Raw genomic sequence first — 228,846 nt, 5'->3', positions numbered from 1 at the left:
ACGTCGCGAAGGCGAGGCCGACCTGCTTGCCCTTGACCTGGGCGAGCTTCAGGATCGTGTCCGAGAAGCCCTGGTCGGCCATGTTGCCCTCTTTTTTGACGAGGGGGCCGAGATCGACGGCGACATTGCGCTCGTCCATCATGCGCAGGCGGTTGAGGCCGATGAAGGTGACATCGGGCATTTCGCTCGTGCCGGCCTGGCGCAGGATGGTCTGGATGCCTTCCTCATAGGTGGCCGAAGGAGCGGCGAACTGGATCTTGATGTCGGGGTTTTCTTCCATGAACTTCTTCGAGATCGTGTCCATCACGTTCTTGAAGAAGCCGGGCATGGGATAGTGAACAGTCAGGGTCGTTTCGGCGTAGGCCGGGACCGTCACGACCATCGAAATGGCCGCGGCGGCGAGAATCTGGGTGATATGCTTCATCGCTCGTTCTCCTGTCGAGCATGATGCCGAAAAATGCATGCGGTTTTCGGACGACATCATGCTCTACTTCTTTGATTCTAGAGCGGATTCAGATTTTAGATCGATACGATCTAAAATCATCCGCTCTAGGGAACCAGTCAGCCTTTGAGACCGGTCATGGTGATGCCCTCGACGAAACGCTTCTGTGCGAGAAGGAACGCCGCGACGAGGGGAAGGGTGATGATCAGGGTTGCCGCCATGAGGGCGCCGTAGTCGTCGCCGGCTTCGGCGGCGCGGAAATACATGAGGCCCAGCGGCGGGGTGGCGTAGTCCTGCTTGCTGATGACAATCAGCGGCCAGTAGAGGTCGTTCCAATGCGCGACGACCGAGAAGATCGCGAAGGCCGTAACTGCGGGCCAGGCATTCGGCACGATCACACGAGCGACGATGCCGAGTTCCGACATGCCGTCGAGGCGGGCAGCGTGGATCAGATCGTCGGGCATGGCGCGGAAGAACTGCAGGAACATGAAGATCGCGAAGACCGAGATCGAGAAGGGCGCGACGAGGGCCGTATAGCTGTTCAGCAGCGATAGGCTGTTGAAGCCGACATAGAGCGGCAGAGCCGTTGCATGGATCGGAATCAGCAGACCGAGCATGACCAGCACCATCATCATGCGTGCGGCTGGAAATTTCAGCTTCGCCATAGCGTAGGCGCAAGGGATGGCGATCAGCACTTGGAAGAAGAAGATCAGGCCGCAGACGAGGACGCCGTTGAGCAGCAGCGTGCCCATCGGCACCTTGCTCAACGCATGGGTGATGTTCTCGATGTAGAAGAAATGCGTCGGGATCAGCTTCAGGGCGGAGGTGAAGATATCGTCCTGCGCCTTGCCGGCGGTCGAGATCATAAAGATGTAGGGCGCCAGGAAGACGAGCGAGCCCAAGATCAGCGCTGAGAGGCGCAGGATGCGGCCGGGAGTGAAGCCTGTCGAGGTCATGTGTAATGCACCTGCCGGTCTTGAACGCGATATTGCAGGAAGGTCAGCACCACTAGGATGGCGAGAAACACGGTCGTCATCGCCGAGGCGTAGCCGACCCGGAGATAGACGAAGCCTTCCTGGTAGATGGTGAAGAGCAGCACTTCCGAGGCATGGTTCGGGCCGCCGTCGGTCAGCGTCTTGACGGTATCGAAGACCTTGACGGCGTTGATGATGCTGATCGTGGTGACGAAGAGCGTCGTCGGTCCGAGCATCGGCCAGGTGACCAGCCAGAAGCGGTCGAGCGCCGATTTCGCACCATCCACTTCGGCGGCGGCGTAGAGTTCGCGCGGGATGGCGGTGAGGCCGGCGAGGAACAGCACCATGTTGAAGCCGACCGACTGCCAGACGCCGATGATCGACAGGCTGTAGAGCGCGGTCGCCGAGGAGCCGAGCCAGTTCGGGCCGCGTACACCAATCTCGGCCAGAAGCGCGTTGATCGGGCCGATGGTCGGATGGAAGAGATATTGCCAGACGGTCGCCATGGCGACGATCAACGAGGCGACGGGCAGGAAGTAGGCCGTGCGGAAGAAGCTGCGGCCGATGCCTTCACTCTCGATCAGCAGCGCCACGCCGAGGCCGAGTACGATCGAGACGGGCGCGACGATGGCGGTATAGACCGTCGTGTTCCACAGGGATTTCTGGAACGTCCGGTCCCGAAGCAGGTGTGCGAAATTCTCGAAGGCGACGAAGCGGAAGCTTTTGTCGCCGAGCTGGAAATCGGTGAAGCCGAGGAAGACGACGGCGACGATCGGCAGCAAAATGAAAATCACGATCAGGACGATGGCGGGCAGCGCCAGCAGCAGGGCCGTGCGGGCTTCGCTGCGCTCGCGCGCCGCCACCGACTGCATCGGCATCGACGTGGCGGCCATGCTAGCCATGGGCTTTCTCCCTGGCGGCATCGGCCGCAACAGGCACGGCGCGCAGACGGCGGCCATCTTCGGCAAAGACCATGGCCTGTTCCGGCGCCAGCGTCAGGGCGACGGGCATGCCCGCGGATAGGCCATTCGCATCGGCGGGGGTGAGCTTGGCGATCATGCTTTCGCCGATGCCATCGAGCCGGGCGTGCAGGATGACTTCGGAGCCGAGGAATTCCATCCGTTCGATATGGGCGGCGAGTGCATCCTGGCGACTGTCGGCCAAGCGGACGAATTCCGGACGGATGCCGAGCGTGACCGCAGTGCCTGCAAAGCTGGTTTCTGCGAGCGCCAGCCTGATGCCGCCGAAGGCGACGATGCCGTTTTCGGCCAGGGCCGGCAGGAGGTTGATACGCGGCTGGCCGACGAAGCGGGCGACTTCGATATGGGCCGGATCGTCATAGATCGTCTGCGGAGAGGCGAGCTGCAGCAACTGCCCACCGATCATGACGGCGACGCGATCGGCCATGGAAAGCGCTTCGGCCTGATCATGGGTGACGTAAACGGTGGGAACGCCGGCGCGGCGATGCAGGTCGACGATCTCGCCGCGGGCATGGACGCGCAAATTGGCATCGAGATTGGAGAGCGGCTCGTCCATCAAGAAGACGCTCGGCTGGCGCACCATGGCGCGAGCGAGCGCCACGCGCTGACGCTGGCCGCCGGACATCTGGCCGGGCTTGCGGTCGAGCAGATGGTCGATCTTCAGCGAAACCGCCATCTCGCGGACATCGCGGATGATGCCGGAGCGGATGTTCTTTTGACCCGGCAGCAGGGCGCCGATGAAGGGCAGGCGCTGTACGCGCGTCAGGCGGCGCATGGCGAGCGGCACGGCGATGTTTTCCGACGCCGTCAGATGCGGATAGAGCGCGTAGGACTGGAAGACCATGGCGATGTTGCGGTCGGCCGCAGCAACGCCGGAGACGTCGCTGCCGCCAAGGATGATTTCACCGCTGTCGGCGTGATCGAGCCCCGCGAGAATGCGCAGCAGCGTGCTCTTACCGCAGCCGGACGGCCCAACGAGGGCAATGAACTCGCCCTGCTCGACCTCGAGGCTGACGCCCTTGAGGATGGCGTTGCCGCCGAAGGACTTGGCGATGCCGCGAAGCGAAAGCGCGCTCATTCGGTCGGCTCCTTCTGTGCCTTGGGTGCGGCCTGCGGATAGACTTCCATGACAACGTCATCGAGGAAGTAAGCCGTCATGCCGGGCACGGCGACGAGCTCGGTCGATACGGTCTCGCCAAGCTCATGGATAGCGGCGCCGATCAGCCGTTCGCCGGGCATTTCACGTTCCATCTTGTCGAGGATGAAGGCGCCGGGCGGTGCCCATACCAGCTTCGTGTCGTTGAAGCCGCCTTCCCAGGTCCAATGCAAATGGCCGCTGCCGAACAGGGCCACGTCATGGGCCGCGATTAGATCATAGAGCCGGCCGCGCTGCACCGGGCGCACGCTCCAGTAGCCGGTATCGCCCTCATCCGGCGCATCGACGAAGAGCGGCTTGTGGGCGAAAAGGGCAACGCGGCGGTCGCCACGGCTTTCGAGCATATCCTGCAGCCAATCGAACTGCTTCTGTTCCTCGGCATCCTCGAAGCCCATCAGCAGGCTGTTGAGGCCGATCAGCCGCCAATTGTCGACGTCCTTCGCCCAATAGTCGGGACCGACGAGACGACGCCAGCGTTCCAGCCGCTCCGGATTGACGGGCTGATACGAGCCGGGCAGGTGGCCGACATCGTGGTTTCCGGGCACGATGAGCATCGGCGCGGAGACCTGCCGCATCATGTCCATGGAAAAGAGGAGATCTTCGTCCTTGTCGGCGCCGTCGACGCTGAGATCGCCGGTGTGAACGACGAGATCGGCGCCAGTCGCCTCGATCCATTTCGCCAGCGGCTCCCAGTTGCCGTTGAAATGCGGCTTGTTGGGGCTCAAATGCGTGTCGGTGATCTGGATGATCTTCAAGGCGCGTCTCCGAGGTCTTCAGAAAGGGTGCGCCTGCAAAGGGATTGCCTTCAAACTGGCGCGTCTCTGCGCTCTCTTTAGAAGGCCCTGATGTCAGTTAGGTAACGGGTCTTTTCATATGTTTTTCAGTTTTGTCACATCACCGTCAAATGGCGCCGGCGCCCGTCATATGCTTGATTGAGTCACTATACGTCTGCTGTCGGGGTGCTATAGATCGCTGCCGAAGGGAAACAGAGATGTCAGACGAACAAAGTCGTATCACCGCACTCGAAGAATTGGTGGCCTATCAGGCAAAGACGATCGAGGAACTGTCCGATCAGGTGGCGGAGCAGTGGAAAGTGATCGAGCAGACGCGGCAGAAGCTCGACCGGCTGACCGAACGCTTCCTGACGCTGGAAGAACAGAGCCTGGACGCTCCGGCCATCACGAAGCCGCCGCATTACTGAGCGGCTTTGTCGGCGCAATCAGATCGACGGCCCGCGCTTCCGGCTGTGGCGTACCATCACGTTTCGGTGTTTCACGCGCCCGTGTGTAACAAAATGCCCGGTCCTCCCGTATCCCCTGGTGACGAGAGATTTTATAATCTCCGCTGAAAGGAGATCATCATGAACCGTGCATCGAAAGATACGATCCGCAAACGCCTGCCGCGTCTTGCCCGTCCAGCGGCTTTCGCAGCCGGTGCAATCTTGCTTGCCGGCGTGGCGTTCCAGTTCGTTACCAGCGCCTCGGCCGAAGACGCGCGTGTCATTCCGGCGCCGACGGTCGATGAAAAGCCGGGTTCCGGCGGTACGGAGACCACCGTGCTCGCTGGCGGTTGCTTCTGGGGCGTGCAGGGCGTGTTCCAGCATGTCAACGGCGTCATCAGTGCCACGTCGGGCTATACCGGCGGCAACAAGGATGCGGCGCATTATGAGATGGTGAGCACCGGCGATACCGGCCATGCCGAATCCGTGCGCATCGTTTTCGATCCGCACAAGATCAGCTACGGGCATCTGTTGCAAATCTACTTCTCGGTCGCCCATGATCCGACGGAGCTCAACTATCAGGGGCCGGACAGCGGCACGCAATATCGCTCGGCAATCTTCCCGACCAATGCCGAACAGGCCAATGTCGCCAAGGCCTATATCGACCAGCTCAATCACGCCAAGGTTTTCGACGCGGCTGTCGTCACCAAGATCGAGCCGGCACGGCAATTCTATGCTGCCGAGGACTATCATCAGGACTTCCTGACGACACATCCCAATTATCCCTACATCGTCATCAACGATCTGCCGAAGATCAAAAACCTGCAGCGCATTTTCCCGAAAGACTATCGCGCCGATCCAGTTTTGGTCGAAGCGAATGCCTCGGCGAATTGACTGAGTTCTATTTCACGCCGGCGGCGAGCTGCTGCCGGTGAGTGGGCAGGATCTGGTGTTCCGTCAGGGGTGCTAAAGGGATATCGCCGGGATTGGTCGGAGATATCCACCGTATTTCTTCGATCTCGGCGGCGGGCTGAATGACATCGTCGCCGATATCGAGGCGGAACACCTCGGCAATCACTTGATGATCCGGCTCGTTGGCGGCCTCGGCTTCGAAACGGCCGATAGGACTTAACTGTGTCTCGGCAAAGCGCAGGCCGATTTCCTCACTCAGTTCGCGGATCAGTGCGGCCGCGGCGGTTTCTCCGGCTTCGATCTTGCCGCCCGGCTGCATGAAGGCTGACGTTCCCCGCTTGCGGACCAGTAAGGTGTCGCCGTTGCCCCGCAGGATCAAGGCGGCTGCAATACGGATGCTCTTCATCAAGTCGTCCTCTGTCGTTTCCGTGCCCCCTCGTCGATATATCCAACTATGATGGCTGGTGACAGTCGCTACCAATTGCGGAAGAGTGGATTGTTTCCTGCTTGTCTGATGTATTGCTCGGCAAATCAAATCCTAGCCGAGAGTTCTTGCCACAATGATCGTCCGAGACAGGCCGAGTCTTTTTCAGCTTTTTTCATCGTCCGCGGTTCGGTCATTCGCCGGATACTGCCGCAGATCGTGGTGATTTTCCTGTTGTCGGCGTTGATCGTCTGGGGGCATGAAGAGCGTCCGAATGTAATCCTCTCGTTCAATGGATCGCCTTTTGCCCTGCTCGGCATCGCGCTTTCGATCTTCCTCGGCTTTCGCAACAATGCCTGCTACGACCGCTGGTGGGAGGGCCGGCGCGTTTGGGGTCAGCTCGTTTATGTTGCCCGCGGTTTTGCGCGGCAGACGCTCATTCTGGAATCGGCGGGAGAGAATGGTCGCCAGGCGCGCAGGAATTTGTTGCGGCTGACGATGGCTTTCACGCAGGCGCTGGTCTGCCATTTGCGGCCCGGCGGCAACGAGAACAAAGTGTTGAACCACCTGTCGCCCAGCGAAGCCGATTTCTATCATATGGCTCAAAATCGGCCCGATCTCTTGCTGCGCCTCATGTCGACGGACCTTGCACGACTCAAGGCTGCGGGTGACATTTCGGACATCCAATATCAGATGCTCGATGCCAGCGTCGGTCAGATGGGAGTGGTGCAGGCGGCTTGTGAGCGCATCCGCAACACGCCGCTTCCCTTCGGCTATACGCTGCTCTTGCACCGCACGGCCTATCTCTTTTGCTTCCTGCTGCCCTTCGGTTTCGTAGACACGCTCGGCTGGGGTTCACCCTTCGTGGCCGCTTTGGTGGCCTATACCTTCTTCGGTCTGGATGCCCTCGGTGATGAGCTTGAAGATCCTTTCAGCAATCGCCCGAATGCGCTGGCGATCGGCGCGCTGGCCGATACGGTCGAAATCAACCTTCGCGAAGCGCTCGGCGAAGCCGATCTTCCTCCAATGCCGCAGCCGAAGGATTTCGTGCTGATGTAGCGTTCAAAAAATATTTGCCGGGCGATGGAATAGGATCGGCTCGGCTTCCGTATATTGGGGTATGGAACGCAAAGGACGAACATTCGATGTTTTGGGGCAGCTCGGTTCGCTGAGACGCTATGCCCGTTCGCTCGTCCATAATGCGGATGAAGCGGAAGACCTGGTGCACGATGCGCTGGTCAAGGCCTATGAGCGAAAATCCTCTTTCCGGCGCGGCGCGAACCTGCGCACCTGGCTGCTTTCGATCCTGCACAATGCCCATATCGACCGGCTGCGCCAGACGCGTTCGCTCAATCGCCGCCATGAAGAGGCGGCTGCCGAATTCGACCAGGCCCTGCCGGCTTCGCAGGATCATGCCGTGCGCCTGAAGCAGGTGCGAGACGCTTTCTTCAACCTGCCGGAGGAGCAACGCGAAGCGCTGCATCTCGTGGCGATCGAAGACCTTTCCTATCAGGAAGCGGCATCTGCACTCGGTATTCCCGTCGGTACGTTGATGTCGCGCATCGCCCGCGCCCGCGCCAGCTTGAGAGATTTCGAGAACACATCACCCACGGTTTCGCATCTTCGACTGATCGGAGGCGGCAATGAAAACAATTGATCCCGTCATCGACGCCGATCTCGACGCCTATGTCGATGGTGAGCTGACCGTCGCGCGCCGCGTCGAGGTGGAATCCTACCTCTCGGAACATCCTGCGATCGCCGCCAAGGTGATGGCCGATATGAGTATCCGTGGCGAGCTGCGCATGGCACTGGCCGGCGGAGGACTGGCGGCGAAGGCGGAAACCCGCGAGGCCGCGCGGCGGCTGGAACGCGGGCTGGCTTATGGCCGGGTGCTGAGCTCGTTCCAGCGGGTTGCCGCCGTTGCCATGCTGATGGCCGCCGGCTGGGTCGCGCATACGTCCTTTGGCGCTTTCACCGCGAGCGAAGTCAACGCGTCCGTTCCGGTGCCGGCTTTCGTCGATGATGCGGTACAAGCTTACCGGGCGACAGCCTTGCGCGAAACGATGAAGTCGCAGCCGGCGCAGGCTGCCTTTAATCCGGATGAAATCCGCGCATCGACGGCGATCGTCCTGCCGGAACTGCCGCAGGGCTGGCGTGTCACCGATGCGCAGATCTATCCGTCCGGTTTCGGCCCGAGCGTTGAAATGACGATTGATGCCGGCAAAGGCGGTCAATTGTCGCTGTTTGCCGTCCGTCCGGGCAGTTTCGGTGTCCAGAAGGTCAGCCATGTCAAGCGTGACGATGTCCAGGCTGCCTATTGGCAGATCGGCGAGGTCGCTTACGCGCTGATCGGCGACGGCAAGGCGGCCGAACTCGATGGCGAGGCCGAAAAGCTCGCCCGCAGTCTGTACTAGTTTTGAATCAAAGGAGAACGACCATGAACCCGACCAATCCGCGATACGGCTATGGAGCCGCCGCTGGCTCGCAGGCGCTCTTCGACGAAGGTCTGCGCAAGCATATGCTGCGCGTCTACAATTACATGGGCATCGGCCTTGTGGTGACCGGTATCGTCGCGCTGATCGTCGGCACGACGCCGGCGCTCTATGTGCCGATCTTCCAGACGCCACTGAAGTGGGTCGTCATGCTGGCGCCGCTCGCCTTCGTGCTGTTCTTCTCGTTCCGCATCCAATCGATGTCGGCAAGCACGGCGCAGACAATGTTCTGGGCCTTCTGTGCGGTCATGGGCCTGTCGCTCGCTTCGATCTTCCTGGTATTCACCGGCACCAGCATCGCGCGAACCTTCTTCATTGCCGCAACGATGTTCGGCGCGACGAGCCTTTACGGCTACACGACCAAGCGTGATCTTTCCAACATCGGCTCGTTCCTGATGATGGGCCTGTTCGGCGTGGTCATCGCCAGCGTCGTCAATATCTTCCTGGGTTCGAGCGCGCTGCAGTTCGCGATCTCGGTCATCGGTATCGTCGTCTTCGTCGGCCTGACCGCCTGGGATACGCAGAACATCAAGGAACAGTATGCCGAAAACTACGATCAGGAGTCGTCGCAGAAGCTGGCCGTCTTCGGTGCGCTGTCGCTCTACCTGAACTTCGTCAACATCTTCCAGCTTCTCCTGAACTTCACGGGCGAGCGGGAGTAACACCGACAAAGATTGCGTCCTGGGGGTTCAAAGGGACGCATGACGCGCCTGCGGTATCTGCGCCGATACCGCAGGCGCAACTTTTTTGGGGGATCAGGAAACGGCGCGTTCGTCCATCCGGTCGCGCAGCATGCTCCAGGGGAGCAGCATATTCGGCGCGTTTCTATCGATGCGATCTGGCCGGAAAGCTTGGCGATTTAGATCGTTCCAAATTTTGATGCAATATTTCGAAAAATTGACTGCCGAGCAGATAATGCCTTTCGGGCATTGAAGGCAAATTAAATCCTATATTTTCCATGCGGTTCGCGAGCGCGCTCGTTCATCTTCGTATTTCTTCATTGACAAAATTTGGAACGTTCCAAATAATCACCGCAACAAAAGAATTTGAATCTCGCGGGGAGACGGATGAACAAGGGACGTGTCACGGTCATCGATATTGCGCATGCCGCCGGCGTGTCGAAATCGACCGTGTCGCTCGTTCTGCAGGGCAGCTCGCTCGTCAATGAGGCGACGCGAGCCAAGGTGAATGCGGTGATCCGCGAGCTTGGATACGTCTACAATCGCGGCGCCGCCAATCTGCGGCAGGCGAAGTCGAAGATCGTGGGTATCGTCGTCAACGATCTCACCAACAGCTTCTTTGCCGAGCTGGCCGTCGGCGTCGATATGGTTGTGCAGTCGGCAGGCTATGTGCAGTTCCTGTCCAATACCGGCGAGAGCATAGACCGGCAGCGCGAGGTCGTTGCCTCCATGCGCGAGCACGGTATTTCCGGCCTGATCGTCTCGCCGGCGCGCGGCACGGAAGCGGCGGACTTCAAGTCGCTGACCAATGCCGGCATTCCGGTGGTGATCGTCGTGCGCAATATTCCCGGGGCGAAGGTCTCGTCGCTGGTGTCGGACAATTTTGCCGGCGCATCGGCGGCGGTGGAGCATCTGGCCGGTCTCGGTCACCGCCGCATCGCCTTCATGGGCGGCTTTGCCAATACCGCCGTTTTTGCCGAACGGCTCGGCGGCTATCGCGATGCGCTGGCCAAGGCGGGAATAGCTTTCGACGATGATCTCGTCGTTGCCACCGCGCCGTCGCGTGCCGGCGGCGTGGAAGCGGTCGGCCGTGCCATGTTGCTCGCCAATAAGCCGACTGCGGCCGTGTGTTTCAACGATGCGGTCGCCTTCGGCGTCTGCGATGGACTGAGGGCGCGGCGGCTGGAGCCGGGCGTCGATTTTGCAGTGGTTGGTTTCGACGATGTGATCGAGGCCGAAAGTGCGGTGCCTGCACTGACGACGGTTTCCGTGGATCCGCAGGGCATGGGCCGGCGGGCAGCACAGTTGCTCCTGAAGCAGATCAATTCCGGCAAGGTGGAGGCAGAGGCGATCGTCAGCGCCGTGCGGCTGGTGGTGCGCCAGAGCTGCGGAGCCGGGCTGGATACAACGGCTAGGAGGGTCGTGTCATGAGCGGAGGTGTGAAATGGGGCTTGATCGGCGCAAGCACGATCGCCCGTGAATGGATGATCGGCGCAATTCGCGCGACCGGCGGCGACGTCGTCTCCGTGATGAGCACGGATGCGGAGCGCGGCCGTGCCTATGCGGCAGAGAATGGCATTGCCCAATCGGTGACGGATGTCGCCGACCTCGTGAGCGATCCCGATGTCGATGCCGTCTATATTTCGACGACCAACGAATTGCATCGAGACCAGACCTTGGCGGTGGTCAAGGCCGGCAAGCATGTGCTCTGCGAAAAGCCGCTGGCGCTGACGGTGGAAGATGCGCGGCTCATGGTGCAGGCTGCGAAGGGAGCCGGTGTGGTCATGGGCACCAACCATCATCTGCGCAACGCAGCCAGCCACCACGCGATGCGGGAGGCAATCGCCGCCGGCCGGATCGGCAAGCCGCTGAGCGCCCGCGTTTTCCACGCCGTCTATCTGCCGGCGCATTTGCAGGGTTGGCGGCTGGACAAGCCACAGGCGGGCGGCGGCGTCATTCTCGACATCACCGTTCATGACGCCGACACGCTGCGCTTCGTGCTGAACGATGATCCGGTGGAAGCGATCGCGCTCGGCCAGAGCGGCGGCATGAGCAAGGCCGGGCTTGAGGACGCCGTGATGGGCGCTTTGCGTTTCAAATCCGGCGTCATCGCCCAGTTCCACGACGGCTTTACCACGAAATATGCGGAGACCGGCTTCGAGGTGCACGGCACAGATGGATCGCTGATCGGCCGCAATGTCATGACGCAGCAGCCTATCGGTCATGTCTTCCTGCGCAACAGGGATGGTGAGACGGAGCTGCCGCTCCATCACCACAATCTCTACGAGACGGCGCTTGCCGCCTTTCATGCCGCGATCGAGGGCCGGGGAAAACCGTCGGCTACCGGCGAGGATGGCGTGTGGTCGCTGGCAACGGGGCTTGCCGTCGTCAAATCGGCTGCGACCGGCGAAGCCGCCAAGATCGTTCCAGGACTTTGAGCGTCACGATGAACAAGCACATCCCCCCCGCCGAGGCGGCTGCCCTGATCCCGGATGGCGCCATCGTTTCCGTCTCATCCTCCAGCGGTCTCGGCTGCCCGGACCTGATGCTGAAGGCGATCGGCGCGCGTTTCGACGCGACCGGCCATCCGCGTGACCTGACGACGCTGCATCCGATCGCCGCGGGCGATATGAGCGGCATCAAGGGCGTCGATCATATCGCCAAGAAAGGCCTGCTGAAGAAGATCATCGGGGGCTCCTATCCGTCCGGGCCGTCCAGTTCCGAGCCGCCGCTGATCTGGCAGATGATCGGCAGCAACGATGTGGCGGCCTATAATATTCCCTCCGGCATTCTCTTCGACATGCATCGCGAAGCAGCGGCCAAGCGTCCTGGCGTGTTGACCAAGGTCGGCCTCGATACATTCGTGGACCCGGAGCGCGAGGGCTGCGCCATGAATGCGGCAGCCGAGGCTGAGCCGGTGGTGAAGCGAACCCGTTTCGAGGGTGAAGACTGGCTCTACTTCAAGGCGATCGCGCCGCAGGTGGCGATCATCCGGGCCACGACCGCCGATGAGCGTGGCAATCTCACTTATGAACATGAAGGTGCCTATCTCGGCGGGCTCGATCAGGCACTCGCCGCCCGCAACAATGGTGGCATCGTGATCGCTCAGGTCAAGCGCCTTGCCAAGGAAGGCTCGCTGAAACCGCATGACGTGCGCGTTCCCGGTGTTCTCATCGACTATATCGTCGTCGATCAGGATCAGAAACAGACGACGCAGACGCTTTACGATCCGGCGATCTCGGGGGAAATCTTTCGGCCGCTCGACAGCTTCCGTGTGCCGGAATTCAATATTCAGAAGGTCATTGCCCGGCGGGTGGCGCAGGAGCTGCAATCCGGCAGCGCCGTCAATCTCGGCTTCGGCATTTCGGCCAATGTGCCGCGTATCCTGATGGAAGAGGGGTTGCATGGCGCGGTCACCTGGGTGATCGAGCAAGGAGCAGTCGGCGGCGTGCCGCTGCTTGATTTTGCCTTCGGCTGTGCCTCCAACGCAGATGCCTTCATGCCGTCGCCCTATCAGTTCACCTATTTCCAGGGTGGTGGCTTCGACGCCTCGCTTCTCTCTTTCCTGGAGATCGACCGCGACGGATCGGTCAATGTCTCCCGGCTTAGCTTCCGCCCGCATGTGACGGCGGGCGCCGGCGGCTTTGTCGATATCACGGCGCGGGCGAAGAAGATCGTCTTCTCCGGCATGTTCAATGCGGGTGCCAAGCTCGGTGTCGAGGATGGACGGCTCATCATCGAGAAGGAAGGCAAGCTCAAAAAGCTGGTGAACGCCGTCGAACACGTCACCTTCTCCGGCCCACGCGGCGTCGCGCAGGGGCAGGATATCACCTATGTCACCGAGCGCTGCGTGATGAAGCTGACGCCGGATGGTTTGTTGCTGACGGAGATTGCGCCCGGCGTCGATTTGGAGGCGCATATTCTCGATCAGTCGGAATTTCCGCTGCTCGTCTCCGACCGGCTGAAGGTGATGGATGCAGCTCTGTTCCATGAGACGCCGATCGGTCTGACGCTGCCTGCGAAGGCGAGCCGTGTTCTGGAAGGAGCACGCCATGGGTGAGATCAAGGTTTCCGTTGAGGGTTTCATCGCGACCATCATGGTCTCGCGGCCGGAGAAGCTTAACGCCTTCGATATCGACATGCTGAAGGCGCTGGCGGCTGCCTGTGACGACGTGGAGGCGAATGGTGCTGTGCGGGTCGCGATCCTCACAGGCGAAGGCAAGGCCTTTTCAGCCGGGGGTGATGTCAAGGCCTGGAGCGATATGGCGGCCAATGAGTTCGGTCATGCCTGGGTGCGCTTCGGCCATCGTGTCTTCGATCGGCTGGCGACGCTGCGCATGCCGGTGATCGCGGCATTGAACGGTCACGCGCTCGGCGGTGGGCTGGAGCTGGCGGCGGCGGCAGATATCCGCATTGCGGAAAGCCAGATCAGGATCGGCCTGCCGGAGACAAGCCTCGGCATGGTGCCCGGCTGGTCTGGTACGCAGCGGCTTACCAAGCGGTTTGGCGCCCAGATCGTGCGCCGCATGGTGTTGGGCGGGGAGATGTTTTCCGCCGAGGAGGCACGCGGCTACGGTCTCGTGGACGCCGTCGTCGAAACCGGAACGGTGCTTGCCGCGGCGAGGGAGTATGCAGCACGTATTGCTGCGCGCGGACCGGCGGCGTTGGAGATTGCGAAGCTGATGATCGCTTCGGCCAATGGCGAGGATAATGGCTCGGCTGTCGAGGCGTTGGGATCGATCTTGGTCGCCAAGACCGGCGACCTCAAGGAGGGCGTTGCGGCCTTTGCCGGCAAACGCACTGCCGAATTCAAGGGAGAATGGTGATGACGGTCCTTGTGAAGCCCCAAGCGCTTCCAGATGTCAAAGTGCGTGACTTCAAGATGCTGATCGACGGCAAATGGGTCGAAGGCGTCGAGACCGGTACGATCGAGCGTGTGGCGCCGAGCCATGGCGTCACCGTCAGTCGGTATAAATCCGCGACCAAGGACGATGTGCATAAGGCGATTGCCGCTGCGCGCAAGGCGTTCGACCACGGTCCCTGGCCGCGCATGACGGCGGCGGAACGCTCTAACATCCTATTGAAAGTCGCCGACATGATCTCGGCACGAGCCGAAGAGCTCGCCTACCTCGATGCGATCGAAGCGGGCAAGCCAATCACCCAGGTGCGCGCCGAGATCAGCGGTTCGGCCGATATCTGGCGCTATGCGGCCGCCCTTGCCCGAGACCTGCATGGCGAGAGCTACAATACGCTCGGCGACGGCACGATGGGCGTGGTGCTGCGCGAAGCGATCGGGGTCGTCTCGATCATCACACCCTGGAATTTCCCATTCTTGATCGTAAGCCAGAAATTACCATTCGCGCTTGCGGCGGGCTGCACGGCAGTGGTCAAGCCATCCGAGTTGACGTCAGGTTCGACACTGGTGCTCGGTGAGATCCTGATGGAGGCCGGCGTGCCGGCCGGCGTCGTCAATATCCTTGTCGGCACGGGTGCCGATGTCGGTGCGCCGATGACCAGCCATCCGGATGTCGATATGATCTCCTTCACCGGTTCGACCGGCGTTGGGCGACTGACCATGGCGAATGCGGCGCAGACGCTGAAGAAGGTCTCGCTCGAACTCGGCGGCAAGAACCCGCAGATCGTCTTTCCGGATGCCAATCTCGACGAGTTCGTCGATGCCGCGGTGTTCGGCGCTTATTTCAACGCCGGCGAGTGCTGCAATGCCGGTTCGCGGCTGATCGTCCATCGGGATATCGCTGAGGACGTTACGGCGCGTATCGCCAGCCTGTCGGAGAAAGTGAAGGTCGGCGACCCGCTCGACCCCTCAACGCAGGTCGGGGCAATCATCACGCCGCAGCATTTGCAGAAGATTCAAGGTTATATCTCCGGCGCGGCAAAGAGCGGCGCAACCGTGGCGCATGGCGGCAGCCAGATCGACTTCGGCTTCGGCCAATACATGGCGCCGACCATCCTTTCGGACGTCAAGCCAGAGATGGCGGTGGCGAAGGAGGAGGTGTTCGGGCCCGTCCTTTCCGTGCTGACGTTCGACACGACCGAAGATGCGATCCGCATCGCCAATTCTGTCGACTACGGCCTTTCCGCCGGCGTCTGGAGCCGCGATTTCGATACGTGCATGACGATCGGGCGGCGGGTGCGGGCCGGCACGATCTGGATGAATACCTTCATGGATGGCGCGGCGGAACTGCCCTTCGGCGGCTATCGCCAATCAGGGCTGGGGCGTGAGCTCGGCCGGCATGCGGTGGAGGACTATACCGAGACAAAAACGCTCAACATGCATATCGGCCGACGCACCGGCTGGTGGATGCCGAGGTAGGATCGGATCGATGGCGGTTTGGGCGCGAACAACCCGACAAAACAGCGACGCGATAGCGGCATCAGCCGGTCGTCGTCGTCGTGGGAAAGCCGATTTGCGGCGGCTGCAACAATTGCAGGTCGTCGGCTTCCGGGTTGGCGATGCGCTTCAGCAGGATACGGCCGAGCTGTTCGCCCGCCGCCGTCAGGTCTTCATAAATCGTATCGACCTTCGGCTGAATCTGGCTGAGCAGCCGCGAGGTCTGCTTGGCAACGATATCGTAATTCACGCTCAGGGTGTGCCCGAGATCGCTCAGGGCACTGATGGCGGCGAGTGCGGAAACTTCGCCGGGACAGATGAAACCATCCGGGGCATCCGATGCCTCGGCGCGACGACGGAAGTGATCGCGCACCATATCGGCCGGCGAATCGAGGTTGATATTCTCGGGGATCTCATAGGCGATGCCGGCCTGGCGGACGGCCGTCATGAAACCGTGCAGCATGTGCTGGTGGAAGGTGAGGCGCTTTGGCGGCAGCACGATCGTCACCTTGCGCCGACCCTTGGCGATCAGGCGGCGTGTGGCCTCGTAGGCAAAGGCGAAATTGTCGTAGTCGACGAAGGGATGCGGTGTCGAGAATTCCGTGCGTCCATGGCACACGAAGGGAAAGCCGTGTTCCAGCAGCCGGCGCACACGCGGGTCGAGCGGCTCGGTTCGCGAGAAGATCAGCCCGTCGGCGAGATTGTTGCGCAGGATATAGTCGACCGCATCGATGTTGCTGGTCGCCAGGGAGTTGGGCATGACGATCAGGTGGTAGGAGGTCTTCTGCAGGGCCTTAGTGATGCCGTACATGATCGAGGTGCCGAAGCCGACGACCTCCTCGTGGGGGTCGAGAAGGATGCTGATCACATTGGTGCGCCCCGTTTTCAAACGCTGGGCGGCGCGGTCAGGCATATAGCCGATGTCACGAGCGACTTGATGCACCCGCTGCCGCGTCTCCAGCGAGATCTGCGGCGCATCACTCAGCGCTCGCGATACCGTGGTCACAGCGAGACCGGTCAATTCCGCAATCGTCCGCAAAGTCGGTTTGGCACTTCCAGGCTTAGTTGGAGAGGAGGGTAGGTCGGTCAAACTCACGGTCCTGTCATGGCTCGGTCCTGGCAATCTACCGCGAGTATCGGCAGTACACAATCCAACGAATGAAAACGTTTTAAATTTACGCTTCGCCTCGAAGTTCCCAGGAGAAGTAGCGTAATACGCTAGTTTTAAAGCGATTTCTGCATAGATCGACAGTTGAATTGGATGCTTGACATAGCTCATTTATAACGTTTTAAATTGAGCGTCTGACCCTGAAAGGCCATGACGAGTTTTGTTCTTTACGGGGAGTGAAGGGCAGGGGCGGCGGGAGGAGGTCTTGCTGCTCATCTAACGAAAACCGGGAGGAAAATATGCGTAAATTGATGACATCAGTGGCTGCTGCTGCCCTTTTGATGACGGGCGCGGTGACCATGGCGCATGCTGGCGAAAGCGTCGAAGTCCTGCATTGGTGGACCTCGGGCGGCGAGGCGACGGCACTGGAAGTGCTGAAGAAGGACCTGGAATCGAAGGGCATAAGCTGGGTCGATATGCCGGTCGCAGGCGGTGGCGGTAGCGAGGCCATGACCGTGCTGCGCGCCCGCGTCACCGGCGGCAACCCGCCGACCGCCGTGCAGATGCTCGGCTTCGACATTCTCGACTGGGCCAAGGAAGGCTCGCTCGGCAATCTCGATGCAGTCGCCAACAAGGAAGGCTGGGACAAGGTCGTCCCGACCGCCCTGCAGAAGTTTTCCAAATATGACGGCCACTGGATCGCCGCGCCTGTGAACGTCCACTCCACCAACTGGGTGTGGATCAACAAGGAAGCGCTGGACAAGGCCGGCGGCAAGGTGCCTGCGAATTGGGACGAGCTGATCGCGCTGCTCGACAACTTTAAGAAACAGGGCATCACGCCGATCGCCCATGGTGGCCAGCCGTGGCAGGATGCGACGATCTTCGATGCCGTCGTGCTCTCGTTTGGCAACGACTTCTACAAGAAGGCCTTCATCGATCTCGATCCCGATACGCTCGGCAGCCCGAAGATGAAGGAAGCTTTCGACCGCATGACGAAGCTGCGCTCCTATGTCGACGACAACTTCTCCGGCCGCGACTGGAACCTTGCTTCCGGCATGGTCATCGAAGGCAAGGCCGGCCTGCAGTTCATGGGCGACTGGGCCAAGGGCGAGTTCCTGAAGGCAAAGAAGGTGCCGGGCAAGGATTTCGTTTGCATCCGCTTCCCGGGAACGCAGGGCTCGGTAACCTTCAACTCTGACCAGTTCGCGATGTTCAAGGTGTCCGCCGACAAGGTCCCGGCCCAGATGCAGATGGCGTCCTCGATCGAAAGCCCGACGTTCCAGTCGGCCTTCAACGTCGTCAAGGGCTCGGTCCCGGCCCGCACCGACGTGCCGGATACCGCCTTTGACGATTGCGGCAAGAAGGCGATCAAGGATCTGGCCGAAGCCAACAAGAACGGCACGCTGTTTGGTTCCATGGCCCATGGCCATGCCAATCCGGCCGCCGTCAAGAATGCGATCTACGACGTCGTAACCCGCGAATTCAACGGCGATCTGTCGTCTGACGATGCGGTCAAGGAACTCGTCTCGGCGGTTGCGGCTGCGAAGTAAGGTATTCGGAGCGAGCCCCCCCCCTCATCCGCCCTTCGGGCACCTTCTCCCCGAGGGGAGAAGGGAATAGGGCGCCCTCGACGGTCTCTCGGCTTCTTTGGAATCGAGAGGATGCGGCGATCGAGGTCGTCCCCTCTCCCCTCGGGGAGAGGGCTAGGGTGAGGGGGCGTTCCGTTCGCAGTTCGCATGTTTGGAACCCGCGTCCATTCGGGACGCGTTAAAACTGGTGTTCGACCCATGAACAGTCGCAGCCGAATGCAGGAGCTGTTGCCCAAGCTGGTGCTGGCCCCGAGCTTCGTTGTCATTCTAATCTTCGTATATGGCTTCATCGCCTATACCGGCTATCTGTCGCTAACCGACAGCAAGATGCTGCCGTCCTATAACCTCGTCGGCTTTGCCAACTACAGCAAGCTCTGGGCGCTGCCGCATTGGTGGCGGGCGATCACCAATCTCGGCATCTTCGCCTCGTTCTATATCATCATCTGCTCGGTCCTCGGCGTCGCTTTGGCGATCCTGCTCGATCAGAAAATCCGCGCCGAAGGGCTGTTGAGGCCGATCTATCTCTATCCGATGGCGCTGTCCTTCATCGTCACGGGGACGGCGTGGAAATGGTTCCTCGATCCCGGCATCGGGCTTGAGAACACCATGCATCTCTGGGGCTGGGAGAGTTTTTCCTTCACCTGGATCAAGGATTCGAAGATGGCGATCTATTGCGTCGTCATCGCCGCCGTCTGGCAGTCCTCGGGCTTTGTCATGGCGATGTTCCTCGCCGGACTTCGCGGCGTCGACAATGAGATCATCAAGGCGGCGCAGATCGACGGCGCGTCTGCCATTACCACCTACCGCCGTATCATCATTCCGCTGATGCGGCCGGTGTTCCTTTCGGCCTTCGTCGTGCTCGCCCATCTCGCCATCAAGGCCTACGACCTGATCGTGGCGCTGACCGGCGGCGGGCCGGGGCAGGCGACCGAACTGCCGGCCACCTTCATGTATTCCTACACCTTTACCCGCAACCTGATGGGCATCGGCGCCTCGTCGGCGATCATCATGCTGGCGATGATCTTTGCCATCATCATTCCCTATCTCTATTCGGAAATCGGCGGAGGGAAACGCACATGAGCAGCCCCAATCCGCAAAACGCCATCTCGCACGGCAAGCTGACCCGCGGGCTGATCTATGCGGCACTGATCCTTTTTGCCGTCTATTACCTGCTGCCGCTCTATGTGATGTTGGTCAATTCCTTCAAGCCGCTCGAAGAGATCCGCCAGGGCGGGATGCTGAACCTGCCGAAGACCTGGACGGTCGAGCCATGGATTTCGGCTTGGTCGACGGCACAGATCGGCGTGCAGCCGACGGGGCTCAGGCCCTTTTTCATCAACTCGATCCTGATGGTCGTGCCCGCCGTTGCGATCTCCACCATGGTCGGAGCGCTGAATGGCTATGTGCTGACGAAGTGGCGCTTCCGCGGCGCTGAAATCTTCTTCGGCATGCTGCTGCTTTCCTGCTTCATCCCGTTCCAGATCGTGCTGATCCCGATGGCGCGCATTCTCGGTTTCTTCGGCATCGCCGGAACCATCTGGGGACTGATCCTCGTCCATATCGTCTATGGCCTCGGCTTCACCACGCTTTATTTCCGCAATTATTACGAGGCGTTTCCCACCGAGCTGGTGCGCGCTGCGCAGATCGACGGGGCGAGCTTCTTCCAGATTTTCCGGCGTATCCTGCTGCCGTCCTCCGGGCCGATCATCGTCGTCTCCGTCATCTGGCAGTTCACCAATATCTGGAATGACTTCCTGTTTGGCGCTTCGTTCTCCGGACCCTATTCGACGCCTATGACGGTTGCGCTCAACAACCTCGTTTCGTCGTCGACAGGGGTCAAGGAATACAATGTCCACTTCGCCGGCGCGATCCTCGCCGCCCTGCCAACCCTCATCGTCTACATCGTCTCCGGCCGGTTTTTCGTCCGTGGACTGATGTCCGGCGCCGTCAAGGGATAAGACCATGTCCTTCCTGAAAATCACCAATCTGCGCAAGTCCTATGGATCGCTCGAAATCCTGAAGGACATCAATATCGAGATCGAAAAGGGCGGGTTTCTTGTGCTCGTCGGCCCATCCGGCTGCGGCAAGTCCACCCTGCTCAACACCATTGCCGGGCTGGAGCCGATCACCTCGGGCGACATCGCCATTGCCGGCCGTTCGGTCAACGGCCTGCCGCCGTCTCAGCGCGACATTGCCATGGTGTTCCAATCCTATGCGCTCTATCCGAACATGACGGTTGCCGGCAACATCGCCTTCGGCATGGAAATCCGCAAAGTTCCAAAGGAGGAGCGCGAGAAGGCGATCAAGCAAGTGGCCGACATGCTGCAGATCGGCCACCTGCTCGACCGCAAGCCGAGCCAGCTTTCCGGCGGCCAGCGCCAGCGTGTCGCCATGGGCCGGGCGCTGGTGCGCGATCCGCAGGTCTTTCTGTTCGACGAGCCGCTCTCCAACCTCGACGCCAAGCTGCGCGTCGACATGCGCACCGAGATCAAGCGCCTGCACCAGCGCATGAAGACGACGATCGTCTACGTTACGCATGACCAGATCGAGGCGATGACGCTAGCGACGAAAATCGCTGTGCTGAAGGATGGCGTCCTGCAGCAATTCGGCACGCCGGCGGAAATCTACAATCATCCTGCCAATATGTTCGTCGCGGACTTCATGGGCTCGCCCGCCATGAACCTGCTGACTGCGACGGTCGAGAGCGGGCCGACGGGATTGCAGGTGTCGCTAGATCGGCCGAACGGTGCCGCGCCCTTGAAGTTGCCCGTCAACGGGAGCGGCGCTGCTCTCGGCGCCCATGCCGGCAAGGATGTGATCTTCGGCATCCGGCCGGAGGCGCTGACCGACCTTGACGGTGCAGACCGCAATGCCCATTCGCTCGCCGAGGGTGATTGCCTGATCGAGGTGGTCGAGCCAGCGGGTTCGGATACTTTCGCGATCGTCCGCCTCGGCGGCAAATCCGTGGTGGCGCGGCTGCGCGCCGACGCCCGTATCGCTGCCGGCCAGACGACGCGGCTTGCCTTCAATCTCGACAAGGCGGTGTTCTTCGATCCGCAGAGCCAAATTCGGATTGGATGAGCGGCCGCATGGAAGAACCGGATATCGTCATCATCGGCTCGGGAATTGGCGGCTCGACCATTGCTTCCGGCCTTGGCGCCTCGGGCGCCAATATATTGATCCTCGAGGCCGGCGAGAGACTGGAGGATCGGCCGGAAAACCGCGACCAGCGGGCGATCTTTGTGCGCGGCCATTTCCGCCCGAAGGAGACGTGGTACGAGAAGGGCGGCAAGGGGTTCAATCCCGGCAACTACTACAATGTCGGCGGCAATTCGAAATTCTATGGCGCAGTGCTGATCCGTTACCGGCGCGAGGATTTCGAGGAGATGCGGCATCTGGATGGCGTATCACCGGCCTGGCCCTTTCCCTATGAGGAGCTGGAACCCTGGTATAGCGAGGCGGAACAGCTCTACCAGGTGCGCGGCAGCCTCGGCGACGACCCGTGGGAACCACCGCATTCGCGCCCCTATCCGTTTCCACCCGTTCCCGATGAGCCGGCGATCGCCAGTGTCCGCAAGCGGCTGAAGCAAAACGGCATGCATCCGCATCCGCTCCCGCTCGGCGTCGATATCGATAAATGGCTTGCCAAGGGCCGTACGCCCTGGGATGCGCATCCCCATAGCGCCGATGGCAAGATGGATGCCGAGACGGTGGCGCTTGCCAAGGCTCTGCAATATCCGAACGTCAAGCTGAAGACCGGCGCGCGCGTCACGCGGCTTCAGGCCGCCGCTGATGGCCGGATGATCGCCGCCGTGCATTATTCCGCCTATGGGGAGGCGCATGTCGTGCGGCCGAAGCTGGTGATCCTTGCGGCCGGGGCTGTGCAGTCGGCGGTGCTACTGCTGAGATCGGCTGATGATGCCAATCCGCGCGGGCTTGCCAATCGCTCGGATCAGGTCGGCCGCAACTTCATGAACCACAATTCCTCGGCCTTGCTGGCGATTTCGCCCTGGTATCGCAACGATTCCATCTATCAGAAGACCTTCGGCTTCAACGATTTCTATCTCTCGGATGGTGAAGGCGGGCCGCCGCTTGGCAATGTGCAGCTTTTGGGGCGTGTTTCCGGCACGATCCTCAAGGCTAATATGCCGACCGTGCCGGAATGGCTGCTGAACAGGCTTTCCGCGCATGCCATCGATTTCTACGCCATGAGCGAGGATCTGCCGTCGCCGGAAAGCCGGATCATGGTCGAAGGCGACCGTATCGTGCTGCAATGGGTGCGCACCAATTGGCAGGCGCATCTCGATCTGGTGAAGAAGCTGAAGGGTGTGCTGCGCAAGGCCGGTTTCCCGATCGTTCTATCCCGTCCGTTCGACAAGCGCACGCCGTCGCATCAATGCGGCACGGTCAAGATCGGCACTGACGGCTCAAGCGCGCCGCTCGATGTCTATTGCCGCGCCTTCGATCACCCCAATCTTTTCGTTGTCGACGCCAGCTTCCTGCCGACGTCTGCGGCGGTGAATCCGGCGTTGACGGTGGCTGCTCAAGCGCTGCGCGTCGCGGACCATATCGTGCGGGAGGAGCTTCGGTCATGAAGGCAAGGCGCCCGGTCGCCGTCGTTACCGGCGGCCGCAAGGGGATCGGTTTCGGTATCGCGCAGGCACTGGCCGGGTGTGGTTTCGATCTGGCGATCACCGGTATCGAGACCGAGCCGCCGCTGGCGGAGCTCGTGGAATTGAAGGCAAGCGGCGGGCGGGCGATCTATCTACGGTCCGATCTTGCCGAGCTCTCGGGACACGCAGCAACCGTCGAGGCGATCCGGGCGGCTTTGGGCGAGATCGATTGCCTGGTCAACAATGCCGGCATCGGCCCCGTCGTGCGCGGCGATTTCCTGGATTTGGCGCCGGAAAATTTCGACCGGATCATCGACGTCAATCTGCGCGGTACGGTGTTTTTCACCCAGGCCGTCGTTCGTTCGATGCTGGTGGCGAAGACATCGCCGACGCCGCGTTCGGTGATCAACATCACCTCGGTCTCGGCAGCGCTGAGCTCGCCGGAGCGGCTGGATTACTGCATCAGCAAGGCCGGCCTTTCGGCCTTTTCGCAGGGGTTGGCGCTGCGGCTGGCGAAGACCGGCATTGCCGTCTTCGAAGTTCGCCCCGGCATCATCCGCACCGACATGACGGCGCAGGTGTCGGAGAAATATGACGCATTGATCGACGGGGGTCTCGTGCCGATGAGACGCTGGGGCGAGACGGGCGATGTCGGCAGCATCGTCGCAGCGCTTGCCAAAGGCGGTTTTGGCTTTGCCACGGGGTCGGTAATCCCCGCGGATGGTGGGCTGGGGATCGGGCGGTTGTGAGCCGCGGTCCATCATAAATTTGAGGACTGGAAATGACCTACGACTACATCATCACCGGCGCCGGACCCGCGGGTTGCGTGCTCGCCAATCGCCTAAGCGAGGACCCTTCGGTGAAAGTCCTGTTGCTGGAAGCCGGCGGCGGTGACTGGAATCCCTTGTTCCATATGCCGGCCGGCTTTGCCAAGATGACCAAGGGCGTGGCGAGCTGGGGGTGGGAGACGGTTCCGCAAAAGCATATGAAAGGCCGCGTGCTGCGCTATACGCAGGCCAAGGTGATCGGTGGCGGTTCCTCGATCAATGCGCAGCTTTATACGCGCGGCAATGCCGCCGACTACGATCTCTGGGCACGCGAGGATGGCTGCGAGGGCTGGGACTATCGCAGCGTATTACCTTACTTCAAACGGGCCGAGGACAATCAGCGTTTTGCCGATGACTATCATTCCTATGGCGGGCCGCTTGGCGTTTCCATGCCGGTGTCGGCGCTGCCGATCTGCGACGCCTATATCCGCGCCGGCCAGGAACTCGGCATCCCCTATAACCACGATTTCAACGGCAGACAGCAGGCGGGCGTCGGCTTTTATCAGTTGACGCAGCGCAATCGTCGCCGCTCGTCGGCCTCGCTGGCCTATCTGTCACCGATCAAGGATCGGAAGAACCTGACGATCCGCACCGGTGCGCGGGTGACGCGGATCGTGCTCGAAGGCCGCCGGGCTGTCGGCGTCGAAGTGACGACGGATAAGGGCGTCGAGATTATCAGTGCCGAGCGGGAAGTGCTGGTTTCCTCCGGCGCCATCGGCTCGCCAAAACTGCTGCTGCAGTCAGGCATCGGCCCGGCTGATCATCTAACCTCGGTCGGTGTGCCAGTGGCGCATGATCTTCGCGGCGTCGGCGGCAATCTGCAGGACCACCTCGATCTTTTCGTCATTTCGGAATGCACCGGCGACCATACCTATGACAATGTCGCCAAGCTGCATCGTACGCTCTGGGCCGGTCTGCAATATCTGCTCTTCCGCTCCGGTCCCGTCGCCTCGTCACTCTTCGAGACCGGCGGCTTCTGGTATGCAGATCCCGATGCCCGTTCGCCGGATATCCAGTTCCATCTTGGCCTCGGCTCCGGCATCGAGGCCGGTGTCGCGCGGCTGAAGAATGCCGGGGTGACATTGAATTCCGCCTATTTGCACCCACGCTCGCGTGGCACGGTGCGGCTCTCCTCGTCCGATCCAGCGGCCGCGCCGCTGATTGATCCGAACTATTGGAGCGATCCGCATGACGTGAAGATGTCACTGGAAGGGTTGCGGATCGCTCGCGAAATCATGAGCCAGGATGCGCTGAAACCCTTCGTGCTGGCGGAGCGGCTGCCGGGCGGCAAACTGAAGACGGAAGAACAATTATTCGACTATGGCTGCGCCAACGCCAAGACCGACCATCATCCTGTCGGCACCTGCAAGATGGGCACGGACGCCATGGCGGTCGTCGATCTCGAGCTGAAGGTGCGGGGGTTGGAAGGTCTGCGGGTGTGCGACAGTTCCGTTATGCCGCGCGTGCCTTCCTGCAACACCAACGGCCCGACGATCATGGTTGGCGAGAAGGGCGCGGATATCATCCGCAACCGCGATCCGTTACCGCCGGCGATTTTCTCCTGGGAAAGGAATGATACGCGGCCGCGAGCGCGGGCGGATGTGCGCTGACAGAGCGCTACTGGCAGAGTTTAGAGTTTGCGCGGGAGTGCGGTACCCCCCTCTGTCCCTTTCGGGACATCTCCCCCACAAGGGGGGGGATCGTTGGGAGAATTTGGCTCTCCCTCGTTAAAACAACAAACCTCAGTTGCTGCAGGTTCTGTGTTCGTTTGAGGCGAAGAGATACTGCGAGTTACCAATCTCCCCCCCCTTGTGGGGGAGATGTCCCGAAAGGGACAAAGGGGGATATCAGAGGTGCGGCATATTCAAAATTCGCTTCCTCCGCCCCCCTTCTCTGGAAGGCTAGCAGTTGCTTACCACTCGGCTACGCTGCCATCTTCATGGCGCCAGACCGGGTTGCGCCAGCGATGGCCTTCCTTGGCGCGTTCGATGACGTAGGCTTCGTCCACTTCCACGCCGAGGCCGGGGCCTTGTGGGATGCTGACGAAACCGTCGGCATATTTGAAGACCTCCTTGTTGGAGATGTAGTCGAGGATATCGTTGCCCTTGTTGTAGTGGATGCCGAGGCTCTGTTCCTGGATGAAGGCGTTGTAGCTGACGGCGTCGACCTGTAGGCAGGCGGCAAGCGCGATGGGGCCGAGCGGGCAATGCGGTGCCAGTGCCACGTCATAGGCTTCCGCCATCGCCGCGATCTTGCGGCATTCGGTGATGCCGCCGGCATGGCTGAGGTCGGGCTGCAGGATGTCGACATAGCCGTCAGACAGAACCGACTTGAAGTCCCAGCGCGAATAGAGCCGCTCGCCGAGCGCGATCGGCGTCGAGCAATGATTGGCGATTTCCTTCAGCGCTTCGCGATTTTCGGAGAGCACCGGCTCTTCGATGAAGAGCAGCTTGTAGGGCTCGAGTTCCTTGGCAAGAACCTTGGCCATCGGACGATGGACGCGGCCGTGGAAATCGACGCCGATGCCGATATAGGGGCCGATCGCGTCGCGGATGGTGGCGATCGTTTCGACGGCCTTCTCCACCTTGTCATAGGTATCGACGATCTGCATTTCTTCGCAGCCGTTGAGCTTGATCGCCTTGAAGCCTCGGGCGACCACGTCCTTGGCGTTGTTGGCGACGTCGGAAGGGCGGTCGCCGCCGATCCAGGAATAGACCTTGATCTTGTCGCGGACCTGGCCGCCCAAGAGCGAATGGATCGGCTGACCCAGCGCCTTGCCCTTGATATCCCACAGTGCCTGGTCGATGCCGGCAAGGGCCGACATATGGACGGCGCCGCCGCGATAGAAGCCGGCGCGGTACATGACGTTCCAGTGATCCTCGATCAGGAATGGGTCCTTGCCGATCAGATAGTCTTCCAGCTCGTGCACAGCGGCCTGGACGGTCAGGGCCCGGCCTTCGACCACTGGTTCGCCCCAGCCCGTGATGCCCTCGTCGGTCTCGATCTTCAGGAACATCCAGCGCGGCGGCACGATATAGGTCGTCAATTTGGTGATTTTCATGGGAAGCTTCCGTTTCGGCTTTTGGATCATATCAGCGGCGCCAGGCCGCGGATTTCGGGGTTTCAGGTCTTGTTTTTCTCCGCTCGCCCGCTCGCCTTTTCGGCGGCGCCAAGGTCGCGGGCGGCAAGGTCGAGCATGCGATGGGCGCAGTCGCGCGCGGCAGTGCGGTTGCGCAGGCGCAGCGCTTCCACCAGGTCGCCATGGACAGCGATTGCCTCGTCGCGGCTGTCGACGGCGACATTCGAGGCGTGCAATGCGTATTTCAGGCCGGCATGAATGGCGCTCGACAGGCGGCGGAACACCTGGTTGTGGCTGGCGTTCAAGAGCACTGTATGGAACATGACGTCGGCTTCGGTGAAGCGTTCGGGATCGTCGCCTGAGTCGCGCATCTGCCGCCAGGCCTTTTCGAGATCGGCAATCTCCTGGGCGGTGGCGCGCTCGGCGGCATATTCGGCGGCGACCGGCTCAATGGTGCGCCGCGCCTCGAGGATGCAGCCGAGAATATCGAATTCGACGATATAGGGCCCCATCCATTCCAGCACGTCCTGATCGAGGATATTCCAGTCGTCCTTGTCGCAGACGGTGGTGCCGATGCGCGGCTTGCCACGCACGAGCCCCTTCGATTCCAGGATCTTCAGGGATTCGCGAATGACGGTGCGGCTGACGCCGTAAATGTCGCAGAGATCGTTTTCGCGCGGTAGAGGCGAGCCGGAAGGGTAGCGTTCAGAACAGATATCCTGGGCGATCGCGGCGGTAACGTTCTTGCGCACGCGCGGACGGCGTTCCGGTGCCTCGTTCAGCCTGTGCTCTTGCTGTTCAAACGAATCCAATTGCCTTCTCCGCCGTCGCTCTCCCCACGCGGCCTAGCCTCTGCTTAGCGGAATTTATTCCGCATGGCGATAAGCGACGGCGCGTTTGGCGAGTCATCCTTTCCAAAAGTCACACTATTATAATCATCATACATTGGCAATTGACTGGTATGATGATTTATCATAATTCAAGAGCACTGCCAGGGAGGGCAGTTTCTTCGTTTCGGATTTTTGGGAGAGAGACATGCGCTTTTTCAAAGCAGCCATTTTGGCTGGCACGGTTGCGGTCATCGCCGCCACCTCCGCCTTCGCCGCAGATGTGAAAATCGGTTTCGTGGTCAAGCAACCGGAAGAACCCTGGTTCCAGGACGAATGGAAGTTCGCCGACATCGCCGCCAAGGAGAAGGGCTTCACGCTCGTTAAGATCGGCGCGCAGGATGGCGAAAAGGTTCAGGCCGCGATCGACAATCTCGGCGCCCAGGGTGCGCAGGGCTTCATCATCTGCACGCCCGATGTCAAGCTCGGCCCCGGCATCGTTGCCAAGGCGGCTGCCAACCAGCTCAAGCTGATGACCGTCGACGACCGTCTGGTCAGCGCCGACGGCAAGCCGCTGGAAGATGTGCCGCATATGGGCATTTCCGCCACCAAGATCGGCGAGAGCGTCGGCCAGGCGATTGTCGATGAAATCAAGAAGCGCGGCTGGGACATGAAGAATGTCGGCGCCATCCGCGTTTCCTACGACCAGCTCCCGACCGCCGTCGATCGCGTCGAAGGCGCCATCTCGGTGCTGAAGGGCGCCGGTTTCCCAGCCGCGAACATCTATGACGCGCCGCAGGCCAAGACCGACACGGAAGCAGCGCTGAATGCTGCGACGACCGTGCTCAACAAGCATGCCGACGTGAAATATTGGATCGCCTTCGGCCTCAACGACGAAGCCGTGCTCGGCGCTGTCCGGGCAACGGAATCTGTTGGCATTCCCGCCGCCAACGTCATCGGTGTCGGCATCGGCGGCGCGGACTCGGCGATCAACGAGTTCAAGAAGCCGCAGCCGACGGGCTTCTTCGGCACGGTTATCATCTCGCCGAAGCGTCACGGCTACGAAACCGCGATCAACATGTACGACTGGATCGCCAACAGCAAGGAGCCGCCGAAGCTGACGCTGACCTCCGGTTCGCTGGCGCTGCGCGGCGATTATCAGAAGGTCCGCAAAGATCTCGGCATCGAATGATCATCCTCCCGGTATGATCACGGCCCGGTGGCAACCTTGCCGCCGGGTCCTTTTACCAGCGAGAGAAACATGGCCTTTCTCGAATTCAACGGTATTTCCAAGAGCTATCCCGGCGTTCAGGCGCTGTCGAACATCACTTTCCCGGTCGTCAAAGGCGCGGTGCATGGGCTGATGGGTGAAAACGGCGCCGGCAAGTCGACGCTGATCCGCATCCTTTCTGGCGATCAGGCGGCGGATGCGGGCACGATCACCATCGACGGTCAGGAACAGCATTATCATTCGGTGCGGGATGCCTTTCACGCCGGTGTCACCGTCATCCACCAGGAACTGCAATTGGTGCCGGAACTGACGGTCGCCGAAAACCTGTGGCTCGGCCGCTTTCCGGCCAAAGCCGGTATCATCAACGGCAAGACGCTCATCGACACCGTGCGCGCCAAGCTCAGGGAGATCGGCATCGATGTCGATCCTGCGGCCAAGGTGTCGTCGCTGTCGATCGGCGCGCGGCAGATGGTGGAAATCGCCAAGGCCGTCATGGTCGATGCCCGTGTGATTGCGCTCGACGAGCCGACGTCGTCGCTCTCTTCTCGAGAGAGCGAAATCCTATTTTCGCTGATCGAGCGGCTGAAATCGAACGGCACCGTCATTCTCTACGTCTCGCATCGGCTGGACGAGATTTTCCGGCTCTGCGACAGCCTGACGGTGCTGCGCGACGGCAAGCTCGCGGCACACCATCCCGACATCAAGCAAGTAACGCGCGAGCAGATCATTGCCGAAATGGTCGGCCGCGAGATCAGCAATATCTGGGGCTGGCGCGAGCGGCCGCTCGGACCTGTCCGGCTGGAGGTTAGGGGCCTTTCAGGATCGAGACTTCCGACGCCGATCAATTTCTCCGTCTGCAGGGGCGAAATCCTCGGCTTCTTCGGCCTGATCGGCGCCGGCCGCAGCGAGATGGCGCGGCTGTTGTTCGGCGCGGATCATCGCCATCAGGGTACGGTCGCCATCGATGGGGTCACGGTTGCTCCGAACAATCCCAAGGCGGCGATCCATGCCGGCATGGTGCTCTGCCCGGAAGACCGCAAGCTCGATGGGATCATCCAGGGGCGCTCGATCCAGGAGAATATCGCCATCTCCTCGCGGCGGCATTTCTCACCGTTCGGCATATTGAGCCCTCGCAAGGAGGCGGCCCTTGCCGATCAATTCATCGCCAGGCTGCGCGTGCGCACGCCATCGCGCAAGCAGGACATCATCAATCTTTCCGGCGGCAATCAGCAGAAGGTCATTCTCGGCCGCTGGCTGTCCGAACAGGGCGTCAAGGTGCTAGTCATCGACGAGCCGACGCGCGGTATCGATGTCGGAGCGAAATCGGAAATCTATGAAATCCTCTATGAGCTTGCGGCCGGCGGCATGGCGATTGTTGTCATCTCCAGCGAGTTGCCGGAGGTCATGGGCATTTCCGACCGCATCATGGTGATGTGTGGTGGCAAGGTCGCCGCCGATGTGGCGCGGGCGAATTTCAACGAACACCAGATTCTGACCGCCGCACTGCCGGACAAAAACGCCGCAAGCGCATTCTGACTAGGGAAATCGCGACGATGTCTTCCTTCAAGTCCTCCTTGAAAAAAATCCTCCTCGGCGAACAGGGCCTCGTCGTCATCTTCGCGGTGGCCTTCGTCATCGTGTCGTTGACGGTTCCGAATTTCCTGACCGAGCGCAATATGATCGGCCTGCTGCAATCCGTGGTCACGATCGGCATCGTCGCCTGCACTATGATGTTTTGCCTGGCCTCGCGCGATTTCGATCTTTCCGTCGGCTCGACCGTTGCCTTCTGCGGCATGATCGCGGTCATGGCCTCGAATGTTACCGGCTCCATCATTCTCGGGCTGCTGGCCGCACTCGTCTGCGGCGGAATCGTCGGCCTCGTCAACGGCGCGCTCATCGCCAAGCTGCGCATCAATGCGCTGATCGCGACGCTCGCCACCATGCAGATCGTCCGTGGCCTGGCGCTGATCGCCTCGGACGGCCGGGCGGTCGGCATTAACGACCCGAATTTCTATCAACTGGCGCTTTCGACTTTTCTCGGCATTCCGACACCGATCTGGATCATGGCGATCCTGTTCATCCTGTTCGGCTTCGTGCTGAACCGTACTACCTTCGGCAAGAACACACTGGCGATCGGCGGCAATCCCGAGGCTTCGCGGCTGGCGGGCGTCAACGTCGCCAGGATGCGGATCTGGATCTTCACGCTGCAGGGTTTCATCTGCGCCATCGCCGGCATCCTACTGTCGTCGCGCATCACCTCCGGGCAGCCGAACGCGGCGATCGGGCTGGAACTGCTGGTCATTTCCGCCTGCGTGCTCGGTGGCGTATCGCTTGCGGGTGGCCGGGCCTCGATGAGCGGCGTCATCGTCGGTGTGCTGATCATGGGCATTGCCCAGAACGTGATGAATCTCCTCAATATTCCAGCCTTTTATCAGTATCTCGTCCTCGGCTCGATCCTGCTGATCGCGGTGACGCTGGACAATATCCGCTCGGCTGCGGCTGGGCGCAGCAGGGGATAAGCAAAGGGATTGGTCAGGCCCGCACGTTAATTGTTACGGTGGTGTCGTCTTCCGGGGATAGAGCGTTATATTGCCGCTCGAGGCAGTTCTGGAGCATCCCGCTTTCAAGCGACGCTGTGTTCGGATGAACGCGAGACGCGCTCCGGCGCTGCTTCTTATCGGCCACTGCGGGAAGGGCAAGGGCTCTCTCCCGACGTTCAATCAACGACAAGGAGGACGGCATGCAGATCAATCGTACAGGTTCGGCCCAGTGGTCCGGCGGTTTGAAGGACGGCAAAGGTCAGATCTCGACCCAGAGCGGTGCGCTCAATCACTATCCCTACGGTTTCGCCAGCCGCTTCGAAGGCGTTCCCGGCACAAATCCGGAAGAGCTGATCGGTGCGGCCCATGCAGGCTGCTTCACCATGGCTCTGTCGCTGATCCTCAATGAGGCCGGTTTCACCGCCGAAAGCATGGAAACGACCGCCAAGGTCACACTCGAAAGCGTCGAAGGCGGTTTTGCCATCAGCGCTATCCATCTGACGCTGACCGGCAAGGTTCCCGGCGCCGACGAAGCCAAGTTTACCGAACTCGCCAACAAGGCCAAGGCTGGTTGCCCGGTCTCCAAGGCGCTTGCTTCCGTTCCGATCACTCTGGAAGTGCACGCCGCCTAAGCGGCCTTTTCGATAAGGGCGCCGTGCCCATGGTGCGGCGCTTTTCGTTTGCAGTTCTGCGCTTTGGCGCCGCCGCACAAGCCGGCCAATTCGCGCATATTCCGCCGTAAATGTACAATCCCCCATTGAGGCCTCCGGACTATCCTCTCGCGGAAAATAGATTGCGCAAAGGGGATTGCCGCATGTCCGGACTTATGTTGATCCACGTCATTATCAGCCTGATCGCCATCGTTGCCGGCGTCATCGTCGCGGAGGGTTTGATTTCGGTGAAGCGCCATGAGCGCTCGACGCTTGTCTATATGGTCACCATTCTGCTCACGAGCCTGACTGGCTTCCTCTTTCCCTTCAACGGCGTTACGCCCGGCATCCTATTCGGCATCATCACCGTCCTGCTTTTCATTCCGACGGCGATCGCGCGCTACAAGCAGCGGATGGCCGGCGTCTGGCGGCTCGTCTTCATCGTCGGCAGCCTGCTGATGCTTTATCTCAACTGTGTCGTGCTGATCGTTCAGTCCTTCCAGAAAATTCCATTCCTCAATGCATTGGCACCCACAGGGAACGAGCCGCCGATCTTGGCCGTCCAGACCGTGTTGCTGGTTGCCTTCCTGATTGTCGGCTTCCTCAGCGTCCGCCGCTTCCGGCCGTCGCTTCTGCGGATCTGATCATCGTATTCTGAATCCACGACAAGCTTTCAGCCGCCTTGCTTCGCGGGGCGGTTTCTTGACATTTGCGCCTTGATGATTTACGAGTGACGAAAATTGAAAATCGTCACTCGTAAATCGGAAGTACCCAATGTTCGATCTTTCTGCGGTCAACGCTGATCCTGCACGTCAGGAAAACGTAACGCGGATTCTCGATTCCGCCGAAAAGCTGTTCCGTCACTACGGCTACAGCAAGACGACGGTCGCCGACATCGCCCGCGATCTCGGCATGTCGACCGCGAACATTTACCGGTTCTTCGCGTCCAAGACGGAAATCCACCAGGCTATCTGCGGCCGCATGCTCGCGCAGAGCTACAAGATGGCCTACGACATCCGCCACCAGCCGATCAGCGCTTCCGAGCGGCTGCGCGCCTATACCCATGCCCAGCACAAGATGACGCTCGAGACGATGCTCGACGAACAGAAGGTGCATGAGATGGTGATCGTTGCCATCGAGCGCGATTGGCATGTCATCGAAAAACACCTCGATCGGATCCATGACCTCATGGCTGAAATCATCGCCGAAGGCATCGCCGCCGGCGAATTTGCCGAACAGGATCCGATCGCGGCCTCGAAATGCTTCGGCGCGGCGACGATCATTTTGTGCCACCCACAAATGGTCGCGCAATGTCTTGCCAAGACCAACCGGGCCGAGCCCGACGAACTCATAGAATTCGCTATCAGAGCGCTAAAGAAATAGTAGTTCGCGTGTAGGATGATCCACGCGCCTTTGCATTGCGTTTGACTAAAGCCGTTTCATCAAGGAGAGCGACATGGTTTCGCTGATGACCACCACCATACGATCCGTTGCCGGCGCTGCAGCTTTTGCCGCCATAGCGCTCACGCTTTCGGGCTGCAACGAGAAGAAAGAGGAAACGGCGGAGGTGATCCGGCCGGTGAAGGTGGTCGAGATCGCTCAGGCGGATACGACGCGCAAGCTCGATTATTCCGGCTCGGTCAGGGCGCGGACGGATATGAACCTCGGCTTCCGGGTCAACGGCAAGATCGTCGAACGCAAGGTGGATATCGGCGAGAAGGTCAAGCCTGGCGACGTGCTCGCCCGCATCGATTCCACCGATTACGTTTTGGCTGTGCGCCGCTCGCAGGCCGATCTCGATGCGGCCGAGAAGCAGGTGCAGACCACGGAGCTTGCCCGCAATCGCGCCCAGCAGCTCTTCGACAAGAACGTTGCGCCGAAATCGCAGCTCGAACAGGCCGAGCTTTCCTATGATCAGGCCGTATCGACGCGGGATTCCGCCGTGTCGGCGCTGGCGGAAGCGAAGAACCAGGTCGCCTATACCGATCTGACCTCGGACATGAACGGCATCGTCACGACCATCAATGCCGATGTCGGCCAGGTGGTCGGCTCCGGCACGTCTGTCATCACCGTTGCCGTCGATGGCGAAAAAGAAGTGCAGATCGCCGTTCCGGAAATGGACATTGCGCAATTCAAGGTCGGCAAGGACGTCAAGGCGCGCTTCTGGTCCGACGATGCGCTGGTGATGGACGGCAAGGTGCGTGAGGTGTCCGGAAGTGCCGACGCGCAGTCGCGCACCTTTGCGGTCCGCGTCAGCCTGCCGAACGATCAGCGCGTGCTGCTCGGCATGACAGCGACGATCGAGGCGCAGGCCGACAATACCCAGCCCTATGTCGCTATCCCGCTGAGCGCGCTTGCCCAGAAGGACGGTCAGCAGATCGTCTGGCTGGTCGATCGCAGTGCCGGCACCGTGCATGCCCATAGCGTCAAGGTTGCCGATTTTGCCGATGACGGCGTGCGCGTCGCCGATGGCCTCAAGGCCGGCGATGTCGTCGTTGCCGCCGGCACGCAATTCATGACCGAGAATATGAAGGTCAAGGTGCCGACTGCGCAGCAAGCATCGGCAGAGACCAGCGGCAGCGCCGCGGCGGCTGCCGAAGTCGTACGCTAAACCGATCGAGGGGCGGGACAATGACTATGAACAGCACCTCCGACGAGAAGAAGCGTTTCAATCTGTCGCGATGGGCGATCGCCCATCCGAGCATTGCGCGCTTCCTGTTTGCGCTGATCATCATCGCCGGCGCGCTTGGGCTCACACATATGGGCCAGAAGGAAGATCCGGATTTCACCTTCCGCGTCATGGTGGTGCAGACCATTTGGCCCGGCGCCTCGCTGCAGGACATGGAAGACCAGGTGGTCAACAAGATCGAGCGCAAGCTGCAGGAAACGCCGCATCTCGATTGGGTCAAATCCTACACCCGCGCCGGCTTTGCCATCACCACCGTTCAGATCAAGGGCGACACCAATACCGAACAGGTGAAGGACGCCTTCTATCAGGTGCGCAAGAAGGTCGGCGACATCGCCAATACGCTGCCGGACGGCCTGCAGGGACCCTATTTCAACGATGAATTCGGCGATACTTTCATCACCCTGCATTCGATCAGCGGCGACGGCTACAGCTATCCCGAGTTGAAGAAATTTGCGATCCAGGCCCGCGACATGCTGCTTTCGACGCCTGGCGTCGAAAAGGCTGTGATCATCGGCGACCAGCCCGAGCAGATCTATATCGATGTCTCCTCCAAGGTGCTGGCCGAGCGCGGCCTGACGCTGACGGCCCTGCAGAACGCGATCGTCGGCCAGAACAAGGTCGATCCGGCCGGCTCCGTCGACACCAGCACGCGCTCCGTGCGCATCTCGGTCGAGGGCGACGTCAACAAGATCGAGGATATCAAGAACCTCCGGCTGACGGCCGGCGGCCAGGTGACGCGTCTCGGCGACATCGCAACGGTGAGTGCCGGGCTGCAGGACCCTTACACGGCCAAGTTCCTCTATAACGGTCACGAGAGCGTCCAACTCGGCGTCGTCATGGCCAACGGCAACAAGGTGACCGACGTCGGCAAGGCTGTCGAAGAAACCTACAAGCGTTTCGAGGCTTCGCTGCCGGTCGGCGTGCAGGTCGATCAGATCTCCAACCAGCCGGAAGTGGTGACCGACGCGATCAGCGAGTTCATGCATGCGCTCGGCGAGGCACTGGTGATCGTGCTGATCGTTTCCTTCCTGTCGATCGGCTGGCGTTCCGGCCTGGTGATCGCCATCGCCATTCCGCTGGTGCTGGCGGCGACTTTCGCCATCATGTACGAGCTCGGCATCGACCTGCAGCGTATCTCGCTCGGCGCCCTCATCATTGCGCTCGGCCTCCTTGTCGACGATGCGATGATCGTGGTCGAGTTGATGGAGCGCAAGCTGGAGGAGGGGCTGGTCAAGCTTGATGCGGCGAGCTTCGCCTATTCCTCGACCGCCTTTCCGATGTTGACCGGTACGTTGATCACGACGGCGGGCTTCATCCCGGTCGGCTTCGCGGCATCGACAGCCGGTGAATATGTCCGCACGCTCTTCTATGTCGTCGGTATCGCTCTAGTGATTTCCTGGTTCGTGGCGGTCTACTTCACGCCCTGGCTCGGCTATATGATCCTGAGGCAGCGCCATCATGCCGGTGAGCACCACGACGTCTTCGACACGCGTTTCTACCGTCGCCTGCGCTCGTCGGTGAGCTGGGCCGTTCGCCATCGTGTCATCGTGCTGCTTCTGACGCTCGCCGCCTTCGTCGGCAGCTTGTGGTCCTTCCAGTTCATTCCGCAGAATTTCTTCCCGCAGTCTTCGCGTCCGGAAATTCTGGTCGATCTCTGGCTGCCGGAAGGCACCAGCATCAAGGAAGTCGAACGCCAGGCGCAGACTTTGCAGGCCCGTATGGCCGATGATCCCGATAAGCGGTTCATCGCGACCTATGTGGGCGAGGGCGCTCCGCGCTTCTTCCTGCCGCTCGATCAGCAGCTCACCAACCCGAACTATGCCCAGTTGCTGATCATGGCCAAGGACGAGCCGGCGCGCGAGCGGCTGATCGTCAAGCTGCGCAGCATGCTTGCCACCGACTTCCCCTCGGTCCGCGCCAAGGTCGACCGCCTGTTCCTGGGCCCGCCGACCGGCTGGCCGGTGCAGTTGCGCGTCATGGGTCCGGACCGGCAGGAGGTTCGCCATATCGCCGATCAGGTAAAACAACGCTTTGCGCAGAACCCGCTGCTCGGCGCCATCCATGACGACTGGCTGGAGCCGGTGCCGGCCATGAAGCTGGTGATCGATCAGGACCGCGCCCGCGCACTCGGCGTCACCTCGCAGCGTATCCGCCAGATGCTGCAGGCCTCGATGTCCGGCGCTACCCTCGACAACTATCGTGAGGGCGAGGAGACCGTGGGCATCGTCGCACGGGAGCCGGAGGCGAGCCGCCACCTGCTGACCTCGGTCAACTCCATCTATATTCCGACCGACACCGGTGGTTTCGTGCCGCTGTCGCAGGTGGCGAAGGTCGAGCCAGTCATGGAGCAGAGCATCGAGTGGCGCCGCGACCGCCTGCCGACGATCACGGTCAGGGCGACGCTTCCCGACAATGTGCAGTCGAACGACGTGACGGCCAAGCTCTACAACGACATGGCCGATCTTAGGAACAGCCTGCCGGCAGGCTATAAGATCGAGATCCAGGGCGGTGCCGAAGACAGCGCTGAAAGCCAGGCCTCGATCGCCGCCAAGGCACCGATCATGCTGGTCATCATCGTCGTGCTCTTGATGGCGCAGCTCCAGCACTTCGGCAAGGCGATGCTGGTGCTCGCCACCGGTCCGCTCGGCATCATCGGTGCGGCCGGTGCCCTCTTGATCAGCGGCGCGCCCTTCGGCTTCGTGGCGATCCTCGGCGTCATCGCGCTGCTCGGCATCATCATCCGCAATTCGATCATCCTCGTCGACCAGATCGACCAGGATATCGCGGCGGGCATGGACCGGAAGGAGGCGATCATCGGCTCGGCCGTCCGCCGTTTCCGGCCGATCATGCTGACGGCGTTGACGGCGGTGCTGGCGCTGATCCCGATCTCGCGCGGCGTCTTCTGGGGTCCGCTCGCCTACGCCATGATGGGCGGCATCCTGGTTGCCACAGTGCTGACCATCTTCGTGCTGCCGGCAGGCTACGCGCTCTTCTTCGGCCGCGAGCCGAAAAAGAAAGGAGAGCCGCCGGTCGAGGAACAGCAGAACAACGACGTCGTGCATCACCTGCCACCGGCTATGGCAGCGGAATAAAGCGGAATAAAAAGCGCGGGCAAAGCGTGAAAGGGGTCCCGGCCTGTGCCGGGGCCCTTTTTATTTTCAGCGGGGTCGCTCGAAGGCCTGCGTCAGGATCGTGTACTCGCCGCCTGCGATCTTGAGGACCGTCAGGCTCCCACCCATGGCGGCGGCGGTGTCGATGCCGATGCGCTGATTACCAAAGACGGGCCGCGAGACCGGCGTATGGCCATGGACCACCAGCATCGGCAATTGCGGGCCTTCGGAGAGGAAGGGGTCGCGGATCCAGATCAGGTCTTCGTCGGTCTGCTCTGCGAGCGGTATGGCAGGCCGGATGCCGGCATGGACGAAGAGCAGCGGCCCGAAGGTGATGGCGATCGGCAGGGAGCGCAGCAATTCGACATGTGCCGGCGGGATGGCCTGGAGAACGGCTTCGCCGAGTTCTTCGATGCTCCGGCCTTCCTGGAACAGCAGATATTCCGCGTCGACGCCATAGGAGGCGAGTGTCTGGAAGGCGCCGAACTCCAGCCAATGGCTGTTGGCGCGCGGATCCTTCAGGAATTTCAGGAAGACATCGTCGTGATTGCCGCAAAGGATGTAGCGGTCGAAACCCGCGGGCGGCGGCTCGCACAGATGCTGCAGCACCTCGTTCGATCGCGGACCGCGATCGACATAGTCGCCGAGAAACAGCAGGAGCTTGCGGCCGGGAATCGTGCGGGCATCTGCAATGACGCACCTTTCCGCTTCGATCAGAGCGTCGTAGCAGCCATGGATGTCGCTCAGCGCATAGATGGCTGTATAGCCTTCCGCTGTCAGATCGATACGGGGTCGCGGCTCCATTGGCTTCGCCGCTCTCCTGCCGAAAAGTTGATCAATGAGTCCGTTCATGGACATCCGCATACCGCCTGTACAACGGCATAATCTTTTGAAAATATTCTAAGAATCCCGCCTTTTTAGGGCAGTGACGAAACGGTAGTTCAGTAGCGGGCCGGGCGCAAGGTACGCTGGAAGTGGCGACTTGCGTTAGGTTAATGAAAACAAGGAGTCAGGCATATCTGCCATCGCCGCAACTTTGTGCCTGGCCCCTCACCCCAACCCTCTCCCCGCTCATGCGGGGAGAGGGAGCTGATCGCGCTATATGCGGCTTCAATCTCAAGCAAGAGGCAAGTTGGTTGTCGTCCCCTCTCCCCGCTTGCGGGGAGAGGGCTAGGGTGAGGGGCCAGGCACGAAGTTACGGCATCGACATGCGTGCCTGACAATCTCATCGATCGGCTGCCAACCGCTCCGCAAACTCGATCGCCTCGATCAGGCTCCGCTCATTGGCAATGCCCTTGCCAGCGATGTCGAAGGCGGTGCCGTGGTCGACGGAGGTGCGGACGATTGGCAGGCCGAGGGTGATGTTGACGCCGGAGAGGTCCATCCATTTTCCCGTCGCCGGGTCAATTTCGAAACCAAGCAGCTTGACGGGGATATGCCCCTGATCGTGATACATGGCGACGACGGCGTCATATTGGCCGGCGCGCAGCTTGACGAAGACGGTGTCGCCGGAGACAGGGCCGATGATATCGAGACCGTCTTCGACCGCCTTGGCGATGGTCGGCGCGGAAATGTCGATATCCTGCCGGCCGAAGAGGCCGCCTTCGCCGGCATGCGGATTGAGCGCTGCGACCGCAATCTTCGGTCTGGCGATGCCGAGGCTGCGGAGTGCCTTGTCGGTCAAGTCGATGACGAGGCGTAGCCGCTCAGGCGTCAGGCGCTTCGGCACATCTTCCAGTGCGACATGGGTGGTGACGTGGCTGACGCGCATGTTGCCATGGGCGAGCATCATCACCGAGCCGCGGGCGCCGGTGAGTTCCGCAAGCAATTCGGTATGGCCGGCATAGTGGAAGCCGGCCTTGTTCAGCGCTTCCTTGTTGAGCGGTGCAGTGACGATGCCGCCGACCTTTCCGGCCATGGCGAGCTGAACGCCCTTCTCGATTGCCTTGAAAGCCATGCGGCCGCCATCGGCGGAAAGCCGGCCCGGCTGGATCGGCTCACCCTCCGCATCGGCCTGAATGAAGCAGAGGTTCGGCCAGTCGCCGTCTATCTGCGCTTCGGGAATTTCGATATCGAGGCCGAGTTGCTGTTCCGCGAGCCGCAGGGCCGGGCCGCTGCCAATTATTGTAAGTTTTAGCTTACCTTCATCAAACTTGTTCTTCAACCGGGCGGCGGCCTTGACGATGATTTCCGGGCCGATGCCGGCGGGATCGCCCATGGTGATCGCCAGGTGCCGTGTCATGGTTCTTCTCCTCCGGCGATGAGCGCGTTTTCACTCAAGAGATCGCGCCACAGGGTAGGGCCGCCGAATGCGCCTGATTTGGAGATCACCGTGGTGCCTTGCCACGGGCCGCCGACGATGGTGGAGCGGGGCAAGCCCGGTGCGGCCTGGCCGGTGAGGCTGAGGGCTGCAACATCGAGCGCCGCGCAAAGATTTCGCAAGGTTTCGCCGCCGGCGACAATCAATGTGCCCGGCGCCGGCAGAGCTTTGGCGATACGGCCGAAGGTCGCCGCGATCCGCTTTGCCGCATCGTCGCGTTCGAGCCCTGTCGGCAGATCGAGGCTCACCATGGCGACGCCGCTTTGCTGGATTTGTCTGTCGACGGCATCGGCATCCGCGCCTTCCGAAAGCTTCAGCCAATTGGGGCCACAGGCCTGGAGCTGCGCCAGCGTGATCGGCTGATCCGAGCCGAACAGGCCAAGCACCGGTCTTTGCAGCCTGCGCGAGACGGGAACAGCGGGCGCGGGGCGAGAAGACCGCCCTTCGCCCGCGTCTTTTCCGGAGTGAGGGCGATGATGCGTCGCCAAATCGATATTGCGCGCCAGGGCTCGCGCCAGCCCGCCGGTGCCGCTCCAAAGGACAGGTCCCTGTAGCGCAGATGAGACCCATGCGATGACGGCGTCCAAATCCTCATCCGAATGGGCGTCGAAAACATGGATGCCGTCCGCAATGGGTGTTCCGGCATCGACATGGTGGTGACTGAGCGCTGTGTTGAAGGCCGGCAGGCCCTCCGCTCTCAGTTGAGTGACGAGATCGCCGCTGATATCGCGCCAGGCATCCTTCCCGGCAAACAGCACCTGCCGGCCGCCCCGCGTGTGCCGGCCGTGATGCGGAAAGGCCGGCGCCAGAATGCAATGCCGCCAGTGGCCGAGCCGAAAGCAGGCCGCAAGTTCCGCCGCCCAAGGCCCGCGAAACAGGCTATCCACCTTCTTGAAGGCAAGATCGGCCCCCTCCAACACCGGCGCGACACTGCCGACGATGTCAGCCGCTTCGGTCGCCGATTTTTCGCGGGTGCCGCTATCGATCGCAAGGCAATCCGGCAGGCTTGCCGGAAGCGCATCTTCCCGCTGCACCTCGATCGGCCCATAGACGCCGACGAATTCAACCGCCGTGTCGAGCGCGCCGGTCAGATCATCAGCGATGAGGCGGAGGGTGGGCATGAACTTAAGATGCCTTCAGAGGGCCTTGCGGGTATCGGATATGGACATGGAAGCCAGGCCTTGCGGCTGCTCGGACGGCTTGCAGTCTTCAGCCTTCCACCAGGGCTTGTCAACGGGTTGCTTTGTCACCGTATCATTGATCCGGGCCGCGACATCAGCCGCGTTTACTTGGCTGCGCATGTGCGGCTATGCTTGCGCTCAACGACCGGGCAGGGTCGTTCCCATCGCCTCAAGGAGAACAGAGTGAGCTACGATTTCCATGTGGGCCAGAAGGTCGTTTGCATCAATGACACGTTCAAGCATGTCAGCATCGACCAATTGATCCGCAAGGGAACGATCTACACGATCCGCTGGGTCGGCGAATACACGCATTATGTCGACGGCACCTTCATCGGCGTGAAGCTCGAAGAAATCCACCGCGGCAACGACGACGGCCCCGAAGGCTACGGCGCCGCCGACATGCCCTACCGCGCCACCCGCTTCCGCCCGCTGGTGGAGGACAAGATAGCCTCGCTCAGAAAGCTGCTGGCGCCGACACCGGATGCGCCGGTGGAGAAGGGGAAGAAGGTTAGGAAGACGGAGAAGGTTTGATTGGGGATGGAACGGCCGGCGCCCGTACCTATGCCTTTATCGTTTAGGCTCGCCGCACCCCGTCGCAAGTCCATGCTCGATCAGTTTGTCACGAGTGCCGGATAGGAAATGCTGAGATATGAAAGCGCCATTCGCTTTCAGGTGGAAGTCTCACTGCAAGCTCAGAGCCCTAGCGTAAAAGCAAATCCGAGCAGCCGTTGAATAGAATTGCCGAACCGATTACTCTTCTTCCGGTTGCCAAGGGGAGAGTGCCGCGTGTTGATTCGAAAGCTCATCATTGAGAATGTCAGAAGCTTTTTGGATAGGCGCGAAATCCTTTTCGATGGACCCATTTCGATTTTTATCGGCCCCAACGGTGGCGGTAAGACAAATTTGCTTGATACGCTTGTGATCATGCTGCGCCGCTATGTTCTCAATACTCCATATTATCGTCACTCACCCACCGCTGACGAACCAAATCTTTGGGAGGAAACTTACAACGATCATCTCAACGGTCTGGTTTTTGACAAGAACAGCCAAGGCCGCAATAGGGATCAAACTGTCGAGCTTGAACTGGAAATAACGCCTGACGACATCGACAATATGCGCGCTATAAAAGCTCAATGGCCCGACGTGCACGCCACTTCCAAACGCAAATTCAGAATAAATCCTTGGAGTGGTGTGGAGAAGTGGAATGTTGATGAGGTTGTAGCGGGCACGAGGGTCGTTGTTTCGTGTATAAATGGTAATGTGCTTCCGCAGCACGATGCATCTTCAAGCGATTATCTCCACTACCTCCACTTATTTGAGACGGATAATTATTTTCGTTCTGAATTAAAGAAGGAGAGACTCAAGCTACCAATGGTGTATCTTCCAGTAAACCGCGCTGCGGGCGGCTTCAATTCATCGGTAGGTTTAGCTGGTTACAATGACTTTGATCAGAAACGTGCTACAGATGCGTCGTCTTCGAGAACGGGGTCGAATCTAATTCCACTGGCAATCTCGCGCATTGCAAGTAAATATCGTTTACTGCAGGAAGAATCCAATATTGATGCTAAGGATATTTTCTACAAAGATCAAAATTTGATCGACTTAACTAATGATCTTCGAGATTTGAACTACAGTTGGGATCTTGTTACAATAGATCCTTTAAGTAACATATATGATATCCGGCTGACGAAGCAGGGATCGTCGTTCTTAGTTAGTGCGGCTTCGTCAGGTGAGCGAGAGCTTCTTACATATCTCTTTGCGATTCATGCTCTGAACGTTCGAAACGCTCTAATCGTTGTTGACGAGCCGGAGCTGCATTTACATCCTCGTTGGCAGACGGCATTGCTCGGCCTTTTCGAAAAACTTGCTAAAACCACGGGTAACCAATTCGTTCTAGCGACCCACTCCCCAACATTTATATCCCCTGCCTCCATCCAATACGTTTCGCGCGTTTTCTCCGACAATCAGAGGAGCGACATCGTCCGGCTAAATTCAACTGCCCTGCCGAATTCGAAACACCTTTTTAATGTGGTCAATAGCCAAAATAACGAGCGAGTATTTTTTACGGAAAAAGTGTTGCTAGTCGAAGGCGTGTCTGACCGCATTGTTTTTGAGAGAGTGTTGGAGATCGTTGCCAGAGAAAATGGGGTAAATGGAATTCCGTCGCTTGAAGTCGTGAGCGTCGGAGGTAAAGGCCTCTTTTCAGCCTATCGGAAGCTTCTGGATGCGTGTCGGGTCTCTTGGGCTGTGATTGCCGATCGTGACTATATTGAGCAGGTTGGTAACGAAGTGGTAAAGAAATTATTTGTTCTAAATGCCGACGAAATTAAAAAGGATGTAGTAGATAATGTGAAAAGCTGTGACGGAGCGAGCATCGTTAAGAGTATTGAGGAAGCTTTGGTATCAGGAAACTGGAATCATGCTCAGGAAATATGGGATTACATTAAGTCACGGCGGGTACGTCTTCCCCCCGATCTTTCCGAAACTGATCGGCATACACTGGAGAAGTTTGTTGCGGAAAAGGAAACAGAGAATGTCTTCATTCTCAAGTTTGGCGCACTGGAGGACTATTTGCCCGATGGTTACAGAGCAAAAGATTTGGAAGCGTTGATCGCTTTGGTTGCGGCTGACGATTTCTGGGAGCGGCTTCCATCTAAGTCCAGAGCGGAACTCGATAGGCTTGCCAAGGCCATTCTAGGCATCGAAAACAAAGCAGGAGTGGCAATCGTTGAGCTTGAGAGCATTAACGGTTCAAACGGTGTCTGAGTGAAACCTCATATTGGTTTGCGGCTTACTTTCCGGCTCAATCGACGGCTAACATCGGGCGAAAACTCATCAGCTATTGTGGAACAAGTTGATGTGCGCGCCATAGCTTGTTGTAAGCATGCATCGACGTAAAGAGAACATAACCCGTAAATTCGAGATAAGGAAAACTGGTGCTGCTAGAGAGATTTGAACTCTCGGCCTCTCCCTTACCAAGGGAGTGCTCTACCCCTGAGCTATAGCAGCAAACCGTGGCGCGTTGGGTGCGCCGTATTGGGCGAGGCGGCTATTGCCATAGCTGAGAGGTAAGTGCAAGCCGCAAATTTCAAGTTCGGTGAAAGATCGATGGAAAAATTATGTCGGTCTTTTGAAGGCTGGGGATTTCAGCTATGGGAAGGGGATGTGTGCGGATAAGACGAAAAGTGGTGATGAACAGCGCTTGCAGGGCGGTTTGACGGTCGGCGAGGCGGGCGAAGGCGCGGGCGCGAAGCTGAATATCGAGGCGGAGCGCCGTCGCGAGCGGGCGGCTCAGAAGCTGCGGGAAAATCTTGCCCGCCGCAAACAGCAGGTTCGGGCGCGCCGCGCGGGCCAGGCGGACGAGACGGATGGGCTTCCCGCTGCAAATTCGTCCGATGCGAAGGATGCCGCCGCAAAAATGGACGAATCGTAATGATTCATGTCGGCCATCATCAAACAGCCATCAAACGAATTGAAGCCTTAAACTATTTCGTCTAAACAGCGCTTTTTCCCCATATGCGTGGAATTTGGCGCACGGAACTTCAGGAAAGGCGGGCCTCGCCCGTAGTCATATATGGATCGTATCAGGATTGTCGGCGGCAACGAGCTCAACGGTATCATTCCGATCTCCGGCGCCAAGAATGCAGCTCTGCCTCTGATGATCGCCTCGCTGCTCACCAGCGATACGCTGACGCTCGAAAACGTGCCGCATCTCGCCGATGTGGAGCTTCTGATGCGCATTCTCGGCAATCACGGCGTCGATGTCGCCGTCAACGGCCGGCGCGAACGCCAGGAAGACGGCTATTCCCGCACCATCCATTTCACCTGCCGCACCATCGCCGACACCACCGCGCCTTATGAGCTGGTCGCCAAGATGCGCGCCAGCTTCTGGGTCATCGGGCCGCTGCTTGCCCGCGAAGGCCAGGCGCGCGTTTCGCTGCCGGGCGGTTGCGCCATCGGCACGCGCCCGGTCGATCTCTTCATCGATGGCCTGACGGCGCTTGGCGCCACCATGGAAATCGACGGTGGCTATATCAATGCCACCGCGCCGAAGGGCGGCTTGATCGGCGCGCGTTATGTCTTCCCGAAGGTTTCGGTCGGCGCGACGCATGTGATGATGATGGCGGCAACGCTCGCCCGCGGCACGACGGTCATCGGCAATGCGGCCCGCGAGCCGGAAGTCGTCGATCTTGCCAATTGCCTCATCGCCATGGGCGCCAAGATTTCCGGCGCCGGCACCAGCACGATCACCATCGAAGGCGTCACCTCGCTCTCCGGCGCGCGCCACCGCGTCTTGCCGGATCGTATCGAGACCGGCACCTATGCCATGGCCGTCGCCATGGCTGGCGGCGACGTCACGCTCGAAAATACAGACATGGCGCTGCTCGACACGGCGCTGGAAAGCCTGCGCCGCGCCGGCGCCGACATTTCGGCGACCAACAACGGCATCCGCGTCCGGCGCAACGGCGGCGGCATCAAGCCGGTCGATATCGTCACCGATCCCTTCCCGGGCTTCCCGACCGACCTACAGGCGCAGTTCATGGCGCTGATGACCCGCTCGACGGGCACGTCGCATATCACCGAGACGATCTTCGAAAATCGCTTCATGCATGTGCAGGAGCTCGCGCGCCTCGGCGCGAAGATCTCGCTCTCCGGCCAGACCGCCAAGATCGAAGGCGTCGAGCGACTGAAGGGTGCGCCGGTCATGGCGACGGACCTGCGCGCATCCGTCTCCCTGGTCATCGCCGGCCTTGCCGCCGAGGGTGAAACGCTGGTCTCGCGCATCTATCATCTCGATCGCGGCTTCGAGCGGCTGGAAGACAAGCTGACGCGCTGCGGCGCTGTCGTCGAGCGCATCAGCGACTAATTCCGGTCGTTCATGAGAAGAGACGGGAGAAGCCCGCTTTCTCCGGTTGCGTCTTCAGCGCCCGCATCCTATTTCCATCACGGGGGAATGCCGGTATCGGCATTTCCGTGGCGATCGGGGATATCAGGCGAATGACCAATCTCAAGCTTATGGCACTTGATAACGAAGACCTGGGCGTGATCTCCGCGCATATGCAGGACAGCGTCTTCAAGGTTTCCGACATGTCCTATGCGCCGCGGCTCGGGCAGTTTTCCGTTGCCGCCAACCGTTTCGTCTGGGAACTGTCGGATCAGAAGGACAAGGCGTTCGAGCGCCATCGCTCGGCGCTGGTGTTCAAGCGGGTGCTGGCGGTGCGCTCCAGCGGCGTCGATCGGCGCCAGCGCGACGAGGTGCTGTCGCTGCTCGTCATCCGCTTCGATCCGAAGGGCGAGGGGCCGGATGGCACGATCGAGCTGACGCTCGCCGGCAACGCGACGATTGCGCTCGATGTCGAATGTATCGAAGTTCAGCTTGCAGATATTGGCGGCGCATGGGAAACGGCTAACAAGCCCAGTCATCCGGACGAAGCCTAGTAGCCGGACGAGAAACGAGTTTCGGTCGCTCATGGCGGCCTCGATGTAAGAGGATTATCAGCGTTGGCTATCTGGCTGGATCAGGCATCGGAAGGTTTCGAGCAGCAGTTTGCCGCTTTTCTGACGACCAAGCGGGAAGTGTCCGAGGACGTGAACGCCGTCGTACGCGCCATCATTGATGATGTGCGGGCGCGGGGCGACGCGGCTCTCGCCGATTATTCCAAGAAATTCGAAGGCATCGATTTCGCGACGACCCCGATGCGCGTCAGCGAAGCGGAGATCGATGCGGCGATCGCCGCCGTCCCCGCCGAAGTGCTGGGCGCGCTCAAAGTCGCCGCCACCCGCATCGAATCGCATCATCGCCGGCAATTGCCGAAGGACGATATCTATGAGGACGATCTCGGCGTCGGCCTCGGCTCGCGCTGGACGGCGATCGAAGCCGTCGGCCTTTATGTGCCCGGCGGCACGGCGAGCTATCCGAGCTCGGTGCTGATGAATGCCGTGCCGGCCAAGGTCGCCGGCGTCGATCGCATTGTCATTGCCGTGCCGACCATGAAGGGTGCGGTCAACCCGGCTGTGCTGGCCGCGGCCCGCATGGCTGGCGTGGAAGAGATTTACCGCGTCGGCGGGGCGCAGGCGATTGCAGCGCTTGCCTACGGCACCGAGACGATTGCCCCGGTCGCCAAGATCACCGGCCCCGGCAATGCTTACGTCGCCGCCGCCAAGCGGCAGGTTTTCGGCACCGTCGGCATCGACATGATCGCCGGCCCCTCGGAAGTGCTCGTCATTGCCGACAAGCACAATGATCCGGATTGGCTGGCCGCCGATCTCCTGGCGCAGGCGGAGCATGACGAGGGCGCGCAGTCGATCCTGATTACGGACGATGCGGCATTTGGCAAGGCCGTGGAAGGCGCCGTCGAGCGCCAGCTCAAGCAACTCAGCCGATCGCAGACGGCGGCCGCAAGCTGGCGGGATTTCGGCGCAATCATCTTGGTTTCGGACCTGAAGCAGGCCATCCCGCTCGCCAACCGCATCGCGGCCGAGCATGTCGAGCTTGCCATCGACGATCCGGATGCGCTGCTTGCCGGCATTCGCAATGCCGGTGCGATCTTCGTCGGCCGTCATACGCCGGAAGTGATCGGCGATTATGTCGGCGGCTCCAATCACGTTCTGCCGACCGCCCGTTCCGCGCGCTTCTCGTCCGGGCTCTCGGTGCTTGATTTCGTCAAGCGCACCTCGATCCTGAGGCTCGGTCCCGAGCAGTTGCGCACGCTTGGACCGGCGGCCATCGCGCTCGCCAATTCCGAAGGGCTCGATGCCCATGCGCGATCCGTTGCGATCCGCCTCAATCTCGAAGGGTAGGGCATGACTGACAGCGTCTTCCGGCTGAGCGATGTGGTCCTGGACGACACGATCGGCCGTTCGACGCCCGATGTCGAGCATGAGCGTGCCGTCGCGATTTTCGACCTGATCGAGGAAAACAGTTTCGAACCCGTCGGCCATGGCGGCGGGCCTTACCGGCTCAACCTGTCCCTGGTCGATCAGAAGCTGGTCTTCGATATCCGCACGGAAGCGGGGGGCGTCGTTGCCACCCATATCCTGTCGCTGACGCCGTTCCGCCGGATCGTGAAGGACTACTTCATGATCTGCGAAAGCTATTACGAGGCTATTCGCTCGGCCACCCCCAGCCGCATCGAGGCGATCGACATGGGCCGCCGCGGCATTCACAATGAGGGCTCGAGGACGCTGATGGAGCGGCTGAAGGGCAAGATCATCGTGGATTTCGATACGGCCCGCCGGCTCTTCACACTCGTCTGCGTGCTCTACTGGCGCGGGTGACGGCGATGGAACAGCCGAAAGCCATCGAACACCATGGAAAGCCGCCGGGCGCCATTCTCTTCATGTGCGGGCTCAACACCATCCGCTCGCCGATGGCCGAGGCGATCGCGCGCGGAATGCTGCCGCAGGGCACCTATGTTGCCTCGGCGGGCGTTCGCGCCGGTGAGCGCAATCCCTTCGTCGATGTCGTCCTCGGCGAAATCGGTCTGTCGCTCGGGCGGCGGCAGCCGCAGACGCTGGAGGAGCTGGAGGATGATTTCTTCGATGTCATCATCACGCTTTCTCCCGAAGCGCATCATGCCGCCCTGGAACTGACGCGCGCGAATGCCATCGACGTCATCTATTGGCCGACCATCGATCCCTCGGTCGCCGGCGGCACGCGCGAGCAGATCCTCAATGCCTATCGGGAGGTGAGAGACCATCTTCTCGGCCTGATCGAAAGCCGATTGGTCGAGCGTCGCGGCTCTCTTTAGAGTATCGCGTTAAACAAATGCAGAAAGCCTTATCAACGAGGTTCACAAAACCGTGGCGATTGTGTAGTTTCCGCGCAAATTTCCGGCGGCCTTACTTTTTGTCATGGACGCCGGCATCAACCCCACAGGAAAAGAAGCTTTAATGCCGAAAGAAGAAGTCCTTGAATTTCCCGGTGTCGTCACCGAATTGCTGCCGAATGCAACCTTCCGCGTGAAGCTGGAAAATGAGCATGAGATCATCGCTCACACCGCCGGCCGCATGCGCAAGAACCGTATCCGCGTTCTCGCCGGCGACAAGGTGCTCGTGGAAATGACCCCTTACGACCTGACCAAGGGCCGCATCACCTATCGTTTCAAGTAGTCCGCAGCTCGCATCCGAGCCTGCCCTCCGTTTGCCGCCTGTCACGGTCGAGGTTTTATGGCGCTGAAACACAAGCTGATACTGGCCTCCGGATCGCCGCGCCGCGTCGACCTCCTGCATCAGGCGGGGATCGAACCGGTGCGCCTGATGCCCATGGATATCGACGAGGCTCCGAAGAAGTCGGAACACCCGCGCTCGCTGGCGCGCCGGCTTTCGGCGGAAAAAAGCGAGGCGGCGTTCGCGGCGGTGAAGGGCGATGTCGCCTGGCAGGGAAGCTATATCCTTGCCGCCGATACGGTCGTCGCCGTCGGCCGGCGGATTCTGCCGAAAGCGGAATTCGTCGACGAGGCGTCTTCGGCGCTGCATCTGCTCTCCGGCCGCAGCCATGTCGTCTATACCGGCATCTGCCTTATCACGCCGGACCGCAAGCTGCGCCAGAAGGTGGTCGAGACCAAGGTCCGCTTCAAGCGGCTGTCCGGCAAGGATATCGACATGTACCTCGCCTCTGGCCAGTGGCGAGGCAAGGCCGGCGCTTACGGCATACAGGGGCTTGCGGGCTCCTTCGTGCAGAAGCTGATCGGCTCCTATACGAATGTCGTTGGATTGCCACTTTATGAAACCATGCTGCTTCTCGCGGGCGAAGGATTCGACGTCTACGCGGAATGGCAGGAAGGATAATCGTCATGGCGGACGATGACAGGATCAAGGTAGGGGCAAAGATCGAGCCGCTGCGCAAGACGCGGGCCTGCGCCGAATGCGGGCGACCCTCGGTGCGCGAGCATTATCCCTTCTGTTCGGATCGTTGCCGCTCGCTCGATCTGTCGCGGTGGCTGAACGGCGCCTATGCCATTCCCGTTGCCGAAGACGAGACCAAGGCCTCCGACGAGGAATAGGCGCTTCGCCATTTCGTCGAAGCCATTCATTTCATTTGCGAATTGTCAAAAATCCATTTCCTGTCAAAAAAGAGTCATTTGCGGCTGGACATGGGCGAACAAGATGCTATAACCCCGCTCGCTTCCGGGGCGAACCAACCGCCCAGGGTCTTCCAAGACCTTTCGATCAGCGTGAAGCAAGGATGCCCAGGTAGCTCAGTTGGTAGAGCAGCGGATTGAAAATCCGCGTGTCACTGGTTCGATTCCGGTCCTGGGCACCATTCTTACTTCCTCTTGAGATCATCGTAGTTTGCGGATGCCCTAGCGGCTATAACGCGCGCCGCTCATGGGCAGCGGCAATCCCTGACGCATTTCCGTCTGGCAAGTGGCCGGCGACGCGGCCGAGCTTGTACTTCAGTTTCCCATTCTGAATTTTCATTCCGTTTCAAGCGGAATATCGCGGCTTCGGGCCATCAGAAAGGGCGAGCCTGGCTCGCGCTTTTGCGGGGGCTGTCAATCGCGTCTAATGGTGGAGATTTCGGAAAACGCCGCAACTTTAGAGGTATTCATTATTAATTCCGGTGAAAGAACCTTTCAAGATATTGATGGCCAATGCAATGAAGCGTACGAATTATTGAAGGGTCACCTATTGATTCGAAGCGAGTATTACCGCACCTTAGATACTAGCGGGAAGTGATCCCGTTAAGTCCGGCGTTTATTGCAATAGCAAGCTATCGAGGCGCCATGTTAAACAACGATGTGCTATTCAACACGTTCGCCCGTTCTTTCGAAGCACGGCGCGAAGTCGAGATGTCATTCTCTGAATACCTGGATGCGTGCCGGGACGATCCGCTCATGTACGCCAATGCGTCTGAGCGCCTGCTGGCCGCAATGGGTGAACCACTGCTGATCGATACGGCCAAGGATACCCGCCTCGGGCGTATCTTTATGAACCGAACCATCCGGACCTATCCGGCTTTTTCGGGCTTCTTCGGTATGGAAGAGACAATCGAACGCATCGTCGCCTTCTTCCGCCATGCAGCGCAAGGGCTGGAAGAGCGCAAGCAGATCCTCTATCTGCTCGGCCCTGTCGGCGGAGGTAAATCCTCGCTTGCCGAGCGGCTGAAGTCGCTGATGGAAGTCCACCCCATCTATGTGCTGAAGGCCGGCAACGAGCTCAGTCCGGTGTTCGAAAGCCCGCTCAGCGTTTTTGATCCCGTGTCCATGGGACCGATGGTCGAAGAGCGCTACGGCATTCCGCGCCGGCGTCTGACCGGGCTGATGAGCCCGTGGTGTCTGAAGCGGCTGGAAGAGTTCGAGGGCGACATTTCCCGTTTCCGAGTGGTCAGGATACAGCCGTCCAGGCTGCGACAAATCGCCGTCGCCAAGACCGAGCCGGGTGATGAAAACAACCAGGATATTTCCTCGCTGGTCGGCAAGGTCGATATCCGCAAGCTCGAAAGTCTCGCGCAGAACGATCCCGACGCCTACAGCTATTCCGGTGCACTCAATCGTGCCAACCAGGGTATTCTCGAATTCGTCGAGATGTTCAAGGCGCCGATCAAGATGCTGCATCCGCTGCTGACGGCGACGCAGGAGAGCAATTATATCGGCACTGAGAATATCGGCGCCATTCCCTTCTCGGGCATCATTCTGGCCCACTCGAACGAGTCGGAATGGCAGACCTTCAAGGCTAACAAAAACAATGAGGCCTTCATCGACCGCATCTGCGTCGTGAAGGTGCCTTATTGCCTGCGGGTCACCGAAGAGCAGAAGATCTACGACAAGCTGATCGAGGAATCCGAGCTCAGCGACGCACCCTGCGCGCCGTCGACGCTGGAGACGCTTGCCCGCTTCACGGTTCTCACAAGGCTTGCCAAGCACGAGAACTCGACGGCCTTCTCCAAGCTTCGGGTCTATGACGGCGAGAGCCTGAAGGAGACCGATCCGAGGGCGCGCAGCGTGCAGGAGTATCGCGATGCGGCCGGTGTCGACGAAGGCATGGATGGGGCTTCGACCCGCTTCGCCTTCAAGGTGCTGGCGGCAACCTTCAACTACGATACGACTGAGATCGGCGCCGATCCGGTGCATCTGATGTATATGCTGGAGCAGGCGATCCGCCGCGAGCAACTGCCGCTCGAAACCGAGAAGCTCTACATCGAGTTCATCAAGAGCGAGCTTGGACCGCGCTACGCGGAATTTATTGGACATGAGATTCAAAAGGCCTATCTGGAATCCTATGCGGATTACGGCCAGAATCTCTTTGACCGTTATGTCGATTACGCCGATGCCTGGATCGAGGATGTCGATTTCAAGGACCCGGATACCGGCCAGCTTCTGGACCGAGAGCTTCTCAACCAGGAACTGACCAAGATCGAAAAGCCGGCGGGTATCGCCAATCCCAAGGACTTCCGCAACGAGATTGTGAAATTCTGCCTGCGGGCGCGGGCAAGCCACGGCGGTAAGAATCCGTCCTGGACCAGTTACGAGAAGATTCGCGAAGTCATCGAAAAGCGAATGTTCTCCCAGGTCGAGGACCTCCTGCCGGTGATCTCGTTCGGATCCAAGAAGGATGGCGAGACGGAAAAGAAACATGGCGAATTCGTCGAACGCATGATGGCGCGCGGCTATACCGAGCGTCAGGTTCGGCGGCTTGTGGAATGGTACATGCGTGTGAAACAGGCAGGATGAGCCACCAAGGAAGAAGGAATGCACATTGTTGACCGGCGCCTGAATCCAGGCGGCAAAAGTCTAGAAAATCGTCAACGGTTTTTGCGAAGAGCAAAAGCGCTGGTGCAGAGAGCGGTCTATGAATCCTCTCAAAATCGCGACATTCAGGACATTCTGAAGGGCGGCGAGATCAGCATTCCCCTCGATGGAACCGAGGAACCCCGGTTCCATCGCGGCCCAGAGGGCCTGCATGAGCACATACTTCCCGGCAATAAGGACTTCCTAGAAGGCGATATTCTGCCGCGGCCGGAGAGCGGCGGCGGCAGAGGGCGGGCCGGCGGCGAGGGCAGCGGCGAAGACGCCTTCCGCTTCATCCTGACCCGCGAAGAATTCCTCGATCTTTTCCTCGACGACCTTGAACTTCCCGATCTTGCCAAGAGGCGGCTGACGACGACCGATCAGCCCAATCCGGTACGGTCAGGCTATTCGGTGACGGGATCGCCGGCCAATCTTGCTATCAACCGTACCATGCGGCTCGCGATGATGCGGCGCGTGGCGCTGCACCGTCCGAAGCCCGAGACGGTCGCCGAGCTTATTGCGGAGGCGGCCGAATGCACGGATGAAGAACGCCGCGCCGCGCTCGAGGCCGAGATCAAGGTGCTGGAATCGAAGGTCCGGCGCATTCCCTATATCGATCCGATCGACATCCGCTACCGCCGCTTCGAGAATGAGCCAAAGCCGGTGGCGCAGGCCGTCATGTTCTGCCTGATGGATGTGTCCGGTTCGATGTCGGAGCATATGAAGGATCTCGCCAAGCGCTTCTACATGCTGCTCTACATCTTCCTGACGCGGCAGTATCGCCGTGTGGAGATCGTCTTCATCCGTCATACGGACGTGGCCGAAGAGGTGGATGAGGAAACGTTCTTCCGCAGCCCGGCGACCGGCGGCACGCAGGTGTCGAGCGCTCTCGAAGCCATGCGGCGGATCGTTCACGATCGTTTCCCGCCGTCGGACTGGAACATCTATGCGGCGCAGGCTTCTGATGGCGACAATGCCTATTCGGACAATGCGACGGCGGCGGCGCTGCTCACCAACGCCATCCTGCCGGTCAGCCAATATTTCGCCTATCTGGAGGTGGGGGAGGCGCGCAGCGTCGCGATCTCTTCCGGTTCGGCGCTCTGGTCGCTCTATGAGCGCATTCAAGTGGGGTGGCCCATGCTGTCGATGCGCCGCGTCAGCGATCGCAGCCAGATCTACCCCGTCTTCCATGATCTCTTTCAGCGCCGGGCGGCGGAAACCAGGAGCGGATAATGGCAAAGGCATCGATGGAGCGGCTTTTTGAGGGTGCGGACTGGGATTTCGCCACCATTCAGCGGATCCACAATGCCTGCGAGCGGATCGCCATCGACGAGCTCGGCCTCAATGTCTATCCCAACCAGATCGAGATCATCACCGCCGAACAGATGCTCGACGTCTATTCCTCAATCGGCATGCCGCTGTTCTACAAGCATTGGTCCTTCGGCAAGCATTTCGCTCATCACGAGGCTTTTTATCGCAAAGGTCTGCGCGGGCTTGCCTATGAGATCGTCATCAACAGTTCGCCCTGTATTTCCTATCTGATGGAGGAGAATACGGCGACGATGCAGGCGCTGGTCGTTGCCCACGCTGCCTTTGGGCACAATCATTTTTTCAAGAACAACTACCTGTTCAAGCTCTGGACGGACGCCGAGGGTATTCTCGATTACCTCAACTTCGCCAAGGGCTATATCGCCCGTTGCGAGGAGCGCTATGGCCATTCCGCGGTGGAGCGGACGCTGGATGCGGCGCATGCGCTGATGTCGCACGGCGTCCATCGCTATGCGGGCAAGAAGACGCTCGATCTGCGCGACGAGGAAAGGCGCGAGCGCGAGCGGCGCGAATATGATGAGCGGATTTTCAACGATCTCTGGCGGACGGTTCCTGTCGTAAAGGGCAAGAAGGCGCCCGATCTCGATTTGGAACACCGGCGCTCGCTCACCGGCCTGCCGCAGGAAAATATCCTCTATTTCCTGGAGAAGATGGCGCCGCGGATGAAGCCTTGGCAGCGGGAGATCCTGCGCATCGTCCGGCATGTGGCGCAATATTTTTACCCGCAAAGCCAGACCAAGGTCATGAACGAAGGCACCGCGACCTATGTGCATTACCGCATCATGACGCGGCTGCACGAGCTTGGCGGCATTGGCGACGGCGATTTCCTCGAATTCCTGAAGTCGCACACCAATGTCGTCTTCCAGCCTTCCTTCAACGATCCGCGCTTTTCCGGCTTCAACCCTTACGCGCTCGGTTTCGCCATGATGCAGGATATCGAGCGGATCGTCACGAAGCCGAAGGAAGAGGACCGGCAATGGTTTCCGGATATCGCCGGGACTGGCGATGCCATGGCGGTGCTGCGCGACCTCTGGGCTAATTACCGTGACGAGAGCTTCGTGTCGCAATTCCTCAGCCCGCATCTGATGCGCAAGATGCGCATGTTCCACCTCACGGACGATCCGGAAGAGGAGGAGGGATTGCTGGTGGCCGCAATCCACGACGAGCGCGGCTACAAACGCATACGACGCGAGCTGGCACGGCAATATGATGTCGGCTGGATCGATCCGCATATCGAGATCGTCGATGTCGATCTTGCCGGCGACCGGCGGCTTATGCTGAAGCATACGGTGCTGAATGGCGGCCTGCTGGAGGATATGGATGCCAAACGCGTGCTGCAGCACCTTGCCGACCTCTGGAGCTACGACGTGCTGCTGCAGGAGGTCGACCGCTCCGGCGCCGTACTTCGCGACCACCTCGTCCATCCGCGCCCATCGGCCATTGCCGCCTGACGGCGCGAGATTTCAGGCTGCTTCCTTCGGCTGGCGATAATGGCCGCTGACCTGTCGGCCGTCTTCCGGCCGCAGCATGAGGAAGCCGGGCAGGCCCAGGAGCGGGATCACGGCCATTAGCAGGAATGCCAGGTGGAATTTTTCCGGGGTCAGCGCCGATCCATCCAATGTGACCAGGCCGAGCAGCATGGCGGCGATGGAGACGCCGAAGCTGACGCTCAACTGTTGCAGCACGCCGCCGAGGCTGGTGGCGCGGCTGAGCTGGGCGGCGGGCGTTTCGGAATAGGAGAGAGTGTTCGACGTCATGAATTGCGCCGCGCGCGCAAGGCCGAAGACGAAGACATAGGTGATGATGAACCAATGCGGCGTCTCCGGTCCGATCAGGGCGAAGCCGGCAACGATGGCGGCGCCGAAGATGGCGCTCCAGATCAGCACGCGGTCGAAGCCGTAACGACGTAGCAGCACCGATGACACCGGGCGGACGGCGAGAGCGCTTAATGCGCTGACGAAGGTCAGCGTGCCCGAGACGATTGGGCTCAAGCCGAAGCCGACCTGCAGCATCAGCGGCAACAGGAAGGGCGTGCCGTTGAGGCCGACGCGACAGATGCCGCCGGCCAATGTGCCGACGCGGAACGTGCGCAGTTTGAACAGCGTCAAGTCGACGGCCGGCGATTCCGCCGTCTTCGCATAGCGGATGAAGCCGAAGAGAAGCAGGCCGGCAGCGGCAAGAACGACGACGATGGCCCAGACGGGAATGGTCGGCCGACCGACATTCTCGATGCCATATTGCAGCAACACGCAGCCGACGCCGACCATGATGAAGCCCGGTAAATCGAATTTGATCGTGGTGTCGCGCGCCGTGTCCTGGACATAGCGCAGCGCCATCACCATGCCGATGATGCCGAAAGGCAGGTTGACCCAGAAGATCCATCGCCAGGAGAGATAGGTCGTGAGGAAGCCGCCGAGCACGGGGCCGATCACCGGGCCGATGACGGCGGGTAACGTCATGTAGGTCATCGCCGTGACCAACTGACTGCGGGGAAAGCTGCGGATGAGGATGAGGCGGCCGACCGGCGTCATCATCGCGCCGCCGAAGCCCTGCAGGGCACGGGTCGCGATCAGCATCGGCAGGCTCGTCGTCAGGCCGCACAGGATGGAGCCAAGGGTGAAGATGAAGAGCGACAGCGCAAAGATGCGTCGAGCGCCAAAGCGGTCGGCGAACCAGCCGCTGACCGGGATGAACATGGCGAGCGTCAGAATATAGGTCGTGACCGCGAGGTTCATCCGCACCGGTGTGGTGATGAGGCTTCTGGCGATATCGGGAACGGCGGTGACGAGGATGGTCGCATCAAGCTGTTCCATCAGGAATGCGACGGCGACCACGGCGGGAATGATGTAGCGCAGGCGAGGGTCACGGTCGATCGCGAAGGTCTGGCCTTCCAGGGCGGTATCTGTCGAATCCATCGGAATGCAATTGCTTTCCACGGCCGGATGGGAGGACCGGCGCGTCAATGCTGGCGCATGATCTTATCCAAGAACCGCTTCGCACTTTGGGGATCATGCAGTTTGGGAGCGGCCAGCGATTCACCGGCCATCGAGATCGGCTTTATTTCACCACTATCGATAGCGCGGTGCAACAAAAAGCAAATGAATCAGGTCCCTTCGCCGCAAAGGCGACGTAAAATTTTCGCGAGCGGTTTGCTATTTGGCAAGTGGCGGCGAGGGGAGCGTCCATCGTGCCTTGTCGAAGACGATGGCGGTGCGGATCTGTTCCGGCGATTTTCTTTCCAGCCCGAGCTGAAGATTGAAGCTTCGGTCGTTGCGGAATTCCCGGAAGAAGCTGAGCTTTGCGCCGAAAGCTTGCAGCGTCACGTCCTGCAGTTTCCCGATCGCATCGAGCGCCGCCTGAAAGTCGAGCCAGCGGGTTTCGGTCAGCAGCAGGACGACGGCGTCGACGAATGTCTCGCCAATGGCGCGGCCGTCGGCATTGTCGGGCATGATCACCTTGATGCGGATATTATCGAGCTCCCCGGTTGGCGTACCGCGAACGATGATGAAGAAGGAGGCGGCACTGGGATCACCGTTGCCGCCTTTCTGGATCTCGTAGCTGCATTCGAAGGTGCCGGCGCCAAGCGCGCTCTGGCTCCATTGGCCAACGGCCAAGCCCGATTTCGAAAGATCGTCACAGAGCGCCTGACCCGTTATCCGCCAGCTTCGCACGAATGCGCCGCGCAGGGGATCGACGGGCAGATCGAATATGTGGGAGCGCCGGGTCGACTGCGGTTTCGCCGCTGCCGGACTTTTGGCAGGTGTTGCCTGCTTTCGCGGTGGTGCGGCTGCTGTCATTCCCGGATTGGCCGGTGCACTCTTCGCGCCGGCGATTTCGGCTGGCTTCGAATTGGCAGTTTGGCTGAGGGCGGCTTTTGTCACTGCGGGGGGCGAGGGCTGCCGCGCCGATCCGCTGAGCAGACCGAGATGATAGCGAGCATCGAGCGCTCTGAGATTGCGCATATCGTTGGCAAGCAATGCCGTGGCCAAAATGATCGAGCCGATGATGATCGTCGCAATCCAGAAGACAGCCCTGCTTTTCTTGCGAGGTGGCGCGACCGACATGGTTCAGATCTACAGCTACTCCAGAGGAAACCTGCTTAACTGCAATGGGTTGGCATTCCGCAGCCGATCCATAGCTACAGAATATGCGTTTATGAACGATTGATCACTCTACCAATTCTTGTCAAATCGCTGTGCTTTGTCAGGCGAAATGCGCCTTGAGCGTCCTGATGGTCGCAGCATCGGTGCGGCGCACCGTCGGTGTCGAAAATCCGAAGGCGAGCAGGCGTTCATCCATCTCTCGGTCGGCGACGGAGCAGGACGCATGAATTTCGTTGATCGCCAGTCGCGGCCAGAGCTTGCCGACCGTCCCGATGTTGACGCCAGAGCCCGGCATAATGGCGATGCGGCCGGCGGCAACGGCGATCGCCTGTTCCAATGCGGCGACGCCTTCCGCGGCCGTCTTCTCGCGGCCCGAGGTCAGGATGCGCTCGAAGCCGAGCGAGATGGCGAGTTCCACTGCCTCCTCGATATCGGAAACGAGATCGAAGGCGCGATGCAATGTCTTGCCGAGGCTTCCCGCATGGGCGACGAGCGCGCGGAGCGTATCGCTGTCCAGACGGCCGTCCGGCAGGGAAGCGCCGAGCACGACGCCCGGCAGGCCGGCGTGGTGGGCAGCATCGATGTCGTTCTTCATGACGTCCAGTTCATCGGCTGAGTAGACGAAGCTGCCGGCGCGGGGGCGGATCATGGCATAGGCAGGGATGGGGGCGCGCGCCGCTGCCTGCATCAGGCCGGCGCTCGGCGTCAGGCCGCCAACGGCAAGGGCGCTGCAAAGCTCGATGCGATCTGCGCCGCCCGCGATGGCGGCATTGAGGCCCGCAATATCCTCGACGCAGACCTCAAGCAGCATGGATTCGCTCTTCGACAAATTTCAGTCCCAGCAAGGCCGCACCGATCAAGCCGGGCTCAACCTTGCATTCGCTCGGCACGACGAGCGGGCGGTCGAACTTGCGCAGGATGCGGGAGCGCACTGCAGCATCCAGCCGCGCCAGCAGAGGCTCGACATTGGAAAGGCCGCCACCGACCGGGACGATGGTCGCGCCGGTGATGTTGATGGTCAGCGCCAGAGGCGAGGCGACGAGATCGACCAGGACATCGATCGTACGCTCCGCCTTCGCGTCGCCTTCAAGCCATTGCCCGATGATCTCCTCGCTGGAAAATTCCAACCCATGCAGCGTCTTGTGCAGGCGCTCGACGCCGCGGGCACCGCCGACTGTATCGACGCAACCCTTCTGGCCGCAGCCGCAGGGATAGGCGGGGACGACAGCCGGCGGATGGCCGGCGAAGGAGGCGATGATCGGGCCGTGGCCCCACTCGCCGGCAAAGCCGCCGGCGGCGTTGACCAAGCGGCCATCCGCCACCAGGCCGCCGCCGACGCCGGTGCCGAGAATTGCGCCGAAGACAATGCGGTGGCCGCGGCCCGCGCCGGACATGGCCTCCGCCATGGCGAAGCAATCGGCATCATTGGCGATCAGGACGGGAAAGCCGAGTTCCGCTTCCAGTTCGGCGGCAAGGCGTCGGCCGTGGATGCAAGGAATGTTGGCGCAGATGAGCGCTTGCGTATCGGGGTCCACGACGCCGGCAATGGAAAAGGAAATGCAATCCGGCTTCTCGCCGGTCTCGGCGATGACAGCGCGCAAGGCCGCGACAAATGCGCCGAAATCATGTTTCGGCGTCGGGCGGCGGGCGAGCGGCGTGATATCCGTCATGGAATGGGCGATGCCACCCTTGATGGCGGAGCCCCCGATGTCGAAAGAAACGATCATGAATATTAGCCTGCAGGAAACGTCTCGCGTTGCTCGCACCCTTTGCCGGTCTTTGCAAGGTCAATCCGCGTTGCTTCCGGTCGCCTTGCTCAAGCTTCGGGCGGGGTGATCCTGGCCTCAAATCCGTCCACCTGACCGGTTGCGGGGGACAGGAGATCGAGGCGGCCGCCGATCTGCGCGACGATGCGTTCGGCGATCGCAAGGCCGAGGCCCGAGCCGGAGGCTTTCGTGTTGCCGCGCCAGAAGCGCTTTTTCAAATCGGCCAGTTCCTCCTGCGACAGCACATGGCCGCCATTCAGGATATGGATCGTTCCTGTTCGGTCGATCCTGACGGTCACTTCGTCATCGGTCGGACCGTGAATCAAGGCGTTCTCGAGCAGGTTGCGCATAACGATGGCGAAGGCGTCGATATCGACGTTGCGGATCAGCTTTCCGTCTGCCTCGTTCTCCAGGAGAATGCGGCCCGCCGTACCCGTATCCCGGTCGTAATCGCCGATGACGGTTTCGATGACGGTGATCAGATCGGCGGGCTTGTCGCCGGCGCCGATGCCTGCCTGGGCGCGGGAGAGCTGCAGCAGCTTTTCCGCGAGACGGCCGAGATTGGACAGTGAAGTCTCGATCCGTCCGGCGCGTTCGGTGAGCGGCCCTTTCGGCAGTTCGGCGATCAGGCGCTGCGTCTGCGCGAGCGCTCCGGCGATCGGCGTGCGCAGTTCATGGGCGCTGTTGGCGGTGAATTCGCGCTCGGCCTCGAGAGCGGAGCGCAGGCGACCGAGCAGCAGATTGACGGAACGGCCTATCGGCTGGAGTTCGCGCGGCAGCGTGTCGCTGTCCAACGGGGCCATATTGCCGCCGTCCTTGGTGGCGATTTCCGATCGCAGCCGGTCGATCGGCCGAAGAGAGCGGCCGACGATGAACCAGATGGCGACGATACTGCCCGGGATGAGGGCAAGCAGCGGCCAGAGCAGGGCGACGCCGCTCTCGCGCGACGCTTCCCGGCGGTTCTTGAAGGCGTCGGCGACATGCAGGAAGAGCGAGCCGTTAGAAGAGGATTCGGTGTAGATTCGGTATTTCGGCGTGTTGTGAAAACCGATCTTCAGAGGCACGTCGTAGGGCGTCTTCGGGGCATCATGGGAGTGCAGGATGAGCTTGCCTGTCGCGTCGAGCACCTGGTAGGTCAGGTATTCCTTGTTCAGTCCCCTTTCCATGTTCTCGAGGGTCTGTGGATCGGCAGAGGGATCGCGATCGGCAAGATCGTCGACCACCAGCGGCATCAGCCGCTGGGCGGTTTCCTGCAATGCGCCATCGAAGGTCTCGGAGAGCTCCTTGTTGACCACATAGACGCCGATGCCGACAGCGATCAGCCAGAACAGGACGACCGTTCCGGTCAGCGCCGCGATCAGTCGGCGGGTGATGCTGGTGCGATTGAGGCCTTTGCGCGTCATCGTTCACCCAGGCAATAGCCGACCCCGCGGGCCGTGCGGATGCGCTCCTTGCCGATTTTCTTGCGCAGGCGACTGACATAGACCTCCACGGTGTTGCTTTCGATTTCCGAACCGAAAGCATAAAGCGCTTCTTCGATCTGGTCCTTCGAGACGATGGCGCCCGGCCGTGCGACGAGCAAATCGAGGACGGCCCATTCCCGCCCGGTCAACACGATATCCTTGCCGGAAAGCGTAATGCGCCGTTGCGGCAGGTCGATTTCGAGATCGGCAAAACGAACTGTTGGCTGCGGGCTGCCGCTGTAACGGCGGGCCACCGCCATGATGCGGGCCGTAAGCTCGCCGAGATTGAAAGGCTTGACCAGATAATCGTCGGCGCCGCTGTTCAGGCCCTCGATACGGTCGGAGATCTGGTCGCGGGCGGTCAGAATGATGACGGGCGTCTCGTCCGGCTTGCGGCGCAACTTCTTGAGGAAATCGATGCCGATGCCGTCGGGAAGCTGAAGGTCAAGCAGGATGAGGCCGTAGTGCACGGCACTGGTCACCTCTGCGGCATCGGCGAGGTTTTTCACCCAGTCGATGGCATGCGGAGTCGCAGCGATATGGTCGCGAACCGCGCCGCCGATCATATCGTCGTCCTCGACCAGAAGAATCCTCACCTGTCCCTCGCAACATCGCCGGTGCATCAGTTAATGCCGACGAACCTATCTGGTCAATAAAGGCCGAAATAAGCCACAAAGAGAAGCACAGTTCTTATCCTTGGGTTCTCCGGCTGACAACGTTCACAACGGCTATGGACAGAGATCGGAGCCGCGATTACTTCTTTGCTCCCAATAAGGAGCGCGGCTGTCGGAATCGCCGCTGATGGAAGAGCTGGAGGAGAGTCGTTTATGCTGAAGGGAATTTCGCCGCTATTGAATGCGGACGTGCTGCATGCGTTGAAATCGATGGGGCATGGCGACATGCTGGCGATCGTCGACACGAATTTTCCGGCCGATGCGATTGCACGCCAAACTAGGTTGGGCCACCTCCTGCGGATCGACAATGTATCGGCGGCCGAGGCTGTCGCGGCGGTGCTGTCGCTGATGCCGCTCGATACGTTCATCACCGATGCGGCGGGGCGGATGGAAGTGGTCGGCGCGGCCGATGAGGTGCCGCAGGTTCAGAAGGAAGTGCAGGCGGCGATCGATCGCGCCGAAGGCAAGCACTGGCCTCTGACGCCGGTCGAGCGTTTCGCTTTCTATGAACGGGCAAAAGCCGCCTATTGCGTGATCCAGACCGGCGAGCGCCGCTTCTACGGTTGTTTCACCTTGACCAAAGGCGTCATCCCGCCGGAAACTGAGTAGCGAGCCACGCTGGTGCCGCATCCGGTTAGAGGGTGTTGCTTTCGCAGAGGAATGTGATGGTCAGGAAGTTGGATTCCCAGGGGCGGCTTGACGATGCGGCGCGAGCCGGCTGGCTGTATTACGTTGCAGGGCGGACGCAGGACGAAATCGCCGCAGCTATGGGAATCTCCCGGCAATCGGCACAGCGGCTGGTATCGCTCGCGGTTGCCGAGAGGCTGATCAAGGTGCGGCTGGACCATCCGATCGCCGCCTGCCTCGAATATGCGGCGGCGCTGCGGGAAAAATTCAAGCTGAGGCATGTGGAAGTGGTGCCGAGCGATCCGGACGGGACATCGTCCACGGTCGGTATCGCCGAAGCGGGAGCCGCCGAGATCGAGCGCTGGCTGAAGCGCAGCGATCCGATCGTGCTGGCGATCGGCACGGGCCGCACGCTGAAGGCGGCGGTCGATCAACTGCCGGTCATCGAATGTCCGCAGCACCGGGTCGTGTCGCTGACCGGCAATATTGGGCCGGACGGCTCTGCCGCCTATTACAACGTCATCTTCAGCATGGCCGACGCGATCAAGGCGCGGCACTATCCCATGCCGCTGCCGGTGCTCGTCTCCTCGGCCGAGGAGCGGGAACTTCTGCATGCGCAGGCACTGGTACGCTCGACGCTCGATATCAGCGCGCAGGCCAACGTGACGTTCGTCGGCGTCGGCGAGATGGGCATCGAGGCGCCGCTCTGTCTCGATGGCTTTCTCGAGAAGGACGAGATGCTGGCGCTGATGAAGCGGGGAGCGGCCGGCGAAATCTGCGGCTGGGTTTTCGACGGCGACGGCAAGCTGATGTCGGACGCTATCAACGACCGAGTCGCGAGCGCGCCGCTGCCGCCACGCGAAGCCTCTTCCGTCATCGGAATAGCCAAGGGCAAACGCAAATTCGAGGCGATCAAAGCGGCCGTTACCGGCCATCAAATCAATGGTTTGATCACCGACGAAGCGGCTGCTGAATTTCTGCTCAAAGACTGAGCAAAAAATAACTTCATAAAAACAAAGAGATGAGCTGCGTGTTCGGCGCTGCAGCAATGAATTCGCATTGACATTTTGTCGCAAGAGGTGAGTAATTGCTCACGAGCAAAGCGAATGCTCATAGCTAGCTGATCTTCTGGGAGGAAGATATGAAATTGAAAACTTTCCTGCTGGGCGCGTGCTCCGCACTGATGTTTGCTGGAATGGCGTCCGCCGAAACCCTCACGATTGCCACCGTGAACAACGGCGACATGGTTCGTATGCAGAAGCTTACGGACGATTTCAAAGCCAAAAACCCCGACATTGACCTTCAGTGGGTCACGCTCGAGGAAAACGTATTGCGCCAGAAGGTTACGACAGACATCGCTACCAAGGGCGGCCAATACGACGTGCTGACGATCGGCACCTACGAAGTGCCGATCTGGAGTAAGCTCGGCTGGCTCGCGCCGCTCGACAAGCTTGCTGCCGACAAGAGCTACGATGTGGATGACCTTCTCCCGGCTATCCGCAGCGGTCTGACGGTGGACGGCAAGCTCTATGCCGCTCCGTTCTACGGCGAAAGCTCGATGGTGATGTACCGCAAGGACCTGTTCGAGAAGGCCGGCTTGAAGATGCCGGATGCGCCGACCTGGGACTTCATCGCCGATGCTGCCCGCAAGATCACCGACAAGGACCATGAGATCTACGGCATCTGCCTTCGCGGCAAGGCCGGCTGGGGCGAAAACATGGCATTCCTGACGGCGATGTCGAACTCGTTCGGCGCGCGCTGGTTCGACGAAAAGTGGAAGGCACAGTTCGATCAGCCGGAATGGAAGGACACGCTCGACTTCTACGTCAAGCTGATGAAGGACGCCGGCCCTCCGGGCGCTTCGTCCAACGGCTTCAACGAAAACCTGGCTCTGTTCCAGTCCGGCAAGTGCGGGATGTGGATCGATGCAACGGTCGCAGCCTCCTTCGTTTCCAACCCGAAGGAATCGAAGGTTGCCGATAAGGTTGGCTTCGCTTTGGCGCCGGACAAGGGCCTCGGCAAGCGCGGCAACTGGCTCTGGGCTTGGAGCCTGGCGATCCCGGCATCTTCGAAGAAGACCGAAGCTGCTGAGAAGTTCATCTCCTGGGCAACCGGAAAGGACTACATCAACCTTGTTGCTCAGAAGGAGGGCTGGCTGAATGCACCTCCCGGCACCCGCGCTTCGCTCTATGCGAATGCGGACTACCAGAAGGCAGCACCTTTCGCGAAGATGACGCTCGACTCGATCAACTCGGCCGATCCGACCCACCCGACCGTCAAGCCGGTCCCGTATGTCGGCGTGCAGTTTGTCGCTATCCCTGAGTTCCAGGGTATCGGCACCGCTGTCGGCCAGCAGTTCTCTGCTGCCCTTGCCGGCCAGGTCCCCGTCGATACCGCCCTCAAGTCGGCACAGCAACTGACCAGCCGTGAAATGACCAAGGCTGGCTATCCGAAATAAGAAACCTCCCAAGGTATGAAGGGGCGCGTCTCGCAGCGCTCCCCTTCCTTAAGGTCGCCGAGTGTCCGAACTCTCTTCGGCGGCCTCTTTTATTTCAGCCGGTCCGCGGCCACTCTCCCTGCTAAAAGATAGGTCGGTACTTGCCATGGCAACGCTACACACCCGTTCTACCGCACGCGTCATGATGGCGCCCTCGGTTTTGCTTCTGTTCGCGTGGATGATCGTCCCGCTGGTCATGACGATCTATTTTTCGACGCTGAACTACAATCTCATGTCCCCCGGTGCGCATGACTTCATCGGGTTCTTGAACTACGAATATTTCGTCACCGACCCGGCCTTCTGGAATTCGCTCGTCGTCACTATTCTGCTCGTGGTCGGCGCGCTCATCATCACGGTGGTTGGCGGTATTGCTCTCGCGCTCCTTCTCGATCAGCCGATCTTCGGCCAAGGCATCGTGCGCATGCTGGTGCTTGCGCCCTTCTTCGTCATGCCGACGGTCGCCGCCCTCATTTGGAAACACATGTTCATGAACCCGGTGAACGGGCTTCTGGCATATCTTTTCAAGCTTTTCGGGCTCGATCCGCTGACCTGGCTGGAGACGATTCCGCTATTTTCGATCATCATCATCGTCGCCTGGCAGTGGCTGCCCTTCGCAACGCTCATCCTGCTGACCGCTTTGCAGTCGCTCGACGAAGAGCAGAAGGAAGCCGCCGAAATGGACGGCGCCGGCGCGGTATCGAAGTTCATTTATATCATCCTGCCGCATCTGGCGCGCGCGATCACGGTCGTCATTCTCATCGAGACGATCTTCCTGCTCTCGGCGTTCGCCGAAATCCTGGTCACCACCAATGGCGGTCCGGGCACGGCAACGACCAACCTCACTTACCTGGTCTATTCGCAGCTCGTTCTGCAGCAGGACGTCGGCGGCGCATCGGCGGGCGGCATCATCGCCGTCATCCTCGCCAATATCGTCGCGATCTTCCTGATGCGTGCAGTCGGCAAGAATCTGGAGGCTTAAGATGGCTCGTACTGTCTCAACCAAACACAAGGTGGTCGTATCCGTCGCTGCCTGGGTGGTCGCGATCCTGATCTTCTTCCCGATCCTCTGGACGTTCCTGACGAGCTTCAAGACGGAAGGCGACGCCATCGCCTCGCCTCCGCAATTCCTCTTCTTCCATTGGACGCTGGAGAATTATTTCGAGGTGCAATCGCGCTCGAACTATTTCCTCCACTTCGGCAACTCGGTGCTCATCGCCTTCGGCTCGACGATCCTCGGTTTGATCGTCGCCGTTCCGGCCGCCTGGGCCATGGCCTTTTCGCCGACAAAGCGCACCAAGGACGTGCTGATGTGGATGCTGTCCACCAAGATGATGCCGCCGGTCGGCGCCTTCATCCCGATCTACCTGCTGTTCCAGGCTTTCGGCCTGCTCAACAATCAGTTTGCCAGCCGCCTTGGCATGGTCGTCGTGCTGATGCTGATCAACCTGCCGATCATCGTGTGGATGCTTTATACCTACTTCAAGGAAATCCCCGGCGAGATCCTCGAAGCGGCCCGCATGGACGGTGCGTCGCTGGCCAAGGAGATCATCTATGTGCTGACGCCGATGGCGATCCCGGGCCTAGCCTCTACGATGCTTCTCAACATCATCCTCGCATGGAACGAGGCCTTCTGGACGCTGAACCTCTCCGCCGTCGACGCGGCGCCGCTCAGCACCTTCATCGCCTCCTATTCCAGCCCGGAAGGCTTGTTCTACGCCAAGCTTTCGGCGGCATCGACCATGGCGATCGCCCCGATCTTGATCCTCGGCTGGTTTTCGCAAAAACAACTCGTTCGCGGCCTCACCTTCGGCGCGGTTAAGTAAGGAAGAGAAACATGGGTAGCATTGTCCTTAAGAAGGTTTCTAAGGTCTTCGGCGAAGCCAAGGTCATCCCTTCCATCGACCTCGAAATCAATAACGGTGAGTTCGTCGTGTTCGTCGGCCCTTCCGGTTGCGGCAAGTCCACGCTGCTGCGCCTGATCGCCGGCCTTGAAGATGTCTCCAGCGGCCAGATCATGATCGACGGCAAGGACGGCACCAATCTGGCGCCGGCACAGCGCGGCCTCGCCATGGTGTTCCAGTCCTACGCGCTCTATCCACATATGAGTGTTCGCAAGAACATCGCCTTCCCGCTCAAGATGGCGAACATGCCGCAGGCGGAGATCGACAAGAAGGTGGCGGATGCGGCCCGTGTTCTGAACCTGACGGATTACCTGGAACGCAAACCGCGCCAGCTTTCCGGCGGGCAGCGCCAGCGCGTCGCCATCGGCCGGGCCATCGTGCGCCAGCCCGCGGCCTTCCTGTTCGACGAGCCCTTGTCGAACCTCGATGCCGCGCTGCGTGTCAACATGCGTCTCGAAATCAGCGAACTGCACCAGCAGCTCAAGACGACGATGATCTACGTGACGCACGATCAGGTCGAAGCCATGACCATGGCGGATAAGATCGTGGTCCTGAACCGCGGCAATATCGAGCAGGTCGGTTCGCCGCTTGAGCTTTATCGCAGCCCGCAGAACCTCTTCGTTGCCGGCTTCATCGGCTCGCCGAAGATGAACTTCGTTACGGGCGCCTATGCTCAGAACCTCGGCGCCCACACGATCGGCGTCCGTCCGGAACATGTGCTGCTGTCGACCACCGAGGGTGACTGGCAGGGTAGGGTGAATGTTGCCGAACATCTCGGCTCCGACACGTTCCTGCATATCGATGCCGATGGTATCGGCACGATCACCGCCCGCGGAACCGGCGACTTCCCGGCGCGCGCCGGCGATACCGTCTATCTGACACCCGACAAATCCCGCATCCACCGGTTCAACGACAGGGGGCTGTCGATCTAAATCGAACGCCCTCACCATGCCCGGCCTCACGCGGCATGGCGGATACCATTTAGACCTGGGCCACATCAGGTAGGCCCAGGCCATCCTAACCGGATAAGACATTCCCAATCCATCCGGAGCAGAAGACCTTTCAGAAGGACTTGAGACATGACGTGCAAATTATCGCTCGCAACCCTTCAGGAGGCGGCTGCAACGGCTGCCATCCCGACCTATGATCCAAAGTCGCTGTCGGCGGGCATCGTTCATTTCGGCGTCGGCAATTTCCATCGCGCTCACCAGGCAATCTATCTCGATGACCTCTTCAATGCCGGCGAGGATCATAATTGGGCGATCATCGGCGCGGGCGTGCTCCCTTCGGACGCTGCCATGCGGGAGAAACTCGCGGCTCAGAATTTCCTGACGACGGTGGTCGAGCAGGATAACAACCGCACCGCCGCTCGCGTCACGGCGCCGATGATCGATATTCTGCCGGTCGGTGACGCCAAAGCCATCATCGCCAAGCTTGCCGACCCTTCGATCCGCATCGTTTCGATGACGATCACTGAAGGCGGTTATTTCATTGATGCCTCCGGCAAGTTCAATCCCAACCATCCGGCCATCGTTGCCGACGGTCAGAACGCGGATACGCCGAAGACGGTGTTCGGCCTGATCGTCGCTGGCCTCAAGGCCCGAAGCGCCGCCGGCCTTCAGCCCTTCACCGTCATGTCCTGCGATAACATTCCCCATAATGGCGGCGTCACCAAAGCTGCCGTCGTCGGCACAGCGAAGCTTTCGGATCCGGCCTTTGCCGACTGGATAGCCGCCAACGTCGCCTTCCCGAACGGCATGGTCGACCGCATTACGCCGGCGACGGGCGCACGCGAGATCGATCTGCTGAAGGAAGCCTTCGACATCGAGGATAACTGGCCGGTCTATTGCGAAGAGTTCAAGCAGTGGGTGCTGGAGGACAATTTCCCGGCCGGCCGTCCGGCGCTGGAAAAGGTCGGCGTCACCTTTGTTCCCGATGTTACGCCTTACGAGCACATGAAGATCCGCATCCTCAATGGCGGCCATGCGGCAATCGCCTATCCGGCGGCGTTGATGGACGTGCATTTCGTGCACGAGGCCATGGAAGAGCCTTTGATCCGCGCCTATCTCGCCAAGCTTGAGAACGAAGAGATCATCCCCGTGATCCCGCCGGTGCCGAACACGGTGCTTGCCGACTATTTCAAGCTGATCGAGCGCCGCTTTTCCAATCCGAAGATTGCCGACACCATTCCGCGCCTGGCGCAGGACGGCTCGAATCGGCAGCCGAAGTTCATTCTGCCGTCGACGGCCGACCGGCTCCGCCGCAAGGAGGATGTCGTGGGCCTGGCGCTGGTGTCGGCGCTGTGGTGCCGCTACTTCGCCGGCACCACCGACAGCGGCAAGGATATCGTCTTCAACGATGCCAGTGCCGACCGGCTGCACGCCGCGGCGCTGAAGGCCAAGGACGATCCGAATGCCTTTCTCGTCTTCGACGACATCTTCGGCGACGTCGCCAAATCGGATCTTTTCCGCAAGCGCTTTGCCCATGCATTAAAAACGCTGTGGGAAAAGGGCACTCGCGTCACCCTGCAGCTATACCTCGATAATAAACTTACGGAATAACTGTCCATCGGCCGGGTGCCCAAGTCCCGGCCGAATTTTTATGGCCATGCCTGCGTTGCAAGAGACGCGGCTCAAAACAGGGTTCGGGTTGGATCTGCGATGAGTGATGCGGAGAAGGGACTCGTAATCTTCGACTGCGACGGCGTGCTCGTCGACAGCGAACCGCTGTCCGTCAGCGTGCTCATCCAGGCCATGCACGACGTCGGCGTGGATATGAGCGAGGAGGACATCTACAGTCGCTTCCTGGGCAAAAGCCTTGCGACGCTTGTCGATACGCTGGAGACGGAGTTCGACGTCTTCATCGATCAGGATTTTCTCGATCGCATCCGCAATGACCTTTATGACCGCTTCCGGCATGAATTGAAGCCGATCGATGGTGTTGCCGAAACGCTGGACGCGCTGACCATTCGGCGTTGCGTCGCTTCCTCCAGCCAGATGGAGCGCATCCGTTTGTCGTTGGGCGTTACCGGCCTCTTGCCGCGGCTGGAGCCGAATATTTTCAGCGCCAGTATGGTCAAGCGCGGCAAACCGGCACCCGATCTTTTCCTTTATGCCGCCAAGCAGATGCAGGTCGCTCCAGAGGACTGTATCGTCGTCGAAGACAGCCCGGCCGGGATCACGGCGGCGAGGGCGGCCGGCATGACGGTTTTCGCTTTCACTGGTGGATCGCATGCCCATTCGCCGAGTTATCGGGCGGAATTGGAGCGGCTTTGCCCCGAAGTCGTGTTTGACGCAATGTCGGATTTGATACACCTTGTCCGCAACAAGACGTAAGTGGATGGGGCCTCTGCTGTATGCGTGATCATGTGGTTGCGGTCGATATCGGCACTGGCAGCGCGCGGGCTGGCGTGTTCACATCACGCGGCGCCCTGCTGGGCAAGGGCGAACACCCGATCATCATGAACCGCCCGCGTGAGAACCACGCCGAGCACGATTCCGAAAACATCTGGGCCGCGGTCTGTACGGCCGTGCGCGCCGCCGTCACCGCCTCCAGCGTCGACGTATCCGTCATAGGCGCCATCGGCTTCGACGCCACCTGTTCACTGGTGGTACGCGACACGGAGGGCAAGCCGCTCACGGTTTCGACCGGTGGCGAAGACCGGTTCGACACCATCGTCTGGCTCGATCACCGGGCACTTGCCGAAGCGGATTTCTGCACGGCGACCAAGCATCAGGTCCTCGAACACTCCGGTCACTTCATGTCGCCGGAAATGGAGATGCCGAAGCTGATGTGGCTGAAGAAAAATCTGCCGCAGAGCTGGGCAAAGGCCGGTTATTTCTTCGATCTTGCCGATTTCATGACCTGGAAGGCCACGGGTTCGCTTGCACGCTCGCGCTGCACGCTGACGGCGAAATGGAATTATCTTGCCCATCGCCAGCCCGGCTGGCAGACGGATTTCCTCAATGTGATCGGTCTTGGCGATCTGCGCGAGCGCGGTAACCTGCCGGAAGAGACGACGCCGGTCGGGGAAAGCGTCGGCACGCTGACGGCGCAGGCAGCGGAAGCCTTGGGGCTCGACCGCGAGTGCCATGTTGGCGCCGGTATGATCGACGCCTATGCGGGCGCGCTCGGCACGCTCGGCGGACATGCCGGTGATCTCAACGCGCTGGAGCATCAATTGGCGCTGATTGCCGGAACGTCGAGCTGCATCGTCTCCTTCTCGCGCGAACGCAAGCGCAGCACCGGCATGTGGGGACCCTATTATGAAGCCGTATTTCCGGACACCTGGCTGGTCGAAGCCGGGCAATCGGCGACGGGTGCGCTGCTCGACTATATGGTGGGCATGCATGCGGCCGGCGGTGAGCCGACGGCGGCATTGCACGACCGCATCGTAAAGCGCATCGCCGAACTTCGCGCCGTCGAAGGCGATGCCTTTGCCGAGCGCATCCATGTTCTTCCGGATTTTCATGGCAACCGATCGCCGCTTGCCGATCCCCATGCGGTCGGCGTCGTCAGCGGCCTGACGCTGGATGCATCCTTCGACGGTCTCTGCCGTCTTTATTGGCGCACCAGCGTCGGCGTCGCGCTCGGTATCCGCCATATTCTCGAGAGGATGCATGACTACGGCTACGTGCCGGATACGCTGCATGTCGCCGGCGGTCATGTGAAGAATGCCGTGCTGATGGAGCTCTATTCCGACATTACCGGCTGCAAGGTGGTCGTGCCGAAGATGAACGAGGCGGTGCTCTTGGGAACGGCGATTGCGGCTTCCGTCTCCTGCGGCCTTTACGACAGTCTCGCTGCGGCAGGCTCCGCCATGTATCCCGGGGGGCATGAGCGCCTGCCGGATATAAGCAAGAAGACGCTTTATGACCGCGATTACCGGCGTTTTCTCGCGATGTACCGCCATCGCGCCGAGCTGGAATCCATGGAATAAAAAACGCCGGAAGGGCTTTCCGGCGTCCAAACCATCATTTGTTGAGCACTATCGAAGCGGCATGTGGGCGAACATGCCTTCCAGTTCTTCGATCCTGTGGATGCGGCTTTCCGCCTCCTCGCCGGCCGTGTGAATGACAGCAACGGCCAGGAATTCCAGCAGCGCCATCATTGCAGACAGGTTTTCCTGGTTGCCGGCGCGAAGCGGCGGCAGCGACAGCGTCATATTGGCGAATTCATGCGCCCATTCCGTATATTGGCTGGTGATCAGCAGCACCTTGTAGCCGGAGCGGCGGGCGGAACGCGCCAGCAGCCGCGAGGCGACGAAGCGAGGCGAATCAACGATCACCACCAATGCATCGTTCGACTGATGGCCGAGGAGCTCAATATAGCTGCCATTGGCGCCGTCGAGGAATTGCACGTGGTCGCGGGCGAATGCGAGGCGGTTGCAGAGATGGCGCCCGAGGCTCGCGAGACTGAGATGTGACGTGACGAAAACTTCGCTGGACGACAGTATCGCCGCGACCGCATCCAACCATTGCGGCTGGCTGGTGAGATTGTAGATATGCTGCAGCATCTCGACCTGCTCGGCGATCTGGCCGGCAATCGGACGTCCCTCGTTGGCATCCTTCTGCAACTGCTCCAGAACGTTCGGCAGTTGCAGCGTCACCGGCGTCACATTTTCCCGCAGGTGCACTTTGATGCCGTCCAAGCCCTGATAGCCGAGCGATCGCAGAAAACGCCCGACGGTCATCGGGCTCAATTCCAGCCTGTCGGCGACGGAAGAGGCAGTTTCAAAGGGCAGCTCGTTCAAGTGTTCGGAGAAATACTTGGCGATTCGACGCTCGGCGGGAGTGCCTGTTTTGATATATTGTCTAAGTTTCTGGCCCAGGTCTTCCAAATGTATCGCCTCGCTGACGGTCTATCCGAAGTGTGATCGCGCCGAATGCCGAAACAATCGGAGTGCTTGCAGATTTTTGATGACCGTTGATCATGTTTAGGTTGTTGTTTTTCATATGTAACACACCATATATTAGTGTGGACTTGATTACAACAATTCAAATGGGTGAGGGTTATTACGCGGCCGGCGCGAATATATTGATATATCTGCAATTGTTACTTACATATCCAGCCACGATTAACGGGATATCGGACGAATGATCACCCATGCCGCGCGTCTTTCCATCGCCAACCTCTTTGCAGCCGAGACGCGTAAGGTTTTTTGGAAAGTCCTCGGGCTGACATTGCTGGCGCTTGTCGCCCTCTGGTTTGTGTTACGCGGCACCTTCATCGCTTTCGTATTGCCGTGGTTACAAAGCTTCATGCCGCCCGCACCGGATTGGACGAGCTGGCTTACCTTTCTTCTCGCGGTTCTGGCAGGCCTCGGCTTGGCGCTGGCCCTGGCGCTGCTGATCTCACCGGTAACGGCGTTGATCGCAGGGCTCTTTCTCGATGATGTCGCTGATGTCGTGGAGAAGAGGGACTATCCGGCCGATGCGCCGGGAAAAGCCATGCCGTTCGTGCCGGCTATGAAAAGTTCGCTGAAATTCCTCGGCGTTGTCCTCGCAGGCAACATCATCGCCCTGCTTCTGCTTTTCATTCCGGGGGTCAATCTCGTCGCCTTCTTCCTGGTCAACGGCTACCTGCTCGGCCGGGAATTCTTCGAATTCGCCGCCATGCGTTTTCGTCCGCCGGAAGAAGCACGGCGGTTTCGCAGCAAACATGCCTTCACCGTCTTCCTTGCCGGCCTGGTGATCGCCGCCTTCCTCGCCATTCCCTTGGTCAACCTTTTGACGCCGCTGTTTGCGGCGGGGATGATGGTCCACCTGCACAAGCTGATTTCCCAGAAGGAAGCAGCACGTCGCGGCTGAGGGTTGCCGGTGGGCAGCTCTATCCCGTTGTTTTTACGCATTCCGGACGGAAAACCGCTTCGCACTTTTCCTGGAAGTGCTTCAATCGGCGGCGCCGATCGGTTGAGGCGGCAGCTCGACCAATGGGGATGGGATATCCCAGGTCTTTTCCGGCGAGCGACAGAGGTCGGCGATGACACAGCGCTCGCATTCCGGCTTGCGCGCCTTGCAGACATAACGTCCGTGCAGGATGAACCAGTGATGCGCGTGGTAGAGATATTGGTCCGGGATCACCTTCATCAGCCGCTGTTCGACTTCGTCCGGTGTCTTGCCAGGGGCGAGCAGCAGGCGATTGGCGATGCGGAAAATATGGGTGTCGACGGCGAGCGTTGCCTGGCCGAAGGCCATGGAGAGCACGACATTGGCGGTCTTGCGGCCAACGCCCGGCAGCGTCATCAGCTCCTCGCGCGTCTGCGGCACCTCGCCGTCGAAATCCCGGATCAATTTCTCAGAGAGTGCGACGACGTTCTTCGCCTTGTTGCGGTAAAGGCCGATCGTCTTGATGTAGTCGCGGATACGCTCTTCGCCGAGATCGAGCATCTTCTGCGGCGTATCGGCAACGGCAAAGAGAGCGCGGGTCGCCTTGTTGACGCCGACGTCGGTTGCCTGCGCCGATAGGGCCACGGCGACGACAAGCGTGAAGGGATTGACATGCTCCAGCTCTCCCTTCGGCTCAGGCCGCTGAATGGAGAAACGGCGAAAGATCTCTTCCAGATCCGCCTTGGAATAGGGGCTCTTGAAAGCCGGTTTGCGGCCTGCCGTCGCATTTGACTTTTTCGCGTTTTGCGCGCTGGATTTGATCTTGGGGTTTGCCATGAACGACCTATACTCAAGTCCTATGACCGAACGCAACGCCGATACTGACATCGATGGCAACAGGCCGGTCTTTGCCGCCGAATTGTTCCCTCATCGCTCATTGGGGCGAAGGGGATTCAAGGTGATGCTGATGCTGACCGGGGCGTTCTGCCTGATCTACGGCATCGTATTCGTCATTCGCGGCGCATGGCCGATCGGTGTCTTCTTCGGCGCGGATTTCACGCTGCTCTACGGCGCCTTCTGGATGAATTATCGCTCGGGCCGGGTGCGCGAGGAGGTGACGGTCACGCGCACCAATGTCTCGATCCGCAAATTCTCGCCCTCGGGCCGCATGATCGAGCATCGTTTCAACCCTTTCTGGACGCGATTTCTCGTCCGCCGGCACAGTGAAATCGGGGTCGTTTCGATGCATGTCCGCGACAGGAGCCATGACACGGATGTCGGTTCCTTTCTCAATCCGGAGGATCGGGAGAGCTTTGCCAAAGCCTTCAAGCGGGCTTTGGCAACGGTGACGCAACGGATATAGATCGCTTGATGGGCGTGATCTTGTCCCAAACCGCTTCACACTTTTCACTGACGCGGTCCTTCGGTTCGGGATCACGCCATTATGCAAGAAACGGGTGGTTTTACCCGTCCCTTCGTGGTGTTCTCCTTTCTAAGGAGAAAGATTATGAATGCTATCGCACAGTTGAAGACAGACATCACACCGGAAGGACCGGACTACGATACCGTCCGCCGGGTGATCGAACTCATCACCGAGGACTATCGCGATCAGCCGTCATTGGAGACGATCGCCGAGCGGCTCGGACAATCGCCGACTCAATTGCAGAAGACCTTTACCCGTTGGGCGGGATTGTCGCCCAAGGGTTTCCTGCAAGCCGTAACGCTCGACCATGCGAAGCGGCTGCTGCGCGAGGAAGATCTGCCCTTGCTGGAAACCTCGTTCGAAGTGGGCCTTTCCGGTCCAAGCCGGCTGCACGATCTTTTCGTGACGCATGAGGCGATGTCGCCCGGCGAATGGAAGGCGAAGGGCGGCGGGCTGGTCATCCGCTACGGGTTCCACATCTCGCCTTTCGGACTGGCGCTGATCATGGTCACCGATCGTGGCCTTGCTGGTCTTGCCTTCAGCGATTCCGGCGACGAGAAGGCCTGCCTCGAAGACATGACCTGCCGTTGGCCGAATGCGCAATATGTCGAGGATCTGCAGGCGACCATGCCTTATGCGGCGCGGATTTTCGAGCCGTCGAAATGGTCGAGCGATCAGCCGCTGCGCGTGGTGCTGATCGGCACGGATTTCCAGGTGCGGGTCTGGGAAAGCCTGTTGAAGATCCCGATGGGCCGGGCCGTGACCTATTCCGATATTGCCAAAGACATCGGCCAGCCGACGGCGATGCGCGCGGTTGGTGCCGCGGTCGGCCGCAACCCCATCTCCTTCGTCGTCCCCTGTCACCGCGCGCTCGGCAAGAATGGCGACCTCACCGGCTATCACTGGGGCCTGACGCGCAAGCGGGCGATGCTGGGCTGGGAAGCGGGGAAAGCTTGAGGGGTTCTACCTTCTCCCCGCGGGGGGGGAAGGTAAATATTCTCAAGCCGCCTTCGCCATAGCCATCTGCAGCAGCGCCTTTGCCGCGCTTTCGTCTGTTATCAGCGTATTGCAGCCGATGCGCTTGATGGTGGCGCGGATTGCAAGGGCGCGGTGGGCGCCGCCGGAAGACAGCACGATGTGCTTGGCCTTCTTCAACGTGTCGAGATCGACCGACATGACGCGCTTGTTGATCGGATGATCGACGGAATTGCCCTCGGCGTCGAGGAAATTGAACATGGTGTCACAGACGCAGCCCGCCTCGATCAACTGATCCAGCTCCTGCTTCGATATAAAGCCTTCCGACAGCGAGGTGGAGCGGGGTCCGATATCGCCACAGCTCACAATGGCGAGATCGAGGCTTTCGGCCAGGCGATAGATCGCCTCCAGACCGCATTTTTCGATCAGATTGCGCTTGGTCTCGATGGAATCGACCAGGAGCGGCGCCAGGAACATGTAGCATTCCGCGCCGAGTTGGCTCGCCAGACGCCACGTATAGTCGATGGGGTTGGTCTGCTGGACGGCGACGATGCCACCAAGCAGCGAGACGACTTTGCAATTGTCGCGGCGTGGCGGGCGGAAGCTTCCGAGCGAGGCCGTCATCGTCCGGCCCCAGCCGACGCCGATCGTATAATTGTCGGGAATCGCTTCGGTCAGGAATTGGCCGAGCGCCAGGCCGACGCTTTTCGCCTGAGCGTCGACGTCTCCGCCTGCGGGCGACGGAACGACGATCGCCTCGTCCAGCCCATAGGCGCGCTCCAGCTTGATCGCCAGTTCGACGCAATCGTCGATGCCTTCATTGATCCAGATCTGCACTTCGCTGCGACGCATCGCCTCGTCCAGCAGGCGGATGACCGTGGTCCGGCTGATGCCGAGCTGTTCGGCGACATCCTTCTGCGTCAGGCCCTGATTGTAATAGAGCCACGCAGCGCGCAGCCTCAGAGACGCCGTCTCCGAATAGGCGGTGTGTGTCCCACGTCTGAGTTTGGCCACAGGTCCTCCGGCAAGATTTTTGCACGCCCTTTTGTTTTAATGATCGCAAACGACAAAGGTTGCGGCGATCGCACAGGACAGGGGCGGCAAGATCAGCTCTTCTATCCACCGATATTCTATGGCCTGAAACTTATGTCAATTGAAATGCACAAATGTCCTTGACTTTTCGCTGCGAGATTGATGATAGTCGCCGTGAGGAAGTCGGTCTTTGTCCAGTCGAGGAGGACAATGTGCGGGTGCGCAGCCGTGGACGTATTTCACCGGACAGGGAGCGATATAGTGCGCTCGCTTTCGGTGAAAAGCCTTGTCCGGTAAGGTTGTTTCTTCGCAGCTTTGACCACTCGCCGGAAATGGAACTTTCGCGCTTTTTCTCCCGTTACATAGGGAAGGGAGAAAAGGTGCAATCCGCCTGCAGTTTCGTGTCGTCTATCGAACCGGACGGGATTTCGCGCCGGTCCATCATCCCCACAATGGGCCAATTCAACAAGGATACGTATCATGACATCCAAGCTTGACCAACTTCGCGCTATGACGACGGTCGTGGCCGACACCGGCGATATCGAGGCGGTTGCTCGCCTGAAGCCGGTCGATTGCACGACCAATCCGACCATCGTCCTGAAGGCGCTCGGCACCCCGATGTTCGCCGATGCGATCAAGGAAGCCGTCGCTTGGGGCAAGAAGCAGGGTGGTACGCCGGATGCTGTTGCCGCTGCTGTCGCCGATCGTCTGGCAATCTCCGTCGGCGCCGCTCTCTCCGGCCTCGTTCCCGGTCGTGTTTCGACCGAAGTCGATGCCGATCTGTCCTTCAACACCGAAGGTTCGATCGCCAAGGCCCGCTCCATTATTGCCGCCTACAAGGAACGCGGCATCGGTCATGACCGCATCCTGATCAAGCTCGCTTCCACCTGGGAAGGCATCCGCGCCGCCGAAGTGCTGCAAAAGGAAGGCATCGACTGCAACCTGACGCTGCTCTTCAGCAAGGCCCAGGCCGTTGCCTGCGCCGACGCCAAGGTTTTCCTGATCTCGCCCTTCGTCGGCCGCATTCTCGACTGGTACAAGAAGTCGACCGGCAAGGAGTACACTCCGGAAGAAGATCCGGGCGTTATTTCCGTTCGCGAAATCTACAACTACTACAAGGCCAATGACATCAAGACGATCGTCATGGGCGCTTCCTTCCGCAGCGCCGGCGAAATCGAAGCGCTGGCCGGCTGCGATCGCCTGACGATCAGCCCGAACCTGCTTGACGAACTTGCCAAGGATGAAGGCAAGCTGGAGCGCAAGCTCTCGCCGGAAAGCAAGACTTCCGTCGCCAAGATCGCCGTCGACGAAAAGACCTTCCGCTGGATGATGAACGAAGATGCGATGGCGACCGAAAAGCTCGCCGAAGGCATTCGCGCATTCGCCAAGGACCTGATCGCCCTGCGCACCATGGTCGGCAAGGAACTGCAGCTCGCTGCCGCCTAAGCTGATGGTGAGAGCCTTCTGTCCAACGGGGTGAAGGCCGCGCACAAACTAGATCGAAGGGCGTCACATCGCGAGTGGCGCCCTTTTTTGTTGAGGCCCATCCACGCCCGACATCCACGTCCCGTCGCCGGCTGGTTGCGCGTACCAGTGGCGTAAATTTCGATCATGTTACTGTAACGTACTTACCTGCGGATACTTCCCTTCGCTATCTGGTTCGGGTTCGCCACAGCCGCGACCGGATAGTAGTTGTTGCCGAAAGCTGGAGGGGGCATGAAGAACAGTCTTATTTCCGCGTCAGTGGCCTTTGCCGCTGCCCTTGCGTCTGTCGGAACCGTCAGTGCCGATGCGGCCGATCTGGTCATCGCGATGCCGAATTGGCCTTCCGGCCAGGCGGCGGCGAATATTCTGAAGGTCGCGATTGCTAAGGAGTATCGGCTCGATGCAGAGGTCCGGGAGCTTGGAACTCTTACCGCCTTCAACGGTCTCGAAAGCGGCGAGGTCGATATCAATCCCGAAGTCTGGCGGCCGAACCTCGACAGTCTGATCGAGAAATACGTCAACGAAAAGCACGTCGTCGAGGTGGCGGCGCGCGGTGTCGATGCCTGGGAAGGCCTTTGCGCCACGCCAGATGCGGTCGCTGCCGGTATAAAGGACATCGCGGATTTGAGCGATCCCGCCAAGACGGCACTTCTGGATACTGACGGCGACGGACGCGGAGAACTGTGGATCGGGGCGGCCACATGGTTGTCGACGGGCATCGAGAGAGTACGCGCCAACAGCTATGGCTATGCGAAAAATCTGACCCTGGTCGAAGCGGAGGAAGAGGTCGGTATGGCTGCGGTCGATGCCGCCGTCGCGACCGGACGGCCGATGGTGTTTGCCTGCTACGCGCCACATCACGTCTTCGAGTTGCACAAGATCGTGCGGCTGACAGAGCCACCCTATGATGTCTCCAAATGGAAGATCATGCCCGCGAGCGATCCGACCTGGATCAGCGATTCGAGCGCACCGGTCGCCTGGCCGGCCACGAGTTTTCACATTGCCTATGCCGCCGCCTTCGCAAAGAAGCACACCGATGTTGCGAGCTTTCTCGAGAAGGTCGATTTCACCCCAGAGGAAATTACGCATATGACCTACGCCTTGCAGGTGGAGCGTCAGCTGCCTCTGGAATTTGCGAAGCAGTGGGTAGACAGCCATGCCTCTCGCGTCGACGGATGGGCAAAGCCATGAGAACCGACCCGACAAAGAACGCCGAGACCATGACAAAGGTGGAGGCAAGATCGGAGCGAGGCTGGAGGCGCACGACAGCCGTCATACTCCTGGCAGCAGTCACAGGTCTTGGCCCCCTCGTTGCGCTTGCGGCGCAGACGCAGATCTTCGATCCGCGGACCCGAACCTGGGTCGACTACGACGCGAAGAAGGCGCGTCAATATTACGCCCGCAACAAACAGGTGCCGGATGCTTTTCGCAGGCAGGTCGTTCCCTTCCGCACGGCAGAAGAGCCGGGAACGATCATCATCGACGGCAACCAGCATTTTCTCTATCTGGTTCAGCCCGGCGGCCAGGCGATCCGCTATGGCATAGGCGTTGGGCGGGAAGGTTTCGGCTGGGCCGGCATCGTGCGCGTCGGGTGCACGGCGGAGTGGCCGACCTGGACACCGCCCGCCGAAATGGTCGCCCGTGATCCGAATGCGGTGAAATGGGCGAACGGCATGCCGGGCGGACCCGACAACCCACTCGGGGCGAGAGCGCTCTACCTGTATGAAGGCAACAATGACACTATCTACCGCATTCACGGCACGCCGGAGTCATGGAGTATCGGCCTCGATGTCTCCTCCGGATGCATACGCATGAACAATGACGATATCATCGACCTGCACTCTCGCGTGAAGATCGGTGCAAAGGTGATCGTGCTCATGCAGGGCGCAGCCCTTTACAAGGGCGTATGACCGCAAAATAGGGGATGGAACATGACGAAATGGAATGGCTGGTCCGCGGCACGATTGCTTTTCCCGCTTGTGCTCCTTGCGCCAGTGACGGCATGCGTATCCTCGCCGCCGCCCGACCAGATGGCTCGAACGAAACTACAGACGGCACCCGCCGATCTACAACTCCTATGCGCTGACGCCGCAGCAAAATCCGCCGGCCTTACGCAGAACAAGGTGCTTCCGACGAATTCGCAGCAATTGGATGCGACCACCTACCGAGTCGAGTTGAATGCGACGGGTCGCAGATTCAATTGCATCATCGACAACACCGGCAAGGTCGCTTCGGTGCAACCGGTGGCGTGACGCTTCTTCAGCCCAGCGTGCGGGGGTGTCAGGCGAAGAATTCCGCCCTGAGCTTCTCGGAATCGCTGCCGATCGTCGGGGCGGCGAGGTCGTTCTTGTGTCTGACACCGTCGACACGGATTGGGCTTGCCGTCGTGTGAACGGAAACGCCGTCGCCGCGGGTTACCGTCTGCAGCATATCGAGCTGGCGGAAGGCGGCGGTTTTCAGCAGCTTCGGCCAGTCCAGCACTTCGGCGGCCCAAATATCGGCGGGCTCCAAAATGGCCAGCCATTCCTTCACCGTCTTCTGATGCAGGCGGCTGGCGATCAGGCTCTTGATCTGGTCGCGGCGGGTGAAGGCCTCGTCCGGTGTAAACTCGGCAAGCGCCGGAAGCTCGAAGAGAGGCGCCAGCTTTGGCAGCGGCATCATGGCAAGCGCCAGCCAGCCATCGGCGCAATGATAGACGCCGTAGGGAGCCGAAAGATAGGCGTGGGCATTGCGCACGGAGGATTTCTTCGGCAGGCGGCCGCCATCGTTCAGATGGGTCGTCAGTACCTCGAATTGGAAATCAATCATCGCTTCCAGCAGGCTGGTTTCCACATGGACGCCCTGGCCGGTAACGCCGCGCCGCACGAGGCCGGCGAGGATGCCCTGGACGATGAGGTTGCCGGCGAGCATGTCGGCAACCGCAAGGCCGAAGGGCACGGGGCCATCATCGGCTTCGCCGTTCAGCCACATGGCGCCGGAGCGGGCCTGGGCGAGCAGGTCCTGACCAGGAAAATGCCGCCACTCGTTATCCGGCCCGTAGCCGGTGATGCTGCCATAGACGATGCGGGGATTGATCTTGGCGACCGAGGCGTAGTCGAGACCCAGGCGATCGATGACCCCAGGACGGAAATTCTGGATGATGACGTCAGCCTTTGCGATCAGGACGCGAAGGTCCCGCAGGTCGCCTTCGTCCTTCATGTTGATGGCGAAGCTTTCCTTGCCGCGGTTGATTGCATGGAACAGCGTCGAGTCGCTGCCGATTTCGGTGTCGCTGAGATAGAGCCGGCGGCAGAGATCGCCGCCATCGGGACGCTCGACCTTGATCACCCGCGCGCCGAGATCGCCAAGCCGGAGGGCGGCCATCGGTCCGGCGAGGAACTGGCTCATATCGAGCACCGTGATGCCGGCGAGCAGGCCGTCATTGCTTCCTTTGGTCATTTCAGCTCTTCAATTCCGGAGCGTCTGCTGGCCGGCCGTTCTTGTAGCGTACCGTCTGGATATGCTCGCAATAGAGTACCAGCTCGCCTTCGCCCTTGAAGACCTCGTAGGAAGAGCGGATCAGGCCGAGATCCTTGTATTTCGGCTGTTTATCGAGGTTGGTGCGGATGGTGTAGATCGTATCGCCAATGAATGTGGGCTTGATGAAGCGCAGCTTGTCGTAGCCATACGAGAACGCATTGATGCAGTTGGTGGCGACGAGGCCGAGGCCCGCGGAAAAGACGAAGGCGCCGGCGACGAGGCGCTTGCCGAACAGACCCTCCGTCTCCGCAAAGATCTGGTCGCTGACATAGGGATGCATATCGAGCACGAGGGCGTTGAACTGCTGGGATTCACCTTCGGAGATCGTCCGCCGCAGCGAGCGGATCTTGTGGCCGATTTCGAAATCTTCGTAGAACCAGTTTTCCGAGTTCCAGACGGGAATATCGGCATGATCCGCCGGCATGGTCTTGGGATGAGTGCTGGAAATGCCGACGGTGGCGGTCATTGTATTGGCTTTCGAGAAAATCGTGGAGCGCTCAAAGTGACCAGAGGCGCTTGGCGTTGAGCCGATAGAGGCTGTTGCGTTCGTCGGCGCTTGCTCCTTTGGTCAGTGCATGCGTGGCGCCGACCCAAGTGGAGAGACCGCCGCCCAGCGTGCAGACCGGCCAATCGCTGCCCCAGATGACGCGATCCCAGCCGAAGCTTGCTATCGAATGCTCGACGAAAGGGCGCAGCGTATCGACGGTCCAGCTATCGGGGTCGGCATAGGCGACGACGCCGGAAATCTTGACGACGACGTTCGGCCGCCTGGCCATCTCGGTGATTCCGGCGGTCCAGACCGCGCTGAAACTATCCTTGACCGCGGGCACGCCGCAATGATCGAGAATGAACTGAACATTGGGGTTGAGGTCGACCAGCGCGATCGCCTTGACGATCTGATGCGGCAGCACGCAGAAATCGAAGGTGAGGCGGGTGCCGCCGAGCCGCTTCAGATTTTCGCGGAAAAGTGCGCCCTCGGAAACATCGTCCGGTACGACATGCAGCACACGACGGAAACCCTTGACGAAGGGATCGGCGAGCACGCGTTCGAGATAGGCGGGGAAGCCGGCATCTTCCGGACGGCAGGCAGCGATGGCACCGCGGATCAGGTTGCCGGGCTGCCGGCTCAAATCCTTGACGTATTCCGTTTCCCGCTCGATATCGCTCTCGGCGACATCCACCTCCATATGCAGTGTGTCGGTAATCCCCAGGCGATGGGCTTCGCGTGCATAGTCCGCATAGAGGCTGTCGCGGTTCAGCGCGCCGGCCCCTTCCAGCCAGGGATATCCAAGTTTCGCGCGATCGACGATGTGCAGGTGGCTGTCGAAAAGCATGGCGATCCTCCCATCATGCTGATCAATATATACTCACAGAAGAATAGTTTATTCAAATAAAAATTATATCTCGGCGTTGTCCAATGTCCCGGCGACGGTCTCCGATACGTCCTTGGCTGCTTCGCGGACATATTGGATGACCTGCTCATAGCTCGGCGCATTCGGGTTGACCGGCTGGATATAGGGGCAGGTGAGCGCGGCCAGCGCATAACCATCCAGTGCCAGCACAGGTGCCGAGATGTTGCGCACCCCATTGGTCTGCAGACTGTCCATCGTCTCGAAACCCTGCTCCTTGATCACCTGGAGGCGTTTATCGAGATCTGATGGCATCGGCACATCATCGTCTTGTTGCCGCTGCTGCTCGTTGATCATCATCTTGCGATGTTTCTCGTCGCGGAAGGCCAGCAGGACGTGGCCAGAGCCGGTGTTGAACAGGTTGATCTGGGCGCCGACGCGGATCGAGATGCCCCAATAGGTCGGCGAATCCTGCTGAGCAATGACGATGACCGAGCCGCGGTCGAAAATCGCCAGATGGCAGGCTTGCTCGGCGCGATTGGAGAATTCGCGCATCAGCGGCGTGGCGAAGGAAACGAGGCGGCGCACCGGTGCGTGGTAATGCGCCAGGCCGAAAAGCTTCAGGGTCAGATAGAAGCGGTCGCCATCCTGCCGCTGCACATAACCACGCCGGACCAGGCGATCGAGCATGCGGTAGAACTCGTTGGGGCTCTTGCCGAGCGCCTTGGCGATTTCCGCCTGGGTCAGCCCTCCGTCGATGCGCGCCAGCAGTTCGAGGATATCGAGGCCTTTGTCCAGCGCCGGTGCGCGGTATCGATCGCTGTCGTCTTCTACACTCATAGAGGCCTCACTAGGGAAATATGATTCATCATTCATATATGAATGAAAGCGATTTGCAAGCGCCCGCGATGCCGGCTTGACGGTCAGTGAATAAGGTGTTTACATATAAATCATTGATCCATATTTGGATCGTGAGGGCGATCGGGCGGAGTGTTCGGTCCTTTAGGGAGGAAATTCAATGAGGAATTTGAAGGCCGGTCTCGCCGCCGGCGTATTGGCATTGTTCGCGAGCTCCGCGATCTCTGCTGCCGACCTGCCCGGCAAGTTCCCGGGCGTGACGATCGACGCCAAGCTGATCGGCGGCCAGCAATACGAGCCGCTTTATGCGCGCATTTCCGAGTGGGAGAAGGAGACTGGCGCTAAGGTCAACATCCTCTCCAAGAAGAACCACTTCGAGCTCGACAAGGAAATCAAGTCGGACATGGCGTCGGGCGATATTTCCTGGTGCGTCGGCTCGAACCACTCGTCCTTCGCCCCCCAGTATCCCGACCTCTACACCGATCTTGGCAAGCTGCTGCCGAAGGAAGAAATCGCCAAGTTCGTCGATTCGACGATCGAGGCATCGACCATCGACGGCCGGCTGATCATGCTGCCGCGTGCCCAGTTCGACGTTTCGGCTCTCTACTACCAGAAGAGCCTCTACAATGATGAGGCCAAGAAGACGGCATTCAAGACCAAGTACGGCTACGATCTGGCACCGCCGAAGACCTGGAAGGAAGTGTCCGATCAGGCGACGTTCTTCGCCAATCCGCCGAACTTCTTCGGCACGCAGTTCCCCGGCAAGGAAGAGGCGATCAACGGCCGCTTCTATGAAATGCTGGTCGCCGAGGGCGGCGAATATCTCGGCAAGGACGGCAAGCCGGCCTTCAATTCCGAAGCCGGCGTGCGCGCGCTCGACTGGTTCGTGAACATGTACAAGGCAAAGGCCGTTCCGGCTGGCACGACCAACTATCTCTGGGACGATCTCGGCGCTGGCTTCGCATCGGGCACCGTCGCGCTCGATCTCGATTGGCCGGGCTGGGCGACCTATTTCAACGATCCGAAGTCTTCGAAGATTGCCGGCAATGTCGGCGTCGTCGTGCAGCCCGTCGGTTCGGCCGGCAAGCACACCGGCTGGTCCGGCCATCATGGCTTCTCGGTGACGGAAGCGTGCAAGAACAAGGATGCTGCTGCCTCGCTCGTCTGGTTCCTGACCAACGACGATTCGCAGAAGCTTGAAGCTGCCAACGGCACGCTACCGACCCGCAAGGCCGTCTGGGACTGGGACATCCAGCAGGCTGCATCCGATCCCTATAAGAAGGAAGTGCTGAGCACTTTCCAGGAATCGATGAAGTACGCCTTCCCGGTTCCGCGCACGCCGCAATGGATCGAGATTTCCAACGTGGTCTATCCGGAACTTCAGGCTGCCATCCTCGGCGACAAGACGTCCAAGGAAGCGCTCGACACGGCTGCACAGAAGGCAACCGACGTTCTGAAGGACGCCGGCGCTCTCTGATCGCTGCAATAAAAGTCCCGCACCCTCTGCCGGATGCGGGACTTCTTTGAATAATACTTATGACCTGCGCCTTTAGGGGCCGGTCTGTCCGGCCGGTGTGATGCCGGCCCCTCGGCCCCATGCAATCGTATTCCGCGCAGTCCGAGCCACGCTGCTGAGGAATGCCGACAGGTGCAAACCATGTATAAGAAAATATCTCCACCGGTCCTGCTGCTTCTTCCGGCAATCATCGTGCTTGCGGCGGTGGTGCTGTTTCCGTTGCTTCTGTCTTTCTATTCCAGCTTCACGCCGTTCCGCCTGACGCGGCCGGCGACGCTCTTCACCTTTATCGGCCTTCGGAACTACACCCGCATTCTCACCGATCCGGTCTTCCTGGCGGCCTTCGTGCGCACCGTCGTGCTGCTGACCATCGCGCTCAATCTGGAAATGCTGCTCGGTCTCGGCCTGGCGTTGCTGGTCAACAAGGCGACTTACGGCAAACGCATCCTGCGCACGCTGATGATGTTCCCAATGATGTTTTCGCCGGTGCTCGTCGGCTTCCAGTTCAAATTCATGTTCAACGACAATGTCGGCATCATCAACAATGCCCTGCAATCCCTGGGCATCACCAACAATGCCATCCCGTGGCTGATCGACGGCAATCTGGCGCTGCTGTCCATCGTCATCGCCGAAGTCTGGTCGTCGACATCGGTCTTCGCCATTCTCATCCTCGCCGGCCTGCTTGCCATGCCGCAGGAGCCGGTGGAGGCCGCGAAAGTGGATGGCTGCACGAGCTGGCAGACCTTTCGTTATGTCACCTGGCCATTCCTGATGCCGTTCGCCTTCATCGCCATGACCATCCGTTCGCTCGACGTTGCCCGCGCCTATGACATCGTCAAGATCATGACGGATGGCGGCCCAGCGCGGCGCACGGAGCTGATTTGGACGCTCGTCGGGCGAACCGCCTATGCCGATGCGCAGATGGGGCTCGCCAACGCCATGGCCTATGTCTCGATCATCCTGTCGATCGCCTTCACAGTCTATTTCTTCCGTAAGCTGGCGCTTGCCCGCACCCAGATCGGAGCGGAGTGGTAATCATGGATCGCAACGCCAAACAACACATGCGTCGGCGCATCGGAAAAGTCGCCTATCTCATCGGCCTTTTCATTGCGATGCTCATCATCTGCCTACCGGGCTTCTGGATCATCCTTAGCTCGCTGCGCCCGACGGTCGAGATCATGGCGAAGCCGCCGGTCTGGATCCCGCAGGAGCTTTCGCTCGAAGCCTATCGCGCCATGTTCGGTGGCGCGGGGCAGGGCGGCATTCCCGTCTGGGATTATTTCCGCAATTCCCTCATCATCTCCGTCACCTCTACCGTCATTGCGCTCGTCATCGGCATGTCCGGCGGCTATGCCTTCGCCCGCTTTCGCTTCGCCGGCAAATCGGCGGTGTTCCTCGGCCTAATGCTGACGCGATCCGTGCCGGGCGTGGCGCTGTCGCTGCCGCTGTTCATGGTCTATGCCCGGCTCGGCATCATCGACACGCATTTCGGCCTGATCATCACCTATGTCGCGCTGAACGTGCCCTTCACCATCTGGCTGATCGACGGCTTCTTCCGGCAGGTGCCGAAGGATCTCGCCGAGGCGGCGCAGATCGACGGCTGCACGCGCTGGCAGGCCTTTTGGCAGGTGGAATTTCCGCTCGCCGGTCCCGGCATCGCCTCTGCCGGCATCTTCGCCTTCCTCACCTGCTGGAACGAATATGCATTGGCCTCGCAGCTCACGCGCTCGGTCGATTCCAAGACGCTGCCGGTCGGCCTTCTCGACTATACGGCCGAATTCACCATCGATTGGCGCGGCATGTGCGCTCTCGCGGTGGTGATGATCGTTCCGGCGCTCGCTCTCACCTTCATCATTCAGAAGCACCTGGTGTCCGGTTTGACATTCGGTGCGGTCAAAGGTTGAACCCCATGGCTCAGGTTTCTCTCAAAAAACTCGTCAAGCGCTACGGCGCCCTGGAAATCGTCCACGGGATCGATCTCGATATCAGGGACAAGGAATTCATCGCCTTGGTCGGGCCTTCCGGCTGCGGTAAGTCGACGACGCTGCGCATGATCGCCGGCCTCGAGGACATCTCCGACGGCGCCATCATGATCGGCGATATCATCGTCAACAACCTGCCGCCGCGCGATCGCAACATCTCCATGGTGTTCCAGTCCTATGCGCTCTATCCGCATATGACCGTGCGCGAAAACATGGGCTTCTCGCTGAAGATCGCCAAGCAGCCGCCAGCGGAAATCGACCAGCGTGTCAACGAAGCCGCCGCGATCCTCAGCCTGGAAGCGCTGATGGATCGCCGACCGGCGCAGCTTTCCGGCGGCCAGCGCCAGCGCGTCGCCATGGGGCGTGCCATCGTTCGCCAGCCGGAAGTCTTCCTCTTCGACGAGCCATTATCGAACCTTGACGCGAAACTCCGCACGCAGATGCGCACCGAGATCAAGAAGCTGCATGCCAAGGTGCAGTCGACGGTGATCTACGTCACCCACGACCAGGTGGAAGCGATGACGCTTGCCGACCGCATCGTCATCATGCGCGACGGCTATATCGAGCAGGTCGGCACGCCGGATGAAGTGTTCAAGCGGCCTGCCACACGCTTCGTCGCCGGCTTCATCGGCTCGCCGCCGATGAATATCGAGGAAGCGACGGTTTCGGCCGGTGCGCTGGTGTTCAGGAACGGCGACAAGCTGCCGTTGCCGGGGCAATTTGCAGACCGGGTCCAGGAGGGCGAAAAGGTTGCCTTCGGCCTGCGCCCGGACGATATTTTCCCGAGCGGGCACGGCTTGCATTCGGGCGCCGAAGCAGCGGTGCATGAGGTGACGTTGCCCGTTGCCATTACCGAGCCTCTTGGCAACGAAACTCTGGTCTTCGTCGAATTTGCCGGCCGCGAATGGGTGTCGCGCATGCTCAATCCGCGCGGATTGAAGAGCGGCGAACAACTGAAAATGAGCTTCGATCTCAGTCAGGCACATCTCTTTTCGGCCGAGACGGGCAAGAGCCTGGCGGTCTGAGCGAGGGAGACGGCACATGGCCCGCATCGAGAAAATTGAACTGCGCATGGTCGACCTGCCGCCGAAGGTGAAGCGGACGGATGCGATCCAGAGCTTCGTCAGCCAGGAGACGCCGATCGTTACCATCACCGATTCTGACGGTGCCGTCGGTACCGGCTACAGCTATACGATCGGCACCGGCGGTTCCTCGGTCATGCGGCTGCTATCGGACCATCTCGTGCCGCTGCTGATCGGCGAGGATGCCGATTGCATCGAGGCGATCTGGCACAGACTAGAATTCGCGACGCACGCGACGACCATCGGCGCCATCACCGCCCTGGCGCTTGCCGCCGTCGATACGGCGCTCTGGGATCTGCGCGCCAAGAAACAGAAGCTGCCGCTCTGGAAGCTCGCCGGCGGCGCCAAGGATCGCTGCCCGCTCTACACGACCGAAGGCGGCTGGCTGCACATCGAGAAGGAAGCGCTGGTCGAGGATGCCTTGCAGGCAAAGGCCAAGGGCTTCTCCGGCTCGAAAGTGAAGATCGGCAAGCCGCACGGATCGGAGGATTACGATCGGCTTTCGGCGATGCGCCTGGCGCTTGGCTCCGGCTTCGAGATCATGACGGACTGCAATCAGGGCTTCACGGTCGATGAGGTCATCCGTCGTGCTGCAAGGTTGAAGGAGCTGGATCTCGCCTGGATCGAGGAGCCGTTGCCGGCGGACGATCTTGACGGCCATATCCGCCTGACGCGCTCGACGCCGACGCCGATCGCGGTCGGCGAATCCATCTATTCCATCCGGCATTTCCGCGAATATATGCAGAAGGGTGCCTGCTCAATCGTCCAGGTCGATGTCGCCCGCATTGGCGGCATCACGCCCTGGCTGAAGGTGGCGCATGCGGCTGAGGCCTTCGATATTCCGGTCTGCCCGCACTTCCTGATGGAGCTGCATGTCAGCCTGGTCTGCGCCGTGCCGAATGGCAGGTATGTCGAATATATCCCGCAGCTCGACGATCTCACCACCAAGGGCATGGAGATCGTTGACGGCAAGGCTATCGCGCCCTCCGAACCCGGCATCGGCATCGCCTGGGATTGGGAAGCGGTGAAGGCGCGCTCGATCGGTGAATTCACGAAAGAGATTCACGGCTGAAGGAGGATAGGGCCATGCAGCGGATGGGGATGGTGATCGGTCTGGAGCCGTCGAAGATCGAGGAATACAAGCGCCTGCATGCGGCCGTTTGGCCCGAGATCCTGGCACTGATTTCCGAGTGCAACATCACCAATTATTCCATCTTCCTGAAGGAGCCGGAAAATCTGCTCTTCGGCTATTGGGAATATGTCGGCACCGATTTCGAGGCTGATATGGCCAAGATGGCCGCAAGCCCGAAAAACCAGGAATGGTGGTCCGTCTGCATACCCTGCCAGAAGCCGCTCGATACCCGTAGGGAAGGCGAGTGGTGGGCTATGATGGAAGAGGTGTTTCATCATGGCTAGGGATTCGAATGGAAAGCGCCGCGAAGCGGCCACCTCCCCCTTGAGGGGGGAGGTCGCGCGGAACGCGCGGGCGGGGGTGACGCTCGAGATGCGCATGTCCATCTTGCTTGCACGAGGAGGGATCACCCCACCCCGGACCTTCGGTCCGACCCTCCCCCTCAAGGGGAGGGTATAATGACCTTCGATCCCAAATCCCTCCGCCAATGGTGGCCTAAACCCACCAAGCCGCGCCCGATCGTCATCTTCGGCGCCGGCAGTATCGTCGGTGACGCGCACCTGCCGGCCTACAACAAGGCAGGTTTCCCGGTTGCCGGCCTCTATGATCCGAACGGCGAAAAGGCAAAGGCTTTGGCGGACCAATGGGGCATTCGCGCCTTCGCGTCTGAGGCGGAGGCGTTTGCCGTCGAAGGTGCGATCTTCGATCTGGCGACCCCGCCCGCTGCGCATGCCTCTATTCTTTCAAAGCTGCCACGCGGCTCTTTCGCGCTGATTCAGAAGCCTATGGGCGGTGATCTGGCCGCGGCGACGGAAATTCTCCGGGTGTGCCGCGAGCGCGACATCAAGGCGGCGGTCAATTTCCAGCTTCGGTTCGCGCCGATGATGCTGGCGCTCTATGATGCAGTGGACAAAGGCTACCTTGGCGAGGTCGTCGATTTCGATGCTTGGCTGGCGCTCTCGACGCCCTGGGGCCTCTGGCCGTTTCTCAAGGGCCTGCCGCGCATCGAGATTGCCATGCACTCGATCCACTATCTCGACTTCATTCGCGGGCTGCTCGGCAATCCCCAGGGCGTGCATGCCAAGACCATCGGCCATCCAAGCCATCAGGTGGCGCAGACGCGTACGGCCGCGATCCTCGACTATGGCGACAAGGTGCGCTGTGTGCTCTCCGTCAACCACGACCATGATTTCGGTCGCAAATTCCAGGCTTGCGAATTCCGCATCTCCGGGACGAAGGGTGCGGCCTATATCAAGCTCGGCGTCAATCTCGACTATCCGCACGGCGAGCCGGACGACCTGTGGATTCGCCCCGCTGGCGGCAGCGATTGGGTCGAGGTGAAGCTCGAAGGCGCCTGGTTCCCGGATGCCTTCGTCAACCGCATGGCCAATCTGCAGCGTTTTGCCTCGGGTGAAGATCAGGAGCTGATCGGTTCGGTTGAGGATGCCTGGCAGACCATGGCGCTGGTCGAGGCCGCCTATCAATCGAGCGCTGCGCCGGCAACGCCGATTGCCGCACTTCCAAAGGTGTAAGCGATGGCTGAACAGATGATCTACTTCGAAGACTATGAGCTTGGCCACGTTCGCACGACGACAGGACGGACGATCACCGAGACCGATTTCGTCGTCCATGCCGGGCACACCGGCGATTTCTTTCCGCATCATATGGATGCGGAATTCGCCAAGACCTTGCCGGGCGGTCAGCGCATTGCCCATGGCACGATGATCTTTTCGATCGGCGTCGGGCTGACGGCATCACTCATCAATCCCGTCGCCTTTTCCTATGGCTACGACCGGCTGCGGTTCATCCGCCCAGTCCATATCGGCGATACGATCCGCACGCGGGTGACGATATCGGCGAAAGAGGACGATCCGAAACGTCCGGCGTCCGGCCGGGTCGTCGAACGCTGCGAAGTGCTGAACCAGCGCGGCGAGGTGGTGCTTGCCGCAGACCATATCCTGATCGTCGAGCGCAAAGCGGCAAACTGAGAGAGAATGATGGCGCAACTCAAGGGAATGACCTGGTCGCATCCGCGCGGCTACGATCCGATGGTGGCTTGCTCGGCCATCTGGAAGGAAAAGACCGGCGTCGAGGTCGTCTGGGAGAAGCGCTCGCTGCAGGATTTCGAAACTTTTCCGGTCGAAGAGCTGGCTGCTGCCTACGACCTCATCGTCATCGATCATCCGCATGTCGGCCAGATCACCCGCGAGGACTGCCTGCTGCCGCTTGAAGATGCTGCGCATGCCGAAGAGCTTGCTGCAATCGCCGCAGGCACGGTCGGGCGCTCCTATCCGAGCTACAACTGGCAGGGCCGGCAGTGGGCATTCCCGCTCGATGCGGCAACGCAGGTTCAGGCTTACCGGCCTGATCGGTTGAGCGGCCCGGTCACCGATCTTGCCGAAATCGTCTCGCTGGCGGCCAAGGCCAAGGCGATCCTGCCGATGCGGTCGCCGCATGTGCTGATGACCTTCTTCACGCTTGCGGCGCATCTCGGCACGCCGTGCAGCGTCGAAGGGCCGGAGTGCATCGCCAAGGCGGATGGGGAAGCCGTGCTCGATTGGATGGCACGGATCGTCGGCGGCATGGATGCGAAATGTTACGATATGGACCCGATCGCTGTCTTCGATCTCATGAGCCAGCCGGATTGCCCCTATGACGTCGTTCCCTTCGTCTACGGCTACGTCAGCTATTCCTTCGCCGGATTCCGACCGGCGCGCTTGGCCTTTGCCGACATGCCGGTGATCGACGGTCGTGCGCCCAACGGCTCGGCGCTCGGCGGCACCGGTATTGCCGTTTCGGCCCGGACGCAGATGCCGGAGGAAGCCAAGGCCTTTGCACGTTGGATCGCCAGCGGGCCGGTGCAGGCAGGCGCCTATGCCAGCGGCAATGGCCAACCGGGCCACGCCGATGCCTGGGTGAGCGATGCCGTCAACGCGCCGACGCTCGATTTCTACCGCAATACGCGCGCTACGCTGGAGGGCGCCTATGTCCGGCCACGTCATGACGGCTACATGGCTTTCCAGAGCGAAGCTTCTGATATTATTAACAATGGACTGCGTACCGCCGCGCGGCATACAGTCCTCATCGACAAGCTCAACCAGCTCTTCGCGCAATCGTTCGAAAGCTAGGGCAAGGCGGCTTTAGCTGTTTGTTTTCGCATGATCTTATCCGCAAGCAACCACGCGTTTTCGTTTCGTGGCCTTTCGGTCCCGGGATCATGCCCTGGAGGAAAGGATTAGGATTATGAGTCACGGATTGGAAGGCAAGAAGGTCGTCATCACGGCGGCGGGACAGGGCATTGGCCGCGCCACGGCGGAGCGCTTCATTTCGCTCGGTGCGCATGTCTACGCCACCGACATCAACGAGCAGACGCTTTCGACGCTGGAAGGCGCCAGCAAGCATGTGCTGAACGTCCTCGACAGTGCTGCGGTCAAGGCTTACGCCGACGAACTCGGCCCGATCGACGTGCTCTTCAATTGCGCCGGCTTCGTGCATGCCGGCACCATTCTCGACTGCGAAGAGAAGGATTGGGATTTCTCCTTCAATCTCAATGCCAAGGCGATGTACACGACCTGCCGCACCTTCCTGTCGGGTATGCTCGAGAAGGGCAAAGGCTCGATCGTCAACATGTCCTCGGTCGCCTCCAGCGTGAAGGGCGTGCCGAATCGCTTCGCCTATTGCGCCTCCAAGGCAGCCGTGATCGGTCTCACCAAGTCGATCGCCGCCGATTTCGTCGCCAAGGGTATCCGCGCCAATGCCATTTGCCCCGGCACGGTCGATAGCCCGTCGCTGCATGAGCGCCTGCGCGCCACCGGCGATTATGAGAAGGCCATGACCGACTTCATCGCCCGCCAGCCGATGGGCCGCATCGCCGACGCCAACGAGATCGCAGCGCTGGTGACCTATCTGGCCGGCGACGAAGCGGGCTTCACCACCGGTCAGATCCATGTCATCGACGGTGGCTGGACAGCTTGAATCAGCATCTTTTCCGGAAGCGGAGGCCTCGCATTGCGGGGCCTCTTTTTGTTTGCCACCTTCGTCAGTGAATCTATATCTGATACATATTCAGCGAATGGGAGATCGGCATGCGCATGGACGAACCGCACCATCGTTTCGGGGCCGCCATGCTGTTGCACAAGCATCAGGTAATTCTGGTCAGCGTCGCAGCCGGCATCGTGTTCTTCCTGCTTCTGACCTCGCGTGCATTCAATGCGGGCAACATTCTCATCGGCTGGAATGCCACCGCCATCGTCTACATCGCGTACAGCCTGTACCGGATGCTGACATCCGATGTGCATCGCATTCGCAAGCGTTCGGCCGATCTCGATTTTTCGGACGCAGTTCTGCTGTTCCTATCGATCGCTGCCGCAATTGCCAGTATCGGCGGCATCGCTCTGGAACTCCTCGGCGTCAAGGAAGCGCCGCCGGAGGTGGCGTTTTTCCGCGCGGCAATGGCGATCGTGACGATCCTGATTTCCTGGGTGTTCCTGCACATGCTGTTCACTGTCCACTATGCGCACCGATTCTATCGCGGTCCGGGCAAGGGGCAGGGGTTGAAATTCGCCGAGCCGGTGGAGGAGCCCATCTATTGGGATTTCCTCTATTTCTCCTTCACCATCGGCGTTGCCGCCCAAACCGCCGATATCGGCGTATCCACCGTCAGCATGCGCAAGCTGGTGCTGCTGCATGCCATTCTGTCGTTCCTGTTCAACACGACGATCCTGGCCCTTGCTATCAATGTCGGGGCGAGCCTGGTGTAGCTCGCCGCCCTCCAAAGCATAGGTGAGTCATCGTCTGTTTAGAGCACGGCGTTGCCGGCCATCACCGCCATGATCAGGAAGACCAGGAAGACGATCAGGAAGAGCGCGAAAAGCACGCGGGCGATCGTCGCCGTTGCGGCCGAGACACCGGAAAAGCCGAAAAAGCCGGCGATCAGGGAAATCACGAAGAATATGAGGGCCCATTTCAGCATTAGGAAATCTCCTCTGCGTTGCGCCTAATGAAGACGCAGAAAAGGGGAAATTGTTCCGATGCCGTTTCGATCGTCGGGGGTTGGAATGACCCTTGGCCCTGCCGCATGCTCTGGGCGTTCGGCGCAGCAATCGACCCATTGGGCCGATTGCTTCGGTTACACCGAACCGCGCCTCACCCTCATCCGTGATTGATCATGACGTGGCGGACGGCGGTGTAGTCTTCGATCGCGTAGACCGACATGTCCTTGCCATAGCCGGATTGCTTCAGGCCACCATGCGGCATTTCGTTGACCAGCATGAAGTGGGTGTTGATCCAAGTGCAGCCGTATTGCAGGCGGGCGGCGGTTTGCATGCCGCGGCTGACGTCCTTGGTCCAGACGGAGGAGGCAAGGCCGTAGTCGCTGTCGTTGGCCCAGGCAACGGCATCGTCGGCGCTGGTGAAGCGGGTGACCGAGACGACGGGACCAAAGACTTCGCGGCGGACGATCTCGTCATCCTGCGTAGCGCCGGCAACCACGGTCGGGGCATAGAAGAAGCCACGATCACCAGAGGTCTTGCCGCCGGTGGTGATTTCCATGTGCTTGTGTTCGGCGGCGCGGGTGACGAAGCTTTCGACGCGGTCGCGCTGGCGCTTGGAGATCAGTGGACCGATTTCGTTTTCCGTGTCGTCGCCCAGATTGAACTTGATGCTGGAGACAGCGGAAGTGAGGTCGGCGACGAAATTGTCATAGACTTTGGCATCGGCATAGATGCGGCAGGCGGCGGTGCAGTCCTGGCCGGCATTGTAATAGCCGAAGGTTCTGATACCAGCGACGACGGCATCGATATCGGCATCGTCGAAGACGATGACCGGAGCCTTGCCGCCGAGTTCGAGATGCGTGCGCTTCACCGTTTTGGCCGCGGCCTGCAACACTTTCTTGCCGGTGGCGACATCGCCGGTGATGGAGACCATGCTGATCTTGGGGTGGTTGATCAACGCATTGCCGACGCTTTCGCCGCGACCGAGAATGACGTTGACGACACCTTCCGGCAGGATATCCGCCAAGAGTTTCGCCATCTTCAGTGCCGTCAGTGGCGTTTGTTCGGAGGGCTTGAAGACGACGGTGTTGCCGCCGGCAATGGCCGGTGCCAGTTTCCATGCCATCATCATCAACGGGTAGTTCCACGGCGCGATCGAGCCGACGATGCCGATCGGATCGCGGCGGATCATCGAGGTGTGGCCGGGCAGATATTCGCCGGCAACGGGGCCATGCAGGTTGCGCACCGCCCCGGCGAAGAAGCGGTAGCAATCGACGATGGCGGGGATTTCGTCATTCAGGACGGCATTGATCGGCTTGCCGCAGTTCAGCGCTTCCAGCGTTGCAAAGCCCTCGGCATCTTTCTCGATGGCATCGGCAATCTTCAGGAGATAGGTGGAGCGCTGCGCGGGTGTCGTCTGCGACCAGCTCGTGAAGGCCTTTTCGGCGGCGTCGACGGCAATGTCGATCTGGCTGAGCGAGGCCTCCGGCAGGTTGAGCACCGTCTCCCCGGTCTTCGGGTTGAGGATATGCTCTTCCGTTTCCGTGCCGGCCTCAAAGCGGGAGCCGATCAGCATTTGGGTATCCATTATTATCTCCCTTTCATTTGCCGCCGCCGGCGATCTGGTCGCCGTCGCGGGTAAGATAGTAGGCTGCCAGGATCGGCAGGAAGGTGACGAGCACCACGACCATGGCGACGACATTGGTGACGGGGCGCTGGCGTGGACGGATCAACTCTTCCAGCATCCAGATCGGCAAGGTCATCTGCTGGCCACCGGTGAAGGTGGTGACGATGACTTCGTCGAAGGACAGCGCGAAGGCGAGCATGCCGCCGGCGAGTAGCGCCGTGCCTATATTCGGCAGGATGATATGGCGGAAGGTCTGGAAACCGTCGGCGCCGAGGTCCATCGAGGCTTCGATCAGCGAGCCGGAGGTGCGGCGGAAACGGGCGACGGCGTTGTTATAGACCACGACGACGCAGAAGGTGGCGTGGCCGAGAACGATCGTCCAGACGGAGAAGGGAATATCGAACAGGCTGAAGGCCGAGCGCAGCGCTATGCCGGTGATGATGCCGGGAAGCGCGATCGGCAGGATCACCAGCAGCGAGATTGCCTCGCGGCCGAAGAATTTTGTCTGGCTGACGGCGGCAGCACAGAGCGTCCCGAGCACCAGAGCGATCGCGGTTGCGACGGTCGCTACCTGCACCGACAGCGCCAAGGACGACCAGACATCCGGCCGGTTCCAGGCAATGCCGAACCATTGCAGGGTGAGGCCCGGCGGCGGCCATTGGTAGCTCTTTTCCTCGGTCGTGAAGGCATAGACGAAGATCAGCAGGATCGGCAGATGCAGGAAGAGCAGCCCGCAGGTGGCGCCGATCTTCAAGGGCAGGGAAGCCTGTTGGCCGCGATCAGAGCGCATCGAAAGCCCCCTGTTTCTTGGCGATCCAGAGATAGATGGCCATGATGACGATCGGCACGACCGAAAAGGCGGCGGCGAGCGGCACGTTGCCGGCCGTGCCCTGCTGCGCATAGACGGCCTGGCCGATGAAGAGGCGCGAAGAGCCGATGATCTGCGGGATGATATAATCGCCAAGCGTCAGCGAGAAGGTGAAGATCGAGCCGGCGACGACGCCGGGCAGCGCCAGTGGCAGCAGCACCGTGCGGAAGGTCTGGTTCGGCGTGGCGCCGAGATCGGCCGAGGCTTCGAGGAGATTGGTGGGCACGCGCTCAAGGGCTGCCTGCGTCGGCAGGATCATATAGGGCAGCCAGATATAGACGAAGACGAGGAAGGTACCGATATAACTCACCGACAGCGAATTGCCGCCGACGATGGGCAGGTTGAGCACGCCGTCGAGCAGCCAGCCGAGACAGAGCTTGTCGAAAAGCCAGGTCAAAATGCCTTCCTTGGCGAGGATCAGCTTCCAGGCATAGACCTTGACCAGATAGCTCGACCAGAGCGGCAGCATGACACCGAGATAGAACAGCGCCTTCCATTTTCCCTTGGCGTACCGCGCCGCATAATAGGCGATGGGGAAGGCGACGAAGGAGGAGGCGATAGTTACCAGCGCCGCCATGATGACCGTGCGGATGATGATGTCGAAATTGGCGGAATTCAAAAGCTGCGCATAGGTCGCCAGCGTGAATTCGTAGTTCACCATCCCGGAGAAGTCGTCGATCGAGAAGAAGCTCTGCAGCAGCAGCGCGATCAGAGAGCCGATATAGATGATGCCGAGCCAGAGCAGCGGCGGCGTCAACATCAGGAAGAGCAGCAGCTTCGGGTGGCGCCAGAAGAGATCGGAGAGGCGGCCGAAGAAACCGCCCCGGCGTGGCAGGATCGAGGTGGCCGCGGGTGCGGCGATGGCGGCGGCTGTCATGCGGCGTCGTCCATGTAATGAATATCGGCAGGCAGCCAGGCGATGCGCACCGAGGCGCCGGTGTCGGGAATGGGTTGGCCGGCGGGCAGGGTGACATGCATGCGCGTGCCCTGCGCTTCCACCGAAAGCCGGGTGGCGGCGCCGAGGAAGCTCGTCGCCTGCACCGTCGCCGGAACGCCGGCATCCTGCGTCAGTCGTATCGCTTCCGGCCGCAGGCTTGCCCAGCGTCGTTCGCCGCCGAGCGATGACATCGTCTCAGGGGCGATTACATTGGAAGAACCGACGAAATCGGCGACGAACCGGGTCTTCGGCCGCTGATAGATATCGTGCGGCGTGCCCTCCTGCACGATCCTGCCATTGTTGAAGACGGCGACGCGGTCGGCCATGGAGAGAGCTTCGCCCTGATCGTGGGTGACGAAGACGAAGGTGATGCCGAGCGCCCGCTGAAGGCTCTTCAGCTCCTCCTGCATCTGCTCGCGCAGTTTCAGGTCCAGTGCGCCGAGCGGTTCGTCGAGCAGCAGCACCTTCGGCTTGTTGACGAGTGCGCGGGCGAGCGCCACGCGTTGGCGCTGGCCGCCGGAGAGCTGGCCGGGGCGGCGGTTGCCATAACCCGGCAGCTTCACCAATTCGAGCGCCTGTTCGGCGGCTCTCAGCCTTTCGGTCTTGCCGATGCCCTTGACCATCAGCCCATAGGCGACGTTGTCGAGGATATTGAGATGCGGAAAGAGGGCGTAGTCCTGAAAGACGGTGTTGACGTTGCGACGATAGGGCGGCACGCCCTCGGCGGTTTCGCCGAAGATCTCGATATGGCCGCCGGTCGGTTGCTCGAAACCGGCAATCAGCCTGAGGCAAGTGGTTTTGCCGGAGCCCGAGGGACCGAGCATGGCAAAGAATTCGCCGGACGCGATCTCCAGATCGACGCGGTCAACGGCGCGGACCTGGCCGAAATGGCGCGATACCTGCTGGAAACGAACGGCGGTCATGGGATGCTCCCGGGTATGCGGAGGTGAAGGGCATATTGTTCCGTCGCGCCTCTCCGTTTGGAAGAGGCTCGACGAGGCGATGAGGGGCGTCAGATTCGGGCCCCTCATCGTCCCGATGCGATCGCGCTCTTAGGCTGGAGAGGCGGTCGCCATTATCGGCGTGAACTATCTGCCCCCAATCACGCCGATATAGTCTGAAACCCAGCGATGGTAGGGTACGCATTCGCTCTCCGTCGTGCACTTGGCAACCGGGGTTTTCCAGAACTTGATCTTGTCGAAATGGTCGTAGCCGTTGGTGGCGCAGCCGCTGTCGGTCAGGAGCTCGTCGCCCTTGCAGGCGGCGGGAACCGAGGGCACCGCACCGAACCAGGCGGCTGCATCGCCCTGTACCTTGGCCTGCAGCGAATGTTCCATCCACATATAGGCGCAGTTCGGATGCTCGCTGTCGGCATGCAGCATGGTGGTATCGGCCCATCCGGTCGTGCCTTCATCCGGGAAGGTCGAGCCGATCTTCTGCTTGTCCGCCTGCAGCAGGTTCACCTGGAAGGGCCAGGAGCCGGAAGCGACGACGCCTTCGTTCTTGAAGTCGTCCGTCTGGATCATCGCATCGTGCCAATAACGGCTGACGAGCTTGCGCTGGCCGCGCAGAAGGTCGAGGGCGGCCTTGTACTGGTCTTCGTTGAGTTCGTAGGGGTCCTTGATGCCGAGTTCCGGCTTGTGGGCCATCAGATAAAGCGCAGCATCGGCGATATAGATCGGGCCGTCATAGGCCTGAACGCGGCCCTTGTTGGACTTGCCGTCCGGCAGGGTCATTTCCTCGAAGACGACTTTCCAGCTCTTGGGTGCTTGATCCTTGAAGGTGTCGGTATTGTACATCAGCACGTTCGGCCCCCAGAGATAGGGCACGCCGTAGTGCACACCGTTGACGGTATGCCATGGCGCATTTTTCAAACGTTCATCCAGATTTTTCCAGCTCGGAATCAGATCGGTGTTGATCGGCTGGACACGCTTGCCGGCAACGAGGCGCAGCGACGCGTCGCCTGAGGCGGTCACAAGATCGAAGCCGCCTTCGTTCATCAGCGCGACCATTTCATCGGAGGTGGCGGCGGTCTTAACGCTCACCTTGCAGCCCGTGTCCTTTTCGAATTGGGTGACCCAATCGTAATTCTTGTCGCTCTCGCCGCGCTCGATATAGCCGGACCAAGCAACGATGCTGACGGCACCTTCGCCTTTGCCGAGCGTCTTCAGCGGCTCAGCGGCGATGACCTGCGTGGCGAAACTTAAACATGCGAGCGCAGCCGTGCATGGTTTCAGCAGATGCTTCATCAAACTCTCCCGGTTCTTGAGCCAGTTGGTATCGGAGCCAGTTTCTGGCGTTTTGTTCCCGGAGAAAAAGGTGACGCTATTTTGCCGTATTCGCAAATTCATTTATCAGAAAGTCGATATCGGAATTTCCGATAGCTGCTATCTTTGGCGGCCCGAACGCATGGCCTCGGCAATGCCGACGAAATCGCGGGCGGCCTGCGGCAGGCTGGAACCCTTGCGCCAGACCATGCCGACTTGCACGACCGGCAGCGCGCCGGAGACATCGCGGCTTTCGATCCGATCTCCTTCCAGCGACCAGGGGCGGTAGACGAGGTCCGGTAGCAGCGCTACGCCGGCGCCCGTGGCCACCAGGCTACGGACCGCCTCGACGGAGCGGGTACGGAAGGCGACATGCGGGCGGGCGCCGAGCGCCGTCAGCAGCTTGCCGGTATTCTCCTCGATCTCGTCGATGGTCAGCATGATCAGCGGTTCGCGGGTGATGTCGGCGACGCTGATGATATCGGCGGAAACCAGGGGGTGGCCTATGGGCAGCCAGAGGCGATAGGGGGATGTCTCAAGGATTTCCGCCTGCAGCGCCATGCGGTCGCGCAGGTTGGAAATGACCATGACGGCGACATCGAGTTCGCCGCCGACCAGCAGGTGTTCGAGATAACCGCCATTGTCTTCGATGGCGCTGACTTCGACGCCGGGGCAGGCACGACGGTAACGCGCCAGGAGATCGGACAGCACATAACCGGCAACGAGCGAGGTGACCCCGATGTTCAACGTGCCGCCGGCCTCATTCTGCTGGCTGGAAAAACTGGTGCGCGCATCGGAAACGGTCGCGAGGATTTTTGTGGCGTGGCGCAGGAACTGGTGGCCGTTGTGGGTGATAGAGAGACCACGCGGATGGCGGTCGAAAAGCTCGACGCCAAGATCGCTTTCCAGCTCTTTCAGGGCTTCGGTGACCGAGGATTGCGAGATCGACAGGTTCTGTGCCGCACGGGTAATGGAGCCCTGTTCCGCCACGGCGACGAAATACTGAAGCTGTCTCAAAGTGAAGGCCATATATAGGTTAGAGCATGGGTTTAACGTGTATGGCAAGAACCGGCATCGGTCTGAAAGGCTTGGACCTTTTTTGGTAACGGAAATGCGAGCGGCGCAAGATTCACCTCTTCTTTAAGTATTCCGAAACGCGATATCCCTAACGTGAGAGTTGATCATCTTGTCGCGTTGGAGTGCTCTATGGTGGAGCAGTTGGCGTGAGCGCCTTACTGCACATTTTCCGGCCATCCCGGAAGCTTGTTTTCATCATCGGCGGAGTGGCCTTGCTGATAGGCTGCTCCGGCGTCTTCGCGCTTTATATCGGCAAGGACAAGCTTCTGGGTCTTGCCTCGGCCTCCCCGAATGGCTTGAAATGCAGCGACGTCAACCTCGTTACCATCCGCAAGGAAAACCGGGTCTGGGTGCGCAAATATATCCGCACTGATCCGACCGATGGTCTGACGCGCGTCAAAACGGCGCTTCGCGTTGCCAAAGCAGTCTATGACGAGCAAAAACCGGATCTTGTTCAGGTCGTCGTTCTCGATCAGAACGGCCCGACATTACGGTCCGATATTCGCGGTCGGGCGCTGGGGGCTGACGTCGTCTATGTGCCGCATCCCGACAAGATCGCCGATGGCGCCGCCGAAGAGCCGGTGACGGCGCGCTACTATAATGGCGGTGCGAGCGCCCAAGGTCTGTTCTATGGCGAACAGATCAACATGCTGCCCAAGGATATCGATGAGGCGCTGGCGGCGCTGCAGGATCACAGCGACTGCGACAATCCGCTGGCGGCCGAGAACGAGGGCGGCGGCAGCGCCAAGAAGGACAAACAGAAAGCCGCCGAGGCCGCCGAACAGAAAGCCGTCGCCCGCGAGGAAAAAGAGGATACGCCGGCGACGCCTCCTGAACAGAATCCTCCCGCGTCAAAAAGCAGTCTTCCGCCCGAGGGCAACAATACCGGCAGCTTCATTGGCGCCGACGCGACCCAACCGGATGCGGCGCCATCGCCAGGTCTGGATCCGACCATGACAGGCGCCAGCAGCCGGCGGTCACCGGTCACGAATTGAAGGTAGGCATTCTTGGCCTTACGGGGACCAAGGTATTCCCTCAATCCGCCAGATGTTTCTCGCCGATCGCCTGATAAAGCGCGAACAGTGCTTCGTGGACGTCACCGGCGAGACGGTAGAATTCCGGAATGGCGAGGATGGCGGGGTGTTGCAAGAGATGGTCGTCGGTCATGTCGAGCATGAGCGAGGTCGTATGCATCGCCTCATGGCAACCGAACGTGCCCGGCGCGAATTGCGCCAGATCGACATCGCCGATTTCGGCGAGATCGGCGAGGCGCTGCCGTTCATGATCGGCGTCCGCGGTCTGGTTTTCGTTCTCAGTCATGTTTCGTGCCTCTTGTTTCCGGATGGCGAGGATTCGCCGCGCGTTGGGGGACTTATACGCAATCCGCAAGCAATGGCCCAACGAAAAAAGGCCGCCATGGCTTAGCCGGGCGGCCTGTCGTCTGTACGAAATCGTCTTAATCGGCTTTGCTGCGCCGCGCCGGGAAGAGGATGATGTCGCGGATCGACGGCGAATTGGTCAGCAGCATGATGAGGCGGTCGACGCCGATGCCGAGGCCGCCGGCAGGGGGCATGCCCTGGTCGATGGCGTCGAGGAATTCCTCGTCCAGTGCCTTCTGCTTCTCGCCGCGTGCATGGGCCTGTTCGAGCTGCTCGACCATGCGGGCGCGCTGCTCTTCCGGATCATTGAGTTCCGAGAAGGCGTTGCCGAGTTCCCAGGTGTTGCAATAGGTCTCGAAGCGTTCGACGAGGCGCGGTTCGCCCGGCACTTCCTTGGCGAAGGGCGAGATGTCCTTCGGGAAATGCGTGACGTGTGCCGGCTGGATCAGCGTACCCTCGACCTTCTCTTCGAAGATGAAGGCAAGGCATTCGCCCCAGGTCGCGTCCTTCTCGACGGCGAAGCCGGCAGCCTTGGAAGCGGCGCGGGCTTCTTCGTCGGTCTTGATCGCCAGGAAGTCGATCCCGGTGGCTTCCTTGACGGCATCGGGCATCGGTACGCGGCGGAACGGACCCTTGAAGGAGATCTGCTTGTCGCCGAAGGCGAATTCGGTGCTGCCATGGATCGCCATGGCGAGCGTCGAAAACAGCCGCTCGACGAGGTCCATGATGTCCTCGTAGTCGGCATAGGCCCAGTAGCACTCCATCATCGTGAATTCGGGATTGTGCCGGGTGGAGACGCCTTCGTTGCGGAAGTTGCGGTTGATTTCGAAGACCTTGTCGGTGAGGCCGGAAACCAGCGTGCGCTTCAGGAACAGTTCCGGCGCGATGCGCAGGTACATGTCGAGCTTCAGCGTGTTGTGATGCGTCTTGAAGGGCTCGGCGGTGGCGCCGCCATAGACCGAATGCAGCATCGGCGTCTCGACTTCCATGAAGCCGTCATTCTCCATGAAGCGGCGGATGCCGGAGACGATGCGGCTGCGCTGCTGGAAGCGGAGCTTCGATTCTTCATTGGTCATGATGTCGAGATGGCGCTTGCGATAGCGCAGCTCGATGTCGGACAGGCCGTGCCACTTTTCCGGCATCGGCAATAGCGACTTCGTCAGCATGGTGATTTGCTGGGCATTGATCGTCAGCTCGCCGCGCTTCGTGCGGCGCACGACGCCTGTCACGCCGATGATGTCGCCAATATCGATCATCGGCAGCAGGGCACGGGCCTCTTCGCCGGTTACGTCCTTGTGGCTGAAGATCTGGATCTTGCCCGACGCATCGTGGATATCCATGAACATGCCGGAATTGCGCGAGGAATAGACGCGGCCGGCGACGGTGACGACATCCGTGGTCTCGGTGTCCGGCTCCAGGCCCTCGTATTTCTCCGCCAGTTCAGCGTTGGTCAGTGTCCGGTGAAAGTGGGCCGGATAGACGTCGCCGATCTGCTCGCGCAGCAGCTTCAGCTTCTGCGCGCGGACTTCCGTAGCATCGGACGAGAGGGAGGCGGTTTCGGTCTTGTCGTTCATGGTTCTAAGTCCGGTTCAGTTCTTCGGGCCGACGAGGGTCGCAACGGTCTGGGCGGCAAGTTTCAGCCGCTGGCGCACGACGGCGCGGCCGAGGATCGCCATGCTGTCGAACAGCGGCAGCGAGCGCGATGAGCCCGAGACGGCCACGAAGAGGGGAGCAACCACCACCTTCAGCTTCTTGCCCATGCGGTCGGCAATGGCGCGCAGCTCGGCTTCGATCGTCTCGACATTCCATTCGAGGATCTTTTCGAGGTCCGGCTGCACTGTGTTCAGGATTTCCAACAGCTCTTCCGGCGTCGACTTGATCTTGGCAAAAGCCGAGGGATCGAGATTGAGGTCGGACTTGAACAGGAAACCGGTCAGGTCGGGCAGTTCGCCGAGCTTGGAGATGCGCGACTGCGACAGCTTCAGGCCTTCCCGCAGCCGGCTGTTTTCCATCGCCCAGGTGAGCACACGATGCTGGAACTCTTCTTCCGAGAGCTTTTCGCGGATCCAGCGGCCGTTCAGCCAGTCGAGCTTCTGGATATCGAAGATCGCGCCGGCCTTGGAGAGGTTTTCCGGATCGAACTTTTCGGCAAGCTCGTCCATGGTCAAAAGTTCTTCACCTTCGGCGATCTGGATGAAGAACAGGCCGAGGAAGTTCATCAGCGCCTCGGGAATATAGCCGAGCGCGGTGTAATAGGAGATCGACGTCGGGTTCTTGCGCTTCGACAGCTTCGACTTGTCGGCATTGCGCATCAGCGACAGGTGCATGAACTGCGGCGGTTCGAGGCCGAGATACTGATAGATCAGAATGTGCTTCGGCACCGAAGCGAGCCATTCCTCGCCGCGCGCGACATGGGTGATCTTCATCAGATGGTCGTCGACGACGTTGGCCATGTGATAGGTCGGCATGCCGTCGGCCTTGAGCAGGACCTGCATGTCGACTGCATCCCACGGAATTTCGACATCGCCATAGACGCCGTCATGGAATTTGCAGGAGCCTTCGGTCGGGATCTTCATGCGCACGACATGCGGCTCGCCGGCGGCAACGCGCGTCGAGACTTCCTCGGCCGTCAGGTTCAAACAGTGTCCGTCATACTTCGGCGGCAGGCCGGCGGCGCGCTGGGCTTCGCGCATCTTTTCCAGGCGCTCGGGCGTGCAGAAGCAGCGGAAGCCATGGCCGGCGTCGACGATCTTCTCGACGAAGGGCTTGTAGATGTCCTTGCGGTCGCTCTGGCGATAGGGACCGTAGGGACCGCCGATATCGGGGCCTTCGGACCATTTCAGGCCGCACCATTTCAGCGCGTCGAGCACCTTGGTTTCGAATTCCGGCGTCGAGCGTGTCGCGTCCGTGTCTTCTATACGCAGGATGAACTCGCCGCCATGCTTCTTGGCGAAGAGATAATTGAACAGCGCGATGTAAGCGGTGCCGACATGCGGCTCGCCGGTGGGGGAGGGTGCGATGCGGACGCGAACGCCTGATGTTGTCATCTTGTTTGCCCGTCAGAAAAAGCCAGGCCGCTGCTTGGGATAAGCGCTGCCCGGCTGGAGATGTTTATCTGGATCAGGAAACCGGCCGGAAAAGGGCGTCTTGCCGCTTCAATCCCGCGTTTTCCGTTTGGCAGGCCTTAGGCCATATTCAACGGGTAACGTCAAGGGAAACTGCGCCGCCGGATTGCCCGGGCAGAGGTGCCGACCTTGCGTCGCATCGATTCGAGCCGATCTCTCAATTTCGCCAGGCATTTTTACCCTTCATAAAACCAGGGGGATAAAAGCGGCTCGCTTGTCGAATTTTATTTGCAATTTTCGCGGCAGTGACGACATAGGTCTTCAATCGTTCACCGCGAGGAAAACAATGAAGAAACTAGTTTTAAGCTTCATATTGGCGACCGCCATGTTCGACGCAGCAGCGGCCCAATCGACCATTACGCGTGACAGCTCGACACATCTGATCGAGTCCTATCGTGCCTATATAGGCAACGACGATCTTTATAATTCCAAGGGAGAGCGTCTGACGTTGCCTTGGCAGATTATCCGGCAGGATCGCGCCAACTATTATGCCTATCGCCGTCGTGATCGCGGCGACGAGGGCGACAGCTTCTTTTCGGAGGCATCCAATCGCCAGAAGCTGGAAGCCATGCTGGCAAGCGGCAATATCGCCGGTGATGCCGCCAACCTGATCGCTCGCGGCAATGTCTGGATCAAGGTCGATATTTACGGACGCGGTAATATCGGCGAGTCGGTCGACGTCCACGTCCAGGATTGATGGCCGCACCCGTTTTGGGTGCGGATATTTCCCGTCAATGGCCGCCGGATAGCTTTTTCCGCCGGTTTCGTGCCAGCATATTCAGCGCCTCGACCACGGCGGAGAAGGCCATTGCGGCGTAGACATAGCCCTTGGGAACATGGAAGCCCATGCCTTCGGCGATTAGTGTCGTGCCGATCATCAGCAGGAAGGCGAGCGCCAGCATGACGATGGTCGGGTTCTTCTCGATGAAGTTGGCGAGCGGCGTGGCGGCTACCAGCATGACGGTGACAGCGGCGATGACGGCGATGAACATGATCGGCAGATGCGGCGTCATGCCGACGGCCGTGATGATGCTGTCGATTGAAAAGACGAGATCGAGCAGCAAGATCTGGCCAATAGCCGAGGCAAAGCCGGTCGTGGTCGATTTGGCGATGAAATCCTCGCCCTGTTCGGCGGGGTCGACATTGTGATGGATTTCCTTGGTTGCCTTCCAGACCAGGAACAGGCCACCGCTGATCAGGATCATGTCCTTCCAGGAGAAGCCCTGGCCGAAGATTTCGAAGACCGGTTCGGTGAGCTGCACGATCCAGGCGACAGTGCCGAGCAGGGCAAGGCGCATGACCAAGGCGAGACCGATGCCGATCCGGCGGGCTTTTTCCCGGTGTTCGGGCGGCAGCTTGTTGGTCAGGATCGAGATGAAGATGAGGTTGTCGATACCGAGAACCACCTCCATGACGACGAGGGTGACAAGCGCAACCCATGCGCTCGGGTCCTGCACCAAACCAACAATATCCATCGATGAATTTTTCCTCTGGTCAGCGTCTGCCGACGCTGACCCCCAGCTCCGGCTCCTTGATAGCGATCGTTTATGTAAGGAGCGAAATCGCAGGTGCAAGCGCCGCCATTATTTTCGCGGACGGCGCGCATATTTCTATGCCTTCAGAGGAATCCAGATCTCCGTTACGCCCATGCCGGTGCGCGGGTCGAAACGGTCGTCGTAACGCTCCATCATGTCTGGCACGCCGCCGTGCTGGTGACCGGATTGCGGCAGCCAATCACCGAAGATCTGCTGCACGGTGGCGGAGATGCCGGAAATATGGCCGCGATGGGTAAAGACGGCATAGCGCTGCTGTGGCAGTTTCAGGGTCGTAAAGCCTTCCGGCAGATCGTCGTCCGAAGTGACCTCGGCGGCAGACATATAGCGGAAGCTTTCGCTGTCGCCTTCATTCTGGGTGCAGACGCCATAGGCGACATTGCCCACTTGGCCGGAAATATGGCCGAAATGCTGATTGAATTTCTGCCATAGCGAGGGAATCCCCTGTGTGGCTTCACAGGCATAGGTTTCCGCAAGGCCGGCAAGCAGCATTGCGGGGCGGGTCTCGAAACGTGGCGCATCGAGTTTGGGGAGGCGGGTGTCGTCCATTCTGATCGGCTCCAGCAAAACAAGGTTTCGGGCGTGCCCCTGCTTGCGCAAACTGTCCGGCGTCATGCCGAATTGCTCGCGGAAGGCACGGGTGAAAGCCTCATGCGAGCCATAGCCCGCATCGAGGGCAACCTCGAGAATGGTCGATGAGCTGTTGATCAGCGCAAGAGCTGCCCCGCTAAGGCGCCGGCCCCTGACGTAGCCGCTGATCGAATGGCCGGTGGTGAGCCCGAAGACGCGCGACAGATGATAGCGCGACAGGCCAGCCGTATCGGCAATCTCGTCCAGCGAGATATCAGACGAGAAGTGGCTTTCGATAAACCATATTGCTCTTCCGATCGCGCTCATGTTCGATTCCCTGGTTGCGCGCCCATTGTTAGGCGCCGACCGGCTACCGGGTTTGATCGCGATTGCGGGATTGCGGTGGCTATCCGCTGGCTATCGGAAGGCGGTCAGGCCTGATCTTTCCGATTGTTACCATAAGCCGCCATGAAGACGCGAACGGCGCCGCGCACGACATAGTCGATCTCATCTTTCGAGGGAGGGAAATCCATGTCGCCGAACAGTCTCAGCTTGAAATAGCTGCCGCTGGCCATGTCGAGGAAATGGCGGGCGGCCATATCGAAGTCCTCGATGCGGAGGCGATCGACCGCAACCTGGCGTTCGAGAAAGCCGCGCAAAACGGTGCGCAGATTTTCCGGGCCGGTGAAGAAGCGTTGACAGAGGGTTGGCATGCGTTCGCGAACACCAATGACGGTGCGCATGGCGCTGATGGTCTTGTCCGATGTGACATGGGTCACGAACACCATGCCGAATTCATAAAGACTGGTTGCCACATCGATGTCATCGGCAAGTGCGGTGCGTACGGTCTCGACGAAACGCGCCCGCTCACTGTCGATCATGGCGGAGAACAAGTCTTCCTTATTGGCGAAATAGACGTAGAGCGTGCCCTTGGAGACGCCTGCTTCGCGCGTGACGTCGTTCATGCTCGCGGCATCGAACCCCATTTTCATGAAGACACGCGTAGCACCATCCAGAATCTGCTGGCGTTTGACGGGGTCTTCTCCGGCGGCCCAACGCCCCCCTGAAGCAGGTGCGTTCAAGACGGCGACATTTTGCGGTTCGTGCTTCATCGTCTCCTTCGCTCGATCACTTTTCCTGAATCTTAATCAGATTCGTTAATTAAATCGAACCGGGTGGTTCGATAAGACTTGATATGGAATGAAAAACGATCTATGTCAACTGAACTGAACTGAACTGAACCGTTCGGTTCGATTATTTTACCCAGATGTCCGGTGGTAGAGCAATGTCATCAAGTCATAGTAACAATATAGCGCGCATCGTTGATGATGTCGAAGTGGAGGCTCCGGATACCGGCGCATCCGCCGAGGCTCCTGCCGCGGAAAAGCCCAACAGCCCACCCCCCGCCCAGGCTGCGCCTGCTGCTCCGGTTCAGGCGGCCCCACCGCCGGCCGAGAAGAAGCGGCGCAGCCTGGTGCTTCCGATCGTTGCCGTTGTGGCGCTCGTCGCCGGCGGCTGGTACGGCTATGACTGGTGGACGAACGGCCGTTTCCTGGTATCGACCGACGACGCCTATATCGAAGGTGACATCGCGACCATCCAGCCGAAGGTGACGGGCTATGTCGCCAAGGTGAACGTCGTTGCCAACCAGTTGGTCAAGGCGGGCGATGTGCTCGCCACGCTCGACGACGGCGACTATAAGCTCGCGCTCGAGCAGGCCCAGGCTTCGCTCGACACCGAGCAATTGTCGCTGCACACCATCGACGCGCAGATTGCCGCCGGCCAGGCTGCGCTTGCCCAGTCGCAGGCCCAGAAGGTCGCGTTGGAAGCGACGGTACGCGGTGCGCAGATCACCCAGACCCGCGCCGCCGAACTTCAGTCGAAGTCCGTCGGCACCACCGCGTCGCTGGACAGCGCCAATATCGCCCTCGATCAGGCCAAGGCCAATCTCGTCGGCGGCGATGCCGCCATTGCGTCGGCTCAGGCCAATATCAATCTGCTGCAGGCGCAGCGCCGTCAGGCCGAAAGCACGATCAAGGGCCTGGAGGCCGCTCGCGACAAGGCTGCTCGCGATCTCTCCTTCACCGTGCTGAAGGCTCCTTATGACGGCGTTGTCGGCAACCGTTCGGTTCAGGAAGGCGATCTCGTTTCGCCCGGCCAGAAGCTGATGGCGATCGTTCCGACCCGCCAGCTCTATATCGACGCCAATTTCAAGGAAACGCAGATCCAGCATCTGGTTGCCGGTTCCAAGGTCAACGTGCATGTCGATGCCTACAGCGATCATCCGATCGTCGGCACGGTAGAGTCGATTTCGCCGGCTTCCGGTTCGGTCTTCTCGCTGCTGCCGCCTGAAAATGCGACCGGCAACTTCACCAAGGTGGTCCAGCGCGTGCCGGTTCGTATCGCGTTGCCGCAGGATGCACTCGACAGCGGTCGTCTGCGTGCCGGTCTGAGTGTCGTCGTCGATGTCGATACCCGCACTGCGCCCGATCGAGTCGGGTTGGCGAGTAACTAAATTCGGAGAGCGCCGATGGCCTCGACAGCAGCGACCGTAGGTTCGACAGCCGGTCCCGTCGCGCCAGCGGCGGATCACATGGACCCCCGTAAGCTCATCGCTTTCTTTGCGATGGTGCTCGGCATGTTCATGTCGATCCTGGACATCCAGGTGGTTTCCGCCTCTCTCAGTGAAATCCAAGCTGGCCTCAGCGCCGGCTCGGATGAAATTCCTTGGGTGCAAACGGCCTATCTGATCGCTGAAGTCATCATGATCCCGCTTTCGGGAACATTGGCTCGCATCATCTCGACACGATATCTTTTCGCGATCTCCGCTGCCGGCTTCACCATCGCCAGCGGCCTTTGCGCCACGGCGACCAACATCGATCAGATGATCGTCTATCGTGCGCTGCAGGGCTTTATCGGCGGCGGCATGATTCCATCGGTTTTCGCGGCTGCCTTCACCATTTTTCCGCCATCGAAGCGCAACGTCGTGTCGCCGATCATCGGTTTGATCGCAACGCTTGCCCCGACCATCGGCCCGACGGTCGGCGGCTATCTCAGCCACGCATTTTCCTGGCACTGGCTGTTCCTCGTCAATATCGGCCCTGGCATCGTCGTCACCCTCGTCACCTGGAATTTCATCGACTTCGACAAGCCGGAGCTGTCGTTGATGAAGAAGTTCGACTGGTGGGGATTGTTTTCCATGGCGCTGTTTCTCGGCGCGCTGGAATATGTGCTTGAAGAGGGCAACACCAACGACTGGTTCAACGACAACTATATCGTGATTGCAGCGATCGCCTCCGCGATTGCCGCGCTCGTCTTCTTCTACCGGGCCTTTACCGTCGAGTTTCCCGTCGTCGATTTGAGGGCCTTCGGCAACAAGAACTTCGCGTTCGGTTCAATGTTCTCTTTCGTCATGGGCATCGGGCTTTATGGTCTGACCTATATTTATCCCGTCTATCTCGGCCGGATTCGCGGATATGATTCGCTGATGATCGGCGAGACGATGTTCGTCTCGGGCCTCGCAATGTTCTTCACCGCGCCTCTCGCCGGTATTCTTGCCGGCAAGATGGATCTGCGGATCATGATGATCATCGGCTTCTGCAGTTTCGCGGCCGGAACGTGGATCATGACCGGCCTGACGACGGACTGGGATTTCTGGGAGCTCTTCATTCCGCAGATTCTTCGTGGCTTCGGGCTGATGTTGTGCATGGTGCCGATCAACAACATTGCGCTCGGAACCACGCCTCCCGCCCGCATGCGCGGGGCTTCCGGCCTGTTCAACCTGACCCGCAACCTCGGCGGTGCCGTCGGGCTCGCCATCATCAATACCGTGCTTAGTACCCGCCAGGACACCCACTACATGCATCTGCGCGATCATGTGCATTGGGGGAGCCCCGCCGCCATCGACAAGATCCACAATATGACGGCCAATTTTGATGCCAACGGCCTGGACGGTGCGCAGGCGGCATTAAAGCAGTTGGTCAACATGGCGGAGCAACAGGCGGTCATCATGGCTTTCGGCGACGTCTTCCTGATGCTGACGGTATTGTTCCTGGCGATGATCGTTGGCGTGTTGATGCTCAGCAAACCGAATGCGCCCCCGAAAGGCGCGGGCGGCGGTGGCCACTAGGCTTAACCATTTTTCTACTATCCATCTGTAATTAAAAGGCTTCTCGGATCGAGAAGCCTTTTTCCTTTCGTGCTGATCGACAGGAAACTTCAGGCTTCGAAAATTTTTGATTTACGTACATCAGAATTCGCAGTAAGGATTTCATCAGGAGGAGCTGATGAGACCCACCGTTTACGATATCGCCGCTGCCGCGGGCGTTAGCCTTGCGACTGTGGATCGTGTACTGAACCGGCGCCCGGGCGTGCGTCTCGTGACGCGCGAGAAGGTGGAAGCTGCGATCCGTGACATCGGCTATGTCCGTGACGTGGCAGCTGCCAATCTTGCCAAGGGCCGTGTCTATCCGCTCGTCTTCATCCTGCCGACCGGCGACAATTCCTTTATGCACGGCCTCTATGGCGAAGTGCGCCAGGCGATGACGCGTTCGACCTTCGATCGCACTGAAATTCGCATCGTGGAAGTGCCGGCCTTCGACCCGCCGGCGCTGGTAGCCGAGCTTGACGCGCTGCAGGGGCAGGAGCTCGCCGGCGTGGCCCTGGTAGCAACCGACGCGCCGGAGGTGCGCGCCGCCGTCGATCGGCTGGTAGCGTCAGGCATCCCCGTCGTCACGCTCGTTTCCGATCTCACCGGTTCCACCCGGCACCACTATGCCGGCGTCGACAATATTGCCGCAGGCCGGACGGCTGCCCGGCTGCTCGGCCGTTTTCTCGGCGGGCGCAAGGGCGACATCACCGTTCTCGCCGGGTCCATGCTGGTGCGCGACCATCGTGAGCGCCTGGAAGGATTTTCCTCCGTCATGGCAGCGGAATTTCCGCAATTGCGCCTGCTGCCGGTGCTCGAAGGCCGTGACGATCCGGAAATCGCCAACACGCTCGTCTCCGAGGCGCTGTCCGGCAGCAACAGTATCATCGGCATCTATAGCCTCGGCGCCGGTAATCGCGGTCTGCTTAGGGCACTGAAGGAGACCGGGCAGGGGCGCGAGCTGACGGTCGTCGTGCACGAGCTGACCGAACACACCCGCATCGCGTTGCTGGACGGCACCATCGATGCCGTTCTCAACCAGGACGCCGGCCATGAGGTGCGCAGTGCCATACGCGTCATGAAGGCGACGGCGGACGGCCAGGATGTGATTGCCGGCCAGGAGCGCATCCGCCTCGACATTTTCTTGAAGGACAATCTGCCCTGACCATCGAAATCTGCGGCAGAGCATAGGGAGTTACATCTGATGTATTTGGGTCTTGATCTCGGAACGTCCGGCGTCAAAGCGATGCTGATCGACGGCAACCAGAAGATCATCGGATCGGCCAATGGCGGGCTCGACGTGTCGCGTCCGCATCCGGGCTGGTCGGAACAGGAGCCGGCGCACTGGATTCGCGCCACCGAGGAAGCGGTCGCCGGCCTGAAGGCGGCGCATCCGAAGGAATTGGCTGCGGTGCGGGGTATTGGCCTATCCGGCCAGATGCACGGCGCGACGCTGCTCGATGCCGACGACAAGGTGCTGCGTCCCTGCATTCTCTGGAACGACACGCGCAGCTATCAGGAAGCTGCCGCTCTCGACGCCGATCCGCGCTTCCGCGCCTTGACCGGCAACATCGTGTTCCCCGGCTTCACCGCACCGAAGCTTGCCTGGGTCGCCAAGCATGAGCCGGAGATTTTTTCCAAGGTGCGTTGGGTGCTGCTGCCGAAGGACTATCTGCGTCTTTGGCTGACGGGCGAACATATGTCGGAAATGTCCGATTCCGCCGGTACCTCCTGGCTGGATACGGGCAAGCGCAAATGGTCTTCCGAGCTGCTCGCCGCGACCAATCTCGATGAAAAGCAGATGCCGACGCTGGTGGAAGGCACGGAAGCCGCCGGCAAGCTGCGCGGCGAACTGGCCTCGAGCTGGGGTATTTCCGGCGACGTCGTCTTGGCCGGCGGGGCAGGGGATAACGCGGCTTCGGCCTGCGGCATGGGTACAGTCAGCCATGGCGCCGCCTTTGTGTCGCTCGGTACATCCGGCGTGCTCTTTGCCGCCAACGGCTCTTACCTGCCGAAGCCGGAAAGCGCCGTTCATGCCTTCTGCCACGCGCTGCCGAACACCTGGCACCAGATGGGCGTCATCCTGTCGGCGACGGATGCGTTGAACTGGCATTCGAGTGTCACCGGCAAATCGGCCGCCGAACTCACCGGTGAAGTCGGGGATACGCTGAAGGCACCGTCTGGCGTCACCTTCCTTCCCTACCTTTCCGGCGAACGCACTCCGCATAATGATGCGACCATCCGTGGCGCTTTCATCGGTCTCGGCCATGAGAGCAGCCGCGCCGTGCTCACGCAGGCGGTGCTCGAAGGCGTCAGCTTCGCCATTCGTGACAATCTGGAAGCGCTGCGCTCGGCAGGGACCGATATCGCCCGCGTCACCGCCATTGGCGGCGGCTCGCGCTCACGCTACTGGCTGGCCTCGATCGCGACCGCGCTCGGCGTTCCCGTCGATTTGCCGGCCGACGGCGATTTCGGGGCCGCTTTCGGTGCCGCCCGTCTCGGCCTGATCGCGGCAACCGGCGCCGACCCGGTCGAGGTCTGCACACCGCCGAAAACCGCCGGCACGATCGATCCGGTCGCTTCGCTGACGGATGCCTATGCCGACGCCTACAAGCGCTACCGGGCGCTTTATCCGGCGATCAAGGCGCTGAGCATAGTTTGAGGTGAGACCCCCTCACCCTAGCCCTCTCCCCGGAGGGAGAGGGAACGACGGAGCTTGCGGTAGCCGCCCATACCTTCTCCCCACGAGGGAGAAGGTGGCCCGAAGGGTCGGATGAGGGGGCGTTACCGACAAATGAAGAACACTAGCAAATATCCCAAACCCAAGGAGACAGGACATGAGCACCGGATTTTTTGGTGACATCAAGAAAGTGAAATACGAAGGCCCCGAGAGCACCAATCCGCTGGCCTTCCGTCACTACAACAAGGAAGAAGTGGTTCTCGGCAAGCGCATGGAAGACCACCTGCGTTTTGCCGTTGCTTATTGGCACACCTTCACCTGGCCGGGCGGCGACCCCTTCGGTGGCCAGACTTTCCTCCGCCCATGGTTCCAGGACACGATGGAAGCGGCCAAGCTGAAGGCCGATGTTGCCTTCGAATTCTTCAACCTGCTGGGTGCGCCTTACTACTGCTTCCACGACGCCGACGTGCGCCCGGAAGGCAAGAATTTCGCCGAGAATACTAAGAACCTCAACGAGATCGTTGACTACTTCGCACAGAAGCAGGCCGAAACGGGCGTCAAGCTGCTTTGGGGTACGGCGAACCTCTTCTCCAACCGCCGCTTCATGTCGGGTGCTGCGACCAATCCGGATCCGGATGTCTTCGCTTTCTCGGCCGCGACCGTGAAGACCTGCATGGACGCAACGCACAAGCTCGGTGGTGAAAACTACGTTCTATGGGGCGGCCGCGAAGGCTACGAAACCCTGCTCAACACAGACCTGAAGCGTGAGCTGGACCAGTTGGGCCGCTTCCTCAACCTCGTGGTCGAGTACAAGCACAAGATCGGTTTCAAGGGCACGATCCTGATCGAGCCGAAGCCGCAGGAACCGACCAAGCATCAGTATGATTACGACGTCGCGACCGTCTACGGCTTCTTGAAGAAGAACGGCCTGGAAAACGAAGTGAAGGTCAACATCGAGCAGGGTCACGCGATCCTTGCCGGCCATTCCTTCGAGCATGAACTGGCGCTTGCCAATGCCCTTGGCATCTTCGGCTCCATCGACATGAACCGCAACGACTATCAGTCCGGCTGGGATACCGACCAGTTCCCGAACAATGTTCCGGAAATGTCGCTCGCTTACTACCACGTTCTGGCAGGCGGTGGCTTCAAGACCGGCGGCACCAACTTCGACGCCAAGCTGCGCCGTCAGTCGCTCGATCCGGAAGACCTGTTGATCGGCCATATCGGCGGCATGGATTGCTGTGCTCGCGGCCTCAAGGCTGCTGCCAAGATGATCGAGGACAAGGCCCTGTCGCAGCCGCTTGCCGACCGCTATGCCGGCTGGGATTCCGCTGAAGGACAGAAGCTGCTCCGCGGCGAATACTCCCTCGACCAGATCGCACAGTGGGTCGAGAGCAAGGACATCAACCCGCAGCCGAAATCCGGCAAGCAGGAACTCCTGGAAAACATCGTCAATCGTTACGTTTGATCGTCAAAATGTGGGAGGCGGTGATCCACCGCCTCCCACACTACCGCCTGAATGCGCGGCTCGAAATGGATATGGAATTCCCGCAGGGGTCCTTGGCATTGGCGAACACGTAGCCGTCAGCCTGATGCACAGGCCCGAATTCGAGCCCATCGCTGGCGCATTTGGTGCGGAAAGCTTCGACATGCTCGACGTCGAAGACCAGTTTCACCAATGATTGACCCATCTTCTGCGTCTTTGCCGCGGGATGGATCATCAGATTGGCGCCGCCGTCCGGTGCCAGCAACTCGACAATTCGATCGCCGTCCTGTCGAAGCGGCCTGAACCCGAAGTGTTTTTCGTAAAAGCCGATCGTCGCTTCCATATCGCGGGCGTAGAGGACGAGTCTGCCGATCGGCATGGCGACGTGTCCCTATCGCCGGGCGCGCGATGGTGTCGAGACCGAGTTGCGCACCACCAGATCGGGCCGTAGCAGGATCTCCGTCTCGGCCGGCTGGCCGTCCGACAGGAGTTCGAGCAGGAGCGCCATCGCATGCTTGCCGATGGCTGTGCGCGGCTGCCGGATCGTCGTCAGCGAGGGCGACATGAAAACGGCTTGCGGCACATCGTCGAAGCCGGTCACCGAGAAATCCCCCGGAATGTCGTAGCCGCGCGCCTTCAGTCCGATCATCACGCCGATGGCCGTCTGATCGTTGACGCACATGAAGGCTGTCGGCAGCGTGTCACGCATGAAAAGCTGCTCGACGGCCAGCCTTCCGCTCTCGATAGTGCCGTCGCCCTCGAACACAATGCGGAGGTCGGTACCGATACCGGCGGCATCGAGCCCAGCGTCATAGCCCATCCGCCGCCGGCTATAGGCGAGGCGGGTGCGCGAATCGCCGATGAATGCAATTTTCCGATGACCCTCGGCAATCAGGAGGTCGATCGCCTTGCGCGCCCCGGCGATATCGTCCACGCCGACATAGGGGATGCCCCCATTGAAGACCGGCTCGAAGACGCCGACGCTCGGCGGAAGCCGGGCCGTCATCGTCTGATGTCCGAAGGGCAGGATACCGGTGAACAGGATCAAACCAGCGGCCTGGTTGGAGTTCAGGAATTTCAGATATTCCAGCCCGCGTTGAGCATCGTTCTGCGTGTGGCCGATCAGGATGCCATAGCCGTGCGAGCGTGCCTCATTTTCCAAACCGATGAGAATATTGGAGAAATTGGGGTCACCGATATCGGGTGCGACCACGAGGATCATGTTCGACCGACCAAGCCGCAGGCTGCGCGCCATGGCATTGGTGGTGTAACCCGTGACCGCGATTGCCTGGTTGACCTTCAGGCGCGTCGAGTTCGCGACCTTCTCAGGCATATGGATTGCCCGCGAGACCGTTGCGATCGAAACATTGGCAATGCGGGCGACGTCTTCGATAGTTGCGGGCGTGGAATTAGACACTGCGCTCTGCCTTGGGTCTCGTCTCGGACCGGACACTACACAGACTTCCGCGGAGATCAAAGGCGACCGCGTAAAATTGTGCAACATGCAATGATGTAAACCTTTACACAAACTATGTAAAGGTTTACACAACATGGAAGTGGTGTGGGGCCACAGGGAGGAAATAATGAGTTCGGAGACCGTCGACGGCGCGGTAGTGCTGTCCGCGAGGCGAATTTCCAAGTCCTTCAGCGGCGTGCAGGTGCTGTTCAGCGTCAATTTCGATCTTCGGGCCGGCGAGATCCACGCGCTCATGGGCGAGAATGGCGCCGGCAAGTCGACGCTCGTCAAAATTCTCTCCGGTTTCGAGCAGCCAAGCTCAGGCGAGATCCTGCTCGACGGCCAGGTGGTGAAGCTGCCGCCCAACGGCGGCGCGGAAGTGCTCGGCATTGTCATCATCCACCAGGAATTCAATCTCGCCGAACATCTGACCGTTACCGAGAGCCTGTTTCTCGGCCGTGAAGTCACGCGTTTCGGCGTGCTCGACCGCAAATATATGCGCGCCGAAACGCGGCGTGTCCTCGATCTCCTGGGATCGCATGTCGACGTGAACGCCCTGATCGGCACGCTTTCCATCGCCGACAAGCAGATGGTGGAGATCGCCAAGGCGATCAGCCGGGACGCCAGGATCGTCTTCATGGACGAGCCAACCGCCGTTCTGTCGCGGGAGGAAACCAACTTCCTGTTCAAACAGGTGCGCAAGCTGCGCGACCAGGGAACAAGCTTCGTGTTCGTGTCCCACAAGCTCGACGAGGTCATGGAGCTGACGGACCGGGTCACGGTGCTGCGCGACGGTCAATGGGTGAAGACATCGCAAACCTCGCTGCTCGACGGCGAATCGATTGCCCAGTTGATGGTTGGGCGGGAGCTCTCCAGCCTCTATCCCGCCAAGAACGAGCCCGATGTCGACGAAAAGGTCGTGCTCAGCGTCAGTTCTCTTTCGACGGGCTATGTCCGTGATGCGAGCTTCGAGCTGCGCAAGGGCGAAATATTGGGCTTTTCCGGCATGATCGGATCGGGCCGCACCGAACTGATGGAGGCGATCGTCGGCCTGCGCTCGCGTGCTGGCGGTGAGGTCGTCGCCAACGGCCACTCCGTGCCGCCGCATGATGTGCATGCCGCCATCGATGCCGGCCTTGCCTATATGACCAAGGACCGCAAGTCCAAGGGGCTGCTTCTGAGTTCGGGCATGGCTGTCAACCTGACCCTCCAGTCCCTGGATCGGCACGGCAAGTTCGGCTATCTCAGCGCCTCGAGCGAAGCGAGCGCATTGGCGCGGGCACGCCGCCGTTTCGACATCCGCGTTCGTGACGGCAATATCATCGCTGGCCGCATGTCCGGCGGCAATCAGCAGAAATTGCTTCTCGCGAAGGTCATGGAGACCGAACCGCAAATCATCATCATCGACGAGCCGACCCGCGGCATCGATGTCGGCACGAAACAGCAGATCTACCATTTCATTTCGGCGCTGGCCCGAGACGGCCATTCGATCATCGTGGTCTCGTCGGAGATGCCCGAGGTCATCGGACTGTGCACGCGGATCGCCGTGATGCGCGAAGGCCGGATCGTCGGCGTGCTTGAAGGGGATGAGATCTCCGAGCAGGAAATCATGCGTTATGCGGCGGGCCTGAAGAAAAAGACGGCGGCCTGAACCCGGCTGCAAGAGAGCAAGGCGAATTCCCAGCCATGATGGGAACGGGAGGTTGGTTTTGGATATGAGCGTGGGCGAAGACAGCAGCGGGAAGACAGGCCGGCGAGGCCGGTCCTGGCGGGATGTCGATCTCAGGGCCGTTGCGCCGTTTGCGGCCTTGGTTCTGCTTCTCATCGTGGGCGCATTGGTCAACCCCAACTTCATCGGCATGACCAATCTCACCAATGTCGCGACGAGATGCGCCTATATTGCGATCATCGCGGTTGGAGCCACCTTCGTTATCTCGGCGGGCGATCTCGATTTGTCGGTTGGCGCCATGGTCGCCTTCGTCGCAAGCCTGATGATCCTCCTGCTGAATTCAGGCGTCATAGCCGATCCGGCCCTGATGCTGGCTGCAGCCGTGTTGTTCTCGATCGTCGCCGGTCTCCTCTGCGGCCTCGCCAATGGCCTGATCACGACCATGGGCAAGATCGAGCCGTTCATCGCCACTTTGGGCACGATGGGCGTCTATCGCGGCTTGACGACCTGGCTATCGCAGGGCGGCGCGATCACCTTGCGCCCGGCGGATCTGCAGGCGCTTTACAAGCCTGCCTATTATGGCTCCGTGCTCGGCGTGCCGGTGCCGATCGCGGTCATCCTCGTGGTCACTGCAGTTGCGGCCTTCATCCTTTATCGCACCCGCTATGGCCGGCATGTCATCGCCGTCGGCTCCAATCGCGACGTTGCGCGTTATTCCGGCGTTGCGGTCAATCGCGTGCGTACCATCGCCTTCGTCATCCAGGGCCTGTGTGTGTCGATCGCCGTGCTTCTCTACGTGCCGCGGCTTGGTTCGACATCGGCAACGACGGGTAGCTTGTGGGAGTTGCAGGCGATCACGGCCGTCGTCGTTGGCGGTACGGCGCTGAAGGGCGGAGCGGGCAGGGTATGGGGGACCATTTGCGGCGCCTTCATCCTCGAGCTGGTCGGCAACATCATGCTGCTTTCCAATTTCATCAGCGAATATCTGCTCAGTGCCATCCAGGGCGCGATCATCATCGTCGCCATGCTGGTTCAGCGCTCGCTTGCTCGCAAATAGCGAATAACCGGGTCTAAGGGGCGCCCGGTCTTTATGACAATGCCCTGTTTCTATCTGGGAGGATGAAATATGCGTAAAAGACTCATTGGTCTGGCTGTCGTGCTGGCGGCTCTGGCCGGCACGGTCCATGCGGAGGACAAGAAGGTCACCATCGGTGTTTCCATTCCGGCGGCGGACCATGGCTGGACCTCCGGCGTCGTCTTCCACGCCGAACGCGTCGCCAAACTCTTGATGGCGGAACATCCCGGGCTGAATGTCATCGTCAAGACCTCGCCCGATGCCGCAAGTCAGGCAAATGCGGTGCAGGACCTTGAGACCCAGGGCATCGACGCTCTCGTGATCCTGCCGTCGGATCCTGATCCGCTGGTCAATGCGATCAAGGAAGTCAAGGACAAGGGCAAGTTCGTCGCTCTCGTCGACCGCGCGCCGAGCAACAACGACAATTCCGTCCGCGACCTCTATGTTGCCGGCAACAATCCTGCTCTCGGCCAGACGGCAGGCGAATATATCAAGGCTCATACCCCGAATGCTCAGGTCGTCGTTATCCGCGGTCTGCCGATCCCGATCGACCAGCAGCGTCAGGATGGTTTCGACAAGGGTATCGCCGGCTCCAACGTCAAGGTTCTCGACCGGCAATACGGCAACTGGAACCGCGACGATGCTTTCAAGGTCATGCAAGACTATCTGACGAAGTTCCCGAAGATCGACGTCGTATGGTGCCAGGATGACGATATGGCCGTTGGCGTGCTGCAGGCGATTGACCAGGCCAAGCGCACCGACATCCAATATGTCATCGCCGGCGCGGGCTCGAAGGACATGGTCAAAAAGGTCATGGACGGCGATAAGCTGATCCCGGTCGATGTGCTCTATCCGCCGGCGATGGTCGGCACGGCCATGGAGCTGACGGCTGCCAACTTCTACGACCAGGTTCCGGTTCGCGGCAATTATATCCTGGATGCGACCTTGGTCACCAAGGACAATGCCAAGGACTTCTACTTCGCCGATTCTCCGTTCTGATCTGTTGATCCAGACGGATGCGCCCGCCGGTTCCGGTGGGCGTTTTTCATGCGGCTGACGTTTCGTTTCGCGCTCCCGGGCAATTTTTGCGGCACGTACCTCTTGCCGTCGGCGGCGGGCCGTGATTAGGTCATGAGGCATTCGACTTTCAGCCCGACGACCCTATAATTTTTTGAGGTTACGGCATCCCGGCCGCCTTAGATATGGGTTGGAAGGGCATCGGAAACGTTTACAGAACGCGATTAGGGAGGAATTACTGATGAAGACGATCAAGGGTCCAGGCCTGTTTCTTGGCCAGTTCGCCGGTGACGCGGCACCATTCAACTCGTGGGATTCGATCACGAAATGGGCTGCCGATGCCGGCTATGTCGGTGTGCAGGTTCCGACCTGGGCAAGCCAGCTCATCGACCTGAAGAAGGCTGCCTCCTCCAAGGATTATTGCGACGAATTCGCCGGGGTTGCCCGTGCCAACGGCGTCGAAGTCACGGAGCTTTCCACCCACCTTCAGGGGCAGCTCGTCGCCGTGCATCCTGCCTATGACGAAGCCTTTGACGGCTTTGCGGCGCCGGAAGTGCGCGGCAATCCGAAGGCGCGTCAGGAATGGGCCGTCGAGCAGGTGAAGATGGCCCTGACAGCTTCGAAGCATCTGGGCATCAAGGCGCATGCGACTTTCTCGGGCGCGCTTGCCTGGCCCTTCATCTATCCCTGGCCGCAGCGCCCGGCCGGTCTCGTCGAAACCGCCTTCGAGGAACTGGCTCGCCGCTGGACGCCGATCCTCAATCATGCCGACGAAAACGGCGTCGACGTCTGCTACGAAATCCATCCGGGCGAAGACCTGCATGACGGCATCACCTTCGAGATGTTCCTGGAGCGCGTGAAGAACCATCCGCGCGCCAACATGCTCTACGATCCCTCGCACTATGTCCTGCAGTGCCTCGACTATCTCGAGAACATCGACATCTACAAGGACCGCATCAAGATGTTCCACGTCAAGGATGCGGAGTTCAATCCGACCGGGCGTCAGGGCGTCTATGGCGGCTATCAGGGCTGGGTCGAACGCGCCGGCCGCTTCCGCTCGCTCGGCGATGGCCAGGTCGATTTCGGTGCCGTCTTCTCGAAGATGACCGCCAATAATTTCGACGGCTGGGCCGTGGTCGAATGGGAGTGCGCGCTGAAGCATCCCGAAGACGGTGCGCGCGAAGGCTCTGAATTCGTCAAGGCGCACATCATCCGCGTGACGGAAAAGGCCTTCGACGACTTCGCCGGCAGCGGCACGGACCAGGCGGCCAACCGGCGCATGCTGGGGCTTTGATCAAGCCCCTTCGCCCGGCAAGTGCGGGGAGAAGGTGGGCTGGAGCGATTGAGCGTAGCGAAATTGCGACAGGTCGGATGAGGGGCCTTCTCGATATTTTCCGCTAATTCAGAACTTGCTGAGGGTTCGGCCCCTCACCCTAGCCCTCTCCCCGCAAGCGGGGAGAGGGAACGATCGCGCCAAGCGGTCGCATCCACACAATTCAATTTTCAGGAGGACCATATGGCAATCGAAGGATCATCGGAACAGACGCGGGAGCCGCGCATTCGGCTTGGCATGGTGGGCGGCGGCGCTGGCGCCTTTATCGGTGCGGTGCACCGTATCGCCGCGCGTATTGACGACCAGTTCGATCTCGTCGCCGGCGCGCTGTCGGCCTCGCCGGACAAGGCGATGGCTTCGGGGCGCGATCTTGGCCTCGATCCCTCGCGCACCTACTCCAGCTATCGCGACATGGCGATCCGGGAAGCCAAGCTGAAAAACGGCATCGAAGCCGTCGCGATCGTGACGCCGAACCATGTTCACTATGATGCCGCCAAGGAATTCCTGAAGCGCGGCATCCACGTCATCTGCGACAAGCCGCTGACCTCCAATCTTGCCGACGCCAAGAAGCTGAAGAAGGTGGCTGACGAAAGCGGCGCGCTGTTTATCCTGACGCACAACTATACCGGCTATCCGATGGTCCGCCAGGCGCGCGAGATGATCGCCAACGGCGAGCTCGGCGATATCCGCATCGTGCAGGCGGAATATCCGCAGGATTGGCTGACGGAAAATATCGAGCAGTCGGGTCAGAAGCAGGCCGCATGGCGCACCGATCCGTCGCAGTCCGGCGCCGGTGGTTCCACCGGCGATATCGGCACTCATGCCTATAACCTCGCCTCCTTCGTCTCTGGCCTGGAACTCGACAGCCTTGCCGCCGATCTCGACAGCTTCGTTGAAGGCCGCCGTCTTGACGACAATGGTCATCTGCTGCTGCGCTTCAAGGCAAAGGGCAAGGAAAAGCCGGCTAAGGGCATGCTGTGGTGCAGCCAGGTGGCGCCGGGTCATGAGAACGGTCTCAAGGTCCGCGTCTACGGCACCAAGGGCGGCATCGAGTGGACGCAGGCCGATCCGAACTATCTCTGGTACACGCCGTTCGGCGAACCGAAGCGCCTGCTCACTCGCAACGGTGCAGGCACTGGTGCTGCTGCCGCCCGCGTCTCGCGCATCCCGTCGGGTCATCCGGAAGGCTATCTTGAAGCCTTCGCCACGATCTACACCGAGGCTGCGCGGGCCATCAATGCCCGCAAGAAGGGCGTGGCAGTCGATCCGGCCGTGGTCTATCCGACCGTCGATGACGGCGTGAAGGGTGTTGCTTTCGTCGAGGCCTGCGTTGCCTCCTCGAAGCGCAATGGTGCCTGGATCAAGCTTTGATTTCTGCGCATGGGGCGGCGGGTTGTCTGTCGCTCCATGCTTTTCGACTTCTGACTGCAACGTTGCAGTTTTGTCATTTCAGGGCTGTACAAGGACGTTTTCGCTGGTTTAAACCGCGCGCGGGCCCAATATCGTGAGCGCGGTCGATCGCATCTTGCCGTCCCGCCGTTTGAAAGAAACGAGATTAGTCATGATTGATCCAAAGAAGTTCGCCGCCCGTTTCCCGGGCGATTTCACGTTTGGCGTCGCCACTGCCGCTTTTCAGATCGAAGGCGCCACCAAGGCGGATGGCCGCAAGCCGTCGATCTGGGATGCCTTCGCCAACATGCCGGGCCGCGTTTATCAACGCCACAACGGCGATGTCGCCTGCGATCACTATAACCGGCTGGAGCAGGATCTCGATCTGATCAAGGAGATGGGCGTTGAGGCCTATCGCTTCTCGATCGCCTGGCCGCGCATCATTCCCGATGGCACCGGTCCAGTGAACGAGGCCGGCCTCGATTTCTACGATCGTCTGGTCGATGGCTGCAAGGCGCGCGGCATCAAGACCTTCGCAACGCTCTATCACTGGGATCTGCCGCTGACGCTTGCGGGCGACGGCGGCTGGACGGCGCGTTCGACGGCCTATGCCTATCAGCGTTATGCGAAGACGGTGATGGCGCGCCTCGGCGATCGGCTGGATTCGGTCGCAACCTTCAACGAGCCCTGGTGCATTGTCTGGCTTAGCCACCTCTATGGCGTCCATGCGCCCGGCGAACGCAACATGCAGGCCGCGCTTTATGCCATGCACACCATGAATCTCGCGCATGGCCTCGGCGTCGAGGCAATACGGTCGGTGGCGCCGAAGGTGCCGGTGGGTATCGTGCTCAACGCTGCATCGATCCTTCCCGGTTCCGATAGCGCCGAAGATCAGGCCGCTGTCGAGCGCGCGCATCAGTTCCACAACGGCGCCTTCTTCGATCCGATCTTCAAGGGTGAGTACCCGAAGGAATTTGTCGACGCGCTCGGCGACCGCATGCCTGTTGTCGAGGATGGCGATCAAAAGATCATCAATCAGAAGCTCGACTGGTGGGGGCTGAACTACTATATGCCGATGCGCGTCTTCGACGATGCGTCCAAGAGTGGCGATTTCCCCTGGACGAAGGAAGCGCCTCCGGTCAGCACCGCCAAGACCGATATCGGCTGGGAAATCTATGCGCCGGGCCTGAAGCACGTCGTGCAAGACCTCTACAAGCGCTACGAACTGCCGGAATGCTACATCACCGAAAACGGCGCCTGCTACAACATGGGTGTCGTCAAGGGTGAAGTCGACGACCAGCCGCGCCTCGATTACTACATCGATCATCTCGGCGTCGTCGCCGACCTGATCAAGGACGGCTATCCGATGCGCGGCTATTTCGCCTGGAGCCTGATGGACAATTTCGAATGGGCGGAAGGCTACCGCATGCGCTTCGGGCTCGTGCATGTCGATTACGAGACGCAGGTGCGCACGGTGAAGAAGAGCGGCAAATGGTACCGCGAACTCGCCGGGCAGTTCCCGAAGGGGAATCACAAGACGGCTTGATTTGTGCCGTCTTTCCGATCTTTCCAAAAGGAGAGGGTGAAGGTCGCTCGAATCGGCGGCACCTGATAAGTCTTGCGCATGACCCAGCGCCCGCTCTCCCTCTACGCGCTCTGCGGCAGCCAAAGGCAGGCTTCGACCAGTCTTCGGCTGCTGGAAGCCCTGCGGCTGGTATCGCCCGAGGGAATCTCCATCGAAATCTGCGATTTGATCGGCAATCTGCCGATCTTCAATCCGGATCATGAAGGTGACAGGACGCCGCCTACCGTCAAAACCTTGGCGGCGAAGATCCGCGATGCGGACGGACTGATCGTCTCCTGCCCGGAATATGCCCACGGCATTCCCGGCGGGTTCAAGAACGCATTGGATTGGCTGGTGTCGCGCGACGAAGTGCCGTTCAAGCCGCTGATGTTTGCGCATGCCTCCCATCGCGGCGATCTTGTTCTGGAACAACTGACCGAAGTATTGAGGACAATGTCACTCCGCATCGTGCCGGAAGCTTTTCTGCGCGTGCCGCTTGCCGGCAAGAGCGATGAAGCGCAGGCGATGGTCCTGGCGGAAGCGCAACGGACCGGCGCGTTGCAAGCCGGCCTCGATCGTTTTGTGCAGGCGATCCGCGCATCCGTATGAATGCTTGCCGCCTCCACAAATATACAACCCTCTACTGCAATAATCATAGGTTCGCTTTAACCGTTTTTTGAAGACCTGACGGCAGACTTCCCAAGCCAAGGAGAAGCGCGTTGGGAGCAGTTTTCGGGTCATTCCGGCGGAATACGCAATTCGGTCGTCATTCTATCGTGACGGCCGTTTTGTTTTCGTTCGCTTTGGTGGTCACCGTGGTTACCCTGATGGTGCTGACGGCGATTGGTCGGGTCGCAGACTATTCCAACAAATTGGACGACGAGCGCTCCTGGGAAACTACTGCCGGTGCGCTGAAGACCTTCGAAGGCCTGCTCGATGCCACGCTGCATGACTATGCCGCGCGCAATACCGCCGTCAAAAATGTCTATGATGAAAACGACCAGGACTGGATCGCCGGCAACTACGGCGAGATGTCCTCCGATGGCGCCCTGTTCGACATGGCGCTGGTGGTCGACGATGACAACAAGCCGATCATTGCCTATCAGGACGGCAAACCGATGGCCGATAGGATCGAGGATGTTTTCGGTCCCTCGCTCTGGGCCTTGGTGGATCAGGTGCGCAAGACGCGCGTGACCAGCGTGCCGGAGGCGAGCGGCTATGTGATGACCAATAAGGGCATCGCCGCTGTCGGCGTGGGGACAATCCGCGAAAAATCCGGCCGTATCCCGGTGCCGGAAGGCAAGCGCCGCTATCTGATCTTCGTTCGGCATCTCGATGCGGCCAAGATCAAGATGCTTTCCAATACCTACGTCATCAGCGGCCTCAGGCTGGTGCCGCCAGACACGGTCGCGCGCTATGCCGTTTCGATCGTCGATCCGCTCGGCAAGCCGCTCGGGCGGCTGGTCTGGACGTCGCGCGGTCCTGGTGACGTCAGCTATCAGCAGGCCCGTCCGCTGGTGGTCGGCGCTCTCGGCCTAGTCGGCATGTTCTTTCTGGTGCTGCTGATGCTGGGGTCGCTGGCAGGACGGCGGCTCAGGGCGGAAGAGGTGCTGGCGCGGCAGGGCTCGCTCAGGGACCGGCTCAGCGGCCTTCTCAATCGCGAGGGCCTTCGTCTCGATGTAGACCGGCTGGTCGAGAGCGCCCGCGCCGATGGCAGCAATGTCCTCTTGCTCTATCTCGATCTCGACGGCTTCAAGGAAATCAATGATTCCTATGGCCACGGCACCGGCGACCAGTTGATCCGCGCCGTCGCAGCCGGGCTGAATGTGCTTATTCCGCCGAAGGCAATCCTTGCGCGGCTGGGCGGCGATGAATTCGCTGTCGCCTTTCCGACCAAGGAACTGAACGATGCACCGGCGCTCAGACTTGCCGAACAGGTGCTGGATTTCTTTACCGAGCCGCTGGAGATCGGTCGCCGCGTGGTGGTCGTCGGTGCCAGTATCGGCATTGCTAGCTCGCCGGAGGGCCGCATCGGTCGCGAAGAGTTGGTGCGCCGCGCCGATCTCGCCATGTATAAGGCCAAGGAAGCCGGGCGCGCTCGTATGGCCTGCTACGAGACGGCGATGGATGCCGATCGCGAGGAGCGCAACGCTCTGGAACTTGATCTGCGCAATGCCATCGAAAAGGAAGAGCTGACACTCGCCTATCAGCCGCTGGTCGATGCCAGGAGCCATGAGATCACCGGCGTCGAGGCGTTGGTGCGCTGGAACAGGCCCGGTCACGGGCCGATTTCGCCTGAAGCCTTCATTCCCGTTGCCGAAACCAGTGGTTTGATCGAGGCGCTCGGTCTGTTCGTCTTGCGCAAGGCCTGCGAGACGGCGCGGCAATGGCCGGACCTGCGGATTGCCGTCAACGTCTCGCCGGGGCAATTCCGCAACCCCGCCTTTGCCGACTATGTCCGGCATGTCCTGAAACATACCGAGATCGAAGCCGAACGCGTCACGCTGGAAATCACCGAAGGCTACATTATCCAGAATCCCGAGCGCACCCGCCAGTCGATCGAGCGGCTGAAACAACTCGGCGTCAAGGTGGCGCTGGACGACTTCGGCTCGGGCTTCTCCTCGATCGGCTATCTCCGCCAATTCGGCTTCGATCGCATCAAGATCGACCGGTCGCTGACCATGGATGTTCTGGAGGATAGCCGCGCCCGCGAGATGCTGCAGGCGACGGTGGCTTTGGCGCGTTCACTCGACATTCCGGTGACGGCGGAAGGCATCGAGACGGAAGAGCAGGGCAACGCCCTGGAGCGCTTCGGTTGCGACGTGCTGCAGGGCTATTTCTTCGGTAAACCGCTGCCGGAGGCCGAGATCAGCAAACGGCTAAAGGCGCAGATGGCCCGCGTACTCGACGTTGAGCGGGAAGCTGCCGCCTAAATTCAGCCGCCAATATGCTCCTGGCCACGCTTGCGGGCGAGCATCACCTGGCGCTGGCGCTCGCGGAAGCGCTTGCGGTCTTCTTCAGTGCGGTCGTGATAGCAATGGCTACAGGAGACGCCGGCTTCATAGAAGGGCGAGGTGACCTCTTCCGCGGTGATCGGGTTGCGGCATGCATGGCAGAGCTTGTGATTGCCTTCCTTCAGGCCATGCTCGACGGAGACGCGTTCGTCGAAGACGAAGCAGGCGCCTTCCCACAGGCTTTCCTCGGCGGGCACTTCCTCAAGATATTTCAGGATGCCGCCCTTGAGGTGGTAAACCTCGTCGAAACCCTGCTCTTTCATGAAGGCGGTCGCCTTCTCGCAGCGGATGCCACCGGTGCAATACATGGCAATCTTCGGCTTGTTGTGCAGGCCCTCGTTCTGGCGCACCCATTCCGGAAATTCACGAAACGTCTTGGTCTTCGGATCGACCGCGCCCTGAAAGATACCGATCGCCGTCTCGTAATCGTTGCGCGTGTCGATGACGATGGTGTCGGGGTCGGAGATCAGCGCATTCCAGTCCTTCGGCGCAACATAGGTGCCGACGATCCTGTTGGGGTCGATATTCTCGACGCCCATGGTGACGATCTCTTTCTTCAGTTTCACCTTCATGCGGACGAAGGGCATTTTCGACGCGCGGCTTTCCTTGTGTTCCAGCCCCGAAAATTCCGGCTGGGCGCGCAGGAAGGAGAGGACCACGCCGATGCCTGCATCCGTGCCGGCGATGGTGCCGTTGATGCCCTCATGGGCGAGGAGCAGCGTGCCCTTGATCCCGTTTGCCTCACAGAGCGCAAGCAGCGGCTCCCGCAGGGCTTCGAAGCGCGGGACTGAAACGAAATGATAGAGGGCGGCAACGAGGAATGCGCCGCCTACCTCATGGCGTGGAGTGGCAAGAATGTCGGTCATGCCGCGGAAATACAATTTTGCGCGCCGGCAAGCAATCGGGATTCGTATTTTGAGGCTGCGCCATCGGGTCACTCCCGCGAGCCGGGAGTTCCCTATTCTGCGCTACCCTATAAGAATACGCGCAAAAGCGATCGGTACGCGGCGATGAGGTTGAGGTGTCTGACAACATGCTGACGGTAAGACCATATCTCCCGGCGGACGCCGATTTGACCATCGACATATTCCTGAGAGCAATCCGGGAGGTGGCGTCGAAGGACTACACTCAAGCTCAAGTCGATGCCTGGGCCAAGGTGGAAGACAGGGAAGCCTGGGCGAAACGACGGTCAAGCAGGCCGGCCTGGATCGCTCAGTATGGGAATGTGTCAATCGGGTTCGCGGATCTCGTGCCCGACGGGCTCCTGGATATGATGTTTGTCCATCCCGATTATCAGGGTATGGGCGCAGCCAGTTTGCTCCTCGCGACGGTCGAGATGGAGGCAAAAAGGCAAGGGCTCGGGCGTATTTTCACAGAGGCAAGCCTTACCGCCAGACCTTTCTTCGAAAGACGAGGCTTTAGCATTTTGAGATCGCAGACGGTGGAAAAGCGCGGGCAGACGCTCGAAAATTTCCGGATGGAGAAATTTCTTCGATAGAGGGGACATCGATATCAATGTCCCCTCTATCCCGCATCGTCTACGGCTGCAGCGCCACCTCCAGCTTTCCGATACTTCCGTTAAAGGGGAACGGCACCTGATAGTCGTTGTCCTCTACGCCTGTCCGCGTATCGACGCCGACATCGAAGGTTTCATCCCACGGCATTAGCGCCGGAATTGTGTGCGGAATTTTCTCGTTGGCGACCTCGTTACCATCCACTTTGAGGATGCCGGTTCCGCCCTTGCCGAAACCGGGGCCATCAGATTTGAAATCGAACACGAGGGTGTGCTTGCCGGCCGGCAAGGCATCGTGACCCTCCCAGCGAAAACGCTCCATATCGACAAAATTGTAGAGAAACACCGGCTTGCCTTTGAGCAGATAGAAACCGTATCCGCCGAAGCGTCCACCTGTGGTGACCAGCATACCCTCGCCGCCATCCTGCGGTATCTCCACCTCCGCGGTGATCGTGTAGGATCTGTTCACGATGTTCGGAGCGTTGCTGGGCGGAATACCGGATATCACACCTGAATAGGTGAAGTCATTTCGCCCTGCCGTGGCACTCGGCCGCGGGGTGAGGAGGCGCTCCAGGATAGAGTTATCAAGCGGAAAGACATTGTATTTCGCCGCTTCCATGAGAAACAATTCCTGCATTTGGTGCAGCTTGTCCGGCATCTTGGCGGCGAGATCGTTATTCTCCGAAAAATCCTCCGTGAGATTGTACAATTCCCATTTATAGCCGTCGATGACGTCGGGCATTTTGGTCGTGCCCATCAGCCAAGGCGCTGCGGGCGGCGTTGTGGCGGCGATCCAGCCATCATTATAGATCGCGCGGTTGCCGAACATTTCGAAATACTGTGTTGTGCGTGCCGACGGAGCTTGGGCATTGTCCCAGCTATAGGCCATGCTGACGCCTTCAATCGGTTTTTGCGCCACGCCGTTGACCATGACAGGAGCGCTAATTCCGGTCGCCTCGAGAATGGTGGGAACGATATCGATCATATGATGGAACTGAGTGCGGATACCGCCGGCGTCCTTGATCCGTGCCGGCCAGGCCATTGCCATGCCCTGCCGCGTGCCGCCGAAATGCGAGGCGACCTGCTTCGTCCATTTGAATGGTGTGTCAAAAGCCCATGACCACGCCACGGACATATGCGGGTATGTTTTGTCGGAGCCCCAGACGTCATAGAACTTCATCTGATCCGCGACCGGGATCTGCATGCCCTCGATGGTGATCAATTCGTTGGGCGTGCCACGAGTGCTGCCTTCGGCACTCGTGCCGTTGTCGCCCTCGATATAAATGACGAGCGTGTTGTCGAGCTTGCCCAGGTCGTCGACTGCCTGGATCACTCTTCCGATCTCGTGATCGGTATAGGCGACATAGGCGGCGAACACCTCTGCCTGGCGCGCGAACAGCTTCTTGCTGTCGGCATCCAAGCTATCCCACGTCGGCAGGTCATCCGGCCAGGGTGTCAATTGCGTGTTTGCCGGAATGACCCCGATTCGCTTCTGATTGGCGAAAATCTGTTCGCGCAGCTCGTTCCAACCCATGTCGAACTTGCCCTTGAACTTATCGATCCATTCCTGGGTCGGATGGTGAGGAGCGTGGGTCCCGCCCGGCACGTAGTAAACGAAAAACGGCTTTTGCGGTGCTGCCGCATTCAATTGCCTGATGTGGTCGATAGCATTGTCGGCCATATCCGTGGTGAGGTTATAGGCAGGCTTGCCGATCCAGGGGAAAACCTGCGTTGTGTTCTGGAATAGATAAGGAGTCCATTGGTTGGTGTCTCCGCCCATAAAACCGTAGAAATACTCGAAGCCCATTCCGACAGGCCATTGGTCGAACGGCCCGGCGCTGCTGTATTGGAACGCGGGCGTGTTGTGGTCCTTGCCGAACCAAGACGTTGCGAAGCCGTTCTGCTTCAGAATCTCGCCGATCGTGGCATTGTTTACGCCAATGATGGAATCGTAGCCGGGGTAACCGGTTGCCTGTTCGGAAATGACTCCGAAGCCCGACGAATGATGGTTTCGCCCGGTGATCAGTGCCGCCCTCGTCGGAGAACAGAGCGCTGTCGAATGAAACTGCGTGTAGCGCAGGCCGGCTTTCGCAACGCGATCCAGCGCAGGCGTCGGGATGACGCCACCGAATGTGCCGGCAACACCGTAGCCGGCGTCATCTGTCATGATGAGCAGGATATTCGGTGCGCCCTTGGGAGGCACGATCTGCGGTGGCCAATAAGGCTTGGAGCTTTTGGCGTCGAGGCCAATTTGTCCGCGGAATGCTTCGGGCGGATTTGGAAGATATCTTCCGTCGATCGTCGTCGTTGCGCTGGGCGAGCCGGGTTCGCCCGTGATCTGCTGGGCGCCTGCTCGGTCGAAAGAAATGGCGGTTAAACTCAATGTGGCGAGAAATAGTGTTCCAATTCTCAACATCGTCGTGCCCTCCCAACCCGATGAGGTCAAAAGCTTGGCACGATGCTGAAAAGGAACAAGTACGTTACTGTTAACGGGACGTTATCGCTGTTGCGTCGGACGGCTTTCGACTGGGAGCTACCAGCGATAATCGCTATCGAGCGCGAGACATTGCTTGTCTGTTCTTGGCGCACGGGGTTGGTTTCCTCAATCCCCTGCTTCCAGCCAAAGCCGTTTGATCGTGCGGGCTTCCTGCTTCGGCTCGTCCACAAAAACCCAGCGGGCCTTGGTCAGCGCATCCTGGCGGGCCGCCTGTTGGCGAGAGATGATTGCTTCCAGCAGGCGGGCGCGGTCGTCGCTGCCGTTGAAGAGATGCGGCTCGCGATCGGTCACCTCGGATAGCATCGATAGGTCGAGATAGCGGCCGAGTATGTCGACCAGCTCCTTGGCTTCGAGCTGTTTTGCGTGCATGGCGGCCGGCCAGATGTCGCGCAGCAGCGCATGATGCATCCAGCAATCCTGGCTGCGTTTGCGCAGCTCGTGAAAGTGATCGCTATGGCCCTCGGCATGGCATTCGCAGAGTGCCACCGTCGCCTTGCGCCCTGTTTTGCGCCAGCTCTTTTGAAAGATGCGTGCGGTCGCGCGCCGGCCGCTGCCGAAGGAGGTGGCTTTCAGCGCGTCCAGTGCTTCGCGGCAGGTGGCGATTGCCTTTTCCGCCTTCTCTTCGAGATCGGTTTCTTCCGCCGATAGCCGGTCGCGCCGGGTCGTGAGCACGTCGATGACCCGGGCAAGCGCCTGGGCCTCGTCCTCGGATGTCGCCGTTTCGTGCAGATAGCGGGCGGCCTCGACTAGGGCGGTGGCGTCGCGAACGCCGGAGAGGGTTTGCGCCATCTCCCGCAGCCTGTCGTTTTGCTGTTGCTGGAATTCCGGCGCCCGCCGGGCGATCAGCCGATAAAGTGCGCGTATGCGCTTGATATGCTTGCGTGCCGTATGCACTGCCTCGTGCAATCCCTCCGGCCGATCGGTCAGTGCCGCAACCACTTTGCCGAGCTGTTGTGCGGCGGCGGCCTGCACCTCGTCATCAAAGGCCCTGTCAGGCCGAATGCGATAACTCATCGTATTCCTGTTCGAATTGCGTCGCGAGCGCCTGGTTGGAGTAGCGGTATTCGCCAGTCACCTCGCGGCCGACCCAGTCCGGCAATTCCGGATCGTCGCTTTCGTCCTCCATCTCGACCTCGGCGATCACCAGGCCGCGATGCGCGCCGCGAAAAACGTCGACTTCCCAGACGAAGCCCTTGAACGGGACCTTGTAGCGAATCTTTTCTATAACCAGGCCGATGGCGTTGCCGAGCAACTCTTCGGCATCTGCGACGGGGATTTCATATTCGAATTCATCCCGCGTCATCGCCCTGCCGATCTTCATCGTCAGGGTCGCGACCGTGTCGTTCGTCAAGCGAACGCGAACGGAACGATCGTCCATGGAGGCGACATAGGCCTGCCGTAAGGTGAGTTTCTCGGAAACGAGGTCGCGCCAATGATCCCCCCGGACCAGAAACTTGCGCTCGATCTCTTTTGCCATATGCTCGACATGCTCCGCCAGCATCATATGTAGATAGACTAACGGAAGTTTTTTGCATTTCCTACCCGTCATGTTCAAACTCAGCTTTTGTCTCGACAACGGCTCTCGGGAAGGCTATTCGGAAACCGGATTTCAATCGTTTTAAGGGAGCACGCCGACCATGGGCGAGAAAACCGAAAAGCTTCTTTCCATCCTGAAATTGCAACCCGTCGTCCCCGTCCTCATCGTCGAAGACGCGAAGTCGGCCGTGCCGCTCGCCCGTGCGCTTGTCGCCGGTGGCTTGAAGGCCATCGAGATCACGCTGCGGACCGCCGGCGCGCTCGATGCGGTCCGGGCTGTGGCCGAGGAAGTCGAAGGCGCTGAAGTCGGCGCCGGCACGATCCTGAATGTTGCGCAATGGGAAGCGGCCGTCGAAGCCGGCTCCAAGTTCATCGTCAGCCCTGGCACGACGCAGGAGCTGCTGGATGTCGCCCGCACCTCCGACGTGCCGCTGCTGCCAGGTGCGGCTACGGCGAGCGAAGTCATGGCGCTGCGCGAGGAAGGCTACAAGGTGCTGAAGTTCTTCCCGGCCGAACAGGCTGGCGGCGCTGCCTATCTGAAGGCACTGTCCTCGCCGCTGGCAGGCACGCTGTTCTGCCCGACCGGCGGCATTTCGCTGAAGAATGCCCATGATTACCTGTCGCTGCCGAACGTCATCTGCGTCGGCGGCTCCTGGGTTGCACCGAAGGAACTGGTCGCGGCTGGCGATTGGGCTGGCATCACCAAGCTTGCCGCCGAAGCCGCCGCGCTGAAGGGCTGAGCCTTCCGAAAACTCGATCAAAGGGCGCGCATGGCCTCATGCGCGCCCTTTTGCGTTTCAGCGGATTTGTATTTGCGGTCCCACCTTCCTATCTCCCTCTCGCATTTTGTTTGCGCATGAGTTCGTCCAAAAACCGCTGCGTAGTTTTTGGGATCATGCTTTCACCAAGGAGGGAGGACCATCCACATGATCGACGCCCGCAAGCTTCTGGACCAATTCCTCGGATCGCAAGTTCCGGGAATGCAGGGAAGCGTGAGAGACAAGGCGAGCGAGGCCATCAATCTCGCCAGGGACAATCCGTTGGCGACCAGCGCCATTGCCGGCGTTCTGCTGGGCACGAAGACAGGCCGCGAGATTACCGGCAATGTCCTGACGCTCGGTGGTCTCGCCGCCATCGCCGGGCTCGGCTATCAGGCCTACAAGAACTATCAGGCTGGCAATGCACCGCAGCCGGCGCAGCAACCCGCTCAGCAGGCGGAGCCGCAATTTCTGCCGCCGCCTTCCAATTCCGGCTTCAGCACGGCACCGGCGATTACCAGCAATGATTTTGCACTTTCGCTCGTGCGCGCCATGATCGCCGCGGCCCGCGCCGATGGGCATATCGATGATGCGGAGCGGCAGCATATTCTCGGCAAGGTGCAGGAAGCGGGTGTCGGCGCGGAAGCGGAAAGCTTTTTCGAGCGCGAGCTTGCCAATCCCGTCGATCTCGACGCCATCGTCGCATCGGCGAAAACGGAAGAACAACGCGTGCAGGTCTACACCGCCTCGCGCCTGGCGATCGAACCGGACTCACGCGCAGAACGCGGCTATCTCGATCTTCTTGCCGGCCGGCTCGGTCTCGCCGATGCGCTGGTCGACCACATCGAGGCAACGGTCGCGAGCGCCAAGGTCTGATCATCGTCGAGGAAAGGGCCGGTTGCCTTTCGCGGGCGGCTGGCCTAAGCCTTCGCCGGACAAAGAGTAGCGGTGCGCGAAGGATTGGCAATTTTGACGGATAAAAACAGCGAAACCCGCTCCTCGGCGATCGCCGCCGCCATCATCCTGCTGGCCGCCATGGTGCTATTGTACTTGATGCCTGATGTGATCGTCCGGCTCGGCGATGTTTCGCCGTGGCTCGGCACCGGCTTCGGCGTGCTCGTGATCCTGGCCTTTTTCCTGGTCTTCTGGCTGAGAGCCCGCTACCAGAGGCGCAAGAGCCGATAATCCACCGGTCAGGTCTGCAGCGACGCGCCGAGCAGCACGATGCCAGTGCAGATGACCAACAGCGCGCCCAGAATTTCTATGCCATTGCCGACCCACATCGAGAGCCGCGATCCGCGGCCGGTGAAATGCACGGCGGTGCCCTTGGCGAAAACGGCGATGATGGCGAGCAGCGACACGGTCAGCGCCGTCCCGACCGACATGGCGATGACGGACAATAAGCCGCCGAGATAGAGCCCGTTCAGCATCGAGAACGTCATGACCAGCAGTGCGCCGGAGCAGGGGCGCAGGCCGACGGTAATGATCGCCGACCAGGCTTCGCGGACGCTGAACTTCTCGTTCGACAGCATTTTGGGGTCGGGCAGGTGGGAATGGCCGCAGGTCTCGCAGACCATGCCATTGGCCGCATCATGGGTCGGATCGTCGCAATTATATCGGTTGCCCGCCTGCGGCGTGGCGCGAAAGTGCGAGAGTCTTTGTGCGGGAGCCGTGCCGTTCGAGGCGTCTTCGAGCAGCGACATGCTGATCGGACCGGCCGATGTCGCGAGCTGCACTTCCTGGCGTTGTGGCCGGCTCTGGATCATCGAGCGCAATTTTCGAAACAGTAGCCAGCTTCCGAAGATGATCACCATGACGAAGCTGGTGATCTCCATCGCGTTGGTGGCCATCGTCATGGTGATGCCCGAGCCGCGCAGGACGAAATAAGCGGCACCGACGACGAGGACGGCAACGAGGCCCTGGATGAAGGCCGAGATGAACGAAATCACAATGCCGCGCTTCAGCTCAATCTCGTTGGCCACCATGTAGGACGAGATGACGGCCTTGCCGTGGCCCGGGCCGGCGGCATGGAAGATGCCGTAAGCGAAGGAGAGGCCGATCAGCGTCCAGAGCTGCCAGGGGTCCTGGCGCATGGCCTCGATCGATTTGGTAAGCGCCCGATAGAAGGCCTGCTGTTCGTAATTCACATAGAGGAAGATCGGCGCCAGAGGCCCGCCCGTGGGCTGGAAGCTCGGTTCCGCAGTGCCGATGCCGAGGGGCGATCCGGTGGCGTGTGCAAGGCTTGCCACTGCCAGAAAGGCGAGAGCCACTGTTGGAAGCAGCTGCGCTATCCGGCGCGTCAGCATTGGACGTCCATCCGCGTTGCGAAGAGCTTCGACATCGTCGTTCCCGTTAGATCGTTGAAGAAGGCATCCGTCAATGTTGACTTGTTTTCGGCGATGACCTCGTCAGGATTGGGGCGCACGACCTTCTGCGTGCAGCTTTTGAAGGCATCGCCTTCCGTCACCAGCTCATTGTCGCTGGGGAAATCGATCGAGGTGTAAAGTGTTGGATCGTAGATGCCGAAGCTGAGCTTGTTGCCCTTCAGCGGCATCGGCTCGGACGGCTTGACGGCGAAGAACATCAGGAGCTGGCCGTCCTTGTAGTCGACATTGATGACGTCGGGCTTGTTCACCTTGATGGCTTTGCCGTTGAACGTCAGATTTGTGTAGTAGTCGTAGTCGGCCAGCGAATCGCGCACTGTTTTGCCGACTTCCTTGAGCTCGTCCGGATCGAGCTTCAGATTGGTGTTCTTGTCGAAATCCATCAGCACCGAGGAAGAGAAGACCTCGTCGAAGCGCCAGACATTGCGCAGCTCCTGCACGGCCCCATCGGAGCCGGCAAGCACCTCCAGGCGTGCTTCGACGAAGATGTGCGGATGCGCCGATGCTGCGACCGGCAAAAGCAGCAGGCCGCCGGTCAGGGCAAGAGCATAGGCGGTCGTGGATTTTCTCATGCGTCCGATATGTTTCGTGAGCACTGATTCACTTCGTTTACTGGTCAGGAAATGAGACGGAATTGGGACCGGTCGGCCAGGCTGAGGCGCTTCAGCCGTGCTTGCGGAACCAGTTATGCAGATAGTCGACAAAGATGCGCACCTTGGCCGGCAGGTAGCGGCGGTGCGGATAGACAGCGTAGATGCCGCGGTCGGTCGGAAGATAATCGTTGAACAGCGTCAGCAGTTGCCCGCTTTCGATCGCCTTGCGGCCGATGAAATCCGGAACGACGGCGATGCCGAGGCCGGCAAGCGCTGCTCGCAGCGTCGCATGCGGGCTATTAACTTCGAGCGTGCCGTTGATGGCGACGTTGAAGGCGGTGCTGTCGGCATCGACGAAACGAATATTGCCTTGCGAGCGAGTATTGGTGTCGATGATGAAAGGCACGCGGCTGAGATCGGCTGGACGTTCCAAGGCGGGGTGGCGGTCGAGGAAATCCTGCGTTGCGCAAAGATGGACGCGGAAGTCCGAGATCTTGCGGGCGATCATGCCGGAATCTTCGAGCTTGGTGATGCGCACGGCAACGTCAAAGCCTTCCTCGATCAGGTCGACGAAACGATCGTCGGCGGCGATTTCCAGCGCGAGCTCGGGGTTTTCCTTGGCGAAGTCGATTAGCGATTGTCCGACATCTGCATCGACGAAGGTGCGCGGCACGGAGACTCGCAGGCGGCCTTTGAGCTGCTGATTGCTCTCCCGCACGAGATCGGCGAGATTGTCAATCTCCTTAAGGATGTCGGAAGCGGTGCGATAATAGGTATGGCCGGCTTCCGTCATGGAGAATTGGCGCGTCGTGCGATTAAGCAGGAGAGCGCCAAGCTCGTCCTCGAGCTCTCGGACATATTTGGAAAGCAGTGCCTTGGAGCGTCCGGTTTTCCTGGCGGCCGCGGAAAAACCTTCGGCTTCGACCACGTCGATGAAGGCGCGAATCCGGGTCAAAGTGTCCATGGCGAAGCCCTCGTTAACTGTCGCAAGTTATTGAACAAAATGCGCCGATTTGTTCAATTATTTTTTTCGGGCATAGGCGAAAAAAATTCTTGATTATGTCGGCGAATATTCCTATTTCGGTTTCAGCCCAAAGTCGCACGTGCCCGTGGGTGTCCGCCGATCCTCGATGTGGTGAGAAAATCGGTAAGGTACCTGGAATTAACCCCTCCAGTCGCTATTCCGGCCAACCGGAAAATGCGAGGACATCTGAAGCAACGACGGTGCGGGCCTTTTTGTTCTCTCCCGGCTTTCCATCAGCCGGGGTTACTGAAGAGGCACACCTTCATTGCCGGAAGTGCGGTTGGGATTATCCCTCCAATCCATGGCAGACAAAGCGAATTAGCGCCGCTTGCGGCACTGGTTCATTATCCGCGCTTCGCGCATTTGCATGGTTCCGGGGTCTCCACCGGCTGGTACCTGAGCGAATGAGCGTCGCCCTTTGTCCTCTGGGTCTTTCTCCCGGAGCTTTTGGAATTGAAAGGGATTTGACATGACCACGCAACGTATTCGCGACTTTCTCGCTACCCGACGTCCGGACGGTCCCTGCCTAATCGTCGATCTCGATGTCGTTCGCGACAATTTTCACGCTTTCCGTCATGCCATGCCCGACAGCGCCATCTACTATGCTGTCAAGGCCAACCCGGCTCCGGAAGTGCTGCGCCTGCTCGCAAGCCTTGGCTCCAACTTCGATTGCGCGTCCGTCGCTGAAATCGAAATGGCGCTCGACGCTGGTGCGACGGCTGCCCGCATCTCCTTCGGCAACACGATCAAGAAGGAGCGCGATATCGCCCGTGCGCATGCACTCGGTATCAACCTCTTCGCCGTCGACAGCCATGAGGAAGTCGAGAAGATTTCCCGTGCCGCTCCCGGCGCCCGTGTGTTCTGCCGCGTCCTGACCGACGGTGAAGGCGCCGAATGGCCGCTTTCCCGCAAGTTCGGCTGCGTCCCGCAGATGGCTGTCGACGTTCTCGTCTACGCCCATCAGCTCGGTCTGCAATCCTACGGCGTGTCGTTCCATGTCGGCTCGCAGATGACCAAGGTCGATGCCTGGGATGCGGCTCTTGCCGATGCCAAGCGCGTCTTCGTCTCGCTCGCCAAGCAGGGTATCCACCTGCAGATGGTCAACATGGGCGGCGGTTTCCCGACCAAGTATCTGCGCGACGTTCCGTCGGCTGAAGCCTATGGCAAGGCGATCTTTGCTTCTCTGCGCGCTCATTTCGGCAACCAGATCCCGCACACGATCATCGAGCCGGGCCGCGGCATGATCGGCAATGCCGGCGTGATCAAGGCTGAAGTCGTCCTGATTTCGAAGAAGTCGGACAACGATGCCGCTCGCTGGGTCTTTCTCGACATCGGCAAGTTCGGCGGCCTCGCCGAAACCATGGACGAGGCGATCCGCTACCCGATCCGCACGGAGCGCGACGCCGACGAAATGGAAGCCTGCGTCATTGCCGGCCCGACCTGTGATTCGGCCGACGTGCTCTATGAAAAGAACCTCTATCCGCTGCCGGTGACGCTCACCATTGGCGACGAGGTCCTGATCGAAGGCACCGGTGCCTACACCACGACCTACTCGGCTGTGGCGTTCAACGGCTTCGATCCGCTGAAGGCCTATATCATCTAAGGCATGCATCCCGAAAAGTGCGAAGCGGTTTTCGGATAAGATCATGCCAAAGAGAAACCTCAGCTTAGCTGAGGTCTGATATCGCCGGCCCCGTAATCAGCCGGGGCGGCAAACTCACAATTCCCTTTAGCACCGCTGATAACGGTATTGGGCACGGGAGGCCGAGATGGCCGCTGTTCTTGATTCTGTACGCGCATTCTTTGCGCCTTCCACTTTCACCCTCGACCTGGAAAACGCAGGCGATGTCGTTGCGCGCGAAAATCTGCTGGATCGCGCCATGGGCGCGGAGCGCCGCAAGAAGTCGTCCGAAAAGTTGCGCCAGGGCCGCGTTCCGGCCGAAGGCCTGGCACTGGTCGCCCGCGATCGCGCCGGTCATGTCGTCGGCACGGTTCGCCTGTGGAACGTCGAGGCCGGTGTCGATCGCGAGACCCGTCCGGTCGATGCGCTGCTGCTCGGGCCGCTAGCGGTCGATCCCGCCTATGAAGGCAAGGGTATGGGTTCGGCGCTGATGCGCGCAGCCATCCTGGAAGCCAAGAAGCGCGGCCATGGTGCGATCCTGCTCGTCGGCGATGCGCCCTACTATGAGCGCTTCGGCTTCTTTGCCGCAAAGACCCGCCATCTTATCATGCCCGGCCCGTTCCAGCGCGAGCGTTTCCTTGCTCTTGAGCTCAAGGAAGGCTGGCTCGACAGCGCTGCCGGCATAATCGTCGCCAGCGGCCGCAAGCTTGCTCAGCCGCCGATCGCCAAGGCTGCGTAAGACAAACAAATAAAGCGGTTTGGCGATCCCGTGAGACGCTGAACTGCTCAAAAATCTCGATTCGCCTTCGCCCATCCTGAGCGGAGGCGTTTTTATTTGGCCGCCTTCACGCCGTCCTTCGCCGGATCGTAGCCGTCCGTCAGCGTTTTCAGAAATGCGACGACATCGGCGATTTCCGTATCGTTCAGAGCCGGGGCATTGCCGAGTTTGCGGTTCATGGGCGCGTCGATGACGTCGATATTGGCCTGATATTGTGCCGGCAGGTCGTTGTATTGCAGGATCTTGCCACTCGCATCCTTTGGATAGATCTCGGCCGGATTGGTATCGCGCTTGACGTAGAAGCGGGTGACATCCTCCAACGAGTGGTAGACGCCATTGTGGAAGAAGACGTGGCGGGCGGCGACATTGCGCAGCGTCGGGGTCTTGAAGAGCCCGCAATTCTGCGGCTGGGCCGAGTAGGTGTCGTTGCGCAGCGGGCCGCAGATGCCGGTATCGTAATAATGCGCGTCGGCATTGGCCGGAATGTCTGGATTGCGCGGTGTGCCAAGCGCCTCGAATTCGAAATCGGTGAAGTTCGGCATCTGGCCGTCGCCCGTCATCTTGTCGAGATGGCAGGAGGCGCAATTGCCCTTCTTGGGATCGTCGAACAGCTTCAGTCCGCGCATTTCAGCGTCCGAGAGCACCGCCTTGCCGCGCAGATAATAGTCGTATTTGCTCGAAAACGGATGGAAGGAGGGCTCTTCGATCTGATAGCGCGCCAGCGCAAAACCGACTTCGGCGATCGTCATATCCTGGTCGTTGAGGATATTGTTGCCGAAGAGGGCGCCAATGTCCTTGCCGTAGCTCTGTTTCAGCTTGGCATAGACGGTGGCAGCATCGGCATTGGCCATCTCGAAGGGCGAGATCATCGGCTGCAGCGCTTGTTCTTGCAGCGAATCGACCCGGCCGTCCCAGAACATGCCGCCCTGCGGCACCATATCCGGCGCATTCGAATCGGCCTTGACGACGGCCTGCGCAGTCAGCGGCCCCGCGACGGTGGCGGGGGTATTGGCGAGCGCCACGCCGGAGGCCTCAGTCATTGGTGCTGCTTCGGCTGCTTCGTCGGCAGCACTTTCCGCGCCGACGGAGAAGGAAGGCGTCAACATTTTGTAGGCGAGGCTCGGTACGGTGCGGATGCCCGGCTGGTCGAGATGCGGGCCGCCGAGCTGCACGGCGTGGTCATTAGCCGGCGCATAGTGGTTGTTGGGATCGTGGCAGGTCGCGCACGACATCTGGCCGCTCCTCGAGAGCGATGGATCGAAGAACAGCTTCTTGCCGAGCTGAGCAACGGCGCTCAGCGAAGCCGGATCGTCATAGGTATTTGCGGCGACGGCATTGGCGGCGGGTTCGCTCGCCAAGCCGATGGTCGCCCCCGCGAGCGAGACGCTCGCGAGTGCGATCAGGGGAAGGAAATGGTGCTTCTTCAAGGACATCGTCCATCCCCTCGTTCTTGGCTTAGGAAGCGCTGTTGCCGGTCTTCGTGTCGAGGATCAACTTCTGCGCATCGCCCTTCGACCAATCGAACATGTTGTTCAGCGAGCCGGAAATCGCATCGAACGAGCCGCCACCGAGGCGTTCGCCGGCCATCCAGTTGTCTTCAATGAAGCGCATGACGGAGGTCTGGTCGGTCAAGGTGTGGTCGACGAAGTTGACCTTGGAGTAGGGCGAGATCACCAGCAGCGGCTGGCGCGTGCCGTAGCCGCAGCGGCCCTGGGCCGGCTGTCCGTTGACGCCCGGCAGCGGCGTACCGGTGGAGCAACCGTCGCCGTTCAGCACGTCATAACCCTTGACGCCAATCTTCGACGGATTGACGACAGCGTGGGCGTGGTCATACCAGCCGTCGGAATCGTCGTAGAGCACGATGATGGCAGTGTCCTTCCAATCCGGCGAATTCTGAACGGTATTGACCACCTGGGTCACGAATTCCTGCTCGTCGAGCGGATCGGAATAGCCGGCATGACCGTCCTGATAGGCAGGTGCCTTCAGGAAGCTGACGGTCGGCATGTTGCCGTTCTTCAGCGCCGCATAGAAGTCCGTCATGTCGTACTGGTGGTTGGCCGCATCAGTGCTGCCGATCGCAGCAACCGAGGACGGACGCGCATGCGTCGGGTTTGCGGTCGAGGCGTAGTACTGGAACGGCTGGTGATGCGGGATATAGTCAACGCTGTTGACCTGGGTGACTGTCGAGGTCGTTGCGCGTTTGCAGCCCGTCGTGCCGTCGGCATTGGTCACCGTCAGATCGAAGCCGCCTTCGAAGAAGCCCCAGGTGATGTTGTGTTCGTTCAGCATGTCGCCGATGTTCTTGCCGTACATCAGCCCCGTCTGGCCGACCGAGCAGACGTCGCCAGTCGGATCGAAGTCGCTGATGACAGTCCAGCCGCCATTGCCGTCAGGCACGATACGGCCCTTGGAATAGGTGCCGTCCTTCTCCAGCGTATAGCCGGGCGGCAGGATGGCGCCGTTGGTCTGGCCGGAGATGAGGTTCAGCGCGCCGGGGGTCGACGGGCCGAAATTGGTGGAGAAGGAATTGTCGTTCAGGGCATAGTGCTGAGCGTAGTTCCAGAGCGCCGTGACGGTGTTGCCGTCATAATAGCCCATGACCTGGCCCTTGGTGCCGAAAGCGCCGGCAGCACCCTTGGTGCCCCTGCCGGTATTGGCCGGGAACAGGTCCATCGCGAAGTTGTTGTAAGCGGCTTGCTCGGCGGTATAGCCGTGGTTCTGCGACTGGGTTGCTGCCTGCGTGCGATCGAGGCGGAAAGGAGCGGCAGCATCGGCGCCGTTCGCCGCATTCGTCTTGTTTGGATTGTTGTCGAGAAGACCGGCATTGGCGAGCGTGTTGATATCGGTCGGCGTGTTATCCGCGGCCTTGAATGCCGGCTCACCATCGACGTTTGCGGCCTTGGGGTAGGTCGCGAAATAATGGTCGAAGGAAACGTTTTCCTGGAAGACGACGACCAGATGCTTGATCGGCATCGCGGTATTGGTTGGCGGGGCCTTATCGGCAGCGCCGGCGGTGGAACAGAGCGAAATCAGGGTAAGCGCGCTGCCGGCGGCAAGGGCGGCGCGACGCGAAAGACGGATCATTGTCATATCCTCTCGAGTGGGGGTCCGTGCCTCGACGCTTAAAATGCGCCGCGCCGAGGCGGAAAGAACCATTTCGAGCTATCAACGGAGCATGACAGTTCCATGAAGGATAGGGCGAGGGGATTCCGCTTTTGTCGAACATGGCGGCGGGCGACAAAAGGCTGATTCTGCAGCGAGGGCCAATGACCAACGGAGAGCGCCCGTCGGGAAACGCGGCGATGCTACCTTATGTCACGGGCTAAAGGTGAGCTCCTTCATCCGCCCTCGTGGTTCGAGACGGCCCTATGGGCCTCCTCACCATGAGGGCTCCTCCTCCCGCTCCGCCGCTCAAGCAGCTCAGTGCTTGAGACAGAGAAAGCCATTTGATTTTCAAATACTGGCGCTCATTCCGTCCTCATGGTGAGGTGCACTGACGCCGGAGCGTAGCGATGGCGGCAGGGCCTCGAACCACGAGGGTCGGCCACGAGGCCGCGGCGCGTTCAACTAGATGTTCTGATCCATCGTCTCGGCCGGAATTTCGTCGGCGCGGTGGATGCGGACGACCGTGGCTGGTACGCCGGCGACGGTGCAATGGGCCGGAACCGGCTTCACCACGACGCTACCAGCCGCAACCTTGCTGAAGGCGCCGACTTCAATGTTGCCGAGGATTTTTGCGCCGGCGCCGATCATGACGCCGTGGCGGATCTTCGGATGCCGGTCGCCGGTTTCCTTGCCGGTGCCTCCGAGCGTGACATTCTGCAGAATGGAGACTTCATCTTCGATGACGGCAGTCTCGCCGATGACGATGCCGGAACCGTGATCGAGCATGATGGACGAGCCGATCCTTGCCGCCGGATGAATATCCGGGCCGAAGACCAGCGAGGCCAGGTTGGAAAGCCAACTGGCGATTTCCGGCCGGCCTTCCGTCCAGAGCGCATGGGCGATGCGATGGGTCTGCAGGGCGTGGAACCCCTTGAGGTTCAACAGCGCATGCAAATAGGTCGTGCAGGCGGGATCGCGGGTACGGACGGCGACGAGGTCGGCCTCCGTTGCCTGCAGGATCGCGATATGCCGCGTCAGCACCTCATGAAACAAGGCGAAGAGATCGTCGGTTTCGATCTTGGCGACGGAAAGCCGGGCGACCAACACATTGGCGAGGCTTTCGGCATCCGACTGCGTTGCGATGATCTGCGCCGCGAGCAGCGGGCGCAGGGTCGGTTCGCGGCCGGCGAGATCGGCGGCCTCGTGGCGGATCACGTCCCATACGCTGCCGGCTAGGGCAGCGGGATGTTCGGCGATTGCCGTTCCTGTCTGGGACATGGCCATGTCTTTCTCGTCAAGCGGAAACGTCAACCACGCCGCAATCGCCGGCCTCGGAGGCAAAGGCGAGCAGCTTGCCGGATTTGCTCCAGCTCATGGAGGTGATCGCACCTTTGCCTGGGCGGCGCAAGAGCGCTTCCTTGGAGTCGCCGATGCGCACCGCAAGGATCATGCCGTCAATGAAGCCGATCGCCAGGATGTCTTCCACCGGATGAAACTTGACCGACGTCGCCATGATGTTGCCACGGGTGCCGAGTTCCAGCGGTGCCTTGCCCATCGGGCCATCTTTGCCCTGAAACGGCCAGACGATTGCCGCCGGTGCGCCGGAGGAGGCGAGCCACTTGCCCTTGTTGGACCAGGAGAGCGATTTCACCTTGGCGGGATAGCCGGTCATGCGCATGTGCCGGGCTTCGGCGCCGGGCTTCGCGTCCATCTTCCAGCCGTGAAGGGCGTTTTCCTGCATGCTGGTGACGACGAATTGACCGTCGGGAGAGAAGGTGACGCCGGTATGGGCGCCCTTCCACTCCAGATTGACCGGCTGCGCGGCCATGCCGACCCAATGCAGCGACACGCCGTTATAGCGCGCGACAGCGATACGCAGGCCCTTCGGCGCGAAGGCGATGCCTTCGACGGTGCGCTCCTCGGTAAATTCCTTGATGGAGCCATCTGCCAGCCGCACGAAGCTGCTTTTCCCGTAGGCGTAGGCAACAGCGCCCTGCGGACCGGCGGCGACCTGGGTGATCCATTTGCGCGGAGCTTCGGCAAGCACGGTAACGCCACCATCCGCGGCAATCCGGAGAACCTTGCCGTCCTCACCGCCGGAAATCAGGCTGTCGCTGTGGGGATCGCGAATGCAGGTGAGCATGCCCTGATGGGCTTCGGTCACCTTCTCGCCGCCTTCCAGGCGATGAATCGCGCCGGCGGCGCTGGCGAAGAAGGGGGTATCACCTAAAAATTCGACGGCCAGAACGTGGCCGTCGATATCAAGCGGAGCAACAGTCGGCATCAGGCGGCCGCCTCGCAGGCCTTGAAGCTGTTTTCCAGCTTTTCCCGGTCGAGTTCGCGGCCGATGAAGACCAGGCGGCTCTCATGCTTTTCGCCATCCTTCCAAGGGCGCTGGTGATCACCTTCGATGATCATGTGCACGCCCTGGACAACATAGCGCTCCGCATCTCCCTTGAAGGCGATAATGCCCTTGAGGCGCAGAATGTTCGGGCCGTCCGTTTGCGTGACCTTCTGGATCCAGGGGAAGAAGCGCTCCGGGTTCATCTCACCGCCGCGCAACGAGACCGACTGTACGGTCACGTCGTGTATTGGCGACGGGGCGTGGTGATGGTGGTCGTGATCATGATCATGGTGGTGATGATCGTGATCGTGATCGTGGTCATGATGATGGTGATCATGGTCGTGATGATCGCAATCCGGGCCGCAGACATGATCGTCATGGCCGTGCTCGAGGAAATGTGGATCGTTTTCCAGTGCGCGCTCGAGGTTGAAGGCGCCCTGGTTCAGAACGCGGGCGAGATCGACGCCGGAGCGAGTGGTCTTGTAGACGCGGGCGGCCGGGTTGATGGCGCGGACGATGTCTTCGATCTGAGCCAGCTCTTCCGCAGAGACGAGATCGGACTTGTTGATGACGACCACATCGGCAAAGGCGATCTGGTCTTCCGCCTCGCGGCTGTCCTTCAGGCGCAACGGCAGATGCTTGGCATCGACAAGGGCAACGACGGCATCGAGTTCGGTCTTGGCGCGCACATCGTCATCCATGAAGAAGGTCTGAGCGACGGGAACCGGATCAGCAAGGCCGGTGGTTTCAACGATGATGCCGTCGAAACGGCCGGGACGGCGCATCAAGCCCTCAACGACGCGGATCAGGTCTCCACGCACCGTGCAACAGACGCAGCCATTGTTCATCTCGTAGATTTCTTCGTCGGATTCCACGATCAGATCATTGTCGATGCCGATCTCGCCGAACTCATTGACGATGACGGCATATTTCTTGCCGTGGTTTTCGGAGAGGATACGGTTCAGCAGCGTCGTCTTGCCGGCGCCGAGATAGCCGGTCAGGACGGTGACAGGAATGGGCTTCTGCGTGGCTGTTTCGGTCATGGGAGCCTCGAAATACGGGAATTTGCCCCGGAGAGCGGAAAGTGATCGGGTTCCATATAAGGAGTTGGCGGCGCCAGTTCAAAGGCTTTTGTATGTTATAAGATCACATTAGGTTTGGGGCGGCTGGTTCGATGTCGGTCTGAGAGAAATCATTTCCGACGAAGAGAAGAGGGCAGTCATATTCCTTGGCGGTGGCGTAGGCGAAGCAATCGCCGTAGTTAAGGCCAGCGGGATGGATGCCTTTGCCCCAACGTGAATATGCATCTGCGGCCCGCTCCGCACGTTCCGACGTAACCTCGATGATCTCTAAGGCGGGAGATGTCAAAAGCTCCCGCATTTGCTTCTCGAAGCCGCGCCGCGTCGCTACAATGAGCGCTTCGAGCATTGTTCCAGCGGAGATGAGAATACGATTCTCATTTTGAAATACCACCTCGCAAGCGGCGGCATGCAATTCATTTGCAAGCATTGCGACAAGGGCTGACGTGTCAACAACGATCACTTGGGCAAGCCGTATTCATCGTAGAGGAAATCTTGGCTTCTGGCGGCATCGGGGCCTGGAGGGAGGTCTTTTTTCCTGACTTCCTCTTGTAATCTCTTGATAAGATTTTCTTTTTCTTCAGAAGTCATGGGCTTTTTCATCGGCTGTATGCGCGCAGCCGGCAGGCCGTCCTGCGTCAGCACGATTTCTTCGCCTTGCTTGGCAAGGCGGACCAATTCTTTGAGTTGGCCCTCAGCATCATCGAGGGAAATACGCATGTCCGCCTCCCGGTGGAGAAAGGGAATTCATCAATAAGATGATGGATTGTACCACTTGATACAAGTGATCGGCTATCTCCACGGCTCCACATCGAACCGATCGACATCCCTCAACAACTCCACTAGGCCCTTCACGGCATGGGCGATCAGCCGTTCGCCTTTCTCGGCCGTCGCAACACTCGCATTGCCGGCCACGCCTTGCACATTCAGATCCGACATCCTCCAGCCGAAGGCATGGGGGCCATAGGCGCGCAGATGTTTGAAGCGCTTGATGAAATCGGATTGCCGGGAAGGAAAATCCGCAGCTTTGGTCACGTCGACTTTCTCCGGGTGGAGCGCGAGCATGACCGAGGTCTCGATATCGCCGCCGTGGATATCGATGGCCTTGTCCTCTGGCGCAATCAACCCTTCCGGCACGCCGAAGCGCGTCCAACTGGTCGCGACGGCCAGCATTCCGAAGCGCAGGCGCGCTTCCGTCGCCACGATGGTCATCAGGGGTGAGTTGCCGCCATGGGCGTTCAACATGACGAATTTGCGGATGCCGAGGTGGTGCATGTTTTCGGCAATACCAAGCCATCGGTTGACAGCTTCGTCGAAGGCGAGTGTCTTGGTGCCGGTAATATCCATGTGCTCGATGGAGTAACCGATTGGCTCCACGGGCAAAAAAGTGACGGGCAAATCGGCTGGCAGCGCCGTCTTCAGGCGGGCGACGATGCCTGCCGCAATCAAGGTGTCGGTCTCGAAAGGCAGGTGGGGGCCGTGTTGTTCATGGGCGCCAAGCGGCAGGACGGCGATCCAGTTTGCCCGGTCCACTGGCGTCAGCGTCCTATCATTGTCATCGAAACGCGCCATAGGCTGTGCCATCTGCAGATGTGCCTCTTGTTTATGTCAATAAGCTGCGCAATGTCATATCGTGATGCTGCAGCGGCGGAAAGATCAACGGAATCACGATGGGTAAGAAGAACAAAGACGGGAAAAAAAGTAAGTCGGGTAAGAAGAAGGACCACGGCGACTACACGCTTGCCGATTTGTCGCCCGCGTTGACGCAGGCGGCACGGTCCATGCGCACGGTTCTGACGCGCAACCTGACGGCAAGCGGCCTTTACGCGGGCCAGGATGGCGTCATCCTCGCGCTGGCGGAGAGCGATGGCCTGCCGGCAGGGACGCTCGCGCAGAAGCTCGGCGTCAAGGCGCCGACCATGACCCGCACGATCGGGCGCATGGAAGCGCAGGGCTTCGTCGAGCGGCGGCCCGATGCCGCGGACGCCCGGTTGACAAAGGTCTATCTCACAGAGGCCGGGCGCAACAGCGTGACAGAGATCACCAGTTCGGCGGCGGTTTGCGATGAACTCGCCACACGCGGTTTTTCGGAGAAGGATGTCCGTTCGCTCGTGCGCCTGTTGAAGGCGATCGATGGCAATCTTCAGGCCGGCGACCATGAGGAAGATGATGGGGAATTCTAAGAATCCTAAAGGATTCGAGTTGCGCGGCGCGATTTAAGCTTTTAATTAAAGTTTTTAAATTCCGGAATCGTGAGACGCCGGGATCATATATTTGGCTGCGTTTCACGGGGAGGGGAGCGCATGGCGCAAAAGATAAAGCTTTCGACCATTGCAGAAACGCTGGGTATTTCAACGGCGACGGTATCTCTTGCCTTACGCGACAGCCCGCTGGTGGCGGTGAATACGCGTGAGAAGATCAAGGATCAGGCGCGCACGCTCGGCTATATCTATAACCGCCGCGCGGCGAGCCTCAGGACATCGCGATCCGGGATCATCGGCGTCGTCGTCCACGACATCATGAACCCGTTCTACGGGGAGATTCTGAAGGCGATCGAGAGCGAACTCGACCGCAGCCGCCATACGTTCATTCTCTCCAATCACTATGATTCGGTCGAGAAGCAGCGGACCTTCGTCGAAACCCTGCTGCAGCTCGGAGGCGATGGCATCATCATGTCGCCGGCAATCGGCACGCCGCCGGAAGATTTCGATCTGGCGGAGGAAAACGGCATGCCGGCCATCCTTGTCGCCCGTTCGATGGAGGGGCTGGATCTGCCGACCTTTCGCGGGGACGACAGCTACGGCATTTCGCTCGCAACGAATCACCTGATCAGCCTCGGTCACCGCACCATCGCGATGATCGGCGGCACGGACCAGACCTCCACCGGCCGTGATCGCTATCAGGGCTATGTGAACGCTCTGCGCAAGGCAGGCATCGAGGTCGATCCCAATCTGCGTATTCCCGGCGCTCGCTCCAAGCAGGGCGGTTTCGAGGCGGCGGTCCATCTCCTGTCATTGCCGCAGAAGCCGACGGCAGCCGTCTGCTGGAACGATCTCGTGGCCATTGGTTTGATGAACGGCATCTCCCGCGCTGGCCTCGTGCCGGGCAAGGATATTTCGGTTACCGGCTATGACGATCTGGAAGAGGCGGCGATCGCGACGCCGGCGCTGACGACGGTGTGGAACGGCCAGGCGGAGGTCGGAAGGCTTGCGGCGCGCGCGCTTTTGGATAGGTTGGCGGGCAGCCATGAGCCGGATGGTATTCATCTCATCAAGCCCGAAATGCGCATCCGTCAATCGACATCTCCCTACCAGGCGCGCCAATAGCGCCGAACCGCATCTTCAAGAGGAAAGATCATGTCCGATAATCGCGTCGCCGTCCTCGTTCCGGGGAAGATACACCCGCGTGTTCTCGAAACGCTCAACGGCCGCTTCGATATCGTCGCGCTCGATCGCAGCGAGAGCCCGAGGGTCGATGCGGAAACGGCGGCGCGTGTGCGTGGCGTAGCGGTGTCGGGTGGCTTCGATGCCGTCTGGATGGATGCCTTCCCCAATATCGAAGTCATCGCCAATTTCGGCGTCGGCTATGACGGCATCGATGTCCGCCATGCGGCTTCGAAGGGCATCGTGGTTACCAACACGCCCGATGTGCTCAACGATGAGGTGGCCGATACGGCGATTGCCTTGCTGCTGAACACGCTGCGGCAGTTTCCGCAAGCGGAAACCTGGCTGCGTGAGGGTCGCTGGGTGAAGGAAGGGCCTTTTCCGCTCTCGCCTTTCTCCCTGAAGGGGCGTCGCGTCGGCATCTACGGTCTCGGCCGGATCGGCCTGGAGATCGCCAGACGGCTGGAGCCGTTCAAGGTGAAGATCGGCTATCACACGCGCTCGCCGCGCGACTCCTTGCCTTACGACTACTATCCGACCCTGAAGGAGATGGCACAATCGGTGGATACGCTGATCTCCATCGTGCCGAAGACGCCGGAAACGCACAAGGTCATCAATGCCGAGATCCTGTCGGCGCTCGGACCGCAGGGCGTGTTCATCAATGTCGGGCGCGGCTGGTCGGTGGATGACGATGCGCTGATCGCAGCCCTGCGGAACGGCACGCTTGGCGCTGCCGGCCTTGATGTTTTCTACGATGAGCCATACGTCCCTGCTGCCTATCTCTCGCTGCCGAATATCTCGCTGCTACCGCATGTGGCATCCGCCTCGGTGCCGACGCGCAACGCGATGGCAGATCTCGTGGCGGACAATATCATCGCATGGTTCGGCAAGGGCGCCGCGCTGACCCCGGTACCGGAGACCCCGGTGAAATCGAAGGCTTGATCAAATGGCTTGCTGGTGGCGAGGGGCGGCCAAAGGCTGCTCCTTGCTCGCCGCATAATCGCGCACGGCATCGCCGAAGGCGACAAACAGCTTGCGTGAAGGCGAATCGGTTTCCGCCCAATATTCCGGATGCCACTGCACGCCGACGGCGAAGGCCTTGGCGTCGATGACCGAGACGGCTTCGATCGTGCCGTCTTCGGCGACGGCTTCCACCTGCAGCCGCGGCGCCGTTTCGGCGATCGCCTGACGGTGCAGCGAGTTTACGCGCACTTCGCCGGGGCCGACGACGCGGGCGATGCAGGAACCTTCCTTGACGAACACGCTTTGGCGGATCGAATACATCGTGTCGCGATCGACATTCGGCGGTTTGCGGTGATCCCAGATGCCCGGCTGCTCCTGGATTTCGCTGGCGAGCGTGCCGCCCAGCGCGACGTTCAGCTCCTGGATGCCGCGGCAGATGGCGAGCATCGGGATGGCACGATCGATGGCACGGCGAATGAGTGGCAGCGACGTGGCGTCGCGGGCCGGATCAAAAGGACCGTCGCTCTCGCGCGCTTCCATGCTGTAGAGCGAGGGGTGCACGTTGCTGGCGGAGCCGGAGACGAGCAGGCCGTCGACTCGGTCGAGAATGGCGTCGATATCGTTGCCGTCTTCCATCGCCGGGACGATCAGTGCCATCAGGCCCGCAGCTTTGACGGCTGCCCGGATGTATTGCTGCTGCACCGCATGCCAAGTCACGCCATCGAATTCGCGGATATCGGCAGGAATGGCGACGATCGGTCTGGGCATGCAAGGCTCCGGAGAAGTGCAAAACTATCGGGGTTAGTTGAGACCCCGGCATGAATATGGTGTCAATGCCGGGGCGGGTCAAATCTAAGCGAAGAGCGACGCTTCAGCAACGCGGACTGGTTGCGAAGAGGCTTTGTTTCCGTTCGTCATGACGATGTACAGGAATCGCCATAATGCAGTGCAAAAGCAACCTTGAAAGACAAACCACGGCGTGATTAGCTCCATCACTTGCGCCATATCGGGAGAGCATGTTTCCCGCAATGCCATCTGTACGGGAGGTTTCGATGGATCGCCGTTCGTTCATCAGGCGGGCCGGAGCGGTTGGCGCGGGCGCGGCCGCCTCGGCGCTCGCCAGTCCCGCTGTGGCTCAGGAATATCCGAAGATCACCTGGAAGATGACCTCTTCCTTTCCGAAGAGCCTGGATACGATCTATGGCGGCGCGGAGGACATCGCCACGCATGTTTCGGAAGCGACGGGCGGCAATTTCGTCATCCAGACCTATGAAGCGGGCGAGATCGTGCCCGGCGCGCAGGCGGCCGACGCGGTGAGCGCCGGGACGGTCGATGCCGCCCACACCTGTTCCTATTATTTCTGGACCAAGGACCCGACCTATGCCATCGGCACGGCTCTGCCGTTCGGCCTTAATGCCCGGCTCTCCAATGCTTGGTTCTACCAGGGCAACGGCAACAAGCTGATGAACGAGTTTTACGCCACGCAGGGCATTTTCGGCCTGCCGGCCGGCAATACCGGCGTGCAGATGGGCGGTTGGTTCCGCAAGGAAATCAATACGCTGGACGATCTCAAGGGCCAGAAGATGCGCATTGCTGGCCTGGCCGGAAAGGTCATCGAAAAGATCGGCGTCGTGCCGCAACAGGATATCCCGATCAATGACGTATTTGCCGCGCTCGACAAAGGTACGATCGATGCGGTGGAGTGGGTCGGCCCTTATGACGATCTGAAACTCGGTTTCCAGAAGATCGCCAAATATTATTACTATCCCGGATGGTGGGAAGGGGGTGCCGTCGTGCACGCCTTCTTCAATCTGGAAAAATGGAACGCGCTGCCGAAGAATTATCAGGCGATCCTCGCGGATGCTTGCTCCTTTGCCAACACCAACATGCTGGCGAAATACGATGTGAAAAATCCGCAGGCGTTGAAGGAGATCGTCAAGCAGGGCGTGACGTTGCGCCCGTTCAGCCAGGAAATTCTCGAGGCGTGTTTCCAGGCGGCTATGGGAATCTATGCTGATCTCTCGAAATCGAACAATTATTTCAAGCGGATCTATGATGATCAGGTTGCTTACAAGAAGGATGCCTATCTCTGGATGCAACTTTCCGAATACACTTTCGATACCTTCATGATGATCCAGCAGAGGGCGGGCAAACTTTGACCGGTCGCGCCCCTATTTTCAGTGATTTGTGTTTTAGCAATTGATGATTGAAGAAATATAGTCTGAGTAGAATCAGTTTTAACCGATTGCACGAATACGATGCAAAATATCACTCAAAATTAGTGTAAGTAACCGAGATGATTAGAAAATCCGTCCAGATACCCACTATTTGGGCAATCAAATTTTAAAAAGTTTCAACTAGAGTGCCTGCCGCATCAGGGGAACTCTGAATGAAGCCTCAAAGCCCGGACACGGTACCGACAGATGTTTATCTGTCGTTCGTAAGTTCGCTTTTCGGAAACCGTAAAACGTTGTTTACGGGTGTGTTCGTTCACGTCCTCACGTATGTCATCGTGTTCTTGAGCACGGATGCGAGCATCTATCTCGGTCTCTGTCTCGCCTTTATCGCCGTTTTCGCTTTCCGCATGTATTCCTTCTGGCAGTTTGACGCCGCCAATAAGCATGCCTTTTCGCGCGCCGATATCGCGCGTTGGGAAACGCGCTATGTGCTCGGCGCCGCAGGGACGGCAGGTATTCTCGGCATCGGTAGCGGCTACGCGATCCTGATCGTCCAGGATCCGTTGGCGGAGTTCATCTGTATCGCTGTGACCATGGCATCGATGGTGTCGATCGTCGGCCGCAATTATGGTTCGCAGAAGGCGATCGACCTGCAGACCATGGCCTGCTGCCTGCCGATCATCATCGCTTGCCTGATGTCGGAGCAGCTTTACAAGTCCATCGTCTCCATCATGCTCGTGCCCTTCGGGTTGACGACGCGTTCGATGGCCAATGGCGTGCGCGAATTTCTCTATAAGAATGTCATCGCTTCGCGTGAGATATCGTTGATTGCCGACCGGTTCGACACGGCGCTCAACAATATGACGCACGGCTTGTTCATGCTGGATGCCGACAATCGCATCCTGGTGGTGAACCGCAAAGCCTGCGAGCTTTTGAATCTGGCGCATCAGGAGCAGCTCCGGGACTGCGAATTCGACGTCGTGCTGCGCTATGGCGCCCGCCATGCCTTCATCGACGGCTCGCTGCCCGGCCTGATCCAGCGGCAGATGGCGCAGCTCGTCAGCGGCTCGATATCGCGCACCCTCATTCAGTTCAATGAGGATCTGTTTCTGGAGTTTTCGGCAAGCCGCCGCGCCGACGGCATTGTCATTCTGATTTTCGAGGACGTGACGCCGCGCATTCGCGCCGAGCGCAAGATCCTGCATATGGTGCGCTTCGACCCACTGACCGGCCTGCCGAACCGCGAATATTTCGTTGACCTCGTAAAGGAAAAGCTGGCCGCTCGCACCCGCGAGAGCCAGATTGGTCTTCTGGTTCTCGATGTGGACGACTTTAAGCACGTCAATGATACCAAGGGGCATTTTATCGGTGATCGGCTGCTGGTCGCCATAGCCGCGCGGCTGAAGGAAAGGGCGGGAGATATGGCGCTTTCCGCTCGCCTCGTCGGGGATCAATTTGTCTTGTTTTTCCCGAATGAGGATGGCGAGCCGGATCTGGATAGCCGCATTCGTGCGCTGCACGCCGCCATGGCCGGTCTCTACGATGTCGACCGCAATAGTTTCCGCGTTTCCTTCAGCGGTGGCTATGTGACCATGTCGAGCCGCGATTTCCGTCCGGAGGAGTGGCGGATCAAGGCCGATCTGGCGCTGTTCGAAACCAAGTCGCGAATGAAGGGTGGATGCTCTGCCTTCGAGGAGGAAATGGATGCGCGCTACGTTGAGCGGCAGAAGCTGAAAGAGGATCTGCGCGAGGCCATCGAGGGCGGCAAGCTGCATGCCGTCTATCAGCCGATGTTCGCGCCGGATGGCAGCCGCATCGATTGCTGCGAAGCTCTGTCGCGGTGGGTACATCCGGAAAAAGGCTCGATTCCACCGAACGTCTTCGTGCAGATCGCCGAGGAAATGGGCATCGTGACTGGCATCACCCGCTTCATGCTCAATCAGGCCTGCCGAGACTGCGCCACCTGGCCGGAGTCGATCTCGGTCTCGGTCAATCTCTCGGCACAGGACCTACGCAGCAACGACATCGTCACCATGGTCATGGAAGCGCTCGATGCATCGGGGCTGGACCCGTCGCGGCTGCATCTGGAAGTCACCGAAAGCTGCTTGATGGATGAAATTGCGATCGTGCGGTCCATTCTCGTCGACCTGCGTACCAGGGGCATCACCATCGCCATCGATGATTTCGGCACCGGCTTCTCCAGTCTCAGCTATCTCGATACGTTGCCGGTGGATATCGTCAAGATCGACCGCTCTTTCGTCCGCGACATCACCACGGACAGCCGCCGTTTCAAGCTCCTGTGCGGCATCGCCGATCTTTCACGGGCTCTCAGCCTGGAAATCGTTATCGAGGGCGTGGAGACGCCGGAGCAGCTATCGCTCATTGAACAGTATGATCTGGCCGACATCGTCCAGGGCTACGTGTTTTCAGTTCCTGTGCCGCGGGATAGCATCGTCGAAATGGTGGACAATATCGGCCGCCACCAGCCGGCCATCCGGCAGGATAATGTGGCTTAGGCCTCGCCAAGCCGGCCAATCGCGAACGTTCTTCGTATTTGCCGCGGCCGTCGCGCCGAACTCATTCTTTCCAGCATAACCCCACCCGCCTCAGTGGTACGCAGGCATTTCCGCGACCGATACTTCCTTGCCTACCGTAACGATAGGCTCTTCCCAGCAAAATGGGAGGAGTGGCCAGCGAATCTACAATAATTAATAAATAAGAATTTGTGAATATTCGAATCTATACCGGTATCTGTAGTCAAAAAATTAACCTTAACGAACAAATAATTAATAAAAATTGAATCTAATATTGATCAATTTTTTGATTAATACCAATAATGGTCCGTTAAAATTACGGATAGCGAACATGTCTTATATGAGTACTTTGCAAAATAGCTTCGCCGGCAAGCTAATGGAGGTGCTTGATCACGTTGAATACCGCCGGATAGAGAGCAGCGAGGACATGGAGGATGTCGCCCGCCTGCGTTACAAGGCCTACAAAGCGCGTGAGGTTTTGCCGGTTGCGGCCAAGACCATGATCGACGAGATCGATTTCGACGAGCAGGCCTACGTTTTCGGCGTTTACTACTACGAAGAGCTGGTGAGCACGGTGCGAATACACCATGTCACGCCGGATCATCGCGTTTGCCAGTCGACCGGCATTTTTCCCGATGAAATTCATGCCTTTCTCGATGCCGGCATGACGCTGATCGATCCGGCGCGTTTCGCCATCGATCCCGAGTTCGAGCTTGAAATGCCGGCTCTGCCTTATCTGACGCTCAGACCGGCAATCGTCGGCGCCATCTATTTTGACACCGACCGCGTCATGCAGCATATCCGCCCAGCGCATGCCGCCTTCTACAAACGTGTCTTCTATGCCGATACTATCGTGCCGCCACGCATGACGGAGACCTATGGTTTCGAACTGACGCTGCTTGCTTCGCGGTCGAAGGAGATTCGCGGCAAGTTGATGGAACGATACCCATTCTTCGATTCGGAACCTTATGAGCGGCGGATGATGTTCTCCCGCGATGCTGAAGGTGGCACGCATCCCCTCACTGTTCTGCCGACGGCGCGAATGGCTGCAGGCGGCCGTGCCGCCGCTCGGCAGCAATTCGGCTAAGCCTTCTTGAGCCTCTGCGGCGTTCTCGTGCATTGCATTTTTCGCCGCTTTGTGTAACGCCTCGATTGAGGAAATTTGGCTGCGGTGTTTCGTAGAGATTCACCGCAGCTTTCGAGGCTGAACTCCAGTCGACCGGCGATTGCAAAAGCAGGTCGGGGGAGCGGATTGAGGGGAGATTTTTGAATGGCCGAACATCATACCGGACCGGTCGAGACGGGTGCTCCGATGGATTACAGGGAGCACGACAAGACCTACCATGGGTTTCTTTTCGTCGCCAGGGTCGGATCGGCGATCATCGCCGCGCTTTTGATAGCGATGGCGGCCGGTTTCTTCGGTCATGCCGGCTTCCTCGGCGGTCTGCTTATTTTCGGCGTTCTATCATTCATTGGCTCCATACTCGTGCGCTGATATTCCAGCGCGCTGATCGATGCAGGGCCGTCCGGCCCGCGCCTTCCCCGGAATGCTAGCCTGGTTCTGCAGGCTATTGCGCTGCTGTATTCAGCGGCGCTGTCGTTTGACGCGAGGTGGTATCGTTGGGCAATCTGGTTTTTGTCGCCAAAGAGACCGTGGCGGATGAGACGCGTGTTGCCGCGTCCATCGAAACGGTGAAGAAAATGAGAGGCCTTGGCTTTGACATTGTGGTCGAAGCGGGTGCCGGCGCTTTGTCGCGCATTCCGGACGGTGAATACGAAGCCATCGGCGCGCGGATCGGCTCCGTTCACGATGCAGCCCAGGCTGATGTCATTCTCAAGGTGCGCCGGCCGACCGGCGGGGAGATTGCCGGTTACAAGAGCGGCGCGATCGTTATCGCCATCATGGATCCCTATGGCAACGAAGCGGCGCTCGCCGACATGGCGCGAGCCGGGCTGACGAGCTTCGCCATGGAGTTGATGCCGCGCATCACCCGTGCGCAGTCGATGGACGTGCTGTCATCGCAGGCCAATCTTGCCGGTTATCAGGCCGTGATCGAGGCCGCCGCGGTTTATGATCGGGCTTTGCCGATGATGATGACGGCGGCCGGAACAGTGCCGGCGGCGAAGGTCTTCGTCATGGGTGCGGGCGTCGCCGGCCTGCAGGCGATCGCCACCGCGAGGCGATTGGGTGCACAGGTATCGGCCACCGACGTCCGTCCTGCGGCCAAGGAGCAGGTCGCCTCGCTCGGCGCGAAATTCGTTGCCGTCGAGGATGAAGAGTTCAAGGCGGCGGAAACGGCCGGCGGCTATGCCAAGGAGATGTCGAAAGACTATCAGGCCAAGCAGGCGGCCCTCGTTGCCGAACATATCTCCAAGCAGGATATCGTCATCACTACGGCCTTGATTCCCGGCCGCCCGGCGCCACGGCTCGTCAGCCGCGAGATGCTGAAGGCGATGCGCCCCGGCGCAGTCGCCGTCGATCTCGCCGTCGAACGTGGCGGCAATATCGAGGGTGTCGGATTCGGAACCGTGTCCGATGTCGAGGGCGTCAAGGTGATCGGATATCCCAATCTGGCGGGCCGCATTCCGGCGAGCGCGTCTGCACTCTATGCCAAGAACCTCGTCACCTTCCTGGAAACGATGGTCGACAAGAATAGCAAGAGCCTCGGGCTTAACCGGGCCGACGAGCTGATCAAGGCGACGATGCTGACGGATGCGGGCGAAGTTGTGCATCCGAACTTCGTCGACCCGGATCAGCCGACGGTCAACAAGGGAGATCTCTAGATGGCCAGCCAAGCAATGGATCAGGCGCTCCAGCAATTGAATGACGCCATCAGCGCCGTGAGGACCGCGGCTGCGCAGGCGCCGGAATCCGTCAGCGCCATCTCCGGCGGCGCGATCGATCCCTTCGTATTCGAATTGGCGATCTTCGCATTGGCGATCTTCGTCGGCTATTACGTGGTGTGGTCGGTCACTCCCGCCCTGCATACGCCGCTGATGGCTGTGACGAATGCCATTTCTTCGGTCATCGTCGTCGGTGCGCTTCTGGCGGTCGGCATTTCCGCCAGTGGGCTTGCCACCGGTTTCGGCTTCGTGGCGCTGGTGCTCGTCTCGGTCAATATTGTCGGCGGCTTCCTTGTTACCCAGCGCATGCTGGCGATGTACAAGAAGAAAGACAAGTGAGGACGGCATGCTGAGCAATATCGCTGCCTTCCTCTATCTCGTTTCCGGCGTGCTCTTCATCCTGGCGCTGCGCGGCCTGTCGCATCCGGCCACAAGCCGCCGCGGCAATCTCTACGGCATGGCCGGCATGGGTATCGCCATTGCCACGACGCTGGTTCTCGCCACACCCTCCTTCGGCGGCTTCGTGCTCATCATCCTCGGCCTCGCCATTGGTGGTGGGGCAGGGGCCTATATCGCCCGCGTCATTCCGATGACTTCGATGCCGCAGCTCGTCGCCGGTTTCCATTCGCTGGTCGGTCTGGCCGCCGTTCTGGTCGCCGCTGCGGCACTCTATACGCCGTCATCCTTCGGCATAGGCGCGATCGGCTCGATCCATCACGAGGCTCGCGTCGAAATGGCGATTGGCGTCGCGATCGGCGCGCTAACCTTCACCGGCTCTATCATCGCCTTCCTGAAGCTCGACGGCCGCATGTCCGGCAAGCCGATCCTGTTGCCCAACCGGCATATCATCAACGCCGTGTTGCTGGCGCTAATTGTGTTCTTCATCGTCGGCCTTGGTGTCAGCGAAAGCCACTTCGATTTCTGGGCGATCGTCGCCCTGGCTCTCGCGCTCGGCGTATTGCTGATCGTGCCGATCGGCGGCGCCGATATGCCCGTCGTCGTATCGATGCTGAATTCCTATTCCGGCTGGGCGGCGGCCGGGATCGGCTTCACACTCGGCAATCTGGCACTGATCATCACCGGTGCTTTGGTTGGCTCGTCGGGCGCGATCCTCAGCTATATCATGTGCAAGGGCATGAACCGCTCCTTCGTCTCCGTCATTCTCGGCGGCTTTGGCGGGGAGACGGCTTCCAGTGGCGCCGATAACAGCGACAAGACGGTGAAGCTCGGCTCGGCTGAGGACGCTGCTTACTTGATGGCCAATGCATCGAAAGTCATCATCGTGCCAGGGTATGGCATGGCGGTGGCGCAGGCCCAACATGCGCTGCGCGAAATGGCCGACAAGCTGAAGGCGAACGGCGTCGACGTGAAATACGCCATTCATCCCGTCGCCGGCCGTATGCCGGGCCATATGAATGTGCTGCTGGCCGAGGCCAATGTTCCTTATGACGAAGTCTTCGAGCTGGAAGATATCAATTCGGAATTTGCCCAGGCCGATGTCGCCTATGTCATCGGTGCCAACGACGTCACCAATCCGGCCGCACGCGACGACAAGACGTCACCGATCTACGGCATGCCGATCCTTGATGTCGACAAAGCCAAGACCTGCCTCTTCGTCAAACGTTCTCTCGGCTCCGGTTATGCCGGCATCGACAACACGCTGTTCTATAAGGACGGCACGATGATGCTGCTCGGTGACGCCAAAAAGGTCACCGAGGAGATCGTCAAGGCGATGAATGGGTGACTCCCGTCTCCCTAACAAGGGAGATGCAGGGCACGGGAGGCTACGAAGGCGCTGCATGTGGGCGATCTGCAAGAATCGCCCTTACTTTACCTTCTCAAATCGACGCAGGTGCCAGGGTCATCTTCTCAACGCCAACGGCGACGTTGACGCCTTCCTGGGCCTGGACGTTGAGGGGCTGCAGCATGAAGGCTCTGTTGGTGCCGCCGGCGATAACCTTGGCGCCGCCACCGGCGGCAAAGCTGGCATCGGCGCCAACGCCGTAATATTCGCCGGCCAGCGCGATATCGGTGAATGGTGTGCCGGTCTTGGCGAGCACAGCCCATATCATGACGCTGCGGCCGGTAACGCCGAGATCGACACCGTATTTCTGGATCATGCCGGCATAACGCGCATTCGGTCCGCCGCCGCTCGGTTCAAACGTACACATCAGGTTTTTCTGGGACATGATGATCATGCCCGTCGATCCCTTCGACGTGCAGGTGAGCGTGCCGAGAGTGGAATAGTCTGCGGAGGCCGCAGGCGCAGCCCATACGGCAGCGGACAGCGCTGCGGACGCTAGAATAATGTGTTTCAGCATGGTCGTTCTCCTTTGGATTGACCAATGATGAAACTGGAACGGCTCCTGTGGTTGAAATGTTCCGGAAGGGGCTGTGGGCTATGCCCGCTCTCGTTCGCGCTCCATGGTGCTGCGCAGTGCGTTCAGCACCCAGATGAGGCCTGTCGAACGGAAGTCGATCTCGACGCTGCCGCTGAAGGCAGCGGCCGCATGCGCCTTGGTGACGGTCGTGCCGAAGCCCGTAATTGACGGCGTCTTGACGATCGGGCCGCCGCTTTCCGTCCAGGTGAGCCGGATCATTTGTCCGATCTCGCCGTCTGCGGTCGTCCATTCGATGGTGATTTTTCCTTCGGGAGCGGAGAGCGCGCCGTATTTCACCGAATTCGTCGCCAGCTCGTGCAGGATCAGGCCGAGATTCTGCACGGCTTCCGGCTTGAGCAGGAAATCCCTGCCCTTGATATCGAGTTGTTGCGGCCCCTGGAGGAAGGTGGCCAGATGAATGTCGATCACCCGCCGTAGCGACACGCCGGACCATTGTTCGCTGGTCAGGACTTCGATCGAGCGCGCCAGCCCTTCCAGCCGGTCGGCGACCGCGCGTTGAAAGGTGTCGACGCTGTCGGTTTGCCGGGCGAGCTGACGGGTCATCGCCTGGGCGAGTGCCAGCAGGTTCTTGGTGCGATGAACAAGTTCATGCATGACGAAATGCAGCCGGTCCTCGGTTTCGCTGCGATCGAAGGATGCGTTGGAAAGCGCGATGGCCATCTGATTGGCCTCGATGACACTGGTTTCGATCGGCGAAACGATCTCGCCCCGGCCCATGCGGTCTGCCATATCGGCGATATCCTGGATGGTGGTGCGCACTTGACGGGCCAGTGCATAGACCGCAATCAGCGCGATCAACAGAAGCGTGACGCCACCATAGATCAGGAAGCGCCAGGTGCTCATCAGCGAAGCCTGCGCCGGGGCAATCGGCCCCCAGACAACGGCCTTCCACGACCAGCCGGGAATTTGTGCATAGCCGAGCAGCGAGTGCGGCAGGACTTTCTCATCCTGATAGACGCCGCTTGAGGCAATTAGTTTCGCCAGGATATCCTTGTTGAATGGATCGCCAGGGGAATGATTGGCGGGGCCGCTGGCGGCAACGATATGGCCGGAACTGTCGATGACCGCAGCCGACCAGCCCGGCGCGAGGGCATCGGTCGTCACGAGTTTGGCGAGTTCATCGGCATCCTGTGTCATGGCCAGGGCCGCACCGGCCGGAGAATGATAGAGCGGCAGGGTGACGTTGTAGACCCAGCGATGGATGACCGATCCGATAAAGACGTCCGAAGCCTCGATGCGGCCTGAATCGAGGGCCGATTGCAAGGCGGCCATATTGCCAGTCTTGCCGAGCGGCTTGCTGAGCGGCCAGCGCGTGTTCAGCCGCATCTGACCGTCCTTGTCCAGAAGCAGGACGAAAAGCGAATCGGTGCGCAGCACCGTCTCTGTCCGGTCGAAGAAGGTGGCGATATCGTTGCGTTCCAGCTCCGGCGAGGAGGAGAGCAGTCGCAGGGTCGTCGCCATGTCCTGCAATTGCCGGTCGATGGTACGCGCCAGTGCCTGGGCGTCCTGAACCGTATCGCGCTTCAGCACATCGCGCTCGTTGCTTTCGAGCTGGACCAGCAGCAATGCCACGAAAGCCAGAATCGGCAAAGCAATCGCCAGTGCTATGGCGATCAGGTAAGCCCCAATCGAAGCCTTCGGGAAACGCGGCTTATTCATAGTGCGATCAACCGATCGGATCACCATAGGAATAAAAAGCGTCCACCCACGCGGGAATATTGGTCTTGATCACCATGTCGAGCGCCCCCATGCTTTTACCCGAGCAGCATGCTCTCGAAAGGGCCATGTTAGGGCTCGGTAAATTGCGTTGCAACATATGAAAAGTCACCGTCGTTAAATCGTAAATGATACCAGACACTTTGGAGGTGAGCGGCATCGGTTTGAGGTTAGGATGTACGAGTCATTAGCCTGTCGCCGCAAATCGGGACAGGCGGAATGGCGCAAGCTCAGGGTTGAGATTCCCGTCGACAATCTCCGCCGCCGCAAGCGAGCCGACAAGCGGCGCCAGCGTCACGCCGGAATGCAGGACGGCGAGATAAAGGCCCGGCGCGGCATCGACTCCGCCGATGATCGGGAAACCGTCTTTCGGGGTCGGCCGATAGCCGACCGTATAAAAATCGAGTTCGAGCTTGTCGCCGCCGCGCAGCATGGCTTTGACCTTGGCAAAAAGTTCGTCGGCGGCCTTTTGCGGTTCGTCGCCTGGATCGGTACCGCCGAAATCGCTGCCGGCAATGATCCGGCCTTCCATCGTCTGGCGCATATGCAACTCTGACGCTAGGACGAGGCCATTCAGCAATCGCGGAACGGGACGGGAATGAACGATCAGGCCCGGCGGCGTTTCGACTGGCACATCGATGCCGACGGATGCAGCGAGTGCTGCCGTGCCGCCGCCGGCAGCAAGAACGACATGATCGGCAAGCAGCGCTCCATTGGCCGTTTCAACGCCGATGATCCTGCCGTTCTCCCGTAAGAGCCGCCTAACCTCTGCGCCATAGGACAGCGTCGCACCGTGGCGGGCGGCATCCTCCAACAGCAAATTGGCGGCGGCAACCGGCTCGACGGCGCCTTCTTCGGCGACATGCAGCGCAAACGCAGGCGGATTGGCGAGATTGGGTTCGAGAGCGGCGCTTGTTTCGCGATCGACTCGCCGCAGACCATAGCCCCAACCGCCCTGCCGCGTGGCATAGGCCTCCAATTCGGCTTCCGGCAGATCCCAGCAGAGCCCGCCGCACCAGGAAAGCGGCAGGCCGGGAACGTCAGCCGCCAGCCGCGACCATTCCGCCATCGAGCGGCGACGGAAATGGAAATAGAATTCGGGATTGCCCCAACTGGCATTGATCCAGGCGAAAGAACGCGGCGTCGCCTCGCCGCCGGCATTTGCCGCGATCACCGTGACGGATGCGCCCTTGCGCGCCAAATGCCAGGCGATGGAAGCGCCGATGATGCCGGCGCCGACGACGATGATTTTCTGAGGAGGAGGCATGCGCGTCTCTCGTCCGATAAGGTCGGAGGGAGACTATGCGTTCAACAGCGCAAAGAAAAGCCGCCGGACGGATGATCGCGCGGCGGCCCACTGTTGTTCTCTGGCAGTTGTGGCAGAAAAAGCGCCATGCGCTTTTCCTGCAACTATTTTAGGCGCCCGCCCCGACGCGCGCCAGACCATCTTTGGCCGGCTGGTAGCTCGGATCGAGGTTGACGGCATGCTGATAGGAACGGCGGGCCTTGGCCTTGTCGCCACGACGCTCATAAACGAAGGCCTGGTTGGCCCAGGATTCGGCGACCTTGTTGTTGAGGTCGATCGCGTGGTTGAAATCGGCGAAGGCGTTGTCGTCGTCGTTCTGCGCGAGATAGGAGATACCGCGGCTGTTATAGGGCTCGGGCGAATTCGGCGAGAGCGAGATTGCCTTGGAGAAGTCGTCGATCGCCTTATCCTGCTGATTACGCTTCTGATAGATCACGCCGCGGCCGTTATAGGCGCGGCCATCCGTCGTGCCGAGGCTGATCGCCTTGGAGTAATCGTTGAACGCGTCGTTGTCGCGGCCGGACTGACGATAGAGATTGCCGCGGCCGATATAGGCGACGTCATAATTGGAATTGATCTGCAGCGCGGCATTATAATCAGCGACTGCTTCCGGTAGCTTGCCCATGTTGCGATAGATGAGCGCGCGGTTGGCATAGGCCTGATAGAACTTCGGATTGATCTGGATAGCCTGGTTGAAGTCTGCCAGGGCTCGACTGAATTCGCCGCCGCGGCCATAGGCCGTGCCGCGGACGTTATAGCCTTCCGGATCCTGCGGATTGGCATTGATGACCGAGGTCAGCGACGCAATGTTTTCCGAAGAGCCCTGCGCCTTGTCGATGCGGATCACCGTATCGGTGGAGGCGGTCTGGCAGCCGGAAAGGCCGATTGCAGCGAGAAGAGCCAAAGCGGGCACAGCAGCGGCGCGCTTCGAAACAAAAAAAGACAGTTTCGAAGAGCGGAACTGTTTGGACGTCGTGATTGCCATTATCGGGTTCGCTTTCCCCATGCGTTATATCAGGCTGTTTTGATTAATTCCGTTTGCCCGGACAATAAATCAAAAAGGCGGCGGCGAAACGACTCGCCCCCGCCAGACATGCATCTGAAAACGTCGAAAAAACGACGATTAGCGTGCGACCAGACCTTCGCGCTGTGCACGCTTGCGCGCCAGCTTGCGAACACGGCGAACAGCTTCTGCCTTCTCGCGAGCACGCTTCTGCGACGGCTTTTCGTAATAGTCGCGCATCTTCATTTCGCGGAAAATACCTTCGCGCTGCATCTTCTTCTTGAGAGCGCGGAGAGCCTGATCGACATTGTTATCGCGGACAAGTACCTGCACGAGAATCACGTTCCTTTGGTTTGGTTGATGCCAGCGGCAACTGCAGCGCCAAGAGGCAAAACAATAACGTTCGCGCGGCCGCAGCCTTGCGATTGGTAAGGCGAGATAGCAGATCGGTTTGTCAAAGTCTAGCCGGATCGTGAGTTTACGGAGGAAAAAGCCGTTGTCGAGCGTGAATTGAGCCGGCGGCGGCGTCTCCGACATGCTTATGTCCGGATCATAGTGGTTTGTTCCCTGGCACCACAAGCGGGCTGAGCGCCAACCCAAGAATCAAATGGAATGCGGCGACCTGTTTCACTATTCTTTTTAACCGTGTCGAAAGGCGGTCCTGATTGCGTCGCAAAAGAGCCGTTGCGTCGGTTTTTGATTTGCGATTTGTATGTCCCATTAAAAGGGCTTGATCCCTGAAGGAGTTGAGGGCGAATGCGTAAATACTCGGTCTTTGCCGTGGCACGGGAAGCAATGCGGGCTCACAAGGGGTGGGAGGCCCAGTGGAGTTCGCCGGAGCCGCGCAAGGAGTATGACGTCATCATCATCGGCGCCGGCGGTCATGGCCTGGGCGCGGCCTATTACCTTGCCAAGGAACATGGCATCACCAATATTGCAGTTCTTGAAAAGGGTTGGCTTGGCGGTGGCAACACCGGTCGTAACACGACCATCATCCGCTCGAACTATCTCTACGAAGAGAGCATGCACATTTACGAGCATTCGATGAAGCTCTGGGAGGGGCTTTCTCAGGATCTCAATTACAATGTCATGTATTCGCCGCGCGGCGTGATGATGCTGTCGCACAATATCCACGACCAGCAGTCCTTCAAGCGGCATATCAATGCCAACCGGCTCTATGGCATCGACAATGAATGGCTGACGCCGGAGCAGGCCAAGGCTTACTGTCCGCCGCTCGATATTTCGAAGACGGCGCGCTACCCGATCAATGGTGCTGCGCTGCAGCGCCGCGGCGGTACGGCCCGTCACGATGCGGTTGCCTGGGGATTTGCCCGCGCGGCCTCGGATCGCGGCGTGCACATCATCCAGAATTGCGAAGTGACTGGTATCCAGCGCGGGCCAGATGGCCGGGTGACCGGCGTCGACACGACGCGCGGCTTCATCGGCGCCAAGAAGATCGGCGTTTCGGCGGCTGGCCACACCACGGTTGTCATGCAGATGGCCGGTGTACGCGTGCCGCTGCAGTCGAGCCCGCTGCAGGCGCTCGTCTCCGAACCGCTGAAACCGATTTTCCCCTGCGTCGTCATGTCGAACACGGTGCATGCCTATATTTCGCAGTCCGACAAGGGCGAACTCGTCATCGGCGCGGGCACGGACCAGTACAATTCCTATAGCCAGACCGGCGGCCTGCAGATCATCACCCACACGCTGGATGCGATCTGCGAGCTGTTCCCGATGTTCCGCCGCGTCAAGATGATGCGCTCCTGGGGCGGCATCGTCGACAACACGCCGGACCGTTCGGCGATCCAATCGAAGACGCCGGTGCCGGGGCTCTATGTCAATTGCGGCTGGGGTACGGGTGGCTTCAAGGCGACGCCGGGCTCTGCCAATCTCTTCGCCCACCTGATTGCCCGCGATGAGCCGCACAAGTTCAATGCTGGGCTGAATCTGGAACGCTTCCGCACCGGTCGTTTGATCGACGAGGCGGCAGCCGCCGCCGTGGCGCACTGATGCCGACGGCGGTCGGGATTTTTCTTGCGGCAGGGCTTTCACTGCCGGCAGGAACGATTGTGACCGCAGTCAACGATCTCGTTCCAGGGGCCAAGGATTTTCGTATGCAGGTGATCCACAAGGCGAAGGATGAGGCCGATTGGCCCTTCATGGCTGAAAGTGGCGTGCTTGCCTGTGCCAAGGTGCTGAACAAGCCGGCCGTTTATTTCGTGCCGGAGCAGAAACCGGAGGCAACGCGGGCTTTCGCGCTTGATACGGATCTGCTGGGCATGAGCCTGGTCAATCTGGGAATGACCAACGTGCTGAAACCCTACGGATCGCTGGACGCGCTGCTGAAGCGCATAACACCTTTCGTCACCATGGGACGGCAGCTCTGCGCACAGCCTCCCGGCACAAGCCTTTCGGGCTCCGAGCTTTAACACAGGTAGAAAACGATGTTGCTGATTTACTGCCCCTATTGCGAGGAAGAGCGTTCGGAACTCGAATTCCGCAACGCCGGCGATGCGCATATTGTGCGGCCGGCCAATATTGCCGGGATCTCGGATGAGGAGTTCGAGGAATATTTCTTCCTGCGCGACAATCCGAAGGGTCTGATCTTCGAGCGCTGGCGGCATATCCATGGCTGCGGCCGCTTCTTCAACGCTGCGCGCGACACGGTGAGCGACCGCTTTTACCGGAGTTACAAGGCGGGCGAGCCGAAGCCCGATATTTCGACGCTGCTGCCCGCAGCCCCTGAGCCGGTGGCGCAAGACCAAAATGTACAAGAACAAACACCACAAGAAGAGGGATTCGCGAAATGAGCGGCGCCAACCGTATTGCGGGCAAGGGCCGTCTGACGCCGGCCAGAACCGCTCGCTTCACCTTTGACGGCAAAAGCTACACGGCGCTCGAGGGCGATACCGTCGCCTCGGCGCTGCTTGCCAACGGCATTCATCTCGTTGGCCGCTCGTTCAAGTATCACCGTCCGCGCGGCATCCTGTCGGCCGGCGCGGAAGAGCCCAACGCGTTGCTCGACATCTCCCGCGATTCGGCCCGCCGCCAGCCCAACGTGCGCGCCAGCGTCCAGGAAGTCTTCGACGGCATGAAGGTGCAGTCGCAGAATCGTTGGCCGTCTCTCGCCTTCGATATCGGCGGCGTCAACAATCTCATGTCGCCCTTCTTCGCCGCGGGCTTCTACTACAAGACCTTCATGTGGCCGAAGGCGGCCTGGAAGCATATTTACGAGCCCTTCATTCGCCGCGCGGCCGGTCTCGGCGTGGCGCCGACGGAGGAAGATCCGGATCATTATGCCAGCCGCTATGCCCATTGCGACGTGCTGGTGGTCGGCGCCGGCATTGCCGGTCTTTCGGCAGCACTTGCGGCAGCAGAGACAGGCGCCAAGGTCATCCTCTGCGACGAACAGGCGGAAGCGGGCGGCTCGCTGCGCTTTGACGCCAGCGTCAAGATCGATGGTGTCGAGGGCTATGTCTGGGCCCAGGATGTCGTCGCCAAGCTCCAGTCGATGGACAATGTGGAAGTGCTGACCCGCACGACGGCTTTCGGCTATTACAACCACAATTTCATCGGTCTTGCCGAGCGTGTCACCGATCATCTCGCAAAGCCTGGCCGCAAGTTGCCGCGCGAGCGTCTGTGGCAGGTCCGCGCCAAGCGCGTCATCATGGCGACGGGTGCGATCGAGCGACATATGGTGTTCCCGAACAATGACCGTCCGGGCATCATGCTGGCATCGGCGGCGCGCACCTATCTCAATCATTACGGTGTTACCGTCGGCGCCAAGATCGGCGTCTACACGGCGCATGACTCGGCCTACGAGGCTGCCTTCGACCTGAAGCGCGCCGGCGTCTCCGTCGCTGCGATCGTCGACAGCCGTGCGCGTCCGGGCGAGGCCGTGCTTGCGGAAGCAAAGCAGCTCGGCATCGAGGTGCTGACCGACTATGCCGTTATCGACACCTCCGGCAAGCTCCGCGTCGCTTCGATGACGGTGGCGCGCAGTGGCAGCAGGGGTTCGCGCAAGATCGCGATCGACGCGCTGCTCGTTTCTGCCGGTTGGACGCCCTCCGTGCATCTGTTCTCGCAGTCGCGCGGCAAGCTGAAATTCGATGCCGAGAAGCAGCGTTTCCTGCCCGGCACCTATGTTCAGGATTGTCTTTCCGTCGGTGCTTGCAATGGCACGGACGGACTGCAGGCGGCGATCGAGGAATCGCTTGCTGCCGGCGAATTGATGGCGCGGGCTGCGGGCGCGGGTGGCGAGGGGAACAAGATCCTGCTGCACGCCGAACAGGCTTTCGAATGGACCGGCGGCATGATCGGCGCGGCAGAAGGTGCCGGGCCTGACACCAATGCCAAGGCTTTCGTCGATTTCCAGCACGATGTCTGTGCAAAGGACATCCGCCTCGCCGTGCGCGAGGGCATGCACTCGATCGAGCACATCAAGCGCTTCACCACCAATGGCATGGCGTCCGATCAGGGCAAGCTCTCCAACATGCATGGCCTGGCGATTGCCGCGGAAATGCTCGGCAAGGATATCCCGCAGGTCGGTCTCACCACCTTCCGCGCGCCCTATACGCCGGTGACCTACGGCACGTTGATCAGCCATTCGCGCGGATCGCTGTTCGACCCCGCGCGCAAGACGCCGATGCATGCCTGGGAAGAGGCACATGGCGCCATTTTCGAGGATGTCGGCAACTGGAAGCGCGCCTGGTTCTACCCGCGCGCCGGTGAAACGATGCACCAGGCCGTCGATCGCGAATGCAAAACGGCGCGTGAAGTGGCCGGCGTGTTCGACGCCTCGACGCTCGGCAAGATCGAAGTGGTCGGGCCGGATGCGGCTCAGTTCCTGAACCTGCTCTACACCAATGCCTGGGACACGCTGAAGCCCGGTCGCTGCCGCTACGGCATCATGACCCGCGAGGACGGTTTTGTTTATGACGACGGCGTCGTCGGGCGTTTGGCGGAGGACCGGTTCCATGTGACCACCACGACCGGCGGTGCGCCGCGTGTGCTGCAACACATGGAAGACTATCTGCAGACGGAATTCCCGCATCTGAAGGTATGGCTGACGTCCACGACAGAGCAATGGGCCGTTATTGCCATACAGGGGCCGAAGGCGCGTGAAATCGTCGAGCCGCTGGTCGAAGGTCAGGATCTTTCCAACGAAGCCTTCCCGCATATGAGCGTGGCCGAGTGCAAGGTCTGCGGCGTGCCGGCACGGCTGTTCCGCGTCTCCTTCACCGGTGAAGTCGGCTACGAAATCAACGTGCCAGCGGATTACGGACAGTCGGTTCTGGAAGCCATCTGGGCGCGGGCAGAGCCGTTGGGCGCATGCGCTTACGGCACTGAGACCATGCACGTACTGCGCGCCGAAAAGGGCTACATCATCGTCGGCCAGGATACGGACGGCACGGTGACGCCCGATGACGCCGGCCTTTCCTGGGCCGTCTCGAAGAAGAAGGCGGACTTTGTCGGCATTCGCGGCCTGAAGCGGATCGACCTCATGAAGGAAGGCCGCAAACAGCTCGTCGGTCTCGTCACTCGTGATCCGAAGGTGGTGCTGGAGGAGGGTGCTCAGATCGTCGCCGATCCGAATGAGCCGAAGCCGATGACTATGTTCGGTCATGTCACTTCGGCCTATTGGTCGGAAAATCTTGGCCGCTCGATCGCCTTCGCATTGGTTGCCGGTGGTCGCGAGCGCATGGGCAAGACGCTTTACGTGCCGATGCCCGATAAGACGATTGCCGTCGAAGTGACGGATCTGGTGTTCTTTGACAAGGAAGGAGGCCGGATCAATGGCTGATATCGCAACCCGTAAACTGCCGCTCGCCGGCCGTCATGGCGGCTCCGCCACAGTTCGGTTGACGCCTGCTGCGCCCGCAAGCCGTATTTCGCTGCGTGCACCGGCAGAATCGCTCGATGGTCTGTCTTCAGCGCTCGGCCTCAGCCTGCCGCGCCGGCCGAAGACGTCGGCCCGCTCCGATGGTCGCTATGCTCTGTGGCTGGGACCGGACGAATGGCTGGTCATCGACGAGAGCGGCACCGAGCTTGTCGGCGTTGCCGCTTCCGCCGGTGTTCTGCATTCGGCGGCAGATGTCTCCCATCGCAATACGGCGGTCATCGTTTCCGGCCCCGGCGCCGAAGCAACACTTGCCGGTGGGTGCCCGCAGGATTTGTCGCTGCAGGCTTTCCCAGTCGGAGCCTGCTCGCGCACGCTGTTCGGCAAGGCGGAAGTCGTGCTGCTGCGCCTCGATGACGAGACGTTCCGCGTCGAAGTTTGGCGCTCCTTCTCCGACTACGCCTTCGGTCTGTTGGCCGAGGCGGCTGAGGATGCAGCCCTTTAGGTTTGACAGGACTTCGCGCGCGAAGCTGACATAAGATAGGCTCGGTGCGTGACGCCGATAGTTGGTGGCAATCGATCTTGTTTGCCATCAATCTTTGTCGCATACTGGTTGTATTGGCTGGTTCGCAACACTCGCCTTCAATCAGCATATCGCGCTGCGCGATAAAAGGTCATGTTCATGGGCTCTGACAAGGAAAGCCTTGAAGTCGATTCCAAGTCGTGGACCGGAATAGGGGCGCAGCCGGAAGGCTCACAACCTCAGATGCAAAGTGAGTACATCGGCATAGACAATATGTGTCGTCTCGGTTTGTGGTTTAGTTTGGGGCAGATAGTTTTTCGTATAATACAACAAATTATATCTGAGGAATTTTCTCTAAGCTTTCTGTATATAAATCCGGATTTAGGTTTCTACATATTTTATATTTCATGCGCGGTGGTCGCGTTTGTCATTCTGTTCTTCAGAAAAATGTCTCGCGATTCAAAAAATCCCTAAGCCTCTTCCGGCCGATCCTTCGGATCGAACTGCGAAATGGTCGTCCATGTCGCTGTGAGCGCTGGCTTGCGCTCATTTTCAGTTTCCACGGTCACGTCATAGGTCAGCATCAGCATGCTCGCACCACGCAGCCGCGTTTCGGCGAGCTTGAAGCGGCCGCGCACCCGTGCGCCGCATTTGACCGGCGACATGAAGCGGATCTGCTCGAAGCCGTAATTGATGCCCATGGTCTGCTCGCGGATCTTAGGCAAGCCGCTGTAGTTCATTGCTGAAAGCAGTGAGAGCGTCAGGAAACCGTGGGCGATGGTGCCGCCATAGGGCGTTTCGGCCTTGGCGCGCTCGGGATCGACATGGATGAACTGATGATCGAGCGTTGCGTCGGCAAAAGTGTCGATCATCGTCTGGTCGACCGTGAGCCAGTCGGAAACGCCGATCTCGGTTCCGACCAGCTTCATGATCTCAACAAGCGAAATATCGCCGGCCATTCCATCCTCGTCGGGCTTTGCTGCTTCTTGCGATCTTTCTGGCGAATAAAACCGGAAAGTCAACGGGCTCAGTTTTCGATGAGGAAGCAGACCGAACGCGCCGGCACGGTGATCTCGTCTTGGATCGTCACCGTTTCCTTCGGGTTCAGCAGCGACCAGCCAGCTTTGCCTGAGGCTGGCAGCTTGACGTGTTGTTCTTCGTTCGCGCGGTTCAGCAGCACGGCGAGACGGGTCTTCTTGCCGCTATCGCGATCTTGCGTCCCGATTGCCATTCCGAGCAGGCGGGCATCCGGCGTCTCCCAATCGGGCACCGTCATTGCCGTGCCTCCCGCGGAAAACCAGAGGACATCACCTTTGCCGTTGAAAAACTCCATCTCGCTGAAGGCGGTAAAGCGGCGGCGGAGGCTCGCAAGCCAGGCGGTATGGCCAATCAGCTCTTCGTCCAGTGTCGCCCAGTCCATCCAGGTAATGTCGTTGTCCTGGCAATAGGCATTGTTGTTGCCGCGCTGGGTGCGCCCGCCCTCGTCGCCAGCAGTCAGCATGACCGTGCCGCGTGTGGCAAACAGCGTCGACAGCAGCGCTTCGATGTCGGTGCGGCGTTTGCCGAGGATGGTGGGATCGTCCGTCTTGCCCTCGACGCCATTGTTCCAGGAGAAGTTTTCGTTGTGGCCGTCGCGATTGTTTTCGCCGTTCGCCTCATTGTGCTTGTGTCCGTAGGAGACGATATCCATCAGCGTAAAGCCGTCATGGGCGGCGAGGAAGTTGACGCTGCGGGTCTGGGTGCGGCCGTTGCGGCCGAAAAGGGAGGACGAGCCGGCGAGGATGGTGGCGATATCGCCGATCTTGTTGTGATCGCCGCGCCAGAAGCAGCGCAGATCGTCACGGGCGCGATCGTTCCATTCGAGAAAGGGAGCTGGAAAATTGCCGAGCTGATAGCCGCCGGGGCCGATATCCCAGGGTTCGGCAATCATGACGCGATCCTGAAGGACGTCATCGGCGAAGAGGGACCGCAGCGTCAGGCTTTCGGGATCGAAACCCTTGGCGGTGCGGCCGAGGACGGTGGCAAGGTCGAAACGGAAGCCGTCGATGCCGGCGTGGAGCACGAAATGACGCAGGCTGTCGATGATGAGCTGGCGTACCGCGGGCTGATCGCAAGCCACCGTATTGCCCGTGCCGGTGTCGTTGATCAGCACACCGGGCTGGTTCGGGTCATGGCGGAGATAGATCGGATTATCGAGGCCGCGCAATGACAGCGTCGAGCCTTGGCGGTCGCTTTCGCCGGTGTGGTTGAAGACGAGATCGAGGATGACGGCGATGCCCTCGGCGTGCAGCGCTGCCACCGTCTCGCGCAATTCTCTGACACCGCCGGGCGCCAAACGAGGGTCGAGCGCCATGAAAGCGACGGGATTGTAGCCCCAGCCATTGGTGAGGCCGAGCGGCGGCAGGTGCCGTTCGTCGATCCATGCGGTGATCGGCATCAGCTCGACGGCGTCGACATGCAGTCGCTTGAGATGGGCGATGACGGCAGGATGGGCGAGGGCGGCCAGTGTGCCGCGCTGTTCTGCCGGCACGTCCGGATGCAGCATGGTGAAAGGCTTGACGGCGATCTCGTAGATCAGGCCGCCCGGCTTGAACAATGGCTTGGCGGGCTTCACCGCTATATCGCGCGAGACGATCGCCTTCGGCATCAGATCCTGCGTGTCTTCGCCGAACGCGCCCAGGCGTGGATCGTAATGAAAGGGCCGGTCGATTTCCTTGGCATAGGGATCGACAAGCAGCTTCGATGGATCGAACCACAGGCCCTGATCCGGATCGTATGAACCGTGGGCGCGAAAGCCGTAGCGTGTGCCCTCTTTGGCGTCCTTCACAAATAGACGATGCGTATCGCCGTCGCGGGAGAGCGGCAGACGTGCGATTTCCTTTTGGCCCTCGCCGTCGAACAGGCAGAGTTCTATGCGCTCGGCATGTTTGGACGCGACAATAAATTCGACGCCCCAGTCGGTGAGAGTTGCACCAAGGCGGCGGGTTGTCGGCTCGGACATGTCTCGCGGGCTTTCTGGACAGCTAGAGCAATTCCAGGAAAAGTGCGCAGCGGTTTTCCGTCCGGAATTGCGTAGAAACAATAGGATAGAGCGCTGACCGCTCTAGCGTCCCCTCTCCCCGCTCCTGAGTTCATCGAAGGGCGGGGAGAGGGCTCGGGTGAGGGGCGGTGCGTTCGGCAAATTCACGGTGAATTTCGAGAAGGCCCCTCATCCGACCAGTCGCCGCTTCACTTCGTTCGGCAACTCCTGGCCACCTTCTCCCCGCATTTGCGGGGCGAAGGGGCTTAAACCTAAAACTCAGGTAATCACCGTCGGTGCATCACGGCCGGTACGGCCCTTGATATCGGCGATATCCTGGGCGGCGGCGATGAGGTCGGCAAGCGCTTCCTGGGTCTCGATGTTATGGCGGGTCGAATCCGGCTCGTAGCGCTCGATGTAGACGCGCAGGGTGGCGCCCGTCGTGCCGGTGCCGGACAGGCGGAAGACGACGCGGGAGCCGCCTTCGAACAGGATGCGGATGCCCTGATGCTGGCTGACCGATTTGTCGATCGGATCGTGATAGGCAAAGTCGTCGGCGGCGGAAACGGTGAGATCGCCGAACTTCGTGCCCGGCAGGGTCGGCAGCTTTTCGCGCAGGGCGTCGATCAGGCCGTTGGCGGCATCGGTATCGACGCCTTCGTAGTCATGGCGCGAATAATAGTTGCGGCCGTAGGTCGCCCAATGCTGGGTGACGATATCGACAACACTTTCGCCACGCACAGCGAGGATGTTGAGCCAGAGCAGCACGGCCCAGAGACCGTCCTTTTCGCGGACGTGGTTGGAACCCGTGCCGGAGCTTTCCTCGCCGCAGATCGTTGCCATGCCGGCATCGAGCAGATTGCCGAAGAATTTCCAACCGGTCGGCGTCTCGTAGATGCCGATGCCGCGCTTTTCCGCGACTCGGTCGGCAGCGCCGCTGGTCGGCATGGAGCGGGCGATGCCGGCGATGCCGTGCGAATAGCCCGGCGCCAGATTGGCGTTGGCGGCCAGGATCGCCAGGCTGTCCGACGGGGTGACGTAGATGCCCTTGCCGATAATTAGGTTGCGGTCGCCGTCGCCATCGGATGCAGCGCCGAAATCGGGCGCATCATCGCCCATCATCTCGTCATAGAGTTCTTTGCAATAGACGAGATTCGGATCGGGGTGATGGCCGCCGAAATCCGGCAGCGGCAGGAAATTGCGGACCGAACCGCCCGGCGCGCCGAGACGGATTTCGAAGATTTCCTTGGCATAGGGGCCGGTGACCGCGCTCATCGCGTCGAAGCAGAGGCGGAAGCCGAGGCTGATAAGGTTGCGGATGGCGCCGAAATCGAACAGCTCTTCCATCAGCGCGGCATAGTCTTCGACCGGGTCGATGACCGAAACGATCATGCCGCCGACGTCTTCGCGGCCGATGCGATCGAGATTGATGTCGGCGAAATCGGCGATTTTGTAGTTTTCGATGACCTTGGTGCGCTCATAGATCGCGTCGGTGATTTTTTCCGGCGCGGGGCCGCCATTGCCGATATTGTACTTGATGCCGAAATCTTCGGTCGGGCCGCCGGGATTGTGGCTGGCCGACAGCACGATGCCGCCGAATGCCTTGTATTTGCGGATGATGTTCGAGGCGGCAGGCGTGGAAAGAATACCGCCCTTGCCGACCATCACTTTGCCGAAGCCATTGGCGGCGGCCATCTTGATGGCCTTCTGAATGACTTCGCGATTGTAGAAACGGCCATCGCCGCCGATGACCAGGCACTTGCCGTGGTAGCCTTCAAGCGAATCGAAAATCGACTGGATGAAGTTCTCAGCGTAGTTCGGCTGTTGAAATACGGGAACTTTCTTCCGGAGGCCTGATGTGCCAGGCTTCTGATCCGCATAGGGTTTGGTGGGAATGGTTTTAATCATTTGATTAAGCGCCTCTCGAGACAAGGCTGGAGTAGAGGGCTGCATAGCGTTCTGCGCTCTTGCCCCAGGATACGTCGGATTTCATGCCCTGCTTTTGCATCTGCGTCCAGACCTTTCGATCCTGGAAAAGGTGCATGGCGCGGCGTACGGCTTGCAGCAGCCCATCGGCAGTGATGGGCGAAAACTGAATGCCGGTCGCGACTTTTGCCTGCAGTGCGGCGTGGTTGGCATCTATGATGGTGTCGTTGAGGCCACCCGTACGCGCAACGATCGGCAGGCAGCCATAACGTAAGCCATAAAGCTGCGTGAGGCCACAGGGTTCGAAGCGGGATGGGATGATGATGGCGTCGCAGCCAGCCTGCATCAGATGCGACATCGGTTCATTGTAGCCGGCGGAAACACCGACGCGGCCGCGATGACGACCGGCGGCGGAAAAAAGCGCGCCTTCAAGGGCGGCGTCACCCGCCCCGAGGATTGCGAGCTTGCCGCCCATTCGGACGATATCGCTGGAAATGCGGGCAAGCAGGTCCATGCCCTTCTGCCAGGTCAGGCGGCTGACGACGCAGAAAATCGGTCCGTCGTCGTTGTCGAGACCAAAATGCTCGATCACGAGCTTGCGGTTCGCGGCGCGGTCTTTCAGCGTCGTGGCTCCGTAGGTCTGCGCAATCATCGGATCGGTTTCGGGGTTCCAGATACCGTCGTCGATGCCGTTCACAATTCCGTGCAGGCTGTTGGCGCGGCTGGCAATGACGCCTTCAAGGCCCATGCCGAATTCTGGCGTCAGGATTTCCTCCGCATAGGAGGGACTGACCGTGGTGAGCGCATGGGCGGTCTGAAGCCCGCCCTTCAGGAAGCCGACATCGCCATAGTACTCGATACCTTCCATCGAAAAGGCGTGCGGAGGCAGGCGCAGACCGGGGAAGATATCCGAGCCGAACTGACCCTGGAAGGCGATATTGTGAACGGTGAGTACGCTCGGCAGTTCCGGGGTCGGATAGTAACGCATGTAGACCGGCACCATGGCCGATTGCCAGTCATGCACATGCACCAGATCCGGCCGCCAATTGGGCAGCAGGCCGGCGGCGATTTCCGCGCCGGCAAGCGACAAGGCAGCGAAGCGCTGCCAGTTGTCGGGATAGTCCTTGCCGGTGGCGTCGACATAGGGGCCGCCGCTGCGATTATAGTAGGCCGGGGCGTCGAGCACGAGAAGGGAAACCCCGTCGTGCTCGGCTTCGAAGACCGTGGCTTTCTCGCCGAGCAGGTCGGAAAATTCGAGGCAGGCCACCGGATTGCGAATGGCCTTCATGACCGCGGGATAGCCCGGGATCAGGGTCTTCGTTTCAACGCCATAGGGCTTGAGTGCGATAGGCAGGGCGCCGGCCACATCGGCCAAGCCCCCTGTCTTGATCAAAGGGAAGACTTCGGACGAAACCGAAAGAACTTTCATATGTCAGATATCCAGCTTGTCGATCATCGCCTGGGTGATCAGGCAGATACCGCTTTCCGTGCGACGGAAGCGTTTGCCGTCCAGTTCCGGATCCTCGCCGACCACCAGGCCTTCCGGAATGGTGACGCCATGGTCGATGACGACGTTCTTTAGCTGGGCGCGGCGGCCGATCTTGACGCTCGGCAGCACCACGGCCCCTTCCAGCTTGGAATAGGAGTTGGCGCGCACGCCGGTAAACAGCAGGCTGTTCGACAGGCTGGCGCCGGAAATGATGCAGTCGCCAGCAACGACGGAGGAGACGGCCGAACCGCGGCGGTCCTCGTCGTCATGGACGAATTTGGCTGGCGGCGTGATTTCGGCATAGGTCCAGATCGGCCAGGACTTGTCGTAGATGTCGAGTTCCGGCACCACGGCGGTCAGGTCGATATTGGCTTGCCAGTAGGCGTCGACCGTACCGACATCGCGCCAGTAGGCTTCGCGCTCGAAATCGGAACGCACGCAGGATTGCGTGAAGCGATGGGCCACGGCTTTGCCGTTCTTGACGATGTAAGGGATGATATCCTTACCGAAGTCGCGACTGGAATTCGGATCGGCGGCATCGCGGCGCAGGCACTCGATCAGGAATTTCGTGTGGAAGACGTAGATGCCCATCGACGCCAGCGCGAAATCGGGATTGCCGGGAATGCCCGGCGGGTCCGCCGGCTTCTCGACGAAATCGATGATCTGGTCCTTTTCGTCGACATGCATGACGCCGAAGCCGACAGCCTCCATGCGCGGCACTTCGAGGCAGCCGATGGTGACCTGCGCGCCGGAATCGACGTGCTGCTGCAGCATCCATTCATAGTCCATCTTGTAAATATGGTCGCCGGCGAGGATGACCATGTATTCCGGACCGTAGGGCTCGATGATGTCGATGTTCTGATAGACGGCGTCGGCCGTGCCTTCGTACCATTGCGTTTCGGAAACGCGCTGGCTGGCCGGCAGAATGTCGAAGCTTTCGTTACGCTCCGGGCGCAGGAAGTTCCAGCCGCGTTGCAGGTGGCGAATGAGGGAGTGCGCCTTGTATTGGGTGGCGACGCCGATGCGGCGGATACCGGAGTTCAGCGCGTTGGACAGCGCGAAATCAATGATACGAGCCTTGCCACCGAAATAGACGGCAGGTTTGGCGCGGCGGTCGGTCAGCTCTTTCAGGCGGCTGCCCCGGCCACCGGCAAGAACGTAAGCCATGGCGTCGCGTGCCAATGGCTGGATACGTTTTTCTACCATTTCATTCCTCCCTGTCTGTGATGATCTCAGAATTCCGGCTCAAGCATGATCGTCGCCAGTGGAGGTAGCGTTATCGTCGCTTGTATGCCCCCGCCCGCACTGACGGCCTGTACACGCCCGCCATTACCCTTGCCGCTGCCGCCGTAAATGTCGGCATCGGTATTCAATATCTCGCGCCACCGCCCCTCTGCTGGCAAGCGCAAGGTGTAATTCTCACGATAAACTGGCGTGAAGTTGGTGATGACCGCGACCGGCTTCTCGCCGGGCGCCTTGCGCAGCCAGGCGAAGACCGAATTCTCGAAGTCATCGACGATCAACCATTCGAAACCTTCGCCTTCGCAGTCCCGGGCATGCAATGCCGGTTTGCTGCGATAGGTGAAGTTGAGATCACGCACGAGGCGTCGCATGCCTTCATGCATGCGGTATTGCAGGAGATTCCAATCCAGTGCACGGGCTTCGCTCCACTCGCTCCATTGCGCGAATTCCTGGCCCATGAACAACAGCTTCTTGCCGGGATAGCCCCACATGAAGGCGTAGTAGGCGCGCAGGTTGGCAAATTTCTGCCAGTCGTCACCCGCCATCTTGGCGATCAGCGAACCCTTGCCGTGCACCACTTCGTCATGGGAGAGCGGCAGCACGAAATTTTCGGAGAAGGCGTAGATCAGGCCGAACGTCAGCTCGTTATGGTGATATCTGCGGTGCACGGGCTCGCGGGCGAGATAGCTCAGCGTGTCGTGCATGAAGCCCATATTCCACTTGAAGCCGAAGCCGAGGCCGCCTTCGTGGACCGGCTGCGATACTTTCGGCCAGGAGGTCGATTCCTCCGCGATGGTCATCACGCCCGGGTGCGAACCATAGAGCCTGGTGTTCATCGATTGCAGGAAGCGAACCGCCTCCAGGTTCTCGTTGCCGCCATATTCGTTCGGAATCCATTCGCCGTGCTTGCGGGAATAGTCGAGATAGAGCATCGAGGCGACGGCATCGACGCGCACGCCGTCGAGATGAAATTTCTCGGCCCAATAGAGCGCGTTGTTCTGCAGGAAGGCGAGAACTTCGGTGCGGCCGAAATTGTAGATCGCCGTGTTCCAGTCTGGATGAAAGCCCTTGCGCGGATCTTCGTGCTCGTAAAGCGCGGTGCCGTCGAACCAGCCCAGGCCGTGTTCGTCGGTCGGAAAATGCGCCGGAACCCAATCGAGGATGACGCCGATGCCGACCTTGTGACAGCCGTTGACGAAACGAGCCAAGCCTTCCGGTTCGCCGAAGCGGGCCGTCGGCGCGTAGAGGCCGGTGGTCTGATAGCCCCAGGACGGATCGTAGGGGTGTTCGGTGATCGGCAGGAATTCGATATGGGTGAAGCCCATGTCGACGCAATAGGGAATGAGGCGCGAGGCAAGCTCGTCCCAGGAGAGCATCGTGCCATCATCGCGGCGCTGCCAGGAGCCGGCATGCACCTCGTAGATCGAGATCGGCTGGCGGCGCTTGTCGACACTGGCCCAATGTTCGTGGTGTGCCGCGTCTTCCCAGACCTGGGTCATTTCGTTGGCGGTGACCGAGGCGGTCTTCGGCCGGAGTTCGCTGCGGCGGGCGAAGGGATCGGCCTTCAGTGGCAAGAGCACGCCGTCATGGCCGCGGATTTCGAACTTGTAGGCGACGCCGGCCGGAACGTCCGGCGCGAAGATTTCCCAGATGCCGGAGTCGGAGCGGAAGCGCATGACATGCCGGCGGCCGTCCCAACCGTTGAAGTCGCCGACCACCGAAACGCGCTGCGCATTCGGCGCCCAGACGGCAAAGTGAAAGCCCTGCACGCCCTCGTGCTTCAAGGGGTGGGCGCCCAACTTGTCGAACAGGCGTAGATGCGTGCCCTCGCGGACGAAGTAATCGTCCATCGGACCGAGGACCGGGCCGAAGCTATAGGGATCAGTCACCGCCCATTCGGCATCGCCGCGCCGGGCGCGATAGCGTACCGGCTGTTGTTTGGTGACCGTGATATTGCCGGAAAAGAACCCGGCTGGATCGACACAATCCAGCTCGCCGATGACGGAGCCGTCCAGCGCGGTGGCTGTGACGGCTTCTGCGCCGAGAATGAAGCAACGGGCGATGAACCCGTCATCCGTCCGATGCACGCCGAGGACGGCGAATGGATCGGAATGTGTGCCTGCGAGAATTGCAGCAATCTCGTCTGCCGAAATGTCCCTCAAGGCGGTGCCGTCAGCGGGTCTTTTCGGCTTTTTCATCCGGCTCTCCAGATTTCCTTGGCGTATTGACGAATCGTCCGATCGGAAGAGAACCAGCCCATCCGAGCGGTGTTGTTGATTGTTTTCGCATACCACTCGGAGGGCTTGGCCCAGAGGGCATCGACCTCGCGCTGGGCCGCGGCGTAGGCATCGAAATCGGCTGCGACCATGAACCAGTCATGGGCGTAGATGCCGTCGATCAGGCCGGCATAACGGCCGCGATCGTCCGGAGAGAAGACGCCCGACGCGATGGCCGAAAGCGCCTGCGCCAATTCGCGCGAACGTTCGATGACGGCGCGGGGATTGTGGCCGTCGCTGCGCAGATTGGCGACCTCGTCGGCCTTCAGACCGAAGATGACAATGTTGTCTTCGCCGACATTGTCGCGCATTTCGACGTTGGCGCCGTCCAGCGTGCCGATGGTGAGGGCGCCATTGAGGCCGAACTTCATGTTGCCGGTGCCGGATGCTTCCATGCCGGCGGTCGAAATCTGCTCGGAGAGGTCGGCGGCCGGAACCATGACCTCGGCAAGCGAAACGTTGTAGTTCGGCACGAAGACGACCTTCAGCAGGCCGCGCACCGAAGGGTCGTGATTGATGACGCGGGCGACATCGTTGATCAGCTTGATGATCAGCTTGGCGTTGTGATAGCTCGGCGCCGCCTTCCCGGCGAAGAGCTTTACGCGCGGCTGCCAGTCCAGTTCCGGGTGCGAGCGAATCTGGTCATAGAGCGCGATGGCTTCGATGATATTCAAAAGCTGGCGCTTGTATTCGTGGATGCGCTTGATCTGGATGTCGAACATTGCATCGGGATCGAGCTTGATGCCCATGCGGCTGGCGACGAGATTGGAAAGCTGCACCTTGTTGGCGCGTTTAACGGCGGCGAACTTCTCCTGGAAGGCGCTGTCGCGGGCAAACTGGTCGAGCGGCTTCAGCTTCTCCGCATCGTCGAGGAACGCGTCGCCGATGGTTTCGCGAATGAGACCGGTCAGGCCGGGATTGCATTGCATCAGCCAGCGACGCGGCGTGATGCCGTTGGTCTTGTTGTTGATGCGATCAGGATAGAGTTTGTGAAGGTCGGAGAAGACAGTGACCTTCATCAGATCGGTATGGAGCGCCGAGACGCCGTTGATCGAGTGCGAGCCGACGAAGGCGAGATTGCCCATGCGCAGGCGGCGGTCGCCGTTTTCATCGATCAGCGAGATCGAGCGGATTTCCGCGTCGCTGAAATTGCGAGCCTTGCGGGCTTCGACCAGGATCTTGGCATTGATCGCATAGACGATCTGCATGTGGCGGGGCAGCAGCCGTTCGAACAGCGGCACCGGCCAGCTTTCCAGCGCTTCGGGGAGAAGCGTGTGGTTGGTGTAGCCGAAGGTGTTGCGGGTGATATCCCAGGCGGCGTCGAACTCGAGGCCGTGAACATCGACCAGAAGGCGCATCATTTCGGCGACGGAGACGGCCGGATGGGTATCGTTCAGTTGGATTGCGACCTTGTCGGCGAGATTGGTCAGATCGTCATATTGCTGCAGATGGCGGCGCAGGATGTCTTGCAGCGAGGCGGACGAGAAGAAGAATTCCTGGCGCAGACGCAGTTCCTGGCCGGCGGGCGTCGCATCGGCCGGATAAAGAACGCGGGTCAGGCTTTCCGCCTTGTTGCTTTCGCGGAGTGCGCCGATATGGTCGCCGGCGTTGAAGGCGTCGAGCAGGATCGGGTCGATCGGCTGTGCCGACCAAAGGCGCAGCGTGTTGACCCGCTTGGCGCGCCAGCCGACGACGGGCGTATCGAAAGCGGCGGCGATGACGCGCTCGGCCGGCTTCCAGACATAGCGCGGCTGGTCGTCATGGCCGCTGACGAATTCGACGGCGCCGCCGAAGCCGATTTCGTAGGCGCTTTCCTGACGCTCGAATTCCCAAGGGTTACCGTGGGCAAGCCAGGTTTCTGGCAGTTCAACTTGCCAGCCGTCGGCCATCTGCTGGCGGAAAAGGCCGTGGACATAACGAATGCCGTAGCCATAGGCCGGCACATCCACCGTCGCCATGGATTCCATGAAGCAGGCGGCGAGGCGGCCAAGGCCGCCATTGCCGAGCGCTGCGTCAGGCTCAAGGCCGGCGATGACGCGGATGTCGACGCCGAGTGAGGAGAGCGCATTGGTGATCTCCTCCATCAGGCCGAGGTTCGAAACGGCATCGCGCATCAGGCGGCCGATGAGGAATTCGAGAGATAGATAGTAGACGCGCTTGGCACCGGTCTCATACACCTTGCGGGTCGAATCCATCCACTTGTCGATGACGCGGTCGCGAATGACGAGGATCGTCGCCGTCAGCCAATCGTGCGGCTTGGCGACTTTTGCATCCTTGCCGATGCGATAGGTCAAGCGCTCGATGATTTCTTCCGCAAGGATTTCCGGCTGAGAACTGCGGGGCGCCGGAACGGGGAGATTGGCCTTGGTCAAGTTATTCATACTATCAAGTCTCGCCATTTGTGATTTATATTCAGGGCGTTACGCCTCATAAATCAAATTGCCATCGCCTTTACCTAGCAGTTTATGCACCGATGTAAAGGCGTTGCAACAAGTGAATTAGGCAGATGCGAAAATACCGGGCAAACGCCCTCAAAGCGCTAAAAAGACTTGATTCCGATTGTTTTTCCGGCTCTTATCCGCGGATTAGTTAACAAGCGAAAGCCGCCCCGAATTATTCTGGGCGGCTTTCGTTTTTTACGATCTATTTGTGGCTTCCGGTGCTTCGCGCACCGGTTGTTATTTGGTCAGAAGCGTCATTTTCTTTGACGCCTGTGTAGCAATTGACGAGAAGGCGTTGAACAGGTCTGCGGCATTCTGCGGTGTGAAGTAATCGGCGGCTGATGTTGCGCAATACTTCAGCAGAGCTTGGCCGTTTGCTGGCGCCATGAAGGCGATCGTATAGACGTGGATGCCGGCGTTGCGTGCGATATCGCATTGAGCCTTGGTGTTCGTGTCGGCGCTTGCCACGTTGTTATCGCCGTCCGTCATGAAGACGATGTATGTGGACGGGTTTGTCTGGCCGTTCTTGTTTTTATGCTGCAACTGCTCGTTCGTGAGCCCAGGCGTCGTCGATGCCATTGTGAGGGCGGTCACCGCAGCCGTGAATGCGGGCGCCGAGTTCGTCGTGCCGCTTGCCGTCAGGTTGTTGACATATTGGGTGACGCCGCTGGTGCCCCAGGCAAGCGCCGTCGGCGTCTGGGCGTTGGAGTTATAGGAGTCGGCACCGGTGCGAACATACATGCTGTTCGGATCGGCGGTGTTCAATTGCGTCGCCAGGTTCGCGGTCGCGATCTTCAGCGATTGGATCTTCGTGTAGTAATTGGGCTGCGTACCTGTGCAGGTGCTGGTGACAGTCTTGCCCTTCGAGTTGGTCGTCGTGCAGGCATATGTGTAGGTCGTCGTCGGCTGTTGCGCATTGACGGTGTCGGTTGGTTCGTCCATCGAGCCGGAACGGTCGAGAACGAAATACATGGACAGCGGGCTCTTTTGAGTTTGCGCTGGATCGTTGCCGCTGGCGGACCTGCTCGACGCGCCGACGTTCATCGTGGTGAAGCCGAGCATGCGTGTCATGCCGTTCACCTGCATGGCATAAGACGCGTTCACGACGACGGAATAGCTGGCATTGCCCGAAGAATCGGTCGTCTTCGTCACTGTTGCGGTGGTGCCGGCCTTCAGCGCGCTGGCGGCACTCGTATCGCCGGCAAGATAGTTCGACATCTGTCCGGTCACGAAGTTAGCGGCCAGTTGCTGAGCGTTGGATGTTGTCGCACTACCATTGGCAAGCGCCGTTGCCGTAGCAAGCGCCGCAGCATCGGTCGCCTCCTGTAGCTGGCTGTTGGTAACCGCCATGTTGGAAACATCGACCGCGACGCCTGCAGCGGCGGCGAGGACGGGAATAGCGAGTGCGGTCAATATGCCGAAATTGCCAGCACGATCACGCAAAAGATGTTGAATGCCACGAAATTTGCCCGAACAAGTGATCATCACGTCCGCCCAAAAAGAATAAGCCCCAGGACTGCGACTGTGGGCGAAAACTCTAAGGGCGGCGTTGAGATGATCATTCGACTTTTAGCGAATGACGCGAATATTTCCGATTTAGGGTTGTATTCGAAATTACTGCTTTAATGGAATGACGTCGACGGCTTGCACCGTCTTTTGAGTTCCATAGCTCTTCAATACGCCGATAACAGGGGCGACGTCGGAATAGTCGCGGCCGTAGGCGACGACGATATGGTCTGTTCCGGCAGGGATATTGTTGGTCGGATCGAGCTCGATCCAGCCCGCCGTTTCACCGCACCAGATGCGCACCCAGGCATGCATGGCGTCGGCCCCTTCCAGGCGTTCCTTGCCCGGCGGCGGAATGGTGCGCAGGAAGCCGCTGACATAGCCGGCCGGGATGCCGAGGCTGCGCAATGCGATGATCATCACATGCGTGAAATCCTGACAGACGCCGCGCTTCAGGCGGAACGCCTCTTTCGGCGTGGTGTCGACCGTCGTCGCCTTGGGGTCGTAGACGAAATCCTTATGGATCTGGGCGCAGACGGCGTGGGCGATCTGCATTACCGTCAGACCGGTCGTCGCCCATTGCCGGGCATAGTCGGTGATCTCGGTCGTCTCCGGCAGACGCGGGCTTGTGCCGATGAAATGATGTGGTGAGGATGGCTCGATCGACCAGCAATCGCTTAACTCTTCCGGCAGTTTGGCGAGTACGGGCGAGAAGTCGGCGGAAACCGGCTGGCTCTCCACCTGCACCCGCGCCTGCATGCGGATATCGAGCTTTTCATGCGGATTGCGCACCAGGATCGAGGTCGCGGGATGCTGGAAAAAATCCGTGAAGTTCGACTGCTCGTCCGGATGCGGGGTGACCTTCAGCGAGCCGGCAATCAAGCGCTGGCGGTTGGTCAGAGACAGCGGCAGCACCCGCACGATATGACGAGCGCCGCTGGCCGGTACGTCGTAGATATAGCCCATGTGCAGCGACAGGTCGTAGAGCATCACATCATCCGAGATAGGTCTGGGCGAGGAGGTCGGAGAGAGATTCTAGCTCCCGTTCCAGCCGCTTGTAGACCTCGTCGTTCATCGTCTCCGGCGTCATGACGGCAAGGCCCGAATGCAGCCGCATGGCTTCGCGGTAGAAGGGCGACATCTGGCCGTTGACGAAGGCGTTCGGCAATTGCTCTACCTCGCGATGGATCTCGTTCATCTGGAAAAGAATCGAGCGCGGGTTGAGCGGATCGAGCGCCAGCAGATCGGTCACTGTCAGGCGGGCGGTATTGACGTTGTAGCGGCGGCGATGGGTCATGACGCTGTCGCCGATTTCGAGCAGCATGTCGAGCGCGCCGTCGGGCGCCTCAGGGCCGGACATATAACCGAGCAGGCGCGTCATATGCAGTCCACGCTCGATATAGCGGCCGAGCGACAGGAAGCGCCAGCCGGTGAAACGGTACATGTTTTCGTGCACGAGACCGGCAAAGCCCGCGAGCTTGCGCAGGAGAATCGTCATCGCGTGGCTGGCGTCGTCGCCGGCTTTGATCTTTTCCTTGAAGCGCCGGGCAGTCTTGGCGAGATCGTTCAGTGCCAGCCAGCCGTCCGGCGAGAAGCGGTCGCGGATGTTGCTGGCGGAATAGACGGCGCTGTCGATATTGCGCAGCAGGCTTTCCGGTACGGGTTCCCTGGTGTCGATATCGACGGCTGCCAGATAGGTGCTGACATTGGCGAGCAGCGGCTGGGTGGGATCGGCCGCTTCGGCAAAGCGCCCATGCCAGGCTCGCAGGATGCGCAAGGCCCCTTCGGCGCGCTCGATATAGCGGCCGAGCCAGAAGAGATTGTCGGCGGCGCGGCTCGGCAGGCTGCCGGGCATGTTGCGCGTGAAGGTCTCTTCGGTCGGTAGCAGCGTGTGGCGCTCGACAGGCTTGTCGGAGACGATCCAGACATCGGCCGCGGAACCGCCGGACTGCATGGCAATGGCGGCCACATCGTCGCCGCTGCCGATGCGGGCAAAGCCGCCCGGCATGATCTGCCAGCCGTTTTCGGTGCGGGCGGCGAAGACACGCAAACTCATCGGCCGCGGCAGCAGCTTGCCGTTTACCCAGGCAGGAGTAGTCGAGAGCGTCACGACCTCCTGGCCGACCAGCTTGTGGCCGTCCGTCGTTAGCCAGTCTGCAATCGACTCCTTGGCAGTGGTGCGCAGCGTCGAGCCCAGCACCGACTGGCCGTTGTCGTCGAAGAAGGGCATGCAGGAATAGGCCGGGCCGATCACCATTTTTTCGATATGGGCGGCGACATGCTCCCGCTCGGCCTTCTGTCCGCACCACCAGGTGGCGATCGACGGCAGCTTCAGGTCCTCGCCACGCAGATGCCGACAGATGGTCGGCAAAAAGGCGAGAAGCGCGCGAGTTTCCAGAATGCCCGAACCGAGCCCGTTGACGATGGTGACGGTCTGCGCCCTCAGCGCCTCTACCATGCCTGGCGTGCCGATATGGGATTGCTGGTTGAGCTCCAGCGGGTCGGCATAGGATGCGTCAAGGCGGCGCCAGAGCACGCTGATGGGCTTCAGGCCTGCGACGGTGCGCACCATCAGTTGATCGTTGACGACGGTGATGTCCTCGCCTTCCAGCAACATGAAGCCGAGGTAGCGGGCAATATAGGCGTGTTCGTAATAGGTCTCGTTGGCCGGCCCCGGCGTCAAGACGGCGATGCGGTCGGATGCGCCGCGCTTCACGCCCTGCAAGGCATCGCGGAAGGCGCCGAAGAAGGATGCGAGACGGTGCACTTTCGTCTCTGCGTAGATATCAGAGAAAGCGCGCGTGGTAGCAACGCGGGTCTCCAGCGCGAAACCGGCGCCCGACGGCGCCTGGGCGCGGTCGGCCAGCACCCACCAATTGCCGTCCGGACCGCGGCCGATCTCGAAGGCGAGGAAGTGGAGATAGTGACCGTTCGCGGGCTTGATACCGGCGAGTGGCCGCAGGAACTCCGGATTGGCGGCAATCAGCGCCGGCGGCAGCAAGCCTTCGTTGATCAGCCTGTTGTCGCCGTAGATATCGGCAATGACCTCTTCGAGCAGGTCGGCGCGCTGGCGCAGGCCGGCCGAGAGCGTCTGCCATTCGCGCTCGTCGATCAGAACGGGAATATGGGAGATTGGCCAGTTGCGTTCGCTGACGCCGGTCGATCCATAGGCGCGGTAGAAAACGCCGGCGTCGCGCAGATAGCGGTCGGCGCGGGCGAAGCGCTCCAGAAGGTCCTTTTCCGGCATGCGGCTGAGCGCGGCGAGCAGATTTTGCCAGACCGGCCGGACCGCCCCGGTATTGTCGACCATTTCGTCGGCGACGCCGGGCAAAGCGGAATAGGCAAAGGCCGGATCGTTGCCGATGCCAGCCCTTACCTCGTCACGCCGTTCCGTCGCTGGTTTCTTCCCCATGCGTATGCCCGTTTCAAACTCCGATCGGCCGCCTCAGATCGAGCGTCAGCGGAAATTCCGCCGACACTGATTCTGTGCGCAGATTATAGCCGCCCGCGGTATGCCCCCAAGGTTCAAATCGCGCAAGACGTCGCGCTTCCGCCTCATTGCCGTTGACAGGGAAGGTGTCATAGTTGCGGCCGCCCGGATGAGCAACATGGTAGATACAGCCGCCGATCGAACGCTTCGACCACGTATCATAAATGTCGAAGGTCAGCGGCGTGTCGATCGGCAGAACCGGATGCAGGCCCGAAGCCGGATGCCAGGCTTTGTAACGGACGCCGGCAACGGAGACGCCCGACATGCCCGTCGGCGTCAGCGGCACGGCGCGGCCGTTGCAGGTGACAGTGTAGCGCGAGGGATTGTTGGTTTCGAACCGTACCTGCAGCCGTTCCACCGATGAATCGACATAGCGGACGGTACCGCCGATCGCGCCTTCTTCGCCCATGACATGCCAGGGCTCCAGCGCCTGGCGCAGTTCCAGCTTGCTGCCCTCGTATTCGACCTCCCCGCAGAAGGGGAAGCGGAATTCGAGCTGCGCCTGGAACCATTCGGGACGAAGGTCGAAGCCGTTTTCCCGCAGATCCGCGAGCACATCGAGGAAATCCTGCCAGATATGATGCGGCAGCATGAAACGGTCGTGCAGCGTCGTGCCCCAACGCACGAACCGGCCGTCGATCGGATTGCGCCAGAAGCGGGCGATGAGGGCGCGCACCAGCAATTGCTGGGCGAGGCTCATGCGCGCGTTCGGCGGCATTTCGAAGCCGCGGAATTCGACGAGGCCGAGGCGTCCCGTCGGTCCATCCGGCGAGAACAGTTTGTCGATGCAGATTTCCGAGCGGTGGGTGTTGCCGGTGACATCTGTCAGGAGATTGCGGAAGAGGCGATCCACCAGCCATGGGAGTGGTTGCAGCCCGCGGCCGGGTGCCGGTACCTGGGCCAGCGCAATTTCCAGCTCGTAGAGGCTATCGTGACGGGCTTCGTCAATGCGCGGCGCCTGGCTGGTTGGCCCGATGAACATACCGGAGAAAAGATAGGATAGCGAGGGATGGCGCTGCCAGTGCAGTACTAGGCTCTTCAACAGATCGGGACGGCGCAGGAAAGGGCTGTCCATGGTGTTGCGGCCGCCGACGACAACGTGGTTGCCGCCGCCGGTGCCGGTGTGGCGGCCGTCGATCATGAACTTGTCGGTGCCGAGCCGGCTGGCCCGCGCCTCCTCATAGATCGCCGTGGTGATATCGACGGTTTCCTTCCAGCTCGATGCCGGATGGATGTTCACCTCAATGACGCCGGGGTCGGGAGCGACGCGGATGACATTGATGCGCTCGTCCTGCGGCGGCGCATAGCCTTCGATATGAACAGGCAGGTTCAGGGCTGCGGCGGCGCGCTCGGCGGAGGCGACGAGGTCGAGGTATTCCTCGACGCTGACCGTCGGCGGCATGAAGATGCAGAGGCGCCCGTCGCGCGGCTCGACGCTGATGGCAGTGCGCACATAGCCGCCTATCTCATCGATGGATTGCGGCATGATCGGCTGCTGGCCAGCGAAGGGCTGGAAGTGAGCGGTCTGCAATGGCCGACCCTTGTCCGCACCGTAATCCGGCAGCGCCTCGCGCGGGATCGTTGGGTCCATCGGGTTAATGTACGGGTATTGCGATGCCGGTATCCAGCCGAGCGAGTTCAGTGGCAGGCGATAGCCGACCGGGCTGTCGCCGGGCATGAGGAAAATGCGGCCGCGGCGCGTGTGCCACTTCTCGCTGACCCAGCGGCGGCCGCTGGCGCGCGCATTCCAGGCCTGGATGGGGAGAATATAGCCCGTCGGCCGCGTCAGTCCGCGCTCGAAGACGCGGGCCATGCGCGAGCGTTCCTCCGGGTCCTTCAGTTTCGAGTTGGACGGATCGACATTGTCAGGCAGGTTCGCTTCCTTGACCAACCATTCGGCCGGATCTTCGAAGGCGGGCGCCACATAGTCCGGTTCGATGTCGAGTTCGCCGGCAATAGCCGTCAGCAGGCGGCCGGCATCATCCTCGTTGACGCTGTAGTTGCGACCTTCATTGGCAATCAGGTCTGGGTTCGACCAGATCGGCAGGCCGTCGCGCCGCCAATAGAGGGAGAAGGTCCAGCGCGGCAGGCTTTCGCCGGGATACCATTTGCCCTGGCCATAATGCAGGAAGCCGTTCGGCGCGAAGCGCTCGCGCAGGCGGCGGATCAGCGTATCGGCCTTTTCGCGCTTAGTCGGGCCGACTGCGGCGGTATTCCATTCGTCGGACTCGAAGTCGTCGATCGAAACGAACGTCGGCTCTCCGCCCATGGTCAGGCGCACGTCGTCTTGCTTGAGGATGGTATCCACCTTTTCCCCAAGCGAGTTCAGCGCATCCCAGCTTTCGTCGGAGAAGGGCTTGGTGATGCGCGGATGCTCGGCGACGCGGGTGACCTTCATGTCGAAATCGAATTCGGTCTCGGCCTCGCCGAAATAGCCGCCGGAGATCGGCGCAGCATTACGGTAATGTGGTGTGGCGGCGAGCGGAATATGGCTCTCGCCGGTCAATAGACCCGATGTAGGATCAAGGCCAACCCAGCCTGCACCGGGAAGATAAACCTCGGCCCAGGCATGCAGGTCGGTAAAGTCGTAGTCCGTGCCCGAGGGGCCGTCCAGCGCCTTCAGGTCCGGTGTGAGCTGGATAAGGTAGCCGGAGACGAAGCGGGCGGCGAGGCCGAGATGGCGGAGAACCTGGACGAGCAGCCAGCTCGTGTCGCGACAGGACCCCTTTGCCTTTTCCAGCGTCTCTTCCGGCGTTTGAACACCGGTTTCCAGGCGAATGACATAGCCGATCTCGTGCTGCAGTCGTGCATTGAGGCCGACGACCATGTCGACGGTGCGCTGCTCCGAGCGGTCGAGGGTTGAAAGGAAAGCCGCAAGTCGTGGCCCTGGCTCCTCCGGCTCCATATAGATCGACAGATCGTCGCGAATGGTCTCGGGATAATCGAAGGGCCACTTGGTGGCCTCCTCTTCGACGAAGAAGTCGAAGGGATTGTAGACGGTCATGTCGGCAACGAGATCGACCTCGATCTTCAACTCGGTCACCGGGTCGGGAAAGACGAAGCGGGCGAGATAGTTGCCGTAGGGATCCTGTTGTAGATTCACGAAATGATTGGATGGCGTCACCTTCAGCGAATGGCTGAGGACGCGTGTCTTGGAATGTGAAGCAGGTTTCAGGCGAATGATTTGAGGGCCGAGGCGGACCGGATTGTCGTATTTATAATGGGTGAGATGATAAATGCTTGCCTTGATCGCCATATTTTCTCTTTGCCTAGCTCGCATCGTTGTGCGGCATTTGCTGTTCCCGCCGGCAGTGTGTGCAATGCAGCGGAAGAATGCAAGGCGTCTCGGCGCTCAATCAGGCCCATTCATAGGGTGCAAAATAAAAGCGGCGGGCTTTCACCCACCGCTTTGAAATCGATACTGTCGAAGATCTCAGCTTCTGCCGAATTCATCGACCAGGCGAATGATGTCGTCTTCGCCGAGATAGGAGCCCGTCTGCACTTCGATCAGCTCCAGCAGGATCTTGCCGGGGTTGGAAAGACGGTGCACTTCGCCGAGGGGGATATAGACCGACTCGTTTTCACGCAGCATCTGTACGTGTTCGCCTACCGTCACCTCTGCCGTGCCCTTGACGACGATCCAATGTTCCGAACGGTGATGGTGCTTCTGCAGCGACAGCTTCTTGCCGGGCAGAACGAAGATGCGCTTCACCTGGAAACGCTCGCCGTTCAGAACCGAGGTGTAGCCGCCCCAAGGGCGATAGGACGTCGGATGGGTCTCGGTGAGCTTGGCCGTCGTCTTCTGGCTGGCGAGCAGCTTGACCAGCTTGCCGACTTCCTGGCTGTCCTTGAGATGGCCGACATAGACGGCGTCTTCGCTGGCGATGACGGCGACATCCTCAAGCCCTTGGACGGCAACATGGAGGCCGTGGGTCATCACAAGCGAATTCTTGGTGTTGACCAGAGTCGTGGCGCCGGCCGAGACGTTGCCGCTTTCATCGCGCTTGCCGACTTTCCAAACTGCATCCCAGCTACCGAGGTCGGACCAGGTAAAGGGGGAGGGAACGACGGCCGCATTGGCGGTCTTTTCCATCAGGGCGTAGTCGATGGAGATGTCGGGGCTCTTGGAGAAGGTGTCACTATCCAGGCGCGTAAAGTCGAGGTCGCGGGTTGCCTTAGAAACGGCCTTGCCGGCCGCCTTTTCGACGTCGGGCGCATATTCCTTCATTTCGTCCAGAAGCTGGGCGGCGGAGAACATGAACATGCCCGAGTTCCAGTAGAAGCTGCCGCTTGCAACCATCTCCTGGGCCTTCTCCAAGACAGGCTTCTCAACGAAGCGCTTGACGGCATGGGCGCCGGTCGAAAGCGCCTTGCCGCTTTCGATATAGCCGTAGCCAGTCGCTGGTTCGGTCGGCGTGATGCCGAAGGTGACAAGCTTGCCCTGTAGGGTGGTATCGCGCGCCACGCGCACGCAATCATAATAGGTCTTGTTGGCGTCGATCTCATAGTCGGAGCCGAGGACGTGCATGATTGCGTCCTTGCCGAAAAGCTCCGTGACGAGCGCAGCGGCGGCGGCAACGGCGGCGGCGGTATTGCGGGCGACCGGCTCGAGCAGCACGGCTGCAAGCTTCAAATCCAGCTCGCGGGCCTGTTCGGCGACGAGAAAGCGGAATTCTTCATTGGTGAGGACGATCGGCGCTTCGTAAAGCTCAGGATCAGCCACGCGCTCCAGCGTGTTCTGAAAGAGCGTCTTGTCGCCGATGAATTGGATGAACTGCTTCGGTGCAGAAGCGCGCGACAGCGGCCACAACCGTGTTCCCTTGCCTCCGGCCATGATCACTGGGACGATTTTGGCTGCCATATCTGCCTCTCTCCTAGATACTCACTCGGGACCGCTCGCGGGCATCTGCAACATATGCGATCGCCACGTTCGTCCCCTAAACAACTGAACTTCGCCATTGCGATATTTTTCAGGAAAACACCAGTGCGAATTGCCGTCGATTGCGAACATTCGCTGATCTTAGTTGGGAAATTCTAATAGACACAGTCATGCTTCGGTTGAGGGACCAAATCCGTGTTGTGGGAATTTTCCACCGAAAGACGTAGCGGCAACGACCTAAAGCGCATGTCGATCTCTGGGATTCGCTCCTTACGCTTTAGATCCTTGGTTTTCGCTGTCGTTGTCGCAGATCGCTGCACAGCTTTGCGCGACCTGCTTTGGATCATTGATCAGGCTTCGGCTCTATCGCGGGGCTCCTCATCGGCCGGGCCATGCTCGGCACCGTTGCGCTTGTTGTAACGGATCGAAGACCAGAGCGAGATACCGATCAAAGCCGCGCCGCCGAGACCGGTGATAACTTCCGGAATATGTATGAGCGTTTGGACATACATGATCCCCGAAAGAATCAGGATGGCGTAGAAGGCGCCGTGTTCCAGGTAGCGATAGTGGGCGAGGGTGCCTTTTTCCACCAGCATGATCGTCATCGAGCGCACATACATGGCGCCGATGCCGAGCCCGATGGCGATGATGAAGAGGTTCTGGGTGAGTGCGAAAGCGCCGATGACACCGTCGAAGGAGAAGCTCGCATCGAGGATTTCCAGATAGAGAAAGGCTCCGAGGCCGCCTCTCGCGGCAGCGCTCATCGATTTTTGCGAGGCATCCAGAAAGCCGCTGAGGACCTCCACCAGAAGGAAGGTGAGCAGACCATAGACGGAGGCATAAAGGAATGTGGTCGCATCGTCGCCATCGAGCAGGGAGGTGAAGATCAGAACGAGGATCAGCACGAAGGCGATCTCGATGCCCTTGACGGTGGCGAAATGCGCCATCGCCTTTTCGATAAAGGCGATCCAGTGCACATCCTTCTCGTGATTGAAGAAATAGGTGAGGCCGACCATCATCAGGAAGGTCCCGCCGAAAGCGGCAATGGGCAGATGTGCGTCATGCATGATCGCGGCATACTGCTCCGGTTCGGCCGCTGCGAGCTTCAGCGCTTCCCAGGGATTGATGTGGGCGGCAATCGCGACGATCGCCAGCGGAAAGACGATGCGCATGCCGAAGACGGCGATGACGATGCCCCAGGTCAAAAAGCGATGCTGCCAGACTGGCGTCATCTCTTTCAGCTTGTTGGCATTGACGATGGCGTTGTCGAACGAAAGCGATATTTCCAGCACGGCCAGCACCAGGCAGATGAAAAAGGCCGTTGCCAAGCCGCCGAAAGTGCCGGTCATGTTCCAGCCGAGCACTCCGCCCAGGATGAGACCTGCGATGGTGACGATGAAGGCCCAGCCGAAATAGCCGAGCATGGATTTGGAGGAAGAGGACGTCATGGGCGCACCTCCTCAAAAGCGGAAAAAATGTATCCGGACGCGAGGCATAGTCGCATGCCAGAGACGGCATGCGTGCGAGGCATGGTCAGGGTATTCATGAAAAGAAATCCGCCGGCTCATCTGCAGGCGGTACCGACATCGCGAGAGCGCCGTTAAAACTCTCGCCAGAGGGGCCCGGCACCAAAGTTCAATCCGCAGCCGATGTCAGAAGGCGCGGAGATGCCACCATTAGTTAGTGAAATTGTGGCGCCCGTCAAGAGCCGCGACGGTTCGATGCTGCCCTCATCACCAGGATAGAAATTTCCGGAACCAAACGGGAAAGAGGCGCGTTTGGCCTTCAGGCGGGCAGGGCGATGTCCGTTGCAAGGCAGATCCCAGAGCGGGTTTGATTGTCGGATAGAGAGCAGCGGACAAGGAGGACCTCTCATGAGCCCCCATCCCATCCATCATAGACCGAAAGAACAGAAGCCGGACATGGCTCGGCAGAAGCGGGCACGCCCGAATGTCGTGCGTCAGGTGCAGGTATTGCCGCCGCACAATGTCGACCTGACGCTGCAGCCTGCGACCCATGAAGATGTTCATGTGCCGGCCCATGTCAGCGGCGCGGACCTGTCGCGAGAGGCACCAGGCGATGCCAATCACGGCGGGAAAAATAAAGGCCGCTCAAAATAAAAGTTGGAAGCCGAAGGTTTTCCGAGGTTCCGGGTCAGAGGCCCGGAGCGGGCGAAGCTTTGCCTATTTGCCGCGTGGCGGTTTGCCATTCGACAGGAAGCTGGCGGTAAAGCTTAGCTCCGTCGATTTCGCCGAGCATTCGATCGCGACAGGTTTGCCGGCATAAGGATTGGCGAAGGTGCAGGTGCCCTTGGCGCCGACCTGGCCGGTCATCTTGTTGCCTGCACCGGTGGATATGACCTCGATCGGCAATTGCGCGGTGCCCTTTTTCTCGCCGGGCTTGATTCCACGGCCATCGCCCTGGAAGCCAAGCATCTTGCCGCCCGATGAAAAGATGAAGGTTACCGAGCCGTCCGGTCCCGTCACGCTGGCGATCTCACCCTTGCAGCCTTTCGAGGCATCGAGCTTGCCGACGACGAGCTTGGAACATGTTCCGCTAACCACTACCGCGCCGGGCGCCGGAAAATTCTGTGCGGCGGCAGCCGTCGTAGCGGTCATCACTGTCAATCCAATAGCAAGGCCTGCGAATCGCATGAATGGAGTCCTTTTAAAGCCTCCACAGGTTTGCCGATGGAAATGTGGCAGTCAATCCCCGACTGCTGACGCGCCGGTGTGGGCGGCGCCCGTCACTCCGGTACGAGGGTGCCGATCAGTTGCAGCAGAGCGTTCTGCCGATTGCCGCCGCCGGCCAGGAATTCGTAGAGCGTCATCTTCTTTTCGCTGCCGCCATCGACGAGATAATCGGATTGGCGAATGACGAAGACCTCGCCGCTGTCGGTGTCTCGGGCGAGGTGAAACATATATTCGTCGCCGTTGGGCTTATGGTTTTTGTAGAACTGCTTCTTCACGACGGCCATTCTCGTCCTCCCGTACGATCAATGCTTTAGCATGACAGTAGTGTGACAGAGCGATCGGAAGTCAAGCGACTTGTGGCGAAGTTTTGCTCATCTCGCCCGCCGGCGATGCATTCGAGCGCTGAACATCAGCATGTGATTGGATATCGAAGAAAAGACCATTATTCTCAACCCGTGCGATCGAGAATTCGATACGCCATGAGCGAGAGGTCAAAACAAATGAGAATGATGTTAGCGTTAGGGGCCATCTTAAGCTTCGCTTGCGTCTCCGCAGGCGAAGCGCCCTCGAACTACCAGTCATACCAAGGTATCCGCGCCGATAGCGATCCGGTGCTTCTAGCGAGATACGATAGGGCTCTGCAGTATTGCGAACCGGAAGCCTATTCCTGGTCTCGGGGATCACCCGATCCGAACAGCAGCATGTACATCCTGGCATTGAGAGCATGTTTGTATCGGCACAGCTTCGTAGACCGCGGCGTCCACGCTTATCCGACGACGGCGGTATTCCAGCACTTCCTGGATCGCTGAACGCCCACATGCATCTTTGCATAGGAAGCGCCTTTTCCCAGCCGGGAAGGGCGCTTTTCTCGTTTGGAATGTCTTCAACCGTCTCATAGTCAAGCTGAGTGGGTTCGGCGAGCAAGTTGAGGTGAATTTAAGCCTTTGAGATGTTCCGTCATAAACGGCAGAGTCGCAGATCACCGCCGATCTTCAAAACGGTGAATGACACGAGAAATTCCCGAAAAGAGCGATAAGGAAGTAGGGATCATCGCCAAACAGGCCGTATTGGCCAAGCCGAAGGGCGTATATCATTCAAGACACTATCATGTTCTAATTCAAACAGGTCGGACGTCCTCCGACGATTGAAACCGAGCACTTCATGGTAACTGTCCCCTATCCCTAACCGGATAGGGGCTTTTTCGTTCGCTCGACAAACAGGCGCCTGTGATCTCATGCACAAGGCGCTGAACAAAAGGCTAGATTTCTTAGTCATTTTCTTAATTCCCAGACGGAACGCTGGAAGCCGCACGGGTCACGAAAACTTGGTTTGTAGGTCGGATAGGGGGAAGGTTTTCTGAGCCTAGGGGAATTATGAGAAAAGGCCTCTCGATTTCTCGAAAGGCCTTTTTCAAAACTGGATGGTGGGCGTGACAAGGATCGAACTTGTGACCCCTACGATGTCAACGTAGTGCTCTCCCGCTGAGCTACACGCCCATCCGATGGCGGCGCATAGATCACAAAACCTTGGTGGCCGTCAATAGGCTTTTTTTCGGTTTTGTGACGTTGCCGCCAGAAGCCTTAGGCGGCAAGGAGTTTGTTCACTTCGTCGACCAGCTCGCGCAGGTGGAAAGGCTTGGAAAGCACCTTGGCATCCTTCGGTGCCTTCGAATCAGGGTTCAGCGCCACGGCGGCGAAGCCGGTGATGAACATCACCTTCAGGTCGGGATCGAGCTCGGTGGCGCGGCGCGCCAATTCGATGCCGTCCATCTCAGGCATGACGATGTCGGTCAGCAGCAGCGAAAAGGGCTCCTCGCGCAGCCGGTCATAGGCGCTTGCTCCATTGTCAAAGGACAAGACCTTGTAGCCGGCCTTTTCCAGCGCCTTCACAAGGAAGCGACGCATGTCGTTGTCATCTTCGGCAAGGAGTATCTTCTGGGTCATCATCTGTTCGCTAATCAACTTTTGTCGTGTTGGACTTGTCCAGCGTCCAACTTAGTCGTTGGCCGTAAACAAGCGGTGAATGATCGGTCAGGACAAAGCCGTTCTGTTCGTCCGTTGCAGCACAAACGCACCCGAGGCCGCTTCGCATGTCTCGGGATCGTGCTTTCGGACATTTCGGTCGCGGCCCTTTGTATAAGGCCATTTTGCTTAAGTTAGTATGGACTTGCGGGCGAGCAACTGGCAACATGGATGCTGCGACAAGTTGTTGACATGGTAAAGACGTTGATGTCCGCAGAAATGCGTAATTTCGAGATTTTCGAGGTATCGGAGCCCGTCTCTCAGACAATTCCCTTTGTCTACAGCTCGCCTCACAGCGGTCGCATCTATCCACCGGATTTCATCGCTCAGTCCCGCCTGCAGGGCATCGCCATTCGTCGCTCGGAAGATCATTACGTCGATGAACTGTTTTCAGCGGCAAGCGTTCTCGGTGCACCGCTGCTGCTCGCCAATTTTCCGCGCGCCTATATCGACGTTAACCGTGAGCCCTATGAGCTCGATCCGCGCATGTTCGACGGCGTGCTGCCGCCCTATGCCAATATCAATTCGCTGCGAGTCGCCGGCGGCTTAGGCACCATTCCGCGCATCGTCGCCGAAAACATGGAAATCTATGCCCGCCGCGTGCCGGTCGAGGATGCGCTCAATCGTATCGAAACGATCTACAAGCCCTATCATGCGACCCTGCGCCGGCTGATTGCCCGCACCCATGTCAAATTCGGCTTCGGCGTCCTCGTCGACTGCCATTCCATGCCGGGCAATATCCGAATCGCCGGCAGCAACATGCGACCCGATTTCATCCTTGGCGACCGCTACGGGACCAGCGCTTCGGCGGACCTGTCGCGCGCCGCCATGCAGATCCTCGACGAACTCGGCTTCAACGCCGTGCGCAATAAACCCTATGCGGGCGGCTTCATCACCGAGCACTACGGCCGCCCCTCCCGCGGGCTTCATGCCCTGCAGATTGAGGTCAACCGCTCGCTCTATGTTGATGAAACGACGCTGGAGAAGCGGTCGGATTTCGGTGCTGTCGCCGCCGCCATCACCCTGTTCATGAAGCGTATGGCCGAGCATGTGGAATCCTATGCCGGCGATCCCGCTTTGGCGGCGGAATAGGGCAAAGCCCCTTCGCCCCCGTCCTGAGCTTGCCGAAGGGGCGGGGAGAAGGTGGGGCGGGGACATTGAGCAAGGCGAAATGTCGACGCCTCGGATGAGGGGCTATCTCGGACCTTTCAGGCGAATAAGCCCTGTGGAAACGTTTGGCTATGGTTATGGTCAGGCATGTTTTCTGCTGCCGCGCCCTGGTGCCTAGCCCCTCACCCTAACCCTGACAAAAAAAGAACCGCGCTTGTGGCGCGGCTAAGTCTAGGGAGGAAACACCCAAGGAGGGTATTTACAGTCAGAAGACTGTAGGGAGATGTTGCTATTGCATTGCACAAATGTCAAGCAGATTATTGCGGTGCAAAATATTTAGGCAATTATCGGATTTCTGCCTCATCTCCGGGCAATCCGCCTCTCGCATCGGCATTTGGTTTGCTTCGCCGAGTTTATGCGCTATGACTTCGCCCGCCCCGTCATTTATCCGGATTCACCATGCTTCCTGATCGCGCCTTTTTCTATCGTCTGGCCGAGGCGGCCAAGGCTGAGACCCTGCCGCGCTTTCGCGCCGGCGTTGATGTGGTCAACAAGGAGGCGCAGGGCTTCGACCCTGTTACGGAAGGCGATCGCGCCGCAGAGGAGGCGATTCGCGCCTTGATCGAGACGGAATTTCCCGACCATGGCATCCTGGGCGAAGAGCACGGCAATGTCGGCCTCGACCGAGAGCATGTCTGGGTGATCGATCCGATCGATGGCACCCGCGCCTTCATTTCCGGCGTTCCCGTCTGGGGGACGCTCATCGGCCTGCAGAAAAACGGCCGCGCTATCATGGGCATGATCGATCAGCCGTTTACCGGCGAGCGCTATTTCGCCGATGGCAACGGCTCGACCTATTCAGGCCCGGACGGCGAAAAGCGGCTGCAGGTTCGCGACTGCGGCAGCCTGTCGAATGCTGTTCTCTTCACCACCTCGCCGCATATCTTCGTCGACGAGGAGCTGGTGAAGTACCGCGAGATCGAGAGCCAGGTGCGGTTGTTCCGCTATGGCACGGATTGCTATGCCTATGCGCTGCTCGCGGCCGGTCACGTCGATCTCGTCATCGAAAGTTCGCTGAAGCCGTACGATGTCGGCGGCATCATCCCGGTCATCGAACAGGCGGGCGGTATCATCACCACCTGGGACGGCGGTCGGCCGGAAATGGGCGGCACGATCATCGCTGCCGGCAGCCGCGCGGTCTATGATCAGGCAAGGGCGATCCTGTCGCGATAGCCACCCGATCGAGCGTCCGAAAAGCGTCAGATATTCTCGTTGCGCGTGATTCGAGATCGCGCGCTAAATCCCGACACCCGCCATATCCGTATTCGCCTCGGCGTCGCTGCCGGGGATAAAGGCGTTGATGGCGGCGAGTGCGGCGTTGCGGTAGACGTCGCGCTCCTGCAGGATTTCATGTTTCGCGCCGTGGACGGGCACGAACTGCGCTGCGCGGAAATAGCGAGACAATCGTTCCTGGTCGGCATAGGGCACGACGCCGTCGCGGGTCGGCGCGATCAGCACCGTCGGGATGGCGATGGAAAAGAGATGCTCGGGCGTATTGACGCGATCGATGGTGCGGAATGCTTCCAGTAGCCAGCGGGCCGTCGGCGGCCCGAGGGTGAGCTGGGGATAGGCCGTTGCGATGGCGAGATTGCGCCGATAACGGCGTTCGTCCGTGGTTAGCGGGTTTTCCGGGAAGGGCTTTTCCCTGATTCTTTTGCTGAATTGCATCCGGCCGAGACCAAGCGCGCAGACCGTGCCGGAGATAAAGCGGACGAGGCCGGGCGAGACACCTTGGCCGGTGAGACCGACAAAGGGCGCCGACAGCACCATGCGCTCGATCCGGCTCGCAAGCCGCGGCGCCGCTGATAGCGCGATCAGCGCGCCGGTCGAGTGCGCCAGCACGAAGAACGGCAGGCGCGTATCCGGTAGCACGATCTTGTCGAGGAAGGCGGTCAGGTCGCGCTCATAATCGGAAAAGCGACGGACATGTCCGCGCAGCGGATCCTTCAGCAGCCGTTCGGAGCCGCCCTGGCCGCGTAGATCGAAAGTCGCGACCCACAATCCCTTGGCGGTCAGGTCGCGGATCGTCTCGAAATATTTCTCGATGAACTCATTGCGGCCCTGCAGCAGTACCACGGTGCCTTTGGCGACTGGCTGTTCGCAGCGGAAGACGACATAGCGCAGCCTGCGCCCGTCAAATGTCTCAAAGAACCCTTCGGTGCGGTTTTCCGGCACCGGATTGTCTGGTGTGGAATAGAGGATCGAATCCATGACGATGTCGCGCCTCGTTGAAGGGAATGCCTTTCTCAAGGGGATAGCGTAGGTGCAGGGAATTGCAACTGGTTTGTTGGCAGTGCCGCTTGTGTCAAGCCTTCGGCGTCGTGCCGCGTCGTTCGAGTGCGGTTTTGCGGATGATGTCGGCGATCTCCGGGCTGCTGCTGGACAGCATCTGGAAATCCGCCGAATAAAGCGAGAGGAGTGAGACTTCAGTAGCAGCGCTGACGGTCGCGGAGCGTGGTTCGCCGCTGATCAGCGCCATCTCGCCGAAGAAGCTGCCGGAGCCTAGCTCTACCGGGTGTGGTGTCGCAACGGTGACGCGGCCTTCAACGATGAAGTACATCTGGTCGCCGGTGTCGCCCTTGCGGCAGATGACGGCGCCGGCCGGTACGATGCGCGGCCGCAGCGCCCGCACGATCTCGATGAGCGCGGCAGAACCAAGCTTCTGGAACAGCGGTACGGCAGCAACCAACTGCCAATTGCGCACGAAGTCCTGGCGGCGGACTTCCTCGTAGAAGCCGGTGGCTAGGATGCCGGCCCAGAGGGCAAAGATGCCGATACCGCTCATCATGACCAGCCCGGCGAGAACGCGGCCGGCGAAGCTTTGCGGGATCTCGTCGCCGTAGCCTGTAGTCGACAGCGTGACCACCGCCCACCACATCGCCAGAGGAATGCTGCCGAACTTGTCAGGCTGGACGTCGCGCTCGATGATATAGGCGGCAAGCGCAGCACCGAACAGAACGATGCCGAAGATCGAGGTGACGCCGAGGAGATTGCGCGCTTCTTTACTCAGGACCCTGCCCAGCAGCCGAAAGAAGGTCGAACCGCGCAGCGGCTTCAGCAGCCAGATCGCACAATAGAGGCTTTGGTCGCGCCCGCCGACGAACAGGAACGCAGCCAAGGGGACCAGAACGGCGAGCAGATCGACGGCAATTTCCGGTACTCTGTCGCGAACGGCCCTTGTCCGGTGCACGATCAGCGTCTCGATCAGCTGCAGGACGTAGACAGCCCAGATGCCGGCAAGCAGGATTTCCAGAATGAGCCTGGTCTGTCCGCTCACGCCCGGCGTCGTGAGTGCAGCTACGGTCACGAGGCCGACGGCGACGAGCAGCGCGTTAACGGGCTCAGAAATCTTCGAGAAAGGGAGCGTCGACATTCAATACCCCGGGGTGGGCAGGCACCCTTCTAGAATAGGATAGCCTCGCTCTAAACGTAAAGGGCTTGCGGGACATGCGCCGCAACCAAGCCTTGACCGGTAATCTTGCGTCACCCAGCGTCCATGTCTTGGACCGTTATCGCTGCCCGACATCCAGCGGAAAACCCTTGAAAGGCTTGATTTCCTTCAGCACGAAGGTTGTCTGCATCTCCTTGATGCGTGGCAGGTGGCGCACCACCGCCATGGCGAAATCCGCATAGCTGTCGAGGTCTTCGGCAACGACCTGCAGTAGGAAATCCGCGTCTCCAGCGATGCTGTAGCACGCCACGACTTCGCTCAGCTTCAATACGTCGCATGAGAATTCCTCGGCCTCGGCCTCGCTGTGGCTGTCGATCTTCACCCTGATGAAGGCGAGGACGCCAAGCCCGATCTGGCGCCTGTCCAGGGTGGCCGTATAGCCTTGAATCACGCCTGTTTCCTCCAGTTGGCGCACGCGCCGCCAACATGGCGATGTCGAGAGCCCGACTTCGGAGGAAAGCGCCTGATTCGTCAGCCTCCCGTCCTTCTGGAGCGCTCCGAGGATTCGCAAATCGATGGGCTCAAGTGTGTAAGGCATATTCGACCTTGTATTCGGAGAAATCTGGTAGAGTTTACCATAATATCGGCATAAGCAGCAATGAAAGGCAAGATTACCCCGGATATCGGAGATATTCTCTGAGCGCACAGTCTCAACAGCCGTAGGTCTCCATGCTTTTCGATATTCGTCTTGCCATTGTCGTCAATCCCGCACTCCCGCTCGGGCTGGTCGCCAACACCGTCGGTGCGATCTCGATCGGATTGGGTGCGAAGTTTCCCGCGCTTGCGGCGCGGCAATTGACTGACCGAGAGGCACGCATCATCGACATCAGCTCGAACATGCCGGTTCCGGTGCTGCAGGCGGATGCGGAGACAATCACATCCTTATTGCTGAAGGCCTTGTCGCAGCAGGACGACCGCGCGGTCGTTCCTTTTTCCGCTTTCGCCCGCTCATTGCACAACTACAGGGAGTATGAGGCGACGTTCCCCGATCGCGATCTTGCCGGCGAGGCGATCGACGGCCTGGGGTTGGCGGGACCTTCGAAATGGGTGAAATCGCTCACCGGTTCGCTGAAATTGCTGCGCTAGCGGCCAGAAAAAAAGACCGGCTTGCGGAGATAGAGAGATCCGCGTCGCCGGCCTAGCAAGGACTGAAGAAGAAGGGACGATACACTTCAGTCATCGGACAGTGAATGCATCCGATGACCTCATTGGTAGTCCCACCAGCCTGAACGGGTCCCGAACCGGCCGTTCATCTGCGGTTCACGCGGATTTTCTTGAAAATCGAGAGATGTTGGCAAGGGTCTTGAACTGCTGAAAAGCGATCACCATCTCCATTCTGCGGGTGCCAAACGGGCTCGCGTAACCGTCCCTAGGCCGCCCAGAGCGGGGTCGCGGGGGCAAAACCAAATCGCAATCGTCGCTCACAGGAGGACAACATGCGTCACGTAGACTTCTCTCCCCTTTACCGTTCCACCGTCGGTTTCGACCGTCTTTTCACTATGCTCGACAGCCTTGCGCAGCCGGATCAGGCTCAGACCTATCCGCCCTACAACATCGAGCGCACCGGTGAGAACACCTATCGCATCACCATGGCCGTCGCCGGTTTCGATGAAAAGGAACTGAGCATCGAGGCTCATGCCCACGTTCTCCAGGTCAAGGGTGAAAAGAGCGAAGAGCCGGCCGAGGCTAGCGAATATCTCTATCGCGGTATCGCCAAGCGCGCCTTCGAGCGTCGCTTCCAGCTTGCCGATCATGTCGAGGTCCAGGCGGCTTCGCTGAAGAATGGTCTGCTGCACATCGATCTGTTGCGCAACATTCCCGAGGCCATGAAGCCCCGTCGTATCTCCATCGCTGCCGAGCCGGTTGAGGCCCCGAAGGCAATCGAAGCCCGTATCAACTAACGGGCTTCAACACATAGCCTGAAGACCGATCCTCCCAAGGTCATAAAAGCAAGGCGGCGCTCCGTTGGGGCGCCGCCTTTTGTGTTGGGTAATGACTGGAATGGCCGTTATGCTGCGTTCGGGGCTCCGTTCGCCTTCGGCGACCCCGCTGTCTCGGCTTCGGCCTTGGCTGCTTCCCGCCGCTTCGCGGCATCCGCATATTTCTGGGCGATGACGGCGCAGGCCATGAGCTGGATCTGATGGAACAGCATCAGCGGCAGGACGATGGCGCCGATGCCCTGGCCGGCGAAGATGACGTTGGCCATCGGCACGCCACTTGCTAACGACTTTTTCGAGCCGCAGAAGGTGATGGTGATCTCGTCGGCGTGGGAGAAGCCGAGGGCGCGGCTGCCGAACATGGTGATGCAGAGCACCAGTACCAGAAGCACAATATTGGCGACGATGACGGTGGCAATATCGACCAGCGAGAAGGTGTGCCACAATCCCTCGACAACGGCCTCGCTGAAGGCGGAATAGACGACCATCAGGATCGAGCCGCGGTCGACCGGCATCAGGATCTTCTTCTTCGAACGTATCCAATTGCCGATCCACGGCTGCAGGATCTGGCCGGCGATGAAGGGCGCAAGCAGTTGCAGCATGATCTGCTCCAGCACGTCCCAAGAAAATCCACCGCCATGGCCGCCGACCGAGAAGAGTATGCCGACGAGCAGGGGCGTCAGGAACATGCCGAAGATGTTGGAAGCCGATGCCGCGCAGATCGCGGCCGGCACGTTACCGCCGGCAATCGAGGTGAAGGCGATCGAGGACTGCACCGTCGAGGGCAGCACGCTGAGAAACAGAATGCCGGTGTAAAGGGCCTGCGGCAGGATGGTCGGCACCAGCACGCCCATGGCAAGCGCCAGCAGCGGGAAAATGCCGAAGGTGGTCAGCAGGATGACCAAATGCAGGCGCCAATGCAGCAGGCCGGCGATGACGACATCACGCGACAGGCGCGCGCCATGCAGGAAGAACAGCAGGCCGATGGCAAAATTGGTGGCGGTGCCAAAGTAGTGGGCGCTCGTTCCCTGCACAGGGAAGAAGGATGCCGTCAGCACAGTGAGCACCAGCAGGATGGTGAAGGTGTCTGGAAGAAAACGGCGCATCGTGCCAACCCCAATTGCGATTCCGTAAGACTTGTCCTTGCACATAGACCTATCGTGATCCACGATGCAAGGAATAACAGTTATCGCGAATCAGGATGGGTGCCATGCTTGATCTCACACAGTTGCGCAGCTTCGTCGCCGTTGAGCAGATGGGCAGCTTCACGCTCGCGGCCGAGCGGCTCGGCCTCGGCCAGTCCACGGTTAGCCAGCATATTCAGCGGCTGGAGACCACGCTCGGACGCAAGCTTCTGGCGCGCGACACGCATCGGGTGGTGCTAACCGGCGACGGCGAGGCGCTACTTGGTCATGCCCGGCAAATGCTGTCGATCGAGGGGGAGGTGCAGCAGCTCTTCGCCGGCAACAGCCTGCGCGGCAATCTGCGGCTCGGCGTCTCGGAGGATTTCGTCACCAGCCAGTTGCCGGATGTGCTGGAGGAATTCGTTCGCTCGCATCCCTCGGTCGATCTCGAATTGACGGTCGCCCTCAGTGGCACGCTCTATGAGATGCAGGATAACGGCGACCTCGACCTCGTTCTTGCCAAGCGCCGTCTAGGCGATGCCAGGGGAAGGCTCGTCTATCGCGAACCGCTGATCTGGCTGGCGCGTGATCCGGAGCGCATTCGGAAGCTTGCGGCGCCATTGCCGTTGATCGCCTTTCCCGCCCCAAGCGTTACCCGAGCCGTGGCACTGGAAGCCTTGCGCCGTCAGCAGGTGCCCTGGCGCATCGTCTGCACCTGCGGCAGCCTCAGCGGCTTGACGGCGGCGGCACGGGCCGGCATGGGCGTCCTCGTTCAGCCCCGCAGCATGGCGCCGACGGGTCTGTCGGAAATTGCCCCTGGCTGGCTGCCGGCATTGGAGGATGTCGAATTTGTGTTGGTGCCGCGCAAGGGCGCGGATCAGTTGCTGGTCAGCGCCTTGTCGGAGGACATTCTGATGAAGGTGCGGGGGCTGAGATCCGCCTGATCTATCGGATTCGCTATTTCTAAAATCTAGAAATTTGTTTCCTATCAAATAGATAGAAGTAAAAGGCCTACTGGAATTCCTTCGCCGGCTGTTGTTTCGCTTTCCGCGTGTCCCGCCGTTTTGATTCACTCATTCAGGTTCGGGTCAGCTTTTGTTGGTACGATTTTCTAGGATAAACGAGCTGAGTCGAGGAAAATCAGCCCGATGAAATATGGTGCGATATTTATTTGCGGGCTGGTCGCCTGCGTCATGGCAATGACGGTCATAACCCGCCACATGCCGGGCCAATCGGGCCAAGACGTTTCAAATTCCGCACTATTCGTGCATTCAAATCAGAATTGACCTCCAAATGAGGTGTTGAGCGCCGCGTGCGCCCCGGTGGGACAGCTACGGCGCTCCTTTTTTACCCGAAAATCAGGTGAGGCAAGCTAGGAAGCCGGTGACATCGTCTTCGGTCGTGGCGAAGCTTGTGACGAGGCGGATCAGGGTCTCGTTCCCGTTCACCAGTTCGGGCTGCGATTCCGGGATCGGCCATTCGTAGAATTTTGCGCCCTTGTCCTCGGCGGTCTTAGCAGCCGATTTCGAGATGATCGCAAAGACTTCGTTCGAAGCCGTAGGCCAGGCGAGGCGTGCGGTGGCGGCTTGTTCGATGCCGGCGCGCAAACGATCGGCCATGCGGTTGGAATGGCGGGCAAGGTCGAGCCAGAGGCCATCTTCGAAATAGCCGTCGAATTGCGCGGCGATGAAACGCGATTTGGAGAAGAGCTGGGCAGCGCGTTTGCGGATGAAATGCATCTCCTTCGCCTGCTCCGGATTGAAAAAGACGATTGCCTCGGCGCACCAGCAGCCGTTCTTGGTGCCACCGAAGGAAAGAATGTCGACCCCACGCTTCCAGGTCATCTCCGCCGGGCTGACCTCAAGCGCGACCAGCGCATTGGCGAAACGAGCACCGTCCATGTGCAGCGGCAGACTGTTTGCCTTGCAGACGGACGCGATGGCATCGATTTCAGCGAGCGAATAGACCGTGCCGACCTCCGTTGCCTGGGTGATCGTCACCGCCGCTGCGCGGCCGTGATGGAGGTCATCCTGCGGAAAGCGGGCGACCTTGGTGGCGAGCGCCTTCACGTCAATTTTACCGGCCGCACCCTCGACCGTCGCCAGCCGCGCACCGCTGAAGAAATCCGGCGCCCCGCATTCGTCCTCGGCCACATGCGCTTCTGGATGGCAGAAGCTGATGCCGCCCGGCTTCTGGACGCTGGCGAGCGACAGAGAATTGGCGGCCGTGCCTGTCGCGACGAAGAAGACGGCGACCTTACGCTCGAAAATCTCGGCGAATTTGGCTTCAATTTTCTGATCGAGATCGCTGGTACCGTAGGCTGCGGCAAAACCGCCGGATTCGGCGAGAAGACGCTGGGCGATCTTAGGATGGGCGCCGGCCCAATTATCGGAAGCAAAGAACATGGATATGCACCAACTGAATTAACGGGATTGCGGGAGGGTTACCGGAGGTCTGCCGGACATTAATCCAATGTCGCAGGGGATCAAGAGCGTGATGCTGAAGGACGCATCACAGAAATTGATCTGCGCAATCAACAAACAAAATGATGCGGTGCAGCGAAACTTTCTTGCTCGAATTTTGAAGCATTGGCAATCTTCCGTCGCAACTTAGCGATAATTTGCCGTTTTGCTCTTGCGGAGCCCGTCGCTTTCTGGCATAGAGCTGATGAATTAGGACAGGGTTGCTGTCCTATTTTGGCCGCCAAGGCCGAAGATGCGCTAGAGGGTCCTGACGATATCGGGATTTCGAGCTATAGTTATCGCGAGCATGTCCCGTGGAGCCGTCAGGCGACCAAGTGGAGCGGCGGTGGAATAAGCAAGGCGCGGAACGCTGACGACGGGCTCCACCAAGGGGTCATGGTCTGCGGCCCGATCTTCACAATGCAACAGCGCTGTCGCGCGTCGGACCTGATAACGGGGCGGCGCGGGACGAAGGATCGCCCGTGATGCGGGCCTTACCGGAGGGAAAACGATGACGAACAGGACGCCGTCCAAGACTTTTGACCACATCGCAGCAGCAAAGGCTGCCGCTACGGTCAATACGTCGAAACGTGCCGCCTTCGGTATCCCGCCGAAACAGGGCCTTTACGATCCGCGCAACGAACATGACGCCTGTGGCGTTGGCTTTGTCGCGCATATGAAGGGCCAGAAGTCGCACCAGATCGTGCGCGACGGCCTGTTCATTCTGGAAAACCTGACGCATCGCGGCGCTGTCGGCGCCGATCCGCTGATGGGCGACGGTGCCGGCATTCTCGTGCAGATTCCGGACCGTTTCTTCCGCGAGGAGATGGCGGCGCAGGGCGTCATCCTGCCGAAGGCCGGGGAATATGGCGTCGGCCATTTCTTCCTGCCGCGCGACGCGGCGCTGATCGAGCATTTCAAGACGGCCATCAAGCAGGTCGTCGCCGAGGAGGGCCAGGTTCTGCTCGGCTTCCGCGACGTGCCGGTCGACAACTCCTCGCTCTCCAAGGCGCCGGAAATCGCTGCCACCGAGCCGCATCATGTGCAGGTCTTCATCGGCGCCGGCCGAGACGCCGGCACGCATGAGGAATTCGAGCGCCGCCTCTTCACCCTGCGCAAGGTGATTTCCAACCGCATCTATGCGGAATATGAGGGCGAAGAGAGCAACTTCTACCCGGTCTCGCTGTCGAACTCGACCGTGGTCTACAAGGGCATGTTCCTCGCCTATCAGGTCGGCGCCTATTACAAGGACCTCTCCGATCCGCGTTTCGAATCGGCGGTCGCCCTCGTGCATCAGCGTTTCTCCACCAACACCTTCCCGTCGTGGAAGCTGGCGCATCCCTATCGCATGGTTGCCCATAATGGCGAAATCAACACGTTGCGCGGCAACGTCAACTGGATGGCGGCGCGCCAGGCATCGGTGTCTTCGCCGTTGTTCGGCGACGATATCTCCAAGCTCTGGCCGATTTCCTACGAAGGGCAGTCGGACACGGCATGCTTCGACAACGCGCTCGAATTCCTCGTGCGTGGCGGCTATTCCATGGCGCATGCCGTGATGATGCTCATCCCGGAAGCCTGGGCTGGCAACCAGTTGATGGCGCCGGAACGCAAGGCATTCTACGAATATCATGCCGCCCTGATGGAGCCGTGGGATGGTCCGGCTGCTGTCGCCTTCACGGATGGCAAGCAGATCGGCGCGACGCTCGACCGCAACGGCCTGCGTCCGGCCCGCTATCTCGTCACCAACGATGATCGCGTCATCATGGCGTCCGAGGCCGGTGTTCTGCCGGTCGAGGAAGAAAAGATCATTCAGAAGTGGCGCCTGCAGCCAGGCAAGATGCTGCTTATCGATATGGAAAAGGGCCGGATCATCTCGGACGACGAGGTGAAGTCAGAACTTGCGACCAAGCATCCCTATCGTAACTGGCTCAACCGCACGCAGTTGATCCTCGAAGACCTGAAGCCGGTGGAGCCGCGGGCGCTACGCCGCGACGTGTCGCTGCTCGATCGCCAGCAGGCCTTCGGCTATACGCTGGAAGACACCAAGATCCTGATGTCGCCGATGGCGACGACGGGGCAGGAAGCGATCGGCTCCATGGGTACGGATACGCCGATCTCGGCCATGTCCGACAAGCCGAAGCTGCTCTATACCTACTTCAAGCAGAACTTCGCGCAGGTAACCAACCCGCCGATCGACCCGATCCGCGAAGAGCTGGTGATGAGCCTCGTCTCCTTCATCGGCCCGCGTCCGAACTTACTCGACCATACCGGCATGGCAAACGCCAAGCGGCTGGAAGTACGCCAGCCGATCCTGACCAATGGCGATTTGGAAAAGATTCGTTCGATCGGCCATACGGAGGATCGTTTCGACACCAAGACGCTCGACTTCACCTATGATGTCGAACGCGGTGCCGAAGGCATGCCGGAAATGCTCGATCGTCTCTGCGAGCGTGCCGAGGCGGCCGTTCGCGGCGGCTACAACATCATCGTGCTCTCCGACCGCCAGATCGGCCCGGACCGCATCGCGATCCCGGCGCTGCTGGCGACTGCGGCCGTCCACCATCACCTGATCCGCAAGGGGTTGCGCACATCGGTCGGTATCGTCGTTGAAACCGGCGAGCCGCGCGAAGTGCATCATTTCTGCCTGCTCGCCGGCTATGGCGCGGAGGCGATCAACCCCTACCTCGCCTTCGACACGTTGCTCGACATGCATCAGCGCGGCGATTTCCCGAAGGAAGTCGATGCGAGCGAAGTCGTCTACCGCTATATCAAGGCGGTCGGCAAAGGCATCCTCAAGGTCATGTCGAAGATGGGCATCTCGACCTATCAGTCCTATTGCGGCGCGCAGATCTTCGATGCGATCGGCCTGCGGCAGGAACTGGTGGATCAATATTTCTTCGGCACGGCGACGATGATCGAAGGCATCGGCCTCGAAACCATCGCCGAGGAAACCGTTGCCCGTCATCGGTCGGCCTTCGGCCGTGACCCGATTCTGGCAAGCACGCTCGATATCGGCGGTGAATATGCCTACCGCATGCGCGGCGAAAGCCACGCCTGGACCCCGGATGCCGTGGCCGCCCTTCAGCATGCCGTGCGCGGCAATGCCGAAGACCGCTATCGCGAGTTCTCGGAGATGGTCAACCAGTCGGCGCTTCGGATGAACACCATCCGCGGTCTTTTTAAGGTCAAGGGTGCGGAAGCACTCGGCCGCAAGCCGATCTCGGTCGACGAGGTCGAGCCGGCAGCCGATATCGTCAAGCGCTTCTCGACGGGCGCCATGTCCTTCGGCTCGATCAGCCGCGAGGCGCACACGACACTGGCAATCGCCATGAACCGCATCGGCGGCAAGTCGAATACGGGTGAAGGCGGCGAGGAATCCGACCGTTACATGCCGCTCTTCGACGGCTCGCCGAACCCGGAACGCTCGGCGATCAAGCAGATCGCCTCGGGCCGCTTCGGTGTGACAACGGAATATCTGGTCAATGCCGACGTGCTGCAGATCAAGGTTGCGCAGGGTGCGAAGCCCGGCGAGGGCGGTCAATTGCCCGGCCACAAGGTCGACGCCACCGTCGCCAAGACCCGGCATTCGACGCCGGGTGTCGGCCTGATCTCGCCGCCGCCGCATCATGACATCTATTCGATCGAAGATCTGGCGCAGCTCATCTTCGACCTGAAGAACGTCAACCCGACGTCGGATGTCTCGGTCAAGCTCGTCTCGGAAGTCGGTGTCGGCACGGTCGCCGCCGGTGTCGCCAAGGCGCGCGCCGATCACATCACCGTCGCCGGCTTCGATGGCGGCACGGGCGCATCGCCGCTCACGTCGCTGAAGCATGCCGGCTCGCCTTGGGAAATCGGCCTTGCTGAGACACAGCAGACGCTCGTGCTGAACGGGTTGCGCTCACGCGTTGCCCTGCAGGTGGATGGCGGCTTGAAGACGGGCCGCGACGTCATCGTCGGCGCGCTGCTCGGCGCAGACGAATTCGGCTTTGCCACCGCGCCGTTGATTGCGGCCGGCTGCATCATGATGCGCAAGTGCCACCTCAACACCTGTCCGGTTGGCGTCGCGACGCAGGACCCGGTCCTGCGCAAGCGCTTCAAGGGCGCGCCGGAGCATGTCATCAACTACTTCTTCTTCGTTGCAGAGGAAGTGCGCGAAATCCTCGCCTCGCTTGGCGCCGCCAAGCTGGACGACATCATCGGCGCTTCGGAACTGCTGGAGAAGGACGATATGCTCGCCCATTGGAAGGCCAAGGGGCTCGACTTCAGCCGCATCTTCCACAAGGTCGAGGCGCCGAAGGAAGAGACCTATTGGACGACCGTGCAGAAGCACCCGATCGTCGACATTCTCGACCGCAAGCTGATCGAGAAGGCGGAGCCGGCGCTTGCCAGCAAGACGCCTGTCGCCTTCGAAGTCGACATCAAGAACGTCGATCGTTCGGCTGGCGCGATGCTGTCGGGCGCCGTCGCCAAGCGCTATGGTCACCGTGGCCTGAAGGATGACACGATCAACGTCACGCTGAGAGGCACCGCCGGGCAGTCCTTCGGCGCGTTCCTGGCACGCGGCGTCACGTTCAACCTCATCGGCGACGGTAACGACTATGTCGGCAAGGGTCTTTCGGGCGGCCGCATCATCATCCGTCCGCCGGAAAACTCGCGGATCTCAGCCGAACATTCGATCATCGTCGGCAACACCGTGCTCTACGGTGCGACCGAAGGCGAGTGCTACTTCCGTGGCGTCGCCGGCGAGCGTTTCGCGGTGCGCAACTCCGGCGCCATCTCCGTCGTCGAAGGCGTGGGTGACCACGGCTGCGAATACATGACCGGCGGTGTCGTCGTCGTGCTTGGCGAAACCGGCCGCAACTTCGCAGCCGGCATGTCGGGCGGCGTCGCTTACGTGCTTGACGAGAAGGGCGATTTCGCCCGCCGCTGCAACATGGCGATGGTCGAGCTGGAACCGGTTCCGGAAGAGGATGAATTGCTGGAGAAGCTGCATCATCACGGCGGCGACCTCATGCACAAGGGACGCGTCGACGTCTCCGGTGACATGACGCGCCACGACGAAGAGCGCCTCTACCAGTTGATTTCGAACCATTTCCACTACACCGGGTCGACGCGGGCAAAGGAGATCCTCGATCACTGGGCCGACTACCGCCCGAAATTCCGCAAGGTCATGCCGGTCGAATACCGTCGTGCGCTGGAAGAGATGGAGCGTAGCCGGATGGGCGTGGCGGCGGAGTGATCCGCTGCGGCTCGTCTTCCCTTCGAGGATTTCGCGTCCGATTGCGATCGCCGAACTGGCGATCGCAACTGTCGAAAAGCGGAATCGGTTTTGAATTACAGTGCCGGACGGGGCAGCGGGATTTGCCTTCAGGCACGGGAGCCATCGGCTCCTCTATTTTGAGTGAGGAAACGAAAGCATGGGCAAGGTAACAGGCTTCTTGGAAATCGACCGGCAGGTTGGCAAGTATCAGCCGGCATCGGATCGCATCCGGCATTTCCGCGAATTCACGATCCCCATGTCGGACCAGGAAGTACAGAAACAGGCCGCGCGTTGCATGGACTGTGGCATTCCCTATTGCCACGGCCCGACCGGCTGCCCGGTTCACAACCAGATTCCGGACTGGAACGACCTCGTCTACAACAACAATTGGGAAGAGGCGATCCGCAACCTGCATTCGACCAACAACTTCCCGGAATTCACCGGCCGCGTCTGCCCCGCGCCTTGCGAGGAAGCCTGCACGCTGAATCTCGAGGATGCTCCGGTCGCGATCAAGACGGTCGAGCAGGCCATTGCCGACAAGGCCTACGAGCTCGGCTTCATCCGTCCGGAACCGGCAACCGTCCATACGGGCAAGAAGGTCGCCGTCATCGGCTCCGGCCCTGCCGGCATGGCAGCGGCTCAGCAGCTTGGCCGGGCTGGTCACGATGTCCATGTCTACGAGCGCGAGACGAAGCCCGGCGGGCTGCTGCGCTACGGCATTCCGGACTTCAAGATGGAGAAGAACTTCATCGATCGCCGTGTCGAGCAGATGAAGGGCGAAGGCGTGACCTTCCATTGCGGCGTCAATGTCGGCGTGGACGTCAAGGCCGAGCAGCTTCTGGCTGATTATGATGCGGTTCTTTACTGCGGCGGCTCGGAAACCCCGCGCGAAGCGGGCATTCCCGGCACGACGCTAGCCGGCGTCCATGACGCCATGCCCTATCTCGTGCAGCAGAACCGCCGCATCGGCCGTGAAAACATCGACAGTATCGGTTGGCCGTCCGATCCGATCCTCGCTGGCGGCAAGCATATTGTCGTCGTCGGTGGCGGCGACACGGCATCCGACTGCGTCGGCACCGCTTTCCGTCAGGGTGCTGTCAAGGTGACCCAGCTCGATATCCGCCCGCAGCCGCCGGAAAAGGAAGACAAGCTCGCTGTTTGGCCCTTCTGGGCGACGAAGATGCGCACCTCCTCCTCGCAGGCCGAGGGTGCCGTGCGCGAATTCCAGGTGGCAACGCTGGAATTCATGGGCGAAGACGGCGTGCTGACCGGCGTGAAGTGCTGCGAAGTCGATGAGCGCCGCAAGCCGATCGCCGGGACGGAATTCGTCATCCGCGCCGATCTCGCCTTCATCGCCATCGGCTTCCGCGGCCCCTTCACCGACAGCGTGCTGAAGGAACTCGACGGCAAGCTGACGCTCAACACCGACAAGCGCGGCTCAACCAACGTCGTCGCCAACGACAAGGACTACAAGACCTCGGTCGATAAGCTCTGGACCGCCGGCGACGTCCGCCGCGGCCAGTCCCTGGTCGTCTGGGCCATCCGCGAAGGCCGCCAGGCCGCCCGCGCGATCGACGAGGCCCTGATGGGCTCGACAGTGCTGCCGCGGTAAGCGAAGCGCATCTGCTGATATTTAGAGGGCCGCGAAGTGCGGCCCTTTTATTTTGCGGAGTTGTCTACCGGCGTATCCGGCGTCGGCAGCCGATAGTCGTCGACGCGTCCGGTCGGTGCCGGGGCCATTTGGCCTTTCTCGACCAGGAGGTCACGAGGAGATTCGCTGACCGAGGTTTGGGCGGGGGTGCCGCCGAGGAGCTGCGCGCCGCCGTCGAGATTGGGATCGGAGAGGCTGACCGGCTGTGTGCGGGTGATCTTTTCCATCTCCGTTGCCGGCAGATTGACCTGTTCGGCTGGCAGTTGATTGCCGGTGTCGAGGCGGGTGATATCCGGGCTCGCCTGATCGCCGAGTAACCGGCGCGTCGGTTTTTCGACGTAGAAGGCGACCTTGCGTTTTCCCGCTGCCGTGAGATTGATGCCATCGGCGGTTCTGAGCCGCACCTGCTGGCCGTTGATGTCTGAGCCGGTGACGATGAACGCGCCGTTCTCGTCGGTGAAGCCATCCCAGATATCGATGAACTCGCCGCCGATACTTGCGACTTGGCTTTGGTAGATTTGATTGAGCTTTACGGCGTCGGCCGTCATTTGGCTTGAACCGAAGGGTGGAAGGCCGACCCAGAGCAGGGGGATATGGCGGCTCGTCACCAGCTTGCCGAACTGCTCCACGCGTTCCTCATAGGCGAGGTACCATGGATCGGTGCCGAATTTTTCATTGAGCCCGTCACCCGTCATCTGCTGGCGGTCGTTGGCGCCGATCATGACGACGACCAGGGCCGGTTTCAATTGATCCATCATGGCGGGCAGTTGCTGCGGCCAGTTATAATAATCCTGGCGCACAAGGCCGGAGGCGACCGTGCTGCGCGTCTGCACGACGACGCCGGGAGAGGTGGAAAAGGCATCGCCCAATCCGTCGCCAAGGCCGCCCGCCAGAAAATCGCCGACGACGAGGATCGTCTTGGCGTCGGGCAGTTTCGGGATCTCCGGCGGCGTCTCCGGCTGAGCCACCACCACCTGGCGTGGCGGCGGAGCGACTCGTTTATGCGGCCGTATGGTGCGTCTCGGCGCAGGCTGCTGCTCGGGAATATCGGGTTCCGAACTGCCGAACAGCATGTCGAGCAATGTCCTGCGCGGCCGCTCCTGCGCTTCGGCCGTCGTGAGCAGGCAGGCAAACGCGAAGCATACTGCAAGAAGCGCCGTGAGGATCGCTTTCGCAGCAGCCATGGCCGCGCGGACAGGTCGGTTTTTCATCGGGCTCTTTTCCGCTCGCTGCGCCATGGTCGCATGAAAGCGGCGCTGCCGTCCAGAGAATCCAAGACTCATTGCGACCGCGGCGACCTATTTGCGCAGGGCGTTCAACAGGTTCATCGACGGCTCGCCGTCGGCGCTCATGCCGAATCGCTGCTGAACGGCGGTAATGGCGGCCTTGGAGCCGGAGCCGAAATTGCCGTCGACGACACCGTCGTAATAGCCGAGTTCCTTCAGGCGGGTCTGCAGCTCGAATTTCTGCTTCACATCCAGCGTACCGCTCGGGCGCGGCCAGGATTGCTGCATGCCGCCAGAGCCGGCGATCTGATCGGCAAGCAGGCCGACGGCAAGCGCGTAGCTATCGGCGGCATTGTAGCGCTTGATGGTGAAGAAGTTGCCGGCCATCAGGAAGCCGGGGCCGTTAGGTCCGCCCGGCATCTTCAGTTGCGCGCGGTCGGAGGTGAGGCGGAAGCTCTTGCCGTTCGGGCGTACGAAACCCATGGCAGCCCATTGCGCGATCGTGTGGGTCTTGCCGAGTTGCGCCGCGCCGCCGGGCGGTACGGTCACTTCGTAGCCCCAGGTGCGGCCAGTGCTCCAGCCGTTCTTTGCCAGCAGATTGGCGGTCGTTGCCAGCGCGTCGGGAATGGAGTTCCAGATATCGGCATGGCCATTGCCATCGGCGTCGACCGCATAGAGCAGGTAGCTGGTCGGGATGAATTGCGTGTGGCCCATGGCGCCGGCCCAGGAGCCGTTGAGCTCTTCGCGCGGCACGTCGCCGCTCTGCAGGATCTTCAACGCGGCGATCAACTGCTTTTTGGCGTAGCCAGCACGCTTCGGATCGGCATAGGCGAGAGTTGCCAAAGCACGCGGCACGTAATGCAGCTTCTCGTCCTTGGCGAGCACGGCGCCGTAATTCGATTCCATCGACCAGATAGCCAGGATGATATTGCGGTCCACGCCGAAATGCTGTTCAAGGGAACGAAGTGTGGAACCGTATTTGGCCGCCATCTTCCGGCCAACATCAACGGTATAGGGATTGACGCGGGAATCTAGATAATCCCAGATCTCGGATTTGAATTCCGGTTGGTACTGAGCTTTTTCTAGGACCGTGGGGTCTGGGTCCGTTACGCCGGCAAATGCTTTGCGATAGGTTGACTGCGTGATGCCGCTTTTGGCTGCGGTATCGTAGAAGCCCGCGATCCATTTCTGGAACCCAGCGTCCGCATTGGCGTTAATGGGGGTTAGTCCCGCAACGGCACCGAGCGCGAGCGCCAGGGCGAGACCACGAAGGGAGTGTTTGCGGTTTGGGGTCATCAACAGCCGTGTCCATCAATACTTGGATTTCGGGTGCGGCGATGCCCGTGGCATTCGCCCAAGCGTGACACTACAGGAACGAAGTCAACAAATTCTTTACCATGGAAGCCGGGGTCAGTCATCATTTGCAAAACAGTAGCAAATTTATACTACTGACCCTTCGAGTAGCTTTGGCGCAAAAGCGACGCAATTCCCAGGAGGTATGAGTGGGACAGCATAAAAAGGTGCGTAAGGCAGTATTTCCGGTCGCCGGACTAGGGACGCGGTTCTTGCCGGCGACCAAGGCGGTGCCGAAAGAGATGCTGACCGTCGTCGACAAGCCGGTAATCCAGTACGTCGTCGATGAGGCGATGGAAGCCGGCATCGAGCATTTCGTGTTCGTGACCGGCCGCAGCAAGCATGTCATCGAGGACTATTTCGATATTCAGTTCGAACTCGAGCAGACGCTTCGCCAGCGCAACAAGAATGCCGAGCTGTCGCTGCTGAACGGCCTGCTGCCGAAGGCCGGCACGGCGAGCTTCACACGCCAGCAGGAGCCGCTCGGTCTCGGCCACGCCGTCTGGTGCGCCCGCGAGATCGTCGGCGACGAACCCTTCGCGCTGCTGCTGCCCGACATGGTCATGCGTGCCGAAAAGGGCTGCATGAAGGGCATGATCGAGCTTTACGAGCATAGCGGCGGCAACGTCATCGCCGTCGAGGAATGCGCTCCGGACCAGACCCATAAATACGGCATCGTCGGCGTCGGCGAGACGATCGGCAGCGGCTTCCGCATCACCGAAATGGTGGAAAAGCCGGCCAAGGGCACGGCTCCGTCGAACTTCTTCATCAACGGCCGCTACATCCTGCAGCCGGAGATCTTCCACATCCTGGAAAGTCAGGAGCGTGGTGCGGGCAACGAAATCCAGTTGACGGACGGCATGCTGAAGCTTGCCCAGCAGCAGGATTTCGCCGGCTATCACTTCCGCGGCCAGACTTTCGACTGTGGCGCCAAGGATGGCTTCATCCTCGCCAACGTCGCCTTCGCGCTCGCCCGCGCCGACATCCGTCCTACCATCGAGGACGGGTTCAAGGCACTGGTCGAAGCGCTGAAGTAACAAGCTCATCTCGCCCCTGGCGGGCGAGAAAGCAATTTCTTAGGATTAGGCGAGGGCTTGTCCCTCGCCTAATTTTTAGAAATTGCAAGAGAGGGGGTAGGCAGGGACGAACCGAGTCCTGATGTTCGGACAAGAAACGACCCTCGCTCCTATCGAATCTGTCTAGGCAGTTTCTACCTCTTCACCGTCAATCCCACGCCCGCCTGGAGCTGCCGCGTATCATCGCCCGTCGTTCGTGACGTCAGTTGGTAGCCGACATTGCTCGTCAGATCGAGATAGCGGTTGATGCCCCAGGTGAGGCCAAGCGCGGCATCATATTCGGTTTCGTCGGAGGTGGTGCTGCCGGAGGGATAGACGCGCCAGATGGTGCCGCCCGTTACTTTGGCGGTGAGATCGTCGCGCAGTTCCTGGCTCAACGTGCCCGTCAACTGATAGGCGGTGTAGCCGCTTTCGCCCGCCGTCGTGGAGGGTTGGACCGTTGTCGAAAGGCCGATGCTGACATCGGTGCCGCGCTGCGGCGACCAGGCGAGATTGCCGTCGACGGTCGGCGAATCGATCGAAGCGAGGCGCGAATCGTCGAATTCCGTATGCTGATAGCCGAAGCCTAGTTCGCCCTTCATCTTGTCGCCGAGGTCGAGCTCGACGCCCGCCTTGCCCCCGTAGCTCTGGTTCGAGCGGGCGTAGCCATTGCTGTCGTGCGACTGGTCGTAGAAGGTGCGGCCGAGATCGGCCTCCAGGAAGGGGATGAGCACAGGCGAAAGCTCGTAACCGATGCGCCCGCGCCAGGTGCCGGCGGTCTGGTTGCGGTCGCTGAGCGTCACCTGTGTTCCGTCCGACAGGGTGGCGTCGGAATAGATGGTGCGGGTCAGGCCGACGGCTGTCGTGCCGCGCAGCAGGCCGAAATCGCGCTCCAGCGATGCGCCGGTATTGAATTGATTGACAGCCGACTGCTTCGAAGCGCCGGCAATGGCGTTCGGGTCGCTGGTGTCTTCGCGGTAGAACTGATAGCCGGCGATGATATGCGCTGTCGTATCGGCGGGAAGGTCAAGGCGCAGATCGGCGTTGATATTGACGGTCGGCTGTTCGGCGCCGGTGCCGCTCAGGTTTTTCTGCCAGACGCCCTCGCCGGTGACGGTCAGGGCATGGCGGTCCCAATCCGACGTCAAGGTGCTGCGCAGATCGGTTTGCAGAAAGCTACGGTCGTCATTGGTCGAGCCGGTGCGGTTGCTCTCGACGTTGATGGATTGGTTGACGGAAGGGCGCAAGGTGAAGGTGCCAAGCGGTATGCCCTGCACATCCTCACGGTCCGGATGCTGCCGCGCTTTCAGATCGTCGACACTGGTCTCGCGCTGATTGACGCGGCGCAGATCGTTATCCAGCGTGGAGCCCGTCGTCGTGGGATCGATGCCGCCGAGCCGGAGAGACGCGCTGGACGGACTATCCGCATCCGTTGCCGCCTGATTCGCGGCGTTGGTCGTCATGGATCTGGAGGATGTCGCGCCCGTCGTGTCCGAACCGGGCAGATCCAAACTGTCCGTGTCGGTCGATGCTGTCGCCGGATTAGAACTCTGGCTGGTGTTGAGCGATTGCGCCTGAACCGGCATCGGCATGGCGAGCGCAACCCAACCCAGCAGAGCGGATGCAGCGCATGCCGTCAGCCGGAGGGAAACACCACCCGCCTTGTTCTTGCCGATGTTCATTTGATCTATGTCTGACCTTACTTGAAATGCTTTAAATTCTTACCCAAGCGTAAAGGCCCATGGTTAACGCTTCCTTGCCAGAGGACTACAAGGAGTCATGTGACGGAACTTGCTTTGATGGTGCGACGACCCATCTCCGCTGCACAAAATCGATCTCGGGTGGACAGAAATAGAGAAAAGCGTTAGGCCTCGCTCATGAACAAGAGAGCTGTAAGACTGATCGAGAACGGTGCGATCGAATCCGCAATACGGACGATCGAGACCGAGAGACTGGGCATGGAGGCGCTGGAACGCGCCCTGACCAATGGTCTGGCCGCGCCCTTCAGCCGCGCGGTGGAGATCATCGGCGACATCAGCGGCCGCGTCGTCATCACCGGTGTCGGCAAGAGCGGCCATATCGGCAACAAGCTCGCCGCAAGCCTGGCGTCCACGGGAACACCGGCTTTCTTCGTGCATCCGGTCGAAGCCAATCACGGCGATCTCGGCATGATCACGCAGGATGACGTCATCATCGCCATATCCTGGAGCGGCGAAAGCGCCGAGCTGCGCGGCATCATCAGCTATTCCCGTCGCTTCTCGATTCCGATGATCGCCATCACCGCCGGTGAAACCTCTACGCTTGCGCGCGAGTCGGATGTAGTTCTGCTGCTGCCCAAGGAGCAGGAAGCTTGCCCGCATGGGCTCGCACCGACGACCTCGACGCTGCTGCAGCTTGCCATCGGCGATGCGCTGACCGTAGCACTGCTGGAAGCGCGCGGCTTCACGGCCGAGGATTTCCGCACCTTCCATCCCGGTGGCAAGCTGGGCGCCAGCCTCTCGCATGTCGCCGATATCATGCACAAGGGTGACCGCGTGCCTCTGGTTAGCCTTGGCACCGGCATGCCGGAAGCGGCGATGACGCTATCGAAAATGCGTTTCGGCTGCGTCGGCGTGATCGATGACGACGGTTGCCTGTGCGGCATCGTCACCGATGGCGATATTGCCCGCAATCTCGGCGGCAGCCTTGCAGAGATGCGGGTGGACGATGTGATGACGCGCAATCCGAAGACGGTAAAGGAAACGACGCTGGCGACCGGCGCAATGGCAGTGCTGAACCGTCACAATATCTCGGCGCTGATCGTCGTCGACGACGCCCGGCGGCCTGTCGGCATCGTCCATTTCCACGATCTGCTGCGGATCGGCGTCGCCTGATCACGCCATTTCGACGGTCAGATCGCGTCCATTGCTGGCGACGACCTTGACGCGGGTTCCGGCCGGCAGGTCCGGCCCCATCACAGTCCAATAGGTATCGTCCAGGCGGATCCGGCCGCGGCCTTCGGCGATCGGCTCGTTGAGCGTTGCCGTGCGGCCGACCAGGCTCGCGCCGCGCTGGTTGAGGAAGGGCTCATCCGTTATCTGGTTGTTGTTGTAGACATAGCGGCGGCCGAGCAGGGTGACGATGATGGCGCAGGCCGCAAAGACCAGCAGTTGCACCTGCCAGATCCAGAAGGCGCTGTCCCAAAATGCCAAAGAGAGAGCGCCGACGATGACGGCGGCAAGACCGATCCAGACCAGGAAGAAACCGGGTGCGATGAGTTCGGCAGCCAGGAGTACGAAACCGGCCACCCACCAACTCCATGGCCCAAGTTCGCCAATGAGATTGTCGAGCATGCTCAACTCTCCCGCGGCAGCGGATTGACGGAGGGGGTCGATCGCGTTGCGCCCGCACGCGGACGTGACGGCTGCGAAGGCGTATCGCCATTATTGCTGTCGCCGAAGACCTCGCGGGCGATAGCGCCGATACCGCCGAGCGAACCGATGAGCGAAGCGGCTTCCATTGGCATCAGCACGATCTTGGAATTGCCGGCCGTGCCGATGGATGTCAGTGCCTCCGTATATTTCTGCGCGACGAAATAGTTGATGGCGTGAATGTCGCCTGCGGCGATCGCTTCCGAAACCATACGTGTCGCCTTGGCTTCCGCTTCGGCCAGGCGTTCGCGGGCCTCCGCATTGCGGAAAGCTGCCTCACGCTGACCTTCCGCCTGCAACACCGCAGCCTGTTTGGAGCCCTCGGCCCGTAGGATTTGCGCGTTGCGCAGGCCTTCCGCCTCAAGCACCTGGGCGCGCTTTTCGCGCTCGGCCTTCATCTGCCGCGCCATTGCGTCGACCAGATCCTTTGGCGGCTGTATGTCCTTGATCTCGACACGAGTGACCTTGATGCCCCAGGGGTGTACCGCATCGTCGACGACGCGCAGCAATCGGTCATTGATGGCGTCACGATTGGAAAGCAGCTCATCGAGATCCATCGAGCCCATGACGGAGCGGATATTGGTCATGGTCAGATTCTGAATGGCATTTTCGAGATTGGTCACCTGGTAAGCGGCCTGCGCAGCGTTTAGCACCTGATAGAAGGCGATGGCGTCCGCGGCTATGCTCGCATTGTCCTTGGTGATGACCTCCTGGGTCGGGACGACCAGCACCTGCTCCATGACATTCATGCGTGCGCCAACAGAATCGATGAAGGGCACGATCAGATTGAGGCCCGGCTCGAGTGTGCGCGTGTAGCGTCCGAAGCGTTGGAGCGTATAGCGATATCCCTGTGGCACGGTCTTGATCCCGGCAAACAGCACCAGGATGACTAGAATTACAAAAGCGACCACGACGATGCTGAAACCACCGACGACCATAAAATCCTCCATGGACGCCCTGCACGATGCAGGATTTGCGTCACTTCAAAACACTGCCGCGATCTCTACGCATTCGGGCGAACAGGCGGCGCAGCAGATCAATCTGATGTGGTGGGTTAGCATGTTCTCGGCAAGGGCGGAATGGGCCGTGAAAGCCAACCGTGTGCCTCGCTTGACGGCGTGAAAAGGGCGGGCGGAAATCTTGCGCTTTCGGTCCGAACGGACGGTTTCGGCGCCCTCTCAATTTCACTCAGGCCTTGCACCTGACCACACATGTTCATACCTTAAGGGGAGGAAATGTATCCGGTTTCTGCCGCCGCGCGGCTCTCCGAGCCATGGCGTGGCGCATCACCAGGGTGAGACGATGAATATCGACAGGACTTTGCGGTCAATCGTGGCCGTGCACGCTTCAATTCCGGAAGATGCCTTTACGGCTGGCGCGTTGGGAACCCGGCGGGAAGGCAGCGGCGTAGTCATCAGGGATAACGGACTGGTACTCACGATCGGCTATCTGATCACCGAAGCCGAGGAGGTCTGGCTGACGACCCATGACGGCCGGGTGGTTCCCGCTCATGCGCTTGCCTATGATCAGGAAACCGGCTTCGGTCTGGTCCAGGCGCTTGGCTCGCTTGGGGTTCCGGCACTGGAATTCGGCAATGTGGCCAAGGCTGGGATCGGCGATCCCGTGGTGATTGCCGACGGTGTCGGTCAATTCGTCCGGGCAAATATCGTGGCTAAGCAGGAATTCGCCGGATATTGGGAATATCTGCTGGAGGAGGCGATCTTCGTCGCGCCCGCTCATCCTTCATGGGGCGGCGCTGCGCTCGTCGATGCGCACGGCAAGCTTCTGGGCATCGGCTCGCTTCACCTGCAGATGGCCTCCCAGAACGAAGAGACGGCCGATATCAATATGGTCGTGCCGATCGATTTGCTGCCGCCTATTCTCGATGACCTGCTCAACCGAGGCCAGGTCAACAAGCCGCCGAGACCTTGGCTCGGTGCTTTCTCCGCTGAAAGCAACGGCGAGGTCGTGGTCATGAGCGTGGCGGAAGGAGGCCCGGCCGCTCAAGCGGGCTTGCAGCGAGGCGATGTCATCTCCGAAATCCGGGACGGCGAGGTCGACAGCCTGGCCGATTTTTACCGCAAGGTATGGGAAAGCGGCCCCGCCGGCGCGGAAATCCCCATGAGGATATTGCGCAACGGCCGGGAAGCATGGCTACGCGTCAAATCGGCTGATCGCAGCAGCTTTCTCAGGAAGCCGCAATTGCAGTGAAGCACTGCCGTCGCGGCGGTGGAATAGCATCCGGCGCCGCAGGCGTATGGCGGACTTCAAACCCAGCCCAGCAATTCCCGTCTCACCACCTTCTCCAGCACCCGCATGCCATCTTCGCTATCGTTCAGGCAGGGGATGTGCGTGAACTTCTCGCCGCCATTGTGATGGAAGGATTCGGCTGCCTGTTCGGCAATTTCTTCAAGCGTTTCCAGGCAATCCGAGACGAAGCCGGGGTTGAGGACGGCGATGCGTTTCGTGCCTTCCTTGGCAAGGCTCTCCACCGTCTTGTCCGTGTAAGGTTGCAGCCATTCCTCCGGTCCGAAGCGGGACTGGAAGGTGAGCATGAACCGGTCTTCGGACAAGCCAAGCTTTTCACGCAGCAACCGACTGGTCTCGACACATTGTCGATAATAGGGGTCGCCCTTCTCGGAGTAGGAAAGTGGAATGCCGTGGAAGGAGGCCAGGATCTTCTCCGGTTGCCAGTTGAGTGTCGCGAGGTGCCGGGTGATGGAGTTCGCGAGTGCCTCGATATAGGTCGGGTCGGTATGATAGTCCGGCACGGTGCGCAACGCCGGCTGCCAGCGCATGGCCATCAGCTTTTCGAAAGCCTTGTCGTTGACGGTGGCGGTGGTCGCGGCCGCATATTGCGGGTAGAGCGGAAACAGCAGGATACGGTCGCACCCCTGATCCTTCAGCACCTGGATGCGCTCACCGATCGAAGGCTTGCCGTAGCGCATGCCCCAATCAACGACGACGTTCGGCAGATCCATCAGCCGAGCGGCCATCAAATCCGATTGGTTGCGCGTATAGGTGCGTAGGAAACTCTCGTTCTTTTCTTTGTTCCAGATCGTCTCATAGGCCTTGCCGACCTTGCCGGGGCGGGTGTTGAGGACGATGCCGAACAGGATCGGATACCATTTCCACGGCGACCACTCGATGACACGCTTGTCGGTCAGGAATTCGCGCAGATAGCGCCGCATCGACGTGTAGTCGGTGCCATCGGGCGTGCCGAGATTGACGAGAAGGACGCCGATCTTGCCGGATTTTTGCTGCGGTTGGCCGGCCGAGGCTTCTGCGATCATCAATTGTGTTCCTCTCAACGAAACGGAGCACCTCACATAGGAACAAAAGCCGGCCCGGGAAAGCCCGGACCGGCTGACTTTTACGGGACAAATCGTCCTTACTTGGCCGGAATCTTCAATTCGCGACCGATGGTGAGGTGGCGCGGCTTGAGATTGCGATTGGCGGCCACGAGTTTGTGCCATGCGCCGGCATCGCCGTAATAGGTCTTGGCGATATCCCAGAGCGTGTCGCCGGCGGCGATGACGTGGGTAGCCGGTGTTTTCGGCGGCTCGCTAGCCTGGGGCACTGGTGCGGCGGTCTCCGGAGTTATTGTGGTAGCAGGAGCCGTTGTCGTCGGCGTGGTGGTCGTTGTGGCGGGCGCAGTCGTTGCCGGTGCTTTGGTCTCGGGCGTCGAAGCGGCGGGCGCTGTCGTCGTTGTGGCCGGAGCAGCAGCAGCCGGAGCCGTTGTAGCGGGGGCGGTGGTGGTCGTCGGCGGGGTCGCTGCGGGCGCCGTTGTCTGAGACGTCGACGTGTCTGGGGTCGTGGTGGTGCTCGGCGTTGAAGCGGCTGGCGCCGTTGTCGTGGCGGGAGCGGCAGTCGCGGGGGCTGTTGTTGCCGGCGCGGCAGTCGTCGGAGCAGTCGCGGCGGGTGCCGTCGTCTGAGATGTTGACGTATCGGG

At 60.2% G+C, this 228,846-nt stretch carries 203 protein-coding genes, 3 tRNA genes and 2 pseudogenes (2 of these 208 running past the window's edge); 116 read left to right on the top strand and 92 right to left on the bottom strand.

Annotated features, from left to right (window positions below; genetic code table 11):
- From GGD50_RS08710 to GGD50_RS08690, 5 genes are all read right to left on the bottom strand, one after another.
- On the bottom strand, positions 1–424 hold the 5' portion of the coding sequence (locus tag GGD50_RS08710; RefSeq protein ID WP_107109370.1) for an ABC transporter substrate-binding protein. It extends 842 nt beyond the left edge of the window; the window shows 424 of its 1,266 coding nt (coding positions 1–424); the start codon lies at positions 422–424; its stop codon lies beyond the left edge, outside the window.
- Positions 425–561: 137 nt separating this feature from the next.
- The gene (locus GGD50_RS08705) at positions 562–1,398 is read right to left on the bottom strand and encodes a carbohydrate ABC transporter permease (RefSeq protein WP_107109369.1); all 837 of its coding nucleotides are present in this window, start codon (positions 1,396–1,398) and stop codon (positions 562–564) included.
- Positions 1,395–2,318 carry a carbohydrate ABC transporter permease gene (locus GGD50_RS08700; RefSeq protein ID WP_107109368.1) on the bottom strand — a complete coding sequence of 308 codons (924 nt, stop codon included), beginning with the start codon at positions 2,316–2,318 and terminating at the stop codon, positions 1,395–1,397. The genes GGD50_RS08705 and GGD50_RS08700 overlap by 4 nt, the downstream gene beginning before the upstream one ends.
- Positions 2,311–3,474: an ABC transporter ATP-binding protein gene (locus tag GGD50_RS08695; RefSeq protein WP_107109367.1), complete on the bottom strand. Its 1,164-nt coding sequence runs from the start codon at positions 3,472–3,474 to the stop codon at positions 2,311–2,313. The genes GGD50_RS08700 and GGD50_RS08695 overlap by 8 nt, the downstream gene beginning before the upstream one ends.
- Positions 3,471–4,307 carry a metallophosphoesterase family protein gene (locus GGD50_RS08690; RefSeq protein ID WP_107109366.1) on the bottom strand — a complete coding sequence of 279 codons (837 nt, stop codon included), beginning with the start codon at positions 4,305–4,307 and terminating at the stop codon, positions 3,471–3,473. Before GGD50_RS08690 ends, GGD50_RS08695 begins: the two co-directional genes overlap by 4 nt.
- Positions 4,308–4,543: 236 nt before the next feature.
- On the opposite strand from GGD50_RS08690, the gene GGD50_RS08685 reads away from it, so the two are divergent.
- A complete protein-coding gene (locus tag GGD50_RS08685) occupies positions 4,544–4,753 on the top strand; it encodes a SlyX family protein (RefSeq protein ID WP_107109365.1) in 210 nt (69 codons plus the stop codon).
- Positions 4,754–4,912: 159 nt separating this feature from the next.
- A complete protein-coding gene (gene msrA / locus GGD50_RS08680; protein WP_107109364.1) occupies positions 4,913–5,665 on the top strand; it encodes a peptide-methionine (S)-S-oxide reductase MsrA in 753 nt (250 codons plus the stop codon).
- Positions 5,666–5,672: 7 nt separating this feature from the next.
- On the opposite strand, the gene GGD50_RS08675 is transcribed toward msrA, so the two are convergent.
- Positions 5,673–6,089, bottom strand: coding sequence for an NUDIX hydrolase (locus GGD50_RS08675; RefSeq protein WP_107109363.1), 417 nt, complete (start codon positions 6,087–6,089; stop codon positions 5,673–5,675).
- 154 nt (positions 6,090–6,243) lie between these two features.
- Here GGD50_RS08675 and GGD50_RS08670 point away from each other — a divergent pair.
- From GGD50_RS08670 to GGD50_RS08630, 9 genes and pseudogenes are all read left to right on the top strand, one after another.
- Positions 6,244–7,166, top strand: a pseudogene (locus GGD50_RS08670) (bestrophin family protein).
- Between the two features lie 61 nt (positions 7,167–7,227).
- Positions 7,228–7,764 (top strand): sigma-70 family RNA polymerase sigma factor, encoded by a 537-nt coding sequence (locus GGD50_RS08665; protein WP_107109362.1) that lies wholly within the window; start codon positions 7,228–7,230, stop codon positions 7,762–7,764.
- Positions 7,751–8,521 carry an anti-sigma factor family protein gene (locus tag GGD50_RS08660; protein WP_107109361.1) on the top strand — a complete coding sequence of 257 codons (771 nt, stop codon included), beginning with the start codon at positions 7,751–7,753 and terminating at the stop codon, positions 8,519–8,521. The genes GGD50_RS08665 and GGD50_RS08660 overlap by 14 nt, the downstream gene beginning before the upstream one ends.
- A 23-nt stretch (positions 8,522–8,544) precedes the next feature.
- Positions 8,545–9,261: a Bax inhibitor-1/YccA family protein gene (locus GGD50_RS08655; protein ID WP_107109360.1), complete on the top strand. Its 717-nt coding sequence runs from the start codon at positions 8,545–8,547 to the stop codon at positions 9,259–9,261.
- 405 nt (positions 9,262–9,666) lie between these two features.
- Complete coding sequence (locus tag GGD50_RS08650; RefSeq protein WP_107109359.1) at positions 9,667–10,710, top strand: LacI family DNA-binding transcriptional regulator; 1,044 nt, start codon at positions 9,667–9,669, stop codon at positions 10,708–10,710.
- Entirely contained in the window at positions 10,707–11,717 is a 1,011-nt protein-coding gene (locus GGD50_RS08645) for a Gfo/Idh/MocA family protein (protein WP_107109358.1), read from the top strand. Before GGD50_RS08650 ends, GGD50_RS08645 begins: the two co-directional genes overlap by 4 nt.
- 8 nt (positions 11,718–11,725) lie before the next feature.
- A complete protein-coding gene (locus GGD50_RS08640; protein WP_107109357.1) occupies positions 11,726–13,339 on the top strand; it encodes an acyl CoA:acetate/3-ketoacid CoA transferase in 1,614 nt (537 codons plus the stop codon).
- The gene (locus GGD50_RS08635) at positions 13,332–14,105 is read left to right on the top strand and encodes an enoyl-CoA hydratase/isomerase family protein (protein ID WP_107109356.1); all 774 of its coding nucleotides are present in this window, start codon (positions 13,332–13,334) and stop codon (positions 14,103–14,105) included. The genes GGD50_RS08640 and GGD50_RS08635 overlap by 8 nt, the downstream gene beginning before the upstream one ends.
- Positions 14,105–15,613 carry an aldehyde dehydrogenase family protein gene (locus GGD50_RS08630; RefSeq protein ID WP_107109355.1) on the top strand — a complete coding sequence of 503 codons (1,509 nt, stop codon included), beginning with the start codon at positions 14,105–14,107 and terminating at the stop codon, positions 15,611–15,613. The genes GGD50_RS08635 and GGD50_RS08630 overlap by 1 nt, the downstream gene beginning before the upstream one ends.
- Positions 15,614–15,674: 61 nt before the next feature.
- On the opposite strand, the gene GGD50_RS08625 is transcribed toward GGD50_RS08630, so the two are convergent.
- Positions 15,675–16,727: a LacI family transcriptional regulator gene (locus tag GGD50_RS08625; RefSeq protein ID WP_414124348.1), complete on the bottom strand. Its 1,053-nt coding sequence runs from the start codon at positions 16,725–16,727 to the stop codon at positions 15,675–15,677.
- 311 nt (positions 16,728–17,038) lie between these two features.
- On the opposite strand from GGD50_RS08625, the gene GGD50_RS08620 reads away from it, so the two are divergent.
- From GGD50_RS08620 to GGD50_RS08590, 7 genes are all read left to right on the top strand, one after another.
- Positions 17,039–18,289, top strand: a complete 1,251-nt coding sequence (locus GGD50_RS08620) for an ABC transporter substrate-binding protein (protein WP_107109353.1) — start codon at positions 17,039–17,041, stop codon at positions 18,287–18,289.
- 237 nt (positions 18,290–18,526) lie between these two features.
- Positions 18,527–19,408: a carbohydrate ABC transporter permease gene (locus GGD50_RS08615; RefSeq protein ID WP_107109352.1), complete on the top strand. Its 882-nt coding sequence runs from the start codon at positions 18,527–18,529 to the stop codon at positions 19,406–19,408.
- Positions 19,405–20,286, top strand: a complete 882-nt coding sequence (locus GGD50_RS08610) for a carbohydrate ABC transporter permease (RefSeq protein WP_107109351.1) — start codon at positions 19,405–19,407, stop codon at positions 20,284–20,286. The genes GGD50_RS08615 and GGD50_RS08610 overlap by 4 nt, the downstream gene beginning before the upstream one ends.
- 4 nt (positions 20,287–20,290) lie before the next feature.
- Positions 20,291–21,409: an ABC transporter ATP-binding protein gene (locus tag GGD50_RS08605; protein WP_107109350.1), complete on the top strand. Its 1,119-nt coding sequence runs from the start codon at positions 20,291–20,293 to the stop codon at positions 21,407–21,409.
- 8 nt (positions 21,410–21,417) lie between these two features.
- Positions 21,418–22,923, top strand: coding sequence for an FAD-dependent oxidoreductase (locus GGD50_RS08600; protein ID WP_414124349.1), 1,506 nt, complete (start codon positions 21,418–21,420; stop codon positions 22,921–22,923).
- Complete coding sequence (locus tag GGD50_RS08595) at positions 22,920–23,690, top strand: 3-ketoacyl-ACP reductase (RefSeq protein ID WP_107109348.1); 771 nt, start codon at positions 22,920–22,922, stop codon at positions 23,688–23,690. Before GGD50_RS08600 ends, GGD50_RS08595 begins: the two co-directional genes overlap by 4 nt.
- 32 nt (positions 23,691–23,722) lie before the next feature.
- Positions 23,723–25,378 (top strand): GMC family oxidoreductase, encoded by a 1,656-nt coding sequence (locus tag GGD50_RS08590; RefSeq protein ID WP_107109347.1) that lies wholly within the window; start codon positions 23,723–23,725, stop codon positions 25,376–25,378.
- Between the two features lie 302 nt (positions 25,379–25,680).
- On the opposite strand, the gene dgoD is transcribed toward GGD50_RS08590, so the two are convergent.
- Together dgoD and GGD50_RS08580 are read right to left on the bottom strand one after the other, a co-directional pair.
- A complete protein-coding gene (gene dgoD, locus GGD50_RS08585; protein ID WP_107109482.1) occupies positions 25,681–26,829 on the bottom strand; it encodes a galactonate dehydratase in 1,149 nt (382 codons plus the stop codon).
- Positions 26,830–26,891: 62 nt separating this feature from the next.
- Positions 26,892–27,659, bottom strand: coding sequence for a FadR/GntR family transcriptional regulator (locus GGD50_RS08580; protein WP_107109346.1), 768 nt, complete (start codon positions 27,657–27,659; stop codon positions 26,892–26,894).
- A 223-nt stretch (positions 27,660–27,882) separates the two neighbouring features.
- On the opposite strand from GGD50_RS08580, the gene GGD50_RS08575 reads away from it, so the two are divergent.
- The 8 genes from GGD50_RS08575 to GGD50_RS08540 all read left to right on the top strand — a co-directional run bounded on the left by GGD50_RS08575 (position 27,883) and on the right by GGD50_RS08540 (position 37,876).
- Positions 27,883–28,866, top strand: coding sequence for an arabinose ABC transporter substrate-binding protein (locus tag GGD50_RS08575; protein WP_107109345.1), 984 nt, complete (start codon positions 27,883–27,885; stop codon positions 28,864–28,866).
- A gap of 69 nt (positions 28,867–28,935) precedes the next feature.
- Positions 28,936–30,441 carry an L-arabinose ABC transporter ATP-binding protein AraG gene (araG, locus tag GGD50_RS08570; protein WP_107109344.1) on the top strand — a complete coding sequence of 502 codons (1,506 nt, stop codon included), beginning with the start codon at positions 28,936–28,938 and terminating at the stop codon, positions 30,439–30,441.
- Between the two features lie 17 nt (positions 30,442–30,458).
- Positions 30,459–31,424 carry an L-arabinose ABC transporter permease AraH gene (gene araH, locus GGD50_RS08565; RefSeq protein ID WP_107109343.1) on the top strand — a complete coding sequence of 322 codons (966 nt, stop codon included), beginning with the start codon at positions 30,459–30,461 and terminating at the stop codon, positions 31,422–31,424.
- A gap of 221 nt (positions 31,425–31,645) precedes the next feature.
- Positions 31,646–32,077: an OsmC family protein gene (locus GGD50_RS08560; protein ID WP_107109342.1), complete on the top strand. Its 432-nt coding sequence runs from the start codon at positions 31,646–31,648 to the stop codon at positions 32,075–32,077.
- Between the two features lie 182 nt (positions 32,078–32,259).
- Positions 32,260–32,739 carry a hypothetical protein gene (locus GGD50_RS08555; RefSeq protein WP_107109341.1) on the top strand — a complete coding sequence of 160 codons (480 nt, stop codon included), beginning with the start codon at positions 32,260–32,262 and terminating at the stop codon, positions 32,737–32,739.
- A 130-nt stretch (positions 32,740–32,869) separates the two neighbouring features.
- A complete protein-coding gene (locus GGD50_RS08550) occupies positions 32,870–33,478 on the top strand; it encodes a TetR/AcrR family transcriptional regulator (RefSeq protein WP_107109340.1) in 609 nt (202 codons plus the stop codon).
- 73 nt (positions 33,479–33,551) lie between these two features.
- Positions 33,552–34,706: an efflux RND transporter periplasmic adaptor subunit gene (locus tag GGD50_RS08545; protein ID WP_107109339.1), complete on the top strand. Its 1,155-nt coding sequence runs from the start codon at positions 33,552–33,554 to the stop codon at positions 34,704–34,706.
- Positions 34,707–34,726: 20 nt separating this feature from the next.
- Positions 34,727–37,876: an efflux RND transporter permease subunit gene (locus GGD50_RS08540; RefSeq protein ID WP_425503976.1), complete on the top strand. Its 3,150-nt coding sequence runs from the start codon at positions 34,727–34,729 to the stop codon at positions 37,874–37,876.
- A gap of 66 nt (positions 37,877–37,942) precedes the next feature.
- Here the strand turns inward: GGD50_RS08540 and GGD50_RS08535 are convergent, their stop codons facing one another.
- From GGD50_RS08535 to GGD50_RS08525, 3 genes are all read right to left on the bottom strand, one after another.
- Positions 37,943–38,698, bottom strand: a complete 756-nt coding sequence (locus tag GGD50_RS08535; RefSeq protein WP_107109337.1) for a metallophosphoesterase family protein — start codon at positions 38,696–38,698, stop codon at positions 37,943–37,945.
- Positions 38,699–39,119: 421 nt separating this feature from the next.
- Positions 39,120–40,136: a 4-hydroxythreonine-4-phosphate dehydrogenase PdxA gene (pdxA, locus tag GGD50_RS08530; RefSeq protein WP_107109336.1), complete on the bottom strand. Its 1,017-nt coding sequence runs from the start codon at positions 40,134–40,136 to the stop codon at positions 39,120–39,122.
- Entirely contained in the window at positions 40,133–41,335 is a 1,203-nt protein-coding gene (locus tag GGD50_RS08525; RefSeq protein WP_107109335.1) for a four-carbon acid sugar kinase family protein, read from the bottom strand. Before GGD50_RS08525 ends, pdxA begins: the two co-directional genes overlap by 4 nt.
- Before the next feature lie 243 nt (positions 41,336–41,578).
- Here GGD50_RS08525 and GGD50_RS08520 point away from each other — a divergent pair, with 243 nt between their 5' ends.
- Together GGD50_RS08520 and GGD50_RS08515 are read left to right on the top strand one after the other, a co-directional pair.
- Positions 41,579–41,926, top strand: coding sequence for a CAP-Gly domain-containing protein (locus GGD50_RS08520; RefSeq protein WP_028753663.1), 348 nt, complete (start codon positions 41,579–41,581; stop codon positions 41,924–41,926).
- 255 nt (positions 41,927–42,181) lie between these two features.
- Positions 42,182–44,161, top strand: coding sequence for an AAA family ATPase (locus GGD50_RS08515; protein ID WP_107109334.1), 1,980 nt, complete (start codon positions 42,182–42,184; stop codon positions 44,159–44,161).
- 168 nt (positions 44,162–44,329) lie between these two features.
- Here the strand turns inward: GGD50_RS08515 and GGD50_RS08510 are convergent.
- Positions 44,330–44,404 (bottom strand) — tRNA-Thr (locus GGD50_RS08510).
- A 154-nt stretch (positions 44,405–44,558) separates the two neighbouring features.
- On the opposite strand from GGD50_RS08510, the gene GGD50_RS08505 reads away from it, so the two are divergent.
- The 13 genes from GGD50_RS08505 (at position 44,559) to GGD50_RS08445 (ending at position 55,907) form a co-directional block, all read left to right on the top strand.
- The gene (locus GGD50_RS08505; RefSeq protein ID WP_245407507.1) at positions 44,559–44,828 is read left to right on the top strand and encodes a hypothetical protein; all 270 of its coding nucleotides are present in this window, start codon (positions 44,559–44,561) and stop codon (positions 44,826–44,828) included.
- 141 nt (positions 44,829–44,969) lie between these two features.
- Positions 44,970–46,262, top strand: coding sequence for a UDP-N-acetylglucosamine 1-carboxyvinyltransferase (gene murA, locus GGD50_RS08500; RefSeq protein ID WP_107109333.1), 1,293 nt, complete (start codon positions 44,970–44,972; stop codon positions 46,260–46,262).
- A 131-nt stretch (positions 46,263–46,393) separates the two neighbouring features.
- Positions 46,394–46,834, top strand: a complete 441-nt coding sequence (locus GGD50_RS08495; protein WP_107109332.1) for a DUF2948 family protein — start codon at positions 46,394–46,396, stop codon at positions 46,832–46,834.
- A 63-nt stretch (positions 46,835–46,897) separates the two neighbouring features.
- Complete coding sequence (gene hisD / locus GGD50_RS08490) at positions 46,898–48,196, top strand: histidinol dehydrogenase (protein WP_107109331.1); 1,299 nt, start codon at positions 46,898–46,900, stop codon at positions 48,194–48,196.
- 3 nt (positions 48,197–48,199) lie between these two features.
- Complete coding sequence (locus GGD50_RS08485) at positions 48,200–48,673, top strand: UPF0262 family protein (protein WP_107109330.1); 474 nt, start codon at positions 48,200–48,202, stop codon at positions 48,671–48,673.
- A 5-nt stretch (positions 48,674–48,678) separates the two neighbouring features.
- Complete coding sequence (locus tag GGD50_RS08480) at positions 48,679–49,146, top strand: arsenate-mycothiol transferase ArsC (RefSeq protein WP_107109329.1); 468 nt, start codon at positions 48,679–48,681, stop codon at positions 49,144–49,146.
- Between the two features lie 142 nt (positions 49,147–49,288).
- The gene (gene infA / locus GGD50_RS08475; RefSeq protein WP_004117876.1) at positions 49,289–49,507 is read left to right on the top strand and encodes a translation initiation factor IF-1; all 219 of its coding nucleotides are present in this window, start codon (positions 49,289–49,291) and stop codon (positions 49,505–49,507) included.
- A gap of 57 nt (positions 49,508–49,564) precedes the next feature.
- Positions 49,565–50,185: a Maf-like protein gene (locus GGD50_RS08470; RefSeq protein ID WP_107109328.1), complete on the top strand. Its 621-nt coding sequence runs from the start codon at positions 49,565–49,567 to the stop codon at positions 50,183–50,185.
- A 5-nt stretch (positions 50,186–50,190) separates the two neighbouring features.
- The gene (gene yacG, locus GGD50_RS08465) at positions 50,191–50,400 is read left to right on the top strand and encodes a DNA gyrase inhibitor YacG (protein WP_107109327.1); all 210 of its coding nucleotides are present in this window, start codon (positions 50,191–50,193) and stop codon (positions 50,398–50,400) included.
- Between the two features lie 184 nt (positions 50,401–50,584).
- Positions 50,585–50,660 (top strand) — tRNA-Phe (locus GGD50_RS08460).
- Positions 50,661–51,123: 463 nt separating this feature from the next.
- Entirely contained in the window at positions 51,124–53,070 is a 1,947-nt protein-coding gene (locus tag GGD50_RS08455) for a PrkA family serine protein kinase (protein ID WP_107109326.1), read from the top strand.
- A gap of 18 nt (positions 53,071–53,088) precedes the next feature.
- Positions 53,089–54,360 carry a YeaH/YhbH family protein gene (locus GGD50_RS08450; RefSeq protein ID WP_107109325.1) on the top strand — a complete coding sequence of 424 codons (1,272 nt, stop codon included), beginning with the start codon at positions 53,089–53,091 and terminating at the stop codon, positions 54,358–54,360.
- A complete protein-coding gene (locus tag GGD50_RS08445; RefSeq protein ID WP_107109324.1) occupies positions 54,360–55,907 on the top strand; it encodes a SpoVR family protein in 1,548 nt (515 codons plus the stop codon). The genes GGD50_RS08450 and GGD50_RS08445 overlap by 1 nt, the downstream gene beginning before the upstream one ends.
- A gap of 12 nt (positions 55,908–55,919) precedes the next feature.
- Here GGD50_RS08445 and GGD50_RS08440 read toward each other — a convergent pair whose 3' ends face one another.
- The 6 genes from GGD50_RS08440 to GGD50_RS08415 all read right to left on the bottom strand — a co-directional run bounded on the left by GGD50_RS08440 (position 55,920) and on the right by GGD50_RS08415 (position 62,384).
- Positions 55,920–57,371 (bottom strand): DHA2 family efflux MFS transporter permease subunit, encoded by a 1,452-nt coding sequence (locus GGD50_RS08440; protein WP_107109480.1) that lies wholly within the window; start codon positions 57,369–57,371, stop codon positions 55,920–55,922.
- Positions 57,372–57,608: 237 nt separating this feature from the next.
- Complete coding sequence (locus tag GGD50_RS08435) at positions 57,609–58,520, bottom strand: DUF6030 family protein (protein WP_107109323.1); 912 nt, start codon at positions 58,518–58,520, stop codon at positions 57,609–57,611.
- Between the two features lie 139 nt (positions 58,521–58,659).
- Positions 58,660–59,370, bottom strand: a complete 711-nt coding sequence (locus GGD50_RS08430; protein ID WP_107109322.1) for a copper homeostasis protein CutC — start codon at positions 59,368–59,370, stop codon at positions 58,660–58,662.
- The gene (locus GGD50_RS08425; RefSeq protein WP_107109321.1) at positions 59,360–60,286 is read right to left on the bottom strand and encodes an ROK family protein; all 927 of its coding nucleotides are present in this window, start codon (positions 60,284–60,286) and stop codon (positions 59,360–59,362) included. The genes GGD50_RS08430 and GGD50_RS08425 overlap by 11 nt, the downstream gene beginning before the upstream one ends.
- Positions 60,287–60,375: 89 nt before the next feature.
- On the bottom strand, positions 60,376–61,728 hold the full coding sequence (locus GGD50_RS08420; RefSeq protein WP_107109320.1) for an ATP-binding protein: 1,353 nt from the start codon (positions 61,726–61,728) through the stop codon (positions 60,376–60,378).
- The gene (locus GGD50_RS08415; protein WP_107109319.1) at positions 61,725–62,384 is read right to left on the bottom strand and encodes a response regulator; all 660 of its coding nucleotides are present in this window, start codon (positions 62,382–62,384) and stop codon (positions 61,725–61,727) included. Before GGD50_RS08415 ends, GGD50_RS08420 begins: the two co-directional genes overlap by 4 nt.
- Before the next feature lie 231 nt (positions 62,385–62,615).
- Between GGD50_RS08415 and GGD50_RS08410 the strand changes: the two genes are divergently transcribed.
- The 9 genes from GGD50_RS08410 to GGD50_RS08370 all read left to right on the top strand — a co-directional run bounded on the left by GGD50_RS08410 (position 62,616) and on the right by GGD50_RS08370 (position 72,426).
- Positions 62,616–63,071, top strand: a complete 456-nt coding sequence (locus tag GGD50_RS08410) for an RbsD/FucU family protein (protein ID WP_107109318.1) — start codon at positions 62,616–62,618, stop codon at positions 63,069–63,071.
- 56 nt (positions 63,072–63,127) lie between these two features.
- A complete protein-coding gene (locus tag GGD50_RS08405) occupies positions 63,128–64,081 on the top strand; it encodes a sugar-binding transcriptional regulator (protein WP_107109317.1) in 954 nt (317 codons plus the stop codon).
- 149 nt (positions 64,082–64,230) lie between these two features.
- Complete coding sequence (locus tag GGD50_RS08400) at positions 64,231–65,547, top strand: ABC transporter substrate-binding protein (protein WP_107109316.1); 1,317 nt, start codon at positions 64,231–64,233, stop codon at positions 65,545–65,547.
- Between the two features lie 145 nt (positions 65,548–65,692).
- Positions 65,693–66,565, top strand: coding sequence for a carbohydrate ABC transporter permease (locus GGD50_RS08395; protein WP_107109315.1), 873 nt, complete (start codon positions 65,693–65,695; stop codon positions 66,563–66,565).
- A 1-nt stretch (position 66,566) separates the two neighbouring features.
- Complete coding sequence (locus GGD50_RS08390) at positions 66,567–67,409, top strand: carbohydrate ABC transporter permease (protein ID WP_104824373.1); 843 nt, start codon at positions 66,567–66,569, stop codon at positions 67,407–67,409.
- Positions 67,410–67,420: 11 nt separating this feature from the next.
- Positions 67,421–68,419, top strand: coding sequence for an ABC transporter ATP-binding protein (locus tag GGD50_RS08385; protein WP_107109314.1), 999 nt, complete (start codon positions 67,421–67,423; stop codon positions 68,417–68,419).
- Between the two features lie 147 nt (positions 68,420–68,566).
- Entirely contained in the window at positions 68,567–70,048 is a 1,482-nt protein-coding gene (locus GGD50_RS08380; RefSeq protein WP_107109313.1) for a mannitol dehydrogenase family protein, read from the top strand.
- A gap of 99 nt (positions 70,049–70,147) precedes the next feature.
- On the top strand, positions 70,148–70,822 hold the full coding sequence (locus GGD50_RS08375) for an HAD family hydrolase (RefSeq protein ID WP_107109312.1): 675 nt from the start codon (positions 70,148–70,150) through the stop codon (positions 70,820–70,822).
- A gap of 20 nt (positions 70,823–70,842) precedes the next feature.
- Entirely contained in the window at positions 70,843–72,426 is a 1,584-nt protein-coding gene (locus GGD50_RS08370) for an FGGY-family carbohydrate kinase (protein WP_107109311.1), read from the top strand.
- Between the two features lie 48 nt (positions 72,427–72,474).
- Here the strand turns inward: GGD50_RS08370 and GGD50_RS08365 are convergent, their stop codons facing one another.
- Positions 72,475–73,326: a MurR/RpiR family transcriptional regulator gene (locus tag GGD50_RS08365; RefSeq protein WP_107109310.1), complete on the bottom strand. Its 852-nt coding sequence runs from the start codon at positions 73,324–73,326 to the stop codon at positions 72,475–72,477.
- 256 nt (positions 73,327–73,582) lie between these two features.
- On the opposite strand from GGD50_RS08365, the gene GGD50_RS08360 reads away from it, so the two are divergent.
- Positions 73,583–74,296 (top strand): sulfate transporter family protein, encoded by a 714-nt coding sequence (locus GGD50_RS08360; protein ID WP_107109309.1) that lies wholly within the window; start codon positions 73,583–73,585, stop codon positions 74,294–74,296.
- An 81-nt stretch (positions 74,297–74,377) separates the two neighbouring features.
- Here the strand turns inward: GGD50_RS08360 and nth are convergent, their stop codons facing one another.
- Entirely contained in the window at positions 74,378–75,151 is a 774-nt protein-coding gene (nth, locus tag GGD50_RS08355) for an endonuclease III (RefSeq protein WP_181316096.1), read from the bottom strand.
- Positions 75,152–75,173: 22 nt separating this feature from the next.
- Here nth and GGD50_RS08350 point away from each other — a divergent pair, with 22 nt between their 5' ends.
- Both GGD50_RS08350 and GGD50_RS08345 read left to right on the top strand, forming a co-directional pair.
- Positions 75,174–75,677, top strand: coding sequence for a DUF2244 domain-containing protein (locus GGD50_RS08350; protein ID WP_107109308.1), 504 nt, complete (start codon positions 75,174–75,176; stop codon positions 75,675–75,677).
- 144 nt (positions 75,678–75,821) lie between these two features.
- On the top strand, positions 75,822–76,694 hold the full coding sequence (locus GGD50_RS08345; protein ID WP_107109307.1) for a methylated-DNA--[protein]-cysteine S-methyltransferase: 873 nt from the start codon (positions 75,822–75,824) through the stop codon (positions 76,692–76,694).
- Between the two features lie 42 nt (positions 76,695–76,736).
- On the opposite strand, the gene GGD50_RS08340 is transcribed toward GGD50_RS08345, so the two are convergent.
- Entirely contained in the window at positions 76,737–77,726 is a 990-nt protein-coding gene (locus GGD50_RS08340) for a sugar-binding transcriptional regulator (protein ID WP_107109306.1), read from the bottom strand.
- Between the two features lie 498 nt (positions 77,727–78,224).
- Between GGD50_RS08340 and tal the strand changes: the two genes are divergently transcribed.
- From tal to GGD50_RS08320, 4 genes are all read left to right on the top strand, one after another.
- On the top strand, positions 78,225–79,190 hold the full coding sequence (tal, locus tag GGD50_RS08335) for a transaldolase (protein WP_107109304.1): 966 nt from the start codon (positions 78,225–78,227) through the stop codon (positions 79,188–79,190).
- 270 nt (positions 79,191–79,460) lie between these two features.
- Positions 79,461–80,420, top strand: a complete 960-nt coding sequence (locus GGD50_RS08330) for an ABC transporter substrate-binding protein (RefSeq protein ID WP_107109303.1) — start codon at positions 79,461–79,463, stop codon at positions 80,418–80,420.
- 29 nt (positions 80,421–80,449) lie between these two features.
- Positions 80,450–81,139, top strand: coding sequence for a L,D-transpeptidase (locus GGD50_RS08325; RefSeq protein ID WP_107109478.1), 690 nt, complete (start codon positions 80,450–80,452; stop codon positions 81,137–81,139).
- 21 nt (positions 81,140–81,160) lie between these two features.
- Positions 81,161–81,481, top strand: coding sequence for a hypothetical protein (locus GGD50_RS08320; protein ID WP_107109302.1), 321 nt, complete (start codon positions 81,161–81,163; stop codon positions 81,479–81,481).
- A 28-nt stretch (positions 81,482–81,509) separates the two neighbouring features.
- Here GGD50_RS08320 and GGD50_RS08315 read toward each other — a convergent pair whose 3' ends face one another.
- The 4 genes from GGD50_RS08315 to GGD50_RS08300 form a co-directional block, all read right to left on the bottom strand.
- On the bottom strand, positions 81,510–82,667 hold the full coding sequence (locus tag GGD50_RS08315) for a CaiB/BaiF CoA transferase family protein (protein WP_107109301.1): 1,158 nt from the start codon (positions 82,665–82,667) through the stop codon (positions 81,510–81,512).
- Between the two features lies 1 nt (position 82,668).
- On the bottom strand, positions 82,669–83,214 hold the full coding sequence (locus GGD50_RS08310; RefSeq protein WP_028752752.1) for a MaoC family dehydratase: 546 nt from the start codon (positions 83,212–83,214) through the stop codon (positions 82,669–82,671).
- Between the two features lie 31 nt (positions 83,215–83,245).
- A complete protein-coding gene (locus GGD50_RS08305) occupies positions 83,246–84,082 on the bottom strand; it encodes an amidohydrolase family protein (RefSeq protein WP_107109300.1) in 837 nt (278 codons plus the stop codon).
- Between the two features lie 63 nt (positions 84,083–84,145).
- Positions 84,146–84,937 carry an IclR family transcriptional regulator gene (locus GGD50_RS08300; protein WP_107109299.1) on the bottom strand — a complete coding sequence of 264 codons (792 nt, stop codon included), beginning with the start codon at positions 84,935–84,937 and terminating at the stop codon, positions 84,146–84,148.
- A 178-nt stretch (positions 84,938–85,115) separates the two neighbouring features.
- On the opposite strand from GGD50_RS08300, the gene GGD50_RS08295 reads away from it, so the two are divergent.
- From GGD50_RS08295 to GGD50_RS08245, 11 genes are all read left to right on the top strand, one after another.
- Positions 85,116–86,432: an ABC transporter substrate-binding protein gene (locus GGD50_RS08295; protein ID WP_107109298.1), complete on the top strand. Its 1,317-nt coding sequence runs from the start codon at positions 85,116–85,118 to the stop codon at positions 86,430–86,432.
- Positions 86,433–86,612: 180 nt separating this feature from the next.
- Positions 86,613–87,506, top strand: a complete 894-nt coding sequence (locus GGD50_RS08290; RefSeq protein ID WP_107109297.1) for a carbohydrate ABC transporter permease — start codon at positions 86,613–86,615, stop codon at positions 87,504–87,506.
- A gap of 2 nt (positions 87,507–87,508) precedes the next feature.
- Positions 87,509–88,375, top strand: a complete 867-nt coding sequence (locus tag GGD50_RS08285; RefSeq protein WP_107109296.1) for a carbohydrate ABC transporter permease — start codon at positions 87,509–87,511, stop codon at positions 88,373–88,375.
- Positions 88,376–88,380: 5 nt separating this feature from the next.
- Entirely contained in the window at positions 88,381–89,478 is a 1,098-nt protein-coding gene (locus GGD50_RS08280; RefSeq protein ID WP_107109295.1) for an ABC transporter ATP-binding protein, read from the top strand.
- 16 nt (positions 89,479–89,494) lie between these two features.
- On the top strand, positions 89,495–90,607 hold the full coding sequence (locus GGD50_RS08275; RefSeq protein WP_107109294.1) for a mandelate racemase/muconate lactonizing enzyme family protein: 1,113 nt from the start codon (positions 89,495–89,497) through the stop codon (positions 90,605–90,607).
- 14 nt (positions 90,608–90,621) lie between these two features.
- Positions 90,622–90,951 carry an L-rhamnose mutarotase gene (locus GGD50_RS08270; RefSeq protein ID WP_107109293.1) on the top strand — a complete coding sequence of 110 codons (330 nt, stop codon included), beginning with the start codon at positions 90,622–90,624 and terminating at the stop codon, positions 90,949–90,951.
- A gap of 174 nt (positions 90,952–91,125) precedes the next feature.
- Positions 91,126–92,199, top strand: a complete 1,074-nt coding sequence (locus GGD50_RS08265) for a Gfo/Idh/MocA family protein (RefSeq protein ID WP_107109291.1) — start codon at positions 91,126–91,128, stop codon at positions 92,197–92,199.
- 3 nt (positions 92,200–92,202) lie between these two features.
- Positions 92,203–92,655, top strand: a complete 453-nt coding sequence (locus GGD50_RS08260; RefSeq protein ID WP_107109290.1) for a MaoC family dehydratase — start codon at positions 92,203–92,205, stop codon at positions 92,653–92,655.
- Positions 92,656–92,661: 6 nt separating this feature from the next.
- Complete coding sequence (locus GGD50_RS08255) at positions 92,662–93,795, top strand: extracellular solute-binding protein (RefSeq protein ID WP_107109289.1); 1,134 nt, start codon at positions 92,662–92,664, stop codon at positions 93,793–93,795.
- Between the two features lie 115 nt (positions 93,796–93,910).
- Positions 93,911–94,642, top strand: a complete 732-nt coding sequence (locus GGD50_RS08250) for an SDR family oxidoreductase (protein ID WP_107109288.1) — start codon at positions 93,911–93,913, stop codon at positions 94,640–94,642.
- A 116-nt stretch (positions 94,643–94,758) separates the two neighbouring features.
- Positions 94,759–95,427, top strand: a complete 669-nt coding sequence (locus GGD50_RS08245) for a DUF1345 domain-containing protein (RefSeq protein WP_107109477.1) — start codon at positions 94,759–94,761, stop codon at positions 95,425–95,427.
- 38 nt (positions 95,428–95,465) lie between these two features.
- Here GGD50_RS08245 and GGD50_RS08240 read toward each other — a convergent pair whose 3' ends face one another.
- The 7 genes from GGD50_RS08240 to GGD50_RS08210 all read right to left on the bottom strand — a co-directional run bounded on the left by GGD50_RS08240 (position 95,466) and on the right by GGD50_RS08210 (position 102,386).
- Positions 95,466–95,639: a DUF1328 domain-containing protein gene (locus tag GGD50_RS08240; protein WP_104824347.1), complete on the bottom strand. Its 174-nt coding sequence runs from the start codon at positions 95,637–95,639 to the stop codon at positions 95,466–95,468.
- 179 nt (positions 95,640–95,818) lie between these two features.
- The gene (locus GGD50_RS08235; protein ID WP_107109287.1) at positions 95,819–97,246 is read right to left on the bottom strand and encodes a gamma-aminobutyraldehyde dehydrogenase; all 1,428 of its coding nucleotides are present in this window, start codon (positions 97,244–97,246) and stop codon (positions 95,819–95,821) included.
- A gap of 13 nt (positions 97,247–97,259) precedes the next feature.
- Positions 97,260–98,075, bottom strand: coding sequence for an ABC transporter permease (locus GGD50_RS08230; protein WP_107109286.1), 816 nt, complete (start codon positions 98,073–98,075; stop codon positions 97,260–97,262).
- Positions 98,065–99,030: an ABC transporter permease gene (locus GGD50_RS08225; RefSeq protein ID WP_107109285.1), complete on the bottom strand. Its 966-nt coding sequence runs from the start codon at positions 99,028–99,030 to the stop codon at positions 98,065–98,067. The genes GGD50_RS08230 and GGD50_RS08225 overlap by 11 nt, the downstream gene beginning before the upstream one ends.
- The gene (locus GGD50_RS08220) at positions 99,027–100,013 is read right to left on the bottom strand and encodes an ABC transporter ATP-binding protein (RefSeq protein ID WP_107109284.1); all 987 of its coding nucleotides are present in this window, start codon (positions 100,011–100,013) and stop codon (positions 99,027–99,029) included. Before GGD50_RS08220 ends, GGD50_RS08225 begins: the two co-directional genes overlap by 4 nt.
- A 165-nt stretch (positions 100,014–100,178) precedes the next feature.
- On the bottom strand, positions 100,179–101,339 hold the full coding sequence (locus GGD50_RS08215; protein ID WP_107109283.1) for an ABC transporter substrate-binding protein: 1,161 nt from the start codon (positions 101,337–101,339) through the stop codon (positions 100,179–100,181).
- Positions 101,340–101,477: 138 nt separating this feature from the next.
- Positions 101,478–102,386 carry a LysR family transcriptional regulator gene (locus GGD50_RS08210; protein WP_107109282.1) on the bottom strand — a complete coding sequence of 303 codons (909 nt, stop codon included), beginning with the start codon at positions 102,384–102,386 and terminating at the stop codon, positions 101,478–101,480.
- A gap of 194 nt (positions 102,387–102,580) precedes the next feature.
- On the opposite strand from GGD50_RS08210, the gene GGD50_RS08205 reads away from it, so the two are divergent.
- Positions 102,581–103,429 carry a hypothetical protein gene (locus tag GGD50_RS08205; RefSeq protein WP_107109281.1) on the top strand — a complete coding sequence of 283 codons (849 nt, stop codon included), beginning with the start codon at positions 102,581–102,583 and terminating at the stop codon, positions 103,427–103,429.
- A 40-nt stretch (positions 103,430–103,469) separates the two neighbouring features.
- Here GGD50_RS08205 and GGD50_RS08200 read toward each other — a convergent pair whose 3' ends face one another.
- The 3 genes from GGD50_RS08200 to gltX form a co-directional block, all read right to left on the bottom strand.
- Entirely contained in the window at positions 103,470–103,754 is a 285-nt protein-coding gene (locus GGD50_RS08200; RefSeq protein ID WP_107109280.1) for a hypothetical protein, read from the bottom strand.
- A 136-nt stretch (positions 103,755–103,890) separates the two neighbouring features.
- Entirely contained in the window at positions 103,891–105,387 is a 1,497-nt protein-coding gene (gene lysS / locus GGD50_RS08195) for a lysine--tRNA ligase (protein ID WP_107109279.1), read from the bottom strand.
- A gap of 15 nt (positions 105,388–105,402) precedes the next feature.
- The gene (gltX, locus tag GGD50_RS08190) at positions 105,403–106,860 is read right to left on the bottom strand and encodes a glutamate--tRNA ligase (RefSeq protein WP_107109278.1); all 1,458 of its coding nucleotides are present in this window, start codon (positions 106,858–106,860) and stop codon (positions 105,403–105,405) included.
- A gap of 364 nt (positions 106,861–107,224) precedes the next feature.
- Here gltX and GGD50_RS08185 point away from each other — a divergent pair, with 364 nt between their 5' ends.
- Positions 107,225–107,635, top strand: a complete 411-nt coding sequence (locus tag GGD50_RS08185) for a hypothetical protein (protein ID WP_107109277.1) — start codon at positions 107,225–107,227, stop codon at positions 107,633–107,635.
- Positions 107,636–107,669: 34 nt separating this feature from the next.
- Here the strand turns inward: GGD50_RS08185 and GGD50_RS08180 are convergent, their stop codons facing one another.
- The 3 genes from GGD50_RS08180 to GGD50_RS08170 form a co-directional block, all read right to left on the bottom strand.
- Positions 107,670–108,413, bottom strand: a complete 744-nt coding sequence (locus GGD50_RS08180) for a TerC family protein (protein ID WP_107109276.1) — start codon at positions 108,411–108,413, stop codon at positions 107,670–107,672.
- Positions 108,414–108,548: 135 nt separating this feature from the next.
- Positions 108,549–109,388 (bottom strand): GyrI-like domain-containing protein, encoded by an 840-nt coding sequence (locus tag GGD50_RS08175; RefSeq protein ID WP_107109275.1) that lies wholly within the window; start codon positions 109,386–109,388, stop codon positions 108,549–108,551.
- 104 nt (positions 109,389–109,492) lie between these two features.
- On the bottom strand, positions 109,493–110,173 hold the full coding sequence (locus GGD50_RS08170; RefSeq protein WP_107109274.1) for a TetR/AcrR family transcriptional regulator: 681 nt from the start codon (positions 110,171–110,173) through the stop codon (positions 109,493–109,495).
- A 173-nt stretch (positions 110,174–110,346) separates the two neighbouring features.
- On the opposite strand from GGD50_RS08170, the gene GGD50_RS08165 reads away from it, so the two are divergent.
- The 4 genes from GGD50_RS08165 to xylB all read left to right on the top strand — a co-directional run bounded on the left by GGD50_RS08165 (position 110,347) and on the right by xylB (position 115,870).
- Entirely contained in the window at positions 110,347–111,576 is a 1,230-nt protein-coding gene (locus GGD50_RS08165; RefSeq protein ID WP_107109273.1) for an HlyD family secretion protein, read from the top strand.
- A 15-nt stretch (positions 111,577–111,591) separates the two neighbouring features.
- Complete coding sequence (locus tag GGD50_RS08160; protein WP_107109272.1) at positions 111,592–113,190, top strand: DHA2 family efflux MFS transporter permease subunit; 1,599 nt, start codon at positions 111,592–111,594, stop codon at positions 113,188–113,190.
- Between the two features lie 157 nt (positions 113,191–113,347).
- Positions 113,348–114,373, top strand: a complete 1,026-nt coding sequence (locus GGD50_RS08155; RefSeq protein WP_107109271.1) for a LacI family DNA-binding transcriptional regulator — start codon at positions 113,348–113,350, stop codon at positions 114,371–114,373.
- Positions 114,374–114,412: 39 nt separating this feature from the next.
- The gene (gene xylB / locus GGD50_RS08150; RefSeq protein ID WP_107109270.1) at positions 114,413–115,870 is read left to right on the top strand and encodes a xylulokinase; all 1,458 of its coding nucleotides are present in this window, start codon (positions 114,413–114,415) and stop codon (positions 115,868–115,870) included.
- Between the two features lie 16 nt (positions 115,871–115,886).
- Here xylB and GGD50_RS33480 read toward each other — a convergent pair.
- Positions 115,887–115,991: pseudogene (locus GGD50_RS33480) on the bottom strand (endonuclease domain-containing protein); the annotation flags it as partial.
- 54 nt (positions 115,992–116,045) lie between these two features.
- On the opposite strand from GGD50_RS33480, the gene xylA reads away from it, so the two are divergent.
- Positions 116,046–117,356: a xylose isomerase gene (gene xylA, locus GGD50_RS08145; RefSeq protein WP_107109269.1), complete on the top strand. Its 1,311-nt coding sequence runs from the start codon at positions 116,046–116,048 to the stop codon at positions 117,354–117,356.
- Between the two features lie 40 nt (positions 117,357–117,396).
- Here xylA and GGD50_RS08140 read toward each other — a convergent pair whose 3' ends face one another.
- Together GGD50_RS08140 and GGD50_RS08135 are read right to left on the bottom strand one after the other, a co-directional pair.
- A complete protein-coding gene (locus tag GGD50_RS08140; RefSeq protein ID WP_107109268.1) occupies positions 117,397–117,753 on the bottom strand; it encodes a VOC family protein in 357 nt (118 codons plus the stop codon).
- 12 nt (positions 117,754–117,765) lie between these two features.
- On the bottom strand, positions 117,766–118,791 hold the full coding sequence (locus tag GGD50_RS08135) for a LacI family DNA-binding transcriptional regulator (RefSeq protein ID WP_107109267.1): 1,026 nt from the start codon (positions 118,789–118,791) through the stop codon (positions 117,766–117,768).
- 166 nt (positions 118,792–118,957) lie between these two features.
- Here GGD50_RS08135 and GGD50_RS08130 point away from each other — a divergent pair, with 166 nt between their 5' ends.
- The 8 genes from GGD50_RS08130 to GGD50_RS08095 all read left to right on the top strand — a co-directional run bounded on the left by GGD50_RS08130 (position 118,958) and on the right by GGD50_RS08095 (position 129,810).
- Positions 118,958–120,481 (top strand): sugar ABC transporter ATP-binding protein, encoded by a 1,524-nt coding sequence (locus tag GGD50_RS08130; protein ID WP_107109266.1) that lies wholly within the window; start codon positions 118,958–118,960, stop codon positions 120,479–120,481.
- 64 nt (positions 120,482–120,545) lie between these two features.
- Complete coding sequence (locus GGD50_RS08125; RefSeq protein ID WP_107109265.1) at positions 120,546–121,556, top strand: ABC transporter permease; 1,011 nt, start codon at positions 120,546–120,548, stop codon at positions 121,554–121,556.
- 69 nt (positions 121,557–121,625) lie between these two features.
- Positions 121,626–122,573: a substrate-binding domain-containing protein gene (locus GGD50_RS08120; RefSeq protein ID WP_107109264.1), complete on the top strand. Its 948-nt coding sequence runs from the start codon at positions 121,626–121,628 to the stop codon at positions 122,571–122,573.
- A gap of 259 nt (positions 122,574–122,832) precedes the next feature.
- A complete protein-coding gene (locus tag GGD50_RS08115; protein ID WP_047628952.1) occupies positions 122,833–123,885 on the top strand; it encodes a sugar phosphate isomerase/epimerase family protein in 1,053 nt (350 codons plus the stop codon).
- Between the two features lie 222 nt (positions 123,886–124,107).
- On the top strand, positions 124,108–125,295 hold the full coding sequence (locus GGD50_RS08110) for a Gfo/Idh/MocA family protein (protein ID WP_107109263.1): 1,188 nt from the start codon (positions 124,108–124,110) through the stop codon (positions 125,293–125,295).
- A 190-nt stretch (positions 125,296–125,485) separates the two neighbouring features.
- Entirely contained in the window at positions 125,486–126,859 is a 1,374-nt protein-coding gene (locus GGD50_RS08105; protein ID WP_107109262.1) for a GH1 family beta-glucosidase, read from the top strand.
- Positions 126,860–126,937: 78 nt separating this feature from the next.
- Positions 126,938–127,486: an NADPH-dependent FMN reductase gene (locus tag GGD50_RS08100; RefSeq protein WP_107109261.1), complete on the top strand. Its 549-nt coding sequence runs from the start codon at positions 126,938–126,940 to the stop codon at positions 127,484–127,486.
- 110 nt (positions 127,487–127,596) lie between these two features.
- Entirely contained in the window at positions 127,597–129,810 is a 2,214-nt protein-coding gene (locus GGD50_RS08095) for a bifunctional diguanylate cyclase/phosphodiesterase (RefSeq protein WP_107109260.1), read from the top strand.
- A 2-nt stretch (positions 129,811–129,812) separates the two neighbouring features.
- Here the strand turns inward: GGD50_RS08095 and trhO are convergent, their stop codons facing one another.
- Positions 129,813–130,757: an oxygen-dependent tRNA uridine(34) hydroxylase TrhO gene (trhO, locus tag GGD50_RS08090; protein ID WP_107109476.1), complete on the bottom strand. Its 945-nt coding sequence runs from the start codon at positions 130,755–130,757 to the stop codon at positions 129,813–129,815.
- 167 nt (positions 130,758–130,924) lie between these two features.
- Between trhO and GGD50_RS08085 the strand changes: the two genes are divergently transcribed.
- Positions 130,925–131,389 carry a GNAT family N-acetyltransferase gene (locus GGD50_RS08085; protein WP_107109259.1) on the top strand — a complete coding sequence of 155 codons (465 nt, stop codon included), beginning with the start codon at positions 130,925–130,927 and terminating at the stop codon, positions 131,387–131,389.
- 40 nt (positions 131,390–131,429) lie between these two features.
- On the opposite strand, the gene GGD50_RS08080 is transcribed toward GGD50_RS08085, so the two are convergent.
- The 3 genes from GGD50_RS08080 to GGD50_RS08070 all read right to left on the bottom strand — a co-directional run bounded on the left by GGD50_RS08080 (position 131,430) and on the right by GGD50_RS08070 (position 135,378).
- Positions 131,430–133,820 (bottom strand): arylsulfatase, encoded by a 2,391-nt coding sequence (locus tag GGD50_RS08080; RefSeq protein ID WP_107109258.1) that lies wholly within the window; start codon positions 133,818–133,820, stop codon positions 131,430–131,432.
- 186 nt (positions 133,821–134,006) lie between these two features.
- Positions 134,007–134,915, bottom strand: a complete 909-nt coding sequence (locus GGD50_RS08075; protein WP_107109257.1) for a CHAD domain-containing protein — start codon at positions 134,913–134,915, stop codon at positions 134,007–134,009.
- On the bottom strand, positions 134,893–135,378 hold the full coding sequence (locus GGD50_RS08070) for a CYTH domain-containing protein (protein ID WP_107109475.1): 486 nt from the start codon (positions 135,376–135,378) through the stop codon (positions 134,893–134,895). Before GGD50_RS08070 ends, GGD50_RS08075 begins: the two co-directional genes overlap by 23 nt.
- A 160-nt stretch (positions 135,379–135,538) precedes the next feature.
- Between GGD50_RS08070 and GGD50_RS08065 the strand changes: the two genes are divergently transcribed.
- The 3 genes from GGD50_RS08065 to GGD50_RS08055 all read left to right on the top strand — a co-directional run bounded on the left by GGD50_RS08065 (position 135,539) and on the right by GGD50_RS08055 (position 137,380).
- Complete coding sequence (locus tag GGD50_RS08065) at positions 135,539–136,177, top strand: 2-dehydro-3-deoxy-phosphogluconate aldolase (protein WP_107109256.1); 639 nt, start codon at positions 135,539–135,541, stop codon at positions 136,175–136,177.
- 186 nt (positions 136,178–136,363) lie between these two features.
- Complete coding sequence (locus GGD50_RS08060) at positions 136,364–137,071, top strand: tellurite resistance TerB family protein (RefSeq protein WP_107109255.1); 708 nt, start codon at positions 136,364–136,366, stop codon at positions 137,069–137,071.
- Positions 137,072–137,164: 93 nt separating this feature from the next.
- Positions 137,165–137,380 carry a hypothetical protein gene (locus GGD50_RS08055; RefSeq protein ID WP_181316095.1) on the top strand — a complete coding sequence of 72 codons (216 nt, stop codon included), beginning with the start codon at positions 137,165–137,167 and terminating at the stop codon, positions 137,378–137,380.
- 8 nt (positions 137,381–137,388) lie between these two features.
- On the opposite strand, the gene GGD50_RS08050 is transcribed toward GGD50_RS08055, so the two are convergent.
- The 3 genes from GGD50_RS08050 to GGD50_RS08040 form a co-directional block, all read right to left on the bottom strand.
- On the bottom strand, positions 137,389–138,501 hold the full coding sequence (locus tag GGD50_RS08050; RefSeq protein WP_107109253.1) for a nickel/cobalt transporter: 1,113 nt from the start codon (positions 138,499–138,501) through the stop codon (positions 137,389–137,391).
- The gene (locus tag GGD50_RS08045) at positions 138,495–139,151 is read right to left on the bottom strand and encodes a DUF1007 family protein (protein WP_181316094.1); all 657 of its coding nucleotides are present in this window, start codon (positions 139,149–139,151) and stop codon (positions 138,495–138,497) included. The genes GGD50_RS08050 and GGD50_RS08045 overlap by 7 nt, the downstream gene beginning before the upstream one ends.
- Before the next feature lie 91 nt (positions 139,152–139,242).
- Entirely contained in the window at positions 139,243–140,136 is an 894-nt protein-coding gene (locus tag GGD50_RS08040; protein WP_107109251.1) for a LysR family transcriptional regulator, read from the bottom strand.
- Positions 140,137–140,665: 529 nt separating this feature from the next.
- On the opposite strand from GGD50_RS08040, the gene odc2 reads away from it, so the two are divergent.
- Positions 140,666–141,799, top strand: coding sequence for an ornithine/lysine decarboxylase (gene odc2 / locus GGD50_RS08035; RefSeq protein ID WP_107109250.1), 1,134 nt, complete (start codon positions 140,666–140,668; stop codon positions 141,797–141,799).
- 166 nt (positions 141,800–141,965) lie between these two features.
- Positions 141,966–142,556, top strand: a complete 591-nt coding sequence (locus tag GGD50_RS08030) for a GNAT family N-acetyltransferase (protein WP_107109249.1) — start codon at positions 141,966–141,968, stop codon at positions 142,554–142,556.
- A 92-nt stretch (positions 142,557–142,648) separates the two neighbouring features.
- Here the strand turns inward: GGD50_RS08030 and GGD50_RS08025 are convergent, their stop codons facing one another.
- From GGD50_RS08025 to GGD50_RS07990, 8 genes are all read right to left on the bottom strand, one after another.
- The gene (locus GGD50_RS08025) at positions 142,649–144,028 is read right to left on the bottom strand and encodes a cytochrome-c peroxidase (protein ID WP_107109248.1); all 1,380 of its coding nucleotides are present in this window, start codon (positions 144,026–144,028) and stop codon (positions 142,649–142,651) included.
- A 22-nt stretch (positions 144,029–144,050) separates the two neighbouring features.
- Positions 144,051–145,679 (bottom strand): phospholipase C, encoded by a 1,629-nt coding sequence (locus GGD50_RS08020; RefSeq protein ID WP_107109247.1) that lies wholly within the window; start codon positions 145,677–145,679, stop codon positions 144,051–144,053.
- A gap of 483 nt (positions 145,680–146,162) precedes the next feature.
- Positions 146,163–146,978, bottom strand: coding sequence for a serine O-acetyltransferase (gene cysE, locus GGD50_RS08015; protein WP_107109474.1), 816 nt, complete (start codon positions 146,976–146,978; stop codon positions 146,163–146,165).
- 16 nt (positions 146,979–146,994) lie between these two features.
- Positions 146,995–147,984, bottom strand: a complete 990-nt coding sequence (locus GGD50_RS08010; RefSeq protein WP_107109246.1) for a WD40 repeat domain-containing protein — start codon at positions 147,982–147,984, stop codon at positions 146,995–146,997.
- Complete coding sequence (locus GGD50_RS08005; protein WP_107109245.1) at positions 147,984–149,087, bottom strand: CobW family GTP-binding protein; 1,104 nt, start codon at positions 149,085–149,087, stop codon at positions 147,984–147,986. Before GGD50_RS08005 ends, GGD50_RS08010 begins: the two co-directional genes overlap by 1 nt.
- A gap of 103 nt (positions 149,088–149,190) precedes the next feature.
- Positions 149,191–149,586, bottom strand: a complete 396-nt coding sequence (locus GGD50_RS08000; RefSeq protein ID WP_107109244.1) for a type II toxin-antitoxin system VapC family toxin — start codon at positions 149,584–149,586, stop codon at positions 149,191–149,193.
- Positions 149,583–149,843, bottom strand: a complete 261-nt coding sequence (locus GGD50_RS07995; protein ID WP_107109243.1) for a type II toxin-antitoxin system Phd/YefM family antitoxin — start codon at positions 149,841–149,843, stop codon at positions 149,583–149,585. Before GGD50_RS07995 ends, GGD50_RS08000 begins: the two co-directional genes overlap by 4 nt.
- Positions 149,844–149,915: 72 nt before the next feature.
- A complete protein-coding gene (locus GGD50_RS07990; RefSeq protein ID WP_107109242.1) occupies positions 149,916–150,707 on the bottom strand; it encodes a creatininase family protein in 792 nt (263 codons plus the stop codon).
- Positions 150,708–150,793: 86 nt separating this feature from the next.
- Between GGD50_RS07990 and GGD50_RS07985 the strand changes: the two genes are divergently transcribed.
- The 3 genes from GGD50_RS07985 (at position 150,794) to GGD50_RS07975 (ending at position 153,448) form a co-directional block, all read left to right on the top strand.
- Positions 150,794–151,306 carry a MarR family winged helix-turn-helix transcriptional regulator gene (locus GGD50_RS07985; RefSeq protein WP_107109241.1) on the top strand — a complete coding sequence of 171 codons (513 nt, stop codon included), beginning with the start codon at positions 150,794–150,796 and terminating at the stop codon, positions 151,304–151,306.
- A 120-nt stretch (positions 151,307–151,426) separates the two neighbouring features.
- Positions 151,427–152,449 carry a LacI family DNA-binding transcriptional regulator gene (locus GGD50_RS07980; RefSeq protein ID WP_107109240.1) on the top strand — a complete coding sequence of 341 codons (1,023 nt, stop codon included), beginning with the start codon at positions 151,427–151,429 and terminating at the stop codon, positions 152,447–152,449.
- A 30-nt stretch (positions 152,450–152,479) separates the two neighbouring features.
- The gene (locus GGD50_RS07975; protein WP_107109239.1) at positions 152,480–153,448 is read left to right on the top strand and encodes a 2-hydroxyacid dehydrogenase; all 969 of its coding nucleotides are present in this window, start codon (positions 152,480–152,482) and stop codon (positions 153,446–153,448) included.
- Here the strand turns inward: GGD50_RS07975 and GGD50_RS07970 are convergent, their stop codons facing one another.
- Positions 153,449–154,237 carry a gamma-glutamyl-gamma-aminobutyrate hydrolase family protein gene (locus tag GGD50_RS07970; RefSeq protein WP_107109238.1) on the bottom strand — a complete coding sequence of 263 codons (789 nt, stop codon included), beginning with the start codon at positions 154,235–154,237 and terminating at the stop codon, positions 153,449–153,451.
- A 284-nt stretch (positions 154,238–154,521) separates the two neighbouring features.
- Here GGD50_RS07970 and GGD50_RS07965 point away from each other — a divergent pair, with 284 nt between their 5' ends.
- From GGD50_RS07965 to GGD50_RS07935, 7 genes are all read left to right on the top strand, one after another.
- The gene (locus GGD50_RS07965; protein ID WP_107109237.1) at positions 154,522–155,628 is read left to right on the top strand and encodes a TRAP transporter substrate-binding protein; all 1,107 of its coding nucleotides are present in this window, start codon (positions 154,522–154,524) and stop codon (positions 155,626–155,628) included.
- A 230-nt stretch (positions 155,629–155,858) separates the two neighbouring features.
- A complete protein-coding gene (locus GGD50_RS07960; protein WP_107109236.1) occupies positions 155,859–158,162 on the top strand; it encodes a putative bifunctional diguanylate cyclase/phosphodiesterase in 2,304 nt (767 codons plus the stop codon).
- A 349-nt stretch (positions 158,163–158,511) separates the two neighbouring features.
- Entirely contained in the window at positions 158,512–159,267 is a 756-nt protein-coding gene (locus GGD50_RS07955) for an N-acyl amino acid synthase FeeM domain-containing protein (RefSeq protein WP_107109235.1), read from the top strand.
- 183 nt (positions 159,268–159,450) lie between these two features.
- Positions 159,451–159,675, top strand: coding sequence for an aa3-type cytochrome c oxidase subunit IV (locus GGD50_RS07950; RefSeq protein WP_107109234.1), 225 nt, complete (start codon positions 159,451–159,453; stop codon positions 159,673–159,675).
- Positions 159,676–159,800: 125 nt separating this feature from the next.
- Positions 159,801–160,964, top strand: coding sequence for a Re/Si-specific NAD(P)(+) transhydrogenase subunit alpha (locus GGD50_RS07945; RefSeq protein ID WP_107109233.1), 1,164 nt, complete (start codon positions 159,801–159,803; stop codon positions 160,962–160,964).
- Positions 160,965–161,363, top strand: a complete 399-nt coding sequence (locus GGD50_RS07940; RefSeq protein ID WP_107109232.1) for an NAD(P) transhydrogenase subunit alpha part 2 — start codon at positions 160,965–160,967, stop codon at positions 161,361–161,363.
- A 10-nt stretch (positions 161,364–161,373) separates the two neighbouring features.
- The gene (locus GGD50_RS07935; protein WP_107109473.1) at positions 161,374–162,768 is read left to right on the top strand and encodes an NAD(P)(+) transhydrogenase (Re/Si-specific) subunit beta; all 1,395 of its coding nucleotides are present in this window, start codon (positions 161,374–161,376) and stop codon (positions 162,766–162,768) included.
- A 94-nt stretch (positions 162,769–162,862) separates the two neighbouring features.
- Here the strand turns inward: GGD50_RS07935 and GGD50_RS07930 are convergent, their stop codons facing one another.
- The 5 genes from GGD50_RS07930 to rpsU form a co-directional block, all read right to left on the bottom strand.
- A complete protein-coding gene (locus GGD50_RS07930) occupies positions 162,863–163,345 on the bottom strand; it encodes a DUF992 domain-containing protein (RefSeq protein ID WP_107109231.1) in 483 nt (160 codons plus the stop codon).
- A 78-nt stretch (positions 163,346–163,423) separates the two neighbouring features.
- Positions 163,424–165,085 carry a sensor histidine kinase gene (locus tag GGD50_RS07925; protein WP_107109230.1) on the bottom strand — a complete coding sequence of 554 codons (1,662 nt, stop codon included), beginning with the start codon at positions 165,083–165,085 and terminating at the stop codon, positions 163,424–163,426.
- A 244-nt stretch (positions 165,086–165,329) separates the two neighbouring features.
- The gene (locus GGD50_RS07920; RefSeq protein ID WP_107109229.1) at positions 165,330–166,409 is read right to left on the bottom strand and encodes an NAD(P)/FAD-dependent oxidoreductase; all 1,080 of its coding nucleotides are present in this window, start codon (positions 166,407–166,409) and stop codon (positions 165,330–165,332) included.
- A gap of 148 nt (positions 166,410–166,557) precedes the next feature.
- Positions 166,558–167,433 carry a tetratricopeptide repeat protein gene (locus GGD50_RS07915; RefSeq protein WP_107109228.1) on the bottom strand — a complete coding sequence of 292 codons (876 nt, stop codon included), beginning with the start codon at positions 167,431–167,433 and terminating at the stop codon, positions 166,558–166,560.
- A gap of 138 nt (positions 167,434–167,571) precedes the next feature.
- The gene (rpsU, locus tag GGD50_RS07910; RefSeq protein ID WP_003585885.1) at positions 167,572–167,784 is read right to left on the bottom strand and encodes a 30S ribosomal protein S21; all 213 of its coding nucleotides are present in this window, start codon (positions 167,782–167,784) and stop codon (positions 167,572–167,574) included.
- 423 nt (positions 167,785–168,207) lie between these two features.
- Here rpsU and GGD50_RS07905 point away from each other — a divergent pair, with 423 nt between their 5' ends.
- From GGD50_RS07905 to GGD50_RS07885, 5 genes are read left to right on the top strand one after another with little or no spacing between them, the layout of a single operon-like run.
- Positions 168,208–169,461 carry a sarcosine oxidase subunit beta family protein gene (locus GGD50_RS07905; RefSeq protein ID WP_107109227.1) on the top strand — a complete coding sequence of 418 codons (1,254 nt, stop codon included), beginning with the start codon at positions 168,208–168,210 and terminating at the stop codon, positions 169,459–169,461.
- Positions 169,461–169,880, top strand: coding sequence for a hypothetical protein (locus GGD50_RS07900; protein WP_107109226.1), 420 nt, complete (start codon positions 169,461–169,463; stop codon positions 169,878–169,880). The genes GGD50_RS07905 and GGD50_RS07900 overlap by 1 nt, the downstream gene beginning before the upstream one ends.
- 15 nt (positions 169,881–169,895) lie before the next feature.
- On the top strand, positions 169,896–170,261 hold the full coding sequence (locus GGD50_RS07895; RefSeq protein WP_107109225.1) for a sarcosine oxidase subunit delta: 366 nt from the start codon (positions 169,896–169,898) through the stop codon (positions 170,259–170,261).
- Complete coding sequence (locus tag GGD50_RS07890) at positions 170,258–173,254, top strand: sarcosine oxidase subunit alpha (protein ID WP_107109224.1); 2,997 nt, start codon at positions 170,258–170,260, stop codon at positions 173,252–173,254. Before GGD50_RS07895 ends, GGD50_RS07890 begins: the two co-directional genes overlap by 4 nt.
- Complete coding sequence (locus GGD50_RS07885; RefSeq protein ID WP_107109223.1) at positions 173,247–173,795, top strand: sarcosine oxidase subunit gamma; 549 nt, start codon at positions 173,247–173,249, stop codon at positions 173,793–173,795. The genes GGD50_RS07890 and GGD50_RS07885 overlap by 8 nt, the downstream gene beginning before the upstream one ends.
- Before the next feature lie 488 nt (positions 173,796–174,283).
- Here GGD50_RS07885 and GGD50_RS07880 read toward each other — a convergent pair whose 3' ends face one another.
- From GGD50_RS07880 to GGD50_RS07820, 13 genes are all read right to left on the bottom strand, one after another.
- Positions 174,284–174,772: a MaoC family dehydratase gene (locus GGD50_RS07880; RefSeq protein WP_107109221.1), complete on the bottom strand. Its 489-nt coding sequence runs from the start codon at positions 174,770–174,772 to the stop codon at positions 174,284–174,286.
- Positions 174,773–174,840: 68 nt separating this feature from the next.
- Positions 174,841–176,814 (bottom strand): glycogen debranching protein GlgX, encoded by a 1,974-nt coding sequence (gene glgX / locus GGD50_RS07875; RefSeq protein WP_107109220.1) that lies wholly within the window; start codon positions 176,812–176,814, stop codon positions 174,841–174,843.
- Positions 176,815–177,111: 297 nt separating this feature from the next.
- The gene (locus tag GGD50_RS07870) at positions 177,112–178,740 is read right to left on the bottom strand and encodes an alpha-D-glucose phosphate-specific phosphoglucomutase (protein WP_107109219.1); all 1,629 of its coding nucleotides are present in this window, start codon (positions 178,738–178,740) and stop codon (positions 177,112–177,114) included.
- A 4-nt stretch (positions 178,741–178,744) separates the two neighbouring features.
- The gene (gene glgA / locus GGD50_RS07865) at positions 178,745–180,187 is read right to left on the bottom strand and encodes a glycogen synthase GlgA (RefSeq protein WP_107109218.1); all 1,443 of its coding nucleotides are present in this window, start codon (positions 180,185–180,187) and stop codon (positions 178,745–178,747) included.
- Positions 180,188–180,190: 3 nt separating this feature from the next.
- Entirely contained in the window at positions 180,191–181,453 is a 1,263-nt protein-coding gene (glgC, locus tag GGD50_RS07860) for a glucose-1-phosphate adenylyltransferase (RefSeq protein ID WP_107109217.1), read from the bottom strand.
- 26 nt (positions 181,454–181,479) lie between these two features.
- Complete coding sequence (gene glgB / locus GGD50_RS07855) at positions 181,480–183,687, bottom strand: 1,4-alpha-glucan branching protein GlgB (protein WP_107109216.1); 2,208 nt, start codon at positions 183,685–183,687, stop codon at positions 181,480–181,482.
- The gene (locus tag GGD50_RS07850; RefSeq protein WP_107109215.1) at positions 183,684–186,146 is read right to left on the bottom strand and encodes a glycogen/starch/alpha-glucan phosphorylase; all 2,463 of its coding nucleotides are present in this window, start codon (positions 186,144–186,146) and stop codon (positions 183,684–183,686) included. The genes glgB and GGD50_RS07850 overlap by 4 nt, the downstream gene beginning before the upstream one ends.
- Positions 186,147–186,443: 297 nt before the next feature.
- Positions 186,444–187,691 (bottom strand): vWA domain-containing protein, encoded by a 1,248-nt coding sequence (locus tag GGD50_RS07845; protein ID WP_107109214.1) that lies wholly within the window; start codon positions 187,689–187,691, stop codon positions 186,444–186,446.
- A gap of 129 nt (positions 187,692–187,820) precedes the next feature.
- On the bottom strand, positions 187,821–188,702 hold the full coding sequence (locus GGD50_RS07840; RefSeq protein ID WP_107109213.1) for a transglutaminase family protein: 882 nt from the start codon (positions 188,700–188,702) through the stop codon (positions 187,821–187,823).
- Between the two features lie 4 nt (positions 188,703–188,706).
- Positions 188,707–191,124 carry a circularly permuted type 2 ATP-grasp protein gene (locus tag GGD50_RS07835; protein ID WP_107109212.1) on the bottom strand — a complete coding sequence of 806 codons (2,418 nt, stop codon included), beginning with the start codon at positions 191,122–191,124 and terminating at the stop codon, positions 188,707–188,709.
- A gap of 13 nt (positions 191,125–191,137) precedes the next feature.
- On the bottom strand, positions 191,138–194,458 hold the full coding sequence (locus GGD50_RS07830; protein ID WP_107109211.1) for a transglutaminase family protein: 3,321 nt from the start codon (positions 194,456–194,458) through the stop codon (positions 191,138–191,140).
- Positions 194,459–194,635: 177 nt separating this feature from the next.
- A complete protein-coding gene (locus tag GGD50_RS07825) occupies positions 194,636–196,063 on the bottom strand; it encodes a mannose-1-phosphate guanylyltransferase/mannose-6-phosphate isomerase (RefSeq protein WP_107109210.1) in 1,428 nt (475 codons plus the stop codon).
- 368 nt (positions 196,064–196,431) lie between these two features.
- Positions 196,432–197,529, bottom strand: coding sequence for a DUF475 domain-containing protein (locus tag GGD50_RS07820; protein ID WP_107109209.1), 1,098 nt, complete (start codon positions 197,527–197,529; stop codon positions 196,432–196,434).
- A gap of 426 nt (positions 197,530–197,955) precedes the next feature.
- On the opposite strand from GGD50_RS07820, the gene GGD50_RS07815 reads away from it, so the two are divergent.
- Positions 197,956–198,201: a hypothetical protein gene (locus GGD50_RS07815; RefSeq protein ID WP_107109208.1), complete on the top strand. Its 246-nt coding sequence runs from the start codon at positions 197,956–197,958 to the stop codon at positions 198,199–198,201.
- Positions 198,202–198,264: 63 nt separating this feature from the next.
- Here GGD50_RS07815 and GGD50_RS07810 read toward each other — a convergent pair whose 3' ends face one another.
- Complete coding sequence (locus tag GGD50_RS07810; RefSeq protein WP_107109207.1) at positions 198,265–198,735, bottom strand: hypothetical protein; 471 nt, start codon at positions 198,733–198,735, stop codon at positions 198,265–198,267.
- Positions 198,736–198,827: 92 nt separating this feature from the next.
- Positions 198,828–199,058, bottom strand: a complete 231-nt coding sequence (locus GGD50_RS07805; protein ID WP_107109206.1) for a hypothetical protein — start codon at positions 199,056–199,058, stop codon at positions 198,828–198,830.
- 216 nt (positions 199,059–199,274) lie between these two features.
- Here GGD50_RS07805 and GGD50_RS32705 point away from each other — a divergent pair, with 216 nt between their 5' ends.
- A complete protein-coding gene (locus tag GGD50_RS32705) occupies positions 199,275–199,583 on the top strand; it encodes a hypothetical protein (protein WP_107109472.1) in 309 nt (102 codons plus the stop codon).
- 612 nt (positions 199,584–200,195) lie between these two features.
- Here GGD50_RS32705 and GGD50_RS07800 read toward each other — a convergent pair.
- A tRNA-Val gene (locus GGD50_RS07800) sits at positions 200,196–200,270 on the bottom strand.
- A gap of 84 nt (positions 200,271–200,354) precedes the next feature.
- Positions 200,355–200,717, bottom strand: a complete 363-nt coding sequence (gene cpdR1, locus GGD50_RS07795; protein WP_004117561.1) for a response regulator CpdR1 — start codon at positions 200,715–200,717, stop codon at positions 200,355–200,357.
- Between the two features lie 285 nt (positions 200,718–201,002).
- Between cpdR1 and GGD50_RS07790 the strand changes: the two genes are divergently transcribed.
- Together GGD50_RS07790 and hisN are read left to right on the top strand one after the other, a co-directional pair.
- Positions 201,003–201,887, top strand: a complete 885-nt coding sequence (locus tag GGD50_RS07790) for an N-formylglutamate amidohydrolase (protein ID WP_107109471.1) — start codon at positions 201,003–201,005, stop codon at positions 201,885–201,887.
- 477 nt (positions 201,888–202,364) lie between these two features.
- Complete coding sequence (hisN, locus tag GGD50_RS07785) at positions 202,365–203,138, top strand: histidinol-phosphatase (protein WP_107109205.1); 774 nt, start codon at positions 202,365–202,367, stop codon at positions 203,136–203,138.
- Between the two features lie 63 nt (positions 203,139–203,201).
- Here the strand turns inward: hisN and GGD50_RS07780 are convergent, their stop codons facing one another.
- The 3 genes from GGD50_RS07780 to GGD50_RS07770 form a co-directional block, all read right to left on the bottom strand.
- The gene (locus GGD50_RS07780; RefSeq protein ID WP_107109204.1) at positions 203,202–204,176 is read right to left on the bottom strand and encodes an alpha/beta fold hydrolase; all 975 of its coding nucleotides are present in this window, start codon (positions 204,174–204,176) and stop codon (positions 203,202–203,204) included.
- A gap of 94 nt (positions 204,177–204,270) precedes the next feature.
- Positions 204,271–205,338: a cyclic nucleotide-gated ion channel gene (locus GGD50_RS07775; RefSeq protein ID WP_107109203.1), complete on the bottom strand. Its 1,068-nt coding sequence runs from the start codon at positions 205,336–205,338 to the stop codon at positions 204,271–204,273.
- A gap of 136 nt (positions 205,339–205,474) precedes the next feature.
- Positions 205,475–205,954 carry an Lrp/AsnC family transcriptional regulator gene (locus GGD50_RS07770; protein ID WP_107109202.1) on the bottom strand — a complete coding sequence of 160 codons (480 nt, stop codon included), beginning with the start codon at positions 205,952–205,954 and terminating at the stop codon, positions 205,475–205,477.
- Positions 205,955–206,085: 131 nt separating this feature from the next.
- Between GGD50_RS07770 and GGD50_RS07765 the strand changes: the two genes are divergently transcribed.
- Together GGD50_RS07765 and GGD50_RS07760 are read left to right on the top strand one after the other, a co-directional pair.
- The gene (locus GGD50_RS07765; RefSeq protein WP_107109201.1) at positions 206,086–206,502 is read left to right on the top strand and encodes a DUF2000 domain-containing protein; all 417 of its coding nucleotides are present in this window, start codon (positions 206,086–206,088) and stop codon (positions 206,500–206,502) included.
- Between the two features lie 350 nt (positions 206,503–206,852).
- Complete coding sequence (locus tag GGD50_RS07760) at positions 206,853–207,317, top strand: Hsp20 family protein (RefSeq protein ID WP_107109200.1); 465 nt, start codon at positions 206,853–206,855, stop codon at positions 207,315–207,317.
- 107 nt (positions 207,318–207,424) lie between these two features.
- Here GGD50_RS07760 and GGD50_RS07755 read toward each other — a convergent pair whose 3' ends face one another.
- Positions 207,425–208,459 carry a bile acid:sodium symporter family protein gene (locus GGD50_RS07755; RefSeq protein ID WP_107109470.1) on the bottom strand — a complete coding sequence of 345 codons (1,035 nt, stop codon included), beginning with the start codon at positions 208,457–208,459 and terminating at the stop codon, positions 207,425–207,427.
- A 104-nt stretch (positions 208,460–208,563) separates the two neighbouring features.
- Here GGD50_RS07755 and GGD50_RS07750 point away from each other — a divergent pair, with 104 nt between their 5' ends.
- The gene (locus GGD50_RS07750) at positions 208,564–209,421 is read left to right on the top strand and encodes a LysR substrate-binding domain-containing protein (RefSeq protein WP_107109469.1); all 858 of its coding nucleotides are present in this window, start codon (positions 208,564–208,566) and stop codon (positions 209,419–209,421) included.
- 414 nt (positions 209,422–209,835) lie between these two features.
- Here GGD50_RS07750 and GGD50_RS07745 read toward each other — a convergent pair whose 3' ends face one another.
- Entirely contained in the window at positions 209,836–210,882 is a 1,047-nt protein-coding gene (locus tag GGD50_RS07745; RefSeq protein WP_107109199.1) for a threonine aldolase family protein, read from the bottom strand.
- A 568-nt stretch (positions 210,883–211,450) separates the two neighbouring features.
- Between GGD50_RS07745 and gltB the strand changes: the two genes are divergently transcribed.
- Positions 211,451–216,178 (top strand): glutamate synthase large subunit, encoded by a 4,728-nt coding sequence (gene gltB, locus GGD50_RS07740; protein WP_107109197.1) that lies wholly within the window; start codon positions 211,451–211,453, stop codon positions 216,176–216,178.
- A 178-nt stretch (positions 216,179–216,356) separates the two neighbouring features.
- Entirely contained in the window at positions 216,357–217,811 is a 1,455-nt protein-coding gene (locus tag GGD50_RS07735) for a glutamate synthase subunit beta (RefSeq protein ID WP_107109196.1), read from the top strand.
- A 47-nt stretch (positions 217,812–217,858) separates the two neighbouring features.
- Here the strand turns inward: GGD50_RS07735 and GGD50_RS07730 are convergent, their stop codons facing one another.
- Positions 217,859–219,061 carry an SGNH/GDSL hydrolase family protein gene (locus GGD50_RS07730; protein ID WP_107109195.1) on the bottom strand — a complete coding sequence of 401 codons (1,203 nt, stop codon included), beginning with the start codon at positions 219,059–219,061 and terminating at the stop codon, positions 217,859–217,861.
- A gap of 87 nt (positions 219,062–219,148) precedes the next feature.
- Positions 219,149–220,372, bottom strand: coding sequence for a lytic murein transglycosylase (locus GGD50_RS07725; RefSeq protein ID WP_107109194.1), 1,224 nt, complete (start codon positions 220,370–220,372; stop codon positions 219,149–219,151).
- 206 nt (positions 220,373–220,578) lie between these two features.
- On the opposite strand from GGD50_RS07725, the gene galU reads away from it, so the two are divergent.
- Positions 220,579–221,466: a UTP--glucose-1-phosphate uridylyltransferase GalU gene (gene galU, locus GGD50_RS07720; RefSeq protein WP_107109193.1), complete on the top strand. Its 888-nt coding sequence runs from the start codon at positions 220,579–220,581 to the stop codon at positions 221,464–221,466.
- Positions 221,467–221,639: 173 nt separating this feature from the next.
- Here galU and GGD50_RS07715 read toward each other — a convergent pair whose 3' ends face one another.
- Positions 221,640–223,166 (bottom strand): outer membrane beta-barrel protein, encoded by a 1,527-nt coding sequence (locus GGD50_RS07715; RefSeq protein WP_107109192.1) that lies wholly within the window; start codon positions 223,164–223,166, stop codon positions 221,640–221,642.
- A 195-nt stretch (positions 223,167–223,361) separates the two neighbouring features.
- On the opposite strand from GGD50_RS07715, the gene GGD50_RS07710 reads away from it, so the two are divergent.
- Complete coding sequence (locus GGD50_RS07710) at positions 223,362–224,357, top strand: KpsF/GutQ family sugar-phosphate isomerase (protein ID WP_107109191.1); 996 nt, start codon at positions 223,362–223,364, stop codon at positions 224,355–224,357.
- Here GGD50_RS07710 and GGD50_RS07705 read toward each other — a convergent pair whose 3' ends face one another.
- Positions 224,358–224,816 carry an NfeD family protein gene (locus GGD50_RS07705; protein ID WP_107109190.1) on the bottom strand — a complete coding sequence of 153 codons (459 nt, stop codon included), beginning with the start codon at positions 224,814–224,816 and terminating at the stop codon, positions 224,358–224,360.
- A gap of 2 nt (positions 224,817–224,818) precedes the next feature.
- Positions 224,819–225,832 (bottom strand): SPFH domain-containing protein, encoded by a 1,014-nt coding sequence (locus tag GGD50_RS07700; RefSeq protein WP_107109189.1) that lies wholly within the window; start codon positions 225,830–225,832, stop codon positions 224,819–224,821.
- 364 nt (positions 225,833–226,196) lie between these two features.
- On the opposite strand from GGD50_RS07700, the gene GGD50_RS07695 reads away from it, so the two are divergent.
- Positions 226,197–227,105 (top strand): S1C family serine protease, encoded by a 909-nt coding sequence (locus GGD50_RS07695; RefSeq protein WP_107109188.1) that lies wholly within the window; start codon positions 226,197–226,199, stop codon positions 227,103–227,105.
- A 56-nt stretch (positions 227,106–227,161) separates the two neighbouring features.
- Here the strand turns inward: GGD50_RS07695 and hemH are convergent, their stop codons facing one another.
- Together hemH and GGD50_RS07685 are read right to left on the bottom strand one after the other, a co-directional pair.
- Positions 227,162–228,187, bottom strand: coding sequence for a ferrochelatase (hemH, locus tag GGD50_RS07690; RefSeq protein WP_107109187.1), 1,026 nt, complete (start codon positions 228,185–228,187; stop codon positions 227,162–227,164).
- Positions 228,188–228,285: 98 nt separating this feature from the next.
- Positions 228,286–228,846: the final stretch of a 5'-nucleotidase C-terminal domain-containing protein gene (locus GGD50_RS07685; RefSeq protein ID WP_107109186.1), read on the bottom strand. It continues 1,758 nt past the right edge of the window; 561 of the gene's 2,319 nt are visible here — the last part of the coding sequence; its start codon lies beyond the right edge, outside the window; its stop codon occupies positions 228,286–228,288.

Origin of the sequence: Martinezella paranaensis, from assembly GCF_014200235.1 — a bacterium.
Taxonomy (GTDB): domain Bacteria; phylum Pseudomonadota; class Alphaproteobacteria; order Rhizobiales; family Rhizobiaceae; genus Rhizobium; species Rhizobium paranaense.
This window is presented reverse-complemented; position numbering and strand designations above follow the sequence as displayed.

What these genes read in the sequence shown, in the direction of transcription:
- GGD50_RS08705 (WP_107109369.1), bottom strand. Translation starts at nt 1,398, where the DNA reads ATGACCTCGACAGGCTTCACTCCCGGCCGCATCCTGCGCCTCTCAGCG.
- GGD50_RS08590 (WP_107109347.1), top strand. Translation starts at nt 23,723, where the DNA reads ATGACCTACGACTACATCATCACCGGCGCCGGACCCGCGGGTTGCGTG.
- GGD50_RS08005 (WP_107109245.1), bottom strand. Translation starts at nt 149,087, where the DNA reads ATGACCGAAACAGCCACGCAGAAGCCCATTCCTGTCACCGTCCTGACC.
- GGD50_RS07780 (WP_107109204.1), bottom strand. Translation starts at nt 204,176, where the DNA reads ATGGATTCGATCCTCTATTCCACACCAGACAATCCGGTGCCGGAAAAC.
- GGD50_RS08495 (WP_107109332.1), top strand. Translation starts at nt 46,394, where the DNA reads ATGACCAATCTCAAGCTTATGGCACTTGATAACGAAGACCTGGGCGTG.
- GGD50_RS08210 (WP_107109282.1), bottom strand. Translation starts at nt 102,386, where the DNA reads ATGGCCTTCACTTTGAGACAGCTTCAGTATTTCGTCGCCGTGGCGGAA.
- GGD50_RS08480 (WP_107109329.1), top strand. Translation starts at nt 48,679, where the DNA reads ATGGAACAGCCGAAAGCCATCGAACACCATGGAAAGCCGCCGGGCGCC.
- GGD50_RS07735 (WP_107109196.1), top strand. Translation starts at nt 216,357, where the DNA reads ATGGGCAAGGTAACAGGCTTCTTGGAAATCGACCGGCAGGTTGGCAAG.
- GGD50_RS08120 (WP_107109264.1), top strand. Translation starts at nt 121,626, where the DNA reads ATGCGTAAAAGACTCATTGGTCTGGCTGTCGTGCTGGCGGCTCTGGCC.
- GGD50_RS08025 (WP_107109248.1), bottom strand. Translation starts at nt 144,028, where the DNA reads ATGTCCTTGAAGAAGCACCATTTCCTTCCCCTGATCGCACTCGCGAGC.
- glgX (WP_107109220.1), bottom strand. Translation starts at nt 176,814, where the DNA reads ATGTCCGAGCCGACAACCCGCCGCCTTGGTGCAACTCTCACCGACTGG.
- GGD50_RS08435 (WP_107109323.1), bottom strand. Translation starts at nt 58,520, where the DNA reads ATGTCGGTCGCGCCACCTCGCAAGAAAAGCAGGGCTGTCTTCTGGATT.
- GGD50_RS08605 (WP_107109350.1), top strand. Translation starts at nt 20,291, where the DNA reads ATGTCCTTCCTGAAAATCACCAATCTGCGCAAGTCCTATGGATCGCTC.
- GGD50_RS08245 (WP_107109477.1), top strand. Translation starts at nt 94,759, where the DNA reads ATGGACGAACCGCACCATCGTTTCGGGGCCGCCATGCTGTTGCACAAG.
- GGD50_RS07975 (WP_107109239.1), top strand. Translation starts at nt 152,480, where the DNA reads ATGTCCGATAATCGCGTCGCCGTCCTCGTTCCGGGGAAGATACACCCG.
- nth (WP_181316096.1), bottom strand. Translation starts at nt 75,151, where the DNA reads ATGGCAAACCCCAAGATCAAATCCAGCGCGCAAAACGCGAAAAAGTCA.
- GGD50_RS07830 (WP_107109211.1), bottom strand. Translation starts at nt 194,458, where the DNA reads ATGGCGATCAAGGCAAGCATTTATCATCTCACCCATTATAAATACGAC.
- GGD50_RS08315 (WP_107109301.1), bottom strand. Translation starts at nt 82,667, where the DNA reads ATGACCAAAGGAAGCAATGACGGCCTGCTCGCCGGCATCACGGTGCTC.
- GGD50_RS08370 (WP_107109311.1), top strand. Translation starts at nt 70,843, where the DNA reads ATGCGTGATCATGTGGTTGCGGTCGATATCGGCACTGGCAGCGCGCGG.
- GGD50_RS07895 (WP_107109225.1), top strand. Translation starts at nt 169,896, where the DNA reads ATGTTGCTGATTTACTGCCCCTATTGCGAGGAAGAGCGTTCGGAACTC.
- GGD50_RS07760 (WP_107109200.1), top strand. Translation starts at nt 206,853, where the DNA reads ATGCGTCACGTAGACTTCTCTCCCCTTTACCGTTCCACCGTCGGTTTC.
- trhO (WP_107109476.1), bottom strand. Translation starts at nt 130,757, where the DNA reads ATGACCGACATTCTTGCCACTCCACGCCATGAGGTAGGCGGCGCATTC.
- GGD50_RS08420 (WP_107109320.1), bottom strand. Translation starts at nt 61,728, where the DNA reads ATGACGCGCAAAGGCCTCAATCGCACCAGCATCACCCGCCGACTGATC.
- GGD50_RS08615 (WP_107109352.1), top strand. Translation starts at nt 18,527, where the DNA reads ATGAACAGTCGCAGCCGAATGCAGGAGCTGTTGCCCAAGCTGGTGCTG.
- GGD50_RS08010 (WP_107109246.1), bottom strand. Translation starts at nt 147,984, where the DNA reads ATGCCGACTGTTGCTCCGCTTGATATCGACGGCCACGTTCTGGCCGTC.
- GGD50_RS07705 (WP_107109190.1), bottom strand. Translation starts at nt 224,816, where the DNA reads ATGCTCGACAATCTCATTGGCGAACTTGGGCCATGGAGTTGGTGGGTG.
- GGD50_RS07960 (WP_107109236.1), top strand. Translation starts at nt 155,859, where the DNA reads ATGAAGCCTCAAAGCCCGGACACGGTACCGACAGATGTTTATCTGTCG.
- GGD50_RS08260 (WP_107109290.1), top strand. Translation starts at nt 92,203, where the DNA reads ATGGCTGAACAGATGATCTACTTCGAAGACTATGAGCTTGGCCACGTT.
- GGD50_RS08600 (WP_414124349.1), top strand. Translation starts at nt 21,418, where the DNA reads ATGGAAGAACCGGATATCGTCATCATCGGCTCGGGAATTGGCGGCTCG.
- GGD50_RS08225 (WP_107109285.1), bottom strand. Translation starts at nt 99,030, where the DNA reads ATGACAGCCGCCGCCATCGCCGCACCCGCGGCCACCTCGATCCTGCCA.
- GGD50_RS07770 (WP_107109202.1), bottom strand. Translation starts at nt 205,954, where the DNA reads ATGCCTTACACACTTGAGCCCATCGATTTGCGAATCCTCGGAGCGCTC.
- GGD50_RS07725 (WP_107109194.1), bottom strand. Translation starts at nt 220,372, where the DNA reads ATGACCCCAAACCGCAAACACTCCCTTCGTGGTCTCGCCCTGGCGCTC.
- GGD50_RS08550 (WP_107109340.1), top strand. Translation starts at nt 32,870, where the DNA reads ATGTTCGATCTTTCTGCGGTCAACGCTGATCCTGCACGTCAGGAAAAC.
- GGD50_RS08325 (WP_107109478.1), top strand. Translation starts at nt 80,450, where the DNA reads ATGACAAAGGTGGAGGCAAGATCGGAGCGAGGCTGGAGGCGCACGACA.
- GGD50_RS08640 (WP_107109357.1), top strand. Translation starts at nt 11,726, where the DNA reads ATGAACAAGCACATCCCCCCCGCCGAGGCGGCTGCCCTGATCCCGGAT.
- GGD50_RS08115 (WP_047628952.1), top strand. Translation starts at nt 122,833, where the DNA reads ATGAAGACGATCAAGGGTCCAGGCCTGTTTCTTGGCCAGTTCGCCGGT.
- GGD50_RS08385 (WP_107109314.1), top strand. Translation starts at nt 67,421, where the DNA reads ATGGGTAGCATTGTCCTTAAGAAGGTTTCTAAGGTCTTCGGCGAAGCC.
- GGD50_RS07950 (WP_107109234.1), top strand. Translation starts at nt 159,451, where the DNA reads ATGGCCGAACATCATACCGGACCGGTCGAGACGGGTGCTCCGATGGAT.
- gltX (WP_107109278.1), bottom strand. Translation starts at nt 106,860, where the DNA reads ATGACAACATCAGGCGTTCGCGTCCGCATCGCACCCTCCCCCACCGGC.
- GGD50_RS08185 (WP_107109277.1), top strand. Translation starts at nt 107,225, where the DNA reads ATGAAGAAACTAGTTTTAAGCTTCATATTGGCGACCGCCATGTTCGAC.
- GGD50_RS07965 (WP_107109237.1), top strand. Translation starts at nt 154,522, where the DNA reads ATGGATCGCCGTTCGTTCATCAGGCGGGCCGGAGCGGTTGGCGCGGGC.
- GGD50_RS08505 (WP_245407507.1), top strand. Translation starts at nt 44,559, where the DNA reads ATGTGTGCGGATAAGACGAAAAGTGGTGATGAACAGCGCTTGCAGGGC.
- GGD50_RS08065 (WP_107109256.1), top strand. Translation starts at nt 135,539, where the DNA reads ATGGGCGAGAAAACCGAAAAGCTTCTTTCCATCCTGAAATTGCAACCC.
- GGD50_RS08450 (WP_107109325.1), top strand. Translation starts at nt 53,089, where the DNA reads ATGCACATTGTTGACCGGCGCCTGAATCCAGGCGGCAAAAGTCTAGAA.
- GGD50_RS07920 (WP_107109229.1), bottom strand. Translation starts at nt 166,409, where the DNA reads ATGCCTCCTCCTCAGAAAATCATCGTCGTCGGCGCCGGCATCATCGGC.
- GGD50_RS08330 (WP_107109303.1), top strand. Translation starts at nt 79,461, where the DNA reads ATGAAGAACAGTCTTATTTCCGCGTCAGTGGCCTTTGCCGCTGCCCTT.
- GGD50_RS07790 (WP_107109471.1), top strand. Translation starts at nt 201,003, where the DNA reads ATGTCCGCAGAAATGCGTAATTTCGAGATTTTCGAGGTATCGGAGCCC.
- GGD50_RS08455 (WP_107109326.1), top strand. Translation starts at nt 51,124, where the DNA reads ATGTTAAACAACGATGTGCTATTCAACACGTTCGCCCGTTCTTTCGAA.
- GGD50_RS08645 (WP_107109358.1), top strand. Translation starts at nt 10,707, where the DNA reads ATGAGCGGAGGTGTGAAATGGGGCTTGATCGGCGCAAGCACGATCGCC.
- GGD50_RS08285 (WP_107109296.1), top strand. Translation starts at nt 87,509, where the DNA reads ATGGATCGCAACGCCAAACAACACATGCGTCGGCGCATCGGAAAAGTC.
- dgoD (WP_107109482.1), bottom strand. Translation starts at nt 26,829, where the DNA reads ATGAAAATCACCAAATTGACGACCTATATCGTGCCGCCGCGCTGGATG.
- GGD50_RS08310 (WP_028752752.1), bottom strand. Translation starts at nt 83,214, where the DNA reads ATGACCGCCACCGTCGGCATTTCCAGCACTCATCCCAAGACCATGCCG.
- GGD50_RS08130 (WP_107109266.1), top strand. Translation starts at nt 118,958, where the DNA reads ATGAGTTCGGAGACCGTCGACGGCGCGGTAGTGCTGTCCGCGAGGCGA.
- GGD50_RS08560 (WP_107109342.1), top strand. Translation starts at nt 31,646, where the DNA reads ATGCAGATCAATCGTACAGGTTCGGCCCAGTGGTCCGGCGGTTTGAAG.
- GGD50_RS08060 (WP_107109255.1), top strand. Translation starts at nt 136,364, where the DNA reads ATGATCGACGCCCGCAAGCTTCTGGACCAATTCCTCGGATCGCAAGTT.
- GGD50_RS08675 (WP_107109363.1), bottom strand. Translation starts at nt 6,089, where the DNA reads ATGAAGAGCATCCGTATTGCAGCCGCCTTGATCCTGCGGGGCAACGGC.
- yacG (WP_107109327.1), top strand. Translation starts at nt 50,191, where the DNA reads ATGGCGGACGATGACAGGATCAAGGTAGGGGCAAAGATCGAGCCGCTG.
- GGD50_RS08045 (WP_181316094.1), bottom strand. Translation starts at nt 139,151, where the DNA reads ATGAGAAAATCCACGACCGCCTATGCTCTTGCCCTGACCGGCGGCCTG.
- GGD50_RS08630 (WP_107109355.1), top strand. Translation starts at nt 14,105, where the DNA reads ATGACGGTCCTTGTGAAGCCCCAAGCGCTTCCAGATGTCAAAGTGCGT.
- GGD50_RS07915 (WP_107109228.1), bottom strand. Translation starts at nt 167,433, where the DNA reads ATGGCAATCACGACGTCCAAACAGTTCCGCTCTTCGAAACTGTCTTTT.
- glgB (WP_107109216.1), bottom strand. Translation starts at nt 183,687, where the DNA reads ATGAAAAAGCCGAAAAGACCCGCTGACGGCACCGCCTTGAGGGACATT.
- GGD50_RS07890 (WP_107109224.1), top strand. Translation starts at nt 170,258, where the DNA reads ATGAGCGGCGCCAACCGTATTGCGGGCAAGGGCCGTCTGACGCCGGCC.
- GGD50_RS08275 (WP_107109294.1), top strand. Translation starts at nt 89,495, where the DNA reads ATGGCCCGCATCGAGAAAATTGAACTGCGCATGGTCGACCTGCCGCCG.
- GGD50_RS07715 (WP_107109192.1), bottom strand. Translation starts at nt 223,166, where the DNA reads ATGAACATCGGCAAGAACAAGGCGGGTGGTGTTTCCCTCCGGCTGACG.
- GGD50_RS07850 (WP_107109215.1), bottom strand. Translation starts at nt 186,146, where the DNA reads ATGAATAACTTGACCAAGGCCAATCTCCCCGTTCCGGCGCCCCGCAGT.
- GGD50_RS08665 (WP_107109362.1), top strand. Translation starts at nt 7,228, where the DNA reads ATGGAACGCAAAGGACGAACATTCGATGTTTTGGGGCAGCTCGGTTCG.
- GGD50_RS08140 (WP_107109268.1), bottom strand. Translation starts at nt 117,753, where the DNA reads ATGCCGATCGGCAGACTCGTCCTCTACGCCCGCGATATGGAAGCGACG.
- GGD50_RS08280 (WP_107109295.1), top strand. Translation starts at nt 88,381, where the DNA reads ATGGCTCAGGTTTCTCTCAAAAAACTCGTCAAGCGCTACGGCGCCCTG.
- GGD50_RS08375 (WP_107109312.1), top strand. Translation starts at nt 70,148, where the DNA reads ATGAGTGATGCGGAGAAGGGACTCGTAATCTTCGACTGCGACGGCGTG.
- msrA (WP_107109364.1), top strand. Translation starts at nt 4,913, where the DNA reads ATGAACCGTGCATCGAAAGATACGATCCGCAAACGCCTGCCGCGTCTT.
- GGD50_RS07970 (WP_107109238.1), bottom strand. Translation starts at nt 154,237, where the DNA reads ATGCCCAGACCGATCGTCGCCATTCCTGCCGATATCCGCGAATTCGAT.
- GGD50_RS08700 (WP_107109368.1), bottom strand. Translation starts at nt 2,318, where the DNA reads ATGGCTAGCATGGCCGCCACGTCGATGCCGATGCAGTCGGTGGCGGCG.
- murA (WP_107109333.1), top strand. Translation starts at nt 44,970, where the DNA reads ATGGATCGTATCAGGATTGTCGGCGGCAACGAGCTCAACGGTATCATT.
- GGD50_RS08290 (WP_107109297.1), top strand. Translation starts at nt 86,613, where the DNA reads ATGTATAAGAAAATATCTCCACCGGTCCTGCTGCTTCTTCCGGCAATC.
- GGD50_RS07900 (WP_107109226.1), top strand. Translation starts at nt 169,461, where the DNA reads ATGCCGACGGCGGTCGGGATTTTTCTTGCGGCAGGGCTTTCACTGCCG.
- GGD50_RS07845 (WP_107109214.1), bottom strand. Translation starts at nt 187,691, where the DNA reads ATGATCACTTGTTCGGGCAAATTTCGTGGCATTCAACATCTTTTGCGT.
- GGD50_RS08430 (WP_107109322.1), bottom strand. Translation starts at nt 59,370, where the DNA reads ATGCTGCTTGAGGTCTGCGTCGAGGATATTGCGGGCCTCAATGCCGCC.
- GGD50_RS08485 (WP_107109330.1), top strand. Translation starts at nt 48,200, where the DNA reads ATGACTGACAGCGTCTTCCGGCTGAGCGATGTGGTCCTGGACGACACG.
- GGD50_RS08100 (WP_107109261.1), top strand. Translation starts at nt 126,938, where the DNA reads ATGACCCAGCGCCCGCTCTCCCTCTACGCGCTCTGCGGCAGCCAAAGG.
- GGD50_RS08110 (WP_107109263.1), top strand. Translation starts at nt 124,108, where the DNA reads ATGGCAATCGAAGGATCATCGGAACAGACGCGGGAGCCGCGCATTCGG.
- GGD50_RS07775 (WP_107109203.1), bottom strand. Translation starts at nt 205,338, where the DNA reads ATGTCGACGCTCCCTTTCTCGAAGATTTCTGAGCCCGTTAACGCGCTG.
- GGD50_RS07940 (WP_107109232.1), top strand. Translation starts at nt 160,965, where the DNA reads ATGGCCAGCCAAGCAATGGATCAGGCGCTCCAGCAATTGAATGACGCC.
- GGD50_RS08230 (WP_107109286.1), bottom strand. Translation starts at nt 98,075, where the DNA reads ATGCGCTCTGATCGCGGCCAACAGGCTTCCCTGCCCTTGAAGATCGGC.
- GGD50_RS07700 (WP_107109189.1), bottom strand. Translation starts at nt 225,832, where the DNA reads ATGGTCGTCGGTGGTTTCAGCATCGTCGTGGTCGCTTTTGTAATTCTA.
- GGD50_RS08040 (WP_107109251.1), bottom strand. Translation starts at nt 140,136, where the DNA reads ATGGACACTTTGACCCGGATTCGCGCCTTCATCGACGTGGTCGAAGCC.
- GGD50_RS07730 (WP_107109195.1), bottom strand. Translation starts at nt 219,061, where the DNA reads ATGAAAAACCGACCTGTCCGCGCGGCCATGGCTGCTGCGAAAGCGATC.
- GGD50_RS08175 (WP_107109275.1), bottom strand. Translation starts at nt 109,388, where the DNA reads ATGAGCGCGATCGGAAGAGCAATATGGTTTATCGAAAGCCACTTCTCG.
- GGD50_RS08160 (WP_107109272.1), top strand. Translation starts at nt 111,592, where the DNA reads ATGGCCTCGACAGCAGCGACCGTAGGTTCGACAGCCGGTCCCGTCGCG.
- GGD50_RS07835 (WP_107109212.1), bottom strand. Translation starts at nt 191,124, where the DNA reads ATGGGGAAGAAACCAGCGACGGAACGGCGTGACGAGGTAAGGGCTGGC.
- GGD50_RS08440 (WP_107109480.1), bottom strand. Translation starts at nt 57,371, where the DNA reads ATGGATTCGACAGATACCGCCCTGGAAGGCCAGACCTTCGCGATCGAC.
- GGD50_RS08180 (WP_107109276.1), bottom strand. Translation starts at nt 108,413, where the DNA reads ATGGATATTGTTGGTTTGGTGCAGGACCCGAGCGCATGGGTTGCGCTT.
- gltB (WP_107109197.1), top strand. Translation starts at nt 211,451, where the DNA reads ATGACGAACAGGACGCCGTCCAAGACTTTTGACCACATCGCAGCAGCA.
- GGD50_RS08445 (WP_107109324.1), top strand. Translation starts at nt 54,360, where the DNA reads ATGGCAAAGGCATCGATGGAGCGGCTTTTTGAGGGTGCGGACTGGGAT.
- GGD50_RS08300 (WP_107109299.1), bottom strand. Translation starts at nt 84,937, where the DNA reads ATGAGTGTAGAAGACGACAGCGATCGATACCGCGCACCGGCGCTGGAC.
- GGD50_RS07820 (WP_107109209.1), bottom strand. Translation starts at nt 197,529, where the DNA reads ATGACGTCCTCTTCCTCCAAATCCATGCTCGGCTATTTCGGCTGGGCC.
- GGD50_RS07925 (WP_107109230.1), bottom strand. Translation starts at nt 165,085, where the DNA reads ATGAATAAGCCGCGTTTCCCGAAGGCTTCGATTGGGGCTTACCTGATC.
- GGD50_RS07885 (WP_107109223.1), top strand. Translation starts at nt 173,247, where the DNA reads ATGGCTGATATCGCAACCCGTAAACTGCCGCTCGCCGGCCGTCATGGC.
- GGD50_RS08655 (WP_107109360.1), top strand. Translation starts at nt 8,545, where the DNA reads ATGAACCCGACCAATCCGCGATACGGCTATGGAGCCGCCGCTGGCTCG.
- GGD50_RS07745 (WP_107109199.1), bottom strand. Translation starts at nt 210,882, where the DNA reads ATGTTCTTTGCTTCCGATAATTGGGCCGGCGCCCATCCTAAGATCGCC.
- GGD50_RS08390 (WP_104824373.1), top strand. Translation starts at nt 66,567, where the DNA reads ATGGCTCGTACTGTCTCAACCAAACACAAGGTGGTCGTATCCGTCGCT.
- GGD50_RS08320 (WP_107109302.1), top strand. Translation starts at nt 81,161, where the DNA reads ATGACGAAATGGAATGGCTGGTCCGCGGCACGATTGCTTTTCCCGCTT.
- GGD50_RS08360 (WP_107109309.1), top strand. Translation starts at nt 73,583, where the DNA reads ATGATCACCCATGCCGCGCGTCTTTCCATCGCCAACCTCTTTGCAGCC.
- GGD50_RS08595 (WP_107109348.1), top strand. Translation starts at nt 22,920, where the DNA reads ATGAAGGCAAGGCGCCCGGTCGCCGTCGTTACCGGCGGCCGCAAGGGG.
- GGD50_RS07695 (WP_107109188.1), top strand. Translation starts at nt 226,197, where the DNA reads ATGAATATCGACAGGACTTTGCGGTCAATCGTGGCCGTGCACGCTTCA.
- pdxA (WP_107109336.1), bottom strand. Translation starts at nt 40,136, where the DNA reads ATGACACGGCACCTGGCGATCACCATGGGCGATCCCGCCGGCATCGGC.
- odc2 (WP_107109250.1), top strand. Translation starts at nt 140,666, where the DNA reads ATGACCACGCAACGTATTCGCGACTTTCTCGCTACCCGACGTCCGGAC.
- GGD50_RS08395 (WP_107109315.1), top strand. Translation starts at nt 65,693, where the DNA reads ATGGCAACGCTACACACCCGTTCTACCGCACGCGTCATGATGGCGCCC.
- GGD50_RS07995 (WP_107109243.1), bottom strand. Translation starts at nt 149,843, where the DNA reads ATGCGTATTTCCCTCGATGATGCTGAGGGCCAACTCAAAGAATTGGTC.
- GGD50_RS08380 (WP_107109313.1), top strand. Translation starts at nt 68,567, where the DNA reads ATGACGTGCAAATTATCGCTCGCAACCCTTCAGGAGGCGGCTGCAACG.
- cpdR1 (WP_004117561.1), bottom strand. Translation starts at nt 200,717, where the DNA reads ATGACCCAGAAGATACTCCTTGCCGAAGATGACAACGACATGCGTCGC.
- GGD50_RS08400 (WP_107109316.1), top strand. Translation starts at nt 64,231, where the DNA reads ATGAAATTGAAAACTTTCCTGCTGGGCGCGTGCTCCGCACTGATGTTT.
- GGD50_RS08050 (WP_107109253.1), bottom strand. Translation starts at nt 138,501, where the DNA reads ATGCTGACGCGCCGGATAGCGCAGCTGCTTCCAACAGTGGCTCTCGCC.
- GGD50_RS08540 (WP_425503976.1), top strand. Translation starts at nt 34,727, where the DNA reads ATGACTATGAACAGCACCTCCGACGAGAAGAAGCGTTTCAATCTGTCG.
- GGD50_RS07750 (WP_107109469.1), top strand. Translation starts at nt 208,564, where the DNA reads ATGCTTGATCTCACACAGTTGCGCAGCTTCGTCGCCGTTGAGCAGATG.
- glgC (WP_107109217.1), bottom strand. Translation starts at nt 181,453, where the DNA reads ATGGTAGAAAAACGTATCCAGCCATTGGCACGCGACGCCATGGCTTAC.
- GGD50_RS08525 (WP_107109335.1), bottom strand. Translation starts at nt 41,335, where the DNA reads ATGCCCACCCTCCGCCTCATCGCTGATGATCTGACCGGCGCGCTCGAC.
- araH (WP_107109343.1), top strand. Translation starts at nt 30,459, where the DNA reads ATGTCTTCCTTCAAGTCCTCCTTGAAAAAAATCCTCCTCGGCGAACAG.
- GGD50_RS08270 (WP_107109293.1), top strand. Translation starts at nt 90,622, where the DNA reads ATGCAGCGGATGGGGATGGTGATCGGTCTGGAGCCGTCGAAGATCGAG.
- hisN (WP_107109205.1), top strand. Translation starts at nt 202,365, where the DNA reads ATGCTTCCTGATCGCGCCTTTTTCTATCGTCTGGCCGAGGCGGCCAAG.
- GGD50_RS08165 (WP_107109273.1), top strand. Translation starts at nt 110,347, where the DNA reads ATGTCATCAAGTCATAGTAACAATATAGCGCGCATCGTTGATGATGTC.
- araG (WP_107109344.1), top strand. Translation starts at nt 28,936, where the DNA reads ATGGCCTTTCTCGAATTCAACGGTATTTCCAAGAGCTATCCCGGCGTT.
- GGD50_RS08255 (WP_107109289.1), top strand. Translation starts at nt 92,662, where the DNA reads ATGATGGCGCAACTCAAGGGAATGACCTGGTCGCATCCGCGCGGCTAC.
- GGD50_RS08470 (WP_107109328.1), top strand. Translation starts at nt 49,565, where the DNA reads ATGGCGCTGAAACACAAGCTGATACTGGCCTCCGGATCGCCGCGCCGC.
- GGD50_RS08295 (WP_107109298.1), top strand. Translation starts at nt 85,116, where the DNA reads ATGAGGAATTTGAAGGCCGGTCTCGCCGCCGGCGTATTGGCATTGTTC.
- GGD50_RS08085 (WP_107109259.1), top strand. Translation starts at nt 130,925, where the DNA reads ATGCTGACGGTAAGACCATATCTCCCGGCGGACGCCGATTTGACCATC.
- GGD50_RS08650 (WP_107109359.1), top strand. Translation starts at nt 9,667, where the DNA reads ATGAACAAGGGACGTGTCACGGTCATCGATATTGCGCATGCCGCCGGC.
- xylB (WP_107109270.1), top strand. Translation starts at nt 114,413, where the DNA reads ATGTATTTGGGTCTTGATCTCGGAACGTCCGGCGTCAAAGCGATGCTG.
- GGD50_RS08305 (WP_107109300.1), bottom strand. Translation starts at nt 84,082, where the DNA reads ATGCTTTTCGACAGCCACCTGCACATCGTCGATCGCGCGAAACTTGGA.
- GGD50_RS07870 (WP_107109219.1), bottom strand. Translation starts at nt 178,740, where the DNA reads ATGATTAAAACCATTCCCACCAAACCCTATGCGGATCAGAAGCCTGGC.
- glgA (WP_107109218.1), bottom strand. Translation starts at nt 180,187, where the DNA reads ATGAAAGTTCTTTCGGTTTCGTCCGAAGTCTTCCCTTTGATCAAGACA.
- GGD50_RS08220 (WP_107109284.1), bottom strand. Translation starts at nt 100,013, where the DNA reads ATGACCGCCGTTCGTTTCCAGCAGGTATCGCGCCATTTCGGCCAGGTC.
- GGD50_RS07930 (WP_107109231.1), bottom strand. Translation starts at nt 163,345, where the DNA reads ATGCTGAAACACATTATTCTAGCGTCCGCAGCGCTGTCCGCTGCCGTA.
- GGD50_RS32705 (WP_107109472.1), top strand. Translation starts at nt 199,275, where the DNA reads ATGAGAATGATGTTAGCGTTAGGGGCCATCTTAAGCTTCGCTTGCGTC.
- GGD50_RS08575 (WP_107109345.1), top strand. Translation starts at nt 27,883, where the DNA reads ATGCGCTTTTTCAAAGCAGCCATTTTGGCTGGCACGGTTGCGGTCATC.
- GGD50_RS07955 (WP_107109235.1), top strand. Translation starts at nt 158,512, where the DNA reads ATGTCTTATATGAGTACTTTGCAAAATAGCTTCGCCGGCAAGCTAATG.
- GGD50_RS08660 (WP_107109361.1), top strand. Translation starts at nt 7,751, where the DNA reads ATGAAAACAATTGATCCCGTCATCGACGCCGATCTCGACGCCTATGTC.
- lysS (WP_107109279.1), bottom strand. Translation starts at nt 105,387, where the DNA reads ATGAACGACAAGACCGAAACCGCCTCCCTCTCGTCCGATGCTACGGAA.
- GGD50_RS08080 (WP_107109258.1), bottom strand. Translation starts at nt 133,820, where the DNA reads ATGTTGAGAATTGGAACACTATTTCTCGCCACATTGAGTTTAACCGCC.
- GGD50_RS08070 (WP_107109475.1), bottom strand. Translation starts at nt 135,378, where the DNA reads ATGGCAAAAGAGATCGAGCGCAAGTTTCTGGTCCGGGGGGATCATTGG.
- GGD50_RS08265 (WP_107109291.1), top strand. Translation starts at nt 91,126, where the DNA reads ATGACCTTCGATCCCAAATCCCTCCGCCAATGGTGGCCTAAACCCACC.
- GGD50_RS07755 (WP_107109470.1), bottom strand. Translation starts at nt 208,459, where the DNA reads ATGCGCCGTTTTCTTCCAGACACCTTCACCATCCTGCTGGTGCTCACT.
- GGD50_RS07805 (WP_107109206.1), bottom strand. Translation starts at nt 199,058, where the DNA reads ATGGCCGTCGTGAAGAAGCAGTTCTACAAAAACCATAAGCCCAACGGC.
- GGD50_RS07880 (WP_107109221.1), bottom strand. Translation starts at nt 174,772, where the DNA reads ATGGCCGGCGATATTTCGCTTGTTGAGATCATGAAGCTGGTCGGAACC.
- GGD50_RS08125 (WP_107109265.1), top strand. Translation starts at nt 120,546, where the DNA reads ATGAGCGTGGGCGAAGACAGCAGCGGGAAGACAGGCCGGCGAGGCCGG.
- GGD50_RS07815 (WP_107109208.1), top strand. Translation starts at nt 197,956, where the DNA reads ATGAGCCCCCATCCCATCCATCATAGACCGAAAGAACAGAAGCCGGAC.
- GGD50_RS08240 (WP_104824347.1), bottom strand. Translation starts at nt 95,639, where the DNA reads ATGCTGAAATGGGCCCTCATATTCTTCGTGATTTCCCTGATCGCCGGC.
- GGD50_RS08685 (WP_107109365.1), top strand. Translation starts at nt 4,544, where the DNA reads ATGTCAGACGAACAAAGTCGTATCACCGCACTCGAAGAATTGGTGGCC.
- GGD50_RS08620 (WP_107109353.1), top strand. Translation starts at nt 17,039, where the DNA reads ATGCGTAAATTGATGACATCAGTGGCTGCTGCTGCCCTTTTGATGACG.
- GGD50_RS08610 (WP_107109351.1), top strand. Translation starts at nt 19,405, where the DNA reads ATGAGCAGCCCCAATCCGCAAAACGCCATCTCGCACGGCAAGCTGACC.
- GGD50_RS08020 (WP_107109247.1), bottom strand. Translation starts at nt 145,679, where the DNA reads ATGATCCGTCTTTCGCGTCGCGCCGCCCTTGCCGCCGGCAGCGCGCTT.
- GGD50_RS08695 (WP_107109367.1), bottom strand. Translation starts at nt 3,474, where the DNA reads ATGAGCGCGCTTTCGCTTCGCGGCATCGCCAAGTCCTTCGGCGGCAAC.
- GGD50_RS07825 (WP_107109210.1), bottom strand. Translation starts at nt 196,063, where the DNA reads ATGGCAGCCAAAATCGTCCCAGTGATCATGGCCGGAGGCAAGGGAACA.
- GGD50_RS08170 (WP_107109274.1), bottom strand. Translation starts at nt 110,173, where the DNA reads ATGAAGCACGAACCGCAAAATGTCGCCGTCTTGAACGCACCTGCTTCA.
- xylA (WP_107109269.1), top strand. Translation starts at nt 116,046, where the DNA reads ATGAGCACCGGATTTTTTGGTGACATCAAGAAAGTGAAATACGAAGGC.
- GGD50_RS08425 (WP_107109321.1), bottom strand. Translation starts at nt 60,286, where the DNA reads ATGATCGTTTCTTTCGACATCGGGGGCTCCGCCATCAAGGGTGGCATC.
- GGD50_RS08535 (WP_107109337.1), bottom strand. Translation starts at nt 38,698, where the DNA reads ATGGAGCCGCGACCCCGTATCGATCTGACAGCGGAAGGCTATACAGCC.
- tal (WP_107109304.1), top strand. Translation starts at nt 78,225, where the DNA reads ATGACATCCAAGCTTGACCAACTTCGCGCTATGACGACGGTCGTGGCC.
- GGD50_RS07985 (WP_107109241.1), top strand. Translation starts at nt 150,794, where the DNA reads ATGGGTAAGAAGAACAAAGACGGGAAAAAAAGTAAGTCGGGTAAGAAG.
- GGD50_RS08555 (WP_107109341.1), top strand. Translation starts at nt 32,260, where the DNA reads ATGTCCGGACTTATGTTGATCCACGTCATTATCAGCCTGATCGCCATC.
- GGD50_RS08075 (WP_107109257.1), bottom strand. Translation starts at nt 134,915, where the DNA reads ATGAGTTATCGCATTCGGCCTGACAGGGCCTTTGATGACGAGGTGCAG.
- infA (WP_004117876.1), top strand. Translation starts at nt 49,289, where the DNA reads ATGCCGAAAGAAGAAGTCCTTGAATTTCCCGGTGTCGTCACCGAATTG.
- GGD50_RS08200 (WP_107109280.1), bottom strand. Translation starts at nt 103,754, where the DNA reads ATGACTGAGAACGAAAACCAGACCGCGGACGCCGATCATGAACGGCAG.
- GGD50_RS08545 (WP_107109339.1), top strand. Translation starts at nt 33,552, where the DNA reads ATGGTTTCGCTGATGACCACCACCATACGATCCGTTGCCGGCGCTGCA.
- GGD50_RS07905 (WP_107109227.1), top strand. Translation starts at nt 168,208, where the DNA reads ATGCGTAAATACTCGGTCTTTGCCGTGGCACGGGAAGCAATGCGGGCT.
- GGD50_RS08105 (WP_107109262.1), top strand. Translation starts at nt 125,486, where the DNA reads ATGATTGATCCAAAGAAGTTCGCCGCCCGTTTCCCGGGCGATTTCACG.
- GGD50_RS08030 (WP_107109249.1), top strand. Translation starts at nt 141,966, where the DNA reads ATGGCCGCTGTTCTTGATTCTGTACGCGCATTCTTTGCGCCTTCCACT.
- GGD50_RS07840 (WP_107109213.1), bottom strand. Translation starts at nt 188,702, where the DNA reads ATGCTCTACGACCTGTCGCTGCACATGGGCTATATCTACGACGTACCG.
- GGD50_RS07765 (WP_107109201.1), top strand. Translation starts at nt 206,086, where the DNA reads ATGCTTTTCGATATTCGTCTTGCCATTGTCGTCAATCCCGCACTCCCG.
- cysE (WP_107109474.1), bottom strand. Translation starts at nt 146,978, where the DNA reads ATGTCCCAGACAGGAACGGCAATCGCCGAACATCCCGCTGCCCTAGCC.
- GGD50_RS07990 (WP_107109242.1), bottom strand. Translation starts at nt 150,707, where the DNA reads ATGGCACAGCCTATGGCGCGTTTCGATGACAATGATAGGACGCTGACG.
- GGD50_RS08345 (WP_107109307.1), top strand. Translation starts at nt 75,822, where the DNA reads ATGAATGCTATCGCACAGTTGAAGACAGACATCACACCGGAAGGACCG.
- GGD50_RS07810 (WP_107109207.1), bottom strand. Translation starts at nt 198,735, where the DNA reads ATGCGATTCGCAGGCCTTGCTATTGGATTGACAGTGATGACCGCTACG.
- GGD50_RS08350 (WP_107109308.1), top strand. Translation starts at nt 75,174, where the DNA reads ATGACCGAACGCAACGCCGATACTGACATCGATGGCAACAGGCCGGTC.
- GGD50_RS08155 (WP_107109271.1), top strand. Translation starts at nt 113,348, where the DNA reads ATGAGACCCACCGTTTACGATATCGCCGCTGCCGCGGGCGTTAGCCTT.
- GGD50_RS07980 (WP_107109240.1), top strand. Translation starts at nt 151,427, where the DNA reads ATGGCGCAAAAGATAAAGCTTTCGACCATTGCAGAAACGCTGGGTATT.
- GGD50_RS08215 (WP_107109283.1), bottom strand. Translation starts at nt 101,339, where the DNA reads ATGAAGCATCTGCTGAAACCATGCACGGCTGCGCTCGCATGTTTAAGT.
- GGD50_RS08235 (WP_107109287.1), bottom strand. Translation starts at nt 97,246, where the DNA reads ATGGATACCCAAATGCTGATCGGCTCCCGCTTTGAGGCCGGCACGGAA.
- GGD50_RS08250 (WP_107109288.1), top strand. Translation starts at nt 93,911, where the DNA reads ATGAGTCACGGATTGGAAGGCAAGAAGGTCGTCATCACGGCGGCGGGA.
- GGD50_RS07710 (WP_107109191.1), top strand. Translation starts at nt 223,362, where the DNA reads ATGAACAAGAGAGCTGTAAGACTGATCGAGAACGGTGCGATCGAATCC.
- GGD50_RS08635 (WP_107109356.1), top strand. Translation starts at nt 13,332, where the DNA reads ATGGGTGAGATCAAGGTTTCCGTTGAGGGTTTCATCGCGACCATCATG.
- GGD50_RS08410 (WP_107109318.1), top strand. Translation starts at nt 62,616, where the DNA reads ATGCTGAAGGGAATTTCGCCGCTATTGAATGCGGACGTGCTGCATGCG.
- hemH (WP_107109187.1), bottom strand. Translation starts at nt 228,187, where the DNA reads ATGATCGCAGAAGCCTCGGCCGGCCAACCGCAGCAAAAATCCGGCAAG.
- GGD50_RS08405 (WP_107109317.1), top strand. Translation starts at nt 63,128, where the DNA reads ATGGTCAGGAAGTTGGATTCCCAGGGGCGGCTTGACGATGCGGCGCGA.